Below are 222,503 nucleotides of genomic sequence, written 5' to 3' on the forward strand. Positions count from 1 at the left end.
GCAAAGTGATCACTGCGTTCGCGGTGGAAGGCGATCTCGACGTCACCGACGCGCACAGCAACACCTTCGAACTGGAATGGCCCAAAGGTTCGGGGACCATCAAGGAGTTTCCCGAGATCGACCGGGTCGGCTGGTTTCCGGTTGAGCAGGCCAGAGTCAAGCTGCTCAAGGGCCAGCGCCCATTCCTGGACCTGCTGATGTCGGCCCTGGCCGACTGAACTAGCGGTAAGTTCACCGTCATGCAAACATTGCGGACACCCGACGAGCGGTTCGCGGATCTTCCTGAATTCCCTTACCCCCCAAACTATTCCGATATTCCCGACGGCGAGGGCGGCACGCTGCGGATGGCCTGGGTGCAAGACGGCCCCGACGACGCCGACCCGATACTCATGCTGCACGGCGAACCGTCGTGGTCGTTTCTGTACCGCAAGATGATTCCGGTGCTGGCCGGGGCCGGGCACCGGGTGGTCTGCCCGGACCTGGTCGGGTTCGGTCGTTCCGACAAACCGACCCGGCACGAGGACCACACCTATGCTCGCCACGTCGAGTGGGTGCGCAGCCTGGTTTTCGACGTGCTGGATTTGCGACGGGTGACGCTGGTCGGTCAGGACTGGGGCGGGTTGATCGGGCTGCGGCTGGCCGCCGAGCATCCGGACCGGTTCAGCCGGATCGTGGTCGCCAATACCGGCCTGCCGACCGGCGATATCCCGATGCCCGAAATCTGGTGGAAGTTCCGCGAGGCGATCCAGGGTCTGCCGACGCTGGACATCGGCCGGTTCGTCCAGTCCGGATGCCGCCAGGCGATGAGCGAGGCGGTGCGGGCGGCGTACGACGCGCCGTTTCCCGACGACTCGTATTGCGCCGCGCCGCGGGCGATGCCCGGGCTGGTGCCCACCTCACCCGACGACCCCGCCGCCCCGGCCAACCGATCGGCCTGGGCCACGCTGTGCGAAAGCACGACGCCGATGCTGGTGGCCTTCAGCGACGGCGATCCGATCACCGGCGCGATGGCCCCCATCTTCCAGCGCCAGATGCGGGGCGCGCAGGGCATCGACCACCCAGTGGTGCACGATGCGGGGCACTTCTTGCAGGAGGATGCCGGCGAAGAGCTGGCCGGCTACATCGTCGACTTTCTGCGTAGGTAATCGTCGCCGAATGGCCAGTTATTGCACGCTTTTCGCAAAATCGCGTGTCATAAGTGGCCGCTCGACGCTCGCGCTAATTGCGCTCCCACGGCGGGGTTTCGTCCATCTTCCTGTAGTACTTCGCCAGATGGCTCTTAACCCGATCGACGTCGGATTCGGGCAGATCGATGCCGCCGCGTGCGCCGTCCATGATCGCGCCCGCGATCATCACACCGCGCGGCACCACCTTGAGCTTGCCGCCGATCACGTCGGCGATCAGCAGCTTGTACGCGGTGAAGTTGTCCTTGTTGGCGCTGTCGTACCAGACGTGCGCGTCGCGGTACTTCTGATTCGGTTTGTCCTGCGCGTCGGCCCACTTACGGACGCGCTTCTCGGCGGCGCCGCCGTCCCATTTGCGGTCGCGGTCGGCCAACGGCAGGTCTTTGAACGCTGTCACTGACATGTCAGTCGCGTGCCCGATTGCGGTGCAGGATAAACACTGTGGCGATAGCAACCTCGTTGACCCAAATGTTCGGCATCGAGCATCCGATCGTGTCCGCGCCGATGGATGTGGTCGCCGGTGGTGAGCTGGCCGCCGCCGTCAGCGGCGCGGGAGGGCTCGGTCTGATCGGCGGCGGGTACGGCGATCAGGATTGGTTGGCTCGTCAGTTCGACCTCGCCGCTCGGTCGCGGATCGGCTGCGGATTCATCACCTGGTCGTTAGCGCAGCAACCGCACCTGCTCGGTCTCGCTCTGGACCGTGACCCGGTGGCGGTCATGCTGTCGTTCGGTGATCCCGCTCCGTTTGCCGACACGATCAAGTCGGCCGGGGCGCGGCTGATCTGCCAAATTCAAAACCGCGCCCATGCTGAACGGGCTCTGCAGGTCGGTGCCGACGTGCTGGTGGCCCAGGGCAGCGAGGCCGGCGGACACGGCTACGGGCCGCGCTCCACTCTGACCCTGGTGCCCGAGATCGTGGACCTCGTCGCCGCTCAAGGTGCTGATACCCCGGTGCTCGCCGCGGGAGGAATCGCCGATGGTCGCGGTCTGGCCGCCGCCTTGATGCTCGGCGCGGCCGGGGTATTGGTCGGCACGCGCTTCTATGCCACCCGCGAAGCGCTGTCCACGCCACAAGCTCGAGATCGACTTGTCGCGGCGACCGGCGATGACATCTGCCGCACCACGATCTACGACCAGCTGCGGCGCTACCCCTGGCCGCAAGGGCACACCCTGAGCGTGCTCCGCAACAGGCTGACCGACCGGTTCGAGGCCGGCGAAGTCGACATGCCTCGCATCGAGGAGTATCAGCGAGCCATCGCCGCGCACGACTACACGATCGCCAACGTCACCGTCGGTCAAGCCGTCGGCTTGGTCAACGCCGCCGCATCGGCCGCGGACGTCGTTACCGGCATGGCGCAGGAGGCTGTCACCGCGCTGACCCGCGCATCAGGCGTGACCTAGCCCGGGCACGATGTCGCCCAGGCTGAAGGTGAGCGGACGCTCCAGTTGGGCGTAGGTGCACGAACGCGGGTCGCGATCCGGGCGCCAGCGTTTGAATTGTGCTGTGTGGCGGAATCTTTCGCCTTCCATGTAGTCGTAGCGGACCTCGACCACACGCTCGGGCCGTAGCGGTACGAAGGAGAGGTCCTTGCCGGCGTTCCAGCGAGAGAATTCGTTCTTACGTGGGGTGCGTTGGCCTGCTTCGTGAGCGGCCCAGTTCCACGGGTGACCGTCGAATGTGGTGACGAGCGGCTGCAATTCGCTGAACAGGCGGCGCCGCTCGGCCATCGGGAAGGCGCCGATCACCCCGACCGAGGCGAGGGTGCCGTCGTCCTTGTAGAGGCCGAGCAGCAGCGAGCCGATCGCATTCTCACCGGACTTGTGCACTCGGTAGCCGGCTACCACGCAGTCGGCGGTGCGTTCGTGTTTGACCTTGAACATCACGCGCTTGTCCGGCTGATAGGTGATGCTCAGCGGCTTGGCGATGAGCCCGTCGAGGCCGGCACCCTCGAATTCGTCGAACCAGCGTTGGGCCGTCGTCAGGTCGGTGGTCGCCGGGGTGAGGTGGATCGACGGGCCGGAGTCGGCCAACGCGTCGACCAGCGCGGTGCGACGCTCGTGAAATGGCCGGCCGGTGTAGTCGTCGTCGCCGAGAGCGAGCAAATCGAAGGCGATGAACGACGCCGGCGTCTTCTCGGCGAGCATGCGCACCCGCGAATCGGCCGGGTGGATGCGCTGTTGCAGCGCCTCGAAATCCAAGCCGTGGTCGGTGGCGATGATGATCTCCCCGTCGATCACGCACTGCTCGGGCAACTCGGCTTTGATCGCTGCGACGAGTTCGGGGAAGTAGCGGGTCATCGGCCGCTCGTTGCGGCTGCCGAGCTCGACGTGGTCGCCGTCGCGGAAGCATATCGACCTGAACCCGTCCCACTTGGGCTCATAAGAGGCGTCGGGCGGGATCGATGCGACCGGTTTGGCAAGCATCGGCGAAACCGGCGGCATGACAGGCAGGTCCATGGACTCATTGTGCTGGAATCAGGTATGGCTGCGGCAGCAGAAGAACTCGACGTCGACGGGGTCACGGTCCGGCTGACCAATCCGGACAAGGTGTACTACCCGAGGCTGGGCTCGTCCGGTACCAAACGCAAACTCGTCGAGTACTACCTGGCGGTGTCGCGGGGACCGATGCTCTCCGCACTGCGCGACCGGCCCACGCATCTACAACGATTTCCCGACGGCATCGACGGCGAGGAGATCTACCAGAAGCGGATTCCGCAACATCATCCCGACTACCTGCAGACCTGCCGCGTCACTTTTCCGTCAGGACGGACCGCCGACGCGCTGAAGGTGACGCATCCGTCGTCGATCGTGTGGGCCGCTCAGATGGGCACCGTCACACTGCACCCGTGGCAGGTGCGCTGCCCCGACACCGAACACCCCGACGAGCTGCGCATCGACCTGGATCCGCAGCCGGGCACCGGGTTCAAGGAGGCCAGCGCGATCGCGGTCGACGTGCTCAAGCCGCTGCTAGACGAACTCGGCCTCATCGGGTATCCGAAGACCTCGGGCGGTCGCGGCGTGCATGTGTTTCTGCGGATCGCGACGGACTGGGACTTCATTGCGGTGCGCCGGGCGGGGATCGCGCTGGCGCGGGAGGTGGAGCGGCGTGCGCCCGATGCGGTGACGACGTCGTGGTGGAAGGAAGAACGCGGCACGCGGGTCTTCATCGACTTCAATCAGAACGCACGTGACCGCACGTTCGCCTCGGCGTACTCGGCGCGCAAGACGCCGATCGCGACGGTGTCGACACCGCTGACGTGGGACGAGCTGGCCGGCGCGGATCCGGACGACTACACGATTGCGACGGTGCCGAAATTCGTTGCGGGACGCGATGATCCGTGGGCGGACATCGATTCGGTCAAGCAGTCGATTGCGCCGCTGCTGGACATGGTCGCCGCCGACGAGCAACGCGGCCTCGGCGATCTGCCCTACCCGCCGAACTATCCGAAGATGCCGGGCGAGCCGAAAAGGGTTCAGCCGAGCAAGGACACGGATCGAAAGTGATAGTTGTCGGAGGGTCAACGCATACTTCCGGGAGCCGTCATCAAACTATGACGGCCGCGCAAGGAGTAGTGGTATGGCCGCAGACGAGCCTTGGTGGGCCAACGATCCTGAGCTGGCCGAGATCCGCCGCCGGTCGCTAGCGGAGTTCGAGCGCGAGCTCAACCAGCGGGAGCCGTTGCCGCCTACTGCGCCTGATGCCGTGGTCGCGGACATTCTCAGCGGTGACAGCGTGCGTGAACTCGCCGATGCCCGCGACGCCCTGAAACGTGCGCGGGCCCGCTACGAGCAAGCGGTCCTGGCCGGCCGTGCCGTCGGACTGTCCTGGGGCGAGATAGGCAGAATACTCGGGGTGCCCAAGCAACTGCTGCACCGTCGTTACCGCTCGTCTAATACCCGCAACGGGTGCAGGCCGTCGACCGCGCCGATGAACGGCGGGTGGATGCTGTAGCCGAGCATGCGGCGAATGTCGTCGGAGACCGTTCGGGCGATCTCGCGCGGGACCGAGAGCAGGTAGGCCTCCATCGGGCGCAGCCACGGCTGGCAGTACTGGGCGGTGACGGCAAGGCGGTCGCGGCTGCTGGTGTTGGCGCCGCCGCCGTGCCACAGCGTGCCGACGAAGAAGACGCACGAGCCGGCGGGCATGACGACAGCCATCGCGGGGTCGTCGCGGCCGGGCCGGCGCTTGCCCCAGCGATGGCTGCCGGGGATCAGCACGGTAGCGCCGTTGTCGGCGGTGAAATCGTCGATCGCCCAGATCGTCGCGGCGGCCAACGGTGCCCGTGGCCGCGGAACGGGATAGAACCCGTCGTCGTGGTGGAGCAGCTGCGCGGACTCGCCGGGCTGAATATTGATGGCCTGCAACGCCGAGAGCAGGTAGTTGGGCATCAGCAACCGGTCGAGCACCGCCAGCACCCGCGGATGGTCGACAAGCCGGTCGCACACCCGCGTCCTGCTCAGCAGGCTGTAGATGCGCTGGGTGCGACGGCCCTCGAATGAATTGCGCCCGGTGTGGCCCAGCCACGGGCGGACCACCTCGCGGATCTGTTCGCACTCCTCGGTGCTGAGCAGGTTTTCCCACACGAGGTAGCCGTCGCGGTCGAGGGCCGCCCAGTCGGCGTCGACGATCGCCGGGTCGACCGAACTCCCACCGGTGGGTGTCCACTTGTAGCGCTGCGCCAGATCGCCCCGCAGGTCCTCCAGCGTTGTGGCGGACGGGTCGTCGTCGGTCATAGTCTCTCCGCAGCAAATACCGCGGCCTGATCGATCAGGTCCGATCCCACGTAGGATACGTGCGCGATCGGGTTGTTGCCCTCGGAGCAGATGGAATCGTCGGGAACGCAGAAGTCCATCGTTTTCGGCTGGTAGGCCGGGCTGATCACCGGCAGCGGGCCGCCCCACGAGTTGCTTGCGTAGGTGCTGGCCGGCCGCCCGAACAGGACCACCGCGGCCACGTGGCCGGCCGCCGCCGGCGGCAGCATCCCGGTGGTTGCAGTGGCGACTCCGGCGCCCTGCGAATACCCGCCGAGCACCGTCTTGGTGGTCGGGCAGGTGGCAACCATGTCGCGGACATGGGCACTCGCGTCGTCGGCACCCACCGACGCGCTCTCCGCGTAGTTGGGGGTCGCCGGATAGTTGACCGGATACACCGCGACCGATCGCCCGGGAAGGTGCGAGCTGAGCGAGTCGACGAACGCTTGACCGACCCCGCCGGGCCCGGGTGGTTCGCCCGTACCGCGAGCGAACACCACCTCGACGTCGGGGCACGGCGGGTCGGCGGAAGCGAATGGAATGTCGACGACGGCGGCCCACCCCGCCATCGCCACTATGGCTCCAAGGATGCGAGTGACTCTCATTGCCAAATGCTCACATATCGTCGGGTACGGCCGGGAGCCGATATCAATCGTAAGAACAACTAACCATGGCCGTGACAAGAGCGTTATAGTAGCCGCATGCGTCTGTCTCGCCTTAGCCCTGGTGTCCGCGCCGGTGTTGCAGCCCTCGCCCTGGGCGCCGCGGCAACAGCGTTCGCCGGCACCGCCCGCGCCGACTCCACCGAGGATTACCCGATCCCACGGCGGATGATCAACACCACCTGCACCGCCGAGCAAATACTCGCGGCCGCAAGGGATTACGCGCCCGTGTACTACGAGCGCTACATGAACGACTACCACAATCACCAGAATTTCCACCAGACCGTCCAAGACAAGGCGCACTGGTTCTTCTCGTTGTCGCCCGCGGAGCGCCGGGACTACTCGGAGCACTTGTACGACGACCAGAGAGACCCGATGACGCTGTCGTGGGTCAACAACTTCAAGATCTTCTTCAACAACAAGGGCGTCGTCGCCAAGGAAACCGACCACTGCGCGGAGTACCCGCCCGGTGACATGTCGGTGTGGGACTGGTAAGCCTGCGCCCCTAGTCCGATTGGGCGATGAGTCCCAGACACGTCGCGGTGAGCAACCGGGTCAGCGAAGACGCGAAGTCGATGTTCCAGTCGGGCGGCACATCCACTTCTTCGGCGTAGGCCTCCCGCAGCCCGTCCGGTGGGTGGGCGATCTGCCACAACGGCGCCGCCAGCGAGTACGCGGCGAGCAGCACGTCGAAGGCGCCGGAGCGTCCCAGCGTGGGCAACGCCTGCTCTATCGCATCCGCGAGCGAGATCACCGCGGAGTTACTGGCCTTCCTGACCTCGATCACCCGGTCCAGGTCCACTTCATGCTCGAGATGAAGGTGCAGGTTGGCCAGCAGATCGCAAAACAGCGGGTCGGCCGCCAGCCCAGTGGCCAACGTTTCGGCGACTCGCGATGGCGACATCGGACCGGGCTGCTGCAGCCCGTCGCACACACTGTCCGACCATCGAACCCAGCCTTCGGCGGCGAGGTGCAGCAGCACCTCCTTGTGTGAGGTGAAGTAGCGGCGCACCGCCGAATAGTGGATCCCGGCGCGGCTGGCTATTTCGGTCAGCGTCACGGACGCGACGCCGACCTCCAGCGCCAGCGAGCGAGCGGCTTCGACGAGCGCTGCCGCACGCTGGCGTTTCTTCTCTTCCGTCCGGGCGCGCTGGAACGTCAGTTGCGCCACTGGCGGAGAATAACGCACATCGCGTGATTTTCAGCGCGAATCGGTCGTCAGCAACTCACGCACCACAGGTCGCGGGGGATACGGCCGCAGCAAAGCGCTGGCCGGCCTCGGACGCACCTTCTGCGGCCACCAGAACCACCGGCCGAGCAGCGCGGCGATCGCCGGCGTCATGAACGAGCGCACGATCAGCGTGTCGAACAGCAGACCCAACCCGATCGTGGTCCCGACCTGCCCGATGACCCTCAGATCACTGACCACCATGGCCATCATCGTGAATGCGAACACCAGACCCGCCGAGGTGACAACGGATCCGCTGCCGCCCATCGACCGGATGATGCCGGTCTTCAGCCCGGCGTGGATCTCCTCCTTGAACCGAGCCACCAACAGCAGGTTGTAGTCCGACCCCACGGCCAGCAGGATGATCACCGACATCGCCAGCACCATCCAGTGCACGTCGAGCCCGACGATGTGCTGCCAGATCAACACCGACAGCCCGAAGGCGCTGCCCAGCGAGAGCAACACTGTGCCGACGATGACCGCGGCGCCGATGATGCTTCGCGTAATCACCAGCATCACAATGAAAATCAGGCACAGCGAAGCTATTCCGGCGATCAGCAGGTCATACATCGAGCCCGTGGACATGTCTTTATAGATGGCCGCGGTGCCACCCAGGTAGACCTTGGAGCCCTCCAACGGCGTGCCCTTGATGGCCTCGTGCACGGCGTGCTTGATCGGCTCGACGTGCGAAATGCCTTCGGGCGACGCGGGATCGCCCTCGTGCGAAATGATCATCCGGACCGCGTGACCGTCCGGTGATAAGAACATCTTCAAGCCGCGCTTGAAGTCAGGGTTGTCGAAGGCCTCAGGCGGCAGATAGAACGAGTCGTCGTTCTTGGCGTCGTCGAACGCGTGACCCATCGCCGACTGGTTGTCCATCATCGCCTGCATCTGATGCTGCAGCCCGCCCATGGTCTGCTGCATCGTCAGCATCATGGTCTTCATGACCTGCATCGTTTCGATCATGGGCGGCATGATCGTCAGCATCTGCGGCATCAGGGTGTCCAGCCGGTCCATGTCGGGCATCAGATTCTGGATGTCGTCGGTCATGATGTCGACGCCGTCGAGCGCGTCGAAAACCGAGCGCAGTGACCAGCAGATTGGGATGTCGAAGCAGTGCTTCTCCCAGTAGAAGTAGCTGCGGATCGGCCGCCACATGTCTTCGAAATCCGCCATGTGCTGGCGCAAATCCTGGATGTGGCCCTCCATTTCGTGCATCTTGCCGACCATGCTGTGTGTGGTGTCCGCCATCTGCCTGGTGATGTCGAGCATCTTTTCCATGTTTTCGATGGTCTTTTGCATTTCGGCGGCCTGCACCAGCATGTCGTCCATCCGGTCCAGCATGTATTTCATGTTCAGTTGCTGGGTGGTGCCCTGCATGCTGATCATGAACGGGATCGTCGTGTGATTGATCGGGGTGCCCTGCGGCCGGGTAATGGCCTGCACACGCCCGATGCCCGACGTCCGGAAAACCGCCTTGGCTACTTTGTCGATCACCAGGAAATCAGCGGGATTGCGCATATCGTGGTCGGTTTCGATGAGCAGCAATTCCGGGTTCATCCGGGCCTGTGAAAAATGCCGGTCCGCGGCGGCATATCCCACGTTTGCCGGGATGTCGGACGGCATGTAATTGCGGTTGTCGTAGCCGGGTCGGTAACTGGGCAGAGTGATCAGGCCGATGAGCGCGATCGCAACCGTGGCGGCCAGGACTGGCCCCGGCCAGCGCACGACCGCTGCGCCGATCTTCCGCCATCCGCGGATCCGCATCGCTCGTCTGGGCTCCAGCAAGCCGAAGTGACTTGCGACTGCGACGACGCCAGCGCCCAGCGTCAGCGCGGCAAAGACCACGACGAGCATGCCGATCGCCAAGGGGATTCCGAGCGACTGGAAGTAGGGCAGCCGGGTGAAGCGCAGGCAGAAGGTCGCGCCGGCGATGGTCAGACCAGAGCCGAGGATCACGTGGCCTGTCCCGCGGTACATCGTGTAGAACGCGGATTCGCGATCCTCGCCGTTGGTGCGGGCCTCCTGATAGCGGCCGAACAAGAAGATCGCATAGTCCGTCGCGGCGGCAATGGCCAGCATCACCAACAGGTTCACCGCGAACGTCGAGAGCCCAATGATGTTGTGGTAGCCCAAAAATGCCACCACGCCGCGGGCCGCGGCCAACTCCAGGAAGACCATCGTCATCACCAGCAGCACCGTGACGACGGACCGGTAGACGAACAGCAGCATCACGATGATCACCAGGAAGGTCAGCCCGGTGATGAGTTTCAGGCTGCGGTCGCCGGCGAGGTGCTGATCGGCCAGAAGCGGGGCCGCCCCAGTCGCGTAGACGTGTATGCCGGGCGGTGGCGGGTTGTGCTTGAGGATGTCCTGGACCGCCTCGACGGACTCGTTGGCCAGACTCTCGCCCTGGTTACCGGCGAGGTAGACCTGGACGTAGGCGGCTTTGCCGTCGGGGCTTTGCGATCCGGCCGCGGTCAGCGGGTCGCTCCAGAAGTCCTGGACGTTTTCGACGTGCTTGGTGTCCGCCCGGAACTTCTTGATCAGGTCGTTGTAGTAGTTGTGTGCCGCGTCTCCGAGCGGCTGGTCACCTTCCAGCACGACCATCGCCGAGCTGTCGGACTTGAACTCGTGGAATACCTGACCTACGCGCTTCATCGCGATCATCGACGGCGCGTCTTTGGGGCTCATCGACACCGTGCGCATCTGGCCGACCACATCCAGTTGCGGCACAACGACATTCAGGATGACCGTGACCGCCACCCAAGCGATGATGATCGGCACTGCCAGTCGGCGAATCCAGCGCGGCAGCCGCTCGCGGACCGCCTGGACGGGGACCGGCATGGCGTCGGTGGGTGCGTCGGTCGGGGGGTAGATGCTCATCCGGATTTCACCAAGCAGAAGGTCTGGGCGTTCACGCCGTTGGAGATCCTTTCGTCTTTGACGACGCCGTCGACGCTGATGCGGCAGCCGATCGTGTCGCCGTCGCCCTGAGCCACGATGTTGGGGCTCACCGCGGGGTCGGTGGTCGACAACTTCAGCGACCACGGCAACGACGCACCGTCCACGCGCTGCGGTGTGGCGTTGAGGTCCAGGTAGTTGATGTCGGCCATTGCGCCGTTCTGGCCCCAGATCTCGTAGATCACCACTTTGGGGTTAAACGGCTTGGTGTCTTCGTACTTGATCGAATTGCCTCCCGCGTTGCCCGCGCCGAAGTACCCGTGAACCCGGTACACCGCGAACACACCGACGGCGACGACCACCACGACAACGAGCGGCAACCAGGTGCGTTTGAGAAGCGCATACATCGATAACCTCGTTACCCTCTGATGCGCAACGGCTCGGACAGTGTCATGCCTGCTTCCATCCTTAACGGGGGCGAAGAAGCTCAACTAATTAGCTTATGTGTAACCTTAGCTACTCTAATCGGAAGTTGCGATTCACGGAAACCGGGTAGGGAGGCGACTCGATGCGCTGGTCGAACAGTCGAATTGGTGGCGCGGATGGGAAACGCGGTGAGCTGATGAGCGGTAGCATCCTGCCCATGAAGGTAGCGAGGCTCGCCCCAGTCGCCGCCATTGCCGTTGCGATCGGCCTGGCCGCGCCGGCACATGCCGACCCCGACACGGACTTCAATTACCAGATCAACGGCTACGGCATTTACGGTCCGCACGACTACAACCCTTATATCGCCAAGATCGCTTGCCGGCGGCTCGGCGACGGTGTCGACCCCGACGCTGCCGCGTCTGCCCGATTCCTGTCCCACAACTTGCCGCGGGGCACCACTCAGGTGCAGACCTACCAATTCCTGGGCTCCGCCATCAGCTTCTACTGCCCCGACCTCGCACCCAAGCTGCAGAACATTCCCGGAACCTAGGTACGGCTGTCGCTGGCACGACGCCGTGTTGGGCACCTGCTCAGCATATGGAAGGGCGGTCGAGTTTGATAGCCCTACTTATCGTCGACGGCGACCCCGCCGCGCGAGCGCCGGCGCCGACGCGAGGACTTACCGCTCGGGCGGCGGTTGCGCAGCCCACCCCGGGGTTCCTCGGCGACGACGGTGTCGTCGGCGGCAGGTAACTCGTCGGCCTCGGACTCGGGTTCCTCGGCCGTCGACTCAGGTTCGCCGGCTTCTGTGCTGGCCTCGGCCGAAACCTCCTCGGTCTCCTCGGCCGTCTCGGTCTCGGCTTCTTCCTTATCTTCCTTGCGCTTGCGGCGCAGACGTCGCCGCTCCTTCTTGGGTTTGATCGGTTTCGGCGGTGGCGGCGGCAACTCGGCGACGAACGACAGGGAGAACGCGGCAATGCCCAACACAGCAATCGCCGCCGCGGCGCCGTAGATCCCGAACAACCACTGCCCGACGGCATCGAGGCTCAACCAGATCTCACTGATCGCGGTGCCGACAATCAGCACACCCGCCAGCACGTGTGCCGCGATCGACCAGGTACGCAGATTCAAGGCCAGCTGCGGAGTGCCGTACTCGGGCTTGCGGGTCCGCAACAGCGTGAACACCACCGGCAATGCGGCCAGGGCGATCACGACGCCGGTGACGATGCGCAGCGTCGTGCCCAACGCGTGCGAGGTGTCACCCATCAGCTCAGGCCAGCGCGGCAACACGAAGAAGAAGTAGAGGACACCCGCGGCAATCGAGAACGACGCGTGCCACAGCGTGGCGGCCGTGCGCCCCATACCCCTCCTCAAGCTGTGGCCCGGGGCGACCAGACTGCGAACATCGTGCCTGGCCGCGCCGCGGACCGAGTGCGGAGGATGCGGGATTTGAACCCGCGAGGGCTATTAACCCAACCCGCGTTCCAGGCGAGCGCCATAGGCCACTAGGCGAATCCTCCGTCGGCCATGTTAGCCCGGTGACGATGCGGGTCGGCCGCGACCCGAGGAGAAGCCGGGCAATCAACACCGCCGAGGCAGGTTCGCGTAACCCAGGTACTAGACTCGCCGTGGACCCCGCGCGGCGTTTATCCTGTGAACTCCCCCAGGGCCGGAAGGCAGCAAGGGTCAACGGGCTCTAGCGGGTGCGCGGGGTCCCCCCACATTCCACGGCGTTGACGGTGAAAGGCGCATGGTGTCGTTTCATTCACTCGGCCGTGAGGAACTCGCGGCCCAGCACGCGCGCCACCAGCAGGAGTACGCCGACCTGCAGGCGAAGAAGCTGAGTCTCGACCTCACCCGCGGCAAGCCGGCACCCGAACAGCTCGACCTGTCCAACGCGTTGCTTTCCCTGCCCGGCGACAACTACCGCGACGAGGAAGGCACCGACACCCGCAACTACGGCGGCCTGCACGGTCTGCCGGAGCTGCGGGCCATCTTCGGCGAGCTGCTCGGCATTCCAGTGCCCAACCTCATCGCCGGCAACAACGCCAGCCTCGAGTTCATGCACGACGTGATCGTCTTCTCGATGCTGCACGGCGGCGTGGACTCCCCGCGGCCGTGGATTCAGGAGCCGAACGTCAAGTTCCTGTGCCCGGTGCCCGGCTACGACCGGCATTTCGCGATCACCGAGACGATGGGCATCGAGATGATCCCGATCCCGATGCGCGACGACGGACCCGACGTCGACCTGATCGAGGAACTGGTCGCCGTCGACCCCGCCATCAAAGGCATGTGGACGGTGCCGGTGTTCGCCAATCCGACGGGCGTGACCTACTCCTGGGAAACGGTTCGGCGGTTGGTCCAGATGCGCACCGCCGCAAACGATTTTCGGTTGTTCTGGGACAACGCCTACGCCGTGCACACCCTGACGCTGGACTTTGTCCGCCAGGTCGACGTGCTCGGGCTGGCCGCCGCTGCCGGCAACCCCAACCGGCCGTATGTCTTCGCGTCGACGTCGAAGATCACCTTCGCCGGCGCCGGGGTCAGCTTCTTCGGCGGATCGCTGGGCAACATCGCCTGGTATCTGCAGTACGCCGGCAAGAAGTCGATCGGCCCGGACAAGGTCAACCAGCTGCGGCATTTACGCTTCTTCGGCGACGCCGACGGCGTGCGCCTGCAGATGCTGCGCCACCAGCAGATCCTCGCGCCGAAATTCGCGCTGGTGGCCGAGGTCCTGGAGCAGCGGCTGGGCGCGTCCAAGATCGCGTCGTGGACCGACCCCAAGGGCGGCTACTTCGTCAGCCTCGACGTGCTGCCCGGCACGGCGCGGCGCACCGTCGCCCTGGCCAAGGACGCCGGTATCGCGGTGACCGAAGCGGGGGCGTCGTTCCCGTACCGAAAAGACCCGGAAGACAAGAACATCCGGATCGCGCCGACATTCCCGTCGTTACCCGACCTGCGCTATGCGATCGACGGGCTGGCGACCTGCGCGCTGCTGGCCGCCACCGAGTCGTTGCTGGACCGGGCTAGCGTCGGACCGCGTCGGTAACCTGCTGACCGTGGCCCTCTACCGCAAGTACCGACCGGCAACCTTCGCCGAGGTGGTGGGGCAAGAGCACGTCACCGAACCGCTGTCCACCGCGCTGGCGGCGGGCCGGATCAACCACGCGTATCTGTTCTCCGGCCCGCGCGGCTGCGGCAAGACCTCGTCGGCGCGCATCCTGGCCCGGTCGCTGAACTGCGCGGAAGGGCCGACGGCCACGCCGTGCGGCGTGTGTGAGTCCTGCGTCGCGCTGGCACCCAACGGGCCCGGCAGCATCGACGTCGTCGAACTCGACGCCGCAAGCCACGGCGGTGTGGACGACACCCGCGAGCTGCGGGACCGAGCGTTCTACGCGCCGGCCCAGTCGCGCTACCGGGTGTTCATCGTCGACGAGGCGCACATGGTGACCACCGCGGGATTCAACGCGCTGCTCAAGATCGTCGAAGAGCCGCCCGAGCATCTGATCTTCGTGTTCGCCACCACGGAGCCGGAGAAGGTGTTGCCGACCATCCGCTCGCGCACCCATCACTATCCGTTCCGGCTGCTGCCGCCGCGCACCATGCGGTCGCTGATCGAGCGGATCTGCGAGCAAGAAGGTGTCGTCGTCGACGAGGCGGTGTATCCGTTGGTGATTCGCGCCGGCGGCGGCTCACCGCGCGACACGCTGTCGGTGCTAGACCAGCTGCTGGCCGGCGCCGACGGGAATCATGTGGGCTACCAGCGGGCGCTGGGGTTGCTCGGCGCCACCGACGTCGCGCTGATCGACGACGCCGTCGACGCGCTGGCCGCCGGCGACGCCGCGGCGTTGTTCGGGGCGGTGGAATCGGTGATCGACGCCGGACACGATCCCCGCCGATTCGCGACGGACCTGTTGGAGCGCTTCCGCGATCTACTTGTGCTGCAAGCGGTTCCGGACGCCGCAGCGCGCGGTGTGGTGGATGCGCCGGAAGACGTGCTCGATCGGATGCGTGACCAGTCCGCCAGGCTTGGCGCCGCGACGCTGACCCGCTACGCCGAAGTGGTGCAGGCCGGCCTGGGCGAGATGCGCGGCGCGACGGCGCCGCGGCTGCTGCTGGAAGTGATCTGCGCGCGCTTGCTGCTGCCGTCGGCCAGCGACACCGAATCGGCTCTGCTGCAACGCGTCGAGCGGATCGAGACCAGGCTGGACATGTCGATCCCGGCGCAGCCCGCGCGGCCGGCTCCCAGGCCGAAACCTTCTGAGCCGCAGCGTGATCCGGCGCCGGAGCCGGCTCCACAGCCCGCACCGCCGCCCAGCGCGGGCGAGCCGAGTGCGGCCGCGGTGCGGACCCTGTGGCCGACGGTGCGCGACAAGGTTCGTCAGCGAAGCCGCACCACCGAGGTGATGCTGGCCGGGGCGACGGTACGCGCGGTCGAGGGCAACACGTTGGTGCTGACGCACGAGTCCGCGCCGCTGGCCAGGCGACTGTGCGAACAGCGCAACGCCGACGTTATTGCCGAAGCGCTCAAAGACGCACTGGGTGTCGACTGGCGGGTGCGTTGCGAACCGGGTACCCCCACGCTGAGCGATCCGCCGGACGCGGCGCCCAGCGAAGAAGACAGCATGATGGCCGAGGCGGGGCGAGACGACTTGTCGGCGCCGCGGCGCGACCCGGAAGAGGCCGCGCTCGAGTTGCTGCAGAACGAATTGGGCGCCCGCCGAATCGAGAAGGCCTAAGGCTACGGCTTCCACCAAGGCCGCAACGGCAGCTCGTCGTTGCCGCGCGCGTCGACTTTGCTGGCCAGCACATGGTGCAGCTGAATCTTGTTGTACTCGAAGCCAACTCGCGAAGCAGCCATGTACAGGCCCCAAATCTTGGCGGTCGCCAACCCCACCTCGTCGACGGCTTCGTCCCAGTGCGCCACCAGGTTTGCGCACCAGTCGCGCAGCGTCATCGCGTAGTGGTGCCGGAAGTTCTCCTCGTGCAGCACCTCGAAACCGATGTCTTGGATTTCGGTGATGATGCGGCCCGAACCAGTCAGCTCGCCGTCCGGGAACACGTAGCGGTCGGTGAACCCGCCGGCCCGGAACATCGAGCGGTTGTCGTGGCGGGTGATGCAGTGATTGAGCAACAGGCCACCGGTGCGCAGCTTCGACTTCAGGAAGCCGAAGTACGCCGGGTAGTTCTTGACGCCGATGTGCTCGGTCAGCCCGATCGACGACACCGCGTCGAAGCCGGTTTCGCGGACGTCGCGGTAGTCGGAGTGGCGCACCTCGGCCAGATCGGAAAGTCCCTCTTCGGCGATCTTGTCTTGCGCCCACTTGGCCTGCTCGGCGGACAGCGTGGCGCCGATGGCGCGGACACCGCGGCGGGCGGCGTAGCGAACCATGCCGCCCCAGCCGCAGCCGACGTCGAGCAACCGGTCGCCCGACTGCAGGCGCAGCTTGTCGAAGACCAGCCGATACTTGTTGTCCTGCGCTTCCTCCAGCGTGGCGTCGGCGTCGGGGTAGACCGCGCAGGTGTAGGTCATCGACGGACCGAGCACCCACTCGTAGAACGTGTTGGAGACGTCGTAGTGGTGATGAATGGCCTCGGCGTCGCGAGTCTTGCTGTGCCGCAAGCCTTCTGCGAGCCGACGCCAGCGCGGCAGCGCCTCCTGCGGCGGCGGCGGGATGGGCACCAGCCGCTCCAACCCGATCGAGCGGACGATGTTGGCCAAGACCAGCGGGGAGGGCCGCTTGAACTCGAGCTTGTCGGCCAGCGTCTTCAGTAGCGGGTAGGGGTCGCCGGGGTGCACGCCGCGCGCCTCCAGATCACCCGATATGTAGGCGCGGGCCAACCCGAGCTCACCCGGCGCGGTGGCCAGATACGTCGTGCCGCGCGGCGTCAACAGGTCCAAGCCCAGTACGGCGTCGTCCGGACCGGCGCTGCTGCCGTCGTAGGCAGTGAACTTCAGCGGCTGCTGGCCGCCTTCGGTGAAAATCGCCAAGATCTCGGCCAGGCTCAACTTGCCGGTGACCGAAGAATGTGCCCTAGCCTCTTTGATCGTCGTCATCGCCGTTGCACCGCCTTTGCGTAGAGGTCGAGAAGACGCGAATCCGGGTCATAGGTTTTCTTTACCGTTTTGTAGGCCTCTCCGCCGTAGAGTTCGTCGAACTTCTCGCGGGTGTAATACGAGTCCGAGTACAGCGACTTGTGGCCGTCGAGTTCGCCCACCTTGGCCTCGATCAACCGGTTCGTCGCGCCCTCGGTGGCACCGACCGGAACCGACGACCAGAAGCCGACATTGACGTAGGTCCGGCCCGGGCGGATCGGATACAGCGGCCAGCCGTCCTGGTCGCGTAAGCGTAAGGGGCACAGCCAGACCGGTGAGATGGGCACGTTGTCGAGGAACCACTCGAGGAACTCTTCGGTCCGTTCGATGGGCACCTCGATGTCTTGCACCACCCGTTCCCGCGGCGGGCGGCCGTTGCGTTTCTCGATCCGGTCGGCGATGTTGAACCGCTGGTCGAGCGCCACCAGCTTCCAGTAGACGCTGCTGCGCCGGTAGCGCCTCGGCCAGAAGCGCCTGATCCGCGGATTCTGGGCGCCGAACGACCGCGAGCACCAGAACCAGTCGGTGTCCCAGCGCCAGAAGTAGTCGTGAATGGTCAACCGGTCTTCTTTGACGCCGCTGTCGTGCTGGATCGACCGGTAGTAGATGTCCTGGCCGGTGTAGTCGCTGACCGGCCCGGGCGTGCTGGTCCGCACTCCGACGCACAGGTAGCTCTCGTCGGCACCGAACACCACGCCGTCGAGGTAGTCGACCGGCACGCCGTCGAACCCGCCGGTGTCGATGATGCGGTCCATGGCCGCCACCATGTCACCGAGCGTGTGGAAACGGATGTGCCGCAACGCCACGAACGGCTTGACCGGCTCGAGCTCGATCCGCAACCGCGTCGAGTAGCCAAGCGTGCCATAGGAGTTGGGAAACGCGCGATACAAGTCGGGATGCTGGTTGGCCGATACGGTGAGCAATTCGCCTGCACCGGTGAGGATGTCCATCTCCAGCACCGACTCGTGGGGCAAACCGTTGCGGAACGACGCCGACTCGATACCCAGGCCGGTGACCGCGCCACCGAGCGTGATGGTCTTCAGCTGCGGGACCACCAGCGGCGACAGCCCGTACGGCAGCGTGGCGGCGACCAGATCTTCGTAGGTGCACATGCCGGCCACGTCGGCGGTGCGCGCGTCGGGATCGACCGAGATGACGTTCGTCAGACCTGACGTATCCAGCCCGGGCGCACTGCGTTTGGCCCGCGCCCGAAACAAATTCGAGGTGGGCTTGGCAAGTCGGACGGACGCCGTCGCGGGGATGGAGCGATAGCTCCCCAACAACCGCTCGACGCCCGCCCGGTGAACCTCCAGTGCGGCTTCGGGGACAGGCACCACATATACCCTAGTCCCCGAAAGCGGCGGTCGCAGCGTGCGGCGCGCGGTGTCAGTACATCCACAGCAAAGGAGTCTTGCCTGATGGGACAGGTCAGCGCGGCCAGTACGATCTTGATCAACGCGGCACCCGACGCCGTGTTGAATGCGGTGGCCGATTACCAGAACGTGCGCCCCAAAATCCTGTCCTCGCACTACAGCGACTACCAGGTGCTGCAGGGTGGTCAGGGGCAGGGCACGGTCGCCAAGTGGAAGCTGCAGGCCACCAAATCCCGTGTCCGCGACGTACAGGCCAGCGTCGACGTCGCCGGCCACGCCGTCATCGAGAAGGACGCCAACTCGACGATGGTCACCAACTGGACGGTGGCTCCGGCCGGGCCGGGGTCCAGCGTCACCGTCAAGACCACCTGGACGGGTGCCGGCGGTGTGAAGGGCTTCTTCGAGAAAACGTTCGCGCCGCTGGGGCTGAAGAAGATTCAGTCCGAGGTGCTGGCGAATCTCAAGAAGCAGCTGGAGAGCTAGCCAAAAAGCCCGCGATGCCTTTGACGACGGCGTCGGCGTACTTTTGCCGGCCGGCTTCGGTTTGCATCAGCGCCGAGTCGGCGGGGTTCTTCATGTTGCCGCATTCGACGAGAACAGCCGGATACTGGGCGAGATTCAGCCCGGCCAGGTCGGAGCGCCCGTAGAGGCCGTTCTGGCCGATGTAGTTGGCGGGCGGGATGCCCGAGGCCTGCAGTTGGTCGCGCATGATGCGGGCAAACTGCACCGACGGTCCGGCCTGGGCCTGGTTGAGCGGCGGGGCGGAGTAGTTGACGTGGAATCCCCGGCCCGTCGGGGGGCCGCCGTCGGCGTGGATCGACACGATGGCGTTGGGGTGCAACGCATTGGCCATCTCGGCGCGCTGGTCGACGCAGGGGCCCAGCGCGTTGTCGTTGCCGCGGGACAGGGCGGTGCGGGCGCCCAGCGCGTTGAGCGCGGCGCGGATCCGCAGCGTGGTGTCCCAGGTGAAGGTGTGCTCCGGATAGCCGTCGTTGGTGCTGGTGCCGCTGGCCTGACAGTCCTTGGTGCCGCCGCGGCCGGTCGGCACCTGCCGGCTGATCGAGGCGTCGTTGGCGCCGTTGTGGCCGGGGTCGAGGAACACGATCATGCCGGCGATGCTGGTGGGAGCCGCCTTGGCAGTCGGCACAGCGGGCGCCGGGCCGACGGTCAGTACGCCTAGGACCATCGCGATGCCGACACGCAAGCAAACTGGTACGCGCACTGCGCCACGGTAGCCCGGCGCCGTCTACGCTTGGTGTTTCGCACCGCCGGATGGCTGTGGATGAAACCAACTCGAGACCAAGACGCAAGGGGACTGTCATGCAACCCGGAGGCCAGCCCGACATGTCGGCGTTGCTCGCGCAGGCGCAGCAGATGCAGCAGCAGCTGATGGCCGCTCAGCAGCGGCTCGCCAACTCCGAGGTGCATGGCAAAGCCGGCGGAGGGCTGGTCGAGGTCACCGTCAAAGGCAGCGGCGAGGTGGTCGCGGTCAAGATCGACCCCAAGGTCGTCGACCCCGACGACGTCGAGACCCTGCAGGACCTGATCGTCGGCGCGTTGGCCGACGCCTCGGCGCAGGTCACCACGATGGCGCAGGAGCAACTCGGCCCGCTGGCCGGCGGGATGGGCAGCGCGTTGGGTATGCCGGGGTCCTGACTTGTTTGAAGGGCCGGTCCAGGATCTGATCGACGAGCTCGGCAAGCTGCCGGGGATCGGGCCGAAGAGCGCGCAGCGCATCGCCTTTCACCTGTTGTCCGTCGAACCGTCCGACATCGACCGGCTGACCGCGGTGCTGGGCAGGGTCCGCGACGGCGTGCGGTTCTGCGCTGTGTGCGGCAACGTCTCCGACGACGAGCGGTGCCGAATTTGTTCTGATACCCGTCGAGATGCATCTCTGGTGTGCGTCGTCGAGGAGCCCAAAGACGTCCAGGCCATCGAGCGCACCCGCGAATTCCGCGGCCGCTACCACGTGCTGGGCGGGGCGTTGGACCCGCTGTCCGGGGTCGGTCCTGAGCAGCTGCGGATCCGCGAGCTGCTGAACCGGATCGGTGAGCAGGTCGACGGCGTCGACATTACCGAAGTCATCATCGCCACCGACCCCAACACCGAGGGCGAGGCGACGGCCACCTACCTGGTGCGGATGCTGCGCGATATCCCGGGCCTGACCGTGACGCGGATTGCGTCCGGTCTGCCGATGGGCGGGGATCTGGAGTTCGCCGACGAGCTGACTCTGGGCCGCGCGCTGACGGGGCGCCGCGCGATGGCTTGACTTTTTGCCGCGACACTTAAACCTCTGCGACGACACGCCGGGGCGCTTCGCAGTTGTTTAAGTCTCGGTGGACGTGTCGGTGGGGTGTGACAACGTCCAGCCATGGACGACGTGTTCGTGGGCAGCGAGGCTGTACAGCAGGGGAGGCTGAGCCCCTATCAATTGCGGACTGAGTGCCGCTCGATCTATCCCAACGTCTATGTGGCCGATTACGCGGTTCAGTCGCTTCGAACGCGTTCGGCTGCGGCATGGCTGTGGTCAGGTAGGCGCGGGGTGCTGGCCGGACTCGCCGCCGCGGCACTGCATGGCGCGAGGTGGATCGACGACGACGAGCCCGTTGAGTTGATCTGGCGCAACCCAAATCCGCCGGCAGGCTTGATAACCCGCAATCAACGTTTGGCGGAGGACGAGATCACCCACGTGGCCCGGTTGCCGGTTACCACTGTCGCGCGTACTGCCTATGATCTGAGTCGACAACTACCGCGCGATCAGGCGGTCGCCCGCCTCGATGCGCTCACGCGGGCCACACCGTTTTCAGCAGAGGACGTGTTGCTGCTGGCCAAGCGCTATCCGGGGGCTCGCGGTCTGCGGCGGTTGCGGGAGGCACTGCCCTTGGTGGACGGCGGCGCCGCCTCACCCAAAGAGACCTGGCTGCGGCTGCTGCTGATCGACGCGGGGTTTCCGACGCCGACCACGCAGATACCGGTCCATGAGAACTGGCATCTGGTTGCCGTACTGGACATGGGCTGGGAAAAGTACAAAGTCGCGACCGAGTACGACGGCGATCACCACCGCAGTGACCCCAAGCAGTGGCGGAAGGATCAGCGGCGGCTGCGCAAGCTCGAAGCGATGCGCTGGATCGTGATCCGGGTGATTGCCGGTGATACGCGCGAGGACATCATCGGGCGCGTTCGTGCCGCCCTAGTCGGTCGGGGTTACCGCGAGACTTAAACCATTGCGAAGCGCCCCGGCGTGTCGTCGCAGACGTTTAAGTGTCGCCGTCCTACGCTCTTAGGCGCGCAGGCGTTCGCGGCGCAGCAACTCCACTTCCGGCAACTTCAGCGGCGCCAATTCTCCGACGACCCTGCTGAGCAGGTAGTCGGCCAGCTCGGGATTGCGGGCCAGGCACGGGCCGTGCATGTAGGTCGCGACCACGCTGCCCTGCACCACGCCGTCGAAGCCGTCCCCGGCCCGGTTGCCGGCGCCCTTGACCACCGCGCCGAGCGGCCTCGCCGCCGGGCCCAGCACCGTCCCACCCCGGTGGTTCTCGAAGCCGGTCAGCGGCTGCGTCAACCCGTCGAGCAGCGGCGTGCTGACCACCTCGCCGATCGTGCGCTTGGCCTGGGGCGAAGTGGTGGCGTCGAGCAGGCCGACGCCGTCGACCCGCTCACCTGCCGACGTCTCATACCAAAGGCCCAGCACCTGGATGGCCGCGCAGATCGCCAGCACCGGCGCGCCGCGGGCCGCGGCGCGCTGCAGGCCCGGATGCTTGATCAAGTGCCTGGTCGCCAGCCGTTGCGCGTAGTCCTCGGCCCCGCCCAGCGTGTACAGATCCAATGACTCCGGCACCGGGTCGGCCAGCGTGATCTCGACAATCTCGGCGGCGATGCCCCGCAACCGCAGGCGCTGCCGCAGCACCACGGCGTTGCCGCCGTCGCCGTAGGTGCCCATCACGTCGGGCAGCACCAGCCCGATGCGGACCGTCACCGTAACCGCCGCTGCAGCTGCAGAAACGCCGTGTAGTTGGCGACCACCTCGACGCGTCCCGGCGGGCACGACGCGATCGCGCGCACGGTGTCGTGCACCAGCGTGTGCTGCACGCCCGCATAGCCGAGCCGCACCGCCAGGTCGGTGCCCCGCTCACCGGCGGCGACCACCACCGTGTCCTCGAAGTGCTCGAAGCGCACGTCCCACAGCCAGGACAGGTCTTCGCCGTCGGGCACCTGTCCGTTGACCGAGATGACCACCCCGGCCGCGTGCTTGTCGACCATCGACAACGCCTCCTGCCAGCCGGCCGGGTTCTTGGCCAGCAGCATCCGCACGTCGTGGTCGCCAACGCGGACCGTGCGGTACCGGCCCGCGACCTCGTCGACCCCAGACACCGCTTCGACGGCTAAAGCCGGATCCGCACCTAAAGCGACCGCAGCCGCCACCGCCTGGGCGGCGTTGCCCCGGTTCACCGCGCCCGGCAACGCCAGCCGCATCGGCAGCGCCAAACCGTCCGGGCCGTAGAGCATCTCGTCGTCGAACCACCACTGCGGGCTGGGGCGCTTGAAGTCGGCCCCGGTGGAATACCAGTGGGTCTTGTCGCGAACGATCACTTCGCCGCTGCGCGGGCAGCTCACCGAGTCGGACGCCCAGCCGCCACCCGCGGCCACCCACACCACGTGCGGGCTGTCGTAGGCCGCCGAGGTCATCAGCACGTCGTCGCAGTTGGCGACCACCACGGTCGACGGGTGGCGGGCCAGCCCGGCCCGCAGCGTGCGTTCGATCACGTTGATCTCGCCGACCCGGTCGAGCTGGTCGCGGGACAGGTTGAGCAGGACGACGACGCTGGGGTCGACGGCGTCGGCCACATGTGGGACGTGCATCTCGTCGACCTCAAGCGCGGCCAACCCCGCGTCGCGGCGGGCGGCCAGCGCCGCCACCAAGCCGGCGTCCATGTTGGCGCCCTCGGCGTTGGTGGCCACCGCGCCGAGCGTGCCGAGCGCCGCCGCGGCCATCCGTGTGGTCGTCGACTTGCCGTTGGTTCCGGTCACGATCACCGTGCGCCGGCCCGAGCCCAGCTGACGCAGGATCGAGCGGTCCAGCGTCATCGCCACCAGCCCGCCGATCATGGCCCCGGCACCGCGACCGGTTGCCCGCGACGCCCACCGCGCGCTGGCTCCTGCGGCCAGGGCGAGGCGTCCACGGGCGGTAATCACCCGCAGAAGTTTAAGTTGGCGACCCGTCGCGCAGCGAACCGGCGATGTCGGTCCGCCGTGCCATCCTCGCTTTATGGGGACGATCTGGGGTCGGCCGGCCGATGAAGCCTGCACCGGCTGGGCCGTCATCGATGTCGAAACCTCGGGCTTCCGGCCGGGCCAGGCCCGCATCATCAGCCTGGCGGCGCTCGCCCTCGACGCCGACGGGCGCGTGGAGCAATCCGTCGTCAGCCTGCTCAATCCCGGTGTCGACCCGGGCCCCACCCACGTGCACGGGCTGACCGCCGCCATGCTCGAGGACCAGCCCCAGTTCGCCGACATCGTCGACGACGTGATCAAAGTGCTCGACGGCCGCACGCTGGTCGCGCACAACGTCGCGTTCGACTACTCCTTCCTGGCCGCCGAGGCCGAGATCGCCGACGCCGAACTGCCGATCGACACCGTCATGTGCACAGTCGAGCTGGCTCGACGGCTCGGGCTCGGCATCGACAACCTGCGCTTGGAGACGCTGGCCGCGCATTGGGGAGTCGCCCAGCAAAGGCCGCACGACGCGTTCGACGACGCCCTGGTGCTCACCCGGGTGCTGGGGGCCGCACTCGAGCGGGCACGTGAGCGCGACGTGTGGCTGCCGGTGCGGCCGGTCACCCGCCGGCGCTGGCCCAACGGCCGCGTCACGCACGAGGAGCTGCGGCCGCTGAAAATGCTGGCGTCACGGATGCCGTGCCCGTATCTCAACCCCGGCCCGTACGTCTCCGGCCGGCCGTTGGTGCAAGGCATGCGGGTGGCGCTGGCCGCCGAATGCACCCGCACCCACGAGGAACTCGTCGAGCGGATCCTGCACGCCGGGCTGGCCTACACCGACGCCGTCGACGTCGACACCTCGCTGGTGGTGTGCAACGAGCCGCGGCCGGAGCACGGCAAGGGCTACCTGGCCCGCGAGCTGGGCGTCCCGATGGTTACCGACACGCAGTTCATGGAGAGCGTCGGCGCCGTCGTGGGCGGCACCGGCGTCGAGGAGTTCACCGAACCCGAGGACGTCGGCGAACAGTTCGCACTTTTCTAACCGATCGCCTTGGCCTTGAGCGCGTCGAACTCGGCCGGGGTGATGGTTCCGGCGTCCAGCAGCTCCTTGGCGTGCGCGATCTCCTGTGCTGGTGACGGCCCGGCGGCCTGCCGCGCCCGCGCGGTCATGCTCTGGCCGCGGGTGATCAGGTAGATCAGCGCAGTCAGGTACGGGAACAGGATCAGGCACACCACCCAGAGCGCCTTGACGCCGCCCGAGGTTTGGTGGTCACGCCAGAACAGGTCGCCGATGATGTTGAACAGGATCAGCAGGTACGCGATGAACGCGAACGCCACGATCGCCGACCACAGGAAGTCCCAGAATGTGTGCAACATCCTCGGCCCCTAACGCGCTGCGCGGTTGACCGCCGAGACCACGGCGCGCAGCGACGCGGTGGTGATCGACGGCGCGATGCCCACGCCCCACACCGTCTTACCGGCCACCGATGCCTCCACGTACGCCGCTGCCTGCGCCTCCTCACCGGCACTCATGGCGTGCTCGGAGTAGTCAAGGACGTGGACGGGGAAGCCGACGCGGCTCAACGCGTCGACGAACGCGGCCAGTGGGCCATTGCCGGTGCCGCTGATCTCGGTCTCGGTTCCGTCGATCTTGACGACGGCCTCGATGCGGTCGGTGCCGCCGTCCACCTCCGAGGCGATCACCCGCTGACGCATCCGCTCCAGCGGCCGCACCGGGGCCAGGTACTCCTCGGCGAACGCGTCCCACATCTCTTTCGGCGAGACCTCGCCGCCCTCTCCGTCGGCGATCTTCTGGATCACCTGGGAGAACTCGATCTGCAGCCGCCGCGGCAGCGCCAGCCCGTGGTCGGCCTTCATGATGTAGGCCACCCCGCCCTTGCCGGACTGCGAGTTGACCCGGATCACCGCCTCGTAGGTGCGCCCGACGTCGCGCGGGTCGATCGGCAGATAAGGCACCTGCCACAGCATGTCCTCGACGTCGGTGTCGGCGGCATCGGCGTCGATCTTCATCTGGTCCAGGCCCTTGTTGATGGCGTCCTGGTGGCTGCCGGAGAACGCCGTGTACACCAGGTCGCCTCCGTAGGGGTGACGTTCGTGTACCGGCAGCTGGTTGCAGTACTCCACGGTGCGACGGATCTCGTCGATGTTGGAGAAGTCGATCTGCGGGTCGACTCCGCGGGAGAACAGGTTCAGGCCCAGCGTCACCAGGCACACGTTGCCGGTACGCTCGCCGTTGCCGAACAGGCAGCCCTCGATGCGGTCGGCGCCGGCCTGATAGCCCAATTCGGCTGCGGCAACGGCAGTTCCGCGATCGTTGTGCGGATGCAGGCTGAGAATCACCGAGTCACGACGTTTCAGATTCCGGCTCATCCACTCGATCGAGTCGGCATACACGTTGGGCGTGGCCATCTCCACAGTGGCCGGCAGGTTGAAGATGATCGGGTTGTCCGGGGTGGGCTGAATAACGTCGCCGACCGCGTCGCACACCTGCTTGGCGTACTCCAACTCGGTGCCGGTATAGGACTCCGGAGAGTATTCGAAACGCCATTGCGTCCCAGGGTATTTCGCGGCCTCCTCGACGCACTTGCGCGCGCCTTCTACCGCGATCTCCTGCACGGCCGGGCGGTCCGCGCGAAAAACCACGCGGCGCTGCAAGATTGACGTCGAGTTGTAGAAATGCACGATCGCCCGCGGCGCGCCCTCACACGCGACGAAGGTGCGCTCGATCAGCTCGGGCCGGCACTGGGTCAGCACCTGAATCGTGACGTCGCCGGGAATCGCGTCCTGCTCGATGATCTCGCGGATGAAGTCGAAGTCGGTCTGGCTGGCCGACGGGAAACCGACCTCGATCTCCTTGTAGCCCATGCGGACCAGCAGGTCGAACATGCGGCGCTTGCGGGCCGGGCTCATCGGGTCGATCAACGCCTGGTTGCCGTCGCGCAGGTCGACCGCGCACCACATCGGCGCTTTGGTGATGACGCGGTCGGGCCAGGTGCGATCGGGCAGCCGGACGGGTTCGACTTCCTGGGCGAATGGGCGGTAGCGGTGCATCGGCATCGCCGATCCGCGCTGGGTGTTCCAGGCGGGCTGGCCGGGGTTGGGCGCGCCGGCCGGTTTGGTGATGGTGCGACTGGCCGAAAAAGCGTCGGGCGAGTCGGGGGGAAAGCTGGTCACGGTGATTGCTCCGGGGTGTCTAGAGGGATCTCAGACCGGCGCATCGCGAACACCCGCGACGGGAAGCCGGTCTGTGATCAGACCCCGTCGCGGCGTCCGAGAAGGAGCACCCGCTGCACGTCGAACACTTTACCGCGCCCGCAGCTGTCACCCAAAACAGTGCTCAGGGGCCCCACGTATTCTGTTCTGGACCAAAACCCCGGAAAGGACGACAGTGGCGCTCGTCGTGCAGAAGTACGGCGGATCTTCGGTGGCCGACGCCGAGCGGATCCGGCGCGTCGCGGAGCGCATCGTCGAAACCAAGAAGCAGGGCAACGACGTCGTCGTGGTCGTCTCCGCGATGGGTGACACCACCGATGATCTGCTCGAGCTGGCCCAGCAGGTGTGCCCGGTGCCGCCGGCCCGTGAACTGGACATGCTGCTGACCGCCGGCGAGCGCATCTCCAACGCGTTGGTGGCCATGGCGATCGAATCGCTGGGCGCCAAGGCGCGCTCGTTCACCGGATCGCAGGCCGGTGTTATCACCACCGGCGCGCACGGCAAGGCCAAGATCATCGACGTCACCCCGGCCCGGCTGCAGACCGCACTCGGCGAAGGGCTGATCGTGCTGGTCGCCGGGTTTCAAGGCGTCAGCCAGGACACCAAGGACGTCACGACGCTGGGCCGCGGCGGCTCGGACACCACCGCCGTGGCATTGGCGGCCGCCCTCAAAGCCGACGTCTGCGAGATCTACACCGACGTCGACGGCATCTTTTCCGCCGACCCGCGCATCGTGCCCAATGCTCGCCGGCTGGAGACCGTCACTTTCGAGGAAATGCTCGAGCTCGCGGCCTGCGGCGCCAAGGTGCTGATGCTGCGCTGCGTGGAATACGCCCGCCGCTACAACATTCCGGTGCACGTCCGCTCGTCGTATTCCGACAAGCCCGGCACCGTCGTCACCGGATCGATCAAGGACAAGCCCATGGAAGACCCCATCCTGACCGGCGTCGCGCACGACCGCAGCGAGGCCAAGGTGACCGTCGTCGGCATCCCCGACATCCCGGGCTACGCGGCCAAGGTGTTCCGCGCGGTCGCCGACGCCGACGTCAACATCGACATGGTGTTGCAGAACGTCTCCAAGGTGGAAAACGGCAAGACCGACATCACGTTCACCTGCCCGCGCGACGCCGGGCCGTCGGCGGTGGAGAAGCTGGACTCGCTCAAGGACGAGATCGGCTTTTCGCAGGTGCTCTACGACGACCACATCGGCAAGGTGTCGCTGATCGGCGCGGGCATGCGCAGCCACCCCGGCGTCACCGCCACCTTCTGCGAGGCGCTGGCCGGAGTCGGCGTCAACATCGACCTGATTTCCACCTCGGAAATCCGGATCTCGGTGTTGGTGAGGGACACCGAGCTGGACAAGGCCGTGCTCGCGCTGCATGAGGCGTTCGGGTTCGGCGGATCCGAGGAAGCCACCGTCTACGCCGGAACAGGAAGATAGATGGTTGCCATCGGTGTAGTGGGCGCCACCGGGCAGGTGGGCCAGGTGATGCGCACGCTGCTGGAGGACCGGGACTTCCCGGCTTCGTCCGTGCGGTTTTTCGCGTCCGCTCGGTCGCAGGGGCGCAAGCTGGCATTTCGCGGCCAGGAGATCGAGGTCGAGGACGCCGAATCCGCCGACCCGACCGGGCTGGACATCGCGTTGTTCTCCGCGGGCGGGGCGATGTCGCGGGTGCACGCGCCGCGGTTCGCCGCCGCCGGGGTCACCGTGATCGACAACTCGTCGGCGTGGCGCAAGGATCCCGACGTGCCGCTGGTGGTCTCCGAAGTCAACTTCGCGGCCGCCCGCAACCGGCCGAAAGGCATTATCGCCAACCCGAATTGCACCACGATGGCGGCGATGCCGGTGCTCAAGGTGCTGCACGACGAGGCACGGCTGGTGCGCATGGTGGCCTCGACGTACCAAGCCGTTTCGGGTAGCGGCGTGGCCGGGGTGGCGGAGCTGGCCGGGCAGGTCCGCTCGGTGGTCGACGGCGCCGAGCTGCTGGTGCACAACGGCAGCGCGCTGGCGTTCCCGCCGCCCAAGACCTACGTGGCGCCGATCGCGTTCAACGTGGTGCCGTTGGCCGGGTCGCTCGCCGACGACGGCTCCGGCGAGACCGACGAAGACCAGAAGCTGCGCAACGAGAGTCGCAAGATCCTGGGCATTCCCGACCTGTTGGTCAGCGGCACGTGTGTGCGGGTGCCGGTGTTCACCGGCCACTGCCTGTCGATCAATGCCGAGTTCGCCCAACCGCTTTCACCTGAGCGGGCCCGCGAGCTGCTCGACGGCGCGCCCGGCGTCAAGCTGGTCGACGTGCCCACTCCGCTGGCCGCCGCAGGAGTCGACGAATCGCTGGTCGGCCGGATCCGGCACGATCCGGGGGTTCCGGACGGACGGGGTCTGGCGCTGTTCGTCGCCGGCGACAATCTGCGTAAAGGCGCGGCGCTGAACACGATCCAGATCGCTGAGCTGCTGGTCGCCGAATTGTGATCCGGGCGTGAGCTCGCCCGCCCGCCTCGCGCTTCTGGTTCTGTGTTTGCTTGTCCCGCTGAGTGTTTCGCGTGCCCATGCCGATCCGCCGGCGCCGATGCCCGAGCCGGTCCTGCATCCGCTGGCGGAGGGCGAGGTGATGAGGATCGGTCCGGCCGCCGGAACCGGTACGCCCACCCGCGATTACGGCATCGGCGCCACCGACTTGTGCGAGTTCATGGAATTCCCCAGCGAAGTGCTGCAAATCTGCGGGGACAGCTTTGCCGGCGAAGGTGTCGGCTTCGGTGGCTGGTATTCGCCGATCGCACTGCGGGTGGACACGGCATCCGTCGACGACCCGGGTGGAGTGCGCTATACCGGAGTGACCGGCGTCTGGCAGCCGCTTCTCGCCGATCCGACGCCGCCGGGCGCATCGCAACTGCCGGCCGGCGTCGTGCAGATCAACCGGCAGAACTACTTGTTGGTGACTACCACGAAAGAACTGATGCCGCAGTCGTCCAGACTGGTGAAAGCCAAACCCGCACAAGCACTTTGGCAAACCGTGCCGGGCTCGGTACGGGACGCGTCTTACCAGGACGGTGGCCAGTCGCAGATCAGCGGCTACTACGACCCGATCCCGTCGGCCGACTCGCCCAGCGGCTGGGTCTACATTGTCGCCGACAGCTTCCAGCGCAACCACCCGGTGACGTTGTACCGGGTGACACCGGAGAACTTCGGTGACCGGTCCCGCTGGCAGGGCTGGGCATCCGGCCCGGGCGGAGGTTGGGGCAAGCCGCCAACTCCGTTGTGGGAGGACGAGGTTGGCGAGATGAGTTTCCAGCAGATCGACGGCAAGGCGGTGTTGTCGTATTTCAACTCCGCCAACGGAAACATGGAAGTACGGGTGGCCGACGACCCGACATCGCTGGGCACCGCGCCGGTGACCACGGTGGTCCAACACGACGAGTGGCCGGATCCCGCCGAAAGCCTGCCGCCGCCGTACGACAACCGGCTGGCCCAGCCGTACGGCGGCTACATCTCGCCGGGTTCGACGCTGGACGAGCTACGGGTCTTCATCAGCCAGTGGAACAACGCGGATCCTCGTGCCCGGGCGCCCTATCGGGTGATCCAGTTTGCGGTCAACCCGTTCAAGCCAGACTGAGCGGGGTTCGACTCATAGCTGTTTCATAGCCGGCACCTAGCCCGTGCTAGCCGTTGCCCGCGCATCATTTGAGGCATGAGTGAACCATTTGACACCCCAACCAAGCCGGCCGCGGCTACCGCGCCGCCGGCGTCCCCTGAGAAACCGTACTGGCTCTACCGCTTCGCGGCCTGGGTCGTGATCGTGGCCGGCATCCTGTTCATCGTCACGACGATCTTCTTCGCCGGCTTCCGGATCGCCGCCCACCAGGGTCATCACGGCCACCACCACGGGCATCACCACCCGGCGATGTTCCACCACCGCGGGCCCGGGGGTCCGCAGGGCGGCGGTGGCGCCGGGGCTGGCGTCCCCGGACCCGGGCAGCCGCCGCAGTCCATCGCTCCGTCCACCACTCCCGTCCACCCGTAGCGGCATAACCACGAGCCCGGCGTCCCATCGTGGGGCGCCGGGCTCCCGACCGTCTGGCTCGTGCCCACGGTCAGGCGCATGATCGAGGCATGACCGAAACACCTGAACCCCCGAAGCCTCCGCCACCTCCACCGCCGCCACCACCGCCTTATGCGGCTCCGCCGAGCAGGCTCTACCAAGCCGCTGCGTGGGTGGTGATCGTCGCCGGCATCGTCTTCATCGTCGCGACGATCTTCTTCACCGGCGCTGCGGTATCCGGGCACCAGCACTACCGCCATCACCACCACCACGGCATGTTCGGGCCCGGCGGGCCGCCCCCGCCCGGGACCGGCCAGTGGCTGTTCGTCGTTCCGGGCGCACCCGGTGGCCCCGGCATGGGCCCGGGTGGCCCCGGCGGCCCGCCGATGATGCCCGGCGGCCCGGGCATGGGTCCCGGTATGAGCCCCGGCCCGTCGCCGTCGACCACTGCGCCGGCGCCTCCGCCGCCGCCCGCACCACCGCCGCCACCGCGCCCGTAGCGGGCCCGCCGCGAAAGTCGCAGCCCTAGGTTCTGTTTCGTGCCCCGGGTTGGCATGATCGAGTCCATGAGCATCGAACTCGTTTTCACCACGGAGTCCACGGCAACCGGCGGCGGCCGCGACGGTCATGTGAAGTCATCGGATGGTCGCATCGACCTCGACACCCGGCCGCCGAAGGAGATGGGCGGCAGTGGCGACGGCACCAACCCCGAGCAGCTGTTCTCGGCCGGGTATGCCGCCTGCTTCCTCGGTGCGCTGCGGCTGGTCGCCGGCAAGTCCAACGTCAAGCTGGACGACGCCACCGACGTCACCGTCCAAATCGGCTTCGGCAAGGATCCCGCGGGTGGTTTCGGGTTGACCGGCAAGATCATCGGCTACCTGCCGGGGCTGGAGCAGAAGGCCGCCGACGACCTGATGCACCAGGCGCATCAGGTGTGCCCGTACTCCAAGGCCACCTGGGGAAATGTCGACATCGACGTGTCGGCCAAGGTCTAACCCATGCGGCGCACCGCTGCCGCAGCGGTGGGCATCGGCCTTGCCCTAGCAGCGGCCCCGACCGCGGCCGCCCGCCCCTCGGATCCCGGCGTGGTCAACTACGCGGTGATGGGCAAGGGTTCGGTGGGCAACATCGTCGGCGGTCCGATGCGATGGGAGTCCGTGTCCACCGAGCCGTACCAGGGGTTTTGGGTCGACGACCCGGTGTGCAACAACTGGGCCGACATCGGGTTGCCCGAGGTCTACAACGATCCCGACCTGGCGTCGTTCAACAGCGCCGTCACCCAGACGTCGGCCACCGACCAGGCGCACTTCGTCAAGCAGGCCGTCGGCGTCTTCGCCACCGGCGACGCCGCCGGCCGCGCCTTCCACCGCGTCGTCGACCGGACCGCCGGCTGCTCCGGCCAGACCACAGCGATGCACCTGGACAACGGCAGCACCGAGGTGTGGTCGTTCGACGGCGGCCCACCTGGCGCCGCCGATGCGGCGTGGACCAAACAGGAAGGCGGCACCGACCGCCGGTGTTTCAACCAGACCCGGTTGCGGGAGAACGTTTTGTTGCAGGCCAAAGTCTGCCAGTCCGGCAACGGCGGTCCGGCGGTAAACGTGCTGGCCGGAGCCATGGAAAACGCGCTCGGGCAATAGCGTCGCCAGCCGACGGGAGGATGTCGGTGCCCTCTGGTAGACGGAACGTACGGCTATCGTGGCGGTAGCCGCGGTCGTCCCGGAGGGATTGAAGAATATGGCGTTCGCCGTCGCGTCGCAGCTGGATCACACGCGCCTCGCCGACGGCGCGCTGACCAATGCGGCAGACGCTGCGCAGTACATCACTGACACCTGCCTGTCCGATGCGCCGCTTGGCCGGGTCGGCCTGGAGGTCGAGGCGCACTGCTACGACCCGGTCGAGCCGTACCGCAGACCCGGCTGGGAGGAAATCAGCGACGTCCTCGAGTCGCTTCCGCCAATGCCGGGCGGAAGCGCCGTCACGGTGGAACCCGGTGGCGCCGTGGAACTTTCCGGTCCACCCACCGACGGCGTGGCGCCCGCAATCGAGGCGATGACCAACGACCAGGCCGTGCTGCGCAAGGCGTTCGCCGGCGCGGGCCTGGGTTTGGTGCAGCTGGGAACCGACCCGCTGCGGCCGGCCAAGCGGATCAACCCCGGCGCACGCTATGCCGCCATGGAGCAGTTCTTCGCTGCCACCGACACCGGGGTGGCGGGGGCGGCGATGATGACGTCGACGGCGTCGATTCAGGTCAACCTGGACGCCGGGCCGCAAGCGGGATGGGGTGCGCGCGTCCGGCTGGCGCACGCGCTGGGCCCCACGATGATCGCGATCGCCGCCAATTCCCCGCTGTTGGGCGGGAAATTCTCGGGTTGGCTGTCCACCCGGCAGCGGGTGTGGGGTCAGCTGGATTCGGCGCGCTGCGGACCCATTCTGACCGCCAGCGGCGACGATCCCGGCACCGACTGGGCGCGCTACGCGCTGAAAGCGCCGGTGATGCTGGTGCATGCCCCGGAAGCCGTACCGGTGACGCAGTACGTGCCGTTCGCCGACTGGGCCGACGGGCGGGCGCTGCTCGGCGGGCGCCGCCCCACCACCGCCGATCTGGATTACCACCTCACCACGCTGTTCCCGCCGGTGCGGCCGCGGCAATGGCTCGAAATCCGTTACCTGGACAGCATTCCCGACTCGATGTGGCCCGCCGTGGTGTTCACCTTGGTGGCCTTGCTCGACGACCCGGATGCCGCCGACATCGCGGCCGAAGCCGTCGAACCGGTGGCCGGCGCCTGGGACACCGCGGCCCGGGTGGGGCTGGCCGACCGGCGGCTGTACGCCGCGGCCAACCGGTGTGTGGCCGCCGCCGCGGCGCGGGCACCCGGCCAGCTCGACCGGGAAATGGGCCGTCTGGTCCAGGCAGTCGAGCAGGGCCGCTGTCCCGCCGACGATTTTTCCGACCGCGTGATCGACGACGGCATCGCGCCGACGGTTACCCGGCTCGCGCAGGCAGACCCGTGACGTCACGTGAAACGCTGGCCCGCGATCTGGCGCGGGCACGCGAGCGCACCCTGCGGCTGGTCGACTTCGACGACGCCGAGCTGTGCCGCCAGTACGACCCGCTGATGAGCCCGCTGGTGTGGGACCTCGCCCACCTCGGCCAGCAAGAGGAACTCTGGCTGCTGCGCGGCGGAGACCCGGAGCGGCCCGGGCTGTTGCCGCCCGCGGTCGACGGGCTCTACGACGCCTTCGTGCACTCCCGGGCCAGCCGCGCCGACCTGCCGCTGCTTTCACCAACCGAGGCCCGAAAGTATTGCCGCACAGTGCGATCGGCCGCACTGGATGCGCTCGACGGGCTGCCCGACGAACCGGATGCGGATTTCGTCTACGCGATGGTCGTCAGCCACGAAAACCAGCACGACGAAACCATGTTGCAGGCGCTGAACTTGCGCTCCGGTCCGCCGCTGCTGAGTTCGGGCGTCCAGCTGCCGCCGGGCCGGCCCGGCGTGGCCGGGACGTCGGTGCTGGTGCCCGGCGGACCGTTCGTGCTGGGCGTCGACGCCGCGAACGAACCGTATTCGCTGGACAACGAACGCCCGGCCCATATCGTGGACGTCCCGGCGTTCCGGATCGGCCGGGTCCCGGTCACCAACGGCGAATGGCGACAGTTCATCGACGACGGCGGCTACACCGATAAGCGGTGGTGGTCGGCGCGGGGTTGGGAGCATCGGCAACGCACCGGGCTGGCCGCACCGCAATTCTGGAACCCGGACGGGACCCGCACCCGCTTCGGGCACGTCGAAGACATTCCGATGGACGAACCGGTCCAGCACGTCACGTATTTCGAGGCCGAGGCCTACGCCGCATGGGCCGGCGCCCGGCTGCCCACCGAAATCGAGTGGGAGAAGGCCTGCGCCTGGGATCCGGTGGCGGGTGCCCGGCGCCGCTACCCCTGGGGGTCCGAGGAGCTGTCGGCCGCGTATGCCAACCTCGGCGGAACGGCGCTGCGGCCCGCGCCAGTGGGCGCCTACCCGGCGGGGGCGTCGGCGTACGGGGTCGAGCAGTTGCTCGGCGACGTGTGGGAATGGACCACCTCGCCGCTGCAGCCGTGGCCGGGATTCACGCCGATGATCTACCAGCGCTACTCGCAGCCGTTCTTCGGCGGGGATTACCGGGTGCTGCGCGGCGGGTCGTGGGCGGTGGAGCCGGCCATCCTGCGGCCGAGCTTCCGTAACTGGGATCACCCTGTCCGGCGCCAGATCTTCTCCGGCGTCCGATTGGCCTGGGACGTCTGATGTGCCGTCACCTGGGTTGGCTCGGACGTGAGATTGCCGTCTCCTCGCTGGTGCTGGACCCGCCGCACGGTCTGCGGACGCAGTCCTACGCGCCGCGCCGGCAAAAGCACGGGCTGCTCAATGCCGACGGTTGGGGCGTGGGCTTTTTCGACGGCACCACGCCGCGGCGGTGGCGCAGCGCGATGCCGCTGTGGGGCGATGTGTCGTTCGAATCCGTTGCGCCCGCGCTGCGCAGCCATTGCATCGTGGCGGCGGTGCGCTCCGCGACCGTCGGCATGCCGATCGAGGTCAGCGCCACCGCGCCGTTCACCGATGGCCGCTGGCTGCTGTCACACAACGGCATCATCGACCGCCGAGTCCTGCCTGCGACCTCAAACGCCGAATCAGTCTGCGACAGTGCAGTCTTAGCGGCACTGGTCTTCGCCCGCGGCGTGGATTCGCTGGGTGAGGTGGTCGCGGAGCTCGGTGCCGCGGACCCGCGTGCCCGACTGAACATCTTGGCGGGCAACGGTTCTCAACTGCTGGCCACCACCTGGGGCGAAGCTCTGTGGCTGCTGCGCCGCGACGACGGCGTGGTGTTGGCCAGCGAACCCTACGACGACGATCCCGGCTGGGAGGACGTGCCGGACCGCCATCTGGTCCAGGTCACCCCGGACGGTATCACTATGACCGCACTGAAGGGACCCCGATGACGCTGTCGCTGTCCAACCATCTGGCCGAGGACTCCGCATATCACGCGCTGCGGCGCGACGTGCTCGACGGTCTGCGCAGCTCTCCGAAATCCTTGCCCCCCAAGTGGTTCTATGATGCGGTCGGCAGCGACCTCTTCGACCAGATCACCCGGTTGCCGGAGTACTACCCGACGCGCGCCGAGGCGGAGATTCTGCGGGCGCACTCGGCAGAGGTCGCGTCCGCCACTGGTGCCGACACCCTGGTGGAACTGGGCAGCGGCACGTCGGAGAAAACCCGGATGCTGCTGGATGCGCTGCGTGCCGGTGGCACGCTGCGCCGGTTCGTCCCGTTCGACGTCGACGCGAACATGCTGTCCTCGGCGGCGGCCGCCATCCAGCGTGAATATCCCGGTATCGAAATCGCCGCCGTCTGCGGCGATTTCGAGGAGCATCTGGCCGAGATACCGGGCGGCGGGCGGCGGCTCTTCGTGTTTTTAGGCTCGACAATCGGCAACCTCACCACCGGCCCCCGTGCGCAGTTTCTGGCGTCGCTGGCCGCGGTGTTACGGCCCGGCGACAGTCTGCTGCTGGGCACCGACCTGGTCAAGGACACCGGCCGACTGGTGCGCGCCTACGACGACTCTGCAGGTGTCACCGCCCGGTTCAACCGCAATGTGCTCGCGGTGATCAATCGAGAACTCGACGCCGATTTCGACGCCGAGGCCTACGCGCATGTCGCGCGCTGGAACGCCGACGAAGAGCGGATGGAAATGTGGCTGCGGGCCGACAGCCCGCAACGGGTGCGCATCGGCGCGCTCGAGCTGACCGTCGAATTCGCCGCCGGGGAAGAGATGCTGACCGAAGTGTCGTGCAAGTTCCGGCCCGAGGCGGTGGCCGCCGAGCTGGCGCAGGCGGGGCTGCGCCGGACCCGGTGGTGGACCGACGGTGCCGGCGATTTCGGTCTGTCGCTCGCGGTCAAGTGAGCTTGGCGGACGCCTGGCGGGCAGCCCGGCCACCCGTGGCCGGGCTGCACCTGGACAACGCGGCATGCTCGCGGCAGAGTTTCGCCGCGCTCGATGCCGCCGCACGGCACGCCCGCCACGAGGCCGAGGTCGGCGGGTATGTCGCGGCCGCCGCAGCCGCGCCCGCGCTGGACGCCGGGCGTTCCGCCGTCGCGGCGCTGGCCGGCATGCCCGATGCCGAGGTGGTGTTCACCACCGGTTCGCTGGATGCACTGGATCTGCTGCTGGGTAGTTGGCCCAGCGGGGCACGCACGCTGGCCTGCGTGCCCGGTGAGTACGGCCCCAACCTCGCGGTGATGGCCGCACACGGATTCGCCCGCCGCCCACTGCCTGTCGACGGCGACGGCAGGGTCTCGGTCGACGAGGCCGCCGCCCGCCTGGCCGCCGACCCGCCCGACCTGGTCCACCTCACCGCGGTGGCCAGCCACCGCGGTGTCGTGCAGCCACTTCGCGAGATGGCGTGGCTGTGCGGCGAATTGGGGCTGCCGCTGGTGGTCGACGCGGCTCAGGCGCTCGGCCAGGTGGACTGTGCGGTGGGCGCCGACGTGACGTACACGTCGTCGCGCAAATGGCTGGCCGGCCCGCGTGGGGTCGGGGCTCTCGCGGTGCAAACGGAGTTGATGCAGCGGCTGCGGCCGCGACTGCCGCCGCCGGATTGGGTGTCGTCGCTGCCGGTAGCCCAGCGACTCGAGCTCGGCGAATCCAATATTGCTGCGCGAGTGGGGTTTTCGGTGGCACTGGAGGAACACCTGGCGGCCGGGCCCGCGCAGGTACGGGAGCGCTTGACCGAAGTCGGTGCTGCAACGCGCACAGCGCTGGCCGAGGTGCCCGGCTGGCGGGTGGTCGAAGCCGTCGACGAGCCCAGCGCGATCACTACGCTGGCCCCACGCGACGGCGCTGAACCGGAAGCAGTGCGGGACTGGTTGATTCGTGAGAGGCAGATCATCACCACCGCCGCGGGAGTGGAGCGCGCGCCGCTGGAATTGACCGCACCGGTGCTGCGGGTCTCGCCGCACGTCGACATCACTGCTGACGATCTGGCGACCTTCGCCGGAGTGCTGGCTGAAGCGACTGCGGCTACGTGACCGGGTCGCTACGGCCCTGGTCGGCAATCAACGCCTGGATGAGGTCAACTATGTGCTGCTGACCGGCCGCTGTGGCATCGAATTTGCCGCGCATCTCGGTGAAGCCTTGATCGACGTGCGTACGAAGGTCGACGAAGTCTTCGCGGAGGGCGTTGAAGCTGGCAGCAGTCGCCTGCCGAAAGTCGCGGAGCTCGTCGTGGAATGCGGTCACGTCGCGGTCGGCGGCTCCGGCGAGGACGCGAGCGGCAGCTGCATCTTGCTCACTTGCTCGTACCCGCCCCGACAGCTCGTGCACCTGACGAGAGCCTAGCGTTGGTCACCGCCGCTGTCGGTCCGTCACTAACAGGGTTCCGTGCTGGACAGTAGCTCGCACCGGGAGCCGCGGCTTGCTGCACCGAGCGCAGGTAGCCGTCGCGGCCCTCGACCGGCAGCGAGTGAAACAGGGTGGAATCGATCACCGTGTTGAAGCGGCCGTCGTAGCCGCGCAGCGAGGTGATGTCGGCCTGCACGAAAGTGGCGTTGCTCAGCCCGCGCTCCTCGGCGGCCTTGGTAGCGACCGCAATCCAGTCGGCGTGAGGTCGACGCCCACCACGGTGTAACCCTCCGCGGCCAACGCCGGTTGCGGCTCACCGCGGTATGCGCTGTCCCAGTCCATGACTTCGTCGGCCATGGACCCAACGCTACCGTCAGAGTCGATCCATCTCGCGGGACATTCGGGCCGCTTGGAAATAGCCGCCCTCGCGTCGCGGATAGCGCGGTCCGGGCAGGTATGCGGCAGCCCGTCGCGCGGAGGCCGGCGTCGCCACGGATCGCGGGAGTATGTGCGCCATGACGACATCGTTGCCTGCGGCGGGTGACGTGTATTGCGTAGCGGAGTACTCGAATCAGCGCGTCGGGCCGGGCTGCAGTATCGCGGCGAGGTCTTCCCGTGACTTGGCCCCCACCCGCTGACACGCCCGGTACACATGCCCCTCGACGGTGCGCACCGACATGACCAGCCGATCGGCGATCTCCCGATTGGACAAGCCGGTGGCCACCAATTCGATGACTTCGCGTTCGCGACCCGTCAGCGGAACCCCCACCGGGGTACGCAGCGCGGGCGTGCACAGCCCGCCGCACGTGTCGGACAGTTCCCTGGCCAGTGCCGAGGCGTACAGAGCCCGCTTGCGGTGCTGCGTGCGGTTGAAGCAGACGGCCGCTTGGGCGGCGACGTCGGCCGCGGTGGCGCGGTCGCCGATGGCCCGGTAGGCGGCCGATGCCGCCAGCAGCCCTTCGCCGTCACCGGCGCGCAGCGATTCGGCATGCCGCGCAACGGCATCGGCCAATGGCAAGGACAAAGCGTCGGCGAGCTGACGCGCACGCTCGCTGTCGGAGGCATCGCCCCACAGAGCTGCGGCCTGCAGGCAGGCGAGTTCGTGAGTCGGTTGGACGCGCTCGCGGGCCTCGACGGCGGCGGCTCGTACGGTCGCCACAGCGTCGCTCAGCGAACCGCCGGCGGCAAGCGCCCAGCCGGTCGCCACCGACAGCGCGGTCTGCATGAACAAGTAGTCAGGAGGGACGCACTCTCGCGCTTCCCGCGACGCGTCACTCGCTTCGGCCGGCTGGCCGAGCTTGGCGTGCGCCTCGGCCAGCGCAAAACAGCATGCCGGCCGCAAACCCGTTGTCACACCATGCTTTTGGACGCCAGCCAACGCTTCGTGCAGAAGCTTCACCGCGCTGGTAACGGCGCCGCGCGCCAACTCCGCATGGCCCATCAGGAACGCGAGGTTGGCATAGGCGAGCCCCGGAATGTCGCTGGCCGAGTCGGCGATTCGTTGCGCAGATCGCACGCAGTCGTCGATGCGGCCGGTCAGTCGGCAGGCACGGGCGTAGACGCTCCCGAACCAGAACCGCATGTGCGACGCCTGGAACGACGTCACAGCGCGCTGCAGAGCCACATCAGCGACTTCGGTGATGTCGTCCACGTCGCCCAGTGCGCCCGTCGCCATGATCAACGCGACCGACGCCATCATGGCATGGAAATCCGACACTGCTCCGGAATCCAATGCGGCTCTGGCTTTTTCGACGGCGACTTCACAGCGCGCCAGCACCGCGTCCAGGCAGGCTTCGACCGCGGCACGCTCGGCCGCCTCGGCCGCCGACTCGGACGTGGCGGCAAGCCGCTCGAGGATGGTTGCCGCGTCGCGAGGCCGGCCGAGCATCCAGATCAGGTTGGCGGCCCGCACGGTTACCCAGCGATGGCCCTCCATCTCCCGCAACACGTCTTCGGCTTCCGCGCCACGCCCGGCGAGCACCAGGTTCATCGCGCGCAGACCGGCGGCCTCGGGCGCCCCGGCTTCGGCTGCGGCGGTGGCGAATCGGTCGGCCAGGTCCAGGTCGAGCAGCGTCATGGCGTGCCGCGCGGACACCAGGAAAAGGTCGGAATCCGGAGCAGCGTCGGATTCGAGCGTGAGCAATGCCCGCCGCACCGTGGCATGCATGTCGGGGTCGGCGTCCTTGGCCAGCCGCTGCGCCAGCCGGCCGCGGATGCGCGAAAGATGCAGCTCACCGGCGGTCGCGCGGCGAAGTTCACCGAATAGCGGATGGGCCAGCCGGGCCATCAGCGTCTTGCCCGTGCGCTCGACGGTGACCAGGTGCATCCGCTCGGCGACCTCGAGATCGCGGCGGCGCACCAGGTCGGTAAGGACGTCGACGGCGAGCGGTTCGCACTGCGACAGGGTGTCGACCACCAGCGCCAGGCCCGGGGTCAGGCGGCTCAACTGCCGGCCCACCATGTCTCCGATGCTGGGCGACACCGCGACGTCTTCGTCCCAGATCCACACCCCCGCCACCTCGCGGATCCGGCCGGCCGCGATCTGATCGCTCAGCATTTGCCGCAGGAACAGCGCGTTGCCTCCGGTCAGCTTCCAGAAGCGTTGGGCGCTGCGGGCGTCCACCGGCCCTCCGATGGTCGTCTCGATGATGTGGCGGGTGGCCGCCGCGGACAGCGGTTGCAGGTCCATGCGGACCAGGCGACCGTCTTTCCACAGCGCCGTGACGGCGTCGGGCTCGCCGCCCCCGGAACGCAGTGTGACGACCAGGCGGGCACCGTCGGACTGGGCGAGCTGGTGCACCACGTGGGCGGACAGCCCGTCGAGAAGGTGCGCGTCGTCGACGCCGAGCAGCACGCGTCCCTGACGCTGTTGGGTGACGAAGGAGTCGACCAGTCGTCGCACGCTCGACAGCGGATCGGACATCCCGTCGCCGAGCGACGCGGTGAACGCGCCAAGGGGAAGCCGGCGCGCGGATTCGGTCCCGACGATCCAATTGGTGCGCTCGCCGGAGCGTTGCGCCCGGGTCAGCACCTCACGCGCGAGCCGGGTCTTGCCCACGCCCGCGGTCCCGACAATCACCACACCGGAGTGATTGCCAGCGCCGCCGAGCACGCGGCGAATAGTGGCGAGTTCGTCCTCGCGCCCGGTCAGCGGATCGCCGCTGATCACGGGGCGACTATAACGCGCGTGGCGAACTACCGGTCGAATTCGTCAACAGTTTGCTCAGTCCCAGGTATGCACCGGCTCGTTGGCGTGCATGTGATCGCAGTAGCGCCGCAGCATTTCAGCTAGCGCTGCCGGTCTGGTCATCCCGCCCTCTTGCAGAGCCTGCACCGTCGATACCTGCCAGGCCGCGCCGTTGCGACCGGTTTTCGCGCGGCCCTCGATGACGCCGAGGAACTGGTCGCGAACTTCGGCGGCGACGCCCCAGGCCCGCAGGCCTTCATCGGCCATCGGCAACAGCTGGCGCAGCACGAGTTCGTCGGCGCTCACCTCGCCAAGGCCCGGCCAATACACGTGGGCGTCCATGCCATGTCGCGCGGCTTCGAGGAAATTGTGTTCTGCCACAGCGAAACTCATCTTGGTCCACAGCGGGCGGTCTTCCTCGGAGAGGGTGCGCAGCATCCCGTAGTAGAACACCGCATTGGCCACCATGTCGACGACGGTCGGGCCGGCGGGCAGGACCCGGTTCTCCACCCGCAGGTGGGGCCGGCCGTCGACGACGTCATACACCGGCCGGTTCCAGCGATACACCGTGCCGTTGTGCAAACGCAGCTCCGAGAGTTGCGGCGTGTGCCCGGCGGCCAATTCCGCCACCGGGTCTTCGTCGGACACCTGCGGCAGCAACGACGGGAAATAGCGGACGTTCTCTTCGAACAGGTCGAAGATCGAGGTGATCCAGCGCTCGCCGAACCACACGCGTGGCCGCACCCCCTGCGTTTTCAACTCGTCCGGCCGGGTGTCGGTGGCTTGGGTGAACAACTCGATGCGGGTCTCTGCCCACAGCTGATGACCGAAGAAGTACGGCGAGTTGGCGCCGAGCGCCACCTGCGGCCCGGCCAGCACTTGCGCTGCGTTCCAGTTGCTGGCGAAATCGGCCGGAGACACCTGCAGGTGCAATTGCATACTGGTACAAGCGGATTCGGGCGCGATCGTCGGCGAATACAGGCTGAGCGGCTCGGGACCGCTGATGTCGATCTGGATGTCCTCGCCGCGAGCCCGGAAAATCGAGTCGTTGAGAGCTTGATATCGCGTCGACTCGCTCATCCACCCGCCGTCCAGGTGCTCGGGCATCAGTGTCGGCAGGATCCCGATCATCACGATGTGAGCGCCGTCGGCATTGGCCTTGGTTTCGGCGACATTCAAGCTTTCCCGGACCTCGGCTTCCAGCTCGATGCCGGTGCGGCCCGGCAACGCCCGGGGAGGCACATTGAATTCGATGTTGTAGGCGCCTAATTCGGTCTGGTAGGCGGGGTCGGCGATCTCGGCCAGCACGTTTTGGTTCGCCATCGCCGGCTGGTAATTACCGTCCACGAGGTTGCACTCGATTTCCATCCCGGTCAGCGGGCGGTCGAACTCGAAACTGGACTGCGACAGCATGGTCTCGAAGACGTCGAGACACAGCTGCACCTTGCGCCGGTATTCCTGACGGTGCGCGTGGTTGTATTCGGTCCGCTCGACCTCTTCACCCACAACGCCGATGCAACCGGTTCAGTGCCGCCCGCGCAACCAGATCGGCATGAGGCCCGATTCACACCAGGCCGGGATCTGCGTCATGTCCGAATGACGAGATGGCGTCGATGAACGCCTGATCATCCTGCTCATACGGGCTGGCCGCTGCCAGGGCCGACTGGCGATGAGCCTCGGCGGCGAACTCAGCATGGCGCATCAGATGTATATCCGTGTAGCATCTGATGTATGCGGACCACGATCGACATCGATGACGATGTGCTGCGCGCATTGAAGCGACGTCAGCGCGATGAGCGCAAAACGTTAGGGCAGCTGGTGTCGGAACTACTGGCGCAGGCGCTTGCAACCAGTCCGCGTCCGACGGTGGACATCAGTTGGACGACCGCGGACCTGCGGCCACGCGTTGACCTTGACGACAAGGATGCCGTCTGGGCCGTGCTGGATCGTTAATGAGCGAGACTTTCGACGTCAACGTCCTGGTGTATGCGACGCATCGCGCCAGCCCATTTCACGACCGCGCCAAGGCGCTCGTCGAGCAGTTCCTGGCAGGACCGGGCCTGGTCTATCTGCTGTGGCCGGTTGCACTGAGCTACCTGCGGATTGTCACGCATCCCACCTTGCTGGACGCGCCCCTCACGCCGACCGCCGCGGCAGCCAACATCGAACAGTTCGTCTCCCAACCGCACGTGCGACTGGTCGGCGAGATCGACGGATTTTGGCCTGCGTATCGACGGGTCGCAGACGTCATCAACCCGCGAGGCAACCTGGTTCCGGATGCGCATCTGGTGGCGCTGATGCGCCAACACGGCATTTCAACGATATGGACCCACGACCGCGACTTCCGCAAGTTCGAAGGGATCACTGTGCGCGACCCCTTCGCCGGTTAACGACGCGACGCCACCACGATCTGCGGACGCGGACGCACCGGAAGGTTGAACAGCCCACCGCCGCGCAGTTCGACGTGGATCGCCGGGTCCGCGTGGCGGGCCAGCGCCCGCAGCGCCGACGGGCTGTAGGCGCGCAGCGAGCTGATGAACCCGTCGTGCGCAAACGGCAACACGATGGTCAACGGCAGCATCGACGCCAGGTGCAGGATGTGCAGCGGTGACGGCGGCCGCGGCAGGTCGATGATCAGCAACTTGTCGGCCGCGCGAGTGCCTTCGGCGAACACCCGGGACGCCTGCGGCGGCGGCAGGTGGTGAAACGACATCACGAACACCGCGAGGTCGTAGTAGCCGTCCGGCGCGTCGATCGCGGTGGCGTCCATCTCGCGCACGGTGGCCCGCGGATGACTGCCCAGGTCGCCGGTCGCGATCGCGGCCACCGACGCCGGTTCGACGTCGGTCACCGTGACCTGCGCGGTCGGATGCTGCTCGAGCAGCGCACGCGCCAGCCCGCCGTGGCCGGAGCCCAGTTCGAGGATCTTCGGATCGGGCACGTCGGCGATCTCGTCGAGGGCGATGCGGGCGAACATCTCGTGATGGCCGAACAGGCGTCCGAAGCGGTCCAGGGATCGCACCACGGCGCGCTTGCGGTCGTCGACGTCGTCGCGGTCCAGATATTCCGGACGCTGCGTTTCCAGCCGCCGGTCCAGACACGAGGCGTTCGGGCCGCCGCGCGGCATGCTCGCAATGTCGAATGTTCCAGTGCCCACGTAAGCCATCATGGACGACGTGGCCCAGTCGCCTGAATTCGTCGCCTCGATCGACCAGGGCACCACCAGCACCCGCTGCATGATTTTCGACCACGACGGCGCCGAGGTAGGCCGCCACCAGCTCGAGCACGAGCAGATCCTGCCGCGCTCCGGCTGGGTGGAGCACGATCCGGTCGAGATCTGGGAACGCACCTCCTCGGTGCTGACGTCGGTGCTCAACAGAACCAACCTCGGCCCGAATGACATTGCGGCGCTAGGTATTACGAATCAGCGGGAGACCACGCTGGTGTGGAATCGGCGCACGGGCAGGCCGTACTACAACGCAATCGTCTGGCAGGACACCCGCACCGACCGCATCGCCTCGGCGCTGGACCGCGACGGCCGCGGCGAGGTGATCCGGCGCAAGGCGGGCCTGCCTCCGGCGACGTATTTCTCCGGCGGCAAACTGCAGTGGATTCTGGAGAACGTCGACGGCGTGCGCGAGGCCGCCGAACGCGGCGACGCCGTGTTCGGCACGGCCGACACCTGGCTGTTGTGGAACCTGACCGGCGGCCCGCGCGGCGGGGTTCATGTCACCGACGTCACCAACGCCAGCCGCACGATGCTGATGAACCTCGAGACCCTGGACTGGGACGACGAGCTGCTGTCGTTTTTCGGCATACCCCGCGCAATGCTGCCGTCGATCGCGCCGTCGTCGCCGCGGGAGCCGTACGGTGTCACCGCGGACGACGTGCCGATCACCGGAATCCTGGGCGACCAGCACGCGGCAATGGTGGGCCAGGTGTGCCTGGCGCCGGGGGAAGCCAAAAACACTTATGGCACAGGCAATTTCCTGCTGCTCAACACCGGCGAGGAGATCGTCCGGTCGGCCAACGGCTTGCTGACCACCGTCTGCTACCAGTTCGGCGACGCCGAACCTGTTTACGCCCTTGAGGGTTCGATCGCGGTCACCGGCTCGGCAGTGCAGTGGCTGCGTGACCAGCTGGGCATCATCAGCGGTGCCGCGCAGAGCGAGGCGCTGGCCCGTCAGGTCGATGACAACGGCGGGGTGTACTTCGTTCCGGCGTTTTCGGGGTTGTTCGCCCCGTACTGGCGATCCGATGCCCGCGGCGCCATCGTGGGGCTGTCGCGGTACAACACCAACGCGCATCTGGCCCGCGCCACCTTGGAGGCGATCTGTTACCAGAGCCGCGACGTGGTCGACGCGATGGCGGCGGATTCCGGTGTGCGCCTTGAGGTTTTGAAGGTCGACGGTGGGATCACCGCCAACGACCTGTGCATGCAGATCCAGGCCGACGTGCTCGGTGTCGACGTGGTGCGCCCAGTGGTCGCCGAGACGACGGCACTCGGGGCGGCCTATGCCGCAGGACTGGCGGTCGGCTTCTGGGCCGGGCCCGACGAGTTGCGCGCCAACTGGCGCGAGGACAAGCGGTGGTCGCCGACCTGGAGCGACGAGCAACGCGAGACCGCGTACGCGGGCTGGCGGAAAGCTGTCGAGCGCACGCTGGGCTGGGTCGACGTGTCGTGACATGTCGACCCAGCCCGGCTAGTTAGCTACTCGTCTTCGCTCAAGACGGTGTAGATCTCGCGGCGCGCATTGTTGACGATCTCGATGATGCGCTGCTGCTGCTCGGGTGTTGCCGCGTGCGCGGATTGCGCCACCGCGCCGAACAACTGGCCCACCGCGGCCCGCAGGTTGAGGTGCGAGGGGTCGACGCCGTCGGCGATCTCGTCCCACGGCGGGGTCTCGATCTTCTCGGCGGCGGCCCGGCCCTCCTCGGTCAGCTGGAAAAGCCGTTTGCTGCCTTCGGTTTCGGAGCCGACGAGCAGGCCCTCGTCGACCAGCAACTGCAGGGTCGGGTACACCGAGCCCGGGCTGGGCCGCCACAGGTCCTGGCTGCGTTCGGCGATCTCCTGGATCATTTCGTAGCCGTGCATCGGCCGCTCGGCCAGCAGGACCAGGATGGCGGCGCGGACGTCGCCACGGCGCCCACGCCGGCCCGGACCGCCGCGGCGTCCACCGCGAGGTCCGAACCCGAAGCCGGGACCGAACCCACCGGGACCAAAGCCCGGACCGAAACCCCGGCCGAATCCGGGCCCGAACGGCCCGTCGTGCCCGGCGTCGTGGCCGCGCACGAAATCGCGGAACTGCCGTCGGGCTTGCCGGCGCTGCTCGTGCAGGGCGCGGCGGTCCTGCGGGCCGAAGCCGAAACCAGTGGGGCCGCCGACGAACGGCGCCCCGAACGGGGGAAATGGTGCATTCATGTGGTGTCTCGTTTCTGGCAGGGCAACGCGGGATGCGATGCCGATGCATTGACGATATATCGAAAACTATCGCGATGCAACGGCCAGGTCGAAGGTTTCCCGTCCTGAGCGCCGGGGTAGCACTCGTCAGATGAACGAAACGGTCGCCACGAGCGATACCCGCCGCGAAAGCCGGCTGCGGCTGTGGGTGAACTGGGTGCTGGCGCTGTTGACGATTCCCGCCGCGGCCGTGGTCCTGGTCTTCACACTTGGCGCGGTGATGAGCACCGCCGCCTGCAGCGACAAGGAGTGCCCCAACCTCGGCCCCCACGGAATCGGCTTTGGGGTGTTGTTCTACGGCGCGCCGGTGCTGTCCGCCGTGACCATCGTCGTGTCGTTCTTCACTGCGCGGCAGCGGTGGGGTTTCGTCGTTCCGTTGTGCGCGTTGGCGCTCTTAGTGGCCGACATCGTCCTTGTCGCCGTGACGGTGGCGCAGTAAGTCACCGTGGCGGCGCGAAGCCGTCCCCTGGTGGAGGCCACGGCGACGGGGGCGGGGGCCAGGACGGCGGTGGTGCCGGCGTGAGTCGCAGCCGGGCGAGCTCGCGGCGGTGCCGCTCGGCCAGCACCGCGGCCAGGGCCAGGTGCGGGGGAGTTCCCGGCGGGGGCGGGGGAGCGACCCGGGCCAGCACGTCGCCGGCAATCCGGCAAGCCATCTGGTAACGCAGGCCCGGCTCGAGTTGCGGTGCGCGGGAAAGGAATTGGCGTGCCAATTCGGCTTGGCCGGCGCTGAGACCGGACAGCTGAAGCGACGCGGCCCACCACGCCAGCGACGGCGGCATCGCCGGCGGCGGACCGAGTTTCGGGCCGCGTTCGCTGATGACGACGGTGCCGGCGAAGATGTCGCCGATCCGCTTGGCTTTCGGCGAGAGCAGACTGCACATCACCGCCGGGCTGCCGAACAAGATCCAGATCTCCACCACCGACGCCAGTGCCCGAAAGAGCGCTTGGCGGAACCGTTCCGGGCTGCCGTCGTCGGACACCACGCGCAGGCCCATCACGATCTTGCCCACCGAGCGGCCCCGGGTGGCCGTCTCCAGGATGAGCGGGTAACCGACCAAGACCAGCACCGTGAAGATGACCAGGATGGCGGCGGTCGTGGCGTCGTCGAACTGCGTCAGCGTGGCCGCCCACAACATCAGGCCCAGCAGGTAGCCGACGAAGATCACCGCGATGTCGATCAGCGCGCCGACCGCACGCACCGGCAACTGCGCGATCTGCACATCGAGCACCACCGCGTCCCCGGTCACCACCTCCGACATACTTCAGAAGCTACCCTGGCGGCGTGGACGTCGACGCGTTCGTGCTCGCGCACCGCAACACCTGGGCTCGGCTCGAACAGTTGGTGAAGCAACGACGGCGACTCACGGGCACCGAGATCGACGAACTCGTCGAGCTCTACCAGCGGGTGTCGACGCATCTGTCGATGTTGCGCTCGGCGTCATCGGATTCGGTGCTGATCGGGCGGCTTTCGACGCTGGTGGCGCGTGCCCGCGCCGCGGTCACCGGTGCGCACGCACCGCTGTCCGGCGAGTTCGCCCGGTTCTGGACGGTCGGGTTTCCGGTGGTGGCGTACCGGACCTGGCGCTGGTGGCTGGCGACGGCAGTGTTGTTCTTCGCCGCAACGGCCGCCGTCGCGATCTGGGTGTCGGGTAGCGCGGAGGTTCAAGCCACCATCGGAACACCAAGTGACATAGACGAATTGGTCAACCACGACTTTGCCTCCTACTACAGTGAGCATCCGGCCGCGGCGTTCGGGCTCCAAGTGTGGGTGAACAACGCCTGGGTGGCCGCGAAATGTATTGCCTTCGCGGTGGTGTTGGGATTGCCCATCCCGTTCGTGCTGTTCCAAAACGCGGCCAACCTCGGTGTGGCCGCCGGACTGATGTTTGCGGCCGGCAAAGCAAACATCTTGTTGGGGCTGCTGATACCGCACGGCCTGCTGGAGTTGACGGCGGTGTTCCTGGCCGCCGCCGCGGGGATGCGGCTCGGCTGGTTGGTGATCTCGCCCGGCAATCGCCCGCGTGGGCAGGTGCTTGCCGAGCAGGGCCGCGCAATCGTCACGATAGCCGTCGGACTGGTAGCGGTGCTCTTCGTCTCGGGTGTGCTCGAAGCGGTGGTGACCCCGTCGCCGTTGCCGACCTTTCTACGGGTCGGTATCGGAATCGCCGTCGAGGCCACGTTTCTGGCGTACATCGTGTACTTCGGCCGACGCGCCGCCCGGGCGGGGGAGACCGGCGACATCGCCAATGCTCCTGATGTGGTGCCGACTGCCTGATCTTGCGTCGAATGTGGGCTTAAGACACGCGGATTCGTGAAACGCGTGTCTTAAGCCCACATTCGGCGATGGGTTTACAGCCGTCCGGTGGCTTTCATCGCCAAATACCGATCGGCCAGAGCCGGTGCCAGTTCGGCGGGCGGCGCGTCGACCACTTCCACCCCGGCTCGGCGCAGCCGCGACGCGATCGCCCGGCGGTCGTTGCGGGCTCGCTCGGCGGCCGCCGCGTCATACACCGCCGGCGCATCGACACGCCCGATGGCCAGCTGATCGACCCGCGGATCGGCGACGGCGGCCAGGATCACCTTGTGTCGGGCAGACAGCTGAGGCAAGACCGGTAGCAGCCCCTCCTCGAGCGCGGTCGGGTTGAGGTCGGTCAGCAGAACCACCAACGCGCGACGCCTGGCACGCCGTAGTACAGCTGAAACCATTGCGGCGGAGTCTGATTCGACGAGGGCAGGTTGCAGCGGCGCCATCACGTCGACGAGCTTGGCCAGTAGTTCCGTCCGCGAGGCACCGAATAGCGCCGCCCGGCTCACCCGGTCGTGCGCCAGAAAGTCGACATGGTCGCCGGCGCGTGCCGCGAGCGCCGCCAGCAGCAGCGCCGCATCCATCGACCAGTCCAGTCGCGGCCACCCGCCCGGATCGCCGGCCGTCGGGTCGACGCCGACGCGCCCGGCTGCGGTGCGCCCGGTGTCAAGCACGACGATGACGCGGCGGTCCCGCTCGGGCCGCCAGGTCCGCACGACGACGTCAGCGCGCCGGGCGGTGGCTCGCCAGTCGATCGACCGGACGTCGTCGCCCACCACATACTCGCGCAGCGAGTCGAATTCGGTGCCCTGACCGCGGGTCAGCGTCGGCGACAGCCCGTCGATCTCACGCAGCCTGGCCAGTCGTGACGGCAGATGCTTGCGGGACAGGAACGGCGGCAACACCCGCAGCCGCCCGGGCACCCGCTGCGAGCTCTGCCGCCCGGCCAGGCCCAGCGGCCCGACCGACCGCGCGGTCACCATCGCCGAGCGCTGATCACCGCGCCGCACCGGGTGCAGCCGGGTATCCACGAGCTGACCACGCCCGACGGCGATGTCGACGGTGTGGACGCGCGGCTCGCCGCGGGTACTGGGCGGCCACGCGTCGCGAACCTGGCCGCGGAAGTGACGCCGGCCACTGTTGTGAATCAGCAGACCAGCGTTCACTTCTTCGCCAAGCCGCGCCGAATTGATCGGCTCCCGTGTGAAATGCAGCGCGCGCGGGCTGGCGGCGCACAACACGTCGATGACCACCGCCGCTGTCAGTAGCACCAGCAGCACGACGAAAGACCTTGCCGGCCAAGGCGACAGCGTGATCGGCACAACGCAGATCAGCGCAATCAGTCCGGTGCGGCCGGTCAGAACCACTAGCGGGGCACCGGAACGGAAGCCAGTATTCCGTCGAGAACGCCGTCGGCGGTGACGCCTTCCAATTCGGCCTCGGGGCGCAGCATCACCCGGTGCCGCAACGTCGCGCGGGCCATCGCCTTCACGTCGTCGGGTGTGACGTAGTTGCGGCCGGACAGCCATGCCCACGAACGAGCGGTGGCCAGCAGTGCCGTCGCGCCACGAGGTGATACCCCGAGCTGCAGCGCCGGCGACTGGCGGGTCGCGCTGACGATGTCGACGATGTAGCCGAGAACCTCGTCGGCGACGAGCACCTCGCGGACGGCATCACGGCCGGCCGTCAACTCGGCCGGACCGGCCACCGGCTGGATCGCGGAAAGATCGCGCGGGTCGAAGCCGTGCGCGTGCCGGCCGAGGATGGCGATTTCCGAATCACGCGGCGGCAGCGGCACAGTCAGCTTGAGCAGGAACCGGTCGAGCTGCGCCTCCGGCAACTGGTAGGTGCCCTCGTATTCGATCGGGTTCTGTGTCGCGGCGACGATGAACGGGTCCGGCAGGAAACGAGGTTCGCCGTCGACGCTGACCTGACGCTCTTCCATGGCCTCCAGCAGGGCGGCCTGGGTTTTCGGAGGCGTGCGGTTGATTTCGTCGGCCAGCATGAGATTGGTGAACACCGGGCCGTCGCGGAACACGAACGCGGCGGTGCGGGCGTCGTAGACCAGTGAGCCGGTGACATCGCCGGGCATCAGGTCGGGGGTGAACTGGACCCGCTTGAATTCCAGCTGCAGCGCCGCCGCCAAGGCACGCACCAGCAGCGTCTTCGCCACGCCCGGAACGCCTTCGAGCAACACATGGCCGCGGCACAACAACGCGATCACCAGGCCGCTGACGACGGCTTCCTGGCCTACGACGGCCTTGGCGATCTCGGTGCGCAGCGCCAGCAACGCCTGACGCGCGTGTTCGGTCATATGCTTGCGACCTGCCTTTCGATGTCGTCGAGCGCTCGGGCCAGCGCTACCAGATCGGCGTCGGTGGCTGGTGGAGACCCGAACAGCCTATGCCGCACCATGTCCGGGTCGGCTCCGCTGCGCGCCGCGACGGCGTTCACCACGTTTTGCGGTGGGCTGGTCGCGGTCAGCCCGAGCCGCGGCAACAGTCGCTGTAATGTCGCGGTGCGCAATGCCTGCGCGGCAACGTCTCGGGCCCGCCGCGAGCGGTACAGCCGGCCACGGCCCTCGACGGTTTCCGAGGCACGCACCACCACAGGCAGTTCCTCGGCGACCAGCGGGCCCAGCCGGCGGCCCTTCCATAGCGCGACAAGGATGACGACCAGCCATAGCTGCAAGACCATCCAGTTGACGTTGTCCGGGATCAGGTCGAATAGTGTTGCCGATCCTGACGTTTCACCCTCGGCCCGCTGCGGCGCATACCAGACCAGACGACTGCGGTCACCGGCAAGGTTCATCGCCAGCGCGGCGTTGCCGGCCCGGGGCAGGCCGCTGTTGGTCATGAAGTCGGTACTGCCGACCAGGGTGACGGTGCGTTCGCCGTCGCGGTAGCGGACCAGCGCTCCGCCGTAGCAGCTGACGATCACGCGGTCAGCGGCGCCACGAAAAGTGTTCGTGGGTCCGAACTGCACCGATCCGGCCTGACTCGCTTCGCGCAATGGGCAATCCGGTTTGCTGTCCAGCGGGCTGGCGCCGGCGCTGCGGATGTCGGGGGCCAGCACGGCGCGGACGCGTGATGTCGGCTCGACCAGCAGTAGGTCTGCGTGAGTGTCGGCAAGCCGGTGCAACAGTGTGTCGTCGGTGAGGTGCTGGGCCTGGGCGATCAGCAGCAATGCGCCTGGGCGAGTGGCGTTTTCGGCATCCTCGACGCTGTTGGCGACGACCACGTCGACACCATGGTCGCGCAGCAGCGCGACCAGTGCGTGCGCACCTTCCGGGCCGGTGGACGCCGGGTCCATCCGGCCGCCAGGGCGCGGCGCGGTCAGGTAGGTCGTGACGGCGGCGACGGCGCAGATCGCGGCGAGCGTCAACAGCGCCCAGCGCCAGGATCGCAAGCGTGTCGTCACCGGTGTGCCGCCGAACCCGATCGCAGGAGGTGGTCGTCGAGGTCGGCGATCAGCCGGTACGCGTCAGGCGTCCCCGGCCGTTCACCGTAGGTGACGTCGTTGAAAGCCGTTGCGGCCCAGCTGAACTCGGTGGACAGCTGTGGTATCCGGCTGCCCGCATCGCGGGCCAACTCGTTGGCGGTGCGGCCGGGCGCGGGGTTGAGCAGCCCGGTCTCTTCGAGTCCGCGGGCGATTGCACGCAACCGGTGCCGGATCGCCAGTGTCCAATCTCCTTCGGCTGCATAACGTTCCGCGGCGTCGCGATGCGCTGCGGCGGTGAGCTGACCGGTCTCGAACAAGGGATAGTCACCGCCGCGGCGGGTTCGCATCGTGCGTCGCGCGATGCGAACAGCGACGATCACCGCGATCACCAGCAAGGTGAGCAGCAGTGCGACCGTGAACCAGCCCCCGGGAATGGTGGATCCCTTCTCGACCACGCGGTAGAGCAGTTCGTTGACCCACTCGTGAAAGCGTTGTGTCAGCGAGGGCTTCGGATAGATCGGCTTGGCGAGTTCGCGCTGCGCGGCCTGATGCGCGGCATCGCGGTCGATGTCGATAGCGGGCATCAGCGTGTCCTCACACCGGCCGGGTCAGCCACAAATAGTCGGTGGACGCCGCCGCTGCCGGCCCGCCCGCCGCGCCTGTCTGCAGGATCAGATCGAACGCCTCGGCACGCATGCGCCGGTCTGTGTAGAGCAGGACGATGACGCCCGCGTTGAACGGAGCGGTGATGACGCGCCCGATCGCCGATCCGATGGCGCTCACGGTCAGGCTGACCAACGCCGGACCGGTGGCCGGGTCGGCCAGCAACTGGCCGATGAAATTGAACGGCGCCGCGACCGCACCGGCGACGAGAAAGACCACGACGCCGGTCAGCAGCCGAATGCCGAGCACTCGCCAGAAGCTGTTGCGCACCAACGTAAACGACCTGCCGATGGCGTCGAAAACGCTGAGTTGCTCCAGCACGATCAGCACCGGCGCGAACGACAGCACGGTGTAGGCGTAGCCCACCGCGGCGAGCGCGGCCAATATCAGCGGGAAGCCGATAAGGAATGCCGCCGCACCGTTGCCGACGGCGCCGACCGCGGCGATGATCAGCACCACCACGGCGACGAGCAGTATCGCTGCGGCGCCTTCCAGCGCCGCCAGGCCGATCAATGCCGGCAGCCGCCCGCGAATCTTGGTCCAGGTCTCGCCGATCGTGATCGTCGACCCGAACACCGCCCGGCCGACGACAACGGTGAGCATGCCGGCGAGAAGGATTCCGGCCAGCCAGCTGACCAGTGCGCTGGCGCCCACCGACGTCACCCAGGTGGCCATGTCACCGGTGGTGAGTTCGTCGCTCGGTGTGGTCCGCACCCGGGTCGCGGCCGCAAGCGGTCCCGCCGACACGATCAACACCACGATCTGGACGATCACCACGATGATCGCGGTCAATCCCAGCGTGGCCTTGGGATTGGCGCGGACGTAGCCGACCGCACCGTTGTAGATGTCGCTGAGGGTCAGCGGTCGCAGCGGGATGATGCCCGGCCTGGGTGCTCCCGGGACGAACTGAGGTGGCCCGTAAGCCGGGGGCGGGGGGTAGCCCGGCGGCGGCCCGTAGCCCGGCGGCGGCGGGCCGTAACCGGGGGGCGGACCATAACCGGGGGGAGGTCCGTAACCTGGCGGCGGGCCGTAACCCGGAGGCGGCGAGTATCCCGGCGGCGGGCCGTAGCCCGGCGGCGGATAACCGAATGGCGGATAGCCCGGGGGACCATAACCAGGCGGCGGATACCCCGGCTCCGGATAGTCCGGGTAGTCGTACGGCGGCGTGCTCACAACGTGATCATGCAGGAACCGTCGTCGTGATCATGGCTCCCATCCTGTCGGCCGTTCGGGCAATTCTCAACGATCCCCGCGTACCGTCTGGGCTATGGCGGAACTGAAATCACGGCTGCGGTCAGATTTGACCGAGGCGATGAAGTCGCAGGACAAGCTGCGCACCGCGACGCTGCGCATGCTGCTGGCCGCAATCCAGACCGAAGAAGTCTCCGGCAAGGCGTCGCGGGAGCTCTCCGACGACGAGGTCATCAAGGTCCTGGCCCGCGAATCGCGCAAGCGGGGCGAAGCGGCCGAGATCTACACCCAGAACGGCCGCGGTGAGCTAGCGGCCAACGAGCACGCCGAAGCGCGGGTGATCGACGAATACCTGCCGCCGCCGCTGACCGAGGGCGAGCTTGCCGACGTCGTCGACACCGCCATTGCCCAGGTTGCCGAGCAGCTGGGGGAGCGGCCCGGCATGAAACAGATGGGCTTGGTGATGAAGGCCGCCACCGCGATCGCGGCCGGGAAGGCCGACGGGGCACGCCTGTCCGCGGCCGTGAAGGACCGGCTCTAGGAATTCGCGGCGACCCGCGGCGCCCGGCTCCGCCGCGCTTGCGATCGCCGCAAGGCCAAACCGTTTGCCGTCGCCAGCCTGGGGTACCCGTGTGCTATGACGCGGTTTGGCTACACCCTGATGACCGAGCAGAACGGCCCCAAAGACCTTGTCCGAAACGCCGTTTCGGCCGAGCGACGGGGCTTTGACTTCGAGGTCTGCAGTGACCACTACTCGCCCTGGCTGGCGTCGCAAGGTCACGCACCCAATGCCTGGGCCGTGCTGGGCGCGGTGGCGCACGCCACCGAACGGGTAGATCTGTATTCGTATGTGACCTGCCCGACGATGCGCTATCACCCGGCGGTCGTCGCGCAGCAGGCGGCGACGGTGCAGATCCTCGCCGACGGCCGGTTCACGCTGGGGCTGGGCAGCGGTGAAAACCTCAACGAGCACGTCGTCGGCCAAGGCTGGCCGGCCATCAGCCAGCGATTGGACATGCTGCGCGAAGCCATCGAGATCATTCGTGCCCTGTTCGGCGGTGGATTGGTGGACTGGCGCGGTGACTACTACCAGGCCGACTCGGCCCGGCTCTGGGACCTGCCGGACGTGCCGGTGGGCATCGCGGTGTCGATGACCGGCCCCAAGTCGATCGCCAAGTTCGCCACGCTGGCCGACCACCTGGCCGCGGTGGAGCCCAACGGCGACCTCGTCCACGAATGGCACTCCGCGCGTCAGGCCAGCGGCATGGCGGGCGGTGGGCGGGTGATCGGCCAGGTGCCGGTCTGCTGGGACCCCGACCGCGACGCCGCCGTCCAGCGCGCCCACGACCAATTCCGCTGGTTCGGCGGCGGCTGGCACGTCAACGCCAACCTGCCGACCACGGCCGGATTCGCTGCCGCCACGCAGTTCGTCCGCCCGGAGGACGTCGCCGACAGCATTCCGTGCGGCCCGGATCTTGACGCGATCGCCGACGCGGTCCGGCCGTACTGGGAAGCCGGGTTCACCGACATCGCGCTGATCCAGATTGGCGGCGACGAACAGGACCTGTTCTTCAAGGAGGCGGCCGAACCGCTGCTCGACGCGCTGCGGTCCGCGGCCGGATGAAACCGGAGGAGACAGTAATGTCGCATCACCAAATGCACGGCAAGAGAGTCGCTTTCCTGGCCGCCGACGGCGTGGAGAAGGTCGAACTCGAACAACCCCGGGCCGCCCTGGAAGAGGCGGGCGCGCAGACCGAGCTGGTGTCACTGAAAACCGGCGAAATCCAGGCCCGCAACCACGATTTGGAGCCGGCCGGGACCTTCCCGGTCGACCGTGCGGTGTCCGACGTGTCGGTCGGCGACTTCGACGCGCTGGTTCTGCCCGGCGGGACGGTGAACCCGGACAAGCTGCGGCTGAATGATTCGGCGATCGCGTTCGTCCGTGACTTCGTCGAGTCCGGAAAGCCCGTCGCTGCGATCTGTCACGGTCCGTGGAGCCTGGTCGAGGCCGGTGTGGTTTCCGGGCGAACGGTGACCTCGTATCCGAGTATTCGCACCGATTTGCGCAACGCTGGCGCCAACGTCGTCGACGAGGAAGTGGCCATCGACGGGAATTTGATCTCCAGTCGCTCACCGTCGGATCTGCCGGCGTTTTGCTCGACAATCGTGGAGAAATTCGCGCACGCCCCGACGGGCGCCTAGCGGCCCGGGTTTCAACGCGGCGGTTTGCGGGCATAGGACCGCAAGGCGCCGCGACCGTCGCGGCGACGTGTCGGAAAGGCCCACGTGACCGCTTCGTACCTGGCGCCGCCCGTGACGGATTGTTTGGCCGCCGATGGGGTATACCCGCCGCAAGAGGACTCCCAACTGCTCGTCGACACCATGGAACGCACCGGGCTGGTGCCCGGACGGCGGGTTTTGGACCTGTGTACCGGCAGCGGTTACATCGCGATCGCCGCCGCCGAACTGGGTGCGGCCAGCGTGACCGCCTTCGACATCTGTCCCCGCGCCGTGCGGTGTTCGCAAGGCAATGCTTTCCACGCCGGCGTCGACGTCGACGTGCGGGAGGGGTCGTGGACCGGTGCGCTCGAATGCGGGCCGTTCGAAGTCATCATGGCCAATCCGCCTTACGTGCCCACCCCGCCGGCGGGAGACACCGAGGTGATCCCGCAGGCCGCCGGGCCGGCGTGGGCATGGAACGCCGGAGTCGACGGCAGGCTGGTATTGGATCCGATGTGCGAGTCGGCGTCCAGTCTGCTGTGCGACGGCGGCTCCATGTTGCTTGTGCAGTCCCGCTTCTCGGGCGTCGAACAGTCGATCGACACGCTGCGTTCAACCGGTCTCGATGCCGAAGTCGTTGCCACCCAATGGATCCCGTTTGGTCCGGTGATGTCTGCGCGGGCTCGATGGCTGGAGGGCACCGGCCGCATCCCGGCCGGTGCTCGGCAAGAGCAGCTGGTGGTGATCAGGGCGGACAAGCCGTGACACGAGTCAAGGTGATTCCCAACGGCCCGATCCTGATCGACGGACCGGTGCGCATCGAGATGCCAGACGGCAGCGTCGTCGAATCCGATCGGTTCATGGTGGCTGTGTGTACTTGCCGGCGCAGCAAGAACTATCCGCTGTGCGACACCAGCCATCGTCGCTGCCGAGGCTTACAGCGGGCGTCGTAGCGAGGACCCACCGGCCTTCCACGCCGCCACCATCGCGTCGCCGAGGCGGTCTTCGATCATCACGTGGGCGCGGATCCCGAACACCACGTCGTGCTCCAGCTGTGGTTCGCGCGCAACCAGATCGCCCACCACGTCGTGGCGCACCACCTGCTCGTGCACCGCGTCGGCCTCGACGTGCTCGCTGTAGAAGGCCACGCACTCCGCGGGCGCACCCAGCCGCTGCAGCGCCTCGACCAGCCGGCGCGAACCCGGTGGCGAGGTGATCTCCGTCGACGCGAAATGCCCGATCGCCGCGCCGCGCAACCAGCGGTGCAGACCGAACATCGACATCAGGTTCACCACCGCGAGCGATTCGGCCGGAACCGCGTCGAGATAACCCAGATACGTCGCATCCAATCCGGCAGCGGTCAACAAGTCGGCGAACAGCTGCTGGTGTACGCGTGCGCCACGCCCGGCGCCGTACTCGTCGTATTCGACTGCGACGAACGACGCCTTGGCCTGCCCGGAGAGCCGCGGAATCGCCCAGGCGTGCGGATCGCCCTCCTTGAGGTGATACAGCGACCGGTGCACGAAGTACTCGCGCATCTGCTCCCAGGTTCCGTTGTCGCGCAGCCAGAATGACGGTCCGGTCCCGTCGACGGATTCCATTGAGAGCGCGTCCATTTCGTCCGCCGCGGTGCGATCCGGCTCGATCGGGCCGACGTCGCGGCGGACCCCGGCCAAAAAGGCCCGCTCCAGCTGCCCGCGCAGGTGCAGCAGCCCGGGATTCCATTCCCAGGCCGGGTCGACACCGGCGAAGCCGCGGTAGTGCAGCTCATAGCACATGTACAGCGCAAGCTGCAGATCCAGCCCGTAGGGATCCGACTCGCGCACCGACGACCCGATGCGCGTGGGCTGATCGTGCGGTGCCGGTTCGGTGAGGCTGCGCCGGACGGCCATCGACAACGGTCCGTGCGCCGCCGGCAGCCGGGGTTCAAGCGCGGTCGGTGTGTGGGTCACGCACGGGTGTACCCGCGATGAGCCATCGGTCAAACGGGCGAGAAGGCCGTGTCGTAGGGGGCATGTACTATCGAACATATGTTCGAGTTCGATGCATCAGCTCAGGCTGCCGGCCCTTTTGCGGGTCTGGACGATGCTGGTGTGGTCGATGTCCTCACGACGGCGGCGCGCAACCAGAACGCGATGTGTGCGCGCGAGTTGGCGGCAATCGGTGAGCTGTATGCGCGGCGGGCGCCCGATGACGATGCCGACCGGATCAACTGGGCCATCGACGGGTACGAGAACGTGGCTGCCGAGGTGGCCGCGGCGTTGGGCATCAGCCGCGGACGAGCCCGCGGGCGGCTGCGCTACGCGATCGACCTGCGGGAGCGGCTGCCCCGGGTCGCCGAAACGTTTGCGCGGGGAGACGTCGACTTTCGGTTGATGGCCGCGGTGGTACGCCGCACGGAGTTGGTCGACGATCCCGAGCTGGTCGCCAAGCTGGATGCCGCGATCGCCCGGCACGGGCACAAGTGGATGCGGCTGTCCGAGCCCAAACTCATCGAGCGGATCGACATGTGGGTGGCCCGGTTCGACCCGGCGGGCCAGAAGATGCCGGGCCAGCGCAATGAGGATCGCTATGTCGAGGTCGGGCCGCTGGAGTCCGGCCTGGCCGGGGTGTGGGCTCAGCTGCACGCGCAGGACGGCGCCGCTTTGGACCAGAAGCTCGACTCGCTGGCAGCCACCGTTTGCGCCGCGGATCCGCGGACCAAGGCGCAGCGTCGCGCCGACGCGCTCGGTGCATTGGTGGCCGGCCTGGAGACCATGCGTTGTGAGTGCGGCTCACCGGAATGCCCAGCGGCACAACGGCGGCCGGCCACCGACGTGGTCATTCATGTGCTGGCAGAGCAGGCCACCATCGGTGGCGACTCGGAGGCGCCGGGCTATCTGCCAGGATTCGGGCCGCTGCCGGCAACCGCGTTGCGGGACCTCGCCGGGACGGCGAAGCTCAAGCCGCTCGCGACACCCTCGGCCGATGCACAGCCCGGGTATCGGCCGTCGGCGGCGCTGGCGGAATTCGTGCGGCTGCGCGATTTGACTTGCCGGTTTCCCGGGTGCGACCAGCCGGCCGAGGTGTGTGAGATCGACCACACCGTCCCGTTTCCGTTCGGTCCTACGCACCCGTCGAATCTCAAGCTCCTGTGCGGTTACCACCATCTTTTGAAGACCTTCTACACCGGCATCGGCGGTTGGGCCGACCGCCAGCTGGCCGATGGCACAGTCGAATGGACAGCGCCAACCGGCCATACATACACCACGAAACCCGGTGGTGCCGTGCTCTTCCCGGCTCTGGCCTTACCTACGGGCGAATTGGCGTTGCCTACCTGGGTGCCACCGGCATCCGAGAATCGTGGGCTGATGATGCCGTCCCGACGACGAACTCGGACCCAGGACCGTGCAGCGCGCATCGCCTACGAGCGCGCCATCAACGAGGCCCGTATCGCCGCCGAAGCGGTCCGCCAGGCCGAGCGCGTCGCGGCCTGCAACGACCCACCACCGTTCTAGCTACTTACGGCGGCGCGGAATGAACTCCTGCGCCTTGACTTTGATGCCCTCCCGCAGGATGCCGAACGCGTCCTCGTCACCTTTGAGCACCGATGTCGCGGCGGCCTTCATCTGGTCGAAGGTCGCGTGCGGCGGAACCGGCGGGATGTCGGGGTCGCAGTGCACGTCGAGCACTGTCGGGCGATCGGCGGCCAGCGCCTGATCCCACGCCGAGCCGATTTGGTCCGGATCGGTGAGCGTCGCCGAGCCCAAGCCCAAGCCAGCTGCGAAACCTGCATAGTCCACACTCGGAAGTGTTTGCGACTCGGGGAATTTCGGTGCTCCGGCCATCGCTCGCATCTCCCACGTCACCTGGTTGAGGTCGTTGTTGTGCAGAACCGTGACGATCAGCCGCGGATCGGCCCATTCCTTCCAGTAGTGCGCGATCGTGATCAGCTCGGCCATCCCGTTCATCTGCATCGCGCCGTCACCGGCGAACACGATCACCGGGCGGTTCGGGTTGGCGAACTTGCCGCCGATGCCATACGGCACGCCGGGACCCATCGTGGCCAGATTGCCCGACAGCGACCCCCGCATGTCGCCGCGGAATTTCAGTTGGCGCGCATACCAATTCGCCGCCGACCCGGAGTCGGCAGTGATGATCGCGTTGTCCGGCAGCTTGGGAGACAACTCCGCGAACAGCCGCATCGGGTTGATCGGATCGGCGGACACGTTGGCTTCCATTTCCATGGTTTCCCACCAGCGCTGCACGTTCTTCTCGATCTTCTCCCGCCAGGACCGGTCGGACTTGCGCTGAATCAACGGAATCAGCTCCCGCAGCGTCGCCGCGGCATCACCCACCAGGTTGACCTCGTTGGGGTAGCGCATGCCGATCAAGGCCGGGTCGATGTCGATCTGCACGCCTCGGGCGTCGCCGAATCCGGGCAGGAACTGTGTGTAGGGAAAACTCGAGCCGACGGTGAGCAGCGTGTCGCAGTCACGCATCAGCTCATAGCTGGGCCGCGTGCCGAGCAACCCGATCGAACCTGTCACCCAGGGCAGTTCGTCGGAGAGCACGTCCTTGCCCAGCAGCGGCTTGGCGACGCCCGCCCCGAGGAGATCCGCGATCTCGGTGACCTCCTTGACAGCTCCCTTCGCCCCACAGCCGACCAGCATGGCGACGCGCTCGCCGGCGTTGAGCACCTCGGCCGCCTTCTGCACGCCCTCCTTGGAGGCCGCGACCTCGGGCCACTCGAAGCCCAGACTCGACGGCACCATCTTGAATTCGTGGCTCGGCGGCGAATATTCGAGCTCCTGCACGTCGGCCGGGATGATGACGGCGGTCACCGTGCGCCGGGTCAGCGCAGTGCGGATGGCGCGGTCGAGCACGTTGGGCAGCTGCTCGGGCACGGTCACCATCTGGATGTACTCGCTGGCCACGTCCTTGAAGAGGCTCATCAGATCGACTTCTTGCTGGTAAGAGCCGCCCATCGCGCTGCGGTTGGTCTGCCCGACGATCGCCAGCACCGGTACCCGGTCGAGTTTGGCGTCGTAGAGGCCGTTGAGCAGGTGGATCGCCCCCGGGCCCGACGTCGCCGCGCACACCCCGAGACGGCCGGAGAACTTCGCGTAGCCGACTGCCTCGAACGCGGCCATCTCTTCGTGGCGGGCCTGCACGAACTTCGGCTTGTTGTCTGCGCGCCCCCAGGCTGCCAGCAGTCCGTTGATGCCGTCACCGGCGTAGGCGAAAACCTTCTCGATCTCCCAATCGCGCAGCCGTTCCAACACGAAGTCGGCAACCAGAGCGCTTCCCATTGCACACCTCTTCCTGTTCTGGGAGCAGATATCAGGAAGGTGGTTACCCACGCGGCGACGGCCTTAGACCACTTGAGTCGGGGTGGCGGGATTTGAACCCACGACCTCTTCGTCCCGAACGAAGCGCGCTACCAAGCTGCGCCACACCCCGCATAAAGCCACGACAGCGTATCGCACCGCCCCGTCTGCTCGCCAAAGCGGACTGCGCTGCTGCGTGGATCACACCGCGACGCGCGGCGCGATTTCGCCCACAGTGTGCACCGGAATAGCGCCCAAGGTCAGTAACGTTAAGCAACCTAATTGGTCCAGTGGAAGCGAGAGAATCATGACGGTCCTGGGTGCCGTGGTGTTCGGCGGGCTCCTGGTCGTCGGCGTGCTGTGGCTACTGGTGACCGCTCCGGCCAACGAAGCGCAGGAAGCCTGGGATCACGCCCAGCTGCACGAGCGTTCGAATTCGGCCAACGCCGCAGCCGACGGGGCTGGATTCAGCCCGTGGGCTTTGACCCACTCGTCGCAGAAGTAGGTGTCGGCGTAGCGGTCACCGCTGTCGGCAAGCAGCGTGACCACCGACCCGCTGCGGCCTGCGGCAACCATCTCGGCGATCAAGCCGAACGCTCCCCATAGATTGGTGCCCGTCGACGCGCCGACCCGGCGCCCCAGCACCGCGCTGGCGTGACGGGCGGCAGCGATTGACGCGGCGTCGGGAACCGAGACCATCCGGTCGACCACATCGGGCAGAAACGACGGCTCCACTCGCGGCCGGCCGATTCCTTCGATGCGCGACGACGCGTTGACGACGACGTCGGAGCGGCGCTCAGCGTAGGCGGCGAAAAACGCGGAGTTCTCCGGGTCGACCACGCACAACCGGGTGGCGTGCCGGCGATAGCGGATGTAGCGGCCGATCGTCGCGCTGGTGCCGCCGGTGCCCGCCCCGACGACGATCCAGTCAGGGATCGGGTGCTTCTCGTCGCGCATCTGCACGTAGATCGACTCGGCGATGTTGTTGTTGCCCCGCCAGTCGGTGGCCCGCTCGGCGTTGGTGAACTGATCCAGGTAATGCCCGCCGGTCTCGCGGGCCACCCGCTCCGCCTCGGCGTACACGTCACCCGAATGCTGCACGAAATGGCAACGCCCACCCTGTGATTCGATCAATGCGACCTTGGCTGCGCTGGTCGACGCGGGCATCACCGCGACGAACGGCAGGCCCAGTAGCGCAGCGAAATACGCTTCCGAGACCGCCGTCGAGCCCGACGACGCCTCGACCACCGTGGTGTCCTCTCCGATCCAGCCGTTGCACAGCGCGTAGAGGAACAGCGAGCGGGCCAATCGGTGTTTGAGACTGCCGGTGATGTGCGTCGTCTCGTCCTTGAGGTACAGCTCGACGCCGGCGTCGGCGCTCCACGCCGACGGCAGCGGGTAGCGCAGCAGATGAGTGTCGGCGCTGCGGCGGGCGTCCGCCTCGATCAATCGGATCGCGTTGTCCGTCCAGCCGCGTGGCCGGCAGCGAGCCGCAACGCGCGTCAATGCACCGAATACGTTGGCTGCGAACGCCCCCGGTCGCGGTGCGAGTCGCGCCCGCCGGTCGGTGCGGCGATCAGCGTCAGCAGCGTCGCCTCGGGCCGGCAGCAGAACCGCACCGGCGCAAACGGCGACGTGCCGATCCCCGCCGAAACGTGCAGCCGCATCGTCGCTCCCCAGCGCGACGCGCCCTTGGCCCGAGAGCGGTCCAGGCCCGAATTCGTCACCAGCGCACCGTAGAACGGCAAGCACAGCTGACCGCCGTGGGTGTGACCGGCCAGCACCAGCTGGTAGCCGTCGGCGGCGAAGCGGTCCAGCACCCGCGGCTCGGGCGAATGCGTCAGCCCCAGTCGCAGATTGGCCGCCGGGCTGGCCGGCCCGGCGATGGTCTCGTAGCGGTCGCGGGCGATGTGCGGGTCATCCACGCCGGCCGCGGCGATGTGCAGCCCGGCCACCTCGAACTCGCGACGGTTGTGGGTCAGATCCAGCCAGCCTCGCTCGGTGAACGCGGCCCGCAGGTCCTGCCAGGGCAGCGGCTGCCCGTGGACGCGGTGCCCGGGATTGGTCAGGTAGTTCATCGGGTTCTTCAGCCGCGGGCCGAAGTAGTCGTTGCTGCCGAACACGAAAACACCCGGCAGCGACAGCAGATCGCCCAGGGTCTGCACCACCGCGGGCACCGCCTTCGGGTGGGCCAGGTTGTCGCCGGTGTTGACCACCAGGTCGGGCTCCCAGCCGGCCAGTTCCCGCAGCCACGCCTGCTTGCGGCGCTGACCCGGCCGCATGTGGATGTCGCTGATGTGCAGCACCCGCAGCGGCGACGAGCCCGGCGTCAGCACGGGCATGGTCAGCTCTCGCACCACGAACGCGTTGCGTTCGATGATTGACGCGTAACCGATGCCGGCGACGGCCGAGCCCAGCGCGACGGCGCCGGTGGTTTTCAGGACTGCAGAAGCGGACATGCAGGCATGCTACTGCGCCGGGCTATGGCGGCGGCGGCTGCTCCGGTGCGGGAGGCGGCAACAGCGGGATCGTGATCGGCGGCAATCCCGGGATCTCGATGACTTGCGAGCCGATCGGCGCCGGCCCACCTTCCGGTGGCGGCGGCGGGGCCGGCGGGACGCCGTTGCTGATCTGGATGGTGACGACGGCGCCCGGGATTGTCTGGCCGCTGGGTGTCGTTCCGACCACTTCCCCGTACTTGGCGCTGCTGTTGACCGACGTCGGTTGGTCGGCGACCTGGAAACCAGCTTCCTTCAGACGCTGGCGCGCCCCGTCGACGTCCAGCCCGGCGACGCTGGGCACTCGCGAGTTGGGGCCGCCGTCGACATACCGCGGATCGGTCGGCGGCAGCTTGACTTCGCCGAACTTGTCCGCGATGGGCTTCATCGCGGTGAACCAGGTTCGGGCCGGCTCGTTACCGCCGTAGAGGTTGCCGTCGCCGCAGCGCCGCAGCGGCGAGGAGCACAGATCCGACGGCGAGCTGGAGTCGTCGTAGATGTAGTTGGCGGCCGCGTACTGGTTGGTGAAGCCGACGAAGCCCGACGAGCGGTGCGCCTCGGTGGTACCGGTCTTGCCGGACATCGGCAGGTTCCAGCCCGCCGCGGCGGCCGAGCCCGACGCGGTGCCGCCAGGCTGCGAGTCCTTGCTCAGCGCGTTGGCCAGCGTGTTCGCCAGGCCCTCCGGCACCACCTGGTCGCACGCCTCGGCGCTGACGGCCACCTCGTTGCCGTCGCGGTCGATCAGCTTGTCGATCGGGTTAGGCGGGCACCACTTGCCGCCGGATGCCAGCGTCGCCGCGACGTTCGACAGCTCCAACGCGTTGACCTCGAACGGCCCGAGGGTGAACGAGCCGATGTTCTGCCGCTTGATGAAATCGGCCAGGCTCTCGTTGCTGTTCTCGTCGTAGTCGCGGGCGCTGCCCGGATCGGCGTAGGAACGCAGCCCCAGCCGGACCGCCATATCCACCGCCCGCGGCACCCCCACCATCTGGATCAGCTTGGCGAACGCGGTGTTCGGCGAGGTGGCCAGCGCGTCTGTCACGTTCATCGACCCGCGGTAGTTGCCGGCGTTGACCACGCACCACGTCTCCTTGGGGCAGCCCTTGGCGCCGCCGCTGCCCATGCCCTTGGCCTGGAAGTGACCGGGCACTTCGAGCTGCATGTTGATGCCCATGCCCATCTCGAGCGCGGCGGCCGTGGTGAAGATCTTGAAGATCGACCCGGCACCGTCACCAACCAACGAGAACGGCTGCGGCCGCATGGTCTCGCCCGCGTCGGTGTTCAGCCCGTAGCGGCGGTTGCTCGCCATCGCGATCACCTTGTGCGAGTCTTTGCCGGGCCGGATCACGCTCATCACGCTGGCGATGCCGTTGAGGTCCGGGCTGGCGGACGCGTCGATCGCCGATTTGACCGAAGCCTGCACATCGGGGTCGAGGCTGGTGCGGATCGTGTACCCGCCGCGGGCGATCTGCTCCTTGCTGATGCCGGCCCGCGCCAGATAGGCCTGTACGTAATCGCAGAAGAATGCGCGGTCGCCGGCCGCGATGCAGCCACGCGGTAACTCGTTGGGCTGCGGCAGTATTCCCAGTGGCTCCGCCTTGGCGGCGCGCAACGCCTCGGCTTCCTGCGGCAAGTTCTCGATCATGGTGTCCAGCACCAGGTTTCGACGTGCCAGCGCGCCCTCGGGGTTGGTGTACGGATTGAGCGCGGTGGTCGACTGCACCATCCCGGCCAGAAGCGCCGCCTGCTGCCAATTCAGCTCGGAAGCGTTCACGCCGAAGTAGGTTTGCGCGGCGTCCTGCACACCAAAGGCGTTGTTGCCGAACGAAACCAGGTTCAGGTAACGCGTCAAGATCTCCGGCTTGGAAAACGTCTTGTCCAGCGTGAGCGCCATCCGGATTTCGCGTAGCTTGCGGGCCGGCGTGGTCTCGACCGCCGCGCGCTTTTCGGCGTCGGTCTGCGCGATCACCAGCAGTTGGTAGTTCTTCACATACTGCTGCTCGATGGTCGAACCGCCGCGGGTATCGACGTCGCCCGACGCGTAGCCGGCCAGCCCGTGCAGCGTGCCCTGCCAGTCGACGCCGTTGTGTTCGGCAAACCGCTTGTCCTCGATCGAGACGATTGCCAGCTTCATCGTGTTGGCGATCTTGTCGCTGGGCACCTCGAAGCGGCGTTGCGAGTACAGCCAGGCGATCGTGTTGCCCTTCGCATCGACCATCGTGGTGACGGCGGGGACGTCGCCCTCGAGTAGCTGAGCCGACCCGTTGGCGACGACTTCAGAGGCGCGGTTGGACATCAGCCCGATGCCGCCGACGGCAGGAAACAGGAGGGCGGCGACGATCACGGCGGCCAGCAGGCAGCACCCGGCGAGCTTGGCGACCGTAATAGCGGTCTGGGGCTGCTCCGGCTCCGGCATGGCTACTAGACTAGCGGCGCCGCGACGGAAGTCATCTGGAGTCATCTCAAGTGGCTGATGAGCATATTTTCCCCAGCGTCACAGGTCAGGGCCTATTCGTTGGTCCGTTCGACCCGTCGGGCGGCCCCTTCATGATCGGACGGCACAGTTGTGCCAAAAAAGGGGGTATCAAACCGTTGCGCAATTGGCACCTGACCACCTAACTTAGACGCACAGTGAGATACAGGTAACACCGACGTGCATAGTGTGGCCTAGATCGCATTGCCGATCTATACCGCGAGTCGGGGCCGTCGTACTGGCGGTGAGAGCGAAGAGGGGACGCTGGTGTCTGGTACACGGATCGCGGCACGGAAGGCGAACACTGCACCGGCAGGAAGCACCGTTCACCGTGCTGATTCCGAGTCACGAATCGCCTGGGTATCCAAGGCGCTCTGCCGGGCGGCCGACCCTGATGAGCTGTTTGTCCGCGGCGCTGCGCAACGCAAGGCCGCGGTGATCTGCCGGCACTGCCCGGTGATGCTGGAATGCGGCGCCGACGCGCTGGACAACCGGGTCGAGTTCGGGGTGTGGGGTGGCATGACCGAACGGCAGCGACGGGCACTGCTCAAGCAGCACCCCGAGGTGGAGTCCTGGGCGGAGTTCTTCGCTGCCCAGCGCAAGCACCGCAGCGCTGGCTAAGCCCTTACGCCGCGCCGTTGGTAGCCGTCATCTGATCGGCGATCGCGCGCAGCGCCTCGAGGTCGCACACGTCGAAGGGAAGCGAGGGCACTCCGACAATCGCGACGTGCGGATTGGCCCCGGTGAACCGCGACAACAGCCGAATCTCCCGCTTGGACGTCGCCGCCCGGTCGGCGTGAACCTGCAGGACCGCCCTGGCTAGGTCACCGGAGTCCGATTCGTTCTCCAGCGTCTCGGCGCCGTCGATGGCCCGCTCCACCGGCAACGAGCACAGCATCGGATGGGTGCGGTTCAGGATGAGACCGGCCAGCGGCATGCGCTCCTCGGAAAGCCGGTCGACAAAGAACGACGCCTCCCGCAGCGCGTCCGGCTCGGCCGCTGACACCACCACGAACTGCGTACCGCGTCGCTTCAGCAGCGCGTAGGTGCGGTCGGCCTTCTCCCGGAACCCGCCGAAGGTGGCATCCAGCGACTGCACGAAACCTGCAGCGTCGGAAAGCATTTGGGAGCCCAGGACGGTCGACAGCGCCTTCATCGCCAGGCCGACGGCGCCGGTGACCAGTCGGCCGATGCCGCGCCCGGGCCCGAGCAGCAGCCGCCACAGCCGGCTATCCATGAAGCTGCCCAACCGTTTCGGCGCGTCCAGGAAATCCAGCGCGTTGCGCGACGGCGGCGTGTCCACCACCACCAAGTCCCAACGGTCCTGGCTCAGCAGCTGGCCGAGCTTTTCCATCGCCATGTATTCCTGGGTGCCGGCCAGCGAGGTGGCGACCGTCTGGTAGAACTGGTTGTCCAGAATCGCTTGTGCGCGTTCGGGTCCGGAGTACTGGATCACCATCTCGTCGAACGTGCGGCGCATGTCGAGCATCATCGCGTAGAGCTGGCCCGGTACTTCGGGAGCCAGCGGCACGCGCTGCGGCGAGTTGCCAAGGTCGTTGATTCCCAACGCTTGTGCGAGCCGCTTGGCCGGGTCGATGGTCAATACCACGACGGTGCGGCCGTTCTCGGCTGCGCGCAACGCCATCGCGGCGGCAGTGGTGGTCTTGCCGACGCCGCCGGCGCCGCAGCACACCACCACCCGGTTGGTTTTGTCGGCCAGGATAGCGGCCACGTCCAGTCTCGGCGGCGTGGTACTCATCGAACTCCTTGCTGCGCAAGCACTTCGGAGAGCTCGTAGAGACTGCCGAGATCGACACCGTCGGCGATCGTGGGGAGCTCCAGCCGCGGCACTTGCAACTCGTCGAGCTGCTCGGCGGTTTCGGCGCGGGCGGTGATGCGGGTGGCGTGCTGGATGGTCTCGGTCAGCAGGCCGGCGAAATCGTGGTCGTTCAGCGTGATTCCGGCCTTCGCAAGTCCTGCCCGCACCGCGTCGGCGTCGATGTCGCCCTCGGCCGCCTTGGCCAGGTCGTCGGGCTGCAGGTAGGCCGGGATGTTGCGGTTGACGATCACGCTGCCGATCGGCAGGTTCAACTCCTGCAACTCGTCGATGGCCTCCATGGTCTCCTGCATGGGCAGCGCCTCCAGCAGCGTCACCAGGTGTACGGCGGTCTGGTCGGAATGCAGCAGCTGGACCACACCCTCGCTTTGCGAATACACCGGCCCACCCTTGGCCAGATCGGCCACCGCCCTGGTGACGTCCAAAAAGCGCGCGATGCGACCCGTCGGCGGCGCATCGACCACGACTGCGTCGTACACGGGCTGCCGGTCCTTGCCGACGCGGATCACCGACTCCTTGATCTTTCCGGTGAGCAGCACGTCGCGCAGGCCCGGCGCGATCGTCGTGGCGAACTCGATCGCGCCGATGCGCCGCATCGCCCGGCCGGCGATGCCGAGGTTGTAGAACATGTCGAGGTATTCCAGGAACGCGGCCTCGATGTCGATTGCCAGCGCGTTGACGAGGCCGCCATGTTCGGCGGTCGCGATCTTGACCTCTTTGTAGGGCAGCGGCGGCACGTCGAAAAGTTGCGCAATCCCTTGGCGCCCTTCGACTTCCACGAGCAACACCTTGCGCCCGCCGGACGCCAGGGTCAGTGCGAGCGCGGCGGCGACGGTCGACTTACCGGTGCCCCCCTTGCCGGTCACGAAATGCAAGCGGGCCTTCTCCAGTCGTGCTGGCCAGCCGATGGAAGCAACGCTGCTTGGTGTGGTCGCCACCAAAGCATGCTAACCAACGTGCGTTGTCACCCGACGGATAAGCTCGGGCTATGACCCAACCGACCGCCTGGGAGTACGCAACCGTCCCGCTCTTGACGCACGCCACCAAACAAATCCTCGACCAGTGGGGTGCCGACGGCTGGGAGCTGGTTTCGGTGCTGCCCGGTCCGACGGGTGAGCAACACGTCGCGTATCTGAAACGCCCGAAGTGAGCGCGGGGTCTGCCAAGGCCCGGCTCGCTGAGCTCGGCATCGAGCTCCCGGCAGTGGTGAAGCCGCTGGCCGCCTACGTTCCCGCCGTGCGCACCGGCAACCTGGTGTACACGGCCGGCCAGCTGCCGATGCAGGACGGCAAGCTGGCCGGCGCCGGCAAGGTCGGCGCCGAGGTCAGCCCCGAGGACGGCAAGGAGCTGGCGCGGCTCTGCGCGCTCAACGCGCTGGCGGCAGTGGATTCGCTGGTGGGCATCGATGCGGTGATCCAGGTGGTCAAGGTGGTCGGGTTCGTCGCCTCCGCCCCCGGGTTCAGCGGTCAGCCGGGGGTCGTCAACGGCGCGTCGGAGCTGCTCGCCGAGGTGTTCGGGGACCGCGGCGCGCATGCGCGTTCGGCGGTCGGCGTTGCCGAGTTGCCGCTCGATGCGCCGGTGGAAGTCGAGCTCGTCGTCGAGGTGGGGTCCTGAAGCACCCCGCCTACGGACAGCTGCGACCGGTCACCGACACCGCCTCGGTGCTGTTGGCCCACAACCCCGGCTTGATGACGCTGGAGGGCACCAACACCTGGGTGCTGCGCGGCCCGCGCAGCGACGAGGCGGTGATTGTCGACCCCGGACCCGACGACGACGAGCACATCGCCGGTGTCGCGGCCGTCGGCCGGGTCTCGCTGATACTGATCAGCCATCGGCACGGCGACCACACCGACGGCATCGACAAGCTGGTCGACGCGACCGGCGCGGTCGTGCGATCGGTGGGCAGCGGGTGGTTGCGCGGCCTCGGCGGCCATCTGGTCGACGGCGAAGTGATCGACGCGGCGGGGCTGACGATCCGCGTGCTGGCCACGCCCGGGCACACCGCCGACTCGGTGTCGTTCGTTCTCGACGACGCCGTGCTCACCGCGGACACCGTGTTAGGCCGCGGCACGACGGTGATCGACAAGGACGACGGCAGCCTGGCCGACTATCTGGAGTCGCTGCAGCGGCTGCGGGGCCTGGGGCCGCGGCGGGTACTGCCCGGCCACGGGCCGGATCTGGACGACCTCGCGGCCGTCGCCACCGGCTACCTGGAGCACCGCGAGCAGCGGCTGGACCAGGTGCGCTCGGCATTGCGCGAACTCGGCGACGACGCCACCGTGCGCCAAGTCGTCGAACACGTCTACGTCGACGTCGACGAGAAGCTGTGGGACGTCGCCGAATGGTCGGTGCAGGCCCAGCTGGACTACTTGCGTCGCTGAGATTGCGCACAGTGTTGTCGATCCGGCGGGATCACGACACTGGATGCAATCTCACCGCGCGCGGTCGAATGCTCGCTTAGTTGCGCCCGGGCTTACCGCGCTCGGCGGGCCAACCGCTCCGAGTCCGAGATCAGTACGCTCTTGCCCTCCAGGCGAATCCAGCCGCGATGGGCGAAGTCGGCCAGCGCCTTGTTGACGGTCTCCCGCGACGCGCCGACCAGCTGAGCGATCTCCTCCTGGGTCAGGTCGTGGGTAACCCGCATCGCGCCACCCTCCTGGGTGCCGAACCGCTGCGCCAGCTGCAGCAGCTGCTTGGCCACCCGGCCCGGCACGTCGGTGAAGATGAGGTCCGCCAAGTTGTTGTTGGTGCGACGAAGCCGGCGGGCCAGCACACGCAGCAGCTGCTCGGCGATCTCCGGACGGTCGGCGATCCATGCCCGCAGCGCGTCGCGGTCCATCGAGACCGCCCGCACCTCGGTGATCGTCGTGGCGCTCGAAGTCCGGGGACCGGGGTCGAAAATCGACAATTCACCGAACATGTCGGACGGGCCCATGATCGTCAGCAGGTTCTCCCTGCCGTCCGGCGAACGCCGACCGATCTTCACCTTGCCGGAAATGATGATGTACAGCCGGTCGCCCGGCTCCCCTTCCGCGAAAACGGTATGCCCACGCGGGAAGTCGACGGGCTGCAATTGTTTGGTCAGCGCGGCGACGGCGCTGGGTTCGACTCCCTGGAAGATTCCGGCCCTCGCCAGGATCTCGTCCACGTTGCCCCTTAGCTGCTTGAATAATGTGATGCGCGCACGGCCCATCAGTTGTTTGTGAGCTGAGTCTAGAGGTAGGCCGCTAACCCAACGTGCCAACGCTACACACGATTGGCGTGCCGAGGCGGCCCAAACTGCCGATTCGTTCGGGAATGCCGGTGCCGTGGCGTCGCCAAACCCGGTGGTTCGGTGTGACGGCGGTGCAGGCGGTCCAGTGCCTCGGGCATGCCTTCGCGGGCCAGCGTGCTCATGTCCGCGGCCTCGGCCTGTTCGAAAAACTCCGCGACGTCGCGGGCGGAAAGCGTGTCGTCGACCAAACCGGCCTCGAGGCGGGACAGCCCGAACGTCGCCAACATCAGCAACCCTGGAATGAACGCCACCAGCAGCCACGACACATCCAGGAAGTAAACACGGCAAAGGTCTCAGTGGGATTACGAAATAGTGGCTATCGCCGCCAAGTACGCTGTCGGACGTGACGACGGGCAAGACCGAGGAGACCCGCCTCGGATTGGTGCGACGAGCTCGTCGAATGAATCGTAAACTGGCACAAGCGTTTCCGCATGTCTATTGCGAGCTGGACTTCACCAACCCGCTGGAGTTGACGGTGGCCACCATCCTGTCGGCGCAAAGCACCGACAAGCGGGTCAACCTGACCACCCCGGCGTTGTTCGTCCGCTATCGCACCGCACTGGATTACGCGAAGGCCAACCGCGAAGAACTCGAAAACCTCATCCGCCCCACCGGTTTCTACCGCAACAAGGCGGCGGCGTTGATCGGCCTCGGGCAGGCACTGGTCGAGCGGTTCGACAGCGAGGTGCCCTCGACCATGGAGGAGCTGGTGACGCTGCCCGGAGTGGGGCGCAAGACGGCCAATGTCATCCTCGGGAACGCGTTCGGTATCCCGGGAATCACCGTCGACACTCATTTCAAGCGGCTGGTTCGGCGGTGGCGGTGGACCTCCGAGGACGACCCGGTGAAGATCGAGCATGCCGTCGGCGAGCTCATCGAGCGGAGGGAGTGGACCGACCTGTCGCACCGGGTGATCTTTCACGGGCGCCGGGTCTGTCATGCCCGCAAGCCGGCATGCGGCGTGTGCGTGCTGGCCAAGGACTGTCCGTCGTTCGGGACCGGGCCCACCGACCCGCTGATCGCCGCGCCGCTGGTTCAGGGCCCCGAAAAAGAGCACCTGCTGGCGCTGGCCGGGTTGTGAGCGCCCGGACCGGTTGGACCCTGGCGATCCTGCTCGTGATCGTGGGCTTGGTGGGGGCGCTGCTGGTCGAGTTGCGCGACACCTATCACTTGTCGACGCCGCCCTCGGCGAGCGGCCCCAGCCGTGAACACCGCGACGCCGACACGCCCGAGGCGCTGGCCGAACCGCGCCGGCGCGCCGACTTGCCGCCCTGTCCGGCAGCGGGTACCGGCGCCGGGCCGGCGGCGCTGCGCGGCATCACGGTGGAGTGTGCGGCCGACGGCTCGACGGTCGAGGTGGCCCGCGCGCTGGCCGGTCGGCGCGTGCTGCTCAACCTGTGGGCGTATTGGTGCAAACCGTGCAAGGCCGAATTGCCGGCGATGGCCGAGTATCAGCGCCGCGCCGGATCGGCCGTGACGGTGGTGACCGTGCACCAGGACGAGAACGAAACGGCCGGCCTGCTGCAGCTGGCCCAACTTGGTGTGCGGTTGCCGACCCTGCAGGATGGTCGGCGGCGGATGGCGGCCGCATTGCGGGTACCCAATGTGATGCCCGCGACAGTGGTGCTGGCGCCGGACGGTAGCGTTGCGCAGACCCTGCCGCGGGCGTTCGCCACCGCCGACGAGATCGCGGCCGCGGTTTCGGGTCAGAGGTGAGACCAGGGAGGGCCGGTTGAGCGCTGCGGTTCCGCTGACACCGGAGCTCGGGCCGTCCTGGCTGCGTCCGTTGGTCGACAACGTCGGCCAGGTGCCGGAAGCCTTCCGCCGCCGACTGCCCCCCGACGTGCTGGCGATGGTGACCGCGGCCAAGGCGACGGCGTCGGCCCGCCGCAACGGCCGCGACGCCGCGGTGCTGGTGCTGTTCTCCGGTCCGGAGTCCGGCCCGCCCGACGGTGGTGTTCCCGACGACGCCGACCTGCTGGTCACCGTTCGCGCCTCCACCTTGCGTCACCACGCCGGGCAGGCGGCGTTTCCCGGCGGCGCATGCGATCCCGGTGACGACGGCCCGGTGGCCACCGCCCTGCGGGAGGCGCGCGAAGAGACCGGCATCGACGTGGACCGGCTGCATCCGCTGGCGACCATGGAACGAACCTTCATCGCGCCGTCGGGTTTTCACGTCGTCCCGGTGCTCGCATACTCGCCCGATCCCGGCCCGGTGGCCGTCGTCGACGAGGCGGAGACGGCGGTTGTCGCGCGGGTTCCGGTGCGCGCCTTCATCAACCCTGCGAACCGGCTGATGGTGTATCGGCGCACCTTGCATCGCCGCTTCGCGGGCCCGGCTTTCCTGTTGAATGAGATGCTGGTGTGGGGTTTCACTGGCCAGGTCATCTCCGCGATGCTCGACGTCGCGGGCTGGGCGCAGCCATGGGACACCACCGACGTCCGCGAACTCGACGAAGCCATGGCTCTGGTCGGCGATGAGGGTGGTGCACGATGACCCCGTCACAGTGGTTGGACATCGCGGTGCTCGCGGTCGCTTTCATTGCGGCCATATCTGGTTGGCGCTCAGGCGCATTGGGCTCGCTGCTCTCGTTCATCGGGGTCCTCCTCGGCGCCGTCGCCGGGGTGCTGCTGGCCCCGCACATCGTCACCCACATCGCCGCCGCGCGAGCCAAGCTGTTCGCCGCGCTGTTTTTGATCCTGGGATTGGTCGTCATCGGCGAGGTCGCCGGCGTCGTGCTGGGCCGGGCGGTGCGCGGTGCGATCCGCAGCCGCATCATCCGGTTCTTCGACTCGCTCATCGGGGTGGCGGTGCAGATGGTGGTGGTGCTGATAGCGGCGTGGCTGCTGGCGACCCCACTGACGTCGTCGACCGGTCAGCCGAATCTTGCTGCGGCGGTGCGTGGTTCGCGGGTGCTGGCCGAGGTGAACCAGGTTGCGCCGCCGTGGCTCAAGACGGTGCCCAAGCGGCTGTCGTCGCTGCTGGACACCTCGGGTCTGCCACAGGTGTTGGAGCCGTTCAGCCGCACCCCGGTCGCCGCGGTGGCGACACCCGACGCCGGGCTGTCCAGCAACCCGGTGGTGGCAGCCACCCAGCCCAGTGTGGTCAAGATCCGTGCGATCGCACCCGGCTGCCAGAAAGTATTGGAAGGCAGCGGATTTGTGCTTTCGCCCGACCGGGTGATGACCAATGCGCACGTGGTGGCCGGAGCGAACAACGTCACGGTCGAGGCCAGCGGGAACCCCTACGATGCCACCGTGGTGTCCTACGACCCGTCCGTCGACATCGCCATTCTGGCCGTCCCGAACCTGCCGCCGCCGCCGCTGGCGTTCGCCGACGGCGCTGTCAAGGGAGGCACCGACGCGTTGGTGCTCGGTTATCCCGGGGGCGGCGGCTTTGTCGCGACGCCGGCCAGAGTGCGGGAGATCATCGAGCTGTCCGGTCCGGACATTTATCGCGACGCGACGGTCAACCGCGAGGTCTACACGATCAGAGCCACTGTGGAGCAAGGTAATTCGGGTGGTCCGCTGATCGACCTGAACGGCAAGGTACTCGGTGTGGTGTTCGGCGCGGCGGTCGACGACAACGACACCGGTTTTGTGCTGACCGCCAAAGAGGTCGCCGGCCAGCTGGCGAAGATCGGCGACACCGCGCCGGTGGGCACCGGCGCCTGCGTCAGCTGAGTTCGGGCCCGTACACCTGCCCCAAGAACCGGGCCAGGTGGCCGTTGACTTCCTGCGGCGCCTCTTCGTGACTGAAATGCCCTGCGCCGGAAACCATTACGTAATGACCGTGCGGCGCGTAGCGCTGGGTGCGTGCGACTGGGTCGGCCAGCACGTAGGGATCGGCGTCACCGCGAATGTGCAAAACAGGGATACCTGCGCGACGAGTCATAGACCTCATGAACCGCCGGCCCTCGTCGCGCAACTGGCTGCGCACCGCCCAGCGCTGGTACTCCAGCGCGGAATGCGCCGCCGACGGAATCTGGATCGCCTGCCGCAGATGGCCGATCGTTTCGGAAAAATCCTCCGACGCAACCCATTTGGCGCTGGCGCGGCTACGCACCAACCGCTCGACTTCGTCGCCGTGGTGCCGGGTCAGCGAGCGCTCCGGCCAGATCGGCACCTGATAGCGCAGCAGCGACGGCAACAGCGCGCGCGCCTGGTCGCGGCGGGTCAACGCGGAGACACGCAAGGCCGCGGGATGCGGTGAGCTGACCACCGCGATCGCGCGGACCAGCCGGGAGTGCAGCACCGAAGTGGCCCAGCAGACCAGTCCGCCGTCGGCGTGGCCGACCAGGGTCGCCGACGAGTGCCCGAGCGCGCGGATCAGCCCGGCGGTGTCGCCGGCCAGCGTCCAGCCGTCGTACCCACGTGGGGGTTTGTCGCTGCCGCCGTACCCGCGCAGATCCACGGCGACCGCGCGCACCCCGGTCAGGCCGCGCAGCTGGTGGCGCCACGACCACCAGAAGGAGGCGAAGCCGTGCAGCATGATCACCAGTGGGCGGGCCGTCGCCGGCGTGCCCGCATCCTGGTCGGATGGTTGCGCCTCGACGACGTGGAATCGAATACCGTTGGCGTGTATGTCCAGATGGCGCCATGGCCCGTCGATACGGGTCACCGACGGATCTGGTGGCGCCATTTACCAACCCGAGGGGTCAGCGGGTGTTCCGCCGGTGCCGAGCGCCTGCTGGCCGGCCTTGTCGTGACCCGGCGTGAAGGCGGTGCGGGTCTCTTTGACTGATTCGATGGTTTGGCGCGGTCCGCGGATCCGGCGGACCTTCAAGAATCCGAACAGCGCCAGCACCGCGGTGAAGACCACCATGATTCCGAACACGATCAGGAACGCGACCCAGCGCCACAACCAGGTATCGAGCAACTCGGCGAGGAAGAAGAAGAAAAAGAAGGTCGAGTAGAACAGCACCACAAGCGCCGCGATGAAAAAGATGCTGCCGGTCAGTCCCTTCTTGACATCGCGGGTGATTTCGGCGCGGGCCAGTTCCACTTCCGCGCGCACCAGCGTCGACATCTGCGCAGTCGCGTCGCGGACCAGGTCGCCGATCGACGGCTCGACGGGCAGCGCATGCGGGTCGGTCAACGGGATGGTGGTCAGCGTGCTGGGCACGCCGTCCTTGCTGCCGTTGCCGGCCTTCTTGCGATCTGGCTTGCTCACAGACGGTCCTCCCGGCCGAACCTGATTGTCGTCGCGGTTCATGTTGCCATGGGCACCGGTGCCAGACGAGGCCAACCAATGAGCGGCGGTCACGTTAGACTGACCCAGCCGGGTCCCATGGGCGGAATAGTTGACGGGAGTAACTCTTTGCAGACCACGCACTGCCGGCTGTTCCGTGTTGCTGCGGCATTAGTGATGGCCTCGCTGTTTGCCGTCGCTGGCCCACGCACCGCCGCAGCCGACGACAGGGTTCCGATGGGCGGCGGTGCGGGCATCGTCATCGACGGCGACACCATGTGCACGTTGACCAGCATCGGCAACGACAACACCGGCGCGCTGGTCGGCTTCACCTCGGCGCACTGCGGCGGGCCGGGCGCTCAGGTCTCCGCCGAGGCGGCGCAAAACCGCGGCATCATCGGCACGATGGTGGCCGGCAACGACAGCCTCGACTACGCCGTGATCCGCTTCGACCCGGCCAAGGTAGTGCCGGTGCCCAACTTCGACGGCTTTGAGATCGACGGCATCGGCCCCGACCCGTCCGCCGGCCAGATCGCCTGCAAGCAGGGCCGCACCACCGGCAACTCCTGCGGCGTCGTCTTCGGGCCGGGCCAGGACCCGGGCACCCTCGTCATGCAGGTGTGCGGGCAGCAGGGCGACTCGGGTGCGCCGGTCGTCGTCGACAATCTGCTCGTCGGGATGATCCACGGCGCGTTCAGCGAAAACCTGCCGACCTGCATCATCAAATACATCCCGCTGCACACCCCGGCGACCGTGGTGTCGATCAACGCGGTGCTGGCCGACCTGGCCGCCAAGGGCCGCCCGGGCGCGGGGTTCGTCCCGGTGTCGGCCAATCCGGCTACCTAGTTACTTAGCCGCGCGGATCGCGTCGAACACGCCCGGGTCCAGCAGTGTCGAGGTGTCGCCGAGTTCCCGGTTTTCGGCGATGTCGCGCAGCAGCCGGCGCATGATCTTGCCGCTGCGGGTCTTCGGCAACTCGGGGACCACGTGCAGCTCGCGCGGCCGGGCGATCGGCGAGATCTCCTTGGCGACATGCCCGCGCAGCTCGTCGATGATCTCCTCGCCGAGCGTCTCCGGCTGATCGGCCTGCAGCACGACGAACGCGCAGATCGCCTGACCGGTGGTGTCGTCGGTGGCGCCGACGACGGCGGCCTCGGCCACCCCGGAATGCCCGACCAGCGCCGACTCCACCTCGGCGGTGGAGATCCGGTGGCCGGACACGTTCATCACGTCGTCGATGCGGCCGACCACCCAGATGTCGCCGTCGGCGTCGTAGCGGGCGCTGTCCCCGGCGAAATACCAGCCCTGCTCGGCGAACTTCGACCAGTACGTCTCGCGGTAACGCTCCGGGTCGCCCCAGATGCCGCGCAGCATGGCCGGCCATGGCTGGTCGATGACGAGATAGCCCGTGGCATCGACGCCGGGCGTCAGTTGGTTGCCCTCGTCGTCGACGATCTTGGCGGAGATGCCAGGCAGCGGCGTCATCGCCGAACCCGGCTTGGCGGCGGCCACGCCGGGCAGCGGTGAGATCATCGCGGCGCCGGTCTCCGTCTGCCACCAGGTGTCCACCACCGGGGTCGTGTCGGCGCCGAGGACGTCGCGGTACCAGCGCCAGGCCTGCGGGTTGATCGGCTCGCCGACCGATCCCAGCAGCCGCAGGCTGGACAGGTCGTGGGCGTCGGGAATCTGCCGGCCCCACTTCATGAACGTGCGGATCAGCGTCGGCGCGGCGTAATAGATTGTGACACCGTAGGATTCGATGATCTCGAAATGGCGGTGCTCAGTCGGGGAGGCCGGCGTGCCCTCGTAGAGAATCTGGGTGACGCCGTTGGACAGCGGCCCGTAGACGCTGTACGTGTGCCCGGTGACCCAGCCGATGTCGGCGGTGCACCAGAACACGTCGGTCTCCGGTTTGACGTCGAAGATGCTGTAGTGGGTGAACGACGACTGGGTGAGAAACCCGCCGCTGGTGTGCATGATGCCCTTGGGCTTGCCGGTAGTGCCCGACGTGTAGAGCAAAAACAACGGGTGCTCGGCGTCGAAGGCTTGAGGGCTGTGTTCGGCGGGCGCGGGGTCGACGACGTCGTGCCACCACAGGTCGCGGCCCTCGGTCCACGGCACGTCGATGCCGGTGCGGCGGACCACCACCACGTGCTCCACGGGGCTGTCGTCGCCGACGGCCTCGTCGGCGGCCTCCTTCAGCGGCATGGGCTTGCCGCCGCGGAACTGGCCGTCGGCGGTGATCAGCACTTTGGCTTCGGCGTCGGCGATCCGGGCGCGCAGCGCCTTGGCGGTGAAACCGGCGAACACCACGCTGTGCATGACACCCAGCCGCGCGCAGGCCAGCATCGCGACGATCGACTCGGGGATCATCGGCATATAGATGGCGACGCGGTCTCCGGCGACCAGCCCGAGGCGGCTCAGCGCGTTGGCGGCCTTGCACACCTCGGTCTGCAGGTCGGCGTAGGTCAAAACACGGCTCTCGCCGACCGGCTCGCCCTCCCAGTAGATGGCGGCGCGGTCGCCGTGGCCGGCCTCGACGTGACGGTCCACGCAGTTGTAGGCGACGTTGAGCTTGCCGCCGACGAACCACTTGGCGAACGGCGCGTCCGACCAGTCCAGCACCTGCTCGAACGGCGTCGCCCAGGACAGTCGGTTGGCCTGCTCGGCCCAGAACTTCAGCCGGTCCTGCTCGGCCTCGCGGTATGCCTCTTCGCTGATGTTCGCCTGCGCTGCGAACTCCGGCGGCGGCGGGAACGACGACGGCGCTTCGGTCACGGGCGCAAGCCTAGCTATAGCTAGGGTCGGCGGCATGGTGCGTGCGGTGGCGGCGGCAGCGGTGGTTGCCGCCGCAGTGCTGGGGCTCACCGATTGCGGTGGCGGCGGCGAGCGCACCGACGTGGTGATCGTCAACGCCGGCGAGCCGCAGAACCCGCTGATCCCCACCAACACCAACGACACCAACGGCGGGCGCGTCATCGACCGACTGTTCGCCGGCTTGATGTCGTATGACGCCAAGGGCACACCGTCGCTGGAGGTGGCGCAGTCGATCGAGACCACCGACAACGTCACCTACACGATCACCCTCAAACCGGGATGGACGTTTTCCGACGGCTCGCCGGTCACGGCGCACTCGTTCGTCGACGCATGGAACTACGGCGCGCTGGCCACCAATGCTCAACTGCAGCAAAGCCTATTCGGCCCGATCGTCGGCTTCGACGACGTCGCGGCCGCCGAGCCCAAAGCCCGCACCATGTCCGGGCTGCGGGTGCTCGACGACCACCAGTTCACCGTCCGGCTCAAGGCACCGACCATCGACTTCCAACTGCGCCTTGGCTTTTCGGCGTTCTACCCGCTGCCGGCGGCGGCGTTCAAGGACATGGCCGCGTTCGGGCAGCACCCGATCGGCAACGGCCCCTACCGGCTCGCCGACCGGGACGCCTGGCTGCACAACGTCAAAATCGAGCTGGAGCCCAACCCCGGCTACCACGGCAACCGGATGCCGCAGAACAAGGGGCTGCGCTTCGTGCTCTACGCCAACCTCGACACCGCCTACGCCGACCTGCTGTCCGCCAATCTCGATGTGCTGGACAGCATTCCGCCCAGTGTGCTGCCGGTCTACCGCAAAGACCTGGGCGACCGCGCGGTCACCGCGCCGGCCGCGACCAACCGCACGCTCGACACCCCGCTGCGGCTGCCGCATTTCGGCGGGGAGGAGGGCCGGCTGCGCAGGCTGGCGCTGGCGGCGGCCATCAACCGTCCGCAGATCTGCCGGCAGATCTTCAACGGAACATGCGAGCCCGCCCGCGATTTCACCGCCAGCTCGCTGCCCGGCTACAACCCCGGCATCGCCGGCAACGACGCGCTGGACTTCGACCCCGACCGGGCGCGGCGGCTGTGGGCACAGGCCGACGCCATCTCGCCGTGGAGCGGCCAGTACGCGATCGGCTACAACGCCGACGGCGGCCATCAGGAGTGGGTGGACGCGGTGGCCAACAGCATCAAGAACGTGCTGGGCATCGACGCGGCCGGCGCGCCGCAACCCACCTTCGCCGGCTTTCGCACCCAGATCACCAGCCGGACCATCGCCACGGCGTTTCGGGCCGGCTGGCAAGGCGACTACCCGTCGATGCTCAGCTTCTTAGAACCACTGTTCGTCACCGGCGCCGGAGCCAACGACGTCGGCTACTCCAACCCGCGCTTCGACGCGGCGCTGGCCCGCGCCGCCGCCGCCCCCAATCTGGCGCAGTCCTACGCGCTGACCACCGAGGCGCAGCGAATCCTGTTGCGCGACATGCCCGTCGTACCACTGTGGTACGTCGTCACCGTGGCCGGCCGGTCATCGGCGGTCAGCAACGTCGTGCTCACCTGGAACGGGCTGCCCGACTACGAACACATCGTGAAGGCCTGAGATGGGCTGGTATCTCGCGCGGCGCATCGCGGTCATGGTCCCGGTTTTCCTCTGCGCCACACTGCTGATCTACGGCATGGTCTTCCTGTTGCCCGGCGACCCGATCGCCGCGCTGGGCGGAGACCGGCCGCTGAGCCCCGCGGTGGCCGCACAACTGCGCGCGCAATACCACCTCGACGACCCGTTCTGGTTGCAGTACCTGCACTACCTGGGCGGCATCCTGCGCGGCGACCTTGGCCGCGCCTACTCCGGTCTGCCGGTGACAACCGTTCTGGCCCAAGCATTTCCGGTGACGATCCGGCTGGCGTTGATCGCGTTGGCGGTGGAGGCGGCGCTGGGCATCGGTTTCGGGGTGATCGCCGGGCTGCGCCAGGGCGGCATTTTCGACGCCGCCGTGCTGATCGCGAGCCTGGCCATCATCGCGGTCCCGATCTTCGTGCTGGGGTTCTTGGCCCAGTTCGTGTTCGGGGTGCGGTTCGGCCTCGCCGCGGTCACGGTGGGCGATCAGCCGACGTTTGGGCGGCTGCTGTTGCCCGGCATCGTGTTGGGCTCGGTGTCGTTCGCGTACGTGGTGCGGTTGACGCGCTCGGCGGTCGCCGCCAACGCCCACGCCGACTATGTCCGCACCGCCACCGCGAAGGGGTTGTCGCGGCCGCGGGTGGTGACGGTGCACATTCTGCGCAATTCGCTGATCCCGGTGGTGACCTTCCTCGGCGCGGACCTCGGCGCGCTGATGGGTGGTGCGATCGTCACCGAAGGGATCTTCAACATTCACGGCGTCGGCGGCGTGCTCTATCAGGCGGTCACCCGTCAGGAGGCGCCGACGGTGGTGTCGATTGTGACGGTCCTGGTGGTCGTCTACCTGGTGACCAACCTGCTGGTGGACCTGCTGTATGCGGCCTTGGATCCCAGGATCCGCTATGGCTGAGGTGTGGCGCCGGCCGAAATTCCTTGTCGCGGCGGCACTGATTCTGTTGGTCGTGGCGATGGCCGCGTTCCCGGCGTTGTTCACCGGTGCCGACCCCGGCTACGCCGATCCCGACCAGAGCATGCTCGCGCCGTCGGCTGCGCACTGGTTCGGCACCGACCTGCAGGGCCATGACATCTATGCCCGCACGATCTACGGCGCCCGGGCGTCGATCACCGTGGGCCTGGGTGCGACGGTGACGGTGTTCGTGGTCGGCGGGGTGCTGGGCGCACTGGCCGGCTTCTACGGCGGCTGGATCGACACGGCGGTCTCGCGCGTCGCGGACGTCTTCTTCGGAATCCCGTTGCTGCTGGCCGCCATTGTGCTGATGCAGGTCATGCATCACCGCACAGTGTGGACGGTGATCGCGATCCTGGCGTTGTTCGGCTGGCCGCAAATCGCCCGGATTGCGCGCAGCGCGGTGCTCGAAGTGCGGGGCAGCGACTACGTGCTGGCTGCAAAAGCGTTGGGGCTGAGCAGGTTCGGCATCCTGATACGCCACGCGGTGCCCAACGCCCTGGGACCGGTGATCGCGGTTGCCACCATTGCGCTGGGGTTGTTCATCGTCACCGAGGCGACGCTGTCCTACCTCGGGGTCGGGCTGCCGCCGTCGGTAGTGTCCTGGGGCGGCGACATCAACGTGGACCAGATCCGGCTGCGGGCCGGCTCGCCCATCCTGTTCTATCCCGCTGGCGCACTGGCCATCACGGTGCTCGCGTTCATGATGATGGGCGACGTGCTGCGCGACGCCCTCGACCCGAAGCCGCGGACATGAGCGCGCCGGCGACGATGCAGAGCAAAGCGATGAGGAGGAGCGGCGCCATGACAGAGCCGCTGCTGTGCGTCGAGGGCCTCGAGGTCCGCTTCGGTGACGACGTGGCCGTCGCGGCGGCCGACCTCACCGTCGAGCGCGGCCAGACCGTCGCCGTCGTCGGCGAATCGGGCTCGGGGAAATCAACCACGGCCGCGGCGGTCCTCGGCCTGCTGCCGCCCGGCGGGCGAATCACTGCCGGACGCATCGTGTTCGACGGTGTCGACATCACGTCGGCCGACCGGCGCACGTTGCGCTCGATCCGGGGCTCCGGCATCGGCTACGTGCCGCAGGACCCGATGACCAACCTGAACCCGGTGTGGAAGGTCGGCTTCCAAGTACGGGAGGCGTTGCGCGCCAACAACATCAGCGATAACGACGCCGTCGAACTGCTCTCACAGGCCGGTATGAAGGATCCGGAAACCCAGGCCCGCCGATACCCGCACCAGCTGTCCGGCGGCATGTGCCAGCGCGCGCTGATCGCCATTGGGCTGGCGGGCCGGCCCCGGCTGCTCATCGCCGACGAGCCCACCTCCGCGTTGGACGTCACCGTCCAGCGACAGGTGCTCGACCACCTGCAACGTCTCACCGCCGAACTGGGCACCGCTCTGCTGCTGATCACCCACGATCTGGCGCTGGCCGCCGAGCGGGCCGAGCGGCTGGTGGTTATGCACCGGGGCGAGGTGGTGGAAACCGGTGCAGCGCAATCGATTCTGACCCGGCCGCAGCAACCGTACACGCAACGGCTGGTGGCCGCTGCACCGTCGCTGCGCGTGCCCTCGGGGCAAAACCGAGCACACACCCGCGGATCCGACGACGACGTCGTCGTCGCCACCGGGCTGACCAAGGTCTACCGGCAGTCCCGCGGCGTGCCGTGGCGGCACACCGAGCTGCGCGCGGTCGACGACGTGTCGTTCCGGCTGCGCCGCGGCACCACGCTTGCCGTCGCCGGCGAATCGGGGTCGGGCAAGTCCACGCTCGCGCGCATGGTGCTCGGGCTGCTGCAACCGACGTCGGGCGGCGTTGTTTTCGACGGGCAAGACATCGCCACGCTGGATCGTCGGGCGGCGTTCGCGTTTCGCCGGCGCGTGCAGCCGGTGTTCCAGAACCCCTACGGCAGCTTGGATCCGATGTACTCGGTGTCGCGCGCCATCGAGGAGCCGCTGCGCATCCATCGGATCGGCGACCGCCGACAGCGCCAACGGACGGTGCGTGAGCTGGCCGACCAGGTCGCGCTACCGGCGTCGCTGCTGGGCCGGCGACCGCGCGAACTGTCGGGCGGTCAACGCCAGCGGGTCGCGATCGCGCGGGCACTGGCGCTGCGCCCCGAGGTGCTGGTCTGCGACGAGGCGGTGTCCGCGCTCGACGTCGTCGTGCAGGCGCAGATTCTCGACCTGCTCACCGAACTGCAAGCCGAACTCGGCCTGACCTATCTGTTCATCAGCCACGACCTGGCGGTGATTCGGCAGATCGCCGACGAGGTCCTGGTGATGCGCGGCGGGCGGGTCGTCGAGCAGGCGCCCACCGAGGAGCTGTTCGCCGAGCCGCGCCACGACTACACCCGCCAGCTGCTGGCGGCGATTCCCCGCGCACCGGGGGGCTGAGTGTGAAATACCCGACGCCACGCCGGCGTGTCGCGTCGCGCAGTTCACACTCGGCGCATAGTGGCTGTCGTGACCACTGACCCGCTGGCCCCGTTGACGGAGCTCCCCGGTGTGGCCGTCGCCGCCGAGCAGGCCCGCGACGCCCTGGGCCGGGCGCATCGGCACCGGGCCAACCTGCGTGGCTGGCCGGTGACCGCGGCCGAGGCCGCGCTGCGGGCGGCGCGGGCGTCGTCGGTGCTCGACGGCGGGCCGCTCCAACTCGACGAGTCGGCCACCAGCGACCCCGTCTTCGCCGGTGCGCTGCGCGTCGCGCAAGCGCTCGAAGGCGGCGAGACCAACCTGGTCGCGGTGTGGCAGCGGGCGCCGCTGCAGGCGCTGGCCCGGCTACACATGCTCGCCGCCGCCGACCAGGTCGACGAGGACCGGCTGGGGCGTCCCCGCGCCGACGCCGACGTCGCGCCGCGTCTCGAACTGCTCGCGGATCTGGTGAGCGGCGGCACTCGGGCGCCGGCGCCGGTGCTGGCCGCGGTCGCGCACGGTGAGCTGCTGACGCTGGCCCCGTTCGGCAGCGGCGACGGCGTGGTGGCGCGTGCGGTGTCGCGACTGGTGACCATCGCCAGCGGCCTGGACCCGCACGGACTCGGCGTTCCGGAGGTGACTTGGATGCGCCGTGCCGCCGACTATCGCGACGCGGCACGCGGATTCGCATCGGGCACCGCCGACGGCATCGCCGCCTGGCTGAAACTGTGTTGCAAGGCCATGGCCGACGGTGGACGTGAAGCGCTGACGATCGCCGAATCACTCGGCCAATAAGGTTGCCAGCGAGCGCCGTCGCGGCTGTCCCTACACATGCGAAGCGGGCGACGATCCGTCATTGTCGGCTCGCCGCCCGCTAGCACGGAACTCGGTTACCAAGCGTGCAACATATGGGCTGCGTGGGTGGCCTCGGCGATCTTGCGATGCGCTCGGCCATAGCCCCACCCAAAGGGCCGTCCTGGCCGTCCGCTCTTCGCAATTACGCAGGCCCGCAACACTTCTGCCTCTATCGCGGCTGTGGCTCCGCGTGGGTGCCGGGAACCGTGCTGGGGGCCCGGGTCGGGAGATCGAACCTTCTCTTCCGGATCGACCTTGGCCTCACCGGGCTTCCGTGTCTCCTTTGTACTACGTGACCCCCATCACATCAAGGGTCAAATGTGTGAAAACCACGAAACGAGATCGCAACAGCGATGCCGATGTGTTTGCTGAGCGTCAGAACGCGAACCGCCGCAACAGCGAGTACGTGACCGCTCCGGCGGCCAGCGCGCTGACGCCCACCGCCGCCGTCGTCGCGACCGCCGCTCCAGACGGCGCCGGGATGCGGTCGCGCAGCGACACCGGCCGGGAGAAGCTGAGCACCGGCCAGCCGCGGGCGATCGCCTCCTTGCGCAGGGCGCGGTCCGGGTTCACTACGCTCGGGTGCCCGACGGCCTCGAGCATCGGCAGGTCGGTGATCGAGTCGGAGTAGGCGTAGCAGTGCTCGAGCGCATAGCCCTCGCGGGCGGCCAGCTCACGAATGGCCTGTACCTTGCCTTCGCCGTAGCAGTAGAACGCGATCTCGCCGGTGTAGCGGCCATCCTCGACGACCATGCGTGTCGCCATCGCATGGGTCGCCCCGAGCGCGCGGGCGATGGGCGCCACCAGCTCCTCACCGGAGGCCGACACCACCACCACGTCGCGGCCGCACAACTTGTGGCCGGCGATCAGGTCGGCGGCCTCGGCGAACACCAGCGGGGTGACGATGTCGTGCAGGGTCTCGTTGACGATCGAGCGGACTTGCTCCACGTCCCAGCCGGTGCACATGTTGGTCAGGTGGATGCGCATCCGGTCCATCTGATCGTGGTCGGCACCCGACAGTAGATAGAGGAATTGGGCGTAGCTGGATTTGAGCACCGCGCGCCGGTTGATCAGTCCCTGGTTGAAAAACGGTTTGCTGAAAGCCAGCGTGCTGGACTTGGCGATGATGGTCTTGTCGAGGTCGAAGAAAGCGGCGGTGCGGGCGTGGGGACCGGTGGCGTCGGGTGCTTGCGGTGATGTTTGCTGATCGGCGGCCGAGTCGGAGGCGGTCACCGGGCAAGCATAGGGCCGCACAATGCTGCGTCGCGAGGCTAATGGACAAAACGGCCGGTCAGCCGGGGTTCGCCTGTCACAGATAGCATTACGTGGCCGCACCCGCCCGGTTGGACATCATGCTTTCTATTGCAAGCAGCACTTGCGCTAGGTAGCGCTGTCATGTGTATAGTAAGCAGTACTCGGCTTTAAGCCGAGGGTGTATCAGCCCGACCCCCCGGGGCTGATACACGACGACCCTCGCCTCCTCCCCCCCTGGCGGGGGTCGTCCCTTTTGTCGGGCAAGTTCGCCGTCAGTAACACGTTTCAGATTTGTCGCTTCGGGTTGTGCACAGATCCCGGTCTGTCCACAGATGGCGGTTGGCTGCTGGCCGCCGGTAGCCGCCACCCGGCACGGTGAGTAGGTGACGACCGCAACCGAGAGCGCCGGCGTGTTGGCGGTGGTGGCCGAACCCGGGCTGCGCCCCGAAGTTGAGCGGGTCGCGGCGGCCGTCGGTGTGCGCGTGGTGCACGTCGGCGCGGGCTCGGTGAGTCGAAAAAGTTGGTCGGCGGCCGCAGCGGTGCTGCTGGATGAGGGGGCGGCGCTGCGGTGTGCCGACAGCGCACTGCCGCGCCGCTCGCACGTCGTCGTGCTGACTACCGCCGACCCTGCCTCGACGACCTGGGCGGCTGCCACCCGGGTCGGCGCGCAGCATGTCCTGGTGCTGCCGGCTCAGGACGGCGAGCTGGTCCGCGAACTCGCCGATGCTGCCGAGTCGGCGCGCGACGGCAACGCGCGCGGCCAGGTCGTGGCCGTCGTCGGCGGGCGCGGCGGAGCGGGTGCCTCGGTATTGGCGGCTGCGCTGGCGCAGGAGGCCCGCGAGCCGCTGCTGATCGATCTTGATCCGTGGGGCGGCGGCATCGATCTGTTGCTCGGCGGTGAAACCACGCCGGGCGTGCGCTGGCCCGATCTGAAGGTGCAGGGTGGGCGGCTGAACTGGTCGGCGGTGCGTGACGCGTTGCCCCGTTTTCGGGGGGTCAGCATGCTCTCGGGTACCCGGCACGGGCACGAGATGGACGCCGGGGCCGCCGATGCTGTCATCGACGCGGGCCGCCGCGGCGGGGCAACCGTCGTGTGCGACGTCCCCCGCCGGCTGACCGACGCCGGCCAATGCGCGCTGGACACCGCCGATCTCGTCGTCGTCACCTCCTGCGACGTCCGCGCCTGTGCGGCCACCGCGAGCATCGCTCCGCTGCTCGCCGGCATCAACCCCAACGTCGGGCTGGTGGTGCGTGGGCCGGCTCCCGGCGGGCTGGGCGCCGCCGAGATCGCCGCCATCGCGGGCGTGCCGCTGTTGACGTCGATGCGCCCGCAGCCGCGGCTGGCCGAGCAACTCGAGCACGGCGGCCTGCGGCTGGGGCGGCGATCCGCGCTGGCGGCCGCCGCCCGCCGGGTTCTCGCGGTGCTGCCGGCCCGTGCGGTGGCGGAGGCCGCATGACAGGTTCGCTGATCGACCGGGTGCGCGAGCGGCTGGCCGCGGAAGCCGCGCCGCTGCGGCCGACCGTGGTGGCCGACGCGATCCGGGCCGAGTCCGGCGGGGTGCTCGGCGACACCGAGGTGTTGAGCAGCCTTCGGACACTGCAGACCGAGCTGACCGGCGCCGGCATCCTCGAGCCGTTGCTGTGTGCCGAGGGCACCACCGACGTGCTGGTCACCGCGCCGGACAGCGTCTGGGTCGACGACGGCAACGGCTTGCGGCGCAGCGATATCCGGTTCGAGGACGACGCCGCGGTGCGACGGCTGGCGCAGCGGCTGGCATTGGCGGCCGGTCGCCGTCTCGACGACGCGCAACCGTGGGTGGACGGACAGCTGACGGGCGTGGGGACCGGGCGGTTCGCGGTGCGACTGCACGCCGTGCTGCCGCCGATCGCCGCCGCAGGCACCTGCCTGTCGTTGCGGGTGCTGCGGCCGGCCACCCAGGATCTGGCGGCGCTGACCGCGGCGGGCGCCATCGCACCGCAGGCCGCCGGCCTGCTCGGCGAGATCATCGCCGCGCGGCTGGCGTTCCTGGTCAGCGGGGGAACGGGCGCCGGCAAAACCACACTCTTGGCCGCCATGCTGGGCGCGGTGTCGCCGGACGAGCGGATCGTCTGCGTGGAGGACGCCGCCGAGCTGGCGCCGCCGCATCCGCATCTGGTCAAGCTCGTCGCCCGCTGCGCCAACGTCGAGGGCGTCGGCGAGGTGACGGTGCGCCAACTGGTCCGGCAGGCGCTGCGGATGCGGCCCGACCGCATCGTGGTCGGCGAGGTCCGCGGCGCCGAAGTCGTCGATCTGCTGGCGGCGCTGAACACCGGCCACGACGGCGGCGCCGGCACCGTGCATGCCAACAACCCGGGCGAAGTCCCGGCCCGGTTGGAGGCGTTGGGTGCGCTGGGCGGTCTCGACCGGGCGGCACTGCACAGTCAGCTCGCCGCCGCAGTCCAGGTGCTGGTGCACGTCGCCCGGGACCGCGCCGGGCGCCGACGGGTCAGCGAAATCGCGGTCCTGCGTGCCAGTCACGGCCAGGTCCATCCAGTCACCGTGTGGCACGTCGAGCGCGGGCCGACCGACGACATCGCCGAGCTGCGCCGGCTGCTGCGGGGCCGGGCTGCGACGTGACGGGCTTCTCGGTGGCCGGGCTGGCATTGGCGGCGGCGCTGGTGGTGTCGCCGTCATCCCCGCGACGACGGCTGGGGGCGCCTGGCTCGCGTGTATCACGGGCCGTCGTGGTCTACCCGGTGGTGGGTGCCGCGGCTGTCGTCGCCATGACGTTGCCTCCGACAACGGTTCTTGCCGCTGCGGTGGTGGCCGCAACGGTAGGCCTGCGCTACCGGCGCCGCCGTCGTCGCCGTCGCGCCATCGAGGAGAGCCGGGCACTGGAAACCGCGATCGACGTGCTGGTCGGCGAACTGCGGGTCGGCGCTCATCCGGTGCGGGCGTTCGAGGTCGCGGCGGCCGAAACCGGTGGGCGGGTCGCCGATCGCTGCCGCGCGGTGGCGGCGCGCGCCCGGCTGGGTGCCGACGTGGCCGCCGGTCTGCGGGGCGCGGCGGGAACCTCGGTGCTGCCCGGGCAGTGGGAGCGGCTGGCGGTGTGCTGGCAACTGGCGGGTGAGCATGGGCTGGCGATGTCCGCCCTGATGCGGACTGCCCAACGCGATATCGCCGAGCGGCAACGCTTTTCGGCGAGCGTGACCGCGTCGATGGCCGGCGCCCATGCCACCACCGCCATTCTGGCGAGCCTGCCGGTCCTGTCGGTGCTGCTGGGCCAGGCGATCGGGGCGCGACCGGTGGCTTTTTTGCTGCGCGGCCACGCGGGCGGCTGGCTGCTGGTCGTCGGGGTGATGCTGGCGTGCGCGGGCCTGTTGTGGTCGGACCGCATCACCGATCGGGTGACGCAATGAGTGCCGCGGCGGTGCTGTTGGCCGCGGCGCTGCTGACCGGGGCCGGGCCGCCGACCGCGCGAACGCGCGCCGGGTCGGCGGGCTATGCCGCGCGGCCGCGAAGGCGACCGGCGCGCGGCCCGGATCCACTGGCGGTGGCGTCGAGCCTCGACGTGCTGGCGGCATGTCTGTCGGGAGGCATGGCGGTATCGACCGCCGCGGCCGCCACCGCTCCGTCCGCACCCCCGCTGCTGGCCAGGGTGTTGCGTCGGGCTGCCGACCTGTTGGCCCTGGGCGCCGACCCGGCGCTGGCCTGGGCGGCGCCGCCGGACCTGCCGCAGGGCGCTGTCGACCCGCAGACCGACGCGCTGTTGCGACTGGCGCGACGCTCCGCCTCCTCGGGAGCCGCGCTGGCCGACGGGGTAGCCGAGTTGGCCCGGCAATGCCGCCAGGACGCCACCCATGCCGCGTCCGCTGCCGCCGAGCGTGCCGGGGTGCTGATCGCCGGCCCACTCGGCCTGTGCTTCCTGCCGGCGTTCGTCTGCCTGGGCATCGTCCCGGTGGTGGCCGGGCTGGCCGGTGAGGTGCTGCAGTCGGGGTTGTGGTGATGAAGAAAGGGAAAGATGAAGCTAGTCAACATGTTTCAGATCGCGAAGGCGCGTGTCGTGGTGCTGGCGGTCGACGAGTCGGGCATGTCGACGGTCGAGTACGCAATTGGAACTCTCGCCGCGGCGGCGTTCGGCGCCATCCTCTATACAGTCGTCACCGGCGATTCGATCGTCACCGCGTTGACCAACATCATCGGCCGCGCGCTCAACACCAAGGTCTAGCCGATGACGCTGGCGCGAGCACCGTCGAGGCGGCCCTCGGCATCGCCGCGCTGGTCGCGGTGCTGGTGCAGTGCCTGGCGGGCATCGCCGCGATCTCGATGCAGGTGCGGTGTGTCGACGCCGCCCGCGAGGCCGCCCGGCTGGCCGCGCGCGGCGATGAACGGGCGGCGATCGCGGCGGCGCGCGGCGTTGCGCCCGACGGGGCGGTGGTGCATGTGCGTCGGGACGGTGAGTTCATGGTCGCGACGGTCACTGCGCGTTCGCGTCTGCTGCCCGCGCTGGCGATTGCCGGCACCGGCGTTTCGGCGGTCGAGCCGCGGTGAGCGTGGCTCGGCCACCCTGGTTGCCGCCGCGATGGTCGCGGCGCTATTGGCCGTCACCGTCGGCGGCGCGTATCTGGGTTCGGCGGTGGTGGCTCGCCACCGCGCTCAGGCGGCGGCTGATCTGGCTGCCTTGGCCGCGGCGGCGCGCCTACCCGCGGGAGCCGACGCCGCGTGCGGCCAGGCCACCGCGGTGGCGCGCACGATGCGTGTCGATGACGTCGACTGCGTCGTGCGCGGACTGGACGCCGTGGTCAGCGTCAGGGTCGCGGTCCCGCTGGTCGGCTGGGGCAGCGCGCGGGCCGCCGCCCGGGCGGGGCCCGCGGGCTAGGGTGCCGCCAGCCCCGCCTCGGCGAGCTCGGCGTCGTTGGGCAGCCGCACCGACACCAGGCCGGCGAACGTCTGCTCCTCGAGCTCCACCCGGTTGACGGTCACGTGCACGGGAACCCAGCTGTCGCCGTCGCCGGGCATGCGCGGCACCGCGGTGGCGGCGCCATCGGCGAACTCGGCCGACATCGCGGCCAGCCGCGGCTCGTCGTCGGGGTGCACCCGCGGCGCGTTTCGGGCGCTGCGTCGCCAGTCGTAGAACGGGCACGGCTCGTCGAGCCATTTCAGCAGCGTCCAGGTGTTGAGATCGAGCAGCGCCCGATGGACTCCCGGTTGTGCCAACCCGTGCAGGATGCGCTGGGCCAGGTGATCGGTCGGCTCGGCCGTCGCGCTTGGCTCGGCGCGCCAATTCATGCCGCGTGCGACCAGGTGGTCGCGGCCGTCGGGACCCGGTTCCACGGCGTTACGTGCGACGAAGCTGACCCGGATCGGATTGCCTTGCCAGTCGCTGGCGTCCCAGGTGGCGCACAGGGTCCGACCCGGCTCGGGCTTGACGGCCAACGCCAGCACCTTGCTTTCGTTGGGCTTGAGCTCGCGCGCCGGCCAGTTTTCGGCGAACGCGCGACCGTCGGTGTCCTCCACCTCGGGATTCTTGCCGTTGTTGGCCAGCGACTCCGGGGTGTCGGTGGCCACACCCAGGGTCAGGTCCCACTTGAGCGGGCCGGGAATCGGCCGCTCGGGAGGTTCGGCCTTGGCCGGTCCGCTCCAGACGTGCACGCCGTGCATTCGGCCGTCGGACATCAACACCGGCTCGGTGCGGATCACCCGGTCATTTTTGGGTGTGATGCTGACCAGGCTCTGGCCCGTCTGCGCGGATTCGGCAATCGCGGTTCGGATGGCGGCTAGGTGGGGATTTCGTCGCAGAAAGGCGCTGATGGGTACCAGATTCCTGAGCTGACGCCCTAGCGCCACCACGGCCGGTTCGTCGCCCAGCGTTTCGACCAGCAGCCAGTCGCGGGCCATGGCCCAGATTTTACCGAGGGGACCTTGTGGGTATTAGCTCGTTTGCCGTCAAGTCGAATCGGGCGGGGTTTGACTGCTGTCAATTCGTATGCGACGACGACACGTTGGCAAGCGAGTTGCATACGACGGCTTCAGCCGGGTATTTTGCTGCTGCGCCCCACCGGGATTGAGAACGGCTCGCGTTGTCCGGCCGTTTGTCGCGCCGCCAGTCGACCGTCGAGGGGTCGGTCGTCAGGCGAGTTCCGCGAGTACCAGGCGCAGCACGCGCACAGCGCCCGCTTTGTCCAGCGGTTGGTTACCGCTGCCGCATTTCGGTGACTGTACACACGACGGGCATCCCCCCGTGCATTCGCACGACTCGATGGCCGCCGCCGTGGCACCCAGCCACGTGCGGGCCTGATGGAAACCGCGCTCGGCGAAGCCGGCCCCGCCCGGATAGCCGTCGTAGACGAACACGCTCGGCAGTCCTTCGGGCTCCGGGCCGACGGCGGTGGACAGCCCGCCGATGTCGCCGCGATCGCAACTGGCCACCAGCGGCAGCAGTCCGATCGCGGCGTGCTCGGCGGCGTGCAGCGATCCCGGGACTTGCGGCGCGTCGATCCCGTTGCGCTCCAAGGCTTCCGGCGCGATGGTGTACATCACCGCGGTGGTGGCCAACGTCTGCGTCGGCATGTCCAGCTCGACGAAGTCGAGGATCTCTCCGGACAGCCGCCGGCGCAGGTAGCCGACGACCTTGCTGGTGACGGTGACCGGGACGAGTCCGAGTGTCACCGATCCGAACGCCGTGCGCTCACCGGGTCCGGTGACCGCGATGTCGGTGAGTTCGCGCGCAAACGTTGCATATCCAGGATCCTCGGCATGGACGAACGCCATCCCCTCGTCGAAGTCCAGCGAGTCGACGACGTAGCTCTCGCCCTGATGCAGGTACACCGCTCCGGGATGTACCGAGGCCGGTGCCTGGCCGACGCCGGCTGTTCCCAGCAGCCGTCCCGTCTCGGCTTCGACGATCGTGATCTGTCCACCCGTCGGCCCCCGGATGTCCACGGCCGGATGCGGATCCACGCCCGGTGCGGGGTAGTACTTGCCGACCCGGCGTCGCAGCAGCCCGTCGTCCACCAGCGAGGCGGCGACCTGCTCGGCGCCCAACTCCCGGACCTCCGCCTCGTCGAGCGGTAATTCGGTTGCCGCGCAAAGTAATTGCGGCCCCAGAAGGTAGGGGTTGGCCGGATCAATCACCACCCGTTCGATCGGCTTGTCCAGCAACGCCGCCGGGTGATGGACCAGATAGGTGTCGAGTGGATCGTCGCGGGCGATCAGCACGATCAGCGCGCCCTGGCCGCGCCGCCCCGACCGGCCCGCCTGCTGCCAGAACGAGGTGACCGTGCCGGGAAAGCCGGCCAGCACCACCGCATCCAATCCGGCGATGTCCATGCCCAATTCGAGCGCGTTGGTGGTCGCCAGCCCGCGCAACCGCCCGTCGGCTAGGGCGTGTTCGAGCGCGCTGCGGTCCTCGGGCAGATAACCCGCGCGATACGACGCCACCTGCTCGCTCAGCTCCGGAGCGATGTCGTCCAGGCGTGCGCGGGCACCCAGCGCGGTCAGCTCCGCGCCGCGGCGTGACCGCACGAACGTCAAAGTCCGTGCGCCCTCGGCGATCAGGTCGGCCATCACCCGCGCCGCCTCGGCGCCTGCGGAGCGGCGCACCGGAGCGCCGTTCTCCCCGGTCAGGTCGTCGCGCAGGGGCGGTTCCCACAACGCCACCGTGCGCCCGCCCTGCGGCGAGCCGTCCTCGGTGATTTCGGTCACCGGCGCCCCGATCAGCTCGGTTGCCGTCGCAGCAGGCGAAGCCGTCGTCGCACTGGCGAAGATCACCGTCGGCGCCCCCGAATAGCGGGCGCACAAGCGCAGCAAGCGACGCAGCACCATCGCCACATTGGAGCCGAAAACGCCGCGGTAGTAATGGCATTCGTCGACAACCAGATAGCGAAGGTTGCGCAGGAACACCGCCCAGCGGGCGTGGTTGCGCAGCATCGACAGGTGAATCATGTCCGGGTTGGAAAACAACCACCGGGAGCGTTCGCGCGCGAAGCGGCGCACCTCGGCGGGACTGTCGCCGTCGTAGGCGGTCGGTGCCACGTCGGCCAGCCGGGGTGTCGCCGCGGTCAGCGCATGGGCGGCGCGCAACTGGTCGTGGCCCAGCGCCTTGGTCGGCGACAGGTACAGCGCCCGGGCGCGCGGATCGGTCGCCAGCGCGCACAGGATCGGAAGCTGGTAGGCCAGCGATTTGCCCGACGCGGTGCCGGTGCTGACCACCACGTGACGTCCGGCGTGTGCGAGCTCGGCGGCGTCGACCTGATGCGACCACGGTGCGTCGATGCCGCGCTCGGTGAACGCGCGGACCACGTCGGCCTCGGCCCAGGCGGGCCACGGGCGGGCTCGGCTCGCGCGAGGCGGCAGTTCGGCGACGTGACGCAGCGGCTGCTCGCCCGGCCCGCTGCCGGCGACCGCAACGGCCAGCAGCTCGCTGCCGAACGTCACCTGGCACCCCTCCATGTCCACCTCGTAACGCAATTGTTCACTGAATTGATCACCGGAGGCTGTCGCCGGCGCGATGAACATGATTGACTGATGTGCGGTCGCAGCTTCTGTGTTCGTGTCAAACTTTCGCAGGATCAACGTTGCGACCGCGGTTCCTGCGAGTTCTAGCTCGGGTGAAGTTCCGGCGACTCCGCGAGGTATGGCGGTCACAGCGGGCCCGGGGCACCGAAAGGCGGTGCACCGCACCCAGTAGTAAAGGAAAGATCGAGAAATGCCACAGGGAACTGTGAAGTGGTTCAACGCGGAGAAGGGGTTTGGTTTTATCGCCCCCGAGGACGGTTCGGCCGACGTGTTTGTCCACTACACGGAAATCCAGGGATCGGGATTCCGCACCCTTGAGGAGAACCAGCGAGTGGAGTTCGAGGTCGGCCAAAGCCCGAAGGGGCCCCAGGCCACCGGCGTCCGCTCCATCTGAGCAACTTCTGCCGAAACCCCCCGCGCGGCGCCCACACCGGGTTCCGCCGGGGGGTTTTCGTGTGCGGCGGCCTACTGTCGGTGACGTGAGCCAGCTCTCCTTCTTTTCTGCCGAGTCGGTGCCGCCCGCGGTCACCGACCTCACCGGCGTGCTGGCCGCCGCCGGGCAGATCGTGATCGTCGGCGGCGGAGCTCGGCTGTCGGTGGTGGTGGAGGAGCTGTGGCGGGCCGAGGCGCTGGCCGAGATGATCGAGGACGCCGGCCTGGTGTCGGAGATCACTCGCACCGACGAGGACACTCCGCTGGTACGGACCGCGGTGGACGCGCGGCTGCGGACAATCGCCGCTGACTGGACCCGCGGCGCGGTCAAGACGGTGCCGCCGCTGTGGCTACCCGGGCCGCGGGAACTGCGGGCCTGGACACTGGCTGCGGGGGCTCCGGAGGCCGACCGCTACCTGCTCGGACTGGACCCGCACGCGCCGGACACCCATTCCCCGCTGGCGTCGGCGATGATGCGGGTCGGGATCGCGCCCACCCTGATCGGCACCCGCGGCGCCCGGCCGGCATTGCGGATCAGCGGTCGGCGCCGGTTGTCGCGCCTGGTAGAAAATGTGGGAGAGCCACCGGCCGCCGTCGAGGCGAAGGTGAACTGGCCGCACGTTTAGCGGTCATTGGGAGGGTAATTACCGGGGGGTCGGTTTGCGTCGCCCCGTTGCCGGGTGTCACATTGTCAGTTGTCCACAGGGGGGCACCGGCGCGCGATGCGGCCGGAAATGGAAAGTGAGCGTAAGCACAGTTGGCTGGTGAAGACCGCGGTAACCGCGGCAATGGACGCGCGCGACGACTCGTCATCGTCGAGTCGCCCACCAAGGCGCGCAAATTAGCCGGCTACCTGGGGTCCAACTACGTAGTCGAGTCGTCGCGGGGCCACATCCGCGACCTGCCCCGCAACGCCGCCGACGTGCCCGCCAAGTACAAGTCGGAGCCGTGGGCGCGGCTGGGCGTCAACGTCGACGCCGACTTCGAACCGCTCTACATCATCAGCCCCGACAAGAAGAGCACGGTCAGCGAGCTCAAAGGCCTGCTCAAGGACGCCGACGAGCTCTATCTGGCCACCGACGGCGACCGCGAGGGCGAGGCCATCGCGTGGCACCTGCTGGAGACGCTGAAACCCAAGATCCCGGTCAAGCGGATGGTGTTCCACGAGATCACCGAGCCGGCGATCCGCGCCGCCGCCGAGCACCCCCGCGACCTGGACATCGACTTGGTCGACGCCCAGGAGACCCGCCGCATCCTCGACCGGCTGTATGGCTACGAGGTCAGCCCGGTGCTGTGGAAGAAGGTGGCGCCCAAGCTGTCGGCGGGCCGGGTGCAGTCGGTGGCGACCCGGATCATCGTGCAGCGCGAACGCGACCGGATGGCGTTCCGCAGCGCCACCTACTGGGACGTCGTCGCCGAACTCGACGCCAGCGTCTCGGACCCCAAGGCCTCCCCGCCCACCTTCACCGCCCGGTTGACCAACGTCGACGGTCTGCGGGTGGCAACGGGCCGGGATTTCGACTCGCTGGGCGCCGTCCGCAAGCCCGACGAGGTCGTGGTGCTCGACGAGGCTCGAGCGACCGAGTTGGCCGACGGGCTGCGCGGCGCCCAGCTGACCGTGGCCTCGGTGGAGGAAAAGCCCTACACCCGCAGGCCCTATCCGCCGTTCATGACCTCCACGCTGCAGCAGGAGGCCGGCCGCAAGCTGCGGTTCTCCTCCGAGCGCACGATGAGCATCGCCCAGCGGCTCTACGAGAACGGCTACATCACCTACATGCGGACCGACTCGACGACGCTGTCGGAGTCGGCGATCAACGCCGCCCGCACCCAGGCCCGCCAGCTCTACGGCGAGGAGTACGTCTCGCCGTCGCCGCGCCAGTACACCCGCAAGGTGAAAAATGCGCAGGAAGCCCACGAGGCCATCCGGCCCGCCGGTGAGACGTTCGCCACCCCGGACGCGGTGCGCCGCGAGTTGGACGGGGATGATTTCCGGCTCTACGAGCTGATCTGGCAGCGCACCGTCGCCTCGCAGATGGCCGACGCCCGCGGCACGACGTTGAGCCTGCGGATCAACGGCGCATCCGGCGACGCGCAGGTGGTGTTCTCCGCCAGCGGTCGCACGCTGACCTTCCCGGGGTTCCTCAAGGCCTATGTGGAGACCGTCGACGAGCTCGCCGGCGGCGAGGCCGACGACGCCGAGCGGCGGCTGCCGCACCTGAGCGAGGGTCAGCGGGTCGACGCCACCGAGCTGACCCCCGACGGCCACTCCACCAACCCGCCGCCCCGCTACACCGAGGCGTCGCTGGTCAAGGCGCTCGAAGAACTGGGCATCGGGCGGCCGTCGACGTACTCGTCGATCATCAAGACCATCCAGGACCGCGGCTACGTCTACAAGAAGGGCAGCGCGCTGGTGCCGTCCTGGGTGGCGTTCGCGGTAATCGGCTTGCTGGAGCGGCATTTCGGCCGGCTGGTCGACTACGGGTTCACCGCCGCAATGGAAGACGAGCTCGACGCCATCGCCTCCGGCAACGAGCAGCGCACCACCTGGCTCAACCACTTCTACTTCGGCGGCGACCACGGCGTGCCCGACTCGGTGGCCCGCTCGGGCGGTCTGAAGAAGCTGGTCGGGGTCAACCTCGAAGGCATCGACGCCCGAGAAGTCAACTCCATCAAGGTGTTCGACGACGCCGAGGGCCGGCCCATCTATGTCCGGGTGGGCAAGAACGGGCCCTATCTGGAACGCATGGTCACCGGTGACGACGGCGAGCCGAAACCGCAACGGGCCAATCTCAACGACTCGCTGACCCCCGACGAGCTCACGCTCGAGGTGGCCGAACAGCTTTTCGCCACTCCGCAGGAGGGCCGGACGCTGGGCGTCGACCCGCAGACCGGTCACGAAATCGTCGCCAAGGACGGCCGTTACGGACCGTATGTCACCGAGATCTTGCCCGAGTCGCCCGACGACGGCGACGCCGCCGGGGCCAAGAAGGGCAAGAAACCCACCGGGCCCAAGCCGCGGACGGCGTCGCTGCTGCGCAGCATGGACCTGCAGACCGTCACCCTCGACGATGCGCTGAAGCTGCTGTCGCTACCTCGGGTGGTCGGTGTGGACCCCGAAACAGGTGAGGAGATCACCGCGCAGAACGGGCGGTATGGCCCATACCTCAAGCGCGGCAAGGATTCTCGCTCGCTGTCGACCGAGGACCAGATCTTCGACATCACGCTCGACGAAGCGCTGAAAATCTATGCCGAGCCCAAACGCCGTGGCAGACAAGGGGCTTCGGCGCCACCGCTGCGCGAGCTGGGCACCGATCCGGCGTCGGGCAAGCCGATGGTGATCAAGGACGGCCGTTTCGGGCCATATGTCACCGACGGGGAAACCAACGCCAGCCTGCGCAAGGGCGACGACGTGTTGTCGATCACCGACGAACGCGCGGCCGAACTGCTTGCCGACCGCCGCGCCCGGGGCCCGGTCAAAAGGGCGAGGAAGACTGCTCGTAAGGCGCCGGCCAAAAAGCGCGGCTAGCTGATTTCGCTGGCCTCGGTGGAAATCTCTTCCTGCGCAGCCAGATTGAGCGGCCGGGCCAGCTGGGTGGGTGCGGTGCGGCCGCGTAGCGAGACCACTTCGCCGACATCCCAGCACAGCGCTTCGGCGTCCAGCGCCCCGCTGACCGCGATCGCCGATGCCAGCACGTGCCCTTCTTCGAGCTTGGCCAGCTCGGTCAGCCGGGCGGCCTCGTTGACCGGGTCGCCGATCACGGTGTACTCGAAGCGGGCCTGCGCGCCGATGTGGCCGGCGATGGCCCGCCCGGCCGACACCCCGATGCCGAACTCCAGCGAACCCAGCACGGGCAGCAGCGCGTCGTGCAATTCGCGAGCCGCCGCCAGCGCGCCCCCGGAGGCGTCCGGGTGTTCGATCGGCGCGCCGAAGATCGCCAGCGCGGCGTCACCCTGGAACTTGTTGACGAATCCGCCGTGCCGCCCGACGGTGTCGACCACTACCCGGAAGAACTCGTTGAGCAGGCTGACGACCTCGGCTGGCGGCCGGGTGGCCGCCAGCTGGGTGGAGCCCACCATGTCGACGAACAGCACGGCGACGTCGCGCTCCTGGCCGCCCAGCTCGGTGCCACGCTCCAGGGCCCGCCGTGCCACGTCTTCGCCCACGTAGCGACCGAACAGGTCGCGCAGCCGCTGCCGCTCGGCCAGGTCGCGCACCATGTCGTTGAACCCCGCCTGCAGCAGGCCCAGCTCGCTGGCGTCGTAGATCTGCATGTGCGCGTTGTAGTTACCGTGCTGCACCTCACCGAGCGCCCAGCGCAGCTGGCGCAGCGGGTCGGCGATCGACATCGACACCAACAGGGTGCTGGCGAACCCGATCACCAGCGCCACCAGCGCCATCAACAGAATCGGGTTGAACAAGCTTTCGGGCGGCGCGTGCAGTAGCGACGCCTTGTCGGCCACCACCGCCAGCACGATGGCCAGCAGCGGCACACCGGTGGACAGCGCCCAGGTCAGCAGCTGCCGCAGGATCACACCGGGCGCTTCGATGTTTTCCGGCAGCCCGCCGCGCAGCGCGGCGACGGCAACCGGTCGCAGCACCCGCTCCGACTGCAGGTAGCCGATGATCGCGGTGGCGGCGGCGCCCAGCGCGACGGCCACGGCGACCACCGGTGCCAGGTGGCTGGTTTCGCGCCAGCTGGCGACGATGAAGGTTGTGCCGCCGACGGACCAGTAGCCGATGCTGATCAGCGTGCGGTAGAACGGCATCCGCAGCGCGCGGCTACGGGCCAGCTCGTTGCTGGCGGGGTCGGTGTCGGCGAACATGCCGTCGCGGCGTTGCCAGCGGAACACCGGCACCAGCAATCGCACGCTAATGGAAAAGCCGGTGGCCCAGAGGATCATGATCACAAGCCAGAACATCGCCAGGTTGATGCCCGGCAGGTCCTGCAGCTCGATGCGGTCTTCGGGCGGCAAGCCGTACCGCAGGAAGCCGAACACGAACAGCGCGCCGATGATGTCGGCTTGCAGGACGCTCAGCGAGAACACCGGCCACGGGGTACGCACCAGCCACTGGACGAATCCGCTGATCCGCCCAGGGAGTTCCGCTGCCGTGCTCACGGACCCACCGTATCGGTCTGCGGGGACGAAGAAGTAGCCAAAAAGCGTGTCGGCGGGCGGCACTAGTGTTGCCGGTGATGTCCGGGGTTTTTGCGCGCCTGGTTGGCCAGCAGGCGGTCGAAGCCGAGCTGGTGGCGGCGGCGCGGGCCGCCCGCGGTGATTCGCCTCACAGCGCGGCCATGTCGCATGCCTGGCTGATCACGGGCCCGCCCGGATCGGGCCGCTCGGTCGCGGCGTTGTGCTTCGCGGCGGCGTTGCAGTGCACGTCTGACGGAGTGCCGGGCTGTGGTCAGTGCCGGGCCTGCACGACGACGATGGCCGGCACGCACGCCGACGTGCGGCGGGTGATTCCCGAGGGGCTCTCGATCGGTGTCGACGACATGCGGGCCATCGTGCAGATCGCGTCGCGGCGGCCGAGCACCGGGCGCTGGCAGATCGTGTTGATCGAGGACGCCGACCGGCTGACCGAGGGGGCGGCGAACGCGTTGCTCAAGGTCGTCGAGGAACCGCCGCCGTCGACGGTGTTCTTGCTCTGCGCGCCGTCGGTGGACCCCGAGGACATCGCGATCACGCTGCGGTCCCGCTGCCGGCATATCTCGCTGGTGACGCCGTCGTCGGAGGCCATAGCGCAGGTGCTGGTCGAGGCCGACGGGCTGGACGCCGAGACCGCGAACTGGGCGGCATCGGTCAGCGGCGGCCACGTCGGGCGGGCCCGGCGGTTGGCCACCGACCCCCAGGCCCGTGAGCGACGGCAGCGGGCGCTGGGGCTGGCGCGTGACGCGGCAACGCCGTCGCGCGCTTTTGCCGCCGCCGAGGAGTTGGTGGCGGCGGCCGAGGCCGAGGCCATGGTGCTGACCGCCGAGCGCGACGAGGCCGAAACCGACGAGTTGCGGACGGCACTGGGCGCCGGCGGCACCGGCAAGGGCACCGCGAGTGCGTTGCGAGGCGCCACCGGCGCGATCAGAGACCTTGAGCGACGGCAGAAGTCGCGGCAGACGCGCGCGTCGCGGGATTCGCTGGACCGCGCGTTGATCGACTTGGCCACCTACTTCCGCGACGCGCTGCTGGTGTCCTCCGGGGCGCGCGGCGTGCAAGCCAACCATCCCGACATGGGCGAGCGGGTGGCTGCGCTGGCCGCCCACGCCACGCCCGAGCGGCTGCTGCGCTGTATCGAGGCGGTGCTGGAGTGCCGTGAAGCGCTGGCCATCAATGTCAAGCCGCGCTTCGCCGTGGATGCGATGGTCGCCACCATCGGCCAGGAGCTGCGCGCCGGCCTGTAGACTCGTGCCGCCCGGCAGGGCACGCCACCTTAGCTCAGTCGGCAGAGCGGCTCACTCGTAATGAGCAGGTCAGGAGTTCGATTCTCCTAGGTGGCTCCACGCTTTCCTCGCGGTCAGGCCGGCACCACGTATCCCACCGGCCCCGAGGCGATGCACACCGACAGCGCGGCGGTGTCGGCCCGCACCGAGATCGCGTTGCCCGCTCCGGGCAGTCGCACGTAGACGCGGTTGAGCCCGGGATGCACCGCAACCTTGACGTGGGCGCCCTCGGACAGCGACATCGTCATCGAGCCGTCGCTGTTGGCCAGGTAGTTGACTTCGGCCGTCCAGTCCGCCGGCAACAGCGGCCCGTCGAGAGCAAGCGAGACCGGCATGTCGGGCTGCACCAAGTATCCGCACTGTGGCGCCGGCCCAACCGCGATGGTGCGGATCCACGCCACTCGGGCGTCGACCAGCCGGCCGGAGCTATCCAGCATCCGCAATTGCGTTGTGGCCGCGGCGAATTCGGGGCGGTTCCGCAACAAAGCGAACATGTGACTTGCCAGGTTCTCCGGCCAGGCCACGCGGCCCAGCACCAGCGGGTCGACCTCCTGGTCCAGCAGTGGGGCGGTCGCGCCGGGAAGACTTCGCTGCGCGTTCTGTAGATAGGGCTGGGCCGGGTTGTCGCGCCACGACGTCAGAAACGTCGCGGTCGAATACAGGCTGCTGGCCACGAACAGCACCGCCAACGCCGTCGTCGCCACCATGCGAGGCGTCGACGCATCCAGCCAGCGAGACGACGGGCGATTCGGCGCGCAGAACCCGACCGCGGCCAGCAGCGCCAGAACGACGACCAGGTCGGGGAAGTACCGCAACGTCTGGGCCAGCTCGAGCGCCGTGAACCGCGACGAACGCATCAGATAGATCGGCACCTGGCAGGCAACCGCATAGCCGGCCGCGGTCAGCCACACCGGCGCGATGCGCTGCTTGCGCACCAGCGTGACCGCCAGTGCCGAACCCAGCACCAGCCAGCCCAGCAGTCGCACCGCGAGCGGAGGTACCGCCCACGGCGAGGCCGGCGCCCAGCGGTCCCACGCCCACGGCCCGCCGGCCAGGCCCGGCACGATGCCGTGAGTCACCGAGCGGCGCAACAGATCCCACGTCATCGCCAGATCAGTGCTCCAGCGCTGCTGATCGACCACGACGAGGTAGACCGCGATCCAGGCGGCCGTCAGCGCCAGCGACGCCGTCCACAGCCGGACACCGCGACGCCACACGGTCCCCAGCGCGTGCTCGCCCCGCACGTGGCACAGCAGCGCGGCGACGGCGAACGCCACGAACGGGATCACCGCGGCCTTCTCGAAGAACAGCAGACCGCCGAGATACACCAGTACGCCGGTCACCGCGTAGCGCTGGTTGCCGGTGCGCACCAGCAGCACGGCATCGCCGCAAACCCAGGCCAGCGCGGCCAGCATCGGCAGCGAGTTCAGTGCCGCCGCCCACCACGCGAAGCCGGTGATGCCCAGCGGGGTGAACAGCGCGAAGGTCAACGGGATGAGCAACACCGGCCGCCAGCCCAGGATGAGGTGGAGTGCGCGCAACAACGCCAGTGACGCCAGCAGCTGCAACACCACCAGGCTGATCGCAGGACCGGTCCAGTCCAGCGGCGCCAGCCTGGTGATGGCGCCGGCAACCAAATACGCGGCGGGCATGACGTGGCCGTCGTGATCGTCGAACAGATACGACGGGGACAGCAGGTGATGCGTGCCCGCCCGCCCGATCAGGATCAGGTCGTCCCAATAGAAGTAGCCCCGAAACGCCAGCACTGCGCGGATTGCCAGCTGCCCCGCGACCAGGGCTACGGCGACCGCGGGGACCCATCGGTATGGTGGGCCGGTGCGTGCACTGGTCACCGGGGCTGCCGGATTCATCGGGTCGACGCTAGTCGACCGTTTGATCGCCGACGGCGGCTCGGTCGTGGGCCTGGACAACTTCGCGTCGGGGCGCGCCACCAACCTCGAGCACCTGGCCGACATCGACGAGTTCGTCTTCGTCGAGGCCGATATCGTGACCGCGGATCTTCAGGCCATCTTCACCGAATACCGCCCCGAAGTGGTGTTCCATCTGGCCGCCCAGATCGACGTGCGGCATTCGGTGGCCGACCCGCAGTTCGACGCGTCCGTGAACGTCGTCGGCACCATCCGGCTGGCCGAGGCGGCGCGGCGAGCGGGGGTGCGCAAGGTTGTGCACACGTCCTCGGGCGGATCCATCTACGGTGTACCGCCGACCTACCCGACGCCGGAGGCGGTGCCCACCGATCCGGCGTCGCCGTATGCCGCCGGCAAGGTAGCGGGGGAGATCTATCTCAATACGTTCCGGCACCTCTACGGCCTGGAGTGCTCACACATTGCGCCGGCGAATGTCTATGGCCCGCGCCAAGATCCGCACGGCGAAGCCGGGGTGGTGGCCATCTTCGCCCAGGCGCTGTTGTCCGGCAAGCCCACCAAGATCTTCGGCGACGGCACCAACACCCGCGACTACGTCTACGTCGACGACGTGGTGGACGCCTTCGTCAGGGCCGCGGGCGACAAAGGCGGCGGGCAGCGATTCAACATCGGCACCGGCGTGGAAACCTCAGACCGCCAACTGCATTCGGCGGTGGCCGCCGCCGTCGGTGCGCCCGACGATCCGGAGTTCCACCCGCCGCGGCTGGGCGATCTCAAACGCTCATGCCTCGACATCGGTTTGGCCGCAAAGGTTTTGGATTGGTACCCACAGGTCACGCTGGAGGAGGGCCTGCGCCGCACGGTGGAGTACTTCCGGCACGCGCACACCGACTAGCTGTGTTCGGGTGCCCGCGCTGCCTCCAATGCAATGGCGCGGGCCAGCCTCGCGTATCGCAATTCCAGGTCCTTGAACCGCAAATACGTGCTCAGCGTGGTGAAGCTGAACGCGATGATCAGCGCGTAGAGCATCAGGTCCGTGCCGCGCGCCACCCCGAGCCAGTGCGCCACCACGGTGGTGTCGTTGGGCCGCAACACGGCGTACACCGCAGCGAACACGAACAACACGTAGCCGACCTTGACCCACGCCTTCGACTGCGCGCTGCGCCGCGAGCGCAACAGGTAGACCAGCAACAAGATGATGGCGGCGATCAGCAGTACCTGGATCCAGTTCATCGCGGCAGCCTTCCTCGCAAGAACCCGTCGAAGATGATGTTGACGCCGTTGAGCAGCGGCTGGCCCTTGGACTTGGAGTAGTCGGTGTAGAGCACTTCGACCGGCTCTTCGGTTACCCGCCAATGGTTTTCGGCGATCAGCATGACGAACTCGGTGGCATGGCTCATGCCGCTCATCGTGATGTCCAGGCCGTCGGCGACGGTCTTGTTGAATACCCGAAGGCCGTTGTTGGTGTCGGTCAATCCCAGCCGGCGCCCGCGCGGGCTCAGCCACGCCGCGGTGCGCAGCACCAGCCGCTTGGCCAGCGGAGGCCTGCTGACGCCCCGGCCGAACCGGGTGCCGATCACGATGTCGACGTCGCCGGCGGCCAGCCGGTTGACCATGGTGACGACGTCCTTCACCCGGTGCTGGCCGTCGCCGTCGAACGTCACGAAGACCTGCGCCCCCGGTTGGCGACGGGCGTACTCGACACCGGTCTGGATGGCCGCGCCCTGGCCGAGGTTGACCGGGTGTCGCACCAAGTGAGCCCCGGCTGCCAGCGCGATGTCGCCGGTGCCGTCGCGGCTGCCGTCGTCCACGCAGACGACGTTGTCGAAGACCGACCGGACATCGGCGACGACGTCACCGATGACAGCGGCTTCGTTGAAGGCCGGAACGACGATCCAGACATCGGGATAACCCATTTCGTCTGCTTAACCTACCCGGCGGAACGCGCCAGCGCGGTCAGGTGCACGCCGATGCCGACCAGTGGCCCGCACATCAGCGCGACAACCGTGCGCGTCTCCAACGGCAGCGGCAACAACAACAGCAACGTCGACGCCACCGTCGCACCCACCCAGCCCACGGCGTAGGCGCGGTGTAACGCCGCCGCGACCGCGGCCGCGCCGGTCAGCGTCAGCATCGCGATCGCCACCGCCGCCGCGGTCAGCCATGCCAGCAGCGCGCTGCCCGCGTCGTAGTCGGGGCCGAATGCGGCCCGCAGGATCCACGGGCCGATCAGCCCGGCCGCCAGCACGCCGATGCCGCCGATCCCGGCGACCAGCAGCGCCGGCGCGACCAGCGCCCGCAGCCGCTCGGTGCGCTCGTCGACGAAGTGGGCGATCAGGTTGCCCTGCATCGCGGTCAGCGGCACCAGCAGCGGCGCCCGGGTCAGAGTGACGGCCAGGATTACCACCCCACCCGCCGCGCCCAACTCGGCCGATGTCGCCTTCAGCAGCACCGGAAAGCCCATCACCAGGATCGCGCTGGCTCCCGCCGCGGTGATTGAATGCGCGACGCCGCGCAGAAACGTCGCCGTCCCCCCGGCGGTGAGCAGCCGGGCCGCGGCCCGCGTCGTGGGCGACACCGCCAGCATGATCAGCCAGGCCACCGCGCCCGCGACGGTCGCCCACAAGAACCCCACCAGACCCCAGCCGATCAGGAAGGTCGCCGTCGCCACCGCCACCCGGATCACCGCATCGGTCACCATCAGCGCGCCGTACTGGGTCCAGTTGTCGACGCCGGCCAGCATGCCCAGCAACGTGGCGTGCAGGCAGAAGCCCGCCAGCCCGACGCTGAGCAGCCCCACCGAAAGCCAGCGGGCGTCGGCGAACACCTGCCCACTCCACAGCGGCGAACTCCCCGCGATCGCCACCGCCGCAGCCGCCCCGAGCATCCCCGCCACCCGCAGCGGATGGGTACGTCCGGTCGCGACGTCGGCGTAGCGCACCGAGCGGACCTCGCGGGTGGTCTCCTGCAGCAGTCCGTTCGCGGCACCGGTGACCAGCCCGAACGCACCCCAGAACACCGCGAAGACGGAGAAGCCGGCGGGGGCCAGGTCGCGGGCGGCCAGGTAAACCACGGCGTAGCCGCACAGGGCGGTCAGTGCTGTCGCCGCGCCGACCCGGGCGACGCTGCCGCGCCCGACCGGCCCCGCGGAGGCCCCCATGGAGGCGGAAGGACCGCCGACCTCGGTCACAGCGACGGCACTTCCACAGTTCGAAAATACTAACGGGCGAGGCCGGCGCCGACCTGACATGCTGGACGGGAGAGGGGGTCTGCCGTTGCACGTGTCCGTGCTGGAATGGTCCGTCGCGTTGGGCGTGACCATGGCGGTCCTACTGTTCGACGTCGTTGTGATCGCCCGCCGGCCACACGAACCGACGATGCGCGAATGCGCGATTGCGTTGTCGGCCTACGTCGGGTTCGCGGTGCTTTTCGGCATCTGGGTGTGGTGTTTCCACGGCTCGCGGTTCGGGCTGGAATTCTTCGCCGGCTGGCTCACCGAATACAGCCTGTCCGTCGACAACCTGTTCGTCTTCATCGTCATCATGGCGAGCTTCAACGTGCCCAAGCGCTACCAGCAGCAGGCCCTGTTCGTCGGGATTGTGATTGCGCTGGTGTTCCGCGCCGTATTCATTGCGCTGGGCGCGATTGCCATACAGCAATTCGGGTGGGTGTTCTATGTCTTCGGCGCATTCCTGGTCTACACGGGCATCAGGCTGGCTCGCGGTGCCGGATCCGGCGGCGACGCCGACAACGCCGTGGTCCGGTTTGCCCGTCGCTTGAACGTCATGACGCCGATGTTTCTGGTCATCGTGGCGCTCGGTGCGACGGATTTGATGTTCGCGCTCGATTCCATTCCCGCCATCTACGGGCTTACCCGCGAGCCGTATTTGGTGTTGGCGGCCAACGTGTTCGCGTTGATGGGCCTGCGGCAGTTGTATTTTCTGCTCGGTGGCCTGTTGGAGCGGTTGGTTTATCTCGGCCGCGGTCTGGCCGCCATCCTGGGGTTCATCGGCGTGAAGCTGGTGTTTCATGCACTGCGGGAAAACGACGTGCCGTTCATCAACGGCGGCGAGCATGTCAATGTGCCGGAGATCCCGACGTTGCTCAGTCTGGCCGTCATCGTGTTGACGCTGGGCATCACCGCGGCCGCCAGCCTGTACCGGACCCGCGTGGTAGCCGACGCCCGGACCGGGTAATCAACCCTTTCTGCTGTCACATGAGTACAGGGAGGGGCCATGGGCAACTTCGGCGACTACCAATACCAGTTCTACAAAGCCGGGGTTCTCAACAAGACGTCGCCGTTTCCGTTCACGTTCGCCGAATGGGAACACCGCGCCCAGGAGAACATGAACCCGCTGATCTACGGCTACGTCAAGGGCGGCGCCGGGGATGAGGAGACCCAGGACATCAACGTCACCGAGTTGCGTCGCTACGGGCTGACGCCACGCATGCTGCGGGACCGCAGCGATCGCGACATGTCGGTGACCTTCCTCGACCGCAGGCTGCCGACGCCGGTGTTTCTGTGTCCGGTCGGGGTGCTCGGGAACATCCGGCCCGAGGGCGACCTGGAGGAGGCCCGGGTGTGCGCCGAGCTCGACCTGGTCGGCATGTACTCGACGCTGTCGTCGGCGACCATCGAAGAAGTGGCCGAGGCCCGCGGCGACTCCTTCGGAATCTTTCAGCTGTATCCGACAGCAGACGAAAAGCTCACCGAGAGCTTCGTCAAGCGCGCCGAGAAGGCGGGGTTCGACGCCATCGCGGTCACGGTCGACTATGGCACCGTGGGTTGGCGTCCGCGCGACCTGTCCCACGGATTCATGCCGATGCTGCGCGGTGACTGCATCGCCAACTACACCTCTGATCCGCGTTTTCGCGAATTAGCCGGTGTCACAAGCGAAAAGGATCTCGACCCGGTGCACGCCGGGGCGGTGTGGCTGGAGGTATTCGCGAACCCGGCGTTCACCTGGGATGACCTCAGGTGGCTGCGGCAGATCACCGAATTGCCGTTGATCCTCAAGGGAATCTGCCTGCCCGACGATGCTGCGCATGCCAAACAGCTCGGTGTCGACGTGATCGCCTGCTCCAATCATGGTGGGCGCCAAGCGAATGGCGGTGTTCCGGCGATCTGTCATCTCGAACAGGTCATCGAGGCGGTGGGCGATCTGCCGGTGACGTTCGATTCGGGCATCCGCGACGGCGTCGACGTGCTGCGCGCCTGTGGGCTCGGCGCCGCACTGGTCGGCATCGGCCGCCCCTACGCTTACGGTCTTGCGGTCGGCGGGCGCGACGGGCTTCGGGCCGTGGTGTCGCAGATCCTGGCCGAGGCCGATCTGACGATGGCCGTCGACTGCTACACCGAGCTGAGTCAGGTCGCCGTCGAAAGGCTCGACTAGGCCTCGATCTGCCCGGCGATGCGCCGTTCGATGCTGGCCCTAGCCGTGGCCGGCAGCACGATCAGCCCGTCGAGTTCCTTGGTCGCCCGGACGTAGGCGCTCTGCCGCTCCTGCGGGGTGGCCGCGTCGTCCTGCGCAAGGTGCAGGAGGTTCTGCGCTCGGGCCAGGCGTTCTTGGTCGTCGGCGGAGAAGTCGCTGCGGCGCCGGCGAATCGCCTCGGCCTCGGCGACCTCGAACGCCGTGACGTACTCGTGCACCGCGTCGCGGTAGTCCAGTTGCGCGTTGCGGTCGTTGACCATGTCCTCGGGCCGCTCCGGACGCAGCAAGTCGGCGCGCCGCTTGGCCTTGTGGAACGCGATCGTCAGCGGATTGCGCATATCGGTCATCATCGGAAAGTCGAGCAACTTGGCGAGGTCGATTTCGTAGTCGAACCACCGCGCATCGGTCCCGTCATGTTCGGCGATCAACTTGGTCAGCTCCCGCCGGTAGCTCTCCTGATTGTTCCGATTCCGCGCGGACGCTTCGGCCTTGGCGATCTTCGCCTGCTGCTTCAACCGGTAGCGCTCCAGCCGTCGTTCGGCCCGTCGCTCGTTGGCCGCGGCGAGCGCCCGCAGGCCTCCGCCGATCGCGCCGCCCAGCGGGAACACCAGCCACCAGAAGTTCGCGGCGAAATGCAGCACCGGGCTCACAGTGCCAGCATGCCACCGCCGCTCGTCAGTGCTGCTTGACGACGGCGCGCGGCGCGGTCCGCCAGACGCGGCTGCCGTCGGGCCGCTGGCGGGGCGGCTCGAGGAGCAACACCGCTAGGCCGTCGAGAAGCACCGGCCGCACCCAGTCGCCCAGTTCGATGCATTCGCCGGGCTGCGGCCGGCGGCCGTCGTCGTCGCGGGCGAGATCGATCGGCGCGTGGGCCAGCAGGTCGTCGATCGTCGCTTCGTAGGGCAGCTCCTGCAGGCCGGGGAGAGTGATGAACAGCCCGTCGTTGCCGGACAGGTGCAGCCCGACGGCGGCCAGCGCGCCGAGCACCCCGCCCTCGGTGCCGCCGTGCCCGGACAGGTGCACGCCGAGCGTCGCAGCAAGTTCGCGAGCTTCGTTGGGGCGCAACACTTCTCGCTTGGCGCGCAAACCGAACTCGACCAGTGGCGCGGTGTCGTGCAGGCGGCCGGGCATAGCCACCGCCAGCCCGGGGTCGGCGTCCGGTGGGCATACTTGTTCCAAGAATTTTCCGGCGAGTTCGATGACGGCTGGCGCGACGGCGTCTGGGGTCTCGTCGACGCAGCGCCACGCCAAACATGCGCTGGAATTGTGCGAGGTGTAGGGGATTCGGTCGTCGACCAACAGCTGATGGCGCGTCGCCCCGGCCGGCTCGCCCAGTCCGGCCGCGGCCAGTTCGCGAAGCAGCGCCCGGGCCCGACGCCCGGTACCCGGGCTCCACAGGTCGTCGGTGTCGTCGATGCCGATCAGCAGATCCACGCCCGCCAGTGCGGCGGTCATGGGTTGACGTCCAGACCGGTGACATCACGCACCCAGCGACTCAGGTCGAGGTTGGTGCCGGCGAGCTTGAGCGTGTGGCGTTTGGTGATGTTCAAGATGACCTGGTCGGTGAGCTCGCCTGCGGTCAGGGTCTGAGCCGGGTCGCGCCCTACCACCCGCACGCTGGTGACGCCGGTAGCATGCGCCGCGTCGAGAATCGAACGCACGGTGGGGCCCTTCTGGACTTGTGAGCCGCGCGATTGCGGTGTCCGGATTTCGACCTGCGGAAAGTCTTGCAACTGCGGCAAAGTGAACCGGGCGAGCACCTGGCTGCGCTGTTGTACCACCAGCATTTCCTCGGGCGCAGACCTGCCACACGCAATCAGGCTGAAGACCAGAACGGCCATGATCAGCTGCGCGGCCCGTATCCGCATGGATGCACCCTATGGGCTGCGATATAACGCATTCAAGGAGCGCAAAGCGGGTAAGCTGCCGCACGTGCGGGTATGGACTGGTGCCGGTTCGTCCGATCGTGTGCTGACGGCGGACATGCTGCGCGAGGTCGCCCTGCCGGTGCTTGCGGTCGCGGCGATTGTTGCGTACGCGGATGTCCGCACCCCGCTCGGACTGCCCGGACACCGCGGCCTGGTGTGGCTGAGCATGCTGGTTGCGGTTGCGTTGGCGACGCGGCGGCCCGAGACGGTGATCGCCGTCGGCGCAGCGGCGACGACGGCGACGCTCGCGCTTCACGTGGCGGCGGGCCCGTGGGGCGCTGCGCGGTATCTGGCGGCGGCGGTCTTGCTGTACGCCGTCGCGGCGCGTCGGCGGCCGTGCCTGGTGGTGCTCGCCGCCGCGCCGATTCACCTTGTCGCACTGGCAGGTTCGGTCGTCTCGATTGAGCGGGCGGCATTCCATCTGGTTTTCGGTTTGACAGCCGGGCTGCTCGGCTGGGCTATCGCATTCGGTATGGGTCGTCGAAGGGAGTGGGTGTCATGACATTGCGGGTGCTTCCGGAGGGTCTGGCAGCAACCAGTGCGGCGGTCGAAGCGATCACCGCGCAGTTGGCGGCGGCGCACGCGGGCGCGGCCCCGGTGGTGTCGGCGGTGGCGCCTCCGGCGGCCGATCCGGTGTCGCTGGAAGCCGCGGCAGTGTTCAGCGCCCGCGGCGCGCAGCACTCGGCGGCGGCGGCCAAGGGCGTCGAAGTGTTGGGCCGTGCCGGCACAGGTGTGGGCCTGGCCGGAACCAACTACGCCGTCGGCGATGCGGCCGCGGCATCGACGTATCTGGGGGCGGGCGGCTGACGATGACCGCCCCGGTGTGGATGGCCTTTCCGCCGGAGGTGCATTCGACGTTGTTGAGCACCGGTCCGGGGCCGGGCCCGATGCTGGCGGCCGCGGGAACGTGGTCGGCGTTGAGTGCCGAATACGAGGCTGCCGCAACGGAGTTGACCTCCGTCCTGGCCGGCGGGCAAGCGGTGTGGGAAGGCCCGACCGCCGAGCAATACGCGGCGGCGCACATGCCGTACCTGGCGTGGTTGTCGTTGGCAAGCACGCTCAGCGCCGAGGCGGCCGCTGCGCACACGACCGTGGCCGGCGCCTACACCGCGGCGTTGGCCGCGATGCCGACGCTGCCGGAGCTGGCCGCCAACCACGCCATCCACGCGGTGTTGGTCGCGACGAATTTCTTTGGCATCAACACGATTCCGATCGCGCTCAACGAGGCCGATTACGCCCGGATGTGGACTCAGGCGGCCACCACGATGAGCACCTATCAGGCCACCGCCAAAGCGGCCCAGAACAGCAGCGGAGCCGGTGCCGGTAGCGGGGCGGGGTCGGGCAGCGGCGCCGGCGGCGGTGGAGGCGGCGGTGGCGGCACCGGGTCGTTTCAGCTGCCCACCCCGGACGAGATTTGGCAGATGTTGTTCGGGCCCGACGGCGAGCAGATCCCGGGCCAGGGCCAGCCCAACTGGTCTCCGGAACAGTACTTGCAGAACCTCGGCAACTTCTTCAACGGCAATGCCCAGGCATTGGCCTGGCTGCAACAAAACATGCAGGGCTTGCTGAACCCGTCGCAGGCGCCGGCGCTGATCGCCTATTTCATTGCCTGGCAGACCTATCGGATTGTCAACTGGACGCTGCGCACGTTGCGGTTCTTGATCCAGGAACTGCCGCTGTTGATCACCGTGGGTGTGAGCCTGATGATGCCCACCCTGGCCGGCGGCCTGGCGGGTTTGGCCGGCCTGGCGGGCTTGTCCGGCCTGGCGGGGTTGGCGCAACCGGCCGCGGTGCCGGCCCCCGCGCCGCAACCCGCGGTGTTGGGTATCCAACCACCGGTCGTCGCCCCGGTGACGGTAACCCCGACGATCCCGACGAGCCCACTGGCGCCGGCCGCGCCGACGGTGGCGGCCCCGGCCACCGCGGCTGCGGCCGCCGCGCCACCCGCGGCGCCGCCCGTTCCGCCCGTCCCGGTGACGGGCGCCGAAGGCTTCGGTTACATGGTGGGTTTCGCGGGTCTGAGCAGCGACGCGAGCCTGTCGACCCGCTCGAAAGCCAAGAAGCCAACCGCCCAGAGCACCGAGGTGGCTGCCCGCGCGGCGGCGCCCGAGGCACAAGAGCGGACGCGCCGACGGCTGCACTCGGTCATCGACCGCGGATACCGCCACGAATATCTGGACGCAGGCCCAGATCAGGGTGCCGGCACCCTGGGATTCGCCGGGACGGTCACGAAGAAGGGTCTGCAAGCCGCAGGGCTCAGCACCCTGGCGGCCGCCGAATACGGCGGCGGCCCGACGATGCCGATGTTGCCGGAGAGTTGGGGCGAGGGCCCCGGTCAGTAACCGCTCGAGAGAAAGGAACAGCGTTATGAGCATGTTGGATGCTCATATTCCGCAGTTGGTGGCGTCGCAGTCGGCGTTTGCGGCTAAGGCGGGGTTGATGCGCTCGACGATCGGTCAGGCCGAGCAGGAGGCGGTGTCGGCGCAGGCGTTTCATGTGGGGGAGTCGGCGGCGGCGTTTCAGGCCGCGCATGCCCGGTTTGTGGAGGTGGCGGCGAAGGTGAATGCGCTGCTGGATGTCGCGCAGGCCAATTTGGGTGATGCGGCGGGTACCTATGTGGCCGCCGATGCCGCGGCCGCGTCGACGTACACGGGAGGTTTCTGATGTCGCAGATTATGTACAACTACCCGGCGATGCTGGTGCATGCCGGGGACATGGCCTCCTATGCGGCCACGATGCAGGGCCTGGGGGCGGATATCGCGTCCGAGCAGGCGGCGTTGTCGGCGGCGTGGCAGGGCGATACCGGGATGACGTATCAGGCGTGGCAGGCGCAGTGGAATCAGGCGATGGCCGATCTGGTGCGCGCCTATCACGCGATGGCCGGCACCCACGAGACCAACACCGTCTCGATGCTGGCCCGCGACCAAGCCGAAGCCGCCAAATGGGGCGGCTGAATATCAGTGCCCGCCGGCGGCCTTGAAGCGCTCGATCGAGCGCTGGACCTCCGCCTCGGCCTCCGCACGGCCGACCCAGTTGGCCGTCTTGACGAACTTGCCCGGCTCCAGCGCCTTGTACTGCGAGAAGAAGTGCTTGATGACGTCCAGCTCGAACGCGGGAACGTCTTCGATGTCCTTGATGTGATCCCACCTGTGGTCGCCGGCCGGGACACATAGCACCTTGTCGTCGCCGCCGGCCTCGTCGGTCATCTGGAACATCCCGACCGGCCGCGCCTCGACTTGCACACCGGGGAACAGCGGCTCGGGCAGCAGCACCATGGCGTCCAGCGGGTCGCCGTCTTCGCCCAGGGTGTCGTCGATGAAGCCGTAGTCGGTGGGGTAGGCCATCGACGTGTAGAGATAGCGGTCCAGACGAACCCGACCCGTCTCGTGGTCGACCTCGTATTTGTTCCGCTGGCCCTTCGGGATTTCGATGGTCACGTCGAATTGCACCGTCTCGGCTCCTTCTGGATTCGGCTGGCGTCGGAGGTCAACCCTAGTAGAGCCAGGTGGTTGGGCAGAATGGGACCAGACAGTCAGGAGTGTCATGCGTCCCTCTCAGTGGCGACGGTCAACCCACCTGATCGTGGGGGCGGCCGTGCTGGCGGTAGTTGCCATCCTGGTGGCGGCGGCCGCGTTTCTCACCGCGAACGGCCGCGGCGCCGGCAGTGCCCACATCATGCCGCCGCCGGCGGCGGTGACCGCGAAGCCCGGCGTCGTGCCGGTGGCCGACACCGCGCCGATGCCGACGCCGCGCGGGCTGGCGGCAGCGCTGGCGGCGGTCGTGGCAGACCCGAATCTGGGCCAGCTGGGCGGCCGGGTCACCGACGCGATGACCGCTAAAGAGCTCTGGCAGCAGCAGGAAAACGTGCCGATGCAGCCGGCGTCGACCAACAAGACCCTCACCGCCGCCGCGGCGCTGCTCGCGCTGGACCGTGAGGCCCGAGTGACCACCAAGGTCGTCGCGGCCGACCAGCCTGGCGTGGTGATCCTGGTGGGCGGCGGTGATCCCACGCTGTCGGCTGTCCCGCCGGGCGGGGAGACCTGGTACCACAATGCGGCGCGCATCAGCGATCTGGCCGATCAGGTTCGCCGCAGCGCCGTGACACCGACGTCCGTGCAGGTCGACGTCTCGGCATTCACCGGACCCGAGGTGGCGCCGGGCTGGGATCCGGGCGACATCGAAGGCGGCGACGTTGCCCCGATCGAGCCGGTGATGCTGGACGCCGGTCGCGTCCAGCCGGCGACCGTCGAATCCACCCGCTCGTACACCCCGGCGCTGGACGCCGGTCGTGCGCTGGCCACCGCGCTCGGCATCGATCCGGCGAAGGTAACGATGGCCGCCCATCCCGCGTCGTCGGATGCGCGGCAGCTGGCCGCGGTGCAGTCGGCGCCGCTGATCCAGCGGCTGCACGAGATGATGAACGCCTCGGACAACGTGATGGCCGAGTGCATCGCGCGCGAGGTCGCCGCGGCAATGCAGCGGCCGCGCAGCTTCGCCGGCGCCGTCGACGCGGTGACCAACCGGCTGCGCACCGCGCATATCGACATTAGTGGTGCGGCACTGCAGGATTCGAGCGGGCTGTCCGTCGACGACCGGCTGACCGCCAAGGCGCTGGACGACGTCGTGCAGGCCGCGGCCGGGCCGGATCAGCCGGCGTTGCGGCCGCTGCTGGACCTGCTGCCGATCGCCGGTGGCAGCGGGACGCTGGGCGACCGGTTCCTGAACCCCGCCACCAACAATGGGCCCATCGGCTGGTTGCGGGCGAAAACCGGGTCGCTGACCGCCACCAACTCGTTGGCCGGAGTGGTCACCGACGTCGACGGGCGAGTGCTGACCTTTGCGCTGATCTCGAACGACGCGGGCCCAACTGGCCGTATTGCGATCGACAACGTCGCCGCCGCCCTATGGTCGTGTGGATGCCTGAAGTAACCGCACCACCTGAGCTGACCGTTGGCCGCGCCGTCGACTGGCAATTCGCGGCCACGGTCGGCGAATGGCTGGCGCGCCCCGGCCCGCCGTCGACCGACTACACCCGCCGCAAGGTGATCGACGACCTGGCCAGCGCCGCCAAGGCCGCCGAGCCGCCGGTGCGCGATGTGACCGGCCTGGACACCAGCGATGTCGTGCCCGACGCGCGCATCGTCGACCGGCCCGCGTGGATCCGGGCGGCTGCCGAGTCGATGCGGGTGATGACCGGCGGCACCGACAAGCCGCGAGGCTTCGTCACCGGCCGGGTCACCGGCGCGCAGACCGGCGCGGTGCTGGCATTCGTCGCCTCCGGGATCCTCGGCCAGTACGACCCGTTCGCCGCCGGCGACGCGGGCTGCCTGCTGCTGGTGTATCCCAACGTGCTGGCGGTCGAGCGCCAATTACGGGTGGAGCCTTCGGATTTCAGGTTGTGGGTGTGCCTGCACGAGGTCACCCACCGGGTGCAATTCACCGCCAACCCGTGGCTGTCCGGCTATATGTCGGAGGCGCTTGGCGTGCTGACGCAGGAAAGCGGCGACGACATCGCTGCGGTGGTCAGTCGGCTGGCGGACTTCGTCCGCGGCCGCGGCGGATCGTCCGACGGCCATTCGTCGGGCGTGCTGGGCCTGGTGCGCGCCGTGCAGTCGGAGCCGCAGCGCCAGGCGCTGGATCGGCTGCTCGTGCTCGGCACCTTGCTGGAGGGCCACGCAGACCACGTGATGGATGCCGTCGGGCCCGTCGTGGTGCCCACGGTGGCGACCATCCGCCGCCGGTTCGACGACCGCCGGCAGCGCAAACAGCCTCCGCTGCAACGACTTCTGCGCGCGCTGCTGGGCATCGACGCCAAGCTCAGCCAGTACACCCGCGGCAAGGCGTTCGTCGACCACGTGGTGCAGCGGGTCGGGATGGAGCGGTTCAACGCCGTCTGGTCGTCGCCCGAAACGCTGCCGCTGCCGGCAGAGATCGAAGACCCGCAACGATGGATCGACAGGGTTCTGTAGGGCAGCTCTACGCGGCTGTCGCAGCGTTCGCCAAGGAGTACCTCCCGACCGCCGAGCAGTGGTGCGTCGCGCTGTCCGGCGGGGCGGATTCGTTGGCGCTCACCGCCGTTGCTGCGGCCATGCTGCCGACCACCGCGCTGATCGTCGACCACGGTTTGCAGAGCGGCTCGGCCGAAGTCGCCGTGACCGCCCGCACGCAAGCTCTTGGATTGGGATGCGTTGCTGCCCAAGTACTTTCGGTGGACGTGACCGGTGACGGCGGGCCTGAGGCGGCGGCGCGCACGGCGCGCTACATCGCGCTGGACGCGGCCCGTGCAGATCGTCCGGTGCTGCTGGGCCACACGCTCGACGATCAGGCCGAGACCGTGCTGCTCGGATTGGGCCGCGGTTCGGGAGCGCGCTCGATCGCCGGGATGCGCCCGTACGATCCGCCGTGGTGCCGGCCGTTGCTGGGCGTGCGGCGCAGCGTGACGCACGCCGCGTGCGCTGAGCTGGAGCTGGTCGCCTGGCAGGATCCGCACAACACCGACCGCCGGTTCACCCGCAACCGGCTGCGCCACGAGGTCCTGCCGCTATTGGAGGACGTGCTCGGCGGCGGCGTTGCCGAGGCGCTGGCCCGCACCGCGACGGCGTTACGCGAGGACACCGGCCTGATCGACACGTTGATCGCGCAGGCGCTGACCACCTCGGCTACCGAAGACGGGCTCGACGCCCGCGCGTTGCGGGCGCTGCCCGACCCGGTGCGCCGCGGCGTCATTCGCAGCTGGCTGCTGGCCGGCGGGGCGAGTGGTCTGACCGACAAGCAGATCCGCGGGATCAACACGCTGATCACCGGCTGGCGCGGCCAGGGCGGGGTTGCGGTGGGGTCGAAGCTGCGCGGGCAACGGCTGGTGGCCGGCCGGCGCGGCGGCATGCTGACGCTGACGCAGGAGCCGATCTAGAGGTCTGCCCGCCGGCATGGCACGCTGTGGGCGTGACAGCTGATTCCGACGAGCTGTACCCGGGGGACATCAAATCGGTGCTGCTCACCCGAGAGCAGATCCAGGCCCGCACCGCGGAACTCGGTGCGCAGATCGGTGAGGACTATCGCGACCTGGCCACCACCGAGGCCCAGGACCTGCTGCTGATTACCGTGCTCAAGGGCGCAGTCCTGTTCTGCACCGACCTGGCCCGCGCGATTCCGCTGCCCACCCAGTTCGAGTTCATGGCCGTCGCCTCCTACGGGTCGTCGACGTCGTCGTCGGGCGTGGTGCGCATCCTCAAAGACCTCGACCGCGACATCAACGACCGCGACGTGCTGATCGTCGAGGACGTCGTCGACTCCGGGCTGACGTTGTCGTGGCTGCTGCGCAACCTGGCCACCCGCCGCCCGCGGTCGCTGCGGGTGTGCACGCTGCTGCGCAAGCCGGATGCCGTGCGCGCCAACGTCGACATCGCCTACGTGGGCTTCGACATCCCCAACGAATTCGTGGTCGGTTACGGCCTGGACTACGACGAGCGCTACCGCGACCTGCCCTACATCGGGACCCTGGACCCGCGGGTGTACCAGGACTGACTCTTACCGCAGTTCCCAGGCGACGGTCACCGAGAAGCTGACCGTCTGCTGACCTGGCTGCAGCGGAACCTCGGTGGCCATCGGTGCCCCGCGCAGCGGCGTCGGTGTCGGCGGAGTGCCGCCGGAAGCCTCGGAGATCGAGATCACCTTGCCGAGGCTCAGCCCGGACAGCTGCGCGTACTGCGCAGCGCGGTCCTTGGCGTCGTCGAAGGCCCGGGCACGCGCATCCTTGACCAGCTTCGAGTCGTCCTCGATGGAATAGCTCACCGAGTTGATTCGCGTGGCGTCGCCGCCGGTGTCGACGATGACGGCCAGCAGATGCGACGCCGTGTCGGTCTTGCGGATCTTGACCCGGATCGAGTTGGCGGCGCGATAGCCGGTGATCGTGTTGCCGCCGCCGGCGTATTGCGGCTGCAAGGTGACGTCGGTAGTGCTGATGTCCTTGCTGTCCACGCCGGCGTCGGTGAGTGCGTTGATGACGGCCTGCTGGCGTTGATTGGTCTGGTCCATCGCCGAGGTGACGTCGGGTGCGACGAATTCGATGGCGACGTCGGCGGTCAGCGTGTCGGGGACGCCTTGGACCTGGCCCTTGCCGACGACGGTCACCTGCCGCGGATTGTCTTTGACCGGACCGGCCTCGCCGTCGCAGGCAGCCAGCGCGGCGACGACGACACCCAACATGGCAATCAGACGGAACGGCATGACTGCACCCTAGCCGTTGTGTGGGTGCGTAATCGTCCTGCGCGGCTGCGTAGTGGCTGCCATTTCGCAGGCCAATTACAGGTAGTGCGGCACGGATATGCGGGGTGCCGGTTGACGGCAGCATGGCAATCGGCCGACGGCTGGGGTGGCGGCCTGCCGAACGAGGAGATTGCCATGGTGCTGGCGTCATGCGTGGCTTAGCCGCTCTGGTTGTCGCGGTCCTTCTGGTTGCCGCGTGCACCACCAAAGAGAGCACAGCGGCCCATGGAGAGCTGCCCGACGCCGCGCGAAAGATCATGCAGAAACCGGCGTACGCCACCGCGCGATGGCTCTACTACGTCGCCGACCGTGACTCCGGCGAGGTGTTGTTGAGTCAACGTCCCGACGAAATGGTGTTCACCGGCTCGACCGGCAAACAGTTCACCATCGGCACCCTGTACGACACCCTAGGGCCGAACACGCGACTGACCACTCCGGTGTATGCCACTGCGCCGACGCACGACGGCGTGCTGCATGGCGACGTAATCCTCGTCGCCTCAGGCGATCTCGCTATGGGCGGTCGCGGCGCCATGGATGGCCGCGTCAACGACGCATTCGACGCCACCCATATCGACCACGTCTACGGCGACATCGCACCCAACGCGCGTCGCGTCAACGACGATCCCCTGGCCGGCCTCGACGACTTGGCACGGCAGATCGCCGCCAAGGGAGTCAAGACCGTCGACGGTGACGTGATAGTCGACACCCGAATCTGGCAGACGAACCAAGGGCACGAGGGAGCTGTCCCGCCGATCTTTGTCAACGACAACGTCCTCGACATCGACGTGACGCCAGGCACTGTCGGTCAGATAGCCAGCATCCAAACAACGCCGCGCACAACAGCATTCACGGTGCAGTCGAAGGTTTCTACCGTCAAGCCCGACAATCCGCCGAGTCTGGAAGTGACCGCCGACCCGGCGAATCCACATTCCATCGTTGTCAGCGGACTAGTGCCGCAAGGCAAGCCGGCACTGACGATCTACCGCGTGCCCGATGCCACGGCCTGGGGGCGAACCTTGTTCGTCGAAGCGCTGACTCGGGCGGGAATTGCGGTGCGGGCCGCCGCGATTGGACCGAACGACGAGTCCCGGCTGCCGCCGGCGAACAGCTACTCCGGAAACCGGCGATTGGCTGCGCTGCAGTCGCCGCCGCTGCAGGCGTTCGGGTCGATGATCCTGCGGACAAGTTACAACACCGGAGCCAATGCGATGCTGTGCCTACTGGCGACCAAGAGCCGGTCCACCGAATGCAGCGACGGTTTGCAAACGATCCGCGCCACGGTGGCCAAGTCCGGGGTGGTGTCCGACGCCGTCGTGCTCACCGACGGCGAGGGAGCGTATCCCGCTTCGGCGACCCCCAAACAGGTGACGGATTGGGTCAAGTGGGCAGCCGCCCAGCCGTGGGGTCGGGCATTTGTCGTCGGCCAACCCGTGCTGGGCGAAACCGGCACCATTGCGGCCGTTGGACGCAACAGTCCCGCAAAAGGCAAGGTGCAGGCCAAGACTGGGACAGTGGCGGTTGCCGACCCGGCGACGGGCCGGGCGTTGTTCAACGTGCAAAGCCTCGCGGGTTACCTCACCACCGACAAGGGACGGCATGTGGTCTTCGACGTGTCAATGAGCGGTGCTACCTACCCCGACGTGCTCACCGGGCTGAAGCAAGCCAACGACGACGTCGGAATGGTTGCGGCCCAGATTCAGGAGTCGCTGTCGAAATGAAGATCAATTGCTCGCGAACCAGGCCCTCTGTACCCGATGGGTACTTGGCGGCGGTGACGACGCATCCTTCGCCTGACCGGGGCCGACCCGCACGCTCCACGCCGGCGACGAGCGGTCGATGGGATCGGCGTTCATCGGGGCCAGCACAACCATGTCGGGGCGTCCCGTGCAGGCATAGAAGCCGCGCAGGTCGTCGTAGCGATATCCCCAGGCGCCGCCGTTGCGCAGTCGACAGCGGGTGCCGTCGTCGAGAGTCAACGCCACTGGAGTGGGTATTTTCGGCGGATTCACCTGCGGCAGTGCAGCGCTGGCCCGTATCCGGTGCAGTTCCTTGGCCCAGGGGTCATTCATGCACAGCAGGTCGAGGCCCGCCGCGGACCAGCACACATCGGCGGCGTAGGCGGCGGGCCAGCAGCGGTAGATGTTCTTGCTGACGGCGGCCGGTGACGGCTCGGTGCAGTCGGCGTCGTCGGGAACGCTTTGGACGTCGGTGATTTCGTGATAGCCATTGACGGGTTTGCCGCTGGAGTTGACCGCGACCTCGTTGACGATCGCGGTCGCTGCTTCGCTCGCGGTGTGCGTCGCACAGCTCGCCGCAAAAGAGACCGCCAGTGTGACCAGAAGCCTGCGCTTCATCACCCGTAACAGTACCGGTCGGAGGTTGAAAAAACGGAGATCACCACACAGCTGCGGGGATACGATGCTCTCCTCATTCTGGCAGTCCAGGCCGGGAAGGGAGGCCCGAAATGATTGCCTCACCGCGCCCGGAAAAGTCGGCGACAGTGACTGAATTGAACCTCGGGAAGCCGGAATCCGAGACACCAGACGTCGGATACGAACGAGGTCTGTCGGCGCGAACGGTCCAGATGATGGCAATCGGCGGTGCGATCGGAACCGGTCTTTTCTACGGCGCGGGGGGCGCAATTCAGAACGCCGGGCCGGCCTTGATCCTGGCGTACTTGGCCGGCGGTCTGGCGATCTTTGTCATCATGCGTGCCCTTGGCGAGCTGCTCGTGTACCGACCGGTGTCGGGCAGTATGTCCGAGTACGCCGAGGAGTTCCTCGGCAGGTTTGCCGGCTTCGCCAACGGGTGGACGTATTGGGCGGTGTGGACCACCACCGGCATGGCCGAGATCACCGTCGCGGGCAAATACGTGAAGTACTGGTGGCCGGTCATCCCCGAGTGGGTGACCGCATTGGTGGTGCTCGCGATTCTGTTTGTCGCCAACCTGATTTCGGTAAAGGTATTCGGGGAGGCGGAGTTCTGGTTCTCGATGATCAAGGTGGCGGCGATCGTCGGGATGATCGTGATCGGAATCGGTGTGCTGCTCCCCATCACTGGTCTCGGGCCCAGTGTCGGGCCGACCATCGCGAACCTGTGGAACGACGGCGGCGTGTTCCCGACGGGGTTCGGGCAGGCGCTGATGAGCCTGCAGATCGTGGTGTTCGCCTACGTCGGTGTGGAGCTGGTGGGTGTGACGGCCGGCGAAGCCGCCAATCCGAAAGTGACGTTGCGCAAGGCAATCAACACGTTGCCGTTGCGGATCGGGCTGTTTTACGTCGGCGCGGTTTTCGTGATCCTGTCCGTGCGAGGTTGGCGTAACTTCCACGGCGGGCAGAGCCCGTTCGTCGCGGTATTCCACTACATCGACATTCCGGCAGCGGCGGGCATCGTAAATTTCATCTTGCTGACTGCTGCGTTGTCGTCGTGTAACGCGGGTATCTACTCGACGGGACGCATGGTCCGCAGCCTGGCCCAACGAGGTGAGGCGCCGGCGGTCATGCAGGCGTTGAGCTCTCGCCACGTACCGGTGTTGTCGATCTGCTTCTCGGCGCTGGCGATGGGCCTGGGCGTGTTCGTCAACTGGCTGTCACCGCACAAAGCGTTCGCCTACATCACCTCGGTTTCCGCCCTGGGGATCATCTTCGTGTGGGGCTCAATCCTTTTGTCGCACATGGTGTATCGGAAACGCGTGGAGTCAGGTCAGCTGGCATCCTCCGACTATCGGCTCCCCGGTGCGCCGGTGACGACGGTGTTGGCTATGGCGTTCCTTGCGCTTGTCGTAGTACTCCTGTTCTTCACGACGGATGGCCGGACCGCGATAACGGTCGGAGCGATCTGGTTCGCCTTGGTCGTGATCGGTTTCTTCGTGCAACGCAGTGAGACTGCGGCCTTCCGCCGGACACGCGCTGAGTCGACGGCAGGTGGACTGTGATCTGGGTCCTGCAGCTGCCCGCGCCGTTGGTCGCCTCCTTGGTTGTCGTGCTAACCGTCGGGGTGGCGGTAGCGGGGCTCGTGTTGTGGCGGCGGATCTTTGGGCGGCGGGTTGCTGAAGTCGGGTCGGTCTCGGACCACGTGTTCGAACTTGCCGGGGTGTTGTACGCGGTGCTCGTGGCGTTCGTTGTCGTTGTCGTGTGGGAACAATTCGATCAGGCCCAAAGCGACACCGAGTCGGAAGCCGTTGCGATTTCCGACCTTCTCCGCGACTCGGAGGGCCTGCCGGCGCCCGCACGGCGGACGATCCAGCAGAATTTGATCGCTTATACCAACGACGTCGTGGACGACGAGTTCCCCAGAATGCGTCATGGCGGGACCATTGAACAGCAGTCGGAGCACCTGACCCGGGTCTGGCAGAGCTTCCTGCAAGTGCAGCCCGTAACGCAAAGCGAGATTTCGTTTTACCGCCAGTCGATCAGCAAGTTGGATGACCTCGGCAGCGCCCGCAAAACGCGCATCTCGAGCAGCCAGTCTGAAATACCCGGAGAAATGTGGGTCTTGCTACTCGGCGGTGCGCTCGTGATGCTGATCTTCACCTACATGGAAACCGTGCCCAACGTCGTGCACCATGGCGTCCTCATTGCGCTTGCCAGCGCGCTGCTGGCATTCGTGCTGTACCTGATATTCGCGATGGAGCACCCGTTCGTCGGCACGATTGCCGTGTCGGACGACCCATACGTCCATGTGCTCGACACCTGGTCGCATCTCGCATCCAAATAGTCAGGAGTGACATCTGGTGCAGCAAACATCATTTAGCGTTCAAGTTGCCCCTGGCGACGGCTTGGTGGCGCGTTTCGGTGGCATCGTCGCGTATACGGGCGTCAACGACGAGGCTGCCGCCCAGCTGCTCGCCGCTGTCGAATCCGTCGCGCGGACGCAGCGCCCCGGGGGTCCGCTCCCCGACAGGCTCTCGCCAGTAGCATTCGGCGTTGCTCGAACGGTGCCGTTCGGGGCGATTGCACCGAGCGCCAACGGTTTACTCGTACTGCTGCACGGTCCCGTGAGAGCCGATATCGAAACACCAGAGGGCGAACAGAACCTGCAGGGGAAAAGCGGCCCGGCCTGGGTGAGCCAGGTGGTGCCTGGTGCGATGCCGAGGGTTCGGATCTCGGGCAGCCGTCAGCCCGGTCCGCCGGTGCAGCCGCGCACCGACCTTCGCGACGGCATAGTGCCTGGGGGCGGATTCGTTTTCGGTCCAGCCGGTATGGGTGAACCCGCGAAAGCCGCGGCAACCGAACGGATTCCGTCAGCGCCCGCATCCGCGGAGACGGTGCAGGTTGCCCGTGCCTCGGCCCCGGTGGAGACATCCATGACGCCGACCCCGGTGGGAGTGTTAGCCACCCCAGACGGTGCCAGCTACCCGTTGGACCGCGAGTACGCCATCGGCCGCTCACCGTTGTCCGATGACGCCGTCCAGAAAGCGGCTGCTTCACCGATCGTCGTTCCCTACGACCCGTATGTGTCCCGCGTGCATGCGTACATCACGGTAGACCGTGGTGCGGTGTTCGTGCGCGATGCGTCCACGCCAGCCGGAACGTTCATCGCCGCGCCCGGCGCACCGGAGTGGACCCAGATAAGTACGACCCCAACCAAACTCGAACCCGGCTGGAGCCTACGAGTCGGGGAATGGATCGCGACCTACAGGGCGGGCAACTCATGACCCAGCGATATCGACTTGAGGATTTTGACAAAAGGGAAACCGGCAAGGGAGCTGGAGTTACGATGCTTTCCTCGCCTCCCGAGATGCGGTCGACCATAAATGGAGGCACACAATGAATATGACGGCCCCACCTGTGCTGACTGTTCGGTACGAAGGAACGGAACGCAATTTCGCGCCCGGCAATGACGTCGTCGTCGGGCGTGATGTCCACGCCGACATCCGCGTGGTGGACCCGCTGATCTCCCGCGCCCATCTACTGCTGCGCTTCGAGCGTGGCAAGTGGGTTGCGATTGACAACGGCTCGCGCAACGGCAGTTTCGTCGATGGCCAGCGCGTGCCGGTGATCGATATTCACGACGGCCGGCACATCAACATCGGCAATCCCGATGGGCCGTGCCTGAGCTTCGAGGTCGGCCACCACGACGGACCCGCCGGCCGGCCACCCGCAACCTCCTCGAGGGTCACCGTCCAACGCCCGGCGACCTCGCCGCCTAGGACGGGGCCCCAACCTGCTCCGCGCCTGCACCGCCCACCGCCGCCGCAGCGGCCGACACCTGCGCCCGGCCGGCCGCCCGCAGATTTGTCGAAAGCCACGACCAGGATGCTGAATCGGCCGCGGTTGCAGACGGAGCCCAGGGCGCCGGCCGACTCCGTCACAATCGGCCGCGCCAGCGACAACGACATCGTCATCGAGGACGTGCTGGCTTCGCGCCAACACGCCTTCCTGATCCCGGGCCCTGCGGGCACCGAGATCCGCGACGCCCGCAGCGCCAACGGCACGTTCGTCAATGGGGTCCGGGTGGGTTCGGCGGTCCTGAACGAGGGAGACGTCGTCACAATCGGCAACGTCGACCTGGTGTTCTCCGCCGGCACTTTGGTCCGCCGAACCGAAGCTGCCACGCGTACCGGCGGGCTCGAGGTACAGAATGTCGAGTTCAGCGTCGACCACGATCGCAAACTGCTCCATAACATTTCGCTGACCGCCCGACCCGGCACCCTCACAGCGCTGATCGGCGGGTCCGGCGCGGGCAAGAGCACTCTGGCCCGGCTGATCGCCGGGTACACCCGCCCAAGCTCCGGCTCGGTCATCTTCGAAGGCCACGACGTCCATAGCGAATACGCCATCCTGCGCAACCGGATTGGGATGGTCCCGCAGGACGACGTCGTACACCGCCAGCTGACCGTCAAGCAAGCGTTGGGCTATGCAGCGGAGTTGCGGCTGCCGCCCGACACCAGCCAGGCGGACCGCGACAAGGTCGTCGCCCAGGTGCTCGAGGAACTGGAGCTGACAAAGCACGCCGACACGCGTGTGGACAAACTGTCTGGCGGACAACGCAAACGCGCGTCGGTGGCGTTGGAACTGCTCACCGGCCCGTCGCTGCTTCTTCTAGACGAACCGACGTCGGGACTGGACCCGGCGCTGGACCGCCAGGTCATGATGATGCTGCGCCAGCTGGCCGATGCCGGTCGCGTGGTGTTGGTGGTCACGCACTCGTTGACCTACCTCGATGTCTGCGACCAGGTCCTGCTGCTGGCCCCCGGGGGCAAGACGGCGTTCTGCGGGCCGCCCGATCAGATCGGTCGGGCCATGGGAACCACCAACTGGGCTGACATCTTCACCAAGGTGGGCGACGACCCGGATGCCGCCAATCAACGCTTCCTGGCCCAAAAGCGACCGCCGTTACCCGAGTTGCCCGCGGAGAAGGCAGAGTTGGGCGCCGCCGTGCACACCAGCGTGTGGCGGCAATTCTCGACGATCGCGCGCCGCCAGTTTCGGCTGATCGTTTCCGACCGTGCCTACTTCGTCTTCCTTACGCTCTTGCCGTTCGTTATGGGGTTGCTGCCGATAAGCGTAAGCGGCACAGCGGGACTCGGTGTGGCCGGTGCTGAGGATCCCACTGAACCACTGGAGATATTGATCCTGCTGAGCATGGGTGCGGTCTTCATGGGTACCGCACTGACGATCCGCGACCTGATCGGCGAACGCCCGATCTTCTTGCGGGAGCAGGCTGTCGGCCTGTCGACCAGTGCCTACCTGCTGGCCAAGATATGCGTGTTCTCGGTGTTCGCCACCGTCCAGTCCGCGATCATGACCGCGATCGTGCTGATCGGCAAAGGCATGCCGGTCAAAGGAGCGGTAATCCTCGGTGGCGGAAAAGTGGCCGCGAGCATCGAGCTGTTCGTCGGCATCGCCGGTACCTGTATCGCCTCCGCCCTGGTCGGCCTGCTTCTGTCGGCGCTGGCCCGCTCCAGCGAGCAGGTTCTGCCGCTACTGGTGGTGTCGATCATGTCTCAGGTGGTCCTCTCCGGCGGGATGATTCCGGTGACCGGCCGGGCGGGACTCGACCAGTTGTCCTGGATAATGCCGGGCCGTTGGGGTTTCGCCGCATCGGCATCGACGGTCGGCTTGCCCTGTCCGCACTTCACTCCGCCGCCACCCTGTCCAGCGCCTGGCGCTACCGAAGTCGTTGCGCCTGCGCATGATTGTTTGATATTGCCCGGTTACAGTCCGCAGGACAGCCACTGGCAGCACACGCCGGGGGCGTGGCTGCTCGACATGGGCATGCTGGCGGTGCTGTCGCTGGTCTACGCCGGTTTGATTCGGTGGCGGCTGCGGTTGAGACGATGACGGCGCGTTAATCGCTTGCGAACCACACCGTTGGCACGCCACGGAGGCGGGCGCTATCCGCCCTGTGCGCACGCCGAGACGAGGATACCGCTTCCGGGAAGCTGGGCAAGGGCAGCGTTTTTCGCCTCAGATATCGTCGGGCCTGTTCCACCAACGTAATCGGAATTAAGCTGAGCGACCGCACCGCAGTTAGGGCTTTGGAAGACGACCAACACTCTGCAGGGTGCCCAGTTGTCTGGAACGCCTCGCATACATCCGGCAACAGCTGCAGATTCGGCCGCGCCTTGATTCGGCTCCCGTTGACCGACGCCGTACCTGCTGCCTTGCGCGACGGCGATGGCGCCCCACGTGTCATCGGCATGTGCGTTGGGAGCCACGGCAAGCGTAATCATGGCCGCCGCTGCAGCGCCGGCCTCGCCAATCGCGGCGCACGTTCGCAAAATGGTTCTCCGCATAATTTTCCTTTCCCGGCTAGCCGTTCAGCTGTCATTTTCGCCGCGTATACCTGCCCCGAGCACCGCGATGAACTACCTGCAAATCGGCCCGGCTACTACGGCAACTACCCACTGCTGTGGATTGACTACGCATAGGGACATGCCGCAGCCATTACCCAAAGGTGAGCACGCTCCAATCGCCCGAGCGCAATGCCGGATAGGTATCCGGCCTTACCGGCGCCTGGCTGCGGACGGCTTTTTGAACTGCGGCGACATCTGACGGGTGGTGACCCAGGACCGTTGCGCCGACGGCTCGACCTTTGCAGATCAGCAGTCGCCGGTACGAGGGCACGCCGGGACGATCGACGACGATCACGTCGTCGTTGGGTGACGCCTCGACGCGGCCGATCGAAAACAGCTCCAGTCCAACGCCTTTCAAGATCGTCGCGGGAGTTTCCGCGGCCAGCACCATGTCGCCGCCGAGCGCGTTCACTGCAGCGGCTTCGGCCTGTTCGACGGCGATCGGCCACAGTCCCAGCACTTGGCCGTTGTGTTCCGCGACGTCGCCGGCAGCATAGACCCAACGCACCCGAGTCCGCATCCGGTCGTCGACCAGCACGCCCTTGTTCACCGGAATGCCGGCGTCGCGGGCCAACTCCACGTTGGGCCGGATGCCGATCGCCGCCAGGAAAATTTCGCAGGGCAGCGTGCGACCGTCCTTCAACACGACGCCGTTCGCTGCATCCGAGCCGACGACGCGCTCCGTCTCCGCCTGGCGCAATACCTCGATGCCGGCCTTTGCGAAATGTGCGCCGACCAATTCCGAACAGCGCGGATCGATCTGCTTGCTCAACAGCCGCTTCCCCCGTTCCAGGACCGTCACCTGCAACCCCAGCAGATGCAGTGAGTAGGCAGCCTCGAGGCCGAGCAGCCCACCGCCTGCCACCACCGCCCGTCGGCAACCATGCTGCTGGGCGTAGGCGCGAATACCCATGGCGTCGCCGGCCTGCCGCAGCACGAAGCACCCGGGAAGATTCAAGCCGTCGAGCGTGGGCACCGAAGCGCTGGAACCCATCGCAAGGATCAACCGGTCGTACGGCAACGCCTCACCGGTGCCGAGCAGAACCCGTTGAGCACGCAGGTCGATACGCCGGGCCATGGTGTTCAGCCAGGCATGCACCCCGTGATCGTCGTACCACTGCTCTGGCAAAAGGTAGAGACCCTGCATTGCCGAGCGGCCATAGACCAGCCGGGAAATTCCCATCCGGTTGTAGAGCGCATGCGACTCCTGCCCGACCAGATGGATCTCGCAATCGGGATGCCCGCGCCGAATGAAGTCGGCGGCGGTGACCCCCGCGATGCCGCCGCCGACGACCACCACGCTGACAATCGAGCGGTCATACCGCGTCGGCCTGGCGCCGGCACCGTCACCGGGTTCCGGGGTCAACGAGACGGTCACCGTGCCCGGCGAGATCCGCGCGCAGCACGCCATCCGCGTCGACTTACCAAAGCCGAGGCGCCGCAACGTGTTCAGCTCATCCTGTTCGGGAACCGACAGGCACGACGCGCCGTCGAGGACGGCGACCGGGTCGGCTCCGCACACCCCCATCCGGCAGCCGGCCTCGATCGGCTGGTTGTTCTTCTCCGCGACCTCGAGCAGACTCGTTCCCACCTCAGCGGCGACGGGTGCGCCGTTGGTCTCGAAGCACACCTGTGCGGCGGGTTCGCCACCAGAAGCCGTGGCCCGCTTGGGTGGTCGCAGCAGGACGGGTTCCGAGCGCTTCCCGGCGGCCCACGCGAACTGCAACTCGGTGACCCTGGTACGCGCGATCCACAACAGCGTCAGCGCCAGAATCGCCGCGCTGATCACCCAGCGCAACCAACCGGCGTGGACACCGGTCAGCCGGGCGAACGAGTCTGCGATCCGCGCACCGGCGAACCAGTAGAAGATGTTCAGCGCAGCAGCGGCATAGCCGACTGCGACCATCGCGGAGCTGATCGGCAAAACAGCTTCGGCGGCATAGAAAGATCCGACGCTGACGAGGAGAAACAACGCCAGCAGCGGGTAGTTTTCCAGCGCAGGGAGGTGGTCGTCGAGCAAGCTGAAAAAGCCGAGGATAAATCCCGGCAGCGCCGCGACGAACAACTTGCGCGGCCCACTCCACCCGCGGTCATCGTCGACCAGGTCGGCCTGATACGCCGCGCGCGGCTTGAAGTCGTAGCAGTTCTTGGCACAGCCCACGCAGCTGGGGCAATGACTGTTGGGCACAGTGACGTACGGTGTTTGCCCGTAGGCGCGTTGCAATGGGAAGAGCGGGCAGATGCTGCTGCACCAGCCGCTCTTGCCCTTGAATACATAGCCGCCGGCGAATGCCGTTGAAATCACCAGTGCCAGTACGGCTCCGGTGGTGAGGCCGCTGCGGTCCAGTCCGGCCAGCCGAGAGCCCGCGATCCCGAAGAACAACGCCATCGCGATCAGATAGCCGCGGTTGCGCAGCCAGTCGGGCGGATCCAAGGCCCGGCCGAAGCCGAACACGCGTGGTGTCTGGTTGGTTGCGGCGAGTGGACAGATATTCCGCCACAGGCCCGGTGCCACCAGGAAAAGCGCCGGCAACAGCGGCACGATCACGCCGAACAGCACGAAGAGGCCGGTCCCAGGACGCACGAAAAGCGTTATCACCAAGGCGAAATACGCCACGACGCTGACGATGCGAACCAGTTGCCAGACCCTTAGCGGGACCTTGGTCGGCAAGTCGGTGTAGGCGGGAAACAGTTCTCGCTCGCCGGTGGGGTCGATCCCAAGTACTCGTTCGGCAACCGCGATGGCGCGCGATGGTTTGGCGTCGGCCGGCGGAGGCGGTGGTGGCGGGGGAGAAGCGATCGTGATGCCCAGCCGGGTTGCGTCGTGGTCCGGTTCGGGTGCGGTGGGCTCTGCCGTGCGGACCGTCGGGGTGGACAGCACGATGATTTCGGAGCGACCGAGACGTAGTACGTCACCCGGCGAGAGTGCGGCACGCCCGGTGAGGGGAACACCGTTGAGCGTGGTGCCATTACGGCTGTCGAGGTCGACCACTGACAACGCCGTCGGGCTGGGCACCATCCGCAGATGCTCCCGCGACACCTCCTGGTCGAGGAGGACTTCTCCGGCGCAGTCGCGGCCGACCACGATCGGTCCCCTCAATGCCAGTCGGCGGGGACGGCGACCCCAGTCACGGATTTCGATTAGCGGCAGATCCATTGCAGCGCTCGCTCTCATCCGCTGGCTCAGAGGCCGGTGTGCCTCGCTGTGGTGGTCGGCCTGTTATCAGTTCTGCGGTATACACGCTGACGTGACGATCCTGCCGTCGGGCACTTGCAGATTGTCCAGAGCCGCTTGCTCCGCTGCTTGTTTAGTGGGGCCAGAGCCCGCACCCCATTGATTTCCAACAAGGGCGACCGCACCGCAGTCCGTATAGGTGACCACCGTGTGGCATTGGCGGTCCCTCGTGTTGTACTTGCACGTATCCGCCGCATATTTGGCGGCCCCGCGCTCGTTCTCGATGCTCCCCTTTAGACAGATCGCCGCCGTAACCTTGTTCGGGTCATTCGGCACGGCACACGCACCCCACCTGGCTGCGTGCGCGGCGGGCGCCACGGCGACGGTCAGTGCGGCCACTACTGCGGCAGCGCATGCGCCGATCGCAGCTTGCAATCGAAAACTAAGCATCGCCACGATGGTTCCTTTTTATCCAGGTCGTTCGGATGCCATCCTCGCCTAAATGAGTGCTCCGAGACCCGCGCTGCACTACCTGCAATTCGCCCCGGTAGCAACGGCGACTACTCAACGTCGCGCACCGACTACGCATACGACGCCGACACCATGACCAGCCATTCACTTGTGTCGGCGATGAGGCGACAAACATGTCGGTTCCTGCCCGATTGCGCCCGATAGCTCGATAACATCGCCGGTGTACTCGATTTTAGGGGGATGCAATGCCGGGCAGAGCTTTTCGTCGTCCCCTTCATCTACCGGATCACCGGCGATAGGCAGGACGGTTCGATGTCCGACAATCCTCCAAGTCGTGTCGCACCGGTACACGACCGGCAGGCTTCACCGCGAACCGCTGACCGAAAGCAGGATGATACTCGCGTAGATCGCAGGCGGATCGTCGTCGCGACCATGGTCGGCACTACCATCGAGTTCTTCGATTTCTACATTTGCGCAACCGCCGCGGTACTCGTGTTCCCTGCGCTCTTCTTCCACCAGGGCGACCCGACGGCCGCGTTGCTCAAGTCCTTCGCCACCTTCGGCCTCGCGTTCGCGGCGCGACCGCTGGGCTCAATCGTGTTCGGCCACTTCGGCGATCGGATCGGTCGCAAGGCGACGCTGGTGGGCTCGTTGTTCACCATGGGGATCGCGACCTTCCTGATCGGGCTTCTGCCCACCTATGACCAGGTCGGCGATTTCGCGCCGGCGCTGCTCGCCGTACTGCGGTTCGCCCAAGGACTGGGTTTGGGCGGCGAGTGGTCGGGTGCGGCGTTGTTGGCCACGGAGACTGCAGCGAAGGGCAAACGGGCATGGGCAGCCATGTGGCCGCAGCTGGGTGCTCCGGTCGGCTTCTTGGTGGCCAACGGGATGTTCTGGCTGATCATGTTGTCGCAGCACTTCGACGCGAACTCGAAGACCGGCAGCCACGCCTTCCTCGTATGGGGGTGGCGGGTGCCGTTCCTGTTGTCGGCGGTCATGGTGATCGTTGGTCTCTACGTCCGGTTGCGGCTATCGGAGACACCGGTGTTCGCGAGAGCTGTCGCGGAGGGCAAACGCCTGAAAGCCCCAGTGCGTCAGGTATTTCGCATTGCATGGCGGCCACTGATTATCGGTACCTGCGTGATGCTCGCGACCTACGCGCTGTTTTACTTGCTGACCACGTGGGTGGTGTCATACGGCACAGGCAAGGTAGTGGATGTCAGCGGCGTGAAGCTGCACATCCCCTACACCGACTTCCTTGCGATGCAACTGGTAGCGGTGTGCCTCTTCGCCATTTTCGTTCCGGTGTCGGGGTGGCTCGCCGACCGCTACGGCCGGCGCGTCGTGCTGTTGGCCGTCACGGCGGCGATCATCGCGTTCGGCGCGGGCTTCGGCTATCTGCTGGACCCGGCTTCAACCACCGTCGGCTCAATGCTGCTGTTCCTAATCGTGGGGATGACGTTGATGGGACTCACATTTGGCCCGATGAGCGCGGTGCTGCCGGAGCTTTTTCCGACCAATGTCAGGTACACGGGCAGCGGCATCGCCTACAACGTCGCGTCGATTCTGGGTGCCGCAATTTTGCCGTTCATCGCGACCTGGATCGTGCACACGCACGGCGTCGCATGGGTGGGGGTGTACCTGGCTGTGGTGGCGACGTTCACCCTGATCGCGCTAGTGGTGATGCGGGAGACACGCGAGGTGGATCTCGCGGCGGTTTAGGAAGGGGCCTTAGGAGGGGGAACGTTGCACTGCGAGCGGAGCACCGTGCTGCCGGGACTTTGGTTCATGGCGTTTCGTTCTGCTTCCTCTTTCGTAGCGCCGACGTCTCCGAAATACTGATCCCCGTTCTTGACGACTGCGCCACACTCGGGGGCCTTGAAGGTGATCAGCACGTTGCACGTGGGATTGTTTTGATGGCAGTTAAAGTTCGCAGTCCTGTTGGCCTGGTACTCATTCGGCTGATTCCAGGAGCTACCGACGTACTTTCCGTCTGGCGAGACGGCGATCGCGCCCCAGTCCTCGTAGGCGTATGCGGCGGGCGCGATGGCCACGGTTAACGCGGCCATGGCTGCACCGACCGTCGAGATCGCCGCGCACTGTCGAAAAGCGGTCACTGTCATGGCAGTTCTTTCCCCATTCCGTTTCCGGCGGCCAGCGTTCCGGCCGGCTCAGAATCGTCAGCTTCTGAAGTTCTCCTCCCGTGGGCTGGATCCATTGCACCCGGAGGTAGCGATCGAGCTGTCGGGAAGACCGGCTAGGGCCGCCGATTCTGCGGCTGGCTGTGTGGGGCCGCTTGCCGCGTAATAGTCAAAGCCTCTTTGGGCGAGGGCACCGCAGTCAGTGAAAGCAAGCTTCTTGTCGCAAGCTATGTGGTTGCAGCTGACCATCGCCCGATCTTCTGCCTTGGCAGGGGTCGGCTGTCCGAGCGATATAGCCCAATTGGGGCCGCCGGGCCTGGCGTAGATCGCGCCATAGGTGCCGTCGGCGTGTGCGACTGGACCCACGGCGACGGCCTTTGCAACCACCACCGCTGCGCTGGTCGCCCAGATCGCTTCCCGTCCAGCAAAACTGGCTAGTTTCATGACTGGCTTTGTGATACGGGGTGCAGCCTAGATCGAGCAGCCGGTCACATTGCCATCAGAAGGCAGCATCAGAATCCCATGCCCTGAGCATCCCCGCCGTCGTTGCACCCCGACCAGCGGATGGTGCTGCCCGGCAGTTGGCTCATGGCCGCTTGCTCTGCTGCCTGCTGCGTGGCGCCGGTACCCCCGACGTTCTGGCCGCCACTTTGAGCGACCGCACCACAGTCCGAAAAGGTCACCACCACGGTGCAGTTGACCTGGCGTGGATAAGCACACATGTCCGACACCCTGTCTTGTGCATCGGCCTGGCTGCGGTAATTCGTGACCCAGTAACCGCGCTTTCCGTCCGGCGTCAGAGACGCCGCGCCCCATTGGCCGTCGGCGTTCGCGCTGGGCGCGATCGCGGCGGTCAGTGGAGCCACGATTGCTGCGCTGGCTGCGCAGACTGCGAAATACGCTCGAAAACTGATCCGTTTCATGACCGTTCCTTTCTCAGATGACGTTGCGACTGTTGTGGGAAGTGATTCACGTGCGCGGCGTTACACCCGACGATCGTTGTTTTGGTACCTCCTTGGAGGCCTCAGAGGCAGCCGGCGCCCGCACTGCCGCATGAATCCGGCGCAGCCTTTAGTCCCCTAGCGTGAATTCGGACATTCATATTGATGTTGTCGCCGGTGCCCACACCGTAGAAGTCGAGGCCGAACAGAGGGAAACGGCCCGGCAGCTCCGCGGTGGCTGTGTTGGTGCCTGACTGTGCGTCGCTACACAATCCGCTCGCACACGCCTGTACGTTCAGCGCGCCTGGGCCTTGCCCTTCGACCCGGACGGTGTAATTACATCCGCCGGAAGCCCCGCAAGTGATCAAGTTTGGAAAGTGGCATTCCACCCTGCCGCTACCAGAGCATTGCTGCTGGAAAGTCAAGTTGTCATTGTCGGTAATCATCTCGGCGTTCGCTGTGCTCGCGGGGCCGCCGACAACGGCGATCAGCGCTGCCGCGGCGGCTGCGAAAGCTGTGACATGTCGTTTTAAACCGTTCACTGCCATAGCAGTCCTTTCCGAGCCGCAATCCACCGCGGAGGTTCAAAGGGCAATCGTCACCCTTGGGCGATACACGCCGACTTGGCGACCGTGCCTAACGGCAGTTGGCTGGTGGCCGCTTGTTCTGCTGCCTGTTGAGTGGCGCCGCTCCCGCCGGCCCACTGACTCCCATCGCCGGCGACCGCACCGCAATCCGTGTAGCTCACCACCACATAGCATTGGCGGTCCTTCAAGTAGTTACACATCGACGTCGCACGGGCTTGCGCGTCGGACTGGCTGGGATAGCCATTGGCCAGGCAGAAGACATTTCCCGTCAGCGAAGTGTTGGCCGGGGCGGCGCACGCGCCCCACTGGTCGTCCGCACGCGCGGAGGGAACCGCGACGACGCTCAGCGCGGCCACCACAGCGGCGCCGCCTGCAACGATTGCGGCTGATGTTCGAAGATTAATCCGTGCCACGGCGAGTCCTTTCCCGGGCGATGCCCTGTTAACTCGAAACGGTGTCCTGGGTTGCCATCCTCGCTCCGCATCCCTGCACCCAGCCCCGTGCCGCACTACCTGCAATTCGTCCCGGCCGCGGCAGTAACTACTCAATGCGGTCCAGCGACTACGCATACGACACGTCACCGAACTCCGGCTATCTGTTGCTCATCGTTCAAGAACGGTGTGCTGTTGCTAAGGCGCCCTAAGCTCGCGCACTGGCGTACGCCGCGGTCGTTTCCCTGTCATCAGTGAAGATGTGTCACTGCCATGAAGTGGGTTCAGACGCCGGCGGGTTGACGATCATCGCGGTTGCCACCGCAGCACCGGCCGCGCCGATCGTGGCGCGTGTTTGAAAACCTCGCGTTCGGTCGTTAAGGGCAATCTTCAGCCCTGGGCGACACAGCCCGACTTGACGATCGTGCCGCCGGAAAGCTGGCCCATGGCCGCTTGTTGTGCTGCCTCTACCGACGGGCCAGTACCCCCGGCCCACTGGTTCCCATTTCCGGCGACCGCACCGCAGTCTGTGAAGCTAACCACCACGGAGCATTGGCGGTTTTTAAGATAGTTACATAGACCTAGCGCGTGGTTTTCGGCGTCGGCTTGGGTCGAATTCCCGGTTGTACACATGACATAACTGGATGTGTTCGGGTTAGCCGGCGCGGCACACGCGCCCCACAAGTCGTCGGCGTATGCGCCGGGAGCCACGGCGACGGTCATGGCGGCCGCCATTGCAACACCGGCCGCGGCGATCGCAGCGCGTGTTCGAAAACGGGTGTCTGTCATGGTGTTCCCTTTCTGGGTCAGGCGGTCCGGCTACGTCGAAATCGGTTGGCGCGCATGGCGCTTACACCGGCGTGGTATCAGTAGCCTGCATGTCGAGCCTCCGTTCTGGCGTGATTCCACGGTGCAGCCCCGGTCCTTCGGATGCCATCCTCGCCCCACATACCTGCTGGGGGCCCGTGTTGCACTACCTGCAATTCGCTCAGCACGCCAGGTCAACTACTCAATGCCGGGCGGCGACTACGCATACGACACCTAACCCATCCGCCACATTGGTTGGGGCCGAATCTCGGGCGTGTCCACGGCGAATCGGGCTGACCGAAACTCGGGAATGCAGTAAGCGCAACTGCGGAATTGCGTAGTCGAGACTCAAGGGTCACGGATGGTAGGTAGTGGGTTGCGGTTGTTCGCCGGGATTTGGGTAGTCGTGCACGGATGCCGAGCGTCGGCGCGTGAGCCAGAGTGAGCCTTGACCACAGCGGATCGGACGTGGCGACTGACCGAATGACGGACGTGGTTCAAAAAGGAGGCCAATGCTGACCTATCGCGAAGCGGCCTCGCCGAAAATGCGGACGCATTGGGTCGGTTGTCGTCATGCGCGTTACAACGCGCTGCATAACCATCGCCCCAAGCGAGGGCAAACGTGAGCACTTTCGATGATCCCTTCAGATACGAGACGGCGTTGCGCAGACTTCCCGATGCGCATTCCCTGGCGCTGCGGCTCCGCGGCGCGGGTGTTGCCGACGAGGTGATCTGTCAGTACCTGCAGATCGAGCCGGAAGGCTTGGAAAGTGTGCTCGAGCTGGCTCAAAAAAAGCTGGAGAAGGAATTGCAGAAATTGCCGAATTCGTAATCCTGGGAATCTCCTGTAGCTAACATCGCCGCATGGGCGACCGCTGGCCCTTGACGGGCCGGGGGGAAGAGCTTCGGCTCATCGGTGAAGCCCTCGCCGACAGCGACCGCCAAGGGGTAGTAATCGCTGGCCGCGCCGGCGTGGGTAAAACAAGGCTGGCCCGTGAGGCCGCCGAGACAATGGCCGAATCGGGTTGGGCGGTCAGTCGGTTGGCCGGGACGGCAACCGGACGGCCCGTGCTGCTGGGTGCGTTCGCTCAGTGGGTCGACGACTTCGACGCCACCCCGCTTGCCATGGCACACCAAGTGGTCACTGCAATGCGGGCCGGCGCGGGTGATGCGCCCCTACTGGCGGTCGTCGACGACGCTCACCTACTCGACGATCTGTCGGCACTGGTGGTGAACCAACTGGTGACACAGAACATCGCCACAGTCATCGCCACCATTCGCACCGGCGAAGCCGCACCCGATGCGGTCACGACGCTGTGGAAGGACGGTGCGCTTCGGCGACTCGAACTGCAGCCCCTGTCGCGGTTGGAATCAGACGAGCTCCTGCGGTCGGTGCTGGGTGACCTGCACGCCGAGTGCGCGGAGCGGATGTGGAAACTGACCCGCGGAAACGTGCTGTATCTGCGCCATCTCGTCGAGCAGGAACGCGCGGCGGGCCGGCTGGTGTGTCAGGACGGCCAGTGGAGCTGGACGGCTGGATCATCGGTGTCGCCGACGCTTGTCGAGTTGGTCGAATCACAGATCGGTGCAGTACCCGAAGATGTACGCAATGTTGTCGACCTAGTGGCCGTTGCCGAACCTATCGACCGGTCCTGCTTGGCATCGCTGGTCAATCCGCAGTCGGTCGAGGCCGCCGAGGAGCGCGGGCTGATCAAGGTGTCGTCGAGCACCGATGCGGTTTATGTGGGTCACCCGTTGTATGGGGAAGTACGACTCAACCAATGCGGCCCGCTACGCCTGCGCCGACTACGCGGGGAGATTGCAACCGCCATGGCGCGCAGCGAAAAACCCGCCGGCACAGACCCGCTTCGCCTCGGCCTGTTGTGGCTGGAATCCGACCTGCCGCCCGACCCCCACGTGCTGGCGCGGGCTGCCAATATCGCGCGGTCGCGACTGGACCTCGAGCTCGCCGAGCGCCTCGCCCGCGCCGCCGTCGACGCCGACTCGGATCCGGCAACCAAACTCCTGCTTGCCTACGTCCTCTTCATGCGCGAGAAAGGAGCCGAGTCCGAGCAAGTCTTCAGCACCATCGACCCGCACGATCTACCCGCGACGAGTTTCGTCAGTCCCGCGATCCTGCGCTCCGCCAACCTGTTGTGGGTGCTGCGACGGCCCGAGCAGTCCTGGGAGGTCATCGACGACGCTCTGCGCCGCGCCAAGTCCGGGCGCACCGACCATCTGCGGACGTTTCGTGCAGTACAGCTAGTCTTGGCCGGCAAACCAGCTGAAACTCTCGAAGTGATGGCCGGAGTCGACGAGCATCGCCTCGACCATTTCGGTCGAATCCTGGGGCTTTGCGCTCAAGTGATTGCGCTGGGTGACCTTGGACGGCCGAAGGAGGCCTGCGAGAAAGCCGCCGCTGGTTATGCGGTGATCAATGAATCACCCCAGGACAGCTATCAGGGCACCGGAGTTGCCGAATTTCACGCCTACGCGCTGCTGGCCGCGGGACACATCGAGGACGCGGTGACGGTCGCCGAGGACCGCTATCGGTTGTGCGCCGAGCTGCCCGGGATGATCGGGTCGATGGCCACCGCGGTCGTTGGCATGACCGCGCTCGGCAAGGGCGATCTCGCCACAGCGGTGCGGTACCTCGGCTCTGCGGATACCGGCATGGGCAGCTACGGCGAGATCAGCGGGATCTTCTACCGATTCAAGATCTTGCGGACCGAGGCACTGGCGCGCTCCGGGCAGGTTGAGGCTGCCGTCGCGGCACTGGATGTCCTGCGTGACAGCCGCCATCCTGCCTACGCCTTTGTCGAGTCCGGGTACCTGGTTGCGAGCGCGTGGGTGGCTGCGGTACGCGGCCGAGTAGGCGAATCCCGTGAGATTGCTTCCCGTGCAGTAGAATTCGCTCGCAGCCATGGCCAGCTGGCACGCGAAGTGATGTGCCTACAAACGGCGGCTCAGCTCGGCGACGCCTCGGTGGCGGATCGGTTGGCCGAACTGGCGTCCCTCGTCGAGGGTCCGCGCGCGGCGATTGCGGCCCGGTACGCGCGCGCGTTGGCCGACGGCGACACCGCGGGCCTGGAGGCGGCGTCAAGGGATTTCGAAGCCATGGGTGACATGTTGGCCGCGGCGGACGCAGCTGCCCACGCCGCTTCGACCTATCGTCAGGCTGGTCTGCGTGGCAGCGCACTATCCGCGAGCGCGCGTGCCCGCCAACTTGCCCAAGAGTGTGGCGGCGCCGTCAGCCCCGCGCTGGCGGCGGCAAAGGTCGCCCTGCCGCTGACCGAGCGCGAGCGTGAAATCGCTCTGCTGGTGTCGCAAGGTCTGTCCAACCGCGAGATCGCCGAAGCGATGTCGCTGCCGGTGCGCACTGTCGAAGGCCACATTTACCGCGCCACGGTCAAAGCCGGCGTCGTCACGAGGGCCGAATTAGCAGCCGTGATCAGGCAATTCGATCAAGCTGAGGCCTACGCCCGATCGCGCTGACGGCGACACCATGGATCGCAGTATCAGCTCCGCGAGGTTGAGTAGTCGCGGCTCAAGAACCACGAGTCGCAGGTAGTCGGTCGCCGTCGGCCCCAGAAATTCGGGTAGTGCCGCACGGGCACCCAGCGCCGCCAGGTCAATTTGAATGCGGATTCGTGAGGAGCAATGAGGTCATGCATATCGGACGGGGCCTTGCGGCAGTCGCCACTTTCGCCGCCGCGGTCGTTGGGGCAGCGGGCCCTGCCCGAGCCGACGATCCCGACCAATCCGCGCAGGCGCCTCCCGCAGAACCCCCGGCCGCCTCGGCCACCCCAAACGGAATCAGCGGCACGTTCCTGGCTGTCGAAGAAGGGGATCCCCCTGCGCAGTGGGTGTTCACTTCGTGTGGTGACAACTGCACCGAGGTCACACTTCCCGACGGACGAGCCCGGCTGGTGTACATGGAGCTCGGCCAGTGGCGAATGGACGACCTCGACAACGTCAACGCCGTCAAATGCACCGCAGACGGCAGCGAGCATCTCGGCACCGCCCACTATTCCTGGGACCCAACGACATTGACCGGCGAAGCATGGGCCACCGACGACACCGGAGCATGCGGGGAGACAGCCGGTACCGACACCGACAGTGTGCCCTTCAGCCTGACTCCCGCCCCCTGATGTTTGTGCGTCACGTAGAGAGGCTCCCATGACCGATAAATCGCAGTACACCGCCCGCGACCGAGCGATGTCGCTAGTGCTGGCGGCGTCCGCCGCCGCGACCCTGTGGGCCGGCACCAGCCCACCAGGCCGCGCCGACGACGACGACGCACCACCACCACCGCCGGTGGCGCCGCTCGTCACCGGCGACATGGTTATCCCGGGAACGGCGACGGTTGTCCAGTCGCCGGATGCGTCGGAGAACAAAAGCTGTAACGTCCCCTCGGCGGCCTGCGTTTCCAAACCGATCGAGCTTCCGAGCAACGTGCCGAAGGTGCAAGCAGTCGGTTCCTACACCTTGCAGGATTGCCCGGGGACGTTCACGCACAAGATCGCGTTTTCTAAGACGAACGACGCCAAGGAGACACGGGTTCTGGCCGCTGACTCGGAGGGAAACGCGCTGGACCCCTCGCGGGTACGCCTCGCATTCCTCACGACGGGGAACGAAAACTGGGTCTTCTTTCCCGGAACCGGCAAGCTCGAGAGGGTGGAGGGCTGGCCAAAGGTATACCCCGCCGCCCAACGCCGGGTCGCGGTCCACCCGCTGACCGACCTCTTCGGTGACCCGGCCAAGGGCCCGAAATGGTTGGAGACGGCACGACAGATCGCCGTCGCCATTGCGGCTGTGGTGATCACCGCCGGCGCGATAGTGATTTTGGGTCCCGCCTTCCTCGCCGGCGCTGCAGCTGTCCCGCTGGCCTGGTGAACGCGATGCGGGCGGCGCCCGCGATCATGTCGAGCAACCGCCTTCGCGGAGAAGGGAATGCATCTGCGAAAGGGGGATACGGGGCTGGACGAAACCCGGCGGCATACCTCCGGGACCGCGTGCCGCCGGCATGTACAGCACCAGGCTGTCGCCGTCGAGTGCCCAGGCCCGGTAGTCGTCGGCGAACCCGTCGGGGTTGCCCGGCTCGAACCGTTCGAAGGCGAGCTCCGTGTTGGCAAGTTGCTGCTGCACCGCTGGCCGCGCGAGCGGCGGGAGGACCTTCAGCGGGTCGACTGCCGGGCAAAACAGGTCCGCCAACTTCAGCTGCTTACCCCGCGAAAGGTCGAACGAGAACGTGGTGATCTCCGCCATCGGATGCGGCATGCTCCGGTACTCCCAATCACTCTGGAAGACAACCGATTTGATGGAGGGTGGATGCGCGTAAATCGAATATTTCAGGGTCGCGTCTCCATCACCTCGGTCGTCAGGTGTGCCGTATTGACTGAAGAATTTGCGCAGAAAAGACCCGAGCACAGGACCTGCCGTCGAATCGTCGATGAGATCCCTCGGGTATGCGGCACTGACTTGGACATGAGCGTTGTCGGCACCGCGCTTGGACACGGTGCAATGGCCGGCTTGCGCATCCCACACGCCACCGACTTCGCCGCACAATCCGCCAGTAGGCGTCCGACTGTTATGGCAACCGGCGACCAGGGCGACGGTCGCGAACAGGACCGCCGGCCATCGCGGCGATGTTCTTTTCACTTCGCAATTGTTGCCGGCCGAAGGCGGTGTGTGACGCCAATTCGTGGCGGGATTTCGAATGGCCGTGAATTCAGTTCAAACGCCCAATTGCCGTACCACACATGAGTACAGTCTCTGACTACCTCGTCAGCGATGGCGAGCCAGCCAATCCCGCAGCTATTTCAAGGGGTGGACCGATGCGAAAGGTTGCTGTCGCTGTCGCACTCGCGTTTGCGCTAATCATTACGGGGTGTGGGAGTCACGAGTCGAAATCCCCGACGACGACCACGACGTCGACGAATAGGCCTCTCCCCAGGGGAGCGTCGTCGTCGCCTCCCAAGCCGGGAGCCCCCGCCGTGCCGGCACCGGGCTCAGCACGCCCGCCGGTCGCCCCGGCGGCGCCGGCTCCTCGCGCGCCCGGAGCCAGCCAGGCGCCCACAAGTCAGTCGGGGCAGGCTAGCAACACGTCGGCCGCCACGAGTCCGGCGCCGGCCACTAATCCGGTTCCTCCGGGTCAGCAGGATTTCGGGCCATGTGAGGGCCAGGAATTTTGCCCGGGTGAAAACCCGGCGCCAGCCAACCAGGCCCCAGCCAACGCGCCCGCGAACCCCGTCCCAGCCAACCCCGCCCCGGCGAATCCCGCGCCGGCCAACCCGGCCCCACCCGCGGATGGTGGCGGCGCTGCCGGGTGAGCGAAAGGTGCTGCCTGGCACGAATCCTGAGCAAGGCAGCAAAAACCCAGGTTGATGGGATGGGGCGGTAATACACTTCCCGCATGCCCTTGGCGGTCGGTGACAATTTCGCGGGGTTCACCATTCTTCGATTGCTCGGCGCCGGTGGAATGGGTGAGGTTTACCTCGTCGACCATCCGCGGCTGCCCCGCAAGGAGGCATTGAAGATCCTTCCCAACGCGGCCACCGCTGATCGCGAATTCCGCGAGCGCTTCAATCGCGAAGCCGATCTCGCCGCGGAACTCTGGCACCCGCATATCGTCGCGGTGCACGATCGTGGCGAATTCAATGGCCAGCTATGGATCACAATGGATTACGTCGAGGGTACCGATGTAGCCGAAATGGTCCGCAACCTTTATCCGTCTGGCTTGCCGCAGCGGTTTGCCGCCGAGATCGTCACTGCCGTCGCCGACGCGCTCGACTACGCCCACGAGCGCGGCCTGCTGCACCGGGACGTCAAGCCGGCGAACATCATGGTCACCGATACCGCTCCAACGTCACAGCGGCGTCGAATCCTGTTGACTGACTTCGGAATAGCCCGCAGGATGGACGACACCACTGGGCTTACCGCGACCAACATGACCGTAGGATCCATTGCCTACATGTCACCCGAGCAGCTCATGGGGTCGGCCTTGGACGGGCGAGCCGATCAGTATGCGTTGGCGGCCACGGCGTACCAATTGTTAACGGGGAAACCACCGTTCGACAATGCCAACGCCGGGGTGGTGATAAGCCACCACCTGTCGTCGCCGCCGCCGAGAGTGGCCGAGCGCCGTCCCGACCTGGGTGTGCTCGACTCGGTCATTTCTAAGGGTATGGCCAAGAACGCGGCCGACCGGTACCAGACATGTAGCGACTTTGCCAAGGAGCTCGCCGCACTGGTTGATGCTGAGCCGTCGCGAGACCATCCCACAAGAGCGCCCATCCCGACTGCCAAACGCGTTGCACCCCAATCAACTAGGACCGTCACCGCGCCGTCTGCCAAACCCAAGGCGCCACCGGCTGCAGCGAAGGCGCCAGCGCCCAAGAAGAAGACTCGCGGGACTCGGAGTATTTGGATCACGGTAGCTGTGATCTGTGCCGTCAGCATCGCCGCCACCGGTGCGTATGTGGCGTGGCGGCTCATGCGACCGGCCCCTGCCGGGACCGCGGCTCCGGCTCACGGGGCACACCCACTGGTGCCGGACTCGGCGGCGGACCGGCTACTCGTCGGACCCGAACAGCTCAACGCCATCGTGGGCCAACCGCTGGAGGAAGTGTCGAAATCCAGTGTCCCGTTCGACTCCGCAGCGGGTTTCAATCGTCCGAAATGCAGTGGTGCGATTTATCTGCTCGAAAGCCACGTCTACAACCCGACGGGATATAAGGCTATACGGCAGAGCCTCTTTCAGACCCCCGAGGGTGCGCCGTCAAACCACGTCGTCGACCAGTCCGTTGCACTACTGCCCTCAGCCGAGCGCGCCGAAAAGTTGCGCGCCGAGTCTGAGCGGCAATGGCAAGAGTGCGCCGGCAAACCGCTGACCATCACCGACGAGCGTGGTGTCACCAAACCGGAGCTGGCCAACGTCGAGGCTCGCGGAAACCTGATCATCCAGGACCGAACTGTCACCGGGAGTGCGGCGCTGGGATCCAAATGTCAACACACCCTTGGCGTGTGGTCCAACGTTGTTGCCGAAGCGGTCGTTTGCGGTGACGCGGACATCAGCGACCAATCGCAGATCGTCGTCGAGACAATCCTGTCGAACGCCCAGCGTTAACGAGCGGCTGTTCTCAGAACGGTGGGTCGTCGGGCAACAGTTCTGGTTCGGGTTTGTCGGGTTTCCAATCCGGTGGTAGTTCTTCGGGTTCGTAGGGGTCGTTGACCCAGGTGCAGAACGGGCTGGTGCTGGGTGTGCCCTTGAACAGGAACAGCATGTCGCGCATGTGGTTGTGGAATTTGCGGCGGGCGATTTCTTGCTTGCGCGCTTCCTCGAGACGACGCCGCGCCTCGTTAACCGGTCGCTGCTCGCGATTGTGCTTGCGCACCTGTGCGATTCGTGCTCTCCGTCGCTTGGCTGTGTTCCGCCTGGTGGGTGCTGGCGCCGCGCACGCCGGCGCGCGCGGTGGCGGGAACAGATCCGCCCCGGCAGGGCTCGTGCGGTAAACCTGCCCGGTAGGCGACGTCCAGATAACGGTTCCATCGTCGAGCTGCCTGTCGCGCCAGCCACCGAAGGTTTTCAGCCGATGATGCTGGCGGCAAAGACATTTCAGATTCGACGCTACCGTCAGCCCGCCCGCTTGCGGGTTGGCATGGTTGAACGGAATGGTGTGGTCGATATCGCAATGGGTGGCCCGGCGATGACACCCCGGGAACCGACACGTCAAATCCCGGCACCGGATAAAGCGATCCAGCGCGGCCGACGGCTGATATTGCAACGCCGCCGCAGCGCTGACCTCCAGATCGGCCAGTCGCAGCCACGCGGCCTCGGCAAGCTCGCGCACCTGCTCGGCATCGATGACCCCATAGCCCTCCACATACCCGGGCTGATCGCTGCGGCCGTACACGGTGTGCTCGCTGGCCACCACGTTGATCACCACCTGCGCCCCGCTCGGATCGCGATCAGTGTCGACGACCCGCGCGGGGCACTCCGGCAGCCCGCAGGCGCAACCCAATTGGCGGCCCTCCGTCAGCGCCGCCAGGGCGTCGGCGCGACGCTGTTCCAACGTCCGCGGATCGGCCGGGCACACCTGCGTGGCCAACTGCGAGAGCCGCCGATCGAACGCCGTCGCCGCCGTCGCGACCACGCTGCCATAAATCTCGGCCATCCCATTGTCGCCGGCGGTAATCCCGATGTAGCGATCATCCTCGGCCTTGGTCCGGCGCTCGCGCACCGCGTCGGGATCGGCGACCCGCACCGCGGCATCGACCGCATTGACGATGCGCTGTTTGGACCAGCCATGCCACTTACCGATCCGCGCGGCCAGCGACGCGTCCAACTGCGCGATCACCGCCTCGTCGGTGACCAAATCGGTGCGGCTGATGATCAACCGCACCGTGCGCCAATCGGTGCGGCCCTCCGCCAGCAGCGCCGCCACCCTGGGCAGCCGAATATCCAGCGCTTCGGCGTGCGACACCAGGTAGCTCGCCGCCATCGCAGACAAATTCATGGCCGCGGCCACCTCGGCGGTGGTCTGCTCGAAGCCGTCGATGACCGCATAGCCGGGCTCGACTCGGGCCACTTCACTCGCCTCGACACGATGCCGCAACAGCGCCGCCACCGCCGCCAGCCTCCTGGCCACCAGCATCGACTCCATCCGATGCGACGCCGTCACCGCCGCGACCAGCGCTGCCGGGTCCAGATCGCGCATCGCGAAGGGATCGGGAAGATCCTCGAACATAGTTTCGATACTACGTCGGGCCCCCGACAAGAGCCTCCGGTTAGCGATTCACCCCGGCGGAGCCTTCGATAATGCGGCACACCGTGGCGGGTCGACCGCGATGTTGGTCTTCGCGTGCACCGCGCAGCGCGGCAGACAGGGTGCTGCGCAAAGCGCGCAGCTCGGCAATCGCGCGATCGATGTCGCGGATATGGGCGTCGAGCAGCGCGGTGACCTGATTGCAGGGTGCAGTGCCCTGACGGTGCAGGTCGAGGATGCTTTTGATCTCAGAGAGGGTGAGTCCGAGCGTCTTGGCGCGGCCGATGAAGCGCAGTATCTCGATGTCGTCATCGCTGTACTGGCGATAGCCCCCGTCCGTCCGCGGGGCGGGCGGGAGCAGTCCGTTGGCTTCCCAGATCCGGACAGCCTTCGCGGAGACGCCGACGGCCTTGGCGGCTGCGCCGACGGTGTGGGCCACGATGATTCTCCTCGCCCCGCAGCAGCTTGCCGCTGCGGCAGGGTTTCAGCGTAGCCGTGTCAACTCTTCTTGGGTTCGCAGCAGTCTCGGTCGCCGGTGCTTCCTTGGGGCAGCAACCGTTGTCACCCGGCATCGGCCCCTTAGGCGCATCGCTCTTGCCCATCATGCAGGCCTGTGTCCCAAGGTGATCATGCCAACCGGGAAGCCAACCCGCCGCCGCACCGGAAACGAAGACGGCCGCTGCGACTACCGCGGCCCCGGCAGCGATTCCGGCCCATGTCAGGGCACGCCGAAGCCGGTTGGCCTCCCTAGGCGCAAAGTCCGGTTCGCTTGGGGGCTCGGACGTTTCGGTCATTCGCCCAACCCTAGGGATTGCCCTAAGGGCAAGGTCAAGGGCTAGTGCCGGCCGCTACCCGCCCGCTGGCGTGGTCGTGGTGGTCGTCGGTGTGCTGCTCGCGGTGGTGGGCGTACTGGTCGACCCAGGCGCGTTGTTGCATGCCGACCGTAGAACTGTGCTGCCCGGGCTTTGCTTCTGGGCGTTCTCCTCCGCCTCTTGCTCCGTGGCGCCGCTGTCCCCGAAGTACTGGTCCCCGTTCTTTACGACGGCGCCGCAGTCGGGGTACTTGAAGGTGATCAACACGTTGCAGGCAGCGTTGTCTTGATGGCAATCGGAGGTCGCATGCGTGTTGGCCTGGTACTCGTTCGGCATATTCGTCGCTACCCCCACCGACTTCCCGTCCGGCGAGACGGCGATCGCGCCCCAGGATTCGTCGTCGGCGTGTGCAGTGGGAACCACGGCAACGGCAAACGCGGCGACCGCTGCGCCACCTGCCGCGAAGACGGCAATGCGCGTACGAGAACTGGCTCCAATCATGGTGTTCCTTTCGCTCGTGCAGGCTGGTCTTGCGTTCTGTGGTGCAACCCCCTCCCGGTTCAAGGGTCAGGACGCAGGCTAACTCCGGCATGATCGCGCTAGAGCCGTTTTTCGAAAAACTTCCGTCAGGTGGTACTCCGCGGGCCAGGTAAATTCGGGTGTGATGAGTGACGGCGAGGAACTGAGAGTCGATCCGGGCGTGTTGCGCGGCGCTGCGGGCGGGTTTCGTGGCGCGTCGACGGACATCGCCGGTCTAGGCGTCGACGTTCCCCTCGGCGACGCGGCAGCCGGCATGCCCTCGCTGGCAACGGGAAATGCTTGCCGCTCAGCGCAAACCAGCATGGCTGACCAGATGAAAGCGGCAGCCGACGACAGCCGTGAGTTCGCCGAAAGCCTGGACAAGGCCGCCGCCGGCTACGAGACCACCGACCGGGCCGCCGAACACACCATTCGGAGCAATCCGCTGGCCAATTAGCGCTACGGCTTGACGAGAATCTTGCAGTGCCGCTCGGGATCGGCCAGGTCGTCGAACGCCTGACTCACCCCGTCCAAGCCGACTTCGCCGGTGATCAAAGGAGAAACGTCGATGTCACCCTCGGCGATCGCCCGCAGCGATTCAGCGAATTCCATCGGGTCGTACGCGTAAACGAACTGCACGCTGATCTCTTTCGCAATGCCGAAGAATGGATGCACAGTGTCGGGCTCCATGCATACCCCGGCCACCACAATGCGACTGCCCGACGGGATACGGCGCATCACGTCGTCGATGATTCCCGGCACCCCGACCGCCTCGAACACCACCTTCGGCGCGACCGTGTCGAACGGCGAACCCTGGGCGGGATCGATCGTCTGATGTGCGCCCATGGTCGTCGCCAATTCACGTCGCTTCGGTGAAAAATCCGACGCCGCAATAGGTTCCACACCGCGTACCTGCAGTGCGGCAATGATCGCGATACCGATCGGACCGCAGCCGAGCACCAGCGCGGTCTCGCCGCGCTCAATCCCCGACTTGTTGACTGCGTGCAGCCCGACGGCCATCGGCTCGGTCAACGCGGCGTGCCGGTGATCCAGACCGTTGGGCACCGCCAGTAGCAGCGGCGCCGAGAGCAGCATTCGTTCCGCATACGCGCCGGCCGCTCGGTCGGTGAAGCCAATTGGTATGACGCCCTCGGCCGACAGCACTGCCGGAACCGATGTGACCAAGGTGCCCGGTCGAAGTGTGTCGGTGTCGGGCCCTGCTTCGAGCACCTCGGCGCTGAATTCGTGACCCATGATGATGTCGCGAGCCAGGTCCACATCCGTCGGGCCACCCATTTGCGCGGCCAACGAGAGCAATTCGCCGCCGTGCGCAGCGAAATGCAGGTCGGAACCGCAGATTCCGCACGAGCGCACACCGACCAGTACCTGGCCCGGCCCAGGCACCGGATCGGGAACGTCGTCGCGGAATACCACGCGGCCGTCGTGCAGCACCGCCGCGCGCATCAGTCCTTCTCGCTTTCCATCTTGAGTTCGTCGGTGTGCTCGCTGATCGCCTTGACCACCGCCTCGCCGGCACGACCCAGCAACTGCTCCCGCATGCCGCGCGCCCACTCATGCGACGCCCGCGGCGCCTCCAGCTGTCCCTTGAAATGCGGAATCACCTTGCGCGCGAACAATTCATACGAGTGATAGGTCGCGGTAGGCGAGGCCCAGTCGTGTCCGAGCAGCAAGAACGTGCCGAAGCCGCCGGAGCGGTCAACCAGGTCCTCGATGTAGGCGATGCAGTCATCAGCCGTGCCGATGCAGCAATTGCCTTTGGACGCATAGTCTTCGACGAACTCGCGTGGTGATTGTGCGCCGTCGACCAGATTTGCCAGCGGCACGAACCCCGCCGCGCCGAAGTACTTGGCGAAGTCCTGCAGCCCGTAGGTGCAGTCGTCGATCGCCTGGTCGCGGCTGTCGGCCAGATGCACAATGCCCAGCACCCGCCAGCCAGTGCGGTCCGGCTCCGCACGGCCAACTTTCGAAGCCTGGTCGCGCACCACCTCCCAGGTGTTCTCCAGCGCGGCGTAACCGCCGGGCACCGACATCGACAGCGACAGCAGCGACGTGCCCATTGCACCGGCGAGCCGCGGACCCGACGGTGAAATCATTGCCGCCGTGGATATTTCCGGATACGGCCAGGTGTAGGGGCGGATGTGCAGCTGGGCGTCGCGCAACGTGAACCAGTCGGAGTGCCGGTTGATTCGTTCGCCGGGTTCGGCGCGGAAAAGCGCCAGGATCGCCTCGAGAGACTCCTGCATCATCCGTCGCTGCTCGACCGGATCGATGCCCATCATGTAGGCATCTGACGGCAGCGCGCCCGGACCCGTGCCGAACATCACCCGGCCGCGGGTCAGGTGATCCAAGAGCACCCAGCGATCTGCGACCATCAGCGGGTGGTGGTACGGCAGCGACACCACGCCGGTGCCCAGTCGTATGTGCTTGGTCCGCTCAGCCGCCGCTGCGATGAACACCTCAGGGCAGGCGATCAGTTCGTAGCCGCCGGAGTGATGCTCGCCGAACCAGGCTTCGTCGAACCCGAGGCGATCCAGCGCGACCACCCGGTCCATGTCGTATTCCAGTGCGGCAGTGGGGGATTGGCCTGTGGGGTGAAACGGGGTGATGAAGACCCCGAAGTTCAGCGGGCGGTTCATGACAGCTTCAGGCCCGTCAGGAAGTCCAGCAGCACCTCGTTGACCCGCTCCGGCTGTTCCTGCTGCAGCCAGTGCCCGGCGCCCTCGAGGATCACCTCCCGGTAGGGGCCGGTCACCACCTCCGAGGCACGCTCACGGCGCATGAAGGTCAGCACGGGGTCGTCGGCGCCCGCCACGAACAAGGCCGGCACCGAAATCGTCGGCGCCGCCGGATTGGCCAGGATCTCCCAGTTGCGGTCGAGATTGCGATACCAGTTCAGACCGCCGGTGAAGCCGGTGCGGCTGAACTCGGCGATGTAATGGTCGAGTTCCTCGGCGCTGATCCAGCTCGGCAGGCCGTCGGGCTCCGGCAGCCGCTCGACGAAACCCTCCGGCCCGGGCCGGACCATCCGCAGCGCCGCCGCCCGGTCGCCCGTCAGGCTGCTCATCATCCGGCGCATGGTCTTTGCCGGGTCGGCACCCAACTCTTCGTCGGCGACGCCGGGCTCCTGGAAGTAGAGCATGTAGAAGAAGTTGTCGCCGAAGAGCTTGCGGAACGCCTGCGTCGGCGGCACCTGGGCGCGCGGCACCGCCGGGACGCTCAGCCCCACCACCGCGGCCACCCGGTCCGGGTGCAGCTGCGCCGAACTCCACGCGACCGGGGCACCCCAGTCGTGGCCGACGAACACCGCCCGCTCGGCGCCGACGTCGTCGAGCAGGCCGATGAGGTCGGCGGACAGATCGGCGATGTTGTAGGCGGAGATCTCGTCGGGCCGGCTGGAGCGGCCGTAGCCGCGCTGGTCCGGGGCCAGCACGTGATATCCGGCAGCGGCGAGCACCGGAATTTGGTGTCGCCAGGAGTAGGCCAACTCGGGAAAACCATGCGCCAGCACCACGACTGGCGCCCCGCGCTCGCCCGCTTCAACGGTGTGCAACTTGACGCCGTTGGTTTCGATAATGCGCTCGGTCGACGGGACGGTATCAGGCACGTGTCTCACCAAAGCACAGCGCGGCGCTGTCGGGAAGGGGTCACCACCGCAGTGTGTGTGCCAAGTGTTCGGCGGCCATCAAGGTGGGCACGTTGGTGTTCGCTGCCGGAATGACCGGAAAGATAGAGGCGTCTATCACCCGCAGCCTTTGCACGCCGTGCACCCTGCCGGTGTGATCGACGACGGCCATGTCGTCGCTCCGTCCCATCCGGCATGTCCCTACCGGATGGTGGTAGGCGTTGACGTGATCGGTTACGGCGCAACGTAATTCGTCGCCGTGTCGTGAGACTAGTGGCTGGGAGGCGGCTGTGGCGCTACCGATGTGTCGCTTGAACGGTGCTGTCGCAGCCAGCTGCCGGGCCAGCTCGACGCCCGCGACCAGGCGGGTCAGATCGGCGGGATCTGTCAGGTAGCCGGGGTCGATGGCGAGGGGCGCCGACGGGTCGGCGCTGGTCAACCGCAGCCGACCGCGCGATTGCGGGCGCAGCAGGCTGACCAGCAATGTGGCTTCGCCCGTTCGTGTCGGCCCGCTGGGGAAGAGTTGCAGATCCGGTGGGCCACCGGTGCCGTCGCTGTGGGCGGTGAGGATCGTCTGTCGGACCGGCTGCGTGGGAGGGCCATCGGTGGCGAAGTCGATGCGCACCAGCGGGTGATCGTGAAGATTGCGTCCGACGCCGGGCCGGTCGAGCACAACCGGAATGCCGAGCGGCCGCAGGTCGTCGGCTGGTCCGATGCCCGAGCGCAGGAGGATCGCCGGACTGCCGAAAGCGCCGGCGCTCAGGACCACGGAATCGGCATAGACGTCGGTGCCGTCGACCAGCTTGACCCCGAGCACGGCCCCGCGCCGGATAAGCAGTCGATCCACCTGCGCCGCCGATCGCAGCTGCAGGTTGGGCCGCGCTCGCGCGGCCCGCAGGTAGGTCAGCGCGGTCGATTGGCGGATGCCATCGACCTGATTCAAGGGCAGCGCCCCGACGCCGACCGCGCAAGGGTGGTTGTGGTCGTCCACCGACCGGTGGCCCGCCGCCACAGCGCTGGTCATGAACGCCTCCTGCGCCGCTGCCATCTCCTCGGCCGCTGTGCGGCGGATACGAACGGGACCCGCGTCTCCGTGCCACCTGCTGCGGGGGTAATCGATGTCGTGTTCGAGGCGACGGAACGCCGGTAACAACTCACAAAACGACCAGCCGGCTGCTCCCCAATCGTCGTAGATGCCGCGGTGGCCGCGCAGTGCCATCACGTTGTTGGTCGCCGAGCTGCCGCCGACGATCTTGCCCGCATAGAGCGGCAACTCACGGCCCAGCACGGTACCGCGATGGTGCCAATCGAATTCCGTGGCCGTGGAGTCGTCCGCGTCGATGACGTCGACGGGCTGGTCCTTCTCATTGCTACCGAAGTCGGGGCCGGTTTCGATGAGCAGCACACCGCGCGACGGATCCTCGGTCAGCCTGGCCGTCAGCACGGACCCCGCTGAGCCGGCGCCGACAATGATCGTGTCGATTTCGCCGTTCATGGTTCCAGTCTTGCGACCCTGTATGCCGGTATCCAGACATAGTGGAGTATCGGTGATACGGTTTCCATCTTATGGAGCTGCGCCATCTGCGCTCCTTCGTCGTCCTTGCCGAGGAGCTGCATTTCGGCCGCGCGGCAGAGCGGTTGCACATCGCCCAATCCCCGCTCAGTCAGCAGATACAGCGCCTGGAGCGCCAGGTCGGCGTGCAACTGTTCGACCGCAATCGGCGCAAGGTCGAGCTCACCGAGGCCGGTTCGGCGATGCTTGGGCCCGCTCGCGAGGCGCTCAGGCAAGCCGATCTGGCCGCTGATGCGGCACGCGCGGCCGCTGCGGGAGAGTCGGGCACGCTGCGGGTCGGCTTTCTGGCGTCCGCGGCGATGGAGATGCTGCCGAGGATCGTGCCGAGGTGGCGCGTCACTTCGCCGCGGGCCCGACTCGAGCTCGTCGAGGGGGCCAGCCGCGAACACATCGCCGCCGTCCGTCAGCAGCGCCTCGACGTCGCGTTCGTCCGTCCACCCACCGATGCCGCAGACCTTGACGTGGCCACCGTCTGGCACGAACCGGTGGTGGCGGCGCTGCCTGCCTCACAAGCGATCAGCCGACGACAGCCGTTGCACCTCGGCGACTTAGCCGGCGAAGAATTCGTGCTGTTTCCCCACGACTCGGCGCCGGAGTTTCACGACGACCTCGTGGGTGCGTGTAGGCGGGCGGGGTTCGTGCCCGACGTTGTCCACGAATGCTCGGCGATGCCAACAGTCGTCGGACTTGTCGCCGCCGGAATCGGCGTGTCCCTCGTGCCGCGCTCGATCAGCAGCATCGGGGTCGACGGTGTCGTCTACCGCGACATCATTGGCATGCCAGTCGAGGCTCACATCGCGATGGTGGTGATGGCCGCCAACAGTCGGCCACTGGTGCGAAGCTTCACTGACACCGTGCACGCCGCGCTGGGCAGCGCCTAGCGGCCGCCCACCCGGGGAACCTTCGTTCGTTGGACTAACAGTGTGCCCGAGCGGTCGCCACGGGGGCGCGCCGAGTTATGACCATGGGCGGTAGCCTGGGATATTCCAGCTGCGTGTATCGGGGAAGGACCTGGCCGGCCACGGCCGATGATTGATGAACCGGAAAAACGTGATCCGCACACTCACGGCGATCGCCGTCGTGTTGCTGCTCGGCTGGTCGTTCTTCTATTTCAGTGACGACACCCGCGGATACAAGCCCGTCGACACCTCGGTGGCGGTGGCTCAGATCAAGGCCGACAACGTCAAAAGCGCCCAGATCGACGACCGCGAACAGCAGCTGCGGCTGACTCTGAAAAGCGGAAACAGCGACACCGACGGGTCCGACAAGGTCATCACCAAGTACCCCAGCGGCTACGCCGTCCCGCTGTTCGACGCGCTGAGGAGTAAAAACAGCCAGGTCAGCACTGTGGTCAACCAGGGCAACATCCTGGGATCGCTGCTGATCTACGTGCTGCCGCTGCTGCTGCTGGTTGGGCTCTTCGTGATGTTTTCCCGCATGCAGGGCGGCGCCCGGATGGGCTTCGGCTTCGGCAAGTCGCGGGCCAAGCAGCTTTCCAAGGACATGCCCAAGACCACGTTCGCCGACGTCGCCGGCGTCGACGAAGCGGTCGAGGAGCTCTACGAGATCAAGGACTTCCTGCAGAACCCGTCGCGGTACCAGGCCCTGGGCGCCAAGATCCCCAAGGGCGTGCTGCTCTACGGCCCGCCGGGAACCGGTAAGACGCTGCTGGCCCGTGCCGTGGCCGGCGAGGCGGGGGTGCCGTTCTTCACGATCTCGGGTTCCGACTTCGTCGAGATGTTCGTCGGTGTGGGCGCCTCCCGGGTGCGTGACCTGTTCGAGCAGGCCAAGCAGAACAGCCCGTGCATCATCTTCGTCGACGAGATCGACGCGGTCGGTCGCCAGCGCGGCGCCGGGCTGGGCGGTGGCCACGACGAGCGCGAACAGACCCTGAACCAGTTGCTGGTCGAGATGGACGGCTTCGGTGAGCGCGCCGGCGTCATCCTCATCGCGGCCACCAACCGGCCCGACATCCTCGACCCTGCGCTGCTGCGGCCCGGCCGCTTCGACCGCCAGATCCCGGTGTCCAACCCCGACCTGGCCGGCCGTCGGGCCGTCTTGCGAGTGCACTCCAAGGGCAAGCCGATCGGCCCCGACGCCGACCTCGACGGGCTGGCCAAGCGGACCGTCGGCATGACCGGCGCCGACCTGGCCAACGTCATCAACGAGGCCGCCCTGCTGACCGCCCGCGAGAACGGCACCGTCATCACCGCCGCGGCGCTGGAGGAGGCGGTCGACCGGGTGATCGGCGGTCCCCGCCGCAAGGGCCGGATCATCAGCGAGCAGGAAAAGAAGATCACCGCCTACCACGAGGGCGGGCACACGCTGGCGGCCTGGGCGATGCCCGACATCGAGCCCATCTACAAGGTGACCATCCTGGCCCGCGGCCGCACCGGCGGGCACGCCGTCGCCGTTCCCGAGGAAGACAAAGGCCTGCGCACCCGCTCGGAGATGATCGCGCAGCTGGTGTTCGCGATGGGTGGTCGCGCCGCCGAGGAGCTGGTGTTCCGCGAGCCGACGACGGGCGCGGTGTCCGACATCGAAAAGGCCACCCAGGTCGCCCGCTCGATGGTCACCGAGTTCGGGATGAGCTCGCGGCTGGGCGCGGTCAAATACGGCACCGAACACGGCGACCCGTTCCTCGGCCGGACCATGGGCACCCAGCCGGACTACTCGCACGAGGTGGCCCGCGAAATCGACGAGGAGATCCGCAAGCTCATCGAGGCCGCGCACACCGAGGCCTGGGAGATCCTCACCGAATACCGCGACGTGCTCGACACCCTGGCCGGCGAGCTGCTGGAGAAGGAAACCCTGCACCGCGCCGAGCTGGAGGCCATTTTCGCCGACGTCGAAAAGCGGCCGCGCCTAACGATGTTCGACGATTTCGGCGGCCGCATCCCGTCGGACAAGCCGCCGATCAAAACTCCCGGCGAGTTGGCCAAAGAGCGCGGCGAACCGTGGCCCCCGCCGGTGCCCGAGCCCGCGTTCAAAGCCGCGATCGCCAAGGCGACGGCCGAGGCCGCCCAAGCCGAGTCGGACCGAGCAACCAACGGCGCCAACGGGTCTCACACAGAGCCCGTTCCGGCGCACCAGCCCACCCAGCCCGATTACGGAGCGCCGGCCGGATGGCGCGCACCCGGGTGGCCGCCGCAGCAGCCGCCCGGCTACTGGTACCCGCCGCCGCAGTCGGCGCCGCCGGCCCACTGGCCGCAGCCACCTGCGCACTACCCCGCCCAGCCGTACCCCCCGTATCCGCCGTACCCGCCGCCTGGTAAGCCAGCATCGGAGACCGGTTCGTCCCCTGATCAGCAGAGCGGGGATCCGAGCCGGTCCAACCCGCCGGCCCGCGGCTGAGACAACGGAGGCTTTGGATGGCGCAGCCCAATTCCCGCGTCGCGAACCTGCGCAGACCGGTCTTCGACCAGGCTCGCGCCGAGGCCGCGATCCGCGAGCTGTTGTACGCGATAGGCGAGGATCCCAACCGTCACGGCTTGGAGGACACGCCGGCCCGGGTCGCCCGCACCTACCGCGAGATGTTCGCCGGGCTCTACACGGACCCAGACACCGTGCTGGACACCACCTTCGACGAGCAGCACGACGAGTTGGTGATGATCAAGGAGATACCGCTGTACTCGACGTGCGAGCACCATCTCGTGTCGTTCCACGGTGTGGCGCACGTGGGCTACATCCCGGGCGACGACGGCCGGGTGACCGGGTTGTCGAAGATCGCCCGGCTGGTCGACCTCTACGCCAAGCGCCCGCAGGTGCAGGAGCGGCTCACCGCCCAGATCGCCGACGCGCTGATGCGCAAACTCGATCCGCGCGGGGTCATCGTCGTGATCGAGGCCGAGCACCTGTGCATGGCGATGCGCGGCGTGCGCAAACCCGGCGCGGTCACCACCACGTCGGCGGTGCGAGGTCTGTTCAAGACCAGCCAGGCATCTCGAGCCGAGGCGCTCGAACTCATCCTGCGCAAGTGAGCACGACGCGCATCCAGGTCATGGGAGTGGTGAACGTCACCGACGACTCGTTCTCGGATGGCGGGCGTTATCTCAACGCCGATCGCGCCGTCGAGCACGGCATGGCGCTGGCCGCTGAGGGTGCGACGATCATCGACGTCGGCGGAGAGTCCACCCGCCCCGGCGCGACACGGATCGACCCGCACATCGAGACCGCCCGCGTGGTACCCGTCGTCAAAGACCTTGCCGCAGAAGGAGTTACGGTCAGCATCGACACCATGCACGCGGGCGTGGCCCGGGCCGCGCTCGACAGCGGCGCGCAGATCGTCAACGACGTGTCCGGCGGCCGCGCCGATCCCGGGATGGCCCCGCTGCTGGCCGAAGCCGGGGTGCCGTGGGTGCTGATGCACTGGCGGTCGGTGTCGCACCAGGTGCCGCAATACGACGACATCGTGGCCGACGTCCGCGCCGAACTGCTGTCCAGCGTCGATGTGGCCGTCAGCTCCGGCGTCGACCCGTCGAAGCTGATCATCGATCCCGGACTCGGATTCGCCAAGACAGGACAACACAATTGGGCCCTACTGCATGCGCTGCCCCGGCTGGTCGACACCGGTGTGCCCGTCCTGGTCGGGGCGTCGCGCAAACGGTTCCTCGGTACGCTGCTGGCCGGTCCCGACGGCGTGCCCAGGCCGCCCGACGGGCGCGAGACCGCGACCGCGGTGGTGTCGGTTCTTGCTGCGCTGCACGGCGCCTGGGGGGTGCGCGTGCACGACGTGCGAGCCACCGTCGACGCACTCAAGGTACTGGAGGCCTGGGCCAGTGGCTGATCGAATCGAGTTGCGCGGCTTGACCGTTCGCGGTCGGCACGGAGTCTTCGACCACGAGCGAACCGACGGCCAGGACTTCGTCGTCGACATCACCGTGTGGATCGACCTGGTCGACGCCGCCGCCAGCGACGACCTGTCCGACACCTACGACTACGGGGTACTGGCCCAGCGGGCGGCCGACATCGTCGCCGGGCCGGCCCGCAACCTGATCGAAACCGTCGCAGGCGAGATCGCCGAGGATGTGATGGCCGACAAGCGAGTTCACGCCGTCGAGGTGACCGTGCACAAACCGCACGCCCCGATCCCGCAGACCTTTGCCGACGTGGCCGTCGTGGCGCGGCGGTCGCGGCGCGGCGGCCGCGGATCGGTGATTCCGGCGGGAGGCGCCGTATGAGTCGCGCCGGCGACGATGCAGAGCGCAGCGATGAGGAGGAGCGGCGCCCGTGAGTACCGTCGTCTTGTCGATCGGCTCGAACCTCGGCGACCGGCTGGCCCGGCTGCAGTCGGTGCTCGACCGGCTCGGCGACGCGGTGCAAGCGGTGTCCCCGGTCTACGAGACGGCCGCCTGGGGCGGCGTGGAGCAGGGACCGTTCCTCAACGCTGTGCTGATCGCCGAGGATCCCGCGCTCGACGGGCAGGGCTGGTTGCATCGTGCCCAGGAGATGGAGGAGGCGGCCGACCGGGTGCGGGGTCAGCGCTGGGGGCCGCGCACCCTCGACGTCGACCTGGTCGCCTGCTATGACGACGGCACCGAGTTGTTCTCCCGCGCGGACGGTTTGACGTTGCCGCACCCTTTGGCTCATCTGCGGGCCTTCGTGCTGGTGCCCTGGCTGGCCGTCGATCCCGGCGCGGAACTGACGGTGGCCGGCCGGCGCCGGCCCGTCGCCAAGCTGCTGGACGAGCTGGATCCGGCCGATCGCGCCGGTGTCCGGATGACCACGTTGGCGCTTCACCCGCGAGACGTCTGATGGGACCCACCCGCAAACGTGACCTGACGGCCGCGGTGATCGGCGCTGCGGTGGTCGGCTATCTGGTGGTGGTGCTGACCTACCGGTGGTTTCCGCCGATCACGGTGTGGACCGGGCTGTCGCTGCTCGCCGTTGCGGTGGCGGAGGCGGGCTGGGCGCGCTACGTGCGGACCAAGATCAGCGACGGCGAGATCGGCGACGGGCCCGGCTGGCTGCACCCGCTGGCGGTGGCCCGCAGCCTGATGATCGCCAAGGCGTCGGCGTGGGTGGGCGCGCTGGTGCTGGGGTGGTGGGTCGGGGTGCTGGCATACCTGCTGCCGCGACGGTCATGGCTGCGGGTGGCCGGAGAAGACACCGCCGGCACGGCGGTCGCGGCCGTCAGCGCGCTGGCTCTGGTGGTTGCCGCGCTGTGGCTCCAACATTGCTGCCGCTCGCCGCAAGACCCGGGCGAGCGCGGCGAGGGCGCCGAGAGCTAACGCGCCCGAGAATCGCCGGAGTGCGGCGACACGCGCAATGACCTCGGCCCGGTACAGTCGGGCCATGACCGTTCTGTCCCGCGGCGCCCGGGTCCGGCGCGGCGGCCGCAGGCCGGGCTGGCTGCTGTTGACGGCGTTGCTGGTGCTCGCCATTGGGGCCAGTTCCGCGTTGGTTTTCACCAACCGGGTGGAGCTTCTCAAACTCGCGGTGATCCTGGCGCTGTGGGCGGCCGTCGTCGCCGCATTCGTGTCGGTGATCTATCGCCGGCAAAGCGACGTGGACCAGGCGCGGGTGCGCGACCTCAAGCTGGTCTACGACCTCCAACTGGACCGGGAGATCTCGGCCCGCCGCGAGTACGAGCTGACGGTGGAGTCCCAGCTGCGCCGCGAGCTGGCCTCCGAATTGCGAGCCCAGGCCGCCGACGAGGTGGCGGCGCTGCGGGCCGAGCTGTCGGCGCTGCGCACCAACCTCGAGATCCTCTTCGACACCGACCTGAACCACCGCCCGGCGCTGGAGACCGAGCGCACGACTGTGCGCGGCTACAGCGAGTGGGACCGGGAACCCGAAAGCCCGCGCGACCGCGTAAATCGGGTCGCATCGGTCCGGGCGGAACAGCCGCCCGCCGGCACTGACGACAGCGCGATCATCGACGTGCCGGAGGAGCCCCTGCTGCCGCCACCGAGCTACCAAGGCGCCGAGCCGTACCGCGCCGCACCATGGCAGCAGCCCGAGCGCAATACCCGGCCAGCGCCAGATCAGCAGCCGTCGGCTGGACGCTGGACGTCACCGGAGCCTGCGCCGCCGAGCAGCGGCTGGGCACCGCAAGATCGCTACGAGCCGCAGCCGCAGCCACGCTCCCGTCGCTACTACGAGCCGCCGCCTCCGCCGCCTCCTGCCCCCGAGCCGCCGCCCATGCCGCCGCCACAGCCGCAGCCTGCTCCGCCGCCGTCGGCCACCGACTGGCAGCCCGTCAGCAATTGGGCGGCGCCGCCGGAGCGCAACACCGCGACCGAGGACACCAGTGTCCGCGAGCCCACCCTGGCCACGCCGCCGCCCGCCGAGCGGCGAGGCCGGCACTCCAGCTCGTCCGAGCCCGGGCCGACGCCGCCCAAAGAAACGGAATCAGGTTGGCAGTACGGCGATTCGGGCCGGCGGGCACGCGCCCGCCACTCCGCGGAGGCCAGCCAGGAGCCGTCCCACGCGGCACCGGTCATGTCGTCGCCGCAGCCCGCGGCGCGCCACCGCAGCGCCGAGGCGGCGGATGCCGACGGCCCGCAAACCGGTGGCCAGTCGGTCGCTGAACTGCTGGCGCGGCTGCAGGCGACCCCGACCGGGGGCGGTCGGCGCCGGCGCCGCGAGGACTGAGCGTGGCGAACGCCACGTCGCGGTAGAGGTCATCCGCCAGGTAAAGTCTTCGTGACCGTCCGGTACCCGCCACGCGGGACTGGAACGAACTAAGGAACTTGCGAGGGTCGTCTGCGATGGTGCAGTTCGACGGATTGCGCCCGGCCCGGCTCAAGGTGGGAATCATCTCCGCGGGCCGGGTAGGCACCGCGTTAGGGGTCGCGCTGGAGCGCGTCGACCATGTCGTGGTGGCATGCAGCGCCATCTCCCGGGCATCGCGGGAGCGGGCGCAGCGCCGGCTTCCCGACACCCCGATCTTCCCCGTCCCCGAAGTGGCCAGCAGTGCCGAACTGCTGCTGTTGGCGGTGCCCGACACCGAATTAGCCGGGCTGGTGTCCGGCTTGGCGGCCACCTGCGCGGTGCGGCCCGGCACGATCGTGGCCCACACGTCCGGCGCCAACGGCGTCGGCGTGCTGGCCCCACTGGCCGACTGCACCCCGCTTGCGATTCACCCGGCGATGACGTTCACCGGGTCCGACGAGGACATCGCCCGGCTGTCCGACGCCTGCTTCGGGATCACCGCGGCCGACGAGATCGGCTATGCGATCGCGCAGTCGCTGGTCCTGGAGATCGGCGGCGAGCCGTTCCGGGTCCGCGAAGACGCCCGCCCGCTGTATCACGCCGCGCTGGCCCACGCCGCCAACCACCTCGTCACGGTGCTCGGCGACGCACTGGACGCGTTGCGGGCGGCGCTGCCCGGGGAACTCGGGCTCGACGACCCCGACGGCATCGCCGAACGGGTCCTGGGGCCGCTGGCCCGAGCGGCGCTGGAAAACACCCTGCAGCGCGGTCAGGCCGCGCTCACCGGGCCGGTCGCGCGCGGTGACGCCGAGGCGCTCGTCGCGCACCTGGACGCGCTGGCCGCGGTCGACCCGCGGCTGGCTCAGGCGTACCGGGTGAATGCCCTGCGCACGGCGGAGCGGGCGCACGCCCCCGCCGACGTCTTCGAGGTGCTGGCGCGATGAGCATGAACACGACGGCGAAATTCAGCGCCGGGGAGCTCAACGTCTATGCCGCGCCCGCCGACGTGGCCGCCGTCAGCCGGGCGCTGCGCCACACAGGGCGGCGCGTGATGCTGGTGCCCACCATGGGCGCGCTGCACGACGGCCACTTGGCTCTGGTCCGCGCCGCAAAACGAGTGCCCGGCGCGGTCGTCGTGGTGTCGATCTTCGTCAACCCCCTGCAGTTCGGCACCGGCGAAGACCTCGACGCCTACCCGCGGACCCTTGACGACGACCTGGCGCTGCTGCGCGGCGAAGGAGTCGAGGTGGCTTTCACGCCGACCGCCGCGGCGATGTATCCCGACGGGCCGCGTACCGCAGTGCAGCCCGGCCCGCTGGGAACTGAGCTCGAAGGTGCCGCGCGCCCAACACATTTCGCGGGCATGCTGACCGTGGTCCTGAAACTGCTGCAGATCGTGCGTCCGGACCGGATCTTCTTCGGCGAGAAGGACTATCAGCAGCTCGTGCTGGTCCGGCAGATGGTCACCGACCTGAACATCGACGTGCAAGTCGTCGGTGTGCCGATCGTGCGCGAAACCGACGGGCTGGCAATGTCTTCCCGCAACCGCTACCTCGACCCGGCGCAGCGGGAACTCGCAGGCACGCTGTCGGCGGCGCTGCTCGCCGGTATGCACGCCGCGCCTGCCGGTGCGCAGGCCGCTCTGGACGCGGCGCGTGCCGTGCTGTCGGCGGTACCCGCGATCGACGTCGACTACCTGCAATTGCGCGACCCGGCCCTTGGGCCGGCGCCCAGCCACGGCCCGGCAAGGCTGCTGGTCGCGGCGCGACTCGGCACCACCAGGCTTCTCGACAACATCGCCATCAATGTCGGAACTACCGTCGCAGCCGACGGTCGACTCGAAACATGCTGGAGGAACTGATGTTACGGACAATGCTCAAGTCGAAGATCCACCGGGCGACCGTCACACAAGCCGACTTGCACTACGTCGGATCGGTGACCATCGACGCCGACTTGATGGACGCCGCCGACCTCCTCGAGGGCGAGCAGGTGACCATCGTCGACATCGACAACGGCGCCCGGCTGGTCACCTACGCCATCACCGGGGAGCGCGGCAGTGGTGTCATCGGAATCAACGGCGCCGCAGCACATCTCGTGCACCCCGGTGACCTGGTGATCCTGATCGCCTATGCGACCATGGACGACGCCGAAGCCCGCAGCTACCAGCCGCGGATCGTGTTCGTCGACGGCGCCAACCGCCCGGTAGACCTGGGCCACGACCCGGCGTTCGTGCCCGACGACGCATCCGACCTGCTCTCACCGCGGTAGTCGTGCTACTCGCGATCGACGTCCGCAACACGCACACCGTCGTCGGGCTGCTCTCGGGAGCAGGAGAGCACGCGAAGGTGGTGCAGCAGTGGCGGATCCGCACGGAAGCCGAAGTGACGGCCGACGAACTGGCGCTGACCATCGACGGACTGATCGGCGACGATTCCGAACGGCTCACCGGCGCCGCCGCGCTGTCCACCGTTCCGTCGGTGCTGCATGAGGTCAGGGTCATGCTCGACCAGTACTGGCCGTCGGTGCCCAACGTCCTGATCGAACCCGGAGTGCGGACGGGCATCCCGCTGCTGGTCGACAACCCCAAAGAAGTGGGTGCCGACCGGATTGTCAACTGCCTGGCGGCTTTTCAGAAATACAAATCGGCGGCGATCGTGATCGATTTCGGTTCGTCGATTTGTGTGGACGTGGTCTCGGCCAAGGGTGAATTCCTGGGCGGGGCCATCGCGCCCGGCGTGCAGGTGTCGTCTGACGCCGCGGCGGCGCGGTCGGCGGCGTTACGGCGGGTCGAGCTGTCCCGCCCCCGCTCGGTGGTCGGCAAGAACACCGTCGAGTGCATGCAGGCCGGCGCGGTGTTCGGCTTTGCCGGGCTTGTCGACGGGTTGGTCGGCCGGGTTCGCGACGACGTGGACGGCTTCGCCGGCGACGACGTCGCGGTGGTGGCCACCGGGCACACCGCGCCGCTGCTGTTGCCCGAACTGCACTGCGTCGACCACTACGACCAGCACCTCACGCTTCACGGGCTGCGGTTGGTGTTCGAGCGCAACCGCGACAGCCAGCGCGGACGGCTCAAGACGGCCCGCTAACGGGCTGTTTTAAGCTGGCACGTCGTGAACTCCGCCGATCCGGATATTCCCGAGCAGTATCGAATCCGCCGCGACAAGCGTGCTCGGCTGCTGGCGGAGGGCCACGACCCGTACCCCGTCGTCGTCGAACGCACCCACACGCTGGCCCAGATTCGGGCCGCCTACCCCGACCTGCCGGCAGATGCCACCACCGGCGAAGTCGTCGGCGTAGCCGGGCGGGTGATATTCATCCGCAATTCCGGCAAATTGTGCTTCGCGACGCTGCAAGAGGGCGACGGTACCCAGCTGCAGGTGATGATCAGCCTTGCGGGTGTTGGCGCCGAAGCGCTGGACGCGTGGAAGGCCGACGTCGACATCGGCGACATCGTCTTTGTGCACGGCGAGGTGATCAGCTCACGGCGCGGCGAGCTATCGGTGCTGGGTGATTCCTGGCACATGGCGTCCAAGGCGCTGCGGCCGCTGCCGGTCGCGCACAAAGAAATGAACGAAGAATCGCGGGTGCGCCAGCGCTACGTCGACCTCATCGTTCGCCCGCAGGCCCGCACCGTCGCACGTCAGCGAATTGCCGTTGTGCGTGCGATACGCAACGCGCTCGAGCAGCGTGGCTTTCTCGAGGTCGAGACGCCGATGTTGCAGACATTGGCCGGCGGTGCGGCGGCCCGGCCGTTCGTCACGCACTCCAATGCACTGGACATCGATCTCTACCTGCGGATCGCGCCGGAACTGTTCCTCAAGCGCTGTGTCGTCGGCGGGTTTGACAAGGTGTTCGAACTTAATCGCGTGTTCCGAAACGAAGGAGCCGATTCCACCCATTCGCCGGAATTCTCCATGCTGGAGACCTACCAGGCGTATGGAACGTATGACGATTCGGCAGTTGTGACCCGCGAGCTTATTCAACAGGTGGCCGACGAGGCGATCGGTACACGACAACTTCCGTTGCCAGATGGCAGTATCTATGACATCGACGGAGAATGGGCCTCGATACAAATGTATCCGTCGCTATCCGAAGCGCTCGGTGAAGAGATCACACCGCAGACCGCTGTCGAGCACTTGCTGCGCATCGCCGAACGACTCGGTGTCGAGATACCGGCCGACCGCGGTTATGGGCACGGCAAGCTCGTCGAGGAACTCTGGGAACACACCGTCGGCGCCAGGCTTACCGCACCCACCTTTGTCCGCGATTTCCCGGTGGAGACAACGCCTTTGACCCGGCAGCACCGCAGCGTCCCCGGTGTCACCGAGAAATGGGATTTGTACCTGCGCGGTGTCGAACTGGCCACCGGATACTCCGAATTGATCGACCCGGTGGTGCAGCGCGAGCGATTCGCAGCTCAGGCGCGCGCGGCCGCCGCGGGCGATGACGAGGCGATGGTGCTCGACGAGGATTTTTTGGCCGCGCTCGAGTACGCGATGCCACCGTGCACCGGAACCGGAATGGGTATCGATCGGTTGTTGATGGCTTTGACTGGCCTGTCAATTAGAGAGACAGTTTTGTTCCCGATTGTTCGTCCGCACACCAACTGAACTACTTCGCGGTCGTGATCGTGGTATTGAATACCATGCACAGTTATGGCAGATTAGTGCCACGGGGCGGACAATGTGACGTGCACAGTAAGTGCACAGGAAGAAGTCGAGGGAGCTAATGGCGAAGAAAGTGACCGTCACTTTGGTCGATGATTTCGACGGTGAGGGCGCCGCCGACGAAACCGTCGAATTCGGGCTCGACGGAGTGACCTATGAGATTGATCTTTCAAGCAAGAATGCCAACAAACTGCGTAGTGACCTGAAGAAGTGGGTCGATGCCGGTCGTCGGGTAGGCGGCCGCCGCCGCGGACGTTCCTCCGGTCGCGGCCGCGGGGCCATCGACCGCGAACAGAGTGCTGCGATCCGCGAATGGGCTCGCCGCAACGGGCACAACGTCTCGACCCGTGGCCGCATCCCGGCCGACGTGATCGACGCATTCCACGCTGCCACCTGAGCTGCGTGGCGACGATGCAGAGCGCAGTCGCGATGAGGTGGGGGCACCCCCAGCCGCGCAGCGGCGAGGGGGAAAGCCGCGCGATCTGACCTAGGAATTCTTTCGCTGGTGGCGAACTGATCACCCGATAGCGCGGGAAACGTTTCAGCGATTTACCGCGTTGCCATTGGTGTCGCTTTGGCGCGGCCGACCGTGAGGTAGGAAGCCCGGCGCGCCGCCCATTACAGTGGATGGCAGGTACGCAGGGATCGACCTAAAGCCCGCCGCAGTACCGATGGTGAGGGAGAGCAGGTAACCGCCAATGTTCGAGAGATTTACCGACCGTGCCCGCAGGGTCGTCGTCCTGGCGCAGGAAGAGGCCCGGATGCTCAACCACAACTACATCGGCACTGAGCACATCCTGCTGGGCCTGATCCACGAGGGTGAAGGCGTCGCCGCCAAGTCGCTGGAATCGCTGGGCATCTCGCTCGAAGGCGTGCGAAGCCAAGTCGAGGAAATCATCGGCCAGGGCCAGCAGGCGCCGTCGGGCCACATTCCGTTCACGCCGCGCGCCAAGAAGGTGTTGGAGCTCTCCCTTCGGGAGGCGCTGCAACTCGGCCACAACTACATCGGCACCGAGCACATTCTGCTGGGCCTGATCCGTGAGGGTGAAGGCGTCGCGGCCCAGGTGCTGGTGAAGCTCGGCGCGGAGCTCACTCGGGTTCGTCAGCAGGTGATCCAGCTGCTGAGTGGCTACCAGGGCAAGGAGACGGCCGAAGCGGGCACGGGTGGCCGCGGCGGCGAGTCCGGGTCGCCGTCGACGTCGTTGGTGCTCGACCAGTTCGGCCGCAACCTGACCGCGGCGGCGATGGAGGGCAAGCTCGACCCGGTCATCGGCCGGGAGAAGGAAATCGAGCGGGTGATGCAGGTGCTTTCCCGGCGCACCAAGAACAACCCGGTGCTGATCGGCGAGCCCGGCGTCGGCAAGACCGCCGTTGTGGAGGGCCTGGCACAGGCCATCGTGCACGGCGAGGTCCCGGAGACGCTGAAGGACAAGCAGCTCTACACGCTGGACCTGGGTTCGCTGGTGGCCGGCTCGCGCTACCGCGGTGACTTCGAAGAGCGCCTGAAGAAGGTGCTCAAGGAGATCAACACCCGCGGCGACATCATCTTGTTCATCGACGAGCTGCACACGCTGGTCGGCGCCGGTGCCGCCGAGGGTGCCATCGACGCGGCGAGCATCCTGAAGCCCAAGCTGGCTCGTGGTGAGCTGCAGACCATCGGCGCCACCACGCTCGACGAGTACCGCAAGTACATCGAGAAGGACGCCGCGCTGGAGCGTCGCTTCCAGCCGGTGCAGGTCGGTGAGCCGACAGTCGAGCACACCATCGAGATCCTCAAGGGTCTGCGCGACCGCTACGAGGCGCACCACCGGGTGTCGATCACCGATTCCGCGATGGTGGCCGCGGCCACACTGGCCGACCGCTACATCAACGACCGGTTCCTGCCGGACAAGGCGATCGACTTGATCGACGAGGCCGGTGCCCGGATGCGGATCCGCCGGATGACCGCGCCGCCGGACCTGCGCGAGTTCGACGAGAAGATCGCCGAGGCCCGCCGCGAGAAGGAGTCCGCGATCGATGCGCAGGACTTCGAGAAGGCGGCCAGCCTCCGCGACCGCGAAAAGCAGCTCGTGGCGCAGCGCGCCGAGCGCGAAAAGCAGTGGCGCTCAGGCGATCTCGACGTGGTTGCCGAGGTCGACGACGAGCAGATCGCCGAGGTGCTGGGCAACTGGACCGGTATCCCCGTGTTCAAGCTCACCGAGGCCGAGACCACCCGGCTGCTGCGCATGGAAGAGGAGATCCACAAGCGCATCATCGGCCAGGAGGACGCCGTCAAGGCCGTCTCCAAGGCGATCCGTCGCACCCGGGCGGGCCTGAAGGACCCCAAGCGCCCGTCGGGCTCGTTCATCTTCGCCGGCCCGTCCGGGGTCGGTAAGACCGAGCTGTCCAAGGCGTTGGCGGAGTTCCTGTTCGGCGACGACGACGCGCTGATCCAGATCGACATGGGCGAGTTCCACGACCGGTTCACCGCGTCGCGGCTGTTCGGTGCCCCGCCGGGATATGTCGGCTACGAGGAGGGCGGCCAGCTCACCGAGAAGGTGCGGCGCAAGCCGTTCTCCGTCGTGCTGTTCGACGAGATCGAGAAGGCGCACCAGGATATCTACAACAGCCTGCTGCAGGTCCTCGAGGACGGCCGGCTCACCGACGGGCAGGGCCGCACGGTCGACTTCAAGAACACCGTGCTGATCTTCACGTCCAACCTCGGCACCGCCGACATCTCCAAAGCGGTGGGCCTGGGCTTCTCGCAGGGTGGCGGTGAGAACAACTACGAGCGGATGAAGCAGAAGGTCAACGACGAGCTCAAGAAGCACTTCCGTCCGGAGTTCCTCAACCGGATCGACGACATCATCGTCTTCCACCAGCTGACTCGCGACGAGATCATCCGGATGGTCGAGCTGATGATCGGCCGGGTGGAAAAGCAGCTCAAGAGCAAGGACATGGCGCTGGTGCTGACCGACAAGGCCAAGGCGCTGTTGGCCAAGCGGGGCTTCGACCCGGTGCTGGGTGCTCGTCCGCTGCGGCGCACCATCCAGCGCGAGATCGAGGACGCGCTCTCCGAGAAGATCCTCTTCGAGGAGGTGGGCCCGGGCCAGGTCGTCACCGTCGACGTGGACAACTGGGACGGCGAAGGCTCCGGCGAGGACGCCAAGTTCACGTTCACCGGGAGCCCCAAGCCCGTGGAGCCGGTCGAGCCGGATCTGGCCAAGGCTGGCGCGCACAGCGCGGGCGGAGCGCACAGCGCAGGCACCGAGTAAACCGCTGCGCGGGTGGCCACTTATCGCACGCTTTTCGCCAAATCGCGTGCCTTAGGTGGCCACTCGCGGTTTATTCCGGCGGTGCCGGCTGCCAGCGTGTTTCGACTCCTGCCAGCTTCCAATAGGCGATCGCACCGATCCAGGTGACGGCGAACAGCCCGACGATCGCCAGGCCGGCGTTGTTGAGGTCGATGCCGCTGATCCAACTCGTAACGGGATCAACCCAATTGAGGTCGTCGTGCAGTATCGACACCAGTTCGATCGAGCCGATCAGCAGCGCCACCGCGATCGACAAGCCGGTCACCGTCAGGTTGTAGTAGATCTTGCGGACCGGCGCCGTGAACGCCCAGTCGTAGGCGGCCGTCATCAGCAGCCCGTCGAGGGTGTCCATCAGGCTCATGCCGGCCGCGAACAGCAGTGGCAACACCAGGACGGCGTACCAGGGCAGGCCGGCGGCGGCGCCCGTGCCGGCCAGGGCCAACAGCGCGACCTCGGTGGCGGTGTCGAAACCGAGCCCGAATAACAGCCCGACGGGATAAATCTGCACCGGGTGTTTGACGCGATTCATGACGGGGCGCAGCAGCCGGGCCAAAAAACCGCGGTCGTTCAAGGTGGCTTCGAGTTCTTCGTCGGAATAGTCGCCGCGGCGCAGCTTGGTGAAGGCGCGCGATATCCCGATCAACGCAATGATGTTCATCGCCGCGATGAGGTAGAGGAACAACCCGGAGGCCAAGGTGCCGGCGAAGCCGAGCGCATGCCTGGTTGGCGACTCGTCGTCGACCAGAGCACCGAGCGCCTGGGCGCCGACGATGACCAGCACCGCCATCACCAGCACGATCGTGGAATGGCCCATGGCGAACCAGAACCCGACGGATTTCGGCTTGTGGCCGTCGGTCATCAGCTTGCGCGTGGTGTTGTCGATCGCGGCGATATGGTCGGCGTCGAATGCATGCCGCAGCCCGAACAAATAGGCGGTGAGCCCCAAACCGGCACCGAAGATCTGGCTTCCGGCGTGATAGTGGCGCGGCGCGATGATCATGAACAACGTCACGAAGCCGACGAGATGCATGAGCGCGATCGCGCCCAGCAGCACACTGATCTCGATTCGGTCGCGGCGAGTCCAGCCCGTTGAAGCTAACCGAAACATCAGACCGCCTTCCGAGGATTACGCGTCCTCATCCGCGATGTGACGCGAAGGTCTGGCTTCCAGCGTCAAGCGCTGGTCACAGTGGCGCGACCGCACCGGAATATGCACCGGTTTCCTCGCCGTCACATGACTACCGCGAAAGACTAGCGTGATGTCGGCAGCAGCGCGAAGACCTGCTTGGCAATCTGCAGCATCCAGCCGGTCACCCGCGGCCCGTGGTCGCGGCCCCAGTTCAGCTGGAAGCTGACCACCCACGGCTGACCCGTGTGGTCCACGGCGTACCAACTGAACGTCAAGTCACCCGGCAGGCCACCGGCTTTGGCCCCGATGTAGGGCCACACCCGCCGGTCCAGGTCGACACCGGGCACCGCGGACATGATCTGCTTGACGGGCGCTGCCTTGCCGACCGCGCCGGCCTGCAGCGCCGCATGCACACGGCAGATGTCCTCGGCGCTGCCATACCATTCCGCGCCGAAACCCGACGCCGGGGTGTGCGCGCGCGTCGGATCAGGTTGGTAGACCCGGGAATTGGCCTGTTGCAGCAACTGGGCGCGAGCCTGCGGGTTGGCGGCCTGCTTCCACTGCTCACGCACATCGGGCTTTCCCCAGGCGACTGAGAACAACTCGTACATCGTCGGGAACGGAGTCATGCTGGCCGGATCGTGATGCCCCGCCGCGACCAATGCGTTCTCGACAGCGTGTGGTCCAACTTTTCCGATCAGCAGGTCCGTGGCCATGTTGTCACTGGTGGCGATCATCTTCTCGGCAGCGGTGCGTACCGAAACATGCGCTCCCACCGGCAATTCCAATCCGGAACCGACCGCCTTGCCCTTGTCGGTGACGGTCAACTGGTCGTCCCAGGAAACCGTTCCGTCCTTGACCGCCTGGGCCACGGCGTAGAGCACGTACAACTTGAAAATCGAAGCCAGCGGCAGAGATTGGGCGGTATTGGTGCCCGCCACCCGATCGCAGTTGCCGTCGTCGACCTTGGCGACTTGCCACGAATAGCGGGCGCCGGTCCTCCTCAACGTGGCGTCTACATCACGCCAGGAGGAGATGACGGGTGCCTGCGTGGTGACGTCGAACCCGTCGACCAAAGTGGCGTCGTCGGTGTGAATCCGGACGGACTGCCGCGCGCCGTAGGACGTGATGAGTTGCAAGGTGGCCGCGCCGGCGCTGATCGCGACATCGCCCACGGTGAAGGGACGGTCCCACCAGAGTTCTTCCATCGAGTGCTCGACCGACTCGACCATGTCCGGGGCGGCCAGGGTGCGCACTCCGACCGGGCCGATCGGCCAGTCCGAGTTGAGCATGTCGACGGTCTGCTTGGCTCGCATGCCGGGCGGCGTCCGGGTGTCTATCCGAACACCGGCGTCGGCGGCGTTTGCGGACGGTGTGGGTGGTGGGCTGCAACCCGGCGCCAGGGCGGTGACCAGCGTAGCGACGGCGCCCAGTGCCGCCGCGCGGTGCCGTCCCCGGCGTGGGCTAAGCCTTGGAGCCAGAGCCGGCAACGTCCAGCACAACCTCGAATTCCAGCAGCGACGCCCCAGTCGCCACCGGGTTGGCCCGGTGGCCGGCGTGAGCCTCGATCGCGGGCCCAGTGGCCCAGGCCTGGAAGGCTTCTTCGGATTCCCACTGGGTGACCACGAAGTAGCGGTCTTCGCCCTTGACCGGGCGAAGTAGCTGGAAGCCGAGGAATCCGGGCGAGTTCTCGACGGCGTGCGCGCGGTGTGCGAACCGCTTCTCCAGCTCGGGTCCCGCGTCGGCAGGCACCTCGATTGCGTTGATCTTCACCACTGGCATGCCGTCAGGCTACCGTGCCCGACATGACCGGCGACCTGTTGACCCATCGCGGTGGGCGCGGGCAGCCGGTGGTGCTGGTGCACGGGCTGATGGGGCGGGGGACCACGTGGTCGCGTCAGCTGCCCTGGCTGACCCGTCTGGGCGCCGTGTACACCTATGACGCGCCGTGGCACCGCGGCCGCGACGTCGCCGATCCGCACCCGATCAGCACCGAACGCTTCGTGGCCGACCTCGGCGACGCGGTGGCCACTCTCGGTACACCGGCGCACCTGGTCGGCCATTCGATGGGCGCATTGCACTCGTGGTGCCTGGCCGCCGAGCGGCCCGACCTGGTGTCGGCGCTCGTGGTCGAGGACATGGCGCCGGATTTCCGCGGCCGCACCACGGGTCCCTGGGAGCCGTGGCTGCACGCCCTGCCCGTCGAATTCGAGTCTGCCGAACAGGTATTCGCCGAGTTCGGGGACATCGCCGGCCGGTACTTCCTGGAATCCTTCGACCGCACCGCGACTGGCTGGCGGCTGCACGGGCATGTCGAGCGATGGATCGAGATCGCCGCCGAGTGGGGCACCCGCGACTACTGGGCGCAATGGAAGGCGGTGCGGTCGCCGGCGCTGCTCATCGAAGCCGGCAACTCGGTCACGCCGCCCGGCCAGATGCGTCAGATGAGCGAAACCGGCTATCGGACAACCTATTTGCGGGTTCCCGAAGCCGGCCATCTGGTGCACGACGACGCACCGGAGGTCTACCGCGAAGCGGTGGAATCCTTCTTAAGGAGCGTCGCCGACTAGGGCGTAGCGGCCGTCGGGCATCCGTGTCACCAGGCCGTCGGCGAGAAGCGAGTCCAGCGCGCGGTCGCGCTGCTCGGTATCGGTCAGCCAGGCCACGTCCAGCTGCGCTCGAGTAACCGGAGAGGTGTTGTCCCGCAACACATCCAGCAGCCTCCCGCGGACCTGGCGGTCGGTGCCGGCGTAGGTTTGCGGGCGTCGTGCCGGTCCGTCCGCCGGGGGATATCCGGCTTGCCGCCATCGGCAGCGGGAAACCGGGCACAGTCCGCATCTCGGCGTCCGAGCGGTGCACACCGTCGCGCCCAGTTCCATCAACGCCGCCGAAAATTGATGCGCCACTCCGTTTTCCGGCAACAACGCGGTGACGTCGGCGTGATCACGCACCGCCGAGGGCGTGCCGGCATCGGCTCGGCCGTGCACGGCGCGGGCCATCACCCGGCGCACGTTGGTGTCCACCACCGGCACCGGCTGGCGGTAGGCGAAACACGCCACCGCCCGCGCAGTGTAGGACCCGACCCCCGGCAGCGTCATCAGGGTGTCGACGTCGTCGGGAACCACATCGTCATAGTCGCGTGCGATCACGGTGGCGCATTCATGCAGGCGCTTGGCCCGCCTTGGATAACCCAGTTTGCCCCAGGCGCGCAGCACATCGGCGGCGCTGGCCGCCGCCGTCGCCGATGGTGTGGGCCAGCGCGCCACCCACTCCGTCCAGATGGGCAGCACCCGGGCCACCGGCGTCTGCTGGAGCATGAACTCGCTGACCAGGATCTGCCACGGACTGACGCCGGGATCGCGCCACGGCAGGTCGCGCCGCGATCTCTCGTACCAGCTCAGCAGGTCCTCGGGAGAGACGTTCATCGGCGCGTACGGCAGAATGTGCGCCATGCCCAATACCAATCCCATAACCGCGTGGAAGGCACTTAAAGAGGGTAACGAGCGGTTTGTCGCCGGCAAGCCCGAACACCCCAGCCAGAGCATCGAGCACCGGGCCAAACTGGCCGAGGGCCAAAAGCCCACCGCGGTGGTGTTCGGCTGCGGCGACAGCCGGGTGGCCGCCGAGATCATCTTCGACCAGGGCCTGGGCGACGTGTTCGTGGTGCGCACCGCGGGGCACGTGATCGACTCCGCGGTGCTGGGCTCGATCGAGTTCGCGGTGACGGTGCTCGACGTGCCGCTGATCGTGGTCCTCGGCCACGACAGCTGCGGTGCGGTGAAGGCGACGCTGTCGGCACTCGACGACGGCGCGCTGCCCGGCGGCTATGTGCGTGACCTGGTCGAGCGGGTGACGCCGTCCATCCTGCTGGGCCGTCGGGAGGGCCTGAGCCGGGTCGACGAGTTCGAGGCGCGGCACGTGGTCGAGACCGGCGCGCAGCTGCTGGCGCGGTCGACGGCCATCGCCGAACGAGTCGCCGCGGGCACGCTGGCGATCGCCGGAGTCACCTACCACCTGGCCGACGGGCGGGCGGTACTGCGCAACCACATCGGCGAGATCGGCGACGAGGTGTCGTAGTGGGTCACCGTCCGAGCCCGAGGTATTGCGGGCAGTAGGCGCTTTCGGCGGCGCTGATGACGAATCCCGCTTGCCAGGGATTGAGCTGCAGCGCGCCCATGACAGGGCTTAGCGCCGACCACTTGGCCCACCGCGGTGGTCCGGTGGCAAGCCGGGAAACGTTGTCGCAAACGCCGCGACCCGCTGCGATCAGCTCTGCGGGGTCTCCGGTAATCCCCTGATCGGCAAGGGCTTTGAGGAAAGTGTCATCGGCCGAATCCGCATGTGCGACCGCTGTGGGCAGCATGCCGATTGCCAACACTGCCGCGAAGGCGCACAACGATATCTTCACCGCCTGGCCACGTTAGTGACCGAACCTCAGAACTGGCTGGAAAGTCGTTGGCAACAACCTTGAGTCAACCCGCGTAGCGCGGCGCGACGATGCCGTGGTCGTAGGCGTACACGATGGCCGCGGCGCGGTCGCGCAGGTTGAGCTTGACGAAGATCCGTCCGATGTGGCTTTTGACCGTCAGCTCGGAAATGCACAATTCGCAGGCGATTTCGGCGTTCGACCGGCCCTGCCCGACCAGCCGCAGCACGTCGCGCTCGCGCGCAGTCAGGTCGGCGACGGCTTGCGGGCGGTGTTCACCGGCGACCCGCCGATAAGTGGAGAGCACGCGTGACGTGACCGCCGGGTCGAGGTAGGCATCACCCTGGGCGACGGCCCGCACCGCGCGGATCAGCTCCTCGGCGGAGGAATCCTTGAGCACGAATCCCGAGGCACCGGCCCGCAGCGCACCCGAGAGCAGCTCGTCGTCGTTGAACGTGGTCAGCGCCAGCACCGGCGGCGAATCGGTGGCGGCGAGCCTGCGGGTGGCCTCGATTCCGTCGACCCGCTTCATCCGCAGATCCATCACCACCACGTCGGGGCGATGCTCGGCGACCGCATCGCAAACCTCGTCGCCGTCAGCGCATTCCGCGACAATGACGAATCCGTCCTTGCGGCGCAGAATCCGGCGCAGGCCGGACCGAACCAGATCCTGGTCGTCGACCAGTAAGACGGAAATCTCGGCGGCGCCCATGTCTACAGTGGACACCGTCGCGTCGGGGGGATCGGGTCGCTCAACGGAATCTCGGCGCGCACCGACCACTCGTTGCCGGACGGTCCGGCGTCGATCACGCCGCCAAGCAGCTCCACTCGTTGGCGCATGCCGGCCAGCCCACGACCGTCTCGCGATGCGCGCGTGGCACCCACCGCCACCGGCACCGTGTTGACCACCGACAGCACCGCCGCTGATGGCGAAACCACCAGCTGCACTGTGGCTTTCGATTCGGGTGCGTGTTTGGCGATGTTGGCCAGCGACTCCTGAGTGATCCGGTAGAGCGCCAATCCGACCGCCGCTGACACCCGATTGGGGTCACCCTGGCTGCGCAGTGTGACCGGCAACCCCGCCTGGACGAAATCGTCGACCAGATCAGGGATGTCGGCGATTCCGGGTTCCGGGGCCATCTTCGCCGGGCCGGCATCGAGCAGCCCGACCGTGCGGCGGATATCGGCCATCGCCTGACGGCCCAGCCGCTCGGCGTCGGTCAGCGCATCGACCGCGTCGTCGATATCACGGTCCCGCTGCAGCGCATGCCGGGCCCCTGTCACGTGAAGCATTGTGACGGAAAGGGAATGGGCGATGACGTCGTGCACCTCACGGGCGATCCGCCGCCGCTCGTCGGCCACGGCGTGCTCGGCCAGATCCGCCTGCATCTCTTGCTGTTTGACGATCAACTGCGCCTGGATTCGCGTCAGAATGCCCATCAGCCAACCCATTGCGACCATGCCCAGATACAACGCCAGCTCGTCAAGCCGATGCATCCCGGCAGCCACCACCAGCAGCGCCACCGCCGATCCCAGGGCAAGTGTCCCGACAAGCATCGGGCCCAGTGCGGCCGTACACCCCAGGGCCACCACCAGCAATACCGGCGCCACGTCTCCAGCGACCGGTGTCGAGGTCGCGAAGAGCAGGACGGTTGTCGCCGCAAACGAGGTGGCCCAGACCAGGCCCGGCAGAAACCTGACGCCGGCCAGGAAGAACAGCAGCAACGGCGCGAGCGCCAGCAGCGCCGCAATGCCTGAGGCGGGCAGGTCGGCGCGGCCGCGCTGCATAATCGACGCGACAAGGAACAGCACCATGGCGGTGTCGACCATGAGGACGAAGTTCCAGGAATACCCGGGCGGTATCAGCACGGCGCGTTGGCGCACCCGATCGCACACGAAATCGATCACGCGCCTCATCGGCCCATCGTAGAAGGGTTCGGCGCACCATACATCATGCTGCAGACGGAGTCCGACTCCGACCGTGGTAGGAGCCCGAAAACCGGACCCTGGCACGACGACGGGCGCTCCGCATTTCCCTAGCGTCACAGCCATGACGTGGACACAACTGCACGAGCGGATGGCTTTCATGGCCGACCTGATCGACCGGGCCGCCGAAAACCCTGATGCAGCACTGCATTGCAATGGCAACCTGCCCGACGTCGAGCGGCTTTTCGGCGGTGAAGAGGGGCTGCTGCTTTCGCTGCAGCAGCGCTGGATCACCGCGGTGACCGCCCGGCTGGACGGCGACATCTCGGTCGAGCAGGCCCGCGCCGAGATCGCCGCTGCCGAACCGGGCCTGCGCGCCCTACTGGATGCGGCCGCCAAGCGGTCACGGCGGCTGCGATCCGAACAAAGTGCCGAGCAGACCGTTGCCTGAGCTACTCACCCGGGCAGCACGTTTCATCAGTCGACGCGGCGCACTGGTCGTGCTCGGATGGATCGTCGCGGCCGGGCTGGCCAACACAGTGGTGCCGCAGCTGGAGCGGGTCGTGGCGTCGCACTCCCGGTCGTTCATGCCGGCATCGGCGGCCAGCTCGATCGCGGCGAGGCGCTCGGCCGAACTGTTCGGCAACGTCCCCAGCAACAACATCAATTACGTTGTGCTGGAACGCGATCAGCCGTTGCGGCCGACGGACCGGCACTACTACGACACCCTGGTGTCGGCGTTGCGATCCGACACCTCCCACGTCACCGCCGTCACCGACCTGTGGGCGGTGCCGCTCACCGAATCGGCCGCGTTGAGCCATGACGGTCGTTCGGCGAATGTGATGCTGCGTCTGTCGGGGATGCTGGGCACCTCGGCGGCCGCCGACGCGGTCACCGCAGTGCGCCACACGGTAGCTCGGCTGGCGCCGCCCGAAGGTCTGCATGTCTACGTCACTGGGCCGGGCGCCACCATCTCCGACGAATTCGCCGCCATCGACCGGCAGATGCTGCTGATCACCGCGGCCACGATCGCGGTGATCCTGATCTTGCTGCTGGTCGTCTACCGCTCACCGGTCGCTGCTGCCATCCCGCTGGTGTCGGTGGGCCTGGCGCTGGCTGTGGCGCGGCCATTGGTGGCGCTGTTGGGTGGGCACAACGTGGTGGAAGTGTCGCTGTTCTCGGTGGCGATGATTGCGGCGATGCTGCTCGGTGCGGGCACCGACTACGCGATCTTTCTGATCGGTCGCTACCACGAGGGCCGCAGACGCGGAATCGGCCCGGCCGCCGCGCTGGAGCAGGCGTACCGCGGTGTCGCGCCGGTGGTCGTGGGATCTGCGCTGACGATGGCGGTCGCGTTGGCCTGCCTGAACCTGGCCAAAGTAGGCATGTTTCGCAGCGTCGGAATGCCTTGCGCCATCGGCATATTGACGGGGATGGCAGCTGCACTTACTCTGACCCCGGCGTTGATCAGCCTGGCTGGGCGTCGTGGCCTGCTGGAACCCCGACCGTCGATGATCGCACGCCGCTGGCGGCGGATGGGGGTCGTCGTCGCGCGCTGGCCCGGGCCGGTCTTGGTTGCCAGCGGCCTGGTCGTCCTCGTCCTTGCGCTGCCGGTGGCCGGGTTGCGGCCCGGCTGGAACGAACCGGCGGCCACGCCCGCCGGCGCCGATTCCAGTCGCGGTTATCGAGCGGTCGACCAGCATTTCCCGGCGAATCAGCTGTTTCCCGATGTGGTAACCGTCGGGGCTGACCACGACCTGCGCAATCCCGCGAGCCTGATCGCCATCGAGCGGATCACCCGCCAGATCATGGCGATACCGGGCGTGCGGATGGTGCAATCGGCCAGCCGGCCGGCCGGCACAGTGCCCGACGAGGCCACCCTGAGCCACCAGGCGAGCCTGCTGGGGGAGCGATTCGGCGCCGGGATCGATTCGCTGGTGCAACGCCTCCAGCGGGCGGGTGACCTGGACGCCATGTTGTCGCGGATGGCCGCGACGGTGGACCAACTGGGCCGGGGCATGGCCGGCAGCGCCGCCGGCCTGGGCGAAATCAACTCCGGCGCCGACGATATGCGCGCCGGCTTGGACGGTTTGCAAACCAACATCATTACCGTGTCGGAGTACCTGGACCCGTTGCGCGGCTTCGTCACCAACACCGCCGACTGCCCGGCCAACCCGATTTGCTCTGCGGTGGCGCGTGTCGTCGAACCCGTCGACGCCGTGGTCCACAGTTCCACTGAATTGTCCAGCGGGGCAGTTAAATTGACGTCAGGTTCAGGCACGGCGACAGCGGGTTTGGCCGGGCTACCCCGAACCTTGCAGTCGATGCGCGACGTGCTCGGCCAGGCAAGGTCGGCCACCGGCGACCTGAGAGACACCCTGGGCTCGCTCGGCCCGCAGGTGCGTGAGCTCACCGACTACCTGCGCGACCTCGACGCCGGTTTCCGCAGCAGCGCGGCGGGCGGCTTCTACCTGCCGTCGCGCGCGCTGTCGGACCCGAGATACCGAGAAGTGTTGAAAGACTTGATGTCTGGCGACGGGCACGCAACCTATCTGCTGGTCTACGGCAATCGCGACGAGTGGGGAGCCGACGGCGCGCGCCGCGCCGAGCAGGTCCGGACCGCGGTCGCCGAAGCCACCAAGGAGGGCACGCTGACCCCCACCGAGGTGGACCTGGCCGGCGTCGGTCCGGTGACCAACGACCTGCAAGTCTTCGTCGCCCACGACTTCCGGTTGCTGGTGGTCGCGACGCTGGCGCTGATCTTTTTGATCGTCGCAGTGATGCTGCGCAGCCCGGTGGCGGCCGCGGCGGTGATGGGCACGGTGATCGTCTCGTACGCCTCGGCGGTGGCGGTCAGCGGCCTGGTGTGCCGGCATCTGCTCGGCCAGGAAATGCACTGGGCCGTCGCGCCGATCGCGTTCATCGCGCTGGTGGCCGTCGGCGCCGACTACAACCTGCTGCTGGCGATGCGAATCCGCGAGGAGGTCCGCGCCGGTATCGGGACGGGCATCGTGCGTGCCTTCGCCGGCACGGGCGGGGTGGTGACGACGGCCGGCGTCGTCTTCGGGATCACGATGTTCGCCCTGATGGCCAGCACCGTGCAGCCTGTCGCGCAGACCGGCCTGACCGTCGGTGTCGGGCTGCTACTGGACACATTGATCGTCCGGACCTTCCTGCTTCCCTCACTCGTGGCGTTGCTGAATCGCTGGTTTTGGTGGCCCCGCCGGGTCACGGTCGGCCGGACCAGCCTCGCGACACGCCGAGAACGGTCGCTCGTGTCAGTGTGACCTGGCCTTACGGTGTGAATGTGCTGGATCTGGAACCGCATGGGCCGTTGCCGCCGGAGATCTACTGGCGGCGCAGGGGGCTTGCGCTGGGCATCGCGGTCGTCGTGATCGGAATCGTGGTCGCGACCATCGTCGCGATCATGAGCAGCAGTGCGGGCGCCAAAACGAGCGACAAGCCCACTGCCGCAACCCCCGCGAAGTCTCCGATTCAGCAGCCGCAGGTCGAGACCCCGGTGACGCCGCCGGCGGCGCAGAACCAGGCTCCCTCCGAGACGCCGACCGCGGCTGTGCAGCCGCCGCCGGTGCTCAAGGAGGGCGACGACTGCCCCGACTCGACACTGGCCGTCAAAGGTCTGACCAACGCGCCTCAATACGCCATCGGCGACCAGCCGAAGTTCACCATGGTCGTCACCAACATCGGGCTGGTGGCCTGCAAACGCGACGTCGGCGCCGCGGTGCTGGCCGCCTACGTGTATTCGCTGGACAACAAGCGGCTGTGGTCCAACCTCGATTGCGCGCCGTCCAACGAGACGCTGGTGAAGACCTTCGCGCCCGGTGAGCAGGTGACCACGGCGGTGACCTGGACGGGCATGGGATCGGCGCCGCACTGTCCGCTGCCGCGCCAGCCGATCGGGCCGGGCACCTACAACCTCGTGGTGCAGCTGGGCAACCTGCGCTCGGCGCCGGTGCCGTTCATCCTGGCCGAGCCGGGTCCGCCCGGCGCGCCCGGTGCGCCACCGCCGGGAACGCCGCCGTCGCCCGGCTTGCCCGCGCCCGGTGAGCTCGGCCCGCCGCCCGGGCCGGCCGCTCCCGGCGGCAACTGAGCAGCTACCTGATCGGGTCGGCGATGGTCTCGGCCAAGTGCGACAGCCCCTCGCGCACGTGCCGGGCCCACATCTCGCCGATGCCCTCCACCGACTGCAGGTCGCTGGCACTGGCCGCCAGCAGACCCTGCAGCGAGCCGAACTCGCGCACCAGCCGGTCGACGTGGGCGAACTGCAGCCGCGGGATGCCGGCCATCGCCCGGTAGCCCCGCGGGCTCATCGACGAGTCCTGCGCTTCGGCGGTCGACGGGTATCCGAAAACCTTTGCCAGCACGGTGAAGTCGAGCAGCTCGGTATCCGACAGGGCGTCCAGCTCGTCGAGGGTGGCGGTGACCTCGGCCACCGACAGCGGTTCTGGGTTGGCGTGGTAATCGCGCACGATCAGCTCGCGCGCGGTGTCGTTACCGCCGAGCAGCTCCTCGAGCTGCAGCCGCAGCTGACGACCGTCGGTGCCCAGTTCGACGACGTCGTAGTCGATCACCAGGCCGATCCGGCGGACCAACTCCAGCCGCTGCACCACGGTCATCACCTCGCGCAGCGTGACGAAGTCTTCGATCTCCGCCCTCGACAGCTGGCGGCTGACCTCGTCGAGCCGGATCTTGTAGCGCTCCAACGTGGCGATGGCCTGGTTGGCCCGCGACAAGATGGTCGCCGAATCGGCCAGCACGTGGCGCTCGCCCGCGACGTAGACCGTCACGATGTTCATCGAGTGGCTGACCGAGATCACCGGGTAGCCGGTCTGGATGGCGGCCCGCTCGGCAGAGCGATGCCGCGTGCCGGACTCGTCGGTGGGGATCGACGGGTCAGGCACCAGCTGCACGTTGGCCCGCAGGATGCGGCCGCCGTCGGTGGACAGCACGACGGCCCCGTCCATCTTGCACAGCTCGCGCAGCCGGGTCGGCGCGTAGCGGACGTCGAGGGAGAAGCCGCCGTCGCAGATGGCCTCGACGCTGTCGTCGTAGCCGAGCACGATCAGGGCACCGGTGCGGCCGCGCAGGATGCGCTCCAGGCCGTCGCGCAGGGCGGTGCCCGGCGCCAGCCGGCCGACGGCCTCACGCAGGGTGGGCCGCGCCGCCGGCACCACACCGATTCTGGTCGTCTTGCTCGCAGTCATTACCAGCCATTGTGCTATGCGGGCGGCGGATCAAGCAGGCGCAGTGGCGGCGGAGTGCGCGCGGCGTGCTCGACGATGTCGAGCATGTGGTGCAGCGCCGCGACGATGGTGGGCGCCTCCAGGATGCGTAACCCCGTCGGTGTTGCGCCGCATCCGGGCGGAATCAGGGCGGTGGTGAAGCCCTGCCGGGCCGCTTCGGCCAGCCGGCGGTCCATCCCCGTGACCCGACGCAGATCGCCCGCCAACCCGACCTCGCCGATCATCACCGCCGTGGTGGGCAGCGGCAGGCTCGCGTAGGCCGAAGCCAACGCGGTCGCCACCGCGAGGTCGGTCGACGGGTCGGTCAACCGCATGCCCCCGACGGTGGAAAGGAAGGTGTCGTTGACCGAAATCCTAAGCTGCGCATGCTTTTCCAGCACCGCCGTGATCATCGCGGCGCGGGCATGGTCGATGCCGCTGACCGCGCGCCCTGGGCGGCCATCCGGCGGCGTCGCGAGCAGCGCCTGAACCTCACCGACCAGCGGGCGCTTGCCGTCCAGCGTCACCGTGATCGCGGTTCCCGGAACCGGATGCGGCCGCTGATCTAAAAACAGGCCGGACGGATCGGTTACGCCGTCGATGCCGCCGTCGTGCAGAAGGAAGCAACCGACTTCGTCGGCCGCGCCGAACCGGTTCTTGAGCCCGCGAACCATGCGCAGGGCGGAGTTGCGATCGCCCTCGAAGTGCAGCACCACGTCGACCAGATGTTCCAGCGAGCGCGGCCCCGCGATGGCCCCGTCCTTGGTGACGTGGCCGACCAGGATCATCGCCACCGCGGTGCTCTTCGCCGCGGCTGTTAGGGCCGTCGTCACCGCGCGGACCTGCGTGACCCCGCCGGTGACACCGTCGGCGTCGGTGCTCGACATGGTCTGCACGGAGTCCACCACGACCAGCGTGGGCCGCACGACGTCGATGTGGCCGAGCACCGTGTGCAGGTCGGACTCGGCGGCCAGGAAAACCTCGTCGTGGCTGCAGCCGGTCCGGTCGGCCCGCATCCGGATCTGGCCGAGGGACTCCTCACCGGACACGTACAACGCCCGCCGGCCGGATTGCGCCCACCGGTGGGCGACCTCCAGCAGCAACGTCGACTTACCCACCCCCGGATCGCCGGCCAGCAACGTCACCGAGCCGGGCACGACGCCGCCGCCGAGCACCCGGTCGAGCTCGTCGACCCCGGTGGGGCAGTGCCGGGCGCTGCGCGGCTCGATGGAGCTGATCGGCACCGCGACCGATGTCGGCGCTACCGGCCGGCGGGCATTGCCGCTGACAGCGGACAGCACCGCGACTTCGTCGACCGTGCCCCAGGTGCCGCATTCCAGGCAGCGCCCCACCCATTTAGGGGTGACATGGTGGCACTCCGAACAGCGGTATTGCGAACGTGTCTTGGCCACGGACCGACGGTATCCGCCGGGTACGACATTGCGGCCTAATGATGCTCGGCCGGCCCCGGGGTTTCGCTCTTACGGGGTGCCAGACCGGCCGAAATCGGCACCGGCAGGCTGGCGCTGCCCGCCTTTTCGAAAGTGAAGGTGAAGTTGTAGGTGAGCCCGTTGGTGATCGGCTTGGTCAACGCCACGGCCGCCTTCGCGGTGTGAGCGGGCTCGACGGCGTTGACGGCCTTGATGTTCTGACCGTCGGCGGTACCGACGAACAGCATCCCGGCCGACGGGAGCCGGGTGTCGCCGGACAGCGTCACCGTGCCGATGTCGGTGGTGATGGCCACCAGTTTGTCGGCGGTGTCCGGTGACTGGTTGCTGAGCGCCGCCACCAGGTCCACCGACTGGCCCGGCCGCAAGAAGTCGCCGGTTTGCACGGCCTGGATGTGGACATTGCGCAGCGCGACGCTGCCGACCACCGCCTGGGCGCCGTTGACGGCGGGCACCTGGGCGGCGGTCTGGGAGAGCTGGCCGCTGCCGCAGCCGGTGAGCAGGAGCGCGCCGGCCAGCGCGGCGACGGTCATCGAGCGTCTGTCTAAGCGGTTCACTCAAAGCCTCCTGCTCAAGCCCCGATTGCTCGGCTCCTCCTCGCACCGCACGCGGTCCGCATCGTCGCCGAGCGGCCTCGTCGCAGTTCGACTATGCACAGTAGTAGGTCGGCCAGGCGGGCGGTAGCACAGGGCTCAGCGCAGCGCAGTACGATCTTCTGGTGCCCTCCGCCGGGTTCCCAAAAGGTCGGTGCCATGCACGAATTCACCGGTCTGTCAACCCCCACCCTTGGCGTGCGGTGCCCCTGACCTGCACCGTTGTTCCGCGTGTGTCGAGGCGCCGTGTTAAGATCGAAGCAACGAAAGGGGCTCGAACCAGATGATTTTCAAGGTCGGTGACACCGTTGTCTATCCACACCACGGTGCAGCGCTAATCGAGGCGATCGAAACCCGGACCATAAAAGGGGAACAAAAGGAATATCTCGTCTTGAAGGTGGCGCAGGGTGACCTGACCGTTCGAGTCCCCGCCGAGAACGCCGAGTACGTGGGCGTGCGCGATGTGGTTGGCCAGGAAGGCCTCGACAAGGTGTTCCAGGTGCTGCGCGCCCCGCACACCGAGGAGCCCACCAACTGGTCGCGCCGCTACAAGGCCAACCTCGAGAAACTTGCCTCCGGTGACGTCAACAAGGTCGCCGAGGTCGTGCGTGACCTGTGGCGCCGCGACCAGGAGCGCGGGCTGTCCGCCGGCGAGAAGCGCATGCTGGCCAAGGCGCGCCAGATCCTGGTCGGGGAGCTGGCGCTGGCCGAAAGCACCGATGACGCCAAGGCGGAGACCATCCTCGACGAGGTTCTGGCCGCAGCCTCCTGACTGTGACGGGCACGGTCGCGGTAGTCCCGGCCGCTGGATCGGGTGAGCGGCTAGCCGCAGGTGTTCCCAAAGCGTTCTTTCATCTCGACGGCCGGACCCTGGTCGAACGGGCCGTCACCGGCCTGCTGGAATCCGGCGTGGTCGATCGCGTGGTCGTGGCGGTGCCCGCGGATCGCACTGATCAGGCCAAGCTGATCCTGGGCCACGTCGCCACGATCGTGGCAGGTGGGGCCAATCGCAGCGAGTCGGTCGCACGGGCATTGGCGGCTGCCGGCGAACCGGAGTTTGTACTGGTCCACGACGCGGCACGGGCCCTGACGCCACCGCGGTTGGTCGTCCGCGTCGTCGAGGCGCTGCGGTCGGGTCATTCGGCCGTCGTGCCCGCGCTGCCGGTGCCCGACACCATCAAGGCTGTCGACGCCAACGGGGTGGTGCTGGGCACGCCGGAACGAGCCGGTCTGCGGGCGGTGCAGACCCCGCAGGGATTTGCCACCGAACTGCTGCAGCGCGCCTACGAGCGGGCCGCAACCGCTGATTTCACCGACGACGCGTCGATGGTCGAGCACATCGGCGGTCAGGTCCAGGTGGTCGACGGCGACCCGCTGGCCTTCAAGATCACCACCCGGCTAGACCTGCTCTTGGCGCAGGCCATCGTGGCGCAGTGAACCTCCGGGTCGGCCTGGGCACCGACGTGCACCCGATCGAGCGGGGCCGGCCGTGCTGGCTGCTGGGCCTGTTTTTTCCCGACGCCGACGGCTGTGCCGGCCACTCCGACGGCGATGTCGCCGCGCACGCGTTGTGCGACGCGCTGTTGTCCGCGGCCGGACTCGGCGATATCGGCAGCGTGTTCGGCGTCGACGACCCCCGCTGGGCCGGCGTCAGCGGAGCCGACATGCTGCGCCACGTCGCCGAGCTCATTGGGTCCGGCGGGTGGCGGCTCGGCAACGCCGCCGTCCAGGTGATCGGAAACCAGCCCAAGGTGGGTCCGCGTCGCGCCGAGGCGCAGGAGCTGCTGTCCGCTCTGCTGGGCGCTCCGGTGTCGGTGTCGGCGACCACGACCGACGGCCTGGGCCTCACCGGCCGCGGCGAGGGCCTTGCGGCCATAGCAACGGCGCTGGTAGTAGCCCGGTAAGCTGGCACGTCGTGACCGATCGCGCCCAGCTGCGGCTACACGACACGGCGACCGGCGCCGTGCGTGATTTCGTCCCGCTGCGGTCCGGCCACGTCTCGATCTATCTGTGCGGCGCCACCGTGCAGGGCCTGCCGCACATCGGCCATGTTCGCAGCGGGGTGGCCTTCGACATTCTGCGTCGCTGGCTACTGGCCCGCGGCTACGACGTCGCGTTCATCCGCAACGTCACCGACATCGACGACAAGATCCTCAACAAGGCCGCCGCGGCCGGCCGGCCCTGGTGGGAATGGGCGGCCACCTACGAGCGGGCGTTCACCGCCGCCTACGATGCGCTGGGCGTCTTGCCGCCGTCGGCGGAGCCCCGCGCCACCGGGCACATCACCCAGATGGTCGAGTTGATCGAGCGGCTGATCTGCACCGGACATGCCTACACCGGCAACGGCGACGTGTACTTCGACGTGCTGAGCTATCCCGACTACGGCCAGCTCTCCGGCCACAAGATCGACGACGTCCACCAGGGTGAGGGCGTGGCGACCGGCAAGCGCGACCAGCGCGACTTCACGCTGTGGAAGGGCGCCAAGCCCGGCGAGCCGTCGTGGCCCACACCATGGGGGCGCGGGCGGCCCGGCTGGCATCTGGAATGCTCGGCCATGGCCCGCACCTACCTCGGTCCGGATTTCGACATCCATTGCGGCGGAATGGATTTGGTCTTCCCGCATCACGAGAACGAGATTGCCCAGAGCCGCGCGGCCGGCGACGGGTTCGCCCGCTACTGGCTGCACAACGGCTGGGTCACCATGGGCGGCGAAAAGATGAGCAAGTCGCTGGGCAACGTCCTGGCGATCCCGGCGATGCTGGAGCGGGTGCGGCCCGCCGAGTTGCGCTACTACCTAGGCAGCGCGCACTACCGCTCGATGCTGGAGTTCTCCGAGACCGCGCTGCAGGACGCGGTCAACGCCTACGTCGGTATCGAGGACTTTCTGCACCGGGTGCGCAACCGGGTGGGCGTCGTCGTCCCCGGACAGTGGACACCGCGGTTCGCCGAAGCACTCGACGACGATCTCGCGGTGCCGATCGCACTGGCCGAGGTGCACCATGCCCGCGCGGAGGGCAACCGGGCGCTCGACGCCGGCGACCACGAGCGCGCGCTGGCTCATGCCGCCGCCATCCGAGCGATGATGGGCGTCCTGGGCTGCGATCCCCTCGACGAGCGGTGGGAGTCCCACGACGAGGCCTCGGCTGCGCTGGCGGCCGTCGACGTGCTGGTGCGTTCGGAGCTGGAACGACGGGAAAAGGCTCGCGAACAACGCGATTGGGCCCTGGCCGACGAGATCCGCAACCGGCTCAAGGACGCGGGCATCGAAGTCACCGACACCGCCGATGGACCGCAGTGGTCGTTGGGAACCGAAACCGATGCCCGGTAATTCGCGGCGCCGCGGCGCGGTCCGCAAGCCCGGCACCAAGAAAGGGCCCACCGTCGGTTCGGGGGGTGTGCGCCGACGAGGGTTGGAAGGCCGCGGCGCGACGCCGCCGGCACATATGCGGCCCCACCATCCGGCCGCCAAACGCGCCAAAGCTCAAGCGCGCCGGCCGGTTAAACGCGTCCAGGACGAAACCGAGACCGTCCTGGGCCGCAACCCGGTGCTGGAATGTCTGCGGGCCGGTGTGCCGGCGACCGCCCTTTATGTTGCGCTCGGCGCTCAGGCAGACGAGCGGCTTACCGAATCCGTTACTCGCGCAGCAGATTCCGGTATTGCGATCCTCGAGGTGCCGCGCGCCGATCTGGACCGGATGACAACCAACGGCCTGCATCAGGGCATCGCGCTGCAGGTTCCGCCCTACGAATACGCCCATCCCGACGACCTCCTTGCGGCGGCGATGGAATCCCCGCCCGCACTGCTGGTCGCACTGGACAACATCTCCGACCCGCGCAACCTGGGGGCGATCGTGCGGTCGGTCGCCGCGTTCGCCGGTCATGGCGTGCTGATCCCGCAGCGGCGCTCAGCTTCGGTGACGGCGGTGGCGTGGCGGACCAGCGCCGGCGCAGCGGCGCGGGTTCCGATTGCGCGGGCCACCAATCTGACTCGCACGCTCAAGGATTGGGCCGGCCGAGGTGTGCAGCTGGTCGGGCTGGACGCGGACGGCGACACGACACTCGACCACCTGGACGCCACCGGCCCGGTGGCCGTGGTGGTCGGATCGGAAGGCAAGGGCCTGTCGCGGCTGGTGCGGGAGAACTGCGACGCGGTGGTGTCGATCCCGATGGCCGGCCCCGCCGAGTCGCTGAATGCCTCGGTGGCCGCCGGGGTAGTACTTGCCGAAATCGCGCGCCAGCGCAGGCATTGACGGCATGCGGCTGCGGGCACTGGCACTGGCAGCCGTCATTGTCATCGTCCCGTACCCGACGGCCGTCGCACAGCAACCCGATTTCGACGTGGTGGCGCATCGCGGTGCCGCCGCCGCGCTTGAAATCGGCGTTACCACTTTGGAATTCGATATCGGCATCACCAAAGATCACCAACCGGTGGTGTGGCACGACCAGGACATGCAGCTGCGAAAGTGCACCGATACCGGCCCCGTTTCGCACGCCGACCCGCAGTATCCCTACGTCGGAAAGCTGGTGCACGAGCTGACCCTCGCCCAGATCCGCACTCTTGACTGCGGCGACCGGATCGCTACGCTGCCTGAGATCTTCGCACTCACCGACTCGTATCGCGCAGACGTCCGCTACGACATCGAAACGAAGGTGGATCCCGAGCAGCCGACGGCGACGGCCGGCCCGCAGGAGTTCGTCGACGTGATCCTTGCCGCGGTCCGGGCCGCGGGCAAGACCGACCGCGTCGAGATACAAAGTTTCGACTGGCGAACGCTGCCGTTGGTGCGGCAGGCGGAGCCGTCGATTCCCGTTGTGACCTTATGGAATCAGGCGACGTGGCAACCGGATTCGCCGTGGCTGGCCGGGATCAACCCCGCCGTCGTCGGTGATCCGGTGATCGCCGCCAGGATGATCGGCGCAAGCATCGTCTCGCCCGCCTACTGGCTGGTCGACAAGCCGTTTGTCGACCGGGCACATGCGTTGGGGCTCAAGGTGCTTCCGTGGACCATCAACGACACCGCGACCATGCGCCAGCAGATCGACGACGGCGTCGACGGCATCATCACCGACGATCCCGTGGCTTTGCGCGCGGTGATGGCCGATCTCGGCATGCCGCTGCCGCCGAGCTATTAGACGCCGAGCAGCCGCACACTGGCCCACAGCGCCAGCACCGCCGCGACGAGCGCGGTGGGCACCGTGCACAGCCCGAGCCGGGTGTATTCGCCGACGCTGGCCGGAACGTCGTGGCGACGTAACACCCTGCGCCACAGCAGGTTCGACAGCGACCCGACATAGGTCAGGTTGGGTCCGATGTTCACCCCGATCAGCACCGCCAGGATCGCCGCCGGCCCGCTGCTCGCGGCCAGCGGCACCAGCACCAGCGTCGCCGGCAGGTTGTTGACGATGTTCGCCAGCACCGCCGCAACGGCCGCGATGCCCAGCAGCGCAAGCAGACCCGAACCCGTCGGCAGGACCGCCCGCATGCCGTCGGCGAACCCGTTGAGCATCACGGCCTGCACCACCACACCCAGTGCGAGCACGAACAACAGGAACGGAACGTTGACCGCGCGCACGATCTCAACCACCGAGGTGTGCCGGCGAGCGAGGCTGCGCACCGCCAGCACCGACGCGCCCGCCAGCGCCGCCCAGGCCGGTGCCACGCCGGCGGCTTCGGCGATCGCAAACCCCGCCAACGTCAGCGCGACCACCACCAGAACGAACACCGGTGGCCGGGCCGGCGGCCCGATTTCCTGACGATCCGGCACCACGCTCAGATCACGCCTGAAAAACCACCGAAATACCACGTACACGCTGACCACCGCCGCCAGCCACGGCAGCGTCATCAATACCGTGAATTTGACGAACGACAGGTCCGCGACATGAAACGCGAGCAGGTTGGTCAGATTCGACACCGGAAGCAGAAGCGACGCGGCGTTGGCCAGATGCGCGCTGGCATACGCGTGTGGGCGCACCGGCGCGCGCAGCCACCGGACCGTGGCCAGCACCACCGGAGTCAACAGCACCACGGTGGCGTCCAGGCTCAGCGCAGCGGTGATCACCGCGGCAATGACGAACACCTGCCGCAGCAGCCGTCGCGGCCCAAAGCGGGAGTGCGCCAGTGCCGCGCCGGCAGCCTCGAACAGGCCCTCGTCGTCGCAGAGTTTGGCCAGCACCAGCACCGCACCCAGGAACGCGACCACCCGCGCCAGGCTCGCCACTTCGGCCACGGCCTGATGCAGCGAGATCGCGCCGACGCCGAGCAGCACGGCGACGGCGGGGACGGCGGCGAATGCCTCCGGCCATCCCCGCGGCCGGGCGACCGCGAACGCCAGCACGACGGCAAGAAGCAGCAGTGCGACGAGCAAGGTCAATGTTGTTAGTTCCAGGGGTCTTCGCGTCGCCACACCGTCGGCATATCCAGTGTGATTCCGTCCTCGGCGGCCAGCCGGTCGAGGACTCGCATCGAGGCATCCAAATCGTCGCCCGCATAGGGCAACGCCCGCAACGGTTTCGACAGCGGGCGGAAGAGGTCGTCCCAGTGGATCGGCACCACGCGGCGCGCACCCACCGTGCGCACCGTCTCGGTCCAGTAGTCGACAAGATAGCTTTCCGGCTGCAGGCCAAGCTGTCCCACGCCGAGGTAGGCTACGTCGGCGCGCTGCCCGGCCAGCGCGCCTTCGACGAAACCGGCGCTGCCCTGGATCAGGCACCGCCGGCCCGACGATCGATGGTGCACAATCGCCGACCAGGCCTCCCCGCACCGGTAGGCCGAAGCTCTCACCGGCGGCACCACTGGTTCGGTGATCGCGCCGGGAACCCGATCGGGTGGGCAGTGCCGGGATTCGAACAACGTCAACTCGAAGGCGCCCAACACAATTGGTTCGCCTGAGGCTGCCACCGTTATGCGGTCCGCCGGCAGTCCATACCCGCGGCCGATGTTGGCAGCCGATTCGCCGCCGACCAGTTGCGCGCCGGTGCGGTCGGCCACCAGCGCGGAATCCAAGGCGTGGTCGATATGCGTATGCACCGGGATCACGGCCTCCAGCCGCGAGACCTTGGCCCGGGCCAGGCAGCCGTCGACCCGGGCCGGCGAGGGTGCCACTTTGCGCAGCGCGATGCGCGCCAGGCTGGGCCGGGAGAAGTAGCCGTCGGTCAGAAGCGCCGAAGCTCCGTCGTCGAGCAGCAGCGTGGAGACTCCCAGCCACGTCACCGCCAGCGGCGCACCAGAACCCGCAGCGGGAACGGTGAACCGGTGGGCATACCGGGCGATGTCCGGGCGCCCGAGACGCAGCCGCATCAGCTGAACGCCTTCACGTCGATACCGTCGGCCTTCAGGCGATCGCGCACCGCCGCGGCGATCTGCACCGCCCCCGGCGAATCACCATGCACACAAACAGATTCCACGCTTACGGAGATTGACGATCCCTCGACGGCGACGACGCGGCCTTTGGTCACCATCGTGACGACCCGCTCGGCGATCGCCGCCGGGTCGTGTAAGACCGCGCCGGGTTCACGCCGGGACACCAGCTGGCCGTCCGCCCGGTAGGCGCGATCAGCGAAAGCTTCCGGCACGGTGCGAAGGCCGCGTTGCGCGGCCTCGTCGAAAAATGCCGAACCCGCCAGGCCCAGCACCGGCAGCCCGGGGTCCACCGACCGCACCGCCTCGGCGACCGCGGCGGCCTGCGTATGGTTGGTCACGATCGTGTTGTACAGCGCGCCATGGGGTTTGACGTAGGACACCGCCGAGCCGGCAGCCTGCGCCAGGCCTTGCAGGGCGCCGATCTGATACACGACGTCGGCGAGCAGATCTTCTGCGGTGACGTCGATGAAGCGTCTGCCGAAACCGGCCAGGTCGCGGTAGCTCACCTGCGCGCCGATGCGCACACCCCGTTCGGCGGCGATGCGGCAGACCCGCAACAGCCCGGCCGGGTCGCCCGCGTGGAAGCCGCACGCCACGTTGGCGCTGGTGACGATGCCGAGCATCGCGTCGTCGTCACCGAGCCGCCAGACGCCGAAGCCCTCGCCCAGGTCGGCGTTGAGATCCACGGAGGCCACGGAGGTTAGCTTAGGGCCGTGGAGAGCACACGTGCCGAGGTCTTGATTACCGCGACCGAGCTAGCGGAGCGCATCGGCAAGGGTCGACCGGTGACGATTCTCGATGTGCGCTGGCAGCTCAGCGAGCCCGACGGGCTTGCGGCCTACCGCCACGGCCACATTCCGGGCGCCGTGTACGTGTCGCTCGAGGACGAACTCACCGACCACGCCGTGACCGGCCGGGGCCGCCATCCGCTGCCCTCCGGACGCAGCGTCGAGGCGGCCGCGCGGCGGTGGGGCATCCGTCGAGGTGTGCCGGTGGTGGCCTACGACGACTGGAATCGGGCCGGTTCGGCGCGGGCCTGGTGGGTGCTGACGGCGGCGGGCCTCGACGACGTTCGCATCCTCGACGGCGGCCTGGCCGCGTGGCTCGCGGCCGGCGGCCCGCTCGAGGCCGGGACCGTCACACCCGAGCCCGGCGACGTCACGGTGCCGCACAGCGACCTGTATGCCGGAGCCCGGCGCACGCTGACGGCGGAACAGGCCGCAGACTTCCTATTGCTCGACGCCCGCGCGCCCGAACGCTTCCGCGGCGACGTCGAACCCGTCGATCCGGTCGCCGGCCACATTCCGGGCGCCAAAAACGTGGCCAGCACCAGCGTGCTTGGAACTGACGGCACGTTCCTGCCCGACACGCAACTGCGTGAGCTGTTCGCTGAATACGATGCCGACACCGGTGTGTACTGCGGCTCAGGGGTCACCGCCTCAGTGGTCGTCGCGGCGCTGGCCGCCACCGGGGTGGACGCGGCGTTGTATCCCGGCTCGTGGTCGGAGTGGATTTTGGATCCCGGGCGGCCGGTAGCCCGTGGCGAGCACGGTTGAACCGGTAGCCTCACGGGACATGAGTCCCACGCCGCGACGGCGGGCGACCCTGGCATCGCTCGCCGCCGAGCTCAAGGTGTCGCGGACCACCATCTCCAATGCCTACAACCGGCCCGACCAACTGTCGCCCGAACTGCGGGAGCGGGTGCTGGCCGCCGCCAAACGACTGGGGTATCCGGGGCCCGATCCGGTCGCGCGGTCGCTGCGCACCCGCAAAGCCGGCGCGGTGGGCCTGGTCAGCACCGAACCACTGACCTATTCGTTCAGTGACCCCGCCGCGCTGGATTTCGTTGCGGGACTGGCACAGTCGTGCGAGGAGCGGGGCCAGGGACTGATGCTGATCGCCGTCGGGCCAAGCCGCACGGTGGCCAAGGGATCCGAATCGGTACTCGCGGCGGGCGTCGACGGCTTCGTAGTGTATTCGGTGTCCGACGACGACCCCTATCTGCAGGTCGCGCTGCAACGACGGCTGCCTGTCGTCGTGGTCGATCAGCCCAAAGACGTCCCCGGCACGTCGCGGGTCGGCATCGACGACCGGGGCGCGATGCGCGAGCTCGCCGACCACGTGCTCGGCTTCGGCCATCGCCAGATCGGGCTGCTGACCATGCGGCTGCGCCGGGATCGGCGCGAAGGGGTGGTCAACTCGGGACGTCTGAGGTCTGCCACGTTTCAGGTGCAAGCCGAACGTATCCACGGTGCTCGCGACGCGATGGCGGCCGCCGGCGTCGACCCGGAGTCACTGACGGTCGTCGAAAGCTACGAGCACACGCCCACGTCGGGCGGTGCCGCCGCCGAGGTCGCGCTGCAGGCCAACCCGCGCATCACCGCGCTGATGTGCACCGCCGACGTCCTCGCCCTGTCGGCAATGGACTACCTGCGCGGCCGGGGCATCTACGTTCCAGGTCAGATGACCGTGACCGGCTTCGACGGGGTGCCCGAGGCGCGGCGTCGCGGGCTGACCACGGTCGCGCAACCAAGCCTGCACAAGGGCCGTCGCGCCGGTGAGCTCTTGCACGAAGACGGAAGCCATCCGTCGGTCGAGTTGCTGGAAACGACGCTGATCCGGGGACGGACCGCCGGCCCGCCGGCGTAGATCCGGGCTAAATCTTCGGGTGCTCCTGGTCGCCGATCAGCAGCCGCACGGCCAAGTCCAGCCGCTTGCTCACGTCCGTCGCCGATGCCCGACGGGTGAGCCAGGCGAGCAGGTTCGACGTCCAGACATTCGAGAGCACCCGAGCGATGTGGTACTCCTCCTCGGTCGGTTCGCCTTCGGCCATCGCGCGGGCGAACATGGAATCGATGACCTTCTCGACGTGGTCCACCTCGCCGGCCGCCGACGCGTCGGCAAAGACATACGCGCGGGTCATGGCCTCGGTCAGCAGCGGGTTGCGCTGCATCGCCCGGTTGAGCCTGTTGATCATGAAATTCAGCCGCTGATAAGGCGTTCCGCCTGTCAGTGTGGACCGGTCGGTCTTGGCGTCGATGCGCTCGAACTCGCGGCCCAGCGCCGAAACCAGCAAATGCACCTTGGATGGAAAGTAGCGGTACAGCGTGCCGACAGCGACGTCCGCCCGGTCGGCCACCGCGCGCATCTGAACTGCTTCGTAGCCGCCCTTGGAGGCAATCGCCATCGTCGCGTCCAGAATGCGTTTGCGACGCTCCCGCTGCGCCTCGGACCCGAGCTCGGACTCGGCCAAAACCGCCACGTTCATGACCTCACGGGGCTGTGCATCCCCGGAGCGACCCGAATTGGCGTTCGCTGGCGACGACATGTGACGGGCAGCTCCTTCTGTTGCGTTCCCGCTCAAACGATACGCACGCAGAGCGCGAATTTCCCATCTCGCTGCAGTCGGGACACCGGAGCGTCCTGCTGCGATGGCGTTCGACTTGACGGTCGATCGCTGGCACTATTAGAACACGTTCTAGTCGACCGAGGAGCCTCAACGTGCCAGCCACTATCACCGACGAACAGTTCGCGGCGCGTGAGTTGGTGCGCGATTGGGCCGCCGGCGCGGGTACCACCGCCGCGATTCGCGACATCGAGCAGGGCAAGCCCGAGGCCTGGCGGCCGGTGTACGAGGGCCTGGCCAGCCTGGGCCTGTTCGGTGTCGCGGTTCCGGAGGACCGCGGCGGCGCCGGCGGAACCATCGACGACCTGTGCGCGATGGTCGACGAGGCGGCGAAGGCGCTGGTTCCCGGTCCAGTCGCGACGACGGCGCTCGCCACGCTGGTGGTGAGCGACCCTTCGCTGGTATCGGGTGAGCGGGTCGCCGGGCTGGCGCTGGCCGGGGATGTGGCCTTCGACGGTTCGCGGGCGTCGGGCAGCTTGCCGTGGGTGCTGGGCGCCGACGGCGAGGGCTTGCTGGTGCTGCCGGCCGGTGACAAATGGCTGCTCGTCGACGCCACCGCCGACGGTGTGACGATCGAGCCGCTGCAGGCCACCGACTTCTCCCGGCCGCTGGCGCGGGTAGAGCTGGCGTCGGCGCCCGCCACCGTGCTCGACGCGCCGCACCTGGAGGATCTGGCCGCAACCGTGCTGGCGGCCGAGACGGCCGGAGTGGCCCGGTGGGCGCTGGACACCGCCGTCGCCTACGCGAAGGTGCGCGAGCAGTTCGGCAAACCGATCGGCAGCTTCCAGGCGATCAAGCACATTTGCGCCGAAATGCTCTGCCGTGCAGAACAATCCGCGGTCGCCGCGGCCGACGCCGCACACGCCGCAGCCGACCCGGAGCAGTTGCGCATCGCGGCGGCCATTGCCGCGGCTATCGGTATCGAGGCCGCCAAGGCCAACGTCAAGGACTGCATCCAGGTGCTCGGCGGCATCGGCATCACCTGGGAGCACGACGCGCACCTGTACCTGCGGCGCGCCTACGCCATCGGCCAATTCCTCGGCGGGCCGGCGCGCTGGCTACGTCGCACCGCCGCGCTGACCCAGGCCGGTGCGCGACGCAACCTCTCCATCGACCTGAGCGACGTCGCCGACCTGCGGCCCCAGATCGCCGAGGCGGTCGCCGAGATCGCCGCGCTGCCCGAAGACGAGCGGCAGGCGGCGCTGGCCGAAAAGGGCCTGCTGGCACCGCACTGGCCCCCGCCCCACGGCCGCGGCGCCGGACCGGCCGAGCAGCTGCTGATCGACCAGGAGATGGCGGCCGCCGGGGTGTCGCGGCCTGACCTTGTGATCGGTTGGTGGGCCGCCCCGACCATCCTCGAGCACGGCACCCCCGAACAGATCGAGCGCTTCGTGCCGGCCACTCTGCGCGGCGAAATCTTTTGGTGCCAACTGTTTTCCGAGCCCGGTGCCGGCTCGGACCTCGCGTCGCTGCGCACCAAGGCCGAACGGGTCGACGGCGGCTGGAAGCTGACCGGGCAGAAGGTGTGGACGTCGTCGGCGCACAAGGCGCAGTGGGGTGTGTGTCTGGCCCGCACCGACCCGGAGGCCCCGAAACACAAGGGCATCAGCTACTTCCTGGTCGACATGAGCTCGCCGGGCATCGAGATCCGGCCGCTGCGGGAGATCACCGGCGCCGCGTTGTTCAACGAGGTCTTCCTCGACGGCGTGTTCGTGCCCGATGAGATGGTCGTCGGCGACGTGAACGACGGCTGGCGGCTGGCCCGCACCACGCTGGCCAACGAGCGGGTCGCGATGGCCACCGGCACCGCACTGGGCAACCCGATGGAGGAACTGCTCAAGGCAGTGGCCGACCGCGATCTCGACGACGCTCAGCAGGATCGGTTGGGGCAGTTGATCATTACCGCGCAGGCCGGCGCGCTGCTTGACCAGCGGATCGCCCAACTGGCCGTCGGCGGCCAGGATCCGGGCGCGCAATCCAGCGTGCGCAAGCTCATCGGGGTGCGCTACCGACAGGCGCTGGCCGAATACCGGATGGAGCTGACCGAAGGTGCGGGCCTCGTCGAAGACTCGACCGTCCAGGATTTCCTCAACACCCGCTGCCTGACGATCGCCGGTGGCACCGAGCAGATCCTGCTCACGCTGGCCGCCGAACGGCTGCTGGGGCTGCCGCGCTGATGAGCTTTCCGCGAGAGTGAATTTGACGACGTGACACGCCGAAAATGTGTCGGGCATTTCACTTTCGAGCGTCGAGGGGAAGCAGACTGAACGCTTCCCCCCATAACGGTCCAATCGCGCGAAAGTGTCGATCGACGCTGAGTAGATCGACGGTCCGGTAACGCCGAGCGATCACTGCTACCGAGGCGTCCGCTATCCCAATATTCATGTCGGCATACGTGTTCACCAGGTTCACTGCTGACTCGAGGTCCTCGTCGTCGAAACCCACCAGACGATAGACCCTTTCGGTCACGTCAGCTAAGAACGCAGACTCGGCCCGCCGCCCTAGTCGTTTAGACACGAGGTAATCGGTCTCCGCCAGGATCAACGGCGACAGCAATAGAGGGCCGTCGTAGCCGTCAATCGCCCGATGCGCGTCGTGGTGGTAGCTGTCGGACGAGTCCAGCAGCGCGTAGAGGCCGCCGGTGTCCAAGACGATCACTCACCGAATCCCTCCGCGAGAACCTCGTCTACCCGCTCGGAGGTGTCTGGGTGGCCGCTCGCGCCCAGGGGGCGCGGACGGCGGGGCGGCCGATCGTCGTCGACGATCATGCGCTCGACCGCGTCACGGATCAGGGCAGCCCGCGAACGGCCACGTCGCCGCGACATTTCGGCGAGCCGACTGTCGGTGGCGTCGTCCAGATAGATCGTCGTCTTCTTCACGGTGCCACCTTACCGTATATATGGCATGCCAGCTATTGGTACGCCTGCGGACGGCTCAACTCAATTGCCGGCGCAAGCTGTCGATGTCGCCGATCACCACGCGTCGGTGATCAGGCCATCGGCGGCGGTGAAAAACCCTGCGCCGGTGTAGCTGAAGGTGCGTCCCGTTAATCCGGTGCAGCGCGACGGATTTGATCTCGGTACCTCCGCCATTCGTCACGTCCCACCGTGTATCGGCCCATCGACGGCGTCGTCGTCCCAGTCGTTCCACAACCGCTGATAAAACGGCGTGACTAGATCGGCGATGCTCAAGAGAAGTTGGTCTGCGCGCAAGTGCTGGGCGAGGTGAGGTTGACCCCGCTGTAGACCACCTGGATGTGCGTGCAGACGATGACGCTGACGTCGGTCTTCGGTTGCCCGTTGTGCCAGTCGGTCGAGTCGATCCGACCGCTGCTCTGGTACTTCTCCGGCGGGCCCTCACCCATGTAGATGTCGGTCATCACGTCGGTGCCGCCCTGCTTCATGATCCGCTCGTACTGACCGTCGGCATGCACGTCGAGGTAGGCCATCCGGTTCGGCGAGCGGAATTCGGTGCTTTGGCGCGCCCAGAGATCGGACGGGAAACCGGTCACCCCGTCGGGCGTCCGCAAGTCGGCACCGACGGTGAAGTCGCAGCTGCCGATCGGCTTGTGGCAGTCGAGCAGGACGCGCGTCTCCAGCTGGTTAGCCTCGTCGACCGGCATCAGCGTGGTCGCGGTATTGCTTGCCGCCGACGAGGAAGGCGCCAACACCAACGCCGCCACGAGACCCGTCAGTGCCACACCGAGCCGCTTGATCACCACAAGAACCTATCGCTCGCGGCTATTCGTCATAAGTGACTTCGACTGAATCGGTCTCCGGATGCGACTGGCACGCCAGGATCAGGCCCTCGTCGAGGTCCTGCTGCTCCAGCACGTCGTTGACCTCCATGTTCACCTTGCCCTTGCGCAGGGTGCACGCACACGCGCCGCAGTGGCCCTCGCGGCAGGAGAACGGCGCGTCCAGGCCGGCGTCCAGCAGCACGTCGAGCAGCTTGGCTCCGCGCGGCCACGACACCGTGTGGGTTTCGCCGTCGAGCTGCACCACCGCGGTGGCCGGCGGCTCATCGCCCGAGTCCTCGATCTTCACCGCGGCGAACGGATCCGACTCCAGCGACTTGAACACCTCGAGATGTACTTGGGCCGCAGGCACTTTCAGGGCATCCAAGGCCTCCCGCGCGGCAGCCATGAACGGCCCGGGCCCGCAGATGAACGCCTGCCGGTCGGTGTAGGGGCCGGCCAGTTGCGCCAGCGCCGTGGCGCTCGGCAGCCCCTGCAGCGACTCCAGCCAGTGCACGACGGTCAGCCGGTCGGGATACTTGGCGGCTAGCTCGCGCAACGCGTCGCCGAAGATCACCGAGCGGTCGTCGCGGTTGGCGTACAGCAGCACCACCTGCCCGCTGCCCTCCGAGAGGGCCGACTTGCAGATCGACATGATCGGGGTGATCCCGCTGCCCCCGGCGATCAGCAGGAAATCGTCGTCGAGGGTCTTGGGCACGAAGTTGCCCGACGGCGCCAGCACGTGCATCCGCATGCCGGGGTGGGCATGGTCGCAGATCCAGTTCGACGCGTAGCCGTCCCTGTCCCGCTTGACGGTGACGGTCAGCGAGTCGTCGGTGAAGGGCGAGCTGCACAGCGAATAGCAGCGCGCGACCGAGCCGGTGCGGTCGCTGGGGATGCGCAGCGTCAGGAACTGGCCGGGTGCATAGCGCAGCCGGTCGGCGGGGATCTCCACGCCGTCGGGCACCGCAAAGACCAACGACCGCGCGTCGTCGGTCTCGGCGACGACGTCGGCGACCTGCAGCTCCAGGACGTGGCTGCCGAGCGGCTCGTCGGGAACGGTCACGGCCCTTCCTTCAGTCATAACTAGAACAGGTTACAGAAAAACCACTATGTACCGCTACCAGCCGCAGGAATACCCTGCTCGACACAAATCGGAACGTGTTCTAGTCTTTGATCTATGTCAGCCTCTATTCAACAGCGTGACGCGCAGTCGGTCCTGGCCGGCATCGACGACTTGCTTCCCCAGCTGCGCGATCGCGCTCAGGCCACCGAGGATCTGCGTCGGCTGCCCGACGAGACCGTCAAGGCGCTCGACGACGTCGGCTTCTTCACGTTGCTGCAGCCCGAGCAGTGGGGCGGCCTGCAGTGCGACCCGGCGCTGTTCTACGAGGCTGCGCGACGGCTGGCCAGCGCCTGCGGCTCCACCGGCTGGGTGGGATCCATCATCGGGGTGCACAACTGGCACTTGGCGTTGTTCGACCAGAAGGCCCAGGAAGAGGTCTGGGGCGAGGACCCGACGGTGCGGATCTCGTCGTCGTATGCCCCGATGGGTGCCGGCACGGTGGTCGACGGCGGCTATCTGGTCAGCGGGTCGTGGAACTGGTCGTCCGGCTGCGACCACGCCACCTGGTGCTTTTTGGGCGGCCCGGTGATCAAGGACGGCCGGCCCGTCGACTTCGGTAGCTTCCTGATCCCGCGCACCGAATACGAGATCAAAGACGTCTGGCACGTGGTCGGGCTGCGCGGCACCGGCAGCAACACGATCGTTGTCAAGGACGTCTTCGTGCCGCGCCATCGCTTCCTGTCCTACAAGGCGATGAACGACGGCACCGCCGGCGGTTATGAGACCAACACCGCGCCGGTCTACAAGATGCCTTGGGGCACAGTGCATCCCACCACGATCTCGGCCCCCATCGTCGGTATGGCCTACGGCGCCTACGAGGCGCACGTCGAGCATCAGGGCAAGCGGATCCGGGCGGCGTTCGCCGGGGAGAAAGCCAAAGACGACCCGTTCGCCAAGGTCCGCATCGCCGAGGCCGCCAGCGACATCGACGCCGCGTGGCGACAGCTGATCGGCAACGTCAGCGACGAGTACGCATGTCTGGTGGCCGGCAAGGAGATTCCGTTCGAGCTGCGGGCACGTGCCCGCCGCGACCAGGTCCGCGCCACCGGCCGGGCGATCGCCTCGGTCGACCGGCTGTTCGAGGCGTCCGGAGCCACCGCACTGGCCAATGATGCTCCGATCCAACGGTTTTGGCGCGACGCACACGCCGGCCGGGTGCACGCCGCCAACGACCCGGAGCGCGCCTACGTGATCTTCGGGAACCACGAGTTCGGGCTGCCGCCCGGCGACACAATGGTATGACCGCCACCGAGGAGCTGACGTTCGAGTCGACCTCGCGCTTCGCCGAGGTCGACGTCGACGGACCGCTGAAGCTGCACTATCACGAAGCCGGCAGCGGCCCAACGATTGTCCTGCTGCACGGCGGCGGGCCAGGCGCGTCGAGCTGGTCGAACTTCTCCCGCAACATCGCCGTGCTGGCGCAGCACTTTCACGTGCTGGCCGTCGACCAGCCCGGCTACGGCCACTCCGACAAACGCGCCGAGCACGAGCAGTTCAACCGCTACGCCGCCAGGGCGCTCAAGGGGCTCTTCGACCAGCTGGAGCTGGGACGTGTTCCGCTGGTGGGTAATTCGCTGGGCGGCGGCACCGCCGTTCGCTTTGCGCTCGACTACCCGGATCGGGCGGGCCGACTGGTGCTGATGGGTCCCGGCGGGCTGAGCATCAACCTGTTCGCACCCGACCCCACCGAAGGGGTCAAGCGGCTGGGCAAGTTCTCCGTCGAACCCACGCGGGAAAACCTCGAGGCGTTCCTGCGTGTGATGGTCTACGACCAGAAGCTGATCACCCCCGAGCTGATCGAGGAGCGCTTCGCGCTGGCCAGCACACCCGAATCGCTGGCCGCCACAGCAGCGATGGGAAAGTCGTTCGCCGGGGCCGACTTCGAGGCCGGCATGATGTGGCGCGAGGTGTACCGGCTGCGCCAGCCGGTGCTGCTGATCTGGGGCCGTGAAGACCGCGTCAACCCTCTCGACGGCGCGCTGGTCGCGCTGAAGACCATTCCGCGTGCGCAGCTGCATGTCTTCGGGCAGTGTGGACACTGGGCACAGGTGGAAAAGTTCGACGAGTTCAACAAGCTGACCATCGACTTTTTGGGAGGCGCGTGATGAGCATCCGGTCGCTGGGCTATCTGCGCATCGAGGCCACCGACGTGGCGGCCTGGCGCGAGTACGGGCTGAAGGTGCTCGGCATGGTCGAGGGCAGCGGCACGACCGAGGGCGCGCTGTACCTGCGGATGGACGACTTCCCGGCCCGGCTGGTGATCCTGCCCGGCGAGCACGACCGGCTGTCGGTGGCCGGCTGGGAATGCGCGAATGCCGAAGGGCTGCAAGAGATCCGCAACCGGCTCGACGTCGAGGGCACGCCGTACAAGGAAGCCACCGACGCCGAGCTGGCCGATCGGCGCGTCGACGAAATGATCCAGTTTGCCGATCCGTCGGGCAACTGCCTGGAGGTCTTCCACGGCGCCGCACTGGAGCACCGCCGAGTGGTCAGCCCGTACGGGCACAAGTTCGTCACCGGCGACCAGGGCCTGGGCCACGTGGTGCTGTCCACCCGCGACGACGACGAGGCGCTGCACTTCTACCGCGACGTGCTCGGCTTCAAGCTGCGCGACTCGATGCGGCTGCCCCCGCAGCTGGTCGGTCGCCCCGCCGACGGCGCCCCGGCCTGGCTGCGGTTCTTCGGCTGCAACCCCCGGCACCACAGCCTGGCGTTCCTGCCGATGCCGACCCCGAGCGGCATCGTGCACCTGATGGTCGAAGTGGAGAACTCCGACGACGTGGGGCTGTGCTTGGACCGGGCATTGCGGCGCAAGGTGCCGATGTCGGCGACGCTGGGCCGGCACGTCAACGACCTGATGCTGTCGTTCTACATGAAGACGCCTGGCGGGTTCGACGTCGAATTCGGTTGTGAGGGGCGGAAAGTCGACGACCACGACTGGATCGCGCGGGAAAGCACCGCGGTCAGCCTGTGGGGCCACGACTTCACGGTGGGTGCCCGTAACCAGTGAGCGCCGCGCCGATCGACCCGCGCACGTTCCGCAACGTGCTGGGTCAGTTCTGCACCGGGATCACGATCATCACCACCGTCCACAACGACGTTCCGGTGGGCTTTGCCTGCCAGTCGTTCGCGGCGCTGTCGCTGGAGCCGCCGCTGGTGCTGTTCTGCCCCACCAAGGTGTCGCGGTCGTGGCAGGCCATCGAGGCTAGCGGAAAGTTCTGCGTCAACGTGCTGACCGAGGGTCAGAAGCACATCTCGGCGCGGTTCGGCTCCAAGGAAGCCGACAAGTTCGCCGGGATCGATTGGACCCCATCGGAACTCGGGTCGCCGATCATCGACGGGTCACTGGCCTACGTCGACTGCACGGTGCACTCGGTGCACGACGGCGGTGATCACTTCGTGGTGTTCGGCGCGGTGAAGTCGTTGTCGGAGGTGCCGAAGATCAAGCCGCGGCCGCTGCTGTTCTATCGCGGCGACTACACCGGCATCGAACCGGACAAGACCACGCCGGCGCAGTGGCGCGACGACCTCGAGGCGTTCCTGACGACGACGACGCAGGACACCTGGCTGTAGGACGTTGGCCTGTCGCGGCGGCGGCGGTGGTGCGATGATGGGACTGCAATGCGCCGCATCGTTCTTCTGGTCGGCGCGGTTTTCGGTGCCGCGCTGCTGAGCGCAGGCGTGGCGAGTGCAGACCCGGTCCAGCTACGGAGCCGGCTGGGCAATTGGTGTCTGGACGCCCCGAACGGCACTGCGACCATGGTCAACCCGTGTGACGGGTCGAAATCCCAGCTGTGGGTCTTCAACCCGGCCGGCCAGATCGAAAGTGCGGCCTTCCCCGGATATTGCGTCAGCATCGGCGGCGCAGCGGATAACACCCCAGTGACCCTCGCGCCGTGTCAGGCCAATACGGCTGGCGAGCAGTGGACTCACCAACCCAACGCCCAAATCACCAGTGCCCTCGGCCCGTGCCTGAACGTGTTCGGCGGTGTGGCGCAGCCCGGCACCCCGGTGATCGCCTACCACTGCATTCCCGATGTGGCCGACGAGCAATGGGATTAGCGTTCCGGATGCCAGCGGGCCTGATGCTCGGCGTGCGTCGGCAGATAGGCGTCGGGACCGAATAACTCGTCGTAGAAGTCGGTGTCGAGGTGCTGGGCCTGCAGATACATCAGCACGTGCACGGTCGGCACGGTGCCGGGCAGCTTGCCGAAGGTGTCATAGATATACGACGCCTCGAGCGTGACAAGTTCCTGGATGCCCGCCGGCGGCAGCGCGGAGGCGCGAACCCTGGGGGTATCCGACCACGGGCCGGGTGTGTCCGGGTGAAACGGACCACCGGGGCCGTACTTGCGGGCGACGAGCTTCTCGACCCCTGTTGCGACCGACGGCACATGCGGGGGGCTGAGCGTCTCGAAGTATCCGGGGAGGCCGGTGACGTTGGGGAAGGGCCAGCGTTCGTCGTCGTCGGCGACGAATCCCAGGCCGTCCAGCACCGACAAGCGGTTCAGCCCGTCGTACATCCAGCCGCCCAGGCCCATGGCCTGCAATGCCAACACCCCGTTGTTGGCGCCGACGGCGAGCTCAGCACTGGCTTCGGTCAGCGTGTACTGCTCGACGAACGACAGCGGGATCGGGTCGTCGGCATGGGGTAGGTTCGAAAACCGTTCGGCACCAGGGATATTGCGGCCAGTGATGTCATCGGTGATCACATAGCCGTTGGCGGCGAAGAACCACAGGTTTTCCATCAGGTGCTCGGCGAGATCGGCCACTGGGAAGGCCAGCAGGCTGCCGGGGTGGTTGGCGATCCAGAGGTTGTGGCCCTCCATGTGCGGCTCTTCGCGCGGCACTTCGAGGCGGGTGTCCGAAATCCGCACATAAGAGTCGGCGGTGTGGCTGATCCAGTCCTCGATGCTGTCGAACTCGCGCGGCTGCGCGTCGCGGGTGGGCAACATGTACGTGCCGGTGTCGTCGGTGAAGAACAACTGGCTGGTGTGGAAGCCCGCGGCCGACGGGAAGGTGCGGCCGGTCGCGCTGCCCGAATAGTTGGGCAGCGACGGCGCATAGCCTGGGTGGTGGGTGATGCCGAAGTGCCAGCCGGTCACGCCGCCGGCTATCGAAATCAACAGTGCCCGTTCGACTTCCGACAGCGGTTGGACAGGACGGCGACTGGTGTACGCCAGCGCCCCGGCGGGGATCCGACCCCCGACGGGAAATCGGCGCGACCGCCGTCCGGTGATGGCCGCGAACAACCGGAATTGTGTGGCCTCGGCCAGCGCAGCTCGCTCGTGATCGGAGATGACCAGGCTCATCGATGCAGCCACGACCTTATCCGCCGCAACGCTTCCTCGATGTCGCTGGTCGGGCCCGCGAACGACAGCCGGACAAAATCTCCACCATGCACGGTGTCGAAGTCAATGCCGGGCGCGATCGCAACACCGGTGTCCGCCAAGAGTTTCGAGCAAAAGGCCATCGAGTCGTCGGTGAAGTCCGACACGTCGGCATAGACGTAGAAGGCGCCATCGGTAGGCGCCAGCCGGTCGATGCCCATGTCCCGCAGGCCGTCGAGCAAGAGCCTGCGGTTGACTGCGTATTGGTGCAGGTGTCCGTCGGCTTCCGTCACCGATTCGGGAGTGAAGGCCGCAATGGCGGCATGCTGCGACAACACCGGGGGGCAGATCGTGAAATTGCCGGTCAGTCGGTCGACCGCGCGACGCAGCTCGGTCGGCACCAGCAGCCAGCCCAGCCGCCAGCCCGTCATCGCGAAATATTTGGAAAAACTGTTGACCACCACAGCATTTCGTGATGTCTGCCAGGCGCAGCTGGTTTCCGGCGCGCCTTCGTAGACCAGACCGTGGTAGACCTCGTCGCTGATCAGCCGCACGCCCGCGGAGTCACACCACGACGCTATGGCCGCCAGTTCCGCGGGCGGAATCACCGTGCCGGTCGGGTTCGCCGGGCTGGCCACCACCACGCCTTGCACCGGCGGCTCGATGTCGGCGAGCATCTGCGCGGTGGGCTGAAAGCGGGTGTCCGGCCCGCACTCGATGTCGACGACCTCACAGCCGAGGGCGGACAGAATGTTGCGGTAGCACGGGTATCCCGGACTGCTGACCACCACCCGATCGCCGACGTCGAAGCAGGCCAAAAACGTCAGCAGGAATCCGCCCGAGGAGCCGGTGGTGATCACCACCTCGTCGGTGTCAACCGATAGCCCGTGGCGGTCCTGATACGACGCTGCGATTGCCCCGCGCAGCTCCGGAATGCCCAGCGCCACCGTATAACCCAGCGGACTGCGCTCCAGCGCGGCTTTGGCGGCGGCGCGCACCGGCGCAGGGGCGCCGGCGCTGGGTTGTCCCGCCGACAGATTGACCAGATCGCCGTGGCTGCGCTGGCGCTCGGCGGCCGCCAGCCAGACGTCCATCACGTAGAACGGCGGGATCCCGGCGCGCAGGGCGACGCGGTCGTTCATATCGCCCAGGCTAGAACACCTCGGATTCCAGCCGGCGCAAGTGTTCGCGGGGCGGACCCAATAGTTGCGAACTGCCGTGTGCGCGTTTGAAATACAGCTGCATGTCGTGTTCCCAGGTGATCGCGATACCGCCGTGCAGCTGAATGCCTTCGGCGGCCACGGTGGAAAACGCTTCGCTGGCGGCGACACGGGCCAGCGCCGCCGAGGTCGGCGATGGTTCCGCGACGGCGTCGTTGACGACCGCACGCGCGGACTGCACCGCGACGTACAGGTCGGCCATCCGGTGCTTGAGCGCCTGGAAGCTGCCGATCGGCCGGCCGAACTGCACCCGCTCCTTGGTGTAGTCGACGGTCAGCTCCAGGCAGCGGGCCGCCGCGCCGATCTGCTCGGCGGCCAGCAGGATGGCGGCGGTGTCGGCGAGGCCGGGGTCCGCACCGAGCGGCGCGGTCTGCTGCGGGGTGACCCGCGCCAGCCGCCGGGTCGGATCCATAGCGGCGACGGGCTCGGCGTCGAACTCGGTCCAGCGGGTGAGTTTTTCGCCGTCGGCCGCGACCACGACGTCGGCGATGTCGCCGTTGACCACGTAGTCGGGGTCAAACACCACAGCGCCGATCGCGGTGCCCTCGGCCAGCCGCTCCAGCGCGTCGGTGTCGGGCTTGTCGGCGGCTAGCAGCGCCAGTTCGGCGAGCGTGGTGCCCAGCAGCGGAGTGGGCACCAGCCCCTTGCCGAGTTCCTCGACGACGACGACGGCGTCACCGAGACTGCCGCCGGCGCCGCCGTATTCCTCGGGAACCACCAGGGCAGCGGCCCCGACCTGCTCGCACAGCAGGCGCCACAGCGATTCGTCGTAGCCGCGCTCGGATTCCATCGCCGTCCGGACCGCCTCCGGCGAGGCGTGCTTGGCGACCAGCGCTGCAACGGTCTCGCGCAGCAACTCCCGTTCGTCGGTCATCCCAGCGCCTCCAACACCCGCCGCCGATGGGCGGCGGGATCGCCCCATGCTGGCCGCAAAGCCTGGACGCGCAGCAGCCACAGCGACAGGTCGTGTTCGGCGGTAAAACCAATGGCGCCGTGGGTTTGCAGCGCCGAGCGGGCGGCCAGCAGCGCGGCCTCCGACGCGGCGGCCTTGGCGGCGCTCACATCACGGGCGCTCAGCGACAGGGCAGCTCCGTACACCAGCGGGCGGGCCAACTCGACCGCGATGTGCACGTCGGCCAGCTTGTGCTTGATCGCCTGATACGAGCCGATCACCCGGCCGAACTGGGTGCGCTGCTTGGCGTACTCGACGGCAGCGTCCAGCAGGGCCTGTCCCGCGCCGACCAGTTGCGCGGCGGTGGCCAGCGCGCCGAATTCGTAGGCGCGGGCGACGTCGGCGTCCCACGCCTTACCGGCGGCTGTGACGTCGAAGAGGCGACGGCTGGGATCGACGGACTCGTGTTGTTGGCCTGCCTGCCCTTCGCTGACTTGACCATCGGCCGCCAGCAATACCAGGCCGGCGGTGTCGGCGTCGACCGCTCGCGGCGCCTGCGGCGGCAGCGCGACGGTGGCGATCAGTTCACCGGATGCCAGCGCAGCACACCGCTCGTCGTCCGCAAGCAAAACGGGCGCCACTGCGACGGATTCGGCGACAGGACCGGGCACGCACCAGCGTCCGAGCCGCTCCGCCGCGACCACCAGATCGACCGGATGCGCGCCGATGCCGTCGAACCGCTCGGGCACCATCAACGCGGTGACGCCGAGGTCGGCCAATTGGGCCCACACCTTGCGGCCGGGCGCGGTGTCGCCGGCGGCCCAGGCGCGCACGGCCCCGGGTACGTCGGCGGCCGCCAGCGCCGCGTCGATGCTGGCCGCGAAATCACGTTGCTCCGCGTCTAGATCAAACTTCATCTCGGTAGCCCCAATAGCCGCTCGGCAATGATATTGCGCTGAATCTCGTTGGTGCCGGCATAGATCGGGCCGCCGAGCGCGAACAGCAGCCCGTCGGTCCACGAGTCGGCCAGTTCGCCGTCGGCGCCGCGGATGTCGAGCGCGGTCTGGTGAATCGCGACGTCGAGGTCGGACCAGAATACCTTGGTCACCGACGACTCGGCGCCGAGTTCGCCGCCTTCGGTCAGCCGGGTCACGGTGCCGAAGGTGTGCAGCCGGTAGGCCTGTGCCTTGATCCAGGCATCGGCAACCTGGTCACCAAAAGCGCTGTCGCCGCTGTCTTTCCACACTTGTGCGAGCCGCTCTGCGGCAGCTATAAAGCGGGCCGGGCTGCGCAGCGACATGCCGCGCTCGTTGCTCGACGTGCTCATCGCGGCCCGCCAGCCGTCGTTCACCTGGCCGATGACGTCGTTGTCGGGGACGAACACGTCGTCGAGGAAGATTTCGCCGAAACCGGTGTCGCCGCCGAGCTGAGCGATCGGCCGCACGGTGATCCCGTCGGCCTTCAGGTCGAACATGAAGTAGGTGAGCCCGCGGTGCCGCTCAGCGGAAGGATCGGAGCGAAACAGCCCGAATGCCTTGTCGCCGAACGGTGCTCGGGAACTCCAGATCTTCTGCCCGTTCAAAAGCCAGCCGCCATCCGTGCGCGTGGCCGTCGACCGCAGCGACGCCAAGTCGCTGCCGGACTCGGGCTCCGACCACGCCTGCGCCCAGATCTCCTCGCCGCTGGCCATCTTGGGCAGCACCCGATCCAGTTGTTCCTCGGTGCCGTGCGCGAACAGCGTCGGCGCCAACATCGACGTACCGTTGGCGCTGGCCCGACCGGGTGCGCCGGCGCGGAAGTACTCCTCCTCGAACACCACCCACTGCAGCAGGGTCGCGTCACGACCGCCGTACTTGTGCGGCCAGGTGATCACGGACAGCCCGGCGTCATACAGCACCTTGTCCCAGCGGCGGTGCTGTTCGAAGCCCTCAGCGGTGTCGTAGGACTTGGTGGGGAATGAATCACGGTGCGCCGCAAGGAACTCGCGCACTTCGCTTTGGAAGGCGCGGGTCTCGTCGTCGAAGTCAAGGTCCATCTAGGGCATCTCTCGCAGTAGCGGTTTGACCACCTTGCCGCCCGCGTTGCGGGGCAGCGTGTCGACAAACCTCACCGAACGGGGGGTTTTGAAATTCGCCAGGTGCTCACGGGTATAGGCGATCACGGCCTTTTCGTCGAGGTCACATTCGGGCCGGGTCACCAGGAACGCCCGGCCGACCTCGCCGAGCCGCTCGTCGGGCACGCCGATCACCGCGGCGTCGAGCACACCGTCCAGGCGGGCCAGCACCTGCTCCACCTCGGCGGGATAGACGTTGAACCCGCCGCAGATGTACATGTCTTTCAGCCGGTCGGTGATCTGCAAATTGCCTGCGGCATCGAGCTTTCCGACGTCGCCGGTGTGCAGCCAGCCATCCGCGTCGATCGCGGCCGCCGTCGCCTCCGGGTCGTCGAGGTAGCCGAGCATCACGTTGGGGCCGCGCAGCAGAACCTCGTCGTGCTCGCCGATTTGCAGCTCGAAGTCGGCGATCGGGCGCCCGCAGGTGGTAGCCACGGTGACGGCGTCGTCGTCGGCGCGGCACATGGTGCCGAACCCGTTGGACTCAGTCAGGCCGTAGGCGGTGAGCACGATGTCGATGTCGAGCTCAGTCTGCATCCGCTCGATCAACACGACCGGGACCGTCGCCGCGCCGGTGACCGCGAACCGGAGCGAACTCAGGTCGTAGTCGGCGCGCTTGGGATGGTCGAGCAGTGTCTGGTAAATCGTGGGCGGACCGGGCAGCACCGTGATCCGATGCTCGGCCACCGCGCGCATCGCCTCCTCGGCGTCGAAGGTCAGCTGCGGGATCAGCGTGGCGCCGGTCTGCAGGCAGGCCAGGATGCCGGCCTTGTAGCCGAAGTTGTGGAAGAACGGGTTGATGCACAGGTAGCGGTCGTCGGCGGTGATCTTGCCGCAGGCGGCCCAGGCCGCAGACCCGGCCAACGACTGCCGGTGTGCGCACCGCACGCCTTTGCTGCGGCCGGTGGTGCCGGAGGTGAACAGGATGTCGGAGACGTCATCCGGTTGTACCGCCGCGGCACGGGCAGCGGCCACGCCAAGATCAGTGCCCTGCGCGACGAACTCGTCCCACGTCCCGTCGTTGCTCTGGATCGGCACCCGCACGATGTGGCGCAGATCGGGGAGGGCGCCGCGGTCGATGCCGGCGACCTTGTCCGCGCCGAGAAATGAGCCCATCGCGACCAACACCGGCGCTTTGGTCCGGGCCAGGATGTCGGCGGCCTCCGACGCGGTGTAGCGGGTGTTCAGCGGAACCATGGTGGCGCCCGCATAGTGCGTCGCCAGGCACGCGACCACCCAGTGCCAGGTGTTGGGTGACCAGATCGCCACCCGGTCACCGGGCTCAACCCCGAGCTCGATCATCGCGGCCGCGGCCCGGCGGACCTCGTCCCGCAACTGGGCAAAGGTGAGCGTGCGATCGGCGGTGACCAGCGCTTTGTGGTCGGGAAGCTCACCCGCGATGCGTTCCAACGCCGCAGGAATGGTCCGCGGCTGGGTCGACATCGACGCTCCTCCCGGCGCTGGAAAGTTCGATCGCCTGCCTCCTCCTCAGGCCGCTTCACGGCCTGCATCGTCGCCAGGCTACAAAGCAAGTGCTTGGTAGGTTAGCCTACAGGGATGCAGGACGTCGAGGAGTTCCGGGCCGAGGTCCGCGATTGGCTGGCCGAGAACCTGGTCGGTGAGTTCGCCAAGCTCAAGGGCCTCGGCGGTCCCGGCCGCGAGCATGAGGCGTTCGAAGAGCGCCGCGCCTGGAACCAGCACCTCGCCAAGGCGGGCTTGACGTGTCTGGGCTGGCCGGTGGAGCACGGCGGGCGCGGACTGTCGGTCGCGCACCGGGTGGCGTTCTACGAGGAGTACGCGATCGCCAACGCGCCCGCGAAGGTCAACCATTTCGGCGAGGAGCTGCTCGGGCCGACGCTGATCGAGTTCGGCACCCCCGAACAGCAGCAGCGGTTCCTGCCCAAGATCCTCGACGTGACCGAGCTGTGGTGCCAGGGCTACTCCGAGCCGGGCGCCGGCAGCGACCTGGCCAACGTCTCGACCACCGCGGTGCTCGACGGCGACCAATGGGTGATCAACGGCCAGAAGGTATGGACGTCGCTGGCGCATTGGGCGCAGTGGTGTTTCGTGGTGGCGCGCACCGAGAAGGGCTCGAAGCGCCACGCCGGATTGTCGTATCTGCTTGTGCCGCTGGATCAACCGGGCGTGCAGATCCGTCCGATCGTCCAGCTGACCGGCGACTCGGAGTTCAACGAGGTGTTCTTCGACGACGCCCGCACCGACGCCAACCTGGTGGTCGGCGCGCCCGGTGACGGCTGGCGGGTGGCGATGGGCACGCTGACCTTCGAGCGCGGAGTGTCGACGCTCGGCCAGCAGATCGTCTACGCGCGCGAACTCCAAGGCGTTGTCGAACTCGCCAAACGCACTGGGGCCGTTGACGATCCGCTGATCCGTGAACGCCTGACCCGGTCATGGGCGGGCCTGCGGGCGATGCGGTCGTATGCGCTGGCGACCATGGATGTAGAGCAGCCCGGCCAAGACAACGTGTCAAAGCTGTTGTGGGCCAACTGGCATCGCGAGCTCGGCGAGATCGCGATGGAGGTGCAGGGCAAAGCGGGCATGGTGCTGGACGGCGGCGACTTCGACGAGTGGCAGCGGCTGTACCTGTTCACCCGGGCCGACACGATCTACGGCGGCTCCAACGAGATCCAGCGCAACATCATCGCCGAGCGAGTGCTCGGCCTGCCCCGAGAGGTCAAAGGATGACGTTAGCGGTCGCGCCGAAAGAGATTGACGGGCACGGTCTTCTGACGGGCAAGGTCGTGGTCGTCACCGCAGCAGCGGGGACGGGCATCGGCTCGGCCACAGCGCGGCGTGCGCTGCTCGAGGGCGCCGACGTCGTCGTCTCCGACCACCACGAACGACGCCTCACCGACACCGCCGGCGAACTGTCGAAGTTGGGCCTGGGCCGCGTCGAGCATGTGCTGTGCGACGTCACGTCCAGCGTGCAGGTCGACGCCCTGTTCGCCTCCGCCCACGCGCGGATGGGCCGCGTCGACGTCCTGGTCAACAACGCCGGCCTCGGCGGGCAGACCCCGGTGGTCGACATGACCGACGAAGAATGGGACCGGGTGCTCGACGTCACGCTCTCGTCGGTGTTTCGCGCCACCCGGGCGGCGCTGCGGTACTTCCGCGACGCCGACCACGGCGGTGTAATCGTCAACAACGCGAGTGTATTGGGTTGGCGGGCACAGCATTCACAGGCGCACTACGCCGCGGCCAAAGCCGGAGTGATGGCACTGACCCGGTGCAGCGCAATTGAGGCCGTCGACTACGGCGTGCGGATCAATGCGGTGTCGCCCAGCATCGCGCGGCACAAATTCCTGGACAAAACCAGTTCGCCGGAGCTGCTCGACAGGCTGTCGGCCGAGGAGGCGTTCGGCCGGGCCGCCGAGCCGTGGGAGGTGGCGGCCACGATCGCCTTCCTAGCCAGCGACTACTCCAGTTACCTGACTGGAGAAGTGATTTCGGTTTCGAGCCAGCACCCATGAACCGCCGCGAGGAACTTCTCGAACTGGCCGCGACGATGATGGCCGAACGAGGCCTACGCGCGACCACAGTGCGCGACATCGCCGACGGCGCCGGCATCCTGTCCGGCAGCCTGTATCACCATTTCTCCTCCAAGGAGGAGATGGTCGACGAGGTGCTGCGCGGATTTCTGGACTGGCTCTTCGCGCGCTACCAGGAAATCGTTGACACCGAACCGAATCCGCTGGAGCGGCTCAAGGGACTGTTCATGGCGTCGTTCGACGCGATCGAGCACCGGCATGCGCAGGTCGTGATCTACCAGGACGAAGCCAAGCGGTTGCAGTCGCAGCCGCGGTTCTCCTACATCGAGCAACGCAACAAAGAACAGCGCAAGATGTGGGTCGAGGTGCTGCGACAAGGCATCGAAGAGGGCTATTTTCGGCCCGACCTCGACGTCGACCTGGTTTACCGATTCATCCGCGACACCACCTGGGTGTCGGTGCGCTGGTATCACCCCGGCGGACCGCTCACCGCCGAACAGGTGGGTCGGCAATATCTCGCCATCGTGCTGGGCGGAATCACCAAAGAAGGAGTCTGAAAAATGACAGAGGCGTACGTCATCGACGCGGTGCGCACCGCGGTCGGCAAGCGCAATGGATCACTGGCCGGCGTACATCCAATTGACTTGGGGGTGTCTGCCTTTCACGGATTGTTCGGCCGCGTCGACGTCGACCCCGCCGCCGTGGACGACGTGATCGTGGGTTGCGTCGACGCGCTGGGCGGACAGGCGGGCAACATCGGCCGCAACGCGTGGCTGGCGGCCGGCTACCCGGAGGAGGTTCCAGGCGTCACCGTCGACCGGCAATGCGGGTCCAGCCAGCAAGCTATTTCCTTTGGCGCACAAGCGATTATGTCGGGGACCGCCGACGTCATCTTGGCCGGCGGCATGCAGAACATGAGCCAGATCCCGATCGCGTCGGCGATGGTGGTCGGCAAAGAGTTCGGCTTCACTTCGCCCACGAACGAGTCGAAGAACTGGCTGCACCGCTATGGCGACCAGGAGATCTCGCAGTTCCGCGGTGCCGAGTTGATCGCCGAGCGCTGGAACATCTCCCGCGAGGAGATGGAGCAGTTCGCGCTGACCAGCCATCAGCGGGCGCTGGCCGCGATCCGTGGTGGGCACTTCGACAACGAGATCGTCGACGTCGACGGGTTCCGCATCGACGAGGGCCCGCGCGAGACGTCGCTGGAGAAGATGGCCGCGCTGAAGACCCTGTCGGAGGGCGGGCGGCTGACCGCCGCTGTGGCGAGCCAGATTTCGGACGGCGCCAGCGCGGTGCTGCTGGCCTCTGAACAGGCGGTCAAGGACCACAAGCTCACGCCGCGCGCCCGCATCCACCACATCAGCGCCCGCGGCGCCGACCCGGTGTTCATGCTGACGGGCCCGATCCCGGCCACCCGCTACGCGCTGGAGAAGACCGGGCTGTCCATCGACGACATCGACACCGTCGAGATCAACGAGGCGTTCGCACCGGTGGTGATGGCCTGGCTCAAGGAGATCAAGGCCGACCCGGAGAAGGTGAACCCCAACGGCGGCGCGATTGCCCTCGGCCACCCGCTGGGCGCCACCGGGGCCAAGCTGTTCGCCACGATGCTCAACACGTTGGAGCGCACCGGCGGTCGCTACGGCCTGCAGACGATGTGCGAGGGCGGCGGCACGGCCAATGTCACGATCATCGAGCGGTTGTAGTCCCCTTCTCCGCCGAGTGTGAACCACGCGACGCATCACCGGCGTGTCGCGTCGTGTGGTTCACACTCGCGGCGGGGATCATCGTGACAGACCGGCGATGATGTCGTCGACGGTGCGGCGCGCCAACGAATCCACCTCCCGCCGGCTCGCGCCCCGCAGTGGACCATGCAGGGCCAGTTCGGCGAACCCGTGCACCGCGGACCAGCATGGCCACTCGGCGCCGTCGCGCTGCTTGGGTGACAGCGCGCCGGCCTCCACCATGGCATCGAGCGCCTCTGTCAAAGCCAGATACGGTGGTGCACTGCCTGTTTCGTCGGACTGGCTAGCTCCGAAGAATGCGACCGCGAACCACCCGGGCTCGTCCAACGCGAACTTGATATAGCCGATACCGACGGCGCGCAGCAGTTCGGTGGGGCCCCGTCGGCGCACCGAGGTTCGCATCCGTGCTGTCATCCGATGCAGGATCGCGGTGGCGACGGCCTCTAGCAATGCTTCCCGGTCGGCGAAGTGACGATATGCCGCATTGGGCGAAACCCCGACGCGCCGCGTCGCTTCCCGGATAGTGAGCGCGTCCGGCCCACCCGCGCGGGTCAGCTCGAGGCCGGCGTCAACCAATGCCGCGCGCAGATCACCGTGGTGGTAACTCAACTCTTGACCCTCCTCGGGCCGGAAGTGTACGGTGTGAACATTACCAATGTTGACGGCGTGAACATGACAAATAGCGATGAGGAGTCACCATGACCGACGAGGTAGTCAGCGAGGTCGCCACCGTCGATGCGTCGGCGGCGACCGTATTTCGGATCCTGGCCGACCCGACGACGCACGCCGCCATCGACGGAACCGGTTGGGTCCGTGAATCACTCGACGGCCGGAAACTGAGTGACGTGGGGCAGATCTTCCGGATGGCGATGTATCACGACAACCACCCGGTGGGGACCTACGAGATGGCCAACCAGGTGACGGTCTTCGAGCCTTCGCGCGCCATCGCCTGGAAACCGGGACAAGACAAGGTCGGCGACGGCAGCATCGAATACGGCGGCTGGGTCTGGCGATACGACCTGACGCCGCTGGGTCCGTCGCAGACGCGGGTCACGTTGACCTACGACTGGTCGGCGGTGCCGGGCGCGCTCCGCGAGCACATCCAATTTCCGCCGTTCCCAACGGACCATTTGAAGAACTCACTAGGCCATCTGGGTGAGCTTGCCAAAGATGCCGCACCCGCATTGCCGCCAATCGTCGACCAGGAAACCTGGCAGCGTGAATTGGATGCCCTACGCGTCCGCGAAAAGGCGGCTACCCGCGAGCTCGATGCGATCGCCGCGCAACGACGACGCCTGCCGATGGTCGAGATGCCGGACTACACGCTGGACGGCGAGGACGGACCGGTGCGATTGGTCGACCTATTCGACGGCAAGCGGCAGCTGATCGTCTACCACCACATGTGGTTTCCCGGCGAGGAATGGCAGTGCCCCGGCTGCACCGGATTCACCTCGCAGTTCACCCGCCTGGAATTCCTCGACAGCTACGACGCCCGGTTCGTCATCGTCACGCAGGGGCCAATCGACGAGGCGCTGGCGTACAAGCGGCGGGTGGGTAACCGGATGACGTGGTACTCGAGCGCCAATAGCCCCTTCGGCGCCGATGTCGGAGCACCACCAGGCGGCGGTTTCGCGGTCAATGTCTTTCTGCGCGACGGGAATCGGGTATACCGCACCTGGCACACCAACGGACGCGGGACCGAACAGCTCAGCCACTCGTTCGCGTTGATCGACATCCTGCCCTACGGCCGTCAGGAAGAGTGGCAGGATTCCCCGGACGGCTGGCCCCAGCGTCCCACCTACAGCGGGTGGGAGCTCAGAGGAAATCGCCCGCGCCTACGGCGCCCAACCACAAGGAGCAAGATGACCGGCCTGACGACGATCAGCCTGGTGTGCGTGCCGACGCCCGACCAGGACAAAGCAGTGGAGTTCTACGAGTCGCTCGGATTCGAGAAGCGAACCGATCAGCCCTTCGGCGGCGGCTATCGCTGGATCGAGGTTTATCCACCCGAGGGCACGACCGGCATCGCGCTCGCTCCGCCCCCGCCGGACAGTGGACCGGTGCAGCCGACCAATACCGGTATCACGTTGACCACCAACGATATCGACGCTACCCATGCGGCGATGAAGGAACTCGGCGTCGACGTCGATGCACAGGTGGCGCGAATGGGTGAGCCGGTCCCACCGATGTTCTGGTTCCGCGACCCGACCGGACACACACTGATGGTGGTGGAGGTCTGATCACTGCGCCGGCTGGGAATCTGGCGACGCCAGCACGGCGTGTCGCGTCGTCAGGTTCCCACTCGCGGGCGCTGTGGACGGCCGTACGCAGTATTCGCCGGCTGCTGGCAAGCTGCGGCCATGGGGGAGTTGCCCTGGCCATTCCTGGGCGCCGAGGCGTTGGCCGACAAAGCGATTCCCGAGCGGGCGATGCGGACGCTGTACGAACCGGTCTACCCGGGCGTCTACGCACCGTGGGGCGTCGAGTTGACGGGACTACAGCGGGCGAAGGCCGCGTGGCTGTGGTCGCGGCGTCGGGGTGTAGTCGCCGGTAACTCTGCTGCGGCGCTGCTGGGCGCCAAGTGGGTGAGCCGGGACCTCGACGCCGAGCTGGTGCACGACAACCGCAAGCCGCCGCCCAGGCTCGTCGTACACACCGACGCCCTGAAGCCGGACGAGGTGGTGACCGTCGACGGGATTGCGGTCACCGGACCGGCGCGCACCGCCTTCGACATCGGCCGGCGAACCAGGTCGCGGCTGCAGAGCCTGCAACGCCTTGACGCGCTGGCCAATGCCACCGCCGTCGGCATCGACGAGGTCGAGTCGAGGCCGTCATCGCCGGACACCCCGGCGTACGGGGCCTGAAGCGGCTCCGCCGGGTACTGCCGCTCGTCGACGGCGGTGCGGAATCCCCGCAGGAGACCCGCACCCGGCTGGCGCTGATCGACGCCGGTCTGCCCCGCCCGGAAACCCAGATCATGGTTTACGACGAGTACGGCGAGTTCGTGGCACGGGTCGATATGGGCTACCGAGACCTTCGGGTCGGGATCGAGTACGACGGCCCGCAGCATTGGACCGATCCGGAGCAGCGACGGCGCGACATAGACCGGCAGTGGGCCCTGGTCGCCCTGGACTGGGTGATCATCCGGGTCAGCGCCGAGCTGCTTCGCTACCGTGAGGCCACGTTCATCGGCCGGGTGGAAGCAGCGATGTACGCAGCCGGGTGGGCCGGCCGGTCCGCGAGTGTGAAATCTACGACGGTGGATCGGCGTGTCGCGTCGTGATATTCACACTCGCGGCTCTATGAGGGACGACGCCGCCTGTAGGTGCTTGATCGCGTCGGCAACAATCGTCTGGATGAGCTCCGCGCACGACGGCAGGTCCTCGACGATGCCCGCCACCTGACCGGACGCCAACACGCCGGCGTCGGTGTTGCCTTCCACCAGGCCGGCTTTCAGCAGCATCGGGGTGTTGGCTGCCATGATCACCTGCGACCACGAAAGTTCCTTGCCGTGGCGCATCGCCAGCCCGTCGCGAATCATCGACGGCCAGGTCATCTGCGACATCTTCTTGAACTTGGCGGCGTTGCGCACCGCTGCGGTGAAACCCCTTGCCCGTGAACCGCTCTCCAGCTTCTCGACCAGGCCGGTGCGCAGCACGCGATGTGGCATGCCGTCGACGCGGGTGGTCACCACCGTGCCGTCGAGCCCAGCCTCAAGGTAACGCCGTTTGACCGCTTCGGGCACCGTCGAATCCGACGTCAGCAAGAACCGGGTGCCCATCGCCACGCCGGCCGCGCCGTAACACAACGCGGCGGCCAGCCCTCGCCCGTCGAAGAACCCGCCCGCAGCAATCACCGGAATATCCACGGCGTCAAGCACCGACGGCAGCAACAGGGTAGTTGCGATTGGGCCCGTGTGCCCGCCGCCCTCGCCGCCCTGGACAATCACCGCGTCGGCACCCCAGGACGCCACCTTACGAGCGTGCTTGGCAAGACCAACCGACGGAATCACCACGGAGCCGGCCTCTTTCAATCGGGTGATCAGCTCCTGGCGAGGCGCCAACGCGAACGACGCCACCTTGACGCCCTCACGAATCATCAACTCCACCCGGTCGCCCGCGTCGGCCGCGTCGGCGCGGATGTTGACGCCGAACGGCTTGTCGGTGGCCGCCTTGACCTTGCCGATCGCCACAGCCAACTCGTCCAACGTCATCGTCGCCGACGCCAGGATTCCCAGCCCGCCGGCGTTGGCAGTCGCCGACACCAGCCGGGCGCCGGCCACCCAGCCCATCCCGGTCTGTACCACCGGATGCTCGACGCCCACCAGCTCGGTCAGCGGCGTACGCAACCTCATACCCGCACCTCTTTGTCCCGCAACGATTTCGGGTCGAGCACCTCGCGGATCAGCCGCAGTTCGTCCACATCGGGCGGTCGGGTCTCCTCCGCATCAGACAGACCGTGCACCCCGAACGACGTGGCCTCCCGCACGTCGTCGGCCTTGACGCCCGGATGCAGGGACAACGCCCGCATCGTATGGTCCGGGCCGCCGAAGTCGAACACGCCAAGATTGGACACCACCCGGTGTACGTTGACGAACCGGAACGCCGGGTTGTCGGGGTCGATCTTGTCGTAGCCGATCCCCGAGACTACGTCGACGGCGTCGCAGAACACCCGCGGCGAGTGGTTGCCCACCCAGTAGCTGGTGGAGTGGTTGATCGTGTTACCAGGAGCGCCGCGAACGCCGAACATCTGCCGCGTCGGGTGCTGCAGCGGGCCGAACGCCGAGAGGTTCTGATTGCCATAGCGGTCAACCTGATTGGCGCCCATCACCACATGCCGGCGCCCCCACGCCAGCGTCTCGAACACCCGGCCGAACGGCATCCAGCCCTCAATCGCGCCGGCGGCGCCCAAAGCAGGCGTATCGGCGAGCAACTGCGCTTCGCCGTCGGTCAGCAGAATGTCGGGGGAGAACGTCAACCGGGCCAGGCGGGCGCCGACCAGCGCCACCGTCGTCATCGGGCTGATCATGATCTCGCCGGCATCGCGGAACAGCTCGGCGCAGGCGGTCACGCAGATTTCGGCTCGGGTGATCATGACTGTGCTCCAAACTTGCGGACCGCCTCCTGATAGTCGGCTTCACTGCCCGACAGATACGTCGCCACAAAGTCGCGCCAACCCTCCTCGGTACCGGCGGCCTCGACGTAGTGTCGCTGGAATTTCTCGTCGCGTCCGTAATCCGGTGCAGCAGTGGTGAAATGCGCACCTAAAGGCGCTTCCACCACCGCGTCGACCATCATCCGGTTGACCAGGAGCGCCTGCGGCGGCACCGCCTTGACCAGTTCCTCAGTCGACACCAGACGCTCGACCGACAGGTAACGCTTCTCGGCGGCCATCAGATACAGGTCGTCGAAGTACGGATCGATCCCGGTGTAGGCCGCATTTCCGCGAGCGTCGCCGAGGTTCATGTGCACAAAGGCAGCGTCCAGGTTCAGGGCCGGCATCGCGATCAGTGTCTCGTGCCCACCACCAGGTGACGGATACGGCGAAGTGACTGTTTGCAATTCGCCTTCGAAGAAGTCCGGCACGGAGCTGCCCAGGCCGGCGCGGATCGGCAGGAACGGCAGCCGCTGTGCGGCGGCCTGTAGCCCGCAGCGCAGCATGCCCTCGTCCATCTCCCGGGCCTCGATCGCGCCGCTGGTACGGGCGCGAGCGAACCACGGGTCGTAAAACGGCGGCGAATCCAGCGAGACAAAGCCGTAGTAGACCCGGCGAACCTTGCCCGCCGAGCACAGCAGCCCGAGATCGGGCCCGCCGTAGGTCACGACGGTCAAATCCGTGACGTCCGTACGCAGAATCGCGCGCACGAACGCCATCGGCTTGCGCCGTGACCCCCAACCGCCGATGCCGATGGTCATGCCGCTGCGCAGTTCGGCAACGGCCTCGTCGAGAGAAACCCGTTTATCGCTCATGACTTCTTCACAAATGCGTCGCGGTGCTCGTCGGAAACCCCGGCGAGGTTGAGTTCGAACGTAAAGCCTTGCTCCATGCGGTAACTGGAGTTGACTCGCTGCACGTCGATGAAGTTCAGCGCCTCCTTGGCGGCCCGGATCACCCGGGTATCCTTGGCGGCGATGTCGCGGGCCACCCGTAATGCGGCCTCGTCCAACTGTTCTCGAGGTACCACCTCGTGGACGGAGCCGAAGTGGTGCAGGGTGGCGGCGTCCACGGTGGCGGCGGTGAAGAACAGCCGCCGCATCATGTGCTGGGGCACCAGCCGCGACAGATGGGTCGCCGCGCCCAGCGCTCCGCGTTCCACCTCCGGCAGCCCGAACGTCGCATCGTCGGAGGCGACGATGACGTCGGCGTTGCCGACCAGACCGATGCCGCCGCCCACGCAGAAGCCGTTGACGGCGGCGATCACCGGCACCGCGCACTCGTAGACCGCGCGGAACGCGGCGAAACAACCGCGGTTGGCGTCGATCAACGCGGTGTAGCCCTCGGTGCGCTGCATCTCCTTGATGTCGACGCCAGCGTTGAAGCCGCGGCCCTCGGCGCGCAGGATCACCGCGTGGGTGTCGGGATCGTCGCCGGCGGAGGTCAGCGCATCGGCGAGTTCGAACCAACCATGCGACGGGATGGCGTTGACCGGCGGAAAGTCGACCGTGACCGCGACGATGCCCGGTTCGACGGTGCGAGACGTGATCGGCATATCCACTTCCTGGGGTCGATTACCTGAGCAAGCACTTGCTTGGTACGCTAGCACAGTGACTGGCGCGGCAGCAGGGCTCAATCTGGGATTGTCCGGCCGGGTGGTGCTGGTGACCGGCGGCGTCCGGGGGGTCGGCGCCGGCATCAGCTCGGTTTTCGCCGGCCAGGGCGCGACGGTGGTGACCTGTGCGCGCCGCGCCGTCGAGGGCCTGCCCTATGAGTTCCACAGCTGCGACATCCGCGACGACGAGGCCGTCCAAGCGCTGATCAATACGATCGTCGACCGCCACGGCCGGCTGGACGTCGTCGTCAACAACGCCGGCGGATCCCCGTACGTGCTGACCGCGGAATCCAGCCCGAAATTCAACCGCAAGATCATCGAGCTGAACCTCATTGGCGCGCTGTTGGTTTCGCAGTGCGCTAACGAGAAGATGCAAAACCAGCAACACGGCGGCGCGATCGTCAACATCTGCAGCCTCAGCGGTCGCCGGCCGTCCCCGGGCACTGGCGCATACGGGGCGGCCAAGGCCGGCCTGGAAAGCCTCACCCAGACGCTGGCCGTCGAATGGGCGCCCAAGGTCCGGGTGAACGCATGCGTGGTCGGCATGGTCGAAACCGAACAGGCCGACCTGTTCTACGGCGACGCCGAGTCGATCGCCGCGATCTCGAAGAACGTGCCGCTGGGCCGGCTGGCCAAACCGGAGGATGTCGGTTGGGCCGCAGCGTTTTTGGCATCGGACGCGGCAGCATACATCAGCGGTGCATCGTTAGAGGTGCACGGAGGCGGCGAACCGCCGCACTATCTGGCCACAACGAACGCGAGCGCGATCAAGTAGAGGGAGACAAAGCTATGGGAGTGGTCGACGGCCGAGTCGTGATCGTCACCGGAGCCGGCGGCGGCATTGGCCGCGAGCATGCGCTGGCCTTCGCGGCCGAGGGCGCGCGCGTCGTGGTCAACGATATCGG

226 protein-coding genes, 3 tRNA genes, 1 other RNA gene, 4 pseudogenes and 1 riboswitch (2 of these 235 only partly in view) are annotated in these 222,503 nt (G+C 67.4%); of the genes and pseudogenes, 131 read left to right on the top strand and 103 right to left on the bottom strand.

Translation table 11 applies throughout. The annotated features are described in order from the left end of the window. On the top strand, window positions 1-218 hold the end of the coding sequence (locus G6N47_RS08935) for an NUDIX domain-containing protein (protein WP_083134458.1). The gene continues 247 nt to the left of window position 1, outside the view; 218 of the gene's 465 nt are visible here — the last part of the coding sequence; its start codon lies beyond the left edge, outside the window; it ends in the stop codon at window positions 216-218. Window positions 219-239: 21 nt separating this feature from the next. After that, window positions 240-1,145 carry a haloalkane dehalogenase gene (locus G6N47_RS08940; RefSeq protein ID WP_083134459.1) on the top strand — a complete coding sequence of 302 codons (906 nt, stop codon included), beginning with the start codon at window positions 240-242 and terminating at the stop codon, window positions 1,143-1,145. Between the two features lie 73 nt (window positions 1,146-1,218). Here the strand turns inward: G6N47_RS08940 and G6N47_RS08945 are convergent, their stop codons facing one another. Beyond that, window positions 1,219-1,587 carry a hypothetical protein gene (locus tag G6N47_RS08945; RefSeq protein ID WP_083134460.1) on the bottom strand — a complete coding sequence of 123 codons (369 nt, stop codon included), beginning with the start codon at window positions 1,585-1,587 and terminating at the stop codon, window positions 1,219-1,221. 29 nt (window positions 1,588-1,616) lie between these two features. Between G6N47_RS08945 and G6N47_RS08950 the strand changes: the two genes are divergently transcribed. Beyond that, window positions 1,617-2,585, top strand: a complete 969-nt coding sequence (locus G6N47_RS08950; RefSeq protein ID WP_264007124.1) for an NAD(P)H-dependent flavin oxidoreductase — start codon at window positions 1,617-1,619, stop codon at window positions 2,583-2,585. On the opposite strand, the gene G6N47_RS08955 is transcribed toward G6N47_RS08950, so the two are convergent. Beyond that, complete coding sequence (locus G6N47_RS08955) at window positions 2,571-3,641, bottom strand: ATP-dependent DNA ligase (protein ID WP_083134462.1); 1,071 nt, start codon at window positions 3,639-3,641, stop codon at window positions 2,571-2,573. The two genes, G6N47_RS08950 and G6N47_RS08955, sit on opposite strands and share 15 nt — an antisense overlap. Window positions 3,642-3,665: 24 nt before the next feature. Between G6N47_RS08955 and G6N47_RS08960 the strand changes: the two genes are divergently transcribed. Both G6N47_RS08960 and G6N47_RS29295 read left to right on the top strand, forming a co-directional pair. Then, window positions 3,666-4,688, top strand: coding sequence for a DNA polymerase domain-containing protein (locus G6N47_RS08960; RefSeq protein ID WP_083134463.1), 1,023 nt, complete (start codon window positions 3,666-3,668; stop codon window positions 4,686-4,688). 73 nt (window positions 4,689-4,761) lie between these two features. Then, window positions 4,762-5,136 (top strand): hypothetical protein, encoded by a 375-nt coding sequence (locus G6N47_RS29295; RefSeq protein WP_179966373.1) that lies wholly within the window; start codon window positions 4,762-4,764, stop codon window positions 5,134-5,136. Here G6N47_RS29295 and G6N47_RS08970 read toward each other — a convergent pair. Together G6N47_RS08970 and G6N47_RS08975 are read right to left on the bottom strand one after the other, a co-directional pair. After that, the gene (locus G6N47_RS08970; RefSeq protein ID WP_083134464.1) at window positions 5,064-5,918 is read right to left on the bottom strand and encodes a phytanoyl-CoA dioxygenase family protein; all 855 of its coding nucleotides are present in this window, start codon (window positions 5,916-5,918) and stop codon (window positions 5,064-5,066) included. The genes G6N47_RS29295 and G6N47_RS08970 overlap by 73 nt on opposite strands. Next, window positions 5,915-6,541 (bottom strand): cutinase family protein, encoded by a 627-nt coding sequence (locus tag G6N47_RS08975; RefSeq protein WP_139799727.1) that lies wholly within the window; start codon window positions 6,539-6,541, stop codon window positions 5,915-5,917. Before G6N47_RS08975 ends, G6N47_RS08970 begins: the two co-directional genes overlap by 4 nt. Window positions 6,542-6,643: 102 nt before the next feature. On the opposite strand from G6N47_RS08975, the gene G6N47_RS08980 reads away from it, so the two are divergent. Continuing rightward, window positions 6,644-7,093, top strand: a complete 450-nt coding sequence (locus G6N47_RS08980) for a DUF5078 domain-containing protein (protein ID WP_083134509.1) — start codon at window positions 6,644-6,646, stop codon at window positions 7,091-7,093. 10 nt (window positions 7,094-7,103) lie between these two features. Here G6N47_RS08980 and G6N47_RS08985 read toward each other — a convergent pair whose 3' ends face one another. The 3 genes from G6N47_RS08985 to G6N47_RS08995 are packed head-to-tail and all read right to left on the bottom strand — an operon-like array spanning window position 7,104 to window position 11,137. Then, window positions 7,104-7,787, bottom strand: coding sequence for a TetR family transcriptional regulator (locus G6N47_RS08985; RefSeq protein ID WP_139799728.1), 684 nt, complete (start codon window positions 7,785-7,787; stop codon window positions 7,104-7,106). Window positions 7,788-7,799: 12 nt separating this feature from the next. Then, complete coding sequence (locus G6N47_RS08990; protein ID WP_083134467.1) at window positions 7,800-10,712, bottom strand: MMPL/RND family transporter; 2,913 nt, start codon at window positions 10,710-10,712, stop codon at window positions 7,800-7,802. Beyond that, on the bottom strand, window positions 10,709-11,137 hold the full coding sequence (locus G6N47_RS08995; RefSeq protein WP_083134468.1) for an MmpS family transport accessory protein: 429 nt from the start codon (window positions 11,135-11,137) through the stop codon (window positions 10,709-10,711). The genes G6N47_RS08990 and G6N47_RS08995 overlap by 4 nt, the downstream gene beginning before the upstream one ends. Before the next feature lie 236 nt (window positions 11,138-11,373). Between G6N47_RS08995 and G6N47_RS09000 the strand changes: the two genes are divergently transcribed. Further along, on the top strand, window positions 11,374-11,706 hold the full coding sequence (locus G6N47_RS09000) for a DUF732 domain-containing protein (RefSeq protein ID WP_083134510.1): 333 nt from the start codon (window positions 11,374-11,376) through the stop codon (window positions 11,704-11,706). Between the two features lie 74 nt (window positions 11,707-11,780). Here G6N47_RS09000 and G6N47_RS09005 read toward each other — a convergent pair whose 3' ends face one another. Both G6N47_RS09005 and G6N47_RS09010 read right to left on the bottom strand, forming a co-directional pair. Beyond that, entirely contained in the window at window positions 11,781-12,518 is a 738-nt protein-coding gene (locus tag G6N47_RS09005; RefSeq protein ID WP_083134469.1) for a hypothetical protein, read from the bottom strand. Window positions 12,519-12,590: 72 nt separating this feature from the next. Continuing rightward, a tRNA-Ser gene (locus G6N47_RS09010) sits at window positions 12,591-12,676 on the bottom strand. A gap of 107 nt (window positions 12,677-12,783) precedes the next feature. Between G6N47_RS09010 and ffs the strand changes: the two genes are divergently transcribed. From ffs to G6N47_RS09025, 3 genes are all read left to right on the top strand, one after another. Continuing rightward, window positions 12,784-12,878: signal recognition particle sRNA small type (ffs, locus tag G6N47_RS09015), an RNA gene on the top strand. A gap of 31 nt (window positions 12,879-12,909) precedes the next feature. Continuing rightward, window positions 12,910-14,205 (top strand): aminotransferase class I/II-fold pyridoxal phosphate-dependent enzyme, encoded by a 1,296-nt coding sequence (locus G6N47_RS09020; protein ID WP_139799733.1) that lies wholly within the window; start codon window positions 12,910-12,912, stop codon window positions 14,203-14,205. Between the two features lie 10 nt (window positions 14,206-14,215). After that, window positions 14,216-15,895: a DNA polymerase III subunits gamma/tau gene (locus G6N47_RS09025; protein ID WP_083134471.1), complete on the top strand. Its 1,680-nt coding sequence runs from the start codon at window positions 14,216-14,218 to the stop codon at window positions 15,893-15,895. A 2-nt stretch (window positions 15,896-15,897) separates the two neighbouring features. Here G6N47_RS09025 and G6N47_RS09030 read toward each other — a convergent pair whose 3' ends face one another. After that, window positions 15,898-17,214 carry a class I SAM-dependent methyltransferase gene (locus G6N47_RS09030; RefSeq protein WP_083134472.1) on the bottom strand — a complete coding sequence of 439 codons (1,317 nt, stop codon included), beginning with the start codon at window positions 17,212-17,214 and terminating at the stop codon, window positions 15,898-15,900. Further along, the gene (locus G6N47_RS09035) at window positions 17,211-18,590 is read right to left on the bottom strand and encodes an FAD-binding oxidoreductase (protein WP_083134473.1); all 1,380 of its coding nucleotides are present in this window, start codon (window positions 18,588-18,590) and stop codon (window positions 17,211-17,213) included. The genes G6N47_RS09030 and G6N47_RS09035 overlap by 4 nt, the downstream gene beginning before the upstream one ends. Before the next feature lie 81 nt (window positions 18,591-18,671). Here G6N47_RS09035 and G6N47_RS09040 point away from each other — a divergent pair, with 81 nt between their 5' ends. Next, the gene (locus tag G6N47_RS09040) at window positions 18,672-19,109 is read left to right on the top strand and encodes an SRPBCC family protein (protein WP_083134474.1); all 438 of its coding nucleotides are present in this window, start codon (window positions 18,672-18,674) and stop codon (window positions 19,107-19,109) included. Here the strand turns inward: G6N47_RS09040 and G6N47_RS09045 are convergent. Continuing rightward, window positions 19,087-19,812, bottom strand: a complete 726-nt coding sequence (locus G6N47_RS09045; RefSeq protein WP_083134511.1) for an Rv3717 family N-acetylmuramoyl-L-alanine amidase — start codon at window positions 19,810-19,812, stop codon at window positions 19,087-19,089. The two genes, G6N47_RS09040 and G6N47_RS09045, sit on opposite strands and share 23 nt — an antisense overlap. A 134-nt stretch (window positions 19,813-19,946) precedes the next feature. On the opposite strand from G6N47_RS09045, the gene G6N47_RS09050 reads away from it, so the two are divergent. From G6N47_RS09050 to G6N47_RS09060, 3 genes are all read left to right on the top strand, one after another. Then, window positions 19,947-20,282 carry a YbaB/EbfC family nucleoid-associated protein gene (locus tag G6N47_RS09050; protein WP_083134475.1) on the top strand — a complete coding sequence of 112 codons (336 nt, stop codon included), beginning with the start codon at window positions 19,947-19,949 and terminating at the stop codon, window positions 20,280-20,282. A 1-nt stretch (window position 20,283) separates the two neighbouring features. Continuing rightward, window positions 20,284-20,895, top strand: coding sequence for a recombination mediator RecR (gene recR / locus G6N47_RS09055; RefSeq protein ID WP_083134476.1), 612 nt, complete (start codon window positions 20,284-20,286; stop codon window positions 20,893-20,895). Between the two features lie 102 nt (window positions 20,896-20,997). Next, the gene (locus G6N47_RS09060; protein WP_083134477.1) at window positions 20,998-21,846 is read left to right on the top strand and encodes a PDDEXK family nuclease; all 849 of its coding nucleotides are present in this window, start codon (window positions 20,998-21,000) and stop codon (window positions 21,844-21,846) included. A 60-nt stretch (window positions 21,847-21,906) separates the two neighbouring features. Here G6N47_RS09060 and G6N47_RS09065 read toward each other — a convergent pair whose 3' ends face one another. Both G6N47_RS09065 and G6N47_RS09070 read right to left on the bottom strand, forming a co-directional pair. Next, window positions 21,907-22,602 carry a type 1 glutamine amidotransferase gene (locus G6N47_RS09065; RefSeq protein WP_264007118.1) on the bottom strand — a complete coding sequence of 232 codons (696 nt, stop codon included), beginning with the start codon at window positions 22,600-22,602 and terminating at the stop codon, window positions 21,907-21,909. Next, complete coding sequence (locus G6N47_RS09070) at window positions 22,599-23,819, bottom strand: Mur ligase family protein (protein WP_083134478.1); 1,221 nt, start codon at window positions 23,817-23,819, stop codon at window positions 22,599-22,601. Before G6N47_RS09070 ends, G6N47_RS09065 begins: the two co-directional genes overlap by 4 nt. A gap of 73 nt (window positions 23,820-23,892) precedes the next feature. On the opposite strand from G6N47_RS09070, the gene G6N47_RS09075 reads away from it, so the two are divergent. Beyond that, window positions 23,893-24,882 (top strand): DEDDh family exonuclease, encoded by a 990-nt coding sequence (locus G6N47_RS09075; RefSeq protein WP_083134479.1) that lies wholly within the window; start codon window positions 23,893-23,895, stop codon window positions 24,880-24,882. On the opposite strand, the gene G6N47_RS09080 is transcribed toward G6N47_RS09075, so the two are convergent. Both G6N47_RS09080 and leuA read right to left on the bottom strand, forming a co-directional pair. After that, window positions 24,879-25,217: an SHOCT domain-containing protein gene (locus G6N47_RS09080; protein ID WP_083134480.1), complete on the bottom strand. Its 339-nt coding sequence runs from the start codon at window positions 25,215-25,217 to the stop codon at window positions 24,879-24,881. The two genes, G6N47_RS09075 and G6N47_RS09080, sit on opposite strands and share 4 nt — an antisense overlap. Before the next feature lie 9 nt (window positions 25,218-25,226). Next, window positions 25,227-27,035 carry a 2-isopropylmalate synthase gene (leuA, locus tag G6N47_RS09085; RefSeq protein WP_372517533.1) on the bottom strand — a complete coding sequence of 603 codons (1,809 nt, stop codon included), beginning with the start codon at window positions 27,033-27,035 and terminating at the stop codon, window positions 25,227-25,229. Window positions 27,036-27,249: 214 nt separating this feature from the next. Here leuA and G6N47_RS09090 point away from each other — a divergent pair, with 214 nt between their 5' ends. The 12 genes from G6N47_RS09090 (at window position 27,250) to egtE (ending at window position 38,181) form a co-directional block, all read left to right on the top strand. After that, on the top strand, window positions 27,250-28,515 hold the full coding sequence (locus G6N47_RS09090) for an aspartate kinase (protein ID WP_083134482.1): 1,266 nt from the start codon (window positions 27,250-27,252) through the stop codon (window positions 28,513-28,515). Continuing rightward, window positions 28,516-29,547 carry an aspartate-semialdehyde dehydrogenase gene (locus tag G6N47_RS09095; protein ID WP_083134483.1) on the top strand — a complete coding sequence of 344 codons (1,032 nt, stop codon included), beginning with the start codon at window positions 28,516-28,518 and terminating at the stop codon, window positions 29,545-29,547. Window positions 29,548-29,644: 97 nt separating this feature from the next. After that, on the top strand, window positions 29,645-30,688 hold the full coding sequence (locus G6N47_RS09100) for a DUF4185 domain-containing protein (protein ID WP_139799736.1): 1,044 nt from the start codon (window positions 29,645-29,647) through the stop codon (window positions 30,686-30,688). Between the two features lie 75 nt (window positions 30,689-30,763). After that, window positions 30,764-31,096 carry a hypothetical protein gene (locus G6N47_RS09105; protein WP_083134485.1) on the top strand — a complete coding sequence of 111 codons (333 nt, stop codon included), beginning with the start codon at window positions 30,764-30,766 and terminating at the stop codon, window positions 31,094-31,096. A gap of 89 nt (window positions 31,097-31,185) precedes the next feature. Further along, entirely contained in the window at window positions 31,186-31,614 is a 429-nt protein-coding gene (locus G6N47_RS09110) for a hypothetical protein (protein WP_083134486.1), read from the top strand. Window positions 31,615-31,680: 66 nt separating this feature from the next. Beyond that, entirely contained in the window at window positions 31,681-32,109 is a 429-nt protein-coding gene (locus tag G6N47_RS09115) for an organic hydroperoxide resistance protein (protein WP_179966374.1), read from the top strand. 3 nt (window positions 32,110-32,112) lie between these two features. After that, a complete protein-coding gene (locus tag G6N47_RS09120) occupies window positions 32,113-32,754 on the top strand; it encodes a sensor domain-containing protein (RefSeq protein WP_083134488.1) in 642 nt (213 codons plus the stop codon). 97 nt (window positions 32,755-32,851) lie between these two features. Further along, window positions 32,852-34,129 (top strand): ergothioneine biosynthesis glutamate--cysteine ligase EgtA, encoded by a 1,278-nt coding sequence (egtA, locus tag G6N47_RS09125; RefSeq protein ID WP_083134513.1) that lies wholly within the window; start codon window positions 32,852-32,854, stop codon window positions 34,127-34,129. Beyond that, window positions 34,126-35,403 (top strand): ergothioneine biosynthesis protein EgtB, encoded by a 1,278-nt coding sequence (gene egtB, locus G6N47_RS09130; RefSeq protein ID WP_083134489.1) that lies wholly within the window; start codon window positions 34,126-34,128, stop codon window positions 35,401-35,403. The genes egtA and egtB overlap by 4 nt, the downstream gene beginning before the upstream one ends. Next, a complete protein-coding gene (gene egtC, locus G6N47_RS09135) occupies window positions 35,403-36,095 on the top strand; it encodes an ergothioneine biosynthesis protein EgtC (protein ID WP_083134490.1) in 693 nt (230 codons plus the stop codon). The genes egtB and egtC overlap by 1 nt, the downstream gene beginning before the upstream one ends. Then, complete coding sequence (gene egtD, locus G6N47_RS09140) at window positions 36,092-37,057, top strand: L-histidine N(alpha)-methyltransferase (RefSeq protein ID WP_083134491.1); 966 nt, start codon at window positions 36,092-36,094, stop codon at window positions 37,055-37,057. The genes egtC and egtD overlap by 4 nt, the downstream gene beginning before the upstream one ends. Next, window positions 37,054-38,181, top strand: a complete 1,128-nt coding sequence (egtE, locus tag G6N47_RS09145; protein ID WP_139799729.1) for an ergothioneine biosynthesis PLP-dependent enzyme EgtE — start codon at window positions 37,054-37,056, stop codon at window positions 38,179-38,181. The genes egtD and egtE overlap by 4 nt, the downstream gene beginning before the upstream one ends. On the opposite strand, the gene G6N47_RS09150 is transcribed toward egtE, so the two are convergent. From G6N47_RS09150 to G6N47_RS09170, 5 genes and pseudogenes are all read right to left on the bottom strand, one after another. Further along, window positions 38,174-38,476, bottom strand: coding sequence for a hypothetical protein (locus G6N47_RS09150; RefSeq protein ID WP_083134493.1), 303 nt, complete (start codon window positions 38,474-38,476; stop codon window positions 38,174-38,176). The two genes, egtE and G6N47_RS09150, sit on opposite strands and share 8 nt — an antisense overlap. Window positions 38,477-38,543: 67 nt before the next feature. Beyond that, window positions 38,544-38,851, bottom strand: a pseudogene (locus G6N47_RS09155) (class I SAM-dependent methyltransferase); the annotation flags it as partial. 214 nt (window positions 38,852-39,065) lie between these two features. Then, complete coding sequence (locus G6N47_RS09160; RefSeq protein ID WP_083134494.1) at window positions 39,066-41,663, bottom strand: helix-turn-helix transcriptional regulator; 2,598 nt, start codon at window positions 41,661-41,663, stop codon at window positions 39,066-39,068. Window positions 41,664-41,717: 54 nt separating this feature from the next. Then, window positions 41,718-43,187, bottom strand: a complete 1,470-nt coding sequence (locus G6N47_RS09165) for a glutamate--cysteine ligase family protein (RefSeq protein WP_083134495.1) — start codon at window positions 43,185-43,187, stop codon at window positions 41,718-41,720. A 58-nt stretch (window positions 43,188-43,245) separates the two neighbouring features. Beyond that, window positions 43,246-43,383 carry an antitoxin MazE-like protein gene (locus tag G6N47_RS09170; protein WP_139799730.1) on the bottom strand — a complete coding sequence of 46 codons (138 nt, stop codon included), beginning with the start codon at window positions 43,381-43,383 and terminating at the stop codon, window positions 43,246-43,248. A 29-nt stretch (window positions 43,384-43,412) separates the two neighbouring features. On the opposite strand from G6N47_RS09170, the gene G6N47_RS09175 reads away from it, so the two are divergent. Together G6N47_RS09175 and G6N47_RS09180 are read left to right on the top strand one after the other, a co-directional pair. After that, window positions 43,413-43,634: an antitoxin gene (locus tag G6N47_RS09175; RefSeq protein WP_083134497.1), complete on the top strand. Its 222-nt coding sequence runs from the start codon at window positions 43,413-43,415 to the stop codon at window positions 43,632-43,634. After that, window positions 43,634-44,071 (top strand): type II toxin-antitoxin system VapC family toxin, encoded by a 438-nt coding sequence (locus tag G6N47_RS09180; RefSeq protein ID WP_083134498.1) that lies wholly within the window; start codon window positions 43,634-43,636, stop codon window positions 44,069-44,071. The genes G6N47_RS09175 and G6N47_RS09180 overlap by 1 nt, the downstream gene beginning before the upstream one ends. On the opposite strand, the gene G6N47_RS09185 is transcribed toward G6N47_RS09180, so the two are convergent. Continuing rightward, window positions 44,068-44,847: a class I SAM-dependent methyltransferase gene (locus tag G6N47_RS09185; RefSeq protein ID WP_083134499.1), complete on the bottom strand. Its 780-nt coding sequence runs from the start codon at window positions 44,845-44,847 to the stop codon at window positions 44,068-44,070. The genes G6N47_RS09180 and G6N47_RS09185 overlap by 4 nt on opposite strands. A gap of 1 nt (window position 44,848) precedes the next feature. Here G6N47_RS09185 and glpK point away from each other — a divergent pair, with 1 nt between their 5' ends. Further along, complete coding sequence (gene glpK, locus G6N47_RS09190) at window positions 44,849-46,366, top strand: glycerol kinase GlpK (protein WP_139799731.1); 1,518 nt, start codon at window positions 44,849-44,851, stop codon at window positions 46,364-46,366. A gap of 26 nt (window positions 46,367-46,392) precedes the next feature. Here the strand turns inward: glpK and G6N47_RS09195 are convergent, their stop codons facing one another. Then, window positions 46,393-47,103, bottom strand: a complete 711-nt coding sequence (locus tag G6N47_RS09195) for a PadR family transcriptional regulator (protein WP_083134500.1) — start codon at window positions 47,101-47,103, stop codon at window positions 46,393-46,395. A gap of 130 nt (window positions 47,104-47,233) precedes the next feature. On the opposite strand from G6N47_RS09195, the gene G6N47_RS09200 reads away from it, so the two are divergent. Then, window positions 47,234-47,581, top strand: a complete 348-nt coding sequence (locus G6N47_RS09200; RefSeq protein WP_083134501.1) for a hypothetical protein — start codon at window positions 47,234-47,236, stop codon at window positions 47,579-47,581. 1 nt (window position 47,582) lies between these two features. On the opposite strand, the gene G6N47_RS09205 is transcribed toward G6N47_RS09200, so the two are convergent. Further along, complete coding sequence (locus tag G6N47_RS09205) at window positions 47,583-48,401, bottom strand: RDD family protein (RefSeq protein WP_083134502.1); 819 nt, start codon at window positions 48,399-48,401, stop codon at window positions 47,583-47,585. Between the two features lie 23 nt (window positions 48,402-48,424). Between G6N47_RS09205 and G6N47_RS09210 the strand changes: the two genes are divergently transcribed. After that, on the top strand, window positions 48,425-49,417 hold the full coding sequence (locus G6N47_RS09210) for a stage II sporulation protein M (RefSeq protein WP_083134503.1): 993 nt from the start codon (window positions 48,425-48,427) through the stop codon (window positions 49,415-49,417). A gap of 74 nt (window positions 49,418-49,491) precedes the next feature. Here G6N47_RS09210 and G6N47_RS09215 read toward each other — a convergent pair whose 3' ends face one another. The 5 genes from G6N47_RS09215 to G6N47_RS09235 are packed head-to-tail and all read right to left on the bottom strand — an operon-like array spanning window position 49,492 to window position 54,724. Further along, window positions 49,492-50,814, bottom strand: a complete 1,323-nt coding sequence (locus G6N47_RS09215; protein ID WP_083134504.1) for a DUF58 domain-containing protein — start codon at window positions 50,812-50,814, stop codon at window positions 49,492-49,494. Further along, window positions 50,814-51,761, bottom strand: coding sequence for an AAA family ATPase (locus G6N47_RS09220; protein ID WP_083134505.1), 948 nt, complete (start codon window positions 51,759-51,761; stop codon window positions 50,814-50,816). Before G6N47_RS09220 ends, G6N47_RS09215 begins: the two co-directional genes overlap by 1 nt. Continuing rightward, window positions 51,758-52,867 carry a DUF4350 domain-containing protein gene (locus G6N47_RS09225; RefSeq protein ID WP_232080155.1) on the bottom strand — a complete coding sequence of 370 codons (1,110 nt, stop codon included), beginning with the start codon at window positions 52,865-52,867 and terminating at the stop codon, window positions 51,758-51,760. The genes G6N47_RS09220 and G6N47_RS09225 overlap by 4 nt, the downstream gene beginning before the upstream one ends. Next, a complete protein-coding gene (locus G6N47_RS09230) occupies window positions 52,864-53,472 on the bottom strand; it encodes a DUF4129 domain-containing protein (protein ID WP_083134507.1) in 609 nt (202 codons plus the stop codon). The genes G6N47_RS09225 and G6N47_RS09230 overlap by 4 nt, the downstream gene beginning before the upstream one ends. Before the next feature lie 10 nt (window positions 53,473-53,482). After that, entirely contained in the window at window positions 53,483-54,724 is a 1,242-nt protein-coding gene (locus G6N47_RS09235) for a hypothetical protein (protein WP_163659598.1), read from the bottom strand. A gap of 94 nt (window positions 54,725-54,818) precedes the next feature. Between G6N47_RS09235 and G6N47_RS09240 the strand changes: the two genes are divergently transcribed. The 5 genes from G6N47_RS09240 to G6N47_RS09260 all read left to right on the top strand — a co-directional run bounded on the left by G6N47_RS09240 (window position 54,819) and on the right by G6N47_RS09260 (window position 57,915). Further along, window positions 54,819-55,283, top strand: a complete 465-nt coding sequence (locus G6N47_RS09240) for a GatB/YqeY domain-containing protein (RefSeq protein WP_083131229.1) — start codon at window positions 54,819-54,821, stop codon at window positions 55,281-55,283. Window positions 55,284-55,379: 96 nt separating this feature from the next. Then, window positions 55,380-56,366, top strand: a complete 987-nt coding sequence (locus G6N47_RS09245) for an LLM class F420-dependent oxidoreductase (RefSeq protein ID WP_083131228.1) — start codon at window positions 55,380-55,382, stop codon at window positions 56,364-56,366. A 17-nt stretch (window positions 56,367-56,383) separates the two neighbouring features. Beyond that, on the top strand, window positions 56,384-56,944 hold the full coding sequence (locus tag G6N47_RS09250) for a type 1 glutamine amidotransferase domain-containing protein (protein ID WP_083131262.1): 561 nt from the start codon (window positions 56,384-56,386) through the stop codon (window positions 56,942-56,944). Window positions 56,945-57,028: 84 nt separating this feature from the next. Beyond that, window positions 57,029-57,727, top strand: coding sequence for a HemK2/MTQ2 family protein methyltransferase (locus tag G6N47_RS09255; protein ID WP_083131227.1), 699 nt, complete (start codon window positions 57,029-57,031; stop codon window positions 57,725-57,727). Further along, window positions 57,724-57,915 (top strand): CDGSH iron-sulfur domain-containing protein, encoded by a 192-nt coding sequence (locus G6N47_RS09260; RefSeq protein WP_232080156.1) that lies wholly within the window; start codon window positions 57,724-57,726, stop codon window positions 57,913-57,915. Before G6N47_RS09255 ends, G6N47_RS09260 begins: the two co-directional genes overlap by 4 nt. Here G6N47_RS09260 and G6N47_RS09265 read toward each other — a convergent pair. Next, on the bottom strand, window positions 57,898-58,854 hold the full coding sequence (locus G6N47_RS09265; protein ID WP_232080324.1) for an iron-containing redox enzyme family protein: 957 nt from the start codon (window positions 58,852-58,854) through the stop codon (window positions 57,898-57,900). The two genes, G6N47_RS09260 and G6N47_RS09265, sit on opposite strands and share 18 nt — an antisense overlap. Window positions 58,855-58,992: 138 nt before the next feature. Here G6N47_RS09265 and G6N47_RS09270 point away from each other — a divergent pair, with 138 nt between their 5' ends. Next, complete coding sequence (locus G6N47_RS09270) at window positions 58,993-60,459, top strand: HNH endonuclease signature motif containing protein (RefSeq protein ID WP_083131224.1); 1,467 nt, start codon at window positions 58,993-58,995, stop codon at window positions 60,457-60,459. On the opposite strand, the gene G6N47_RS09275 is transcribed toward G6N47_RS09270, so the two are convergent. From G6N47_RS09275 to ponA2, 5 genes are all read right to left on the bottom strand, one after another. Then, window positions 60,460-62,253: a thiamine pyrophosphate-requiring protein gene (locus G6N47_RS09275; protein WP_083131223.1), complete on the bottom strand. Its 1,794-nt coding sequence runs from the start codon at window positions 62,251-62,253 to the stop codon at window positions 60,460-60,462. Window positions 62,254-62,330: 77 nt separating this feature from the next. Further along, window positions 62,331-62,404: transfer RNA gene (locus G6N47_RS09280), tRNA-Pro, on the bottom strand. A gap of 275 nt (window positions 62,405-62,679) precedes the next feature. Further along, window positions 62,680-63,777: an L-cysteine desulfhydrase Cds1 gene (gene cds1, locus G6N47_RS09285; protein ID WP_179966375.1), complete on the bottom strand. Its 1,098-nt coding sequence runs from the start codon at window positions 63,775-63,777 to the stop codon at window positions 62,680-62,682. Next, window positions 63,774-64,730: a metallophosphoesterase gene (locus tag G6N47_RS09290; RefSeq protein WP_083131221.1), complete on the bottom strand. Its 957-nt coding sequence runs from the start codon at window positions 64,728-64,730 to the stop codon at window positions 63,774-63,776. The genes cds1 and G6N47_RS09290 overlap by 4 nt, the downstream gene beginning before the upstream one ends. A 22-nt stretch (window positions 64,731-64,752) precedes the next feature. After that, window positions 64,753-67,185, bottom strand: coding sequence for a transglycosylase/D,D-transpeptidase PonA2 (gene ponA2, locus G6N47_RS09295; RefSeq protein WP_083131220.1), 2,433 nt, complete (start codon window positions 67,183-67,185; stop codon window positions 64,753-64,755). Between the two features lie 324 nt (window positions 67,186-67,509). On the opposite strand from ponA2, the gene G6N47_RS09300 reads away from it, so the two are divergent. Then, window positions 67,510-67,863: a WhiB family transcriptional regulator gene (locus tag G6N47_RS09300; protein ID WP_083131219.1), complete on the top strand. Its 354-nt coding sequence runs from the start codon at window positions 67,510-67,512 to the stop codon at window positions 67,861-67,863. Window positions 67,864-67,867: 4 nt separating this feature from the next. Here G6N47_RS09300 and G6N47_RS09305 read toward each other — a convergent pair whose 3' ends face one another. Further along, on the bottom strand, window positions 67,868-69,001 hold the full coding sequence (locus G6N47_RS09305) for an ArsA family ATPase (RefSeq protein WP_083131218.1): 1,134 nt from the start codon (window positions 68,999-69,001) through the stop codon (window positions 67,868-67,870). After that, window positions 68,998-70,020 carry an ArsA family ATPase gene (locus G6N47_RS09310; RefSeq protein WP_139799425.1) on the bottom strand — a complete coding sequence of 341 codons (1,023 nt, stop codon included), beginning with the start codon at window positions 70,018-70,020 and terminating at the stop codon, window positions 68,998-69,000. Before G6N47_RS09310 ends, G6N47_RS09305 begins: the two co-directional genes overlap by 4 nt. 47 nt (window positions 70,021-70,067) lie before the next feature. Between G6N47_RS09310 and G6N47_RS09315 the strand changes: the two genes are divergently transcribed. From G6N47_RS09315 to G6N47_RS09325, 3 genes are read left to right on the top strand one after another with little or no spacing between them, the layout of a single operon-like run. Beyond that, window positions 70,068-70,229 (top strand): DUF4177 domain-containing protein, encoded by a 162-nt coding sequence (locus tag G6N47_RS09315; RefSeq protein WP_099539648.1) that lies wholly within the window; start codon window positions 70,068-70,070, stop codon window positions 70,227-70,229. After that, window positions 70,226-70,693: a RidA family protein gene (locus tag G6N47_RS09320; RefSeq protein WP_083131216.1), complete on the top strand. Its 468-nt coding sequence runs from the start codon at window positions 70,226-70,228 to the stop codon at window positions 70,691-70,693. The genes G6N47_RS09315 and G6N47_RS09320 overlap by 4 nt, the downstream gene beginning before the upstream one ends. Beyond that, a complete protein-coding gene (locus G6N47_RS09325; protein WP_083131215.1) occupies window positions 70,690-71,460 on the top strand; it encodes an MBL fold metallo-hydrolase in 771 nt (256 codons plus the stop codon). Before G6N47_RS09320 ends, G6N47_RS09325 begins: the two co-directional genes overlap by 4 nt. Window positions 71,461-71,552: 92 nt before the next feature. Here G6N47_RS09325 and crp read toward each other — a convergent pair whose 3' ends face one another. Together crp and G6N47_RS09335 are read right to left on the bottom strand one after the other, a co-directional pair. Continuing rightward, window positions 71,553-72,227 carry a cAMP-activated global transcriptional regulator CRP gene (gene crp / locus G6N47_RS09330; RefSeq protein ID WP_023368605.1) on the bottom strand — a complete coding sequence of 225 codons (675 nt, stop codon included), beginning with the start codon at window positions 72,225-72,227 and terminating at the stop codon, window positions 71,553-71,555. 98 nt (window positions 72,228-72,325) lie between these two features. Beyond that, window positions 72,326-72,580: a hypothetical protein gene (locus G6N47_RS09335; RefSeq protein ID WP_139799436.1), complete on the bottom strand. Its 255-nt coding sequence runs from the start codon at window positions 72,578-72,580 to the stop codon at window positions 72,326-72,328. A 173-nt stretch (window positions 72,581-72,753) separates the two neighbouring features. Between G6N47_RS09335 and nth the strand changes: the two genes are divergently transcribed. From nth to marP, 4 genes are read left to right on the top strand one after another with little or no spacing between them, the layout of a single operon-like run. Further along, entirely contained in the window at window positions 72,754-73,434 is a 681-nt protein-coding gene (nth, locus tag G6N47_RS09340) for an endonuclease III (RefSeq protein WP_083131213.1), read from the top strand. Further along, entirely contained in the window at window positions 73,431-74,069 is a 639-nt protein-coding gene (locus G6N47_RS09345) for a TlpA family protein disulfide reductase (RefSeq protein ID WP_083131212.1), read from the top strand. The genes nth and G6N47_RS09345 overlap by 4 nt, the downstream gene beginning before the upstream one ends. 16 nt (window positions 74,070-74,085) lie before the next feature. Continuing rightward, window positions 74,086-74,850, top strand: a complete 765-nt coding sequence (locus G6N47_RS09350; protein WP_083131211.1) for an NUDIX hydrolase — start codon at window positions 74,086-74,088, stop codon at window positions 74,848-74,850. Further along, complete coding sequence (gene marP, locus G6N47_RS09355; protein WP_083131210.1) at window positions 74,847-76,037, top strand: acid resistance serine protease MarP; 1,191 nt, start codon at window positions 74,847-74,849, stop codon at window positions 76,035-76,037. Before G6N47_RS09350 ends, marP begins: the two co-directional genes overlap by 4 nt. Here the strand turns inward: marP and G6N47_RS09360 are convergent. After that, window positions 76,030-76,995: an alpha/beta fold hydrolase gene (locus G6N47_RS09360; protein ID WP_083131209.1), complete on the bottom strand. Its 966-nt coding sequence runs from the start codon at window positions 76,993-76,995 to the stop codon at window positions 76,030-76,032. The two genes, marP and G6N47_RS09360, sit on opposite strands and share 8 nt — an antisense overlap. Continuing rightward, window positions 76,996-77,526, bottom strand: a complete 531-nt coding sequence (locus G6N47_RS09365; protein ID WP_232080157.1) for a phage holin family protein — start codon at window positions 77,524-77,526, stop codon at window positions 76,996-76,998. A 147-nt stretch (window positions 77,527-77,673) separates the two neighbouring features. On the opposite strand from G6N47_RS09365, the gene G6N47_RS09370 reads away from it, so the two are divergent. Then, a complete protein-coding gene (locus G6N47_RS09370) occupies window positions 77,674-78,390 on the top strand; it encodes a S1 family peptidase (protein ID WP_372517532.1) in 717 nt (238 codons plus the stop codon). Here G6N47_RS09370 and acs read toward each other — a convergent pair whose 3' ends face one another. Continuing rightward, the gene (acs, locus tag G6N47_RS09375; RefSeq protein WP_232080158.1) at window positions 78,391-80,322 is read right to left on the bottom strand and encodes an acetate--CoA ligase; all 1,932 of its coding nucleotides are present in this window, start codon (window positions 80,320-80,322) and stop codon (window positions 78,391-78,393) included. It lies immediately after the preceding gene. Between the two features lie 34 nt (window positions 80,323-80,356). Between acs and G6N47_RS09380 the strand changes: the two genes are divergently transcribed. From G6N47_RS09380 to G6N47_RS09400, 5 genes are all read left to right on the top strand, one after another. Then, window positions 80,357-81,955 (top strand): peptide ABC transporter substrate-binding protein, encoded by a 1,599-nt coding sequence (locus G6N47_RS09380; RefSeq protein ID WP_083131205.1) that lies wholly within the window; start codon window positions 80,357-80,359, stop codon window positions 81,953-81,955. 1 nt (window position 81,956) lies between these two features. Then, the gene (locus G6N47_RS09385; protein WP_083131204.1) at window positions 81,957-82,883 is read left to right on the top strand and encodes an ABC transporter permease; all 927 of its coding nucleotides are present in this window, start codon (window positions 81,957-81,959) and stop codon (window positions 82,881-82,883) included. Next, window positions 82,849-83,697, top strand: a complete 849-nt coding sequence (locus G6N47_RS09390) for an ABC transporter permease (protein ID WP_197945473.1) — start codon at window positions 82,849-82,851, stop codon at window positions 83,695-83,697. The genes G6N47_RS09385 and G6N47_RS09390 overlap by 35 nt, the downstream gene beginning before the upstream one ends. Before the next feature lie 47 nt (window positions 83,698-83,744). Next, the gene (locus G6N47_RS09395) at window positions 83,745-85,337 is read left to right on the top strand and encodes a dipeptide ABC transporter ATP-binding protein (protein ID WP_139799424.1); all 1,593 of its coding nucleotides are present in this window, start codon (window positions 83,745-83,747) and stop codon (window positions 85,335-85,337) included. 69 nt (window positions 85,338-85,406) lie between these two features. Continuing rightward, window positions 85,407-86,150, top strand: a complete 744-nt coding sequence (locus tag G6N47_RS09400; protein WP_083131260.1) for an oxidoreductase — start codon at window positions 85,407-85,409, stop codon at window positions 86,148-86,150. A 435-nt stretch (window positions 86,151-86,585) separates the two neighbouring features. Here the strand turns inward: G6N47_RS09400 and G6N47_RS09405 are convergent, their stop codons facing one another. After that, the gene (locus G6N47_RS09405) at window positions 86,586-87,443 is read right to left on the bottom strand and encodes an HAD-IB family hydrolase (protein WP_083131202.1); all 858 of its coding nucleotides are present in this window, start codon (window positions 87,441-87,443) and stop codon (window positions 86,586-86,588) included. 440 nt (window positions 87,444-87,883) lie between these two features. Between G6N47_RS09405 and ssd the strand changes: the two genes are divergently transcribed. From ssd to G6N47_RS09440, 7 genes are read left to right on the top strand one after another with little or no spacing between them, the layout of a single operon-like run. Further along, complete coding sequence (gene ssd / locus G6N47_RS09410) at window positions 87,884-88,921, top strand: septum site-determining protein Ssd (RefSeq protein ID WP_083131259.1); 1,038 nt, start codon at window positions 87,884-87,886, stop codon at window positions 88,919-88,921. Continuing rightward, window positions 88,918-90,081 (top strand): TadA family conjugal transfer-associated ATPase, encoded by a 1,164-nt coding sequence (locus G6N47_RS09415; protein ID WP_083131201.1) that lies wholly within the window; start codon window positions 88,918-88,920, stop codon window positions 90,079-90,081. Before ssd ends, G6N47_RS09415 begins: the two co-directional genes overlap by 4 nt. Then, on the top strand, window positions 90,078-90,863 hold the full coding sequence (locus G6N47_RS09420) for a type II secretion system F family protein (RefSeq protein ID WP_083131200.1): 786 nt from the start codon (window positions 90,078-90,080) through the stop codon (window positions 90,861-90,863). The genes G6N47_RS09415 and G6N47_RS09420 overlap by 4 nt, the downstream gene beginning before the upstream one ends. Continuing rightward, window positions 90,860-91,450, top strand: a complete 591-nt coding sequence (locus tag G6N47_RS09425; RefSeq protein ID WP_083131199.1) for a type II secretion system F family protein — start codon at window positions 90,860-90,862, stop codon at window positions 91,448-91,450. The genes G6N47_RS09420 and G6N47_RS09425 overlap by 4 nt, the downstream gene beginning before the upstream one ends. Before the next feature lie 15 nt (window positions 91,451-91,465). Continuing rightward, window positions 91,466-91,672, top strand: a complete 207-nt coding sequence (locus G6N47_RS09430) for a DUF4244 domain-containing protein (RefSeq protein WP_083131198.1) — start codon at window positions 91,466-91,468, stop codon at window positions 91,670-91,672. Window positions 91,673-91,713: 41 nt separating this feature from the next. Continuing rightward, window positions 91,714-91,995, top strand: coding sequence for a TadE family type IV pilus minor pilin (locus G6N47_RS09435; protein ID WP_083131258.1), 282 nt, complete (start codon window positions 91,714-91,716; stop codon window positions 91,993-91,995). Window positions 91,996-92,026: 31 nt separating this feature from the next. Beyond that, complete coding sequence (locus tag G6N47_RS09440; RefSeq protein WP_308206273.1) at window positions 92,027-92,323, top strand: Rv3654c family TadE-like protein; 297 nt, start codon at window positions 92,027-92,029, stop codon at window positions 92,321-92,323. On the opposite strand, the gene G6N47_RS09445 is transcribed toward G6N47_RS09440, so the two are convergent. Together G6N47_RS09445 and G6N47_RS09450 are read right to left on the bottom strand one after the other, a co-directional pair. Next, window positions 92,320-93,342 carry a PAS domain-containing protein gene (locus G6N47_RS09445; RefSeq protein ID WP_083131196.1) on the bottom strand — a complete coding sequence of 341 codons (1,023 nt, stop codon included), beginning with the start codon at window positions 93,340-93,342 and terminating at the stop codon, window positions 92,320-92,322. The genes G6N47_RS09440 and G6N47_RS09445 overlap by 4 nt on opposite strands. A gap of 231 nt (window positions 93,343-93,573) precedes the next feature. Next, entirely contained in the window at window positions 93,574-95,895 is a 2,322-nt protein-coding gene (locus G6N47_RS09450) for a DEAD/DEAH box helicase (RefSeq protein WP_083131257.1), read from the bottom strand. A 256-nt stretch (window positions 95,896-96,151) separates the two neighbouring features. Here G6N47_RS09450 and G6N47_RS09455 point away from each other — a divergent pair, with 256 nt between their 5' ends. The 3 genes from G6N47_RS09455 to topA all read left to right on the top strand — a co-directional run bounded on the left by G6N47_RS09455 (window position 96,152) and on the right by topA (window position 99,919). Next, window positions 96,152-96,355 (top strand): cold-shock protein, encoded by a 204-nt coding sequence (locus tag G6N47_RS09455; protein WP_003925183.1) that lies wholly within the window; start codon window positions 96,152-96,154, stop codon window positions 96,353-96,355. An 85-nt stretch (window positions 96,356-96,440) separates the two neighbouring features. Beyond that, entirely contained in the window at window positions 96,441-97,019 is a 579-nt protein-coding gene (locus tag G6N47_RS09460; RefSeq protein WP_083131195.1) for a hypothetical protein, read from the top strand. Window positions 97,020-97,150: 131 nt separating this feature from the next. Next, window positions 97,151-99,919, top strand: coding sequence for a type I DNA topoisomerase (gene topA, locus G6N47_RS09465; RefSeq protein ID WP_083131194.1), 2,769 nt, complete (start codon window positions 97,151-97,153; stop codon window positions 99,917-99,919). Here the strand turns inward: topA and G6N47_RS09470 are convergent. Continuing rightward, window positions 99,916-101,574, bottom strand: coding sequence for an adenylate/guanylate cyclase domain-containing protein (locus G6N47_RS09470; protein WP_232080160.1), 1,659 nt, complete (start codon window positions 101,572-101,574; stop codon window positions 99,916-99,918). The genes topA and G6N47_RS09470 overlap by 4 nt on opposite strands. Window positions 101,575-101,588: 14 nt before the next feature. Between G6N47_RS09470 and G6N47_RS09475 the strand changes: the two genes are divergently transcribed. Next, entirely contained in the window at window positions 101,589-102,791 is a 1,203-nt protein-coding gene (locus G6N47_RS09475; protein ID WP_083131255.1) for a DNA polymerase III subunit delta', read from the top strand. A 23-nt stretch (window positions 102,792-102,814) separates the two neighbouring features. Beyond that, a tRNA-Thr gene (locus G6N47_RS09480) sits at window positions 102,815-102,890 on the top strand. A 14-nt stretch (window positions 102,891-102,904) separates the two neighbouring features. Here the strand turns inward: G6N47_RS09480 and G6N47_RS09485 are convergent. Further along, window positions 102,905-104,701 (bottom strand): hypothetical protein, encoded by a 1,797-nt coding sequence (locus tag G6N47_RS09485; RefSeq protein WP_232080161.1) that lies wholly within the window; start codon window positions 104,699-104,701, stop codon window positions 102,905-102,907. On the opposite strand from G6N47_RS09485, the gene G6N47_RS09490 reads away from it, so the two are divergent. Continuing rightward, window positions 104,667-105,611 (top strand): NAD-dependent epimerase/dehydratase family protein, encoded by a 945-nt coding sequence (locus G6N47_RS09490; protein WP_083131193.1) that lies wholly within the window; start codon window positions 104,667-104,669, stop codon window positions 105,609-105,611. The genes G6N47_RS09485 and G6N47_RS09490 overlap by 35 nt on opposite strands. Here the strand turns inward: G6N47_RS09490 and G6N47_RS09495 are convergent. The 3 genes from G6N47_RS09495 to G6N47_RS09505 are packed head-to-tail and all read right to left on the bottom strand — an operon-like array spanning window position 105,608 to window position 107,966. Beyond that, window positions 105,608-105,949, bottom strand: a complete 342-nt coding sequence (locus tag G6N47_RS09495) for a DUF2304 domain-containing protein (RefSeq protein WP_083131192.1) — start codon at window positions 105,947-105,949, stop codon at window positions 105,608-105,610. The genes G6N47_RS09490 and G6N47_RS09495 overlap by 4 nt on opposite strands. Next, a complete protein-coding gene (locus G6N47_RS09500; protein WP_083131191.1) occupies window positions 105,946-106,632 on the bottom strand; it encodes a glycosyltransferase family 2 protein in 687 nt (228 codons plus the stop codon). The genes G6N47_RS09495 and G6N47_RS09500 overlap by 4 nt, the downstream gene beginning before the upstream one ends. 14 nt (window positions 106,633-106,646) lie before the next feature. After that, on the bottom strand, window positions 106,647-107,966 hold the full coding sequence (locus G6N47_RS09505; protein WP_163659600.1) for a polysaccharide biosynthesis protein: 1,320 nt from the start codon (window positions 107,964-107,966) through the stop codon (window positions 106,647-106,649). Window positions 107,967-107,991: 25 nt separating this feature from the next. Between G6N47_RS09505 and G6N47_RS09510 the strand changes: the two genes are divergently transcribed. After that, entirely contained in the window at window positions 107,992-108,912 is a 921-nt protein-coding gene (locus G6N47_RS09510; protein WP_083131189.1) for a TerC family protein, read from the top strand. Window positions 108,913-108,951: 39 nt separating this feature from the next. Beyond that, window positions 108,952-110,109 (top strand): alpha-hydroxy-acid oxidizing protein, encoded by a 1,158-nt coding sequence (locus tag G6N47_RS09515; RefSeq protein WP_083131188.1) that lies wholly within the window; start codon window positions 108,952-108,954, stop codon window positions 110,107-110,109. On the opposite strand, the gene G6N47_RS09520 is transcribed toward G6N47_RS09515, so the two are convergent. From G6N47_RS09520 to G6N47_RS09530, 3 genes are read right to left on the bottom strand one after another with little or no spacing between them, the layout of a single operon-like run. Further along, complete coding sequence (locus G6N47_RS09520) at window positions 110,106-110,798, bottom strand: hypothetical protein (RefSeq protein ID WP_083131187.1); 693 nt, start codon at window positions 110,796-110,798, stop codon at window positions 110,106-110,108. The genes G6N47_RS09515 and G6N47_RS09520 overlap by 4 nt on opposite strands. A gap of 25 nt (window positions 110,799-110,823) precedes the next feature. Then, on the bottom strand, window positions 110,824-111,603 hold the full coding sequence (locus G6N47_RS09525) for a hypothetical protein (RefSeq protein ID WP_083131186.1): 780 nt from the start codon (window positions 111,601-111,603) through the stop codon (window positions 110,824-110,826). Further along, window positions 111,600-111,992 (bottom strand): hypothetical protein, encoded by a 393-nt coding sequence (locus G6N47_RS09530; protein ID WP_179966439.1) that lies wholly within the window; start codon window positions 111,990-111,992, stop codon window positions 111,600-111,602. Before G6N47_RS09530 ends, G6N47_RS09525 begins: the two co-directional genes overlap by 4 nt. Before the next feature lie 139 nt (window positions 111,993-112,131). On the opposite strand from G6N47_RS09530, the gene G6N47_RS09535 reads away from it, so the two are divergent. Genes G6N47_RS09535 through G6N47_RS09555 form a run of 5 tightly spaced genes read left to right on the top strand, consistent with a single transcriptional unit; the run spans window position 112,132 to window position 115,030 of the window. Further along, window positions 112,132-112,578 (top strand): hypothetical protein, encoded by a 447-nt coding sequence (locus G6N47_RS09535; protein ID WP_083131253.1) that lies wholly within the window; start codon window positions 112,132-112,134, stop codon window positions 112,576-112,578. Beyond that, entirely contained in the window at window positions 112,575-112,883 is a 309-nt protein-coding gene (locus G6N47_RS09540) for a PE family protein (protein ID WP_083131184.1), read from the top strand. Before G6N47_RS09535 ends, G6N47_RS09540 begins: the two co-directional genes overlap by 4 nt. 2 nt (window positions 112,884-112,885) lie before the next feature. Continuing rightward, window positions 112,886-114,418 (top strand): PPE family protein, encoded by a 1,533-nt coding sequence (locus G6N47_RS09545; protein WP_232080163.1) that lies wholly within the window; start codon window positions 112,886-112,888, stop codon window positions 114,416-114,418. A gap of 25 nt (window positions 114,419-114,443) precedes the next feature. Then, entirely contained in the window at window positions 114,444-114,740 is a 297-nt protein-coding gene (esxG, locus tag G6N47_RS09550) for a type VII secretion system protein EsxG (protein ID WP_083131183.1), read from the top strand. Further along, window positions 114,740-115,030, top strand: a complete 291-nt coding sequence (locus G6N47_RS09555; protein ID WP_083131182.1) for a WXG100 family type VII secretion target — start codon at window positions 114,740-114,742, stop codon at window positions 115,028-115,030. Before esxG ends, G6N47_RS09555 begins: the two co-directional genes overlap by 1 nt. A gap of 3 nt (window positions 115,031-115,033) precedes the next feature. Here G6N47_RS09555 and G6N47_RS09560 read toward each other — a convergent pair whose 3' ends face one another. Further along, window positions 115,034-115,525, bottom strand: a complete 492-nt coding sequence (locus tag G6N47_RS09560) for an inorganic diphosphatase (protein WP_083131181.1) — start codon at window positions 115,523-115,525, stop codon at window positions 115,034-115,036. 94 nt (window positions 115,526-115,619) lie between these two features. Here G6N47_RS09560 and dacB (G6N47_RS09565) point away from each other — a divergent pair, with 94 nt between their 5' ends. From dacB (G6N47_RS09565) to hpt, 4 genes are read left to right on the top strand one after another with little or no spacing between them, the layout of a single operon-like run. Then, entirely contained in the window at window positions 115,620-117,005 is a 1,386-nt protein-coding gene (gene dacB / locus G6N47_RS09565) for a D-alanyl-D-alanine carboxypeptidase/D-alanyl-D-alanine endopeptidase (protein WP_083131180.1), read from the top strand. Beyond that, window positions 116,993-118,045, top strand: a complete 1,053-nt coding sequence (locus G6N47_RS09570) for a zinc-dependent metalloprotease (RefSeq protein ID WP_232080164.1) — start codon at window positions 116,993-116,995, stop codon at window positions 118,043-118,045. The genes dacB (G6N47_RS09565) and G6N47_RS09570 overlap by 13 nt, the downstream gene beginning before the upstream one ends. Then, window positions 118,024-118,986 (top strand): tRNA lysidine(34) synthetase TilS, encoded by a 963-nt coding sequence (gene tilS / locus G6N47_RS09575; RefSeq protein WP_083131178.1) that lies wholly within the window; start codon window positions 118,024-118,026, stop codon window positions 118,984-118,986. The genes G6N47_RS09570 and tilS overlap by 22 nt, the downstream gene beginning before the upstream one ends. A 26-nt stretch (window positions 118,987-119,012) precedes the next feature. After that, entirely contained in the window at window positions 119,013-119,600 is a 588-nt protein-coding gene (gene hpt, locus G6N47_RS09580) for a hypoxanthine phosphoribosyltransferase (protein ID WP_083131177.1), read from the top strand. 3 nt (window positions 119,601-119,603) lie between these two features. Here hpt and G6N47_RS09585 read toward each other — a convergent pair whose 3' ends face one another. After that, window positions 119,604-120,302, bottom strand: coding sequence for an SIMPL domain-containing protein (locus G6N47_RS09585; protein ID WP_083131176.1), 699 nt, complete (start codon window positions 120,300-120,302; stop codon window positions 119,604-119,606). A gap of 188 nt (window positions 120,303-120,490) precedes the next feature. Between G6N47_RS09585 and dacB (G6N47_RS09590) the strand changes: the two genes are divergently transcribed. Further along, complete coding sequence (gene dacB / locus G6N47_RS09590; protein ID WP_083131175.1) at window positions 120,491-122,059, top strand: D-alanyl-D-alanine carboxypeptidase/D-alanyl-D-alanine endopeptidase; 1,569 nt, start codon at window positions 120,491-120,493, stop codon at window positions 122,057-122,059. Window positions 122,060-122,062: 3 nt separating this feature from the next. Here dacB (G6N47_RS09590) and G6N47_RS09595 read toward each other — a convergent pair whose 3' ends face one another. After that, window positions 122,063-122,695 (bottom strand): hypothetical protein, encoded by a 633-nt coding sequence (locus tag G6N47_RS09595; RefSeq protein WP_083131174.1) that lies wholly within the window; start codon window positions 122,693-122,695, stop codon window positions 122,063-122,065. 110 nt (window positions 122,696-122,805) lie between these two features. Here G6N47_RS09595 and G6N47_RS09600 point away from each other — a divergent pair, with 110 nt between their 5' ends. The 4 genes from G6N47_RS09600 to G6N47_RS09615 all read left to right on the top strand — a co-directional run bounded on the left by G6N47_RS09600 (window position 122,806) and on the right by G6N47_RS09615 (window position 128,626). Continuing rightward, window positions 122,806-124,275, top strand: coding sequence for an amino acid permease (locus G6N47_RS09600; RefSeq protein WP_083131173.1), 1,470 nt, complete (start codon window positions 122,806-122,808; stop codon window positions 124,273-124,275). Window positions 124,276-124,322: 47 nt separating this feature from the next. Next, a complete protein-coding gene (locus G6N47_RS09605) occupies window positions 124,323-125,057 on the top strand; it encodes a bestrophin-like domain (RefSeq protein ID WP_232080165.1) in 735 nt (244 codons plus the stop codon). A 64-nt stretch (window positions 125,058-125,121) separates the two neighbouring features. Next, entirely contained in the window at window positions 125,122-125,997 is an 876-nt protein-coding gene (locus tag G6N47_RS09610; protein WP_083131171.1) for an FHA domain-containing protein, read from the top strand. Between the two features lie 112 nt (window positions 125,998-126,109). Beyond that, window positions 126,110-128,626 carry an ATP-binding cassette domain-containing protein gene (locus G6N47_RS09615; protein ID WP_083131170.1) on the top strand — a complete coding sequence of 839 codons (2,517 nt, stop codon included), beginning with the start codon at window positions 126,110-126,112 and terminating at the stop codon, window positions 128,624-128,626. A gap of 53 nt (window positions 128,627-128,679) precedes the next feature. Here G6N47_RS09615 and G6N47_RS30305 read toward each other — a convergent pair whose 3' ends face one another. From G6N47_RS30305 to G6N47_RS09630, 3 genes are all read right to left on the bottom strand, one after another. Beyond that, the gene (locus G6N47_RS30305; protein ID WP_083131169.1) at window positions 128,680-129,081 is read right to left on the bottom strand and encodes a DUF4189 domain-containing protein; all 402 of its coding nucleotides are present in this window, start codon (window positions 129,079-129,081) and stop codon (window positions 128,680-128,682) included. A gap of 151 nt (window positions 129,082-129,232) precedes the next feature. Next, the gene (locus tag G6N47_RS09625; protein ID WP_083131168.1) at window positions 129,233-132,298 is read right to left on the bottom strand and encodes an FAD-dependent oxidoreductase; all 3,066 of its coding nucleotides are present in this window, start codon (window positions 132,296-132,298) and stop codon (window positions 129,233-129,235) included. A gap of 66 nt (window positions 132,299-132,364) precedes the next feature. Further along, window positions 132,365-132,766 (bottom strand): DUF4189 domain-containing protein, encoded by a 402-nt coding sequence (locus G6N47_RS09630; RefSeq protein WP_083131167.1) that lies wholly within the window; start codon window positions 132,764-132,766, stop codon window positions 132,365-132,367. A gap of 333 nt (window positions 132,767-133,099) precedes the next feature. On the opposite strand from G6N47_RS09630, the gene G6N47_RS09635 reads away from it, so the two are divergent. Beyond that, window positions 133,100-134,509, top strand: coding sequence for an MFS transporter (locus tag G6N47_RS09635; RefSeq protein WP_169717252.1), 1,410 nt, complete (start codon window positions 133,100-133,102; stop codon window positions 134,507-134,509). Here G6N47_RS09635 and G6N47_RS09640 read toward each other — a convergent pair. From G6N47_RS09640 to G6N47_RS09665, 6 genes are all read right to left on the bottom strand, one after another. After that, entirely contained in the window at window positions 134,506-134,910 is a 405-nt protein-coding gene (locus tag G6N47_RS09640) for a DUF4189 domain-containing protein (RefSeq protein WP_083131166.1), read from the bottom strand. The two genes, G6N47_RS09635 and G6N47_RS09640, sit on opposite strands and share 4 nt — an antisense overlap. 57 nt (window positions 134,911-134,967) lie before the next feature. Next, complete coding sequence (locus tag G6N47_RS30310; RefSeq protein WP_083131165.1) at window positions 134,968-135,372, bottom strand: DUF4189 domain-containing protein; 405 nt, start codon at window positions 135,370-135,372, stop codon at window positions 134,968-134,970. 68 nt (window positions 135,373-135,440) lie between these two features. After that, the gene (locus G6N47_RS09650; protein WP_163659602.1) at window positions 135,441-135,794 is read right to left on the bottom strand and encodes a DUF4189 domain-containing protein; all 354 of its coding nucleotides are present in this window, start codon (window positions 135,792-135,794) and stop codon (window positions 135,441-135,443) included. A 158-nt stretch (window positions 135,795-135,952) separates the two neighbouring features. After that, complete coding sequence (locus G6N47_RS09655) at window positions 135,953-136,417, bottom strand: hypothetical protein (RefSeq protein WP_139799421.1); 465 nt, start codon at window positions 136,415-136,417, stop codon at window positions 135,953-135,955. Window positions 136,418-136,467: 50 nt separating this feature from the next. After that, window positions 136,468-136,869 carry a DUF4189 domain-containing protein gene (locus G6N47_RS09660; protein WP_163659604.1) on the bottom strand — a complete coding sequence of 134 codons (402 nt, stop codon included), beginning with the start codon at window positions 136,867-136,869 and terminating at the stop codon, window positions 136,468-136,470. A gap of 408 nt (window positions 136,870-137,277) precedes the next feature. Further along, window positions 137,278-137,676, bottom strand: coding sequence for a DUF4189 domain-containing protein (locus G6N47_RS09665; protein ID WP_083131162.1), 399 nt, complete (start codon window positions 137,674-137,676; stop codon window positions 137,278-137,280). A 640-nt stretch (window positions 137,677-138,316) separates the two neighbouring features. On the opposite strand from G6N47_RS09665, the gene G6N47_RS09670 reads away from it, so the two are divergent. The 4 genes from G6N47_RS09670 to G6N47_RS09685 all read left to right on the top strand — a co-directional run bounded on the left by G6N47_RS09670 (window position 138,317) and on the right by G6N47_RS09685 (window position 142,590). Further along, complete coding sequence (locus G6N47_RS09670) at window positions 138,317-138,526, top strand: hypothetical protein (RefSeq protein ID WP_083131161.1); 210 nt, start codon at window positions 138,317-138,319, stop codon at window positions 138,524-138,526. Between the two features lie 32 nt (window positions 138,527-138,558). Continuing rightward, window positions 138,559-141,189, top strand: coding sequence for a LuxR C-terminal-related transcriptional regulator (locus G6N47_RS30060; RefSeq protein WP_083131160.1), 2,631 nt, complete (start codon window positions 138,559-138,561; stop codon window positions 141,187-141,189). 173 nt (window positions 141,190-141,362) lie between these two features. Next, window positions 141,363-141,845, top strand: coding sequence for a hypothetical protein (locus G6N47_RS09680; protein ID WP_083131159.1), 483 nt, complete (start codon window positions 141,363-141,365; stop codon window positions 141,843-141,845). 28 nt (window positions 141,846-141,873) lie between these two features. Then, window positions 141,874-142,590, top strand: coding sequence for a hypothetical protein (locus G6N47_RS09685; protein ID WP_083131158.1), 717 nt, complete (start codon window positions 141,874-141,876; stop codon window positions 142,588-142,590). Between the two features lie 24 nt (window positions 142,591-142,614). Here G6N47_RS09685 and G6N47_RS09690 read toward each other — a convergent pair whose 3' ends face one another. Continuing rightward, the gene (locus tag G6N47_RS09690) at window positions 142,615-143,262 is read right to left on the bottom strand and encodes a DUF3298 domain-containing protein (RefSeq protein ID WP_083131157.1); all 648 of its coding nucleotides are present in this window, start codon (window positions 143,260-143,262) and stop codon (window positions 142,615-142,617) included. Window positions 143,263-143,593: 331 nt separating this feature from the next. After that, window positions 143,594-143,773, bottom strand: a complete 180-nt coding sequence (locus G6N47_RS09695; RefSeq protein ID WP_139799420.1) for a hypothetical protein — start codon at window positions 143,771-143,773, stop codon at window positions 143,594-143,596. A 336-nt stretch (window positions 143,774-144,109) separates the two neighbouring features. Here G6N47_RS09695 and G6N47_RS30065 point away from each other — a divergent pair, with 336 nt between their 5' ends. Then, window positions 144,110-145,822: a serine/threonine-protein kinase PknH/PknJ gene (locus G6N47_RS30065; protein ID WP_083131156.1), complete on the top strand. Its 1,713-nt coding sequence runs from the start codon at window positions 144,110-144,112 to the stop codon at window positions 145,820-145,822. Window positions 145,823-145,835: 13 nt separating this feature from the next. On the opposite strand, the gene G6N47_RS09705 is transcribed toward G6N47_RS30065, so the two are convergent. The 3 genes from G6N47_RS09705 to G6N47_RS09715 all read right to left on the bottom strand — a co-directional run bounded on the left by G6N47_RS09705 (window position 145,836) and on the right by G6N47_RS09715 (window position 148,774). Continuing rightward, a complete protein-coding gene (locus G6N47_RS09705; protein ID WP_083131155.1) occupies window positions 145,836-147,443 on the bottom strand; it encodes an HNH endonuclease signature motif containing protein in 1,608 nt (535 codons plus the stop codon). A gap of 40 nt (window positions 147,444-147,483) precedes the next feature. Beyond that, on the bottom strand, window positions 147,484-147,900 hold the full coding sequence (locus G6N47_RS09710; RefSeq protein ID WP_083131154.1) for a heavy metal-responsive transcriptional regulator: 417 nt from the start codon (window positions 147,898-147,900) through the stop codon (window positions 147,484-147,486). Between the two features lie 409 nt (window positions 147,901-148,309). Then, window positions 148,310-148,774 carry a DUF4189 domain-containing protein gene (locus G6N47_RS09715; protein ID WP_083131153.1) on the bottom strand — a complete coding sequence of 155 codons (465 nt, stop codon included), beginning with the start codon at window positions 148,772-148,774 and terminating at the stop codon, window positions 148,310-148,312. Window positions 148,775-148,937: 163 nt separating this feature from the next. Here G6N47_RS09715 and G6N47_RS09720 point away from each other — a divergent pair, with 163 nt between their 5' ends. Next, window positions 148,938-149,249 carry a type VII secretion target gene (locus tag G6N47_RS09720; protein ID WP_083131152.1) on the top strand — a complete coding sequence of 104 codons (312 nt, stop codon included), beginning with the start codon at window positions 148,938-148,940 and terminating at the stop codon, window positions 149,247-149,249. Between the two features lie 2 nt (window positions 149,250-149,251). Here the strand turns inward: G6N47_RS09720 and G6N47_RS09725 are convergent, their stop codons facing one another. The 4 genes from G6N47_RS09725 to G6N47_RS09740 are packed head-to-tail and all read right to left on the bottom strand — an operon-like array spanning window position 149,252 to window position 153,930. Then, window positions 149,252-150,256 (bottom strand): zinc-binding dehydrogenase, encoded by a 1,005-nt coding sequence (locus G6N47_RS09725; RefSeq protein WP_083131151.1) that lies wholly within the window; start codon window positions 150,254-150,256, stop codon window positions 149,252-149,254. Then, window positions 150,256-151,449: an LLM class flavin-dependent oxidoreductase gene (locus G6N47_RS09730; protein WP_083131150.1), complete on the bottom strand. Its 1,194-nt coding sequence runs from the start codon at window positions 151,447-151,449 to the stop codon at window positions 150,256-150,258. Before G6N47_RS09730 ends, G6N47_RS09725 begins: the two co-directional genes overlap by 1 nt. Then, window positions 151,446-152,417 (bottom strand): alpha/beta fold hydrolase, encoded by a 972-nt coding sequence (locus tag G6N47_RS09735; RefSeq protein ID WP_083131149.1) that lies wholly within the window; start codon window positions 152,415-152,417, stop codon window positions 151,446-151,448. Before G6N47_RS09735 ends, G6N47_RS09730 begins: the two co-directional genes overlap by 4 nt. 40 nt (window positions 152,418-152,457) lie before the next feature. Continuing rightward, the gene (locus G6N47_RS09740) at window positions 152,458-153,930 is read right to left on the bottom strand and encodes a GMC family oxidoreductase (RefSeq protein ID WP_083131148.1); all 1,473 of its coding nucleotides are present in this window, start codon (window positions 153,928-153,930) and stop codon (window positions 152,458-152,460) included. A 71-nt stretch (window positions 153,931-154,001) separates the two neighbouring features. Between G6N47_RS09740 and G6N47_RS09745 the strand changes: the two genes are divergently transcribed. From G6N47_RS09745 to clpC1, 15 genes are all read left to right on the top strand, one after another. Further along, window positions 154,002-154,889, top strand: coding sequence for a LysR family transcriptional regulator (locus tag G6N47_RS09745; RefSeq protein ID WP_083131147.1), 888 nt, complete (start codon window positions 154,002-154,004; stop codon window positions 154,887-154,889). Window positions 154,890-155,043: 154 nt separating this feature from the next. Further along, a complete protein-coding gene (gene ftsH / locus G6N47_RS09750) occupies window positions 155,044-157,362 on the top strand; it encodes an ATP-dependent zinc metalloprotease FtsH (protein WP_083131146.1) in 2,319 nt (772 codons plus the stop codon). 17 nt (window positions 157,363-157,379) lie between these two features. Beyond that, a complete protein-coding gene (gene folE, locus G6N47_RS09755; RefSeq protein WP_083131145.1) occupies window positions 157,380-157,988 on the top strand; it encodes a GTP cyclohydrolase I FolE in 609 nt (202 codons plus the stop codon). Between the two features lie 11 nt (window positions 157,989-157,999). Continuing rightward, window positions 158,000-158,794, top strand: a complete 795-nt coding sequence (gene folP, locus G6N47_RS09760; protein WP_443677617.1) for a dihydropteroate synthase — start codon at window positions 158,000-158,002, stop codon at window positions 158,792-158,794. Next, entirely contained in the window at window positions 158,787-159,188 is a 402-nt protein-coding gene (folB, locus tag G6N47_RS09765; RefSeq protein ID WP_083131144.1) for a dihydroneopterin aldolase, read from the top strand. Before folP ends, folB begins: the two co-directional genes overlap by 8 nt. Window positions 159,189-159,237: 49 nt before the next feature. Beyond that, on the top strand, window positions 159,238-159,762 hold the full coding sequence (folK, locus tag G6N47_RS09770) for a 2-amino-4-hydroxy-6-hydroxymethyldihydropteridine diphosphokinase (protein WP_083131143.1): 525 nt from the start codon (window positions 159,238-159,240) through the stop codon (window positions 159,760-159,762). Further along, entirely contained in the window at window positions 159,762-160,238 is a 477-nt protein-coding gene (locus G6N47_RS09775) for a DUF3180 domain-containing protein (RefSeq protein ID WP_083131142.1), read from the top strand. The genes folK and G6N47_RS09775 overlap by 1 nt, the downstream gene beginning before the upstream one ends. Before the next feature lie 64 nt (window positions 160,239-160,302). Beyond that, the gene (locus G6N47_RS09780; RefSeq protein ID WP_083131249.1) at window positions 160,303-161,604 is read left to right on the top strand and encodes a DUF6779 domain-containing protein; all 1,302 of its coding nucleotides are present in this window, start codon (window positions 160,303-160,305) and stop codon (window positions 161,602-161,604) included. A 116-nt stretch (window positions 161,605-161,720) separates the two neighbouring features. Continuing rightward, complete coding sequence (locus G6N47_RS09785; protein ID WP_083131141.1) at window positions 161,721-162,608, top strand: Rossmann-like and DUF2520 domain-containing protein; 888 nt, start codon at window positions 161,721-161,723, stop codon at window positions 162,606-162,608. 2 nt (window positions 162,609-162,610) lie between these two features. Then, window positions 162,611-163,525 (top strand): pantoate--beta-alanine ligase, encoded by a 915-nt coding sequence (gene panC / locus G6N47_RS09790; RefSeq protein ID WP_139799434.1) that lies wholly within the window; start codon window positions 162,611-162,613, stop codon window positions 163,523-163,525. Beyond that, window positions 163,525-163,932: an aspartate 1-decarboxylase gene (gene panD / locus G6N47_RS09795; RefSeq protein ID WP_083131248.1), complete on the top strand. Its 408-nt coding sequence runs from the start codon at window positions 163,525-163,527 to the stop codon at window positions 163,930-163,932. The genes panC and panD overlap by 1 nt, the downstream gene beginning before the upstream one ends. A 2-nt stretch (window positions 163,933-163,934) precedes the next feature. Further along, entirely contained in the window at window positions 163,935-164,750 is an 816-nt protein-coding gene (locus G6N47_RS09800) for a type III pantothenate kinase (RefSeq protein ID WP_083131139.1), read from the top strand. A 24-nt stretch (window positions 164,751-164,774) separates the two neighbouring features. Continuing rightward, a complete protein-coding gene (gene lysS, locus G6N47_RS09805; RefSeq protein WP_083131138.1) occupies window positions 164,775-166,274 on the top strand; it encodes a lysine--tRNA ligase in 1,500 nt (499 codons plus the stop codon). A gap of 118 nt (window positions 166,275-166,392) precedes the next feature. After that, window positions 166,393-166,728 carry a histone-like nucleoid-structuring protein Lsr2 gene (lsr2, locus tag G6N47_RS09810; RefSeq protein WP_045382835.1) on the top strand — a complete coding sequence of 112 codons (336 nt, stop codon included), beginning with the start codon at window positions 166,393-166,395 and terminating at the stop codon, window positions 166,726-166,728. A 301-nt stretch (window positions 166,729-167,029) separates the two neighbouring features. Next, window positions 167,030-169,585 (top strand): ATP-dependent protease ATP-binding subunit ClpC, encoded by a 2,556-nt coding sequence (clpC1, locus tag G6N47_RS09815; RefSeq protein ID WP_083131137.1) that lies wholly within the window; start codon window positions 167,030-167,032, stop codon window positions 169,583-169,585. A gap of 70 nt (window positions 169,586-169,655) precedes the next feature. Here the strand turns inward: clpC1 and nicT are convergent. The 3 genes and pseudogenes from nicT to mhuD all read right to left on the bottom strand — a co-directional run. After that, window positions 169,656-170,723, bottom strand: a pseudogene (gene nicT, locus G6N47_RS09820) (Nickel transporter NicT); the annotation flags it as partial. After that, window positions 170,682-170,885, bottom strand: a riboswitch (cobalamin riboswitch). (Overlaps the previous pseudogene by 42 nt.) Then, window positions 170,876-172,234 (bottom strand): serine hydrolase, encoded by a 1,359-nt coding sequence (locus G6N47_RS09825; RefSeq protein ID WP_139799433.1) that lies wholly within the window; start codon window positions 172,232-172,234, stop codon window positions 170,876-170,878. Its footprint overlaps the riboswitch before it by 10 nt. Beyond that, window positions 172,218-172,535 carry a mycobilin-forming heme oxygenase MhuD gene (gene mhuD / locus G6N47_RS09830; RefSeq protein ID WP_045382847.1) on the bottom strand — a complete coding sequence of 106 codons (318 nt, stop codon included), beginning with the start codon at window positions 172,533-172,535 and terminating at the stop codon, window positions 172,218-172,220. The genes G6N47_RS09825 and mhuD overlap by 17 nt, the downstream gene beginning before the upstream one ends. Before the next feature lie 23 nt (window positions 172,536-172,558). On the opposite strand from mhuD, the gene G6N47_RS09835 reads away from it, so the two are divergent. Then, window positions 172,559-173,323, top strand: coding sequence for an alpha/beta fold hydrolase (locus G6N47_RS09835; protein WP_083131246.1), 765 nt, complete (start codon window positions 172,559-172,561; stop codon window positions 173,321-173,323). Here G6N47_RS09835 and G6N47_RS09840 read toward each other — a convergent pair. After that, window positions 173,303-174,205: an HhH-GPD family protein gene (locus G6N47_RS09840; protein ID WP_083131135.1), complete on the bottom strand. Its 903-nt coding sequence runs from the start codon at window positions 174,203-174,205 to the stop codon at window positions 173,303-173,305. The genes G6N47_RS09835 and G6N47_RS09840 overlap by 21 nt on opposite strands. Between G6N47_RS09840 and G6N47_RS09845 the strand changes: the two genes are divergently transcribed. Next, a complete protein-coding gene (locus G6N47_RS09845) occupies window positions 174,204-174,830 on the top strand; it encodes a carbonic anhydrase (protein ID WP_083131134.1) in 627 nt (208 codons plus the stop codon). The genes G6N47_RS09840 and G6N47_RS09845 overlap by 2 nt on opposite strands. A gap of 4 nt (window positions 174,831-174,834) precedes the next feature. Here the strand turns inward: G6N47_RS09845 and G6N47_RS09850 are convergent, their stop codons facing one another. The 3 genes from G6N47_RS09850 to G6N47_RS09860 form a co-directional block, all read right to left on the bottom strand. Next, window positions 174,835-175,161 (bottom strand): DUF732 domain-containing protein, encoded by a 327-nt coding sequence (locus tag G6N47_RS09850; RefSeq protein WP_139799418.1) that lies wholly within the window; start codon window positions 175,159-175,161, stop codon window positions 174,835-174,837. A gap of 64 nt (window positions 175,162-175,225) precedes the next feature. Further along, window positions 175,226-175,891: a response regulator transcription factor gene (locus tag G6N47_RS09855; RefSeq protein WP_083131132.1), complete on the bottom strand. Its 666-nt coding sequence runs from the start codon at window positions 175,889-175,891 to the stop codon at window positions 175,226-175,228. A 2-nt stretch (window positions 175,892-175,893) separates the two neighbouring features. Then, window positions 175,894-177,096 (bottom strand): sensor histidine kinase, encoded by a 1,203-nt coding sequence (locus tag G6N47_RS09860; RefSeq protein WP_083131131.1) that lies wholly within the window; start codon window positions 177,094-177,096, stop codon window positions 175,894-175,896. A gap of 133 nt (window positions 177,097-177,229) precedes the next feature. Between G6N47_RS09860 and G6N47_RS09865 the strand changes: the two genes are divergently transcribed. The 3 genes from G6N47_RS09865 to G6N47_RS09875 are packed head-to-tail and all read left to right on the top strand — an operon-like array spanning window position 177,230 to window position 181,216. Further along, window positions 177,230-177,556 carry a hypothetical protein gene (locus tag G6N47_RS09865; protein ID WP_083131130.1) on the top strand — a complete coding sequence of 109 codons (327 nt, stop codon included), beginning with the start codon at window positions 177,230-177,232 and terminating at the stop codon, window positions 177,554-177,556. Further along, window positions 177,549-180,392: an MMPL/RND family transporter gene (locus G6N47_RS09870; protein ID WP_232080168.1), complete on the top strand. Its 2,844-nt coding sequence runs from the start codon at window positions 177,549-177,551 to the stop codon at window positions 180,390-180,392. Before G6N47_RS09865 ends, G6N47_RS09870 begins: the two co-directional genes overlap by 8 nt. Before the next feature lie 20 nt (window positions 180,393-180,412). Then, the gene (locus G6N47_RS09875) at window positions 180,413-181,216 is read left to right on the top strand and encodes a hypothetical protein (RefSeq protein ID WP_179966376.1); all 804 of its coding nucleotides are present in this window, start codon (window positions 180,413-180,415) and stop codon (window positions 181,214-181,216) included. Window positions 181,217-181,220: 4 nt separating this feature from the next. On the opposite strand, the gene disA is transcribed toward G6N47_RS09875, so the two are convergent. From disA to G6N47_RS09890, 3 genes are read right to left on the bottom strand one after another with little or no spacing between them, the layout of a single operon-like run. After that, window positions 181,221-182,330, bottom strand: a complete 1,110-nt coding sequence (gene disA, locus G6N47_RS09880) for a DNA integrity scanning diadenylate cyclase DisA (RefSeq protein ID WP_139799417.1) — start codon at window positions 182,328-182,330, stop codon at window positions 181,221-181,223. Between the two features lie 14 nt (window positions 182,331-182,344). Further along, on the bottom strand, window positions 182,345-183,760 hold the full coding sequence (radA, locus tag G6N47_RS09885) for a DNA repair protein RadA (RefSeq protein WP_083131126.1): 1,416 nt from the start codon (window positions 183,758-183,760) through the stop codon (window positions 182,345-182,347). A 35-nt stretch (window positions 183,761-183,795) separates the two neighbouring features. Then, the gene (locus tag G6N47_RS09890; RefSeq protein ID WP_083131125.1) at window positions 183,796-184,329 is read right to left on the bottom strand and encodes a hypothetical protein; all 534 of its coding nucleotides are present in this window, start codon (window positions 184,327-184,329) and stop codon (window positions 183,796-183,798) included. Between the two features lie 343 nt (window positions 184,330-184,672). On the opposite strand from G6N47_RS09890, the gene carD reads away from it, so the two are divergent. Genes carD through G6N47_RS09920 form a run of 6 tightly spaced genes read left to right on the top strand, consistent with a single transcriptional unit; the run spans window position 184,673 to window position 189,522 of the window. Continuing rightward, entirely contained in the window at window positions 184,673-185,161 is a 489-nt protein-coding gene (gene carD, locus G6N47_RS09895) for an RNA polymerase-binding transcription factor CarD (protein WP_045382876.1), read from the top strand. Then, window positions 185,158-185,826 carry a 2-C-methyl-D-erythritol 4-phosphate cytidylyltransferase gene (gene ispD, locus G6N47_RS09900; protein ID WP_139799416.1) on the top strand — a complete coding sequence of 223 codons (669 nt, stop codon included), beginning with the start codon at window positions 185,158-185,160 and terminating at the stop codon, window positions 185,824-185,826. The genes carD and ispD overlap by 4 nt, the downstream gene beginning before the upstream one ends. Next, window positions 185,823-186,293, top strand: coding sequence for a 2-C-methyl-D-erythritol 2,4-cyclodiphosphate synthase (gene ispF, locus G6N47_RS09905; RefSeq protein ID WP_083131123.1), 471 nt, complete (start codon window positions 185,823-185,825; stop codon window positions 186,291-186,293). Before ispD ends, ispF begins: the two co-directional genes overlap by 4 nt. A gap of 11 nt (window positions 186,294-186,304) precedes the next feature. After that, on the top strand, window positions 186,305-187,717 hold the full coding sequence (gene cysS, locus G6N47_RS09910) for a cysteine--tRNA ligase (protein WP_083131122.1): 1,413 nt from the start codon (window positions 186,305-186,307) through the stop codon (window positions 187,715-187,717). Further along, window positions 187,707-188,639, top strand: a complete 933-nt coding sequence (gene rlmB / locus G6N47_RS09915) for a 23S rRNA (guanosine(2251)-2'-O)-methyltransferase RlmB (RefSeq protein ID WP_083131121.1) — start codon at window positions 187,707-187,709, stop codon at window positions 188,637-188,639. Before cysS ends, rlmB begins: the two co-directional genes overlap by 11 nt. Window positions 188,640-188,649: 10 nt before the next feature. Continuing rightward, on the top strand, window positions 188,650-189,522 hold the full coding sequence (locus G6N47_RS09920; RefSeq protein WP_372517521.1) for a glycerophosphodiester phosphodiesterase family protein: 873 nt from the start codon (window positions 188,650-188,652) through the stop codon (window positions 189,520-189,522). Here the strand turns inward: G6N47_RS09920 and G6N47_RS09925 are convergent. Genes G6N47_RS09925 through G6N47_RS09935 form a run of 3 tightly spaced genes read right to left on the bottom strand, consistent with a single transcriptional unit; the run spans window position 189,519 to window position 192,444 of the window. Beyond that, window positions 189,519-190,760, bottom strand: coding sequence for an SLC13 family permease (locus tag G6N47_RS09925; RefSeq protein ID WP_083131119.1), 1,242 nt, complete (start codon window positions 190,758-190,760; stop codon window positions 189,519-189,521). The two genes, G6N47_RS09920 and G6N47_RS09925, sit on opposite strands and share 4 nt — an antisense overlap. Window positions 190,761-190,765: 5 nt before the next feature. Beyond that, window positions 190,766-191,686, bottom strand: a complete 921-nt coding sequence (locus G6N47_RS09930; RefSeq protein ID WP_083131118.1) for an MBL fold metallo-hydrolase — start codon at window positions 191,684-191,686, stop codon at window positions 190,766-190,768. After that, window positions 191,686-192,444 (bottom strand): LamB/YcsF family protein, encoded by a 759-nt coding sequence (locus tag G6N47_RS09935; RefSeq protein ID WP_083131117.1) that lies wholly within the window; start codon window positions 192,442-192,444, stop codon window positions 191,686-191,688. The genes G6N47_RS09930 and G6N47_RS09935 overlap by 1 nt, the downstream gene beginning before the upstream one ends. An 18-nt stretch (window positions 192,445-192,462) precedes the next feature. On the opposite strand from G6N47_RS09935, the gene G6N47_RS09940 reads away from it, so the two are divergent. Beyond that, complete coding sequence (locus tag G6N47_RS09940) at window positions 192,463-193,305, top strand: sulfurtransferase (RefSeq protein ID WP_083131116.1); 843 nt, start codon at window positions 192,463-192,465, stop codon at window positions 193,303-193,305. A gap of 19 nt (window positions 193,306-193,324) precedes the next feature. Then, window positions 193,325-194,398 (top strand): LacI family DNA-binding transcriptional regulator, encoded by a 1,074-nt coding sequence (locus G6N47_RS09945; protein ID WP_083131115.1) that lies wholly within the window; start codon window positions 193,325-193,327, stop codon window positions 194,396-194,398. 7 nt (window positions 194,399-194,405) lie between these two features. On the opposite strand, the gene kstR is transcribed toward G6N47_RS09945, so the two are convergent. Beyond that, a complete protein-coding gene (kstR, locus tag G6N47_RS09950) occupies window positions 194,406-195,011 on the bottom strand; it encodes a cholesterol catabolism transcriptional regulator KstR (protein WP_163659790.1) in 606 nt (201 codons plus the stop codon). Window positions 195,012-195,250: 239 nt separating this feature from the next. Between kstR and G6N47_RS09955 the strand changes: the two genes are divergently transcribed. Further along, the gene (locus G6N47_RS09955; protein ID WP_083131113.1) at window positions 195,251-197,332 is read left to right on the top strand and encodes an acyl-CoA dehydrogenase; all 2,082 of its coding nucleotides are present in this window, start codon (window positions 195,251-195,253) and stop codon (window positions 197,330-197,332) included. Between the two features lie 58 nt (window positions 197,333-197,390). Here G6N47_RS09955 and G6N47_RS09960 read toward each other — a convergent pair whose 3' ends face one another. The 4 genes from G6N47_RS09960 to G6N47_RS09975 form a co-directional block, all read right to left on the bottom strand. Beyond that, entirely contained in the window at window positions 197,391-197,813 is a 423-nt protein-coding gene (locus G6N47_RS09960; protein WP_083131112.1) for a type II toxin-antitoxin system VapC family toxin, read from the bottom strand. Continuing rightward, window positions 197,810-198,034: a ribbon-helix-helix protein, CopG family gene (locus tag G6N47_RS09965; protein ID WP_083131111.1), complete on the bottom strand. Its 225-nt coding sequence runs from the start codon at window positions 198,032-198,034 to the stop codon at window positions 197,810-197,812. The genes G6N47_RS09960 and G6N47_RS09965 overlap by 4 nt, the downstream gene beginning before the upstream one ends. 308 nt (window positions 198,035-198,342) lie before the next feature. Then, the gene (locus G6N47_RS09970) at window positions 198,343-198,870 is read right to left on the bottom strand and encodes a hypothetical protein (RefSeq protein ID WP_179966440.1); all 528 of its coding nucleotides are present in this window, start codon (window positions 198,868-198,870) and stop codon (window positions 198,343-198,345) included. 25 nt (window positions 198,871-198,895) lie between these two features. Continuing rightward, on the bottom strand, window positions 198,896-199,975 hold the full coding sequence (locus G6N47_RS09975; RefSeq protein WP_083131110.1) for a ferredoxin--NADP reductase: 1,080 nt from the start codon (window positions 199,973-199,975) through the stop codon (window positions 198,896-198,898). 96 nt (window positions 199,976-200,071) lie between these two features. On the opposite strand from G6N47_RS09975, the gene hsaA reads away from it, so the two are divergent. The 5 genes from hsaA to G6N47_RS10000 are packed head-to-tail and all read left to right on the top strand — an operon-like array spanning window position 200,072 to window position 204,079. Then, window positions 200,072-201,259 carry a 3-hydroxy-9,10-secoandrosta-1,3,5(10)-triene-9,17-dione monooxygenase oxygenase subunit gene (gene hsaA, locus G6N47_RS09980; RefSeq protein WP_083131109.1) on the top strand — a complete coding sequence of 396 codons (1,188 nt, stop codon included), beginning with the start codon at window positions 200,072-200,074 and terminating at the stop codon, window positions 201,257-201,259. After that, window positions 201,256-202,122, top strand: a complete 867-nt coding sequence (hsaD, locus tag G6N47_RS09985) for a 4,5:9,10-diseco-3-hydroxy-5,9,17-trioxoandrosta-1(10),2-diene-4-oate hydrolase (RefSeq protein WP_083131108.1) — start codon at window positions 201,256-201,258, stop codon at window positions 202,120-202,122. The genes hsaA and hsaD overlap by 4 nt, the downstream gene beginning before the upstream one ends. After that, window positions 202,122-203,027, top strand: a complete 906-nt coding sequence (gene hsaC / locus G6N47_RS09990; protein WP_083131107.1) for an iron-dependent extradiol dioxygenase HsaC — start codon at window positions 202,122-202,124, stop codon at window positions 203,025-203,027. The genes hsaD and hsaC overlap by 1 nt, the downstream gene beginning before the upstream one ends. Next, window positions 203,024-203,590, top strand: coding sequence for a 3-hydroxy-9,10-secoandrosta-1,3,5(10)-triene-9,17-dione monooxygenase reductase subunit (hsaB, locus tag G6N47_RS09995; protein WP_083131106.1), 567 nt, complete (start codon window positions 203,024-203,026; stop codon window positions 203,588-203,590). The genes hsaC and hsaB overlap by 4 nt, the downstream gene beginning before the upstream one ends. A 48-nt stretch (window positions 203,591-203,638) precedes the next feature. Then, on the top strand, window positions 203,639-204,079 hold the full coding sequence (locus tag G6N47_RS10000) for an Rv1419 family lectin (RefSeq protein WP_083131105.1): 441 nt from the start codon (window positions 203,639-203,641) through the stop codon (window positions 204,077-204,079). On the opposite strand, the gene G6N47_RS10005 is transcribed toward G6N47_RS10000, so the two are convergent. Genes G6N47_RS10005 through fadD3 form a run of 6 tightly spaced genes read right to left on the bottom strand, consistent with a single transcriptional unit; the run spans window position 204,076 to window position 211,015 of the window. Beyond that, window positions 204,076-205,329, bottom strand: coding sequence for a hypothetical protein (locus tag G6N47_RS10005; RefSeq protein WP_083131104.1), 1,254 nt, complete (start codon window positions 205,327-205,329; stop codon window positions 204,076-204,078). The genes G6N47_RS10000 and G6N47_RS10005 overlap by 4 nt on opposite strands. Beyond that, window positions 205,326-206,489, bottom strand: coding sequence for a pyridoxal phosphate-dependent aminotransferase (locus G6N47_RS10010; RefSeq protein WP_083131103.1), 1,164 nt, complete (start codon window positions 206,487-206,489; stop codon window positions 205,326-205,328). Before G6N47_RS10010 ends, G6N47_RS10005 begins: the two co-directional genes overlap by 4 nt. 10 nt (window positions 206,490-206,499) lie before the next feature. Continuing rightward, window positions 206,500-207,441: an acyl-CoA dehydrogenase IpdE2 gene (ipdE2, locus tag G6N47_RS10015; RefSeq protein ID WP_083131102.1), complete on the bottom strand. Its 942-nt coding sequence runs from the start codon at window positions 207,439-207,441 to the stop codon at window positions 206,500-206,502. Further along, the gene (locus G6N47_RS10020; RefSeq protein WP_083131101.1) at window positions 207,438-208,376 is read right to left on the bottom strand and encodes an acyl-CoA dehydrogenase family protein; all 939 of its coding nucleotides are present in this window, start codon (window positions 208,374-208,376) and stop codon (window positions 207,438-207,440) included. Before G6N47_RS10020 ends, ipdE2 begins: the two co-directional genes overlap by 4 nt. Beyond that, a complete protein-coding gene (locus G6N47_RS10025) occupies window positions 208,373-209,494 on the bottom strand; it encodes an acyl-CoA dehydrogenase family protein (RefSeq protein ID WP_083131100.1) in 1,122 nt (373 codons plus the stop codon). The genes G6N47_RS10020 and G6N47_RS10025 overlap by 4 nt, the downstream gene beginning before the upstream one ends. Continuing rightward, complete coding sequence (gene fadD3, locus G6N47_RS10030) at window positions 209,495-211,015, bottom strand: 3-((3aS,4S,7aS)-7a-methyl-1,5-dioxo-octahydro-1H-inden-4-yl)propanoate--CoA ligase FadD3 (protein WP_083131099.1); 1,521 nt, start codon at window positions 211,013-211,015, stop codon at window positions 209,495-209,497. It lies immediately after the preceding gene. A gap of 114 nt (window positions 211,016-211,129) precedes the next feature. On the opposite strand from fadD3, the gene ipdE1 reads away from it, so the two are divergent. From ipdE1 to fadA6, 4 genes are read left to right on the top strand one after another with little or no spacing between them, the layout of a single operon-like run. After that, entirely contained in the window at window positions 211,130-212,278 is a 1,149-nt protein-coding gene (ipdE1, locus tag G6N47_RS10035) for an acyl-CoA dehydrogenase IpdE1 (RefSeq protein ID WP_083131098.1), read from the top strand. Then, a complete protein-coding gene (gene ipdF, locus G6N47_RS10040) occupies window positions 212,275-213,063 on the top strand; it encodes a (5R,7aS)-5-hydroxy-7a-methyl-1-oxo-2,3,5,6,7,7a-hexahydro-1H-indene-carboxyl-CoA reductase (RefSeq protein WP_083131097.1) in 789 nt (262 codons plus the stop codon). The genes ipdE1 and ipdF overlap by 4 nt, the downstream gene beginning before the upstream one ends. Then, window positions 213,060-213,638 (top strand): TetR family transcriptional regulator KstR2, encoded by a 579-nt coding sequence (gene kstR2 / locus G6N47_RS10045; protein WP_083131096.1) that lies wholly within the window; start codon window positions 213,060-213,062, stop codon window positions 213,636-213,638. Before ipdF ends, kstR2 begins: the two co-directional genes overlap by 4 nt. A 3-nt stretch (window positions 213,639-213,641) precedes the next feature. Next, complete coding sequence (fadA6, locus tag G6N47_RS10050) at window positions 213,642-214,790, top strand: steroid 3-ketoacyl-CoA thiolase FadA6 (RefSeq protein ID WP_083131095.1); 1,149 nt, start codon at window positions 213,642-213,644, stop codon at window positions 214,788-214,790. A gap of 78 nt (window positions 214,791-214,868) precedes the next feature. Here the strand turns inward: fadA6 and G6N47_RS10055 are convergent, their stop codons facing one another. Beyond that, window positions 214,869-215,438 carry a TetR/AcrR family transcriptional regulator gene (locus G6N47_RS10055; protein WP_083131094.1) on the bottom strand — a complete coding sequence of 190 codons (570 nt, stop codon included), beginning with the start codon at window positions 215,436-215,438 and terminating at the stop codon, window positions 214,869-214,871. Between the two features lie 584 nt (window positions 215,439-216,022). Here G6N47_RS10055 and G6N47_RS10060 point away from each other — a divergent pair. The 3 genes and pseudogenes from G6N47_RS10060 to G6N47_RS10070 all read left to right on the top strand — a co-directional run bounded on the left by G6N47_RS10060 (window position 216,023) and on the right by G6N47_RS10070 (window position 218,112). Then, window positions 216,023-216,695, top strand: a pseudogene (locus G6N47_RS10060) (DUF899 domain-containing protein). After that, the gene (locus tag G6N47_RS10065) at window positions 216,692-217,069 is read left to right on the top strand and encodes a VOC family protein (RefSeq protein WP_083131093.1); all 378 of its coding nucleotides are present in this window, start codon (window positions 216,692-216,694) and stop codon (window positions 217,067-217,069) included. Before G6N47_RS10060 ends, G6N47_RS10065 begins: the two are co-directional and overlap by 4 nt. Window positions 217,070-217,189: 120 nt before the next feature. Then, window positions 217,190-218,112 (top strand): annotated as a pseudogene (locus tag G6N47_RS10070) (hypothetical protein). Window positions 218,113-218,115: 3 nt separating this feature from the next. Here G6N47_RS10070 and ipdC read toward each other — a convergent pair. Genes ipdC through echA20 form a run of 4 tightly spaced genes read right to left on the bottom strand, consistent with a single transcriptional unit; the run spans window position 218,116 to window position 221,538 of the window. Continuing rightward, window positions 218,116-219,183, bottom strand: a complete 1,068-nt coding sequence (gene ipdC, locus G6N47_RS10075) for a (3aS,4S,5R,7aS)-5-hydroxy-7a-methyl-1-oxo-octahydro-1H-indene-4-carboxyl-CoA dehydrogenase (protein ID WP_083131092.1) — start codon at window positions 219,181-219,183, stop codon at window positions 218,116-218,118. Next, a complete protein-coding gene (gene ipdB, locus G6N47_RS10080) occupies window positions 219,180-219,923 on the bottom strand; it encodes a cholesterol ring-cleaving hydrolase subunit IpdB (protein WP_083131091.1) in 744 nt (247 codons plus the stop codon). The genes ipdC and ipdB overlap by 4 nt, the downstream gene beginning before the upstream one ends. After that, the gene (gene ipdA / locus G6N47_RS10085) at window positions 219,920-220,798 is read right to left on the bottom strand and encodes a cholesterol ring-cleaving hydrolase subunit IpdA (protein ID WP_083131090.1); all 879 of its coding nucleotides are present in this window, start codon (window positions 220,796-220,798) and stop codon (window positions 219,920-219,922) included. The genes ipdB and ipdA overlap by 4 nt, the downstream gene beginning before the upstream one ends. Then, entirely contained in the window at window positions 220,795-221,538 is a 744-nt protein-coding gene (echA20, locus tag G6N47_RS10090; protein WP_083131089.1) for a (7aS)-7a-methyl-1,5-dioxo-2,3,5,6,7,7a-hexahydro-1H-indene-carboxyl-CoA hydrolase, read from the bottom strand. Before echA20 ends, ipdA begins: the two co-directional genes overlap by 4 nt. 55 nt (window positions 221,539-221,593) lie before the next feature. Here echA20 and G6N47_RS10095 point away from each other — a divergent pair, with 55 nt between their 5' ends. Together G6N47_RS10095 and G6N47_RS10100 are read left to right on the top strand one after the other, a co-directional pair. Beyond that, window positions 221,594-222,373 carry an SDR family oxidoreductase gene (locus G6N47_RS10095; protein WP_083131088.1) on the top strand — a complete coding sequence of 260 codons (780 nt, stop codon included), beginning with the start codon at window positions 221,594-221,596 and terminating at the stop codon, window positions 222,371-222,373. A gap of 14 nt (window positions 222,374-222,387) precedes the next feature. Continuing rightward, on the top strand, window positions 222,388-222,503 hold the beginning of the coding sequence (locus tag G6N47_RS10100) for an SDR family oxidoreductase (protein ID WP_083131087.1). 796 nt of this gene lie beyond the right edge of the window; only the first 116 of its 912 coding nucleotides appear in the window; it begins with the start codon at window positions 222,388-222,390; its stop codon lies off the right edge, out of view.

The sequence above is a fragment of the Mycobacterium branderi genome (genome assembly GCF_010728725.1).
In the GTDB taxonomy this organism is placed as follows: Bacteria; Actinomycetota; Actinomycetes; order Mycobacteriales; family Mycobacteriaceae; genus Mycobacterium; species Mycobacterium branderi.

Excerpts from the sequence above, each read along its gene's own strand:
- G6N47_RS08940 (WP_083134459.1), top strand. The coding sequence starts at position 240 with ATGCAAACATTGCGGACACCCGACGAGCGGTTCGCGGATCTTCCTGAA.
- G6N47_RS08945 (WP_083134460.1), bottom strand. The coding sequence starts at position 1,587 with ATGTCAGTGACAGCGTTCAAAGACCTGCCGTTGGCCGACCGCGACCGC.
- G6N47_RS08955 (WP_083134462.1), bottom strand. The coding sequence starts at position 3,641 with ATGGACCTGCCTGTCATGCCGCCGGTTTCGCCGATGCTTGCCAAACCG.
- G6N47_RS08960 (WP_083134463.1), top strand. The coding sequence starts at position 3,666 with ATGGCTGCGGCAGCAGAAGAACTCGACGTCGACGGGGTCACGGTCCGG.
- G6N47_RS29295 (WP_179966373.1), top strand. The coding sequence starts at position 4,762 with ATGGCCGCAGACGAGCCTTGGTGGGCCAACGATCCTGAGCTGGCCGAG.
- G6N47_RS08970 (WP_083134464.1), bottom strand. The coding sequence starts at position 5,918 with ATGACCGACGACGACCCGTCCGCCACAACGCTGGAGGACCTGCGGGGC.
- G6N47_RS08975 (WP_139799727.1), bottom strand. The coding sequence starts at position 6,541 with ATGAGAGTCACTCGCATCCTTGGAGCCATAGTGGCGATGGCGGGGTGG.
- G6N47_RS08990 (WP_083134467.1), bottom strand. The coding sequence starts at position 10,712 with ATGAGCATCTACCCCCCGACCGACGCACCCACCGACGCCATGCCGGTC.
- G6N47_RS08995 (WP_083134468.1), bottom strand. The coding sequence starts at position 11,137 with ATGTATGCGCTTCTCAAACGCACCTGGTTGCCGCTCGTTGTCGTGGTG.
- G6N47_RS09000 (WP_083134510.1), top strand. The coding sequence starts at position 11,374 with ATGAAGGTAGCGAGGCTCGCCCCAGTCGCCGCCATTGCCGTTGCGATC.
- G6N47_RS09005 (WP_083134469.1), bottom strand. The coding sequence starts at position 12,518 with ATGGGGCGCACGGCCGCCACGCTGTGGCACGCGTCGTTCTCGATTGCC.
- G6N47_RS09030 (WP_083134472.1), bottom strand. The coding sequence starts at position 17,214 with ATGACGACGATCAAAGAGGCTAGGGCACATTCTTCGGTCACCGGCAAG.
- G6N47_RS09040 (WP_083134474.1), top strand. The coding sequence starts at position 18,672 with ATGGGACAGGTCAGCGCGGCCAGTACGATCTTGATCAACGCGGCACCC.
- G6N47_RS09045 (WP_083134511.1), bottom strand. The coding sequence starts at position 19,812 with ATGGTCCTAGGCGTACTGACCGTCGGCCCGGCGCCCGCTGTGCCGACT.
- G6N47_RS09050 (WP_083134475.1), top strand. The coding sequence starts at position 19,947 with ATGCAACCCGGAGGCCAGCCCGACATGTCGGCGTTGCTCGCGCAGGCG.
- G6N47_RS09060 (WP_083134477.1), top strand. The coding sequence starts at position 20,998 with ATGGACGACGTGTTCGTGGGCAGCGAGGCTGTACAGCAGGGGAGGCTG.
- G6N47_RS09075 (WP_083134479.1), top strand. The coding sequence starts at position 23,893 with ATGGGGACGATCTGGGGTCGGCCGGCCGATGAAGCCTGCACCGGCTGG.
- G6N47_RS09080 (WP_083134480.1), bottom strand. The coding sequence starts at position 25,217 with ATGTTGCACACATTCTGGGACTTCCTGTGGTCGGCGATCGTGGCGTTC.
- G6N47_RS09095 (WP_083134483.1), top strand. The coding sequence starts at position 28,516 with ATGGTTGCCATCGGTGTAGTGGGCGCCACCGGGCAGGTGGGCCAGGTG.
- G6N47_RS09100 (WP_139799736.1), top strand. The coding sequence starts at position 29,645 with ATGCCCGAGCCGGTCCTGCATCCGCTGGCGGAGGGCGAGGTGATGAGG.
- G6N47_RS09105 (WP_083134485.1), top strand. The coding sequence starts at position 30,764 with ATGAGTGAACCATTTGACACCCCAACCAAGCCGGCCGCGGCTACCGCG.
- G6N47_RS09110 (WP_083134486.1), top strand. The coding sequence starts at position 31,186 with ATGACCGAAACACCTGAACCCCCGAAGCCTCCGCCACCTCCACCGCCG.
- G6N47_RS09115 (WP_179966374.1), top strand. The coding sequence starts at position 31,681 with ATGAGCATCGAACTCGTTTTCACCACGGAGTCCACGGCAACCGGCGGC.
- G6N47_RS09120 (WP_083134488.1), top strand. The coding sequence starts at position 32,113 with ATGCGGCGCACCGCTGCCGCAGCGGTGGGCATCGGCCTTGCCCTAGCA.
- egtA (WP_083134513.1), top strand. The coding sequence starts at position 32,852 with ATGGCGTTCGCCGTCGCGTCGCAGCTGGATCACACGCGCCTCGCCGAC.
- egtC (WP_083134490.1), top strand. The coding sequence starts at position 35,403 with ATGTGCCGTCACCTGGGTTGGCTCGGACGTGAGATTGCCGTCTCCTCG.
- egtD (WP_083134491.1), top strand. The coding sequence starts at position 36,092 with ATGACGCTGTCGCTGTCCAACCATCTGGCCGAGGACTCCGCATATCAC.
- G6N47_RS09170 (WP_139799730.1), bottom strand. The coding sequence starts at position 43,383 with ATGCGCCATGCTGAGTTCGCCGCCGAGGCTCATCGCCAGTCGGCCCTG.
- G6N47_RS09175 (WP_083134497.1), top strand. The coding sequence starts at position 43,413 with ATGCGGACCACGATCGACATCGATGACGATGTGCTGCGCGCATTGAAG.
- G6N47_RS09180 (WP_083134498.1), top strand. The coding sequence starts at position 43,634 with ATGAGCGAGACTTTCGACGTCAACGTCCTGGTGTATGCGACGCATCGC.
- G6N47_RS09185 (WP_083134499.1), bottom strand. The coding sequence starts at position 44,847 with ATGGCTTACGTGGGCACTGGAACATTCGACATTGCGAGCATGCCGCGC.
- glpK (WP_139799731.1), top strand. The coding sequence starts at position 44,849 with ATGGACGACGTGGCCCAGTCGCCTGAATTCGTCGCCTCGATCGACCAG.
- G6N47_RS09195 (WP_083134500.1), bottom strand. The coding sequence starts at position 47,103 with ATGAATGCACCATTTCCCCCGTTCGGGGCGCCGTTCGTCGGCGGCCCC.
- G6N47_RS09200 (WP_083134501.1), top strand. The coding sequence starts at position 47,234 with ATGAACGAAACGGTCGCCACGAGCGATACCCGCCGCGAAAGCCGGCTG.
- G6N47_RS09205 (WP_083134502.1), bottom strand. The coding sequence starts at position 48,401 with ATGTCGGAGGTGGTGACCGGGGACGCGGTGGTGCTCGATGTGCAGATC.
- G6N47_RS09220 (WP_083134505.1), bottom strand. The coding sequence starts at position 51,761 with ATGACCGAACACGCGCGTCAGGCGTTGCTGGCGCTGCGCACCGAGATC.
- G6N47_RS09230 (WP_083134507.1), bottom strand. The coding sequence starts at position 53,472 with ATGCCCGCTATCGACATCGACCGCGATGCCGCGCATCAGGCCGCGCAG.
- G6N47_RS09240 (WP_083131229.1), top strand. The coding sequence starts at position 54,819 with ATGGCGGAACTGAAATCACGGCTGCGGTCAGATTTGACCGAGGCGATG.
- G6N47_RS09245 (WP_083131228.1), top strand. The coding sequence starts at position 55,380 with ATGACGCGGTTTGGCTACACCCTGATGACCGAGCAGAACGGCCCCAAA.
- G6N47_RS09250 (WP_083131262.1), top strand. The coding sequence starts at position 56,384 with ATGTCGCATCACCAAATGCACGGCAAGAGAGTCGCTTTCCTGGCCGCC.
- G6N47_RS09265 (WP_232080324.1), bottom strand. The coding sequence starts at position 58,854 with ATGGCCGTCCGGCGCAGCCTCACCGAACCGGCACCGCACGATCAGCCC.
- G6N47_RS09270 (WP_083131224.1), top strand. The coding sequence starts at position 58,993 with ATGTTCGAGTTCGATGCATCAGCTCAGGCTGCCGGCCCTTTTGCGGGT.
- G6N47_RS09275 (WP_083131223.1), bottom strand. The coding sequence starts at position 62,253 with ATGGGAAGCGCTCTGGTTGCCGACTTCGTGTTGGAACGGCTGCGCGAT.
- G6N47_RS09290 (WP_083131221.1), bottom strand. The coding sequence starts at position 64,730 with ATGTCCGCTTCTGCAGTCCTGAAAACCACCGGCGCCGTCGCGCTGGGC.
- ponA2 (WP_083131220.1), bottom strand. The coding sequence starts at position 67,185 with ATGCCGGAGCCGGAGCAGCCCCAGACCGCTATTACGGTCGCCAAGCTC.
- G6N47_RS09305 (WP_083131218.1), bottom strand. The coding sequence starts at position 69,001 with ATGAGTACCACGCCGCCGAGACTGGACGTGGCCGCTATCCTGGCCGAC.
- G6N47_RS09315 (WP_099539648.1), top strand. The coding sequence starts at position 70,068 with ATGACCCAACCGACCGCCTGGGAGTACGCAACCGTCCCGCTCTTGACG.
- G6N47_RS09335 (WP_139799436.1), bottom strand. The coding sequence starts at position 72,580 with ATGTTGGCGACGTTCGGGCTGTCCCGCCTCGAGGCCGGTTTGGTCGAC.
- nth (WP_083131213.1), top strand. The coding sequence starts at position 72,754 with ATGAATCGTAAACTGGCACAAGCGTTTCCGCATGTCTATTGCGAGCTG.
- marP (WP_083131210.1), top strand. The coding sequence starts at position 74,847 with ATGACCCCGTCACAGTGGTTGGACATCGCGGTGCTCGCGGTCGCTTTC.
- G6N47_RS09360 (WP_083131209.1), bottom strand. The coding sequence starts at position 76,995 with ATGGCGCCACCAGATCCGTCGGTGACCCGTATCGACGGGCCATGGCGC.
- G6N47_RS09380 (WP_083131205.1), top strand. The coding sequence starts at position 80,357 with ATGGTGCGTGCGGTGGCGGCGGCAGCGGTGGTTGCCGCCGCAGTGCTG.
- G6N47_RS09385 (WP_083131204.1), top strand. The coding sequence starts at position 81,957 with ATGGGCTGGTATCTCGCGCGGCGCATCGCGGTCATGGTCCCGGTTTTC.
- G6N47_RS09390 (WP_197945473.1), top strand. The coding sequence starts at position 82,849 with ATGCGGCCTTGGATCCCAGGATCCGCTATGGCTGAGGTGTGGCGCCGG.
- G6N47_RS09395 (WP_139799424.1), top strand. The coding sequence starts at position 83,745 with ATGACAGAGCCGCTGCTGTGCGTCGAGGGCCTCGAGGTCCGCTTCGGT.
- G6N47_RS09415 (WP_083131201.1), top strand. The coding sequence starts at position 88,918 with ATGACAGGTTCGCTGATCGACCGGGTGCGCGAGCGGCTGGCCGCGGAA.
- G6N47_RS09425 (WP_083131199.1), top strand. The coding sequence starts at position 90,860 with ATGAGTGCCGCGGCGGTGCTGTTGGCCGCGGCGCTGCTGACCGGGGCC.
- G6N47_RS09430 (WP_083131198.1), top strand. The coding sequence starts at position 91,466 with ATGAAGCTAGTCAACATGTTTCAGATCGCGAAGGCGCGTGTCGTGGTG.
- G6N47_RS09440 (WP_308206273.1), top strand. The coding sequence starts at position 92,027 with ATGGTCGCGGCGCTATTGGCCGTCACCGTCGGCGGCGCGTATCTGGGT.
- G6N47_RS09445 (WP_083131196.1), bottom strand. The coding sequence starts at position 93,342 with ATGGCCCGCGACTGGCTGCTGGTCGAAACGCTGGGCGACGAACCGGCC.
- G6N47_RS09450 (WP_083131257.1), bottom strand. The coding sequence starts at position 95,895 with ATGGAGGGGTGCCAGGTGACGTTCGGCAGCGAGCTGCTGGCCGTTGCG.
- G6N47_RS09455 (WP_003925183.1), top strand. The coding sequence starts at position 96,152 with ATGCCACAGGGAACTGTGAAGTGGTTCAACGCGGAGAAGGGGTTTGGT.
- G6N47_RS09475 (WP_083131255.1), top strand. The coding sequence starts at position 101,589 with ATGTCCGGGGTTTTTGCGCGCCTGGTTGGCCAGCAGGCGGTCGAAGCC.
- G6N47_RS09485 (WP_232080161.1), bottom strand. The coding sequence starts at position 104,701 with ATGAATCCGGCAGCCCCGGTGACCAGTGCACGCACCGGCCCACCATAC.
- G6N47_RS09495 (WP_083131192.1), bottom strand. The coding sequence starts at position 105,949 with ATGAACTGGATCCAGGTACTGCTGATCGCCGCCATCATCTTGTTGCTG.
- G6N47_RS09500 (WP_083131191.1), bottom strand. The coding sequence starts at position 106,632 with ATGGGTTATCCCGATGTCTGGATCGTCGTTCCGGCCTTCAACGAAGCC.
- G6N47_RS09505 (WP_163659600.1), bottom strand. The coding sequence starts at position 107,966 with ATGTCAGGTCGGCGCCGGCCTCGCCCGTTAGTATTTTCGAACTGTGGA.
- G6N47_RS09515 (WP_083131188.1), top strand. The coding sequence starts at position 108,952 with ATGGGCAACTTCGGCGACTACCAATACCAGTTCTACAAAGCCGGGGTT.
- G6N47_RS09525 (WP_083131186.1), bottom strand. The coding sequence starts at position 111,603 with ATGACCGCCGCACTGGCGGGCGTGGATCTGCTGATCGGCATCGACGAC.
- G6N47_RS09535 (WP_083131253.1), top strand. The coding sequence starts at position 112,132 with ATGCTGCGCGAGGTCGCCCTGCCGGTGCTTGCGGTCGCGGCGATTGTT.
- G6N47_RS09540 (WP_083131184.1), top strand. The coding sequence starts at position 112,575 with ATGACATTGCGGGTGCTTCCGGAGGGTCTGGCAGCAACCAGTGCGGCG.
- G6N47_RS09545 (WP_232080163.1), top strand. The coding sequence starts at position 112,886 with ATGACCGCCCCGGTGTGGATGGCCTTTCCGCCGGAGGTGCATTCGACG.
- esxG (WP_083131183.1), top strand. The coding sequence starts at position 114,444 with ATGAGCATGTTGGATGCTCATATTCCGCAGTTGGTGGCGTCGCAGTCG.
- G6N47_RS09555 (WP_083131182.1), top strand. The coding sequence starts at position 114,740 with ATGTCGCAGATTATGTACAACTACCCGGCGATGCTGGTGCATGCCGGG.
- dacB (WP_083131180.1), top strand. The coding sequence starts at position 115,620 with ATGCGTCCCTCTCAGTGGCGACGGTCAACCCACCTGATCGTGGGGGCG.
- G6N47_RS09570 (WP_232080164.1), top strand. The coding sequence starts at position 116,993 with ATGCCTGAAGTAACCGCACCACCTGAGCTGACCGTTGGCCGCGCCGTC.
- tilS (WP_083131178.1), top strand. The coding sequence starts at position 118,024 with ATGGATCGACAGGGTTCTGTAGGGCAGCTCTACGCGGCTGTCGCAGCG.
- G6N47_RS09585 (WP_083131176.1), bottom strand. The coding sequence starts at position 120,302 with ATGCCGTTCCGTCTGATTGCCATGTTGGGTGTCGTCGTCGCCGCGCTG.
- dacB (WP_083131175.1), top strand. The coding sequence starts at position 120,491 with ATGCGTGGCTTAGCCGCTCTGGTTGTCGCGGTCCTTCTGGTTGCCGCG.
- G6N47_RS09595 (WP_083131174.1), bottom strand. The coding sequence starts at position 122,695 with ATGAAGCGCAGGCTTCTGGTCACACTGGCGGTCTCTTTTGCGGCGAGC.
- G6N47_RS09600 (WP_083131173.1), top strand. The coding sequence starts at position 122,806 with ATGATTGCCTCACCGCGCCCGGAAAAGTCGGCGACAGTGACTGAATTG.
- G6N47_RS09615 (WP_083131170.1), top strand. The coding sequence starts at position 126,110 with ATGAATATGACGGCCCCACCTGTGCTGACTGTTCGGTACGAAGGAACG.
- G6N47_RS30305 (WP_083131169.1), bottom strand. The coding sequence starts at position 129,081 with ATGCGGAGAACCATTTTGCGAACGTGCGCCGCGATTGGCGAGGCCGGC.
- G6N47_RS09625 (WP_083131168.1), bottom strand. The coding sequence starts at position 132,298 with ATGGATCTGCCGCTAATCGAAATCCGTGACTGGGGTCGCCGTCCCCGC.
- G6N47_RS09630 (WP_083131167.1), bottom strand. The coding sequence starts at position 132,766 with ATGCTTAGTTTTCGATTGCAAGCTGCGATCGGCGCATGCGCTGCCGCA.
- G6N47_RS09635 (WP_169717252.1), top strand. The coding sequence starts at position 133,100 with ATGTCCGACAATCCTCCAAGTCGTGTCGCACCGGTACACGACCGGCAG.
- G6N47_RS09640 (WP_083131166.1), bottom strand. The coding sequence starts at position 134,910 with ATGACAGTGACCGCTTTTCGACAGTGCGCGGCGATCTCGACGGTCGGT.
- G6N47_RS30310 (WP_083131165.1), bottom strand. The coding sequence starts at position 135,372 with ATGAAACTAGCCAGTTTTGCTGGACGGGAAGCGATCTGGGCGACCAGC.
- G6N47_RS09655 (WP_139799421.1), bottom strand. The coding sequence starts at position 136,417 with ATGGCAGTGAACGGTTTAAAACGACATGTCACAGCTTTCGCAGCCGCC.
- G6N47_RS09665 (WP_083131162.1), bottom strand. The coding sequence starts at position 137,676 with ATGACAGACACCCGTTTTCGAACACGCGCTGCGATCGCCGCGGCCGGT.
- G6N47_RS30060 (WP_083131160.1), top strand. The coding sequence starts at position 138,559 with ATGGGCGACCGCTGGCCCTTGACGGGCCGGGGGGAAGAGCTTCGGCTC.
- G6N47_RS09680 (WP_083131159.1), top strand. The coding sequence starts at position 141,363 with ATGCATATCGGACGGGGCCTTGCGGCAGTCGCCACTTTCGCCGCCGCG.
- G6N47_RS09685 (WP_083131158.1), top strand. The coding sequence starts at position 141,874 with ATGACCGATAAATCGCAGTACACCGCCCGCGACCGAGCGATGTCGCTA.
- G6N47_RS30065 (WP_083131156.1), top strand. The coding sequence starts at position 144,110 with ATGCCCTTGGCGGTCGGTGACAATTTCGCGGGGTTCACCATTCTTCGA.
- G6N47_RS09705 (WP_083131155.1), bottom strand. The coding sequence starts at position 147,443 with ATGTTCGAGGATCTTCCCGATCCCTTCGCGATGCGCGATCTGGACCCG.
- G6N47_RS09715 (WP_083131153.1), bottom strand. The coding sequence starts at position 148,774 with ATGATTGGAGCCAGTTCTCGTACGCGCATTGCCGTCTTCGCGGCAGGT.
- G6N47_RS09720 (WP_083131152.1), top strand. The coding sequence starts at position 148,938 with ATGAGTGACGGCGAGGAACTGAGAGTCGATCCGGGCGTGTTGCGCGGC.
- G6N47_RS09725 (WP_083131151.1), bottom strand. The coding sequence starts at position 150,256 with ATGCGCGCGGCGGTGCTGCACGACGGCCGCGTGGTATTCCGCGACGAC.
- G6N47_RS09730 (WP_083131150.1), bottom strand. The coding sequence starts at position 151,449 with ATGAACCGCCCGCTGAACTTCGGGGTCTTCATCACCCCGTTTCACCCC.
- G6N47_RS09740 (WP_083131148.1), bottom strand. The coding sequence starts at position 153,930 with ATGAACGGCGAAATCGACACGATCATTGTCGGCGCCGGCTCAGCGGGG.
- G6N47_RS09745 (WP_083131147.1), top strand. The coding sequence starts at position 154,002 with ATGGAGCTGCGCCATCTGCGCTCCTTCGTCGTCCTTGCCGAGGAGCTG.
- ftsH (WP_083131146.1), top strand. The coding sequence starts at position 155,044 with ATGAACCGGAAAAACGTGATCCGCACACTCACGGCGATCGCCGTCGTG.
- folE (WP_083131145.1), top strand. The coding sequence starts at position 157,380 with ATGGCGCAGCCCAATTCCCGCGTCGCGAACCTGCGCAGACCGGTCTTC.
- G6N47_RS09775 (WP_083131142.1), top strand. The coding sequence starts at position 159,762 with ATGGGACCCACCCGCAAACGTGACCTGACGGCCGCGGTGATCGGCGCT.
- G6N47_RS09780 (WP_083131249.1), top strand. The coding sequence starts at position 160,303 with ATGACCGTTCTGTCCCGCGGCGCCCGGGTCCGGCGCGGCGGCCGCAGG.
- G6N47_RS09785 (WP_083131141.1), top strand. The coding sequence starts at position 161,721 with ATGGTGCAGTTCGACGGATTGCGCCCGGCCCGGCTCAAGGTGGGAATC.
- panC (WP_139799434.1), top strand. The coding sequence starts at position 162,611 with ATGAACACGACGGCGAAATTCAGCGCCGGGGAGCTCAACGTCTATGCC.
- panD (WP_083131248.1), top strand. The coding sequence starts at position 163,525 with ATGTTACGGACAATGCTCAAGTCGAAGATCCACCGGGCGACCGTCACA.
- lsr2 (WP_045382835.1), top strand. The coding sequence starts at position 166,393 with ATGGCGAAGAAAGTGACCGTCACTTTGGTCGATGATTTCGACGGTGAG.
- clpC1 (WP_083131137.1), top strand. The coding sequence starts at position 167,030 with ATGTTCGAGAGATTTACCGACCGTGCCCGCAGGGTCGTCGTCCTGGCG.
- mhuD (WP_045382847.1), bottom strand. The coding sequence starts at position 172,535 with ATGCCAGTGGTGAAGATCAACGCAATCGAGGTGCCTGCCGACGCGGGA.
- G6N47_RS09835 (WP_083131246.1), top strand. The coding sequence starts at position 172,559 with ATGACCGGCGACCTGTTGACCCATCGCGGTGGGCGCGGGCAGCCGGTG.
- G6N47_RS09845 (WP_083131134.1), top strand. The coding sequence starts at position 174,204 with ATGCCCAATACCAATCCCATAACCGCGTGGAAGGCACTTAAAGAGGGT.
- G6N47_RS09840 (WP_083131135.1), bottom strand. The coding sequence starts at position 174,205 with ATGGCGCACATTCTGCCGTACGCGCCGATGAACGTCTCTCCCGAGGAC.
- G6N47_RS09855 (WP_083131132.1), bottom strand. The coding sequence starts at position 175,891 with ATGGGCGCCGCCGAGATTTCCGTCTTACTGGTCGACGACCAGGATCTG.
- G6N47_RS09860 (WP_083131131.1), bottom strand. The coding sequence starts at position 177,096 with ATGAGGCGCGTGATCGATTTCGTGTGCGATCGGGTGCGCCAACGCGCC.
- G6N47_RS09865 (WP_083131130.1), top strand. The coding sequence starts at position 177,230 with ATGACGTGGACACAACTGCACGAGCGGATGGCTTTCATGGCCGACCTG.
- disA (WP_139799417.1), bottom strand. The coding sequence starts at position 182,330 with ATGACTGCGAGCAAGACGACCAGAATCGGTGTGGTGCCGGCGGCGCGG.
- G6N47_RS09890 (WP_083131125.1), bottom strand. The coding sequence starts at position 184,329 with ATGACCGTCGCCGCGCTGGCCGGCGCGCTCCTGCTCACCGGCTGCGGC.
- carD (WP_045382876.1), top strand. The coding sequence starts at position 184,673 with ATGATTTTCAAGGTCGGTGACACCGTTGTCTATCCACACCACGGTGCA.
- rlmB (WP_083131121.1), top strand. The coding sequence starts at position 187,707 with ATGCCCGGTAATTCGCGGCGCCGCGGCGCGGTCCGCAAGCCCGGCACC.
- G6N47_RS09930 (WP_083131118.1), bottom strand. The coding sequence starts at position 191,686 with ATGCGGCTGCGTCTCGGGCGCCCGGACATCGCCCGGTATGCCCACCGG.
- G6N47_RS09945 (WP_083131115.1), top strand. The coding sequence starts at position 193,325 with ATGAGTCCCACGCCGCGACGGCGGGCGACCCTGGCATCGCTCGCCGCC.
- G6N47_RS09975 (WP_083131110.1), bottom strand. The coding sequence starts at position 199,975 with ATGACTGAAGGAAGGGCCGTGACCGTTCCCGACGAGCCGCTCGGCAGC.
- hsaA (WP_083131109.1), top strand. The coding sequence starts at position 200,072 with ATGTCAGCCTCTATTCAACAGCGTGACGCGCAGTCGGTCCTGGCCGGC.
- hsaD (WP_083131108.1), top strand. The coding sequence starts at position 201,256 with ATGACCGCCACCGAGGAGCTGACGTTCGAGTCGACCTCGCGCTTCGCC.
- hsaC (WP_083131107.1), top strand. The coding sequence starts at position 202,122 with ATGAGCATCCGGTCGCTGGGCTATCTGCGCATCGAGGCCACCGACGTG.
- G6N47_RS10000 (WP_083131105.1), top strand. The coding sequence starts at position 203,639 with ATGCGCCGCATCGTTCTTCTGGTCGGCGCGGTTTTCGGTGCCGCGCTG.
- G6N47_RS10005 (WP_083131104.1), bottom strand. The coding sequence starts at position 205,329 with ATGAGCCTGGTCATCTCCGATCACGAGCGAGCTGCGCTGGCCGAGGCC.
- G6N47_RS10010 (WP_083131103.1), bottom strand. The coding sequence starts at position 206,489 with ATGAACGACCGCGTCGCCCTGCGCGCCGGGATCCCGCCGTTCTACGTG.
- ipdE2 (WP_083131102.1), bottom strand. The coding sequence starts at position 207,441 with ATGACCGACGAACGGGAGTTGCTGCGCGAGACCGTTGCAGCGCTGGTC.
- G6N47_RS10020 (WP_083131101.1), bottom strand. The coding sequence starts at position 208,376 with ATGAAGTTTGATCTAGACGCGGAGCAACGTGATTTCGCGGCCAGCATC.
- G6N47_RS10025 (WP_083131100.1), bottom strand. The coding sequence starts at position 209,494 with ATGGACCTTGACTTCGACGACGAGACCCGCGCCTTCCAAAGCGAAGTG.
- fadD3 (WP_083131099.1), bottom strand. The coding sequence starts at position 211,015 with ATGTCGACCCAGCCGCGGACCATTCCTGCGGCGTTGGAACGCATCGCG.
- ipdE1 (WP_083131098.1), top strand. The coding sequence starts at position 211,130 with ATGCAGGACGTCGAGGAGTTCCGGGCCGAGGTCCGCGATTGGCTGGCC.
- ipdF (WP_083131097.1), top strand. The coding sequence starts at position 212,275 with ATGACGTTAGCGGTCGCGCCGAAAGAGATTGACGGGCACGGTCTTCTG.
- kstR2 (WP_083131096.1), top strand. The coding sequence starts at position 213,060 with ATGAACCGCCGCGAGGAACTTCTCGAACTGGCCGCGACGATGATGGCC.
- fadA6 (WP_083131095.1), top strand. The coding sequence starts at position 213,642 with ATGACAGAGGCGTACGTCATCGACGCGGTGCGCACCGCGGTCGGCAAG.
- G6N47_RS10065 (WP_083131093.1), top strand. The coding sequence starts at position 216,692 with ATGACCGGCCTGACGACGATCAGCCTGGTGTGCGTGCCGACGCCCGAC.
- ipdC (WP_083131092.1), bottom strand. The coding sequence starts at position 219,183 with ATGAGGTTGCGTACGCCGCTGACCGAGCTGGTGGGCGTCGAGCATCCG.
- ipdB (WP_083131091.1), bottom strand. The coding sequence starts at position 219,923 with ATGATCACCCGAGCCGAAATCTGCGTGACCGCCTGCGCCGAGCTGTTC.
- ipdA (WP_083131090.1), bottom strand. The coding sequence starts at position 220,798 with ATGAGCGATAAACGGGTTTCTCTCGACGAGGCCGTTGCCGAACTGCGC.
- echA20 (WP_083131089.1), bottom strand. The coding sequence starts at position 221,538 with ATGCCGATCACGTCTCGCACCGTCGAACCGGGCATCGTCGCGGTCACG.